159 protein-coding genes, 15 tRNA genes, 1 other RNA gene, 4 pseudogenes and 1 riboswitch are annotated in these 184,908 nt (G+C 71.8%); of the genes and pseudogenes, 90 read left to right on the top strand and 89 right to left on the bottom strand.

Annotation, left to right across the window (positions count from 1 at the left end; all coding sequences use genetic code 11):
* Positions 1 to 132: 132 nt before the first annotated feature.
* The 9 genes from AB0I06_RS26625 to AB0I06_RS26585 form a co-directional block, all read right to left on the bottom strand.
* Positions 133 to 951, bottom strand: coding sequence for an HAD family hydrolase (locus tag AB0I06_RS26625; protein ID WP_363121350.1), 819 nt, complete (start codon positions 949 to 951; stop codon positions 133 to 135).
* Positions 948 to 2,225 (bottom strand): serine--tRNA ligase, encoded by a 1,278-nt coding sequence (gene serS, locus AB0I06_RS26620; RefSeq protein WP_363121349.1) that lies wholly within the window; start codon positions 2,223 to 2,225, stop codon positions 948 to 950. The genes AB0I06_RS26625 and serS overlap by 4 nt, the downstream gene beginning before the upstream one ends.
* A 517-nt stretch (positions 2,226 to 2,742) precedes the next feature.
* Positions 2,743 to 3,675 carry a prephenate dehydratase gene (gene pheA, locus AB0I06_RS26615; protein WP_363121348.1) on the bottom strand — a complete coding sequence of 311 codons (933 nt, stop codon included), beginning with the start codon at positions 3,673 to 3,675 and terminating at the stop codon, positions 2,743 to 2,745.
* Positions 3,676 to 3,738: 63 nt separating this feature from the next.
* The gene (gene efeB / locus AB0I06_RS26610; protein WP_363121347.1) at positions 3,739 to 5,028 is read right to left on the bottom strand and encodes an iron uptake transporter deferrochelatase/peroxidase subunit; all 1,290 of its coding nucleotides are present in this window, start codon (positions 5,026 to 5,028) and stop codon (positions 3,739 to 3,741) included.
* A gap of 6 nt (positions 5,029 to 5,034) precedes the next feature.
* Positions 5,035 to 7,062, bottom strand: a complete 2,028-nt coding sequence (locus tag AB0I06_RS26605; RefSeq protein WP_363121346.1) for a copper resistance protein CopC — start codon at positions 7,060 to 7,062, stop codon at positions 5,035 to 5,037.
* Between the two features lie 13 nt (positions 7,063 to 7,075).
* Positions 7,076 to 7,555 carry a copper chaperone PCu(A)C gene (locus AB0I06_RS26600; protein ID WP_363121345.1) on the bottom strand — a complete coding sequence of 160 codons (480 nt, stop codon included), beginning with the start codon at positions 7,553 to 7,555 and terminating at the stop codon, positions 7,076 to 7,078.
* Positions 7,552 to 8,205, bottom strand: a complete 654-nt coding sequence (locus tag AB0I06_RS26595) for an SCO family protein (RefSeq protein WP_363121344.1) — start codon at positions 8,203 to 8,205, stop codon at positions 7,552 to 7,554. Before AB0I06_RS26595 ends, AB0I06_RS26600 begins: the two co-directional genes overlap by 4 nt.
* A gap of 89 nt (positions 8,206 to 8,294) precedes the next feature.
* Positions 8,295 to 9,038 (bottom strand): YcnI family protein, encoded by a 744-nt coding sequence (locus tag AB0I06_RS26590; RefSeq protein ID WP_363121343.1) that lies wholly within the window; start codon positions 9,036 to 9,038, stop codon positions 8,295 to 8,297.
* 119 nt (positions 9,039 to 9,157) lie between these two features.
* Positions 9,158 to 9,979, bottom strand: a complete 822-nt coding sequence (locus tag AB0I06_RS26585; RefSeq protein WP_363121342.1) for a hypothetical protein — start codon at positions 9,977 to 9,979, stop codon at positions 9,158 to 9,160.
* 244 nt (positions 9,980 to 10,223) lie between these two features.
* Here AB0I06_RS26585 and AB0I06_RS26580 point away from each other — a divergent pair, with 244 nt between their 5' ends.
* On the top strand, positions 10,224 to 10,688 hold the full coding sequence (locus AB0I06_RS26580; RefSeq protein ID WP_363121341.1) for an ATP-binding protein: 465 nt from the start codon (positions 10,224 to 10,226) through the stop codon (positions 10,686 to 10,688).
* A gap of 56 nt (positions 10,689 to 10,744) precedes the next feature.
* Here the strand turns inward: AB0I06_RS26580 and AB0I06_RS26575 are convergent, their stop codons facing one another.
* Entirely contained in the window at positions 10,745 to 13,783 is a 3,039-nt protein-coding gene (locus tag AB0I06_RS26575; protein WP_363121340.1) for a glycine--tRNA ligase, read from the bottom strand.
* Positions 13,784 to 13,862: 79 nt separating this feature from the next.
* Here AB0I06_RS26575 and AB0I06_RS26570 point away from each other — a divergent pair.
* Positions 13,863 to 14,609: pseudogene (locus AB0I06_RS26570) on the top strand (triphosphoribosyl-dephospho-CoA synthase); the annotation flags it as partial.
* A 60-nt stretch (positions 14,610 to 14,669) separates the two neighbouring features.
* Here the strand turns inward: AB0I06_RS26570 and AB0I06_RS26565 are convergent.
* Together AB0I06_RS26565 and AB0I06_RS26560 are read right to left on the bottom strand one after the other, a co-directional pair.
* A complete protein-coding gene (locus AB0I06_RS26565) occupies positions 14,670 to 16,133 on the bottom strand; it encodes an aminopeptidase P family protein (RefSeq protein WP_363121339.1) in 1,464 nt (487 codons plus the stop codon).
* Between the two features lie 76 nt (positions 16,134 to 16,209).
* Positions 16,210 to 17,724: a PP2C family protein-serine/threonine phosphatase gene (locus tag AB0I06_RS26560; protein WP_363121338.1), complete on the bottom strand. Its 1,515-nt coding sequence runs from the start codon at positions 17,722 to 17,724 to the stop codon at positions 16,210 to 16,212.
* A gap of 502 nt (positions 17,725 to 18,226) precedes the next feature.
* Between AB0I06_RS26560 and AB0I06_RS26555 the strand changes: the two genes are divergently transcribed.
* The gene (locus tag AB0I06_RS26555) at positions 18,227 to 18,892 is read left to right on the top strand and encodes a bifunctional DNA primase/polymerase (protein ID WP_363121337.1); all 666 of its coding nucleotides are present in this window, start codon (positions 18,227 to 18,229) and stop codon (positions 18,890 to 18,892) included.
* A 55-nt stretch (positions 18,893 to 18,947) separates the two neighbouring features.
* The gene (locus AB0I06_RS26550; protein WP_363121336.1) at positions 18,948 to 19,607 is read left to right on the top strand and encodes a hypothetical protein; all 660 of its coding nucleotides are present in this window, start codon (positions 18,948 to 18,950) and stop codon (positions 19,605 to 19,607) included.
* 231 nt (positions 19,608 to 19,838) lie between these two features.
* Here AB0I06_RS26550 and AB0I06_RS26545 read toward each other — a convergent pair whose 3' ends face one another.
* The 3 genes from AB0I06_RS26545 to AB0I06_RS26535 form a co-directional block, all read right to left on the bottom strand.
* A complete protein-coding gene (locus AB0I06_RS26545; RefSeq protein WP_363121335.1) occupies positions 19,839 to 20,828 on the bottom strand; it encodes a DUF5926 family protein in 990 nt (329 codons plus the stop codon).
* A 110-nt stretch (positions 20,829 to 20,938) separates the two neighbouring features.
* Entirely contained in the window at positions 20,939 to 21,577 is a 639-nt protein-coding gene (locus AB0I06_RS26540; protein ID WP_363121334.1) for an ATP-binding protein, read from the bottom strand.
* 168 nt (positions 21,578 to 21,745) lie between these two features.
* Positions 21,746 to 22,573: a glycerophosphodiester phosphodiesterase gene (locus AB0I06_RS26535; protein WP_363121333.1), complete on the bottom strand. Its 828-nt coding sequence runs from the start codon at positions 22,571 to 22,573 to the stop codon at positions 21,746 to 21,748.
* A 288-nt stretch (positions 22,574 to 22,861) separates the two neighbouring features.
* On the opposite strand from AB0I06_RS26535, the gene AB0I06_RS26530 reads away from it, so the two are divergent.
* The 4 genes from AB0I06_RS26530 to AB0I06_RS26515 all read left to right on the top strand — a co-directional run bounded on the left by AB0I06_RS26530 (position 22,862) and on the right by AB0I06_RS26515 (position 25,828).
* A complete protein-coding gene (locus AB0I06_RS26530; protein WP_363121332.1) occupies positions 22,862 to 24,298 on the top strand; it encodes a trypsin-like peptidase domain-containing protein in 1,437 nt (478 codons plus the stop codon).
* 63 nt (positions 24,299 to 24,361) lie between these two features.
* Positions 24,362 to 24,448: transfer RNA gene (locus tag AB0I06_RS26525), tRNA-Ser, on the top strand.
* A 419-nt stretch (positions 24,449 to 24,867) separates the two neighbouring features.
* Positions 24,868 to 25,350 carry a hypothetical protein gene (locus tag AB0I06_RS26520; protein WP_363121331.1) on the top strand — a complete coding sequence of 161 codons (483 nt, stop codon included), beginning with the start codon at positions 24,868 to 24,870 and terminating at the stop codon, positions 25,348 to 25,350.
* 10 nt (positions 25,351 to 25,360) lie between these two features.
* Complete coding sequence (locus AB0I06_RS26515) at positions 25,361 to 25,828, top strand: hypothetical protein (protein ID WP_363121330.1); 468 nt, start codon at positions 25,361 to 25,363, stop codon at positions 25,826 to 25,828.
* Between the two features lie 712 nt (positions 25,829 to 26,540).
* On the opposite strand, the gene AB0I06_RS26510 is transcribed toward AB0I06_RS26515, so the two are convergent.
* From AB0I06_RS26510 to AB0I06_RS26480, 7 genes are all read right to left on the bottom strand, one after another.
* Entirely contained in the window at positions 26,541 to 27,932 is a 1,392-nt protein-coding gene (locus AB0I06_RS26510) for a site-specific integrase (RefSeq protein ID WP_363121329.1), read from the bottom strand.
* A complete protein-coding gene (locus AB0I06_RS26505; RefSeq protein WP_363121328.1) occupies positions 27,926 to 28,132 on the bottom strand; it encodes a helix-turn-helix domain-containing protein in 207 nt (68 codons plus the stop codon). Before AB0I06_RS26505 ends, AB0I06_RS26510 begins: the two co-directional genes overlap by 7 nt.
* A complete protein-coding gene (locus tag AB0I06_RS26500) occupies positions 28,129 to 29,589 on the bottom strand; it encodes a replication initiator (RefSeq protein ID WP_363121327.1) in 1,461 nt (486 codons plus the stop codon). Before AB0I06_RS26500 ends, AB0I06_RS26505 begins: the two co-directional genes overlap by 4 nt.
* A 148-nt stretch (positions 29,590 to 29,737) precedes the next feature.
* Complete coding sequence (locus tag AB0I06_RS26495; protein ID WP_363121326.1) at positions 29,738 to 30,460, bottom strand: DUF2637 domain-containing protein; 723 nt, start codon at positions 30,458 to 30,460, stop codon at positions 29,738 to 29,740.
* Positions 30,461 to 30,507: 47 nt separating this feature from the next.
* Positions 30,508 to 31,929 (bottom strand): cell division protein FtsK, encoded by a 1,422-nt coding sequence (locus AB0I06_RS26490; RefSeq protein WP_363121325.1) that lies wholly within the window; start codon positions 31,927 to 31,929, stop codon positions 30,508 to 30,510.
* Positions 31,926 to 32,051, bottom strand: a complete 126-nt coding sequence (locus tag AB0I06_RS26485; protein WP_267896215.1) for a hypothetical protein — start codon at positions 32,049 to 32,051, stop codon at positions 31,926 to 31,928. Before AB0I06_RS26485 ends, AB0I06_RS26490 begins: the two co-directional genes overlap by 4 nt.
* Positions 32,052 to 32,134: 83 nt before the next feature.
* Complete coding sequence (locus tag AB0I06_RS26480; RefSeq protein WP_031104037.1) at positions 32,135 to 32,485, bottom strand: hypothetical protein; 351 nt, start codon at positions 32,483 to 32,485, stop codon at positions 32,135 to 32,137.
* 170 nt (positions 32,486 to 32,655) lie between these two features.
* Here AB0I06_RS26480 and AB0I06_RS26475 point away from each other — a divergent pair, with 170 nt between their 5' ends.
* On the top strand, positions 32,656 to 33,141 hold the full coding sequence (locus AB0I06_RS26475) for a winged helix-turn-helix domain-containing protein (protein WP_363121324.1): 486 nt from the start codon (positions 32,656 to 32,658) through the stop codon (positions 33,139 to 33,141).
* Positions 33,142 to 34,033: 892 nt separating this feature from the next.
* On the opposite strand, the gene AB0I06_RS26470 is transcribed toward AB0I06_RS26475, so the two are convergent.
* The 3 genes from AB0I06_RS26470 to AB0I06_RS26460 all read right to left on the bottom strand — a co-directional run bounded on the left by AB0I06_RS26470 (position 34,034) and on the right by AB0I06_RS26460 (position 35,837).
* A complete protein-coding gene (locus tag AB0I06_RS26470; RefSeq protein WP_363121323.1) occupies positions 34,034 to 34,876 on the bottom strand; it encodes a protein kinase in 843 nt (280 codons plus the stop codon).
* Between the two features lie 70 nt (positions 34,877 to 34,946).
* The gene (locus tag AB0I06_RS26465; RefSeq protein WP_363121322.1) at positions 34,947 to 35,390 is read right to left on the bottom strand and encodes a hypothetical protein; all 444 of its coding nucleotides are present in this window, start codon (positions 35,388 to 35,390) and stop codon (positions 34,947 to 34,949) included.
* Positions 35,391 to 35,594: 204 nt separating this feature from the next.
* The gene (locus AB0I06_RS26460; protein ID WP_363121321.1) at positions 35,595 to 35,837 is read right to left on the bottom strand and encodes a hypothetical protein; all 243 of its coding nucleotides are present in this window, start codon (positions 35,835 to 35,837) and stop codon (positions 35,595 to 35,597) included.
* Between the two features lie 113 nt (positions 35,838 to 35,950).
* Here AB0I06_RS26460 and AB0I06_RS26455 point away from each other — a divergent pair, with 113 nt between their 5' ends.
* Entirely contained in the window at positions 35,951 to 37,291 is a 1,341-nt protein-coding gene (locus tag AB0I06_RS26455) for a helix-turn-helix transcriptional regulator (RefSeq protein WP_363121320.1), read from the top strand.
* On the opposite strand, the gene AB0I06_RS26450 is transcribed toward AB0I06_RS26455, so the two are convergent.
* Positions 37,269 to 37,802, bottom strand: a complete 534-nt coding sequence (locus AB0I06_RS26450) for an NUDIX hydrolase (protein ID WP_363121319.1) — start codon at positions 37,800 to 37,802, stop codon at positions 37,269 to 37,271. The two genes, AB0I06_RS26455 and AB0I06_RS26450, sit on opposite strands and share 23 nt — an antisense overlap.
* Positions 37,803 to 38,019: 217 nt before the next feature.
* Between AB0I06_RS26450 and AB0I06_RS26445 the strand changes: the two genes are divergently transcribed.
* From AB0I06_RS26445 to AB0I06_RS26425, 5 genes are all read left to right on the top strand, one after another.
* Positions 38,020 to 38,652, top strand: a complete 633-nt coding sequence (locus AB0I06_RS26445; protein WP_363121318.1) for a hypothetical protein — start codon at positions 38,020 to 38,022, stop codon at positions 38,650 to 38,652.
* The gene (locus AB0I06_RS26440) at positions 38,621 to 39,781 is read left to right on the top strand and encodes an XRE family transcriptional regulator (protein WP_363121317.1); all 1,161 of its coding nucleotides are present in this window, start codon (positions 38,621 to 38,623) and stop codon (positions 39,779 to 39,781) included. The genes AB0I06_RS26445 and AB0I06_RS26440 overlap by 32 nt, the downstream gene beginning before the upstream one ends.
* Positions 39,782 to 40,620: 839 nt before the next feature.
* Positions 40,621 to 40,708, top strand: a tRNA-Ser gene (locus AB0I06_RS26435).
* Between the two features lie 125 nt (positions 40,709 to 40,833).
* Positions 40,834 to 41,217, top strand: a complete 384-nt coding sequence (locus tag AB0I06_RS26430) for a hypothetical protein (RefSeq protein WP_363121316.1) — start codon at positions 40,834 to 40,836, stop codon at positions 41,215 to 41,217.
* A gap of 52 nt (positions 41,218 to 41,269) precedes the next feature.
* Entirely contained in the window at positions 41,270 to 42,028 is a 759-nt protein-coding gene (locus AB0I06_RS26425; protein WP_363121358.1) for a glycosyltransferase family 2 protein, read from the top strand.
* Between the two features lie 222 nt (positions 42,029 to 42,250).
* On the opposite strand, the gene AB0I06_RS26420 is transcribed toward AB0I06_RS26425, so the two are convergent.
* On the bottom strand, positions 42,251 to 42,466 hold the full coding sequence (locus tag AB0I06_RS26420; RefSeq protein WP_363121315.1) for a ferredoxin: 216 nt from the start codon (positions 42,464 to 42,466) through the stop codon (positions 42,251 to 42,253).
* 88 nt (positions 42,467 to 42,554) lie between these two features.
* Positions 42,555 to 43,022, bottom strand: a complete 468-nt coding sequence (locus tag AB0I06_RS26415; RefSeq protein ID WP_363121314.1) for a hypothetical protein — start codon at positions 43,020 to 43,022, stop codon at positions 42,555 to 42,557.
* A gap of 366 nt (positions 43,023 to 43,388) precedes the next feature.
* Between AB0I06_RS26415 and AB0I06_RS26410 the strand changes: the two genes are divergently transcribed.
* Positions 43,389 to 47,627 carry a hypothetical protein gene (locus AB0I06_RS26410; RefSeq protein WP_363121313.1) on the top strand — a complete coding sequence of 1,413 codons (4,239 nt, stop codon included), beginning with the start codon at positions 43,389 to 43,391 and terminating at the stop codon, positions 47,625 to 47,627.
* Positions 47,628 to 47,794: 167 nt separating this feature from the next.
* Here AB0I06_RS26410 and AB0I06_RS26405 read toward each other — a convergent pair whose 3' ends face one another.
* The 3 genes from AB0I06_RS26405 to AB0I06_RS26395 all read right to left on the bottom strand — a co-directional run bounded on the left by AB0I06_RS26405 (position 47,795) and on the right by AB0I06_RS26395 (position 49,933).
* The gene (locus tag AB0I06_RS26405; protein ID WP_363121312.1) at positions 47,795 to 48,367 is read right to left on the bottom strand and encodes a GNAT family N-acetyltransferase; all 573 of its coding nucleotides are present in this window, start codon (positions 48,365 to 48,367) and stop codon (positions 47,795 to 47,797) included.
* A gap of 185 nt (positions 48,368 to 48,552) precedes the next feature.
* Positions 48,553 to 49,020, bottom strand: coding sequence for a hypothetical protein (locus AB0I06_RS26400; protein ID WP_363121311.1), 468 nt, complete (start codon positions 49,018 to 49,020; stop codon positions 48,553 to 48,555).
* 43 nt (positions 49,021 to 49,063) lie between these two features.
* Entirely contained in the window at positions 49,064 to 49,933 is an 870-nt protein-coding gene (locus AB0I06_RS26395; RefSeq protein WP_363121310.1) for a bifunctional DNA primase/polymerase, read from the bottom strand.
* 365 nt (positions 49,934 to 50,298) lie between these two features.
* On the opposite strand from AB0I06_RS26395, the gene AB0I06_RS26390 reads away from it, so the two are divergent.
* The 6 genes from AB0I06_RS26390 to AB0I06_RS26365 all read left to right on the top strand — a co-directional run bounded on the left by AB0I06_RS26390 (position 50,299) and on the right by AB0I06_RS26365 (position 55,755).
* Complete coding sequence (locus tag AB0I06_RS26390; RefSeq protein WP_363121309.1) at positions 50,299 to 50,625, top strand: hypothetical protein; 327 nt, start codon at positions 50,299 to 50,301, stop codon at positions 50,623 to 50,625.
* Positions 50,626 to 50,785: 160 nt separating this feature from the next.
* Positions 50,786 to 51,700 carry an OB-fold domain-containing protein gene (locus AB0I06_RS26385; RefSeq protein WP_363121308.1) on the top strand — a complete coding sequence of 305 codons (915 nt, stop codon included), beginning with the start codon at positions 50,786 to 50,788 and terminating at the stop codon, positions 51,698 to 51,700.
* Positions 51,697 to 52,080: a MaoC family dehydratase gene (locus AB0I06_RS26380; protein ID WP_363121307.1), complete on the top strand. Its 384-nt coding sequence runs from the start codon at positions 51,697 to 51,699 to the stop codon at positions 52,078 to 52,080. The genes AB0I06_RS26385 and AB0I06_RS26380 overlap by 4 nt, the downstream gene beginning before the upstream one ends.
* Entirely contained in the window at positions 52,077 to 53,249 is a 1,173-nt protein-coding gene (locus tag AB0I06_RS26375) for a lipid-transfer protein (protein WP_363121306.1), read from the top strand. Before AB0I06_RS26380 ends, AB0I06_RS26375 begins: the two co-directional genes overlap by 4 nt.
* 133 nt (positions 53,250 to 53,382) lie before the next feature.
* Positions 53,383 to 53,943 (top strand): SigE family RNA polymerase sigma factor, encoded by a 561-nt coding sequence (locus AB0I06_RS26370; protein ID WP_363121305.1) that lies wholly within the window; start codon positions 53,383 to 53,385, stop codon positions 53,941 to 53,943.
* A 126-nt stretch (positions 53,944 to 54,069) separates the two neighbouring features.
* Positions 54,070 to 55,755, top strand: a complete 1,686-nt coding sequence (locus AB0I06_RS26365; protein WP_363121304.1) for a long-chain fatty acid--CoA ligase — start codon at positions 54,070 to 54,072, stop codon at positions 55,753 to 55,755.
* Between the two features lie 30 nt (positions 55,756 to 55,785).
* Here AB0I06_RS26365 and AB0I06_RS26360 read toward each other — a convergent pair whose 3' ends face one another.
* Entirely contained in the window at positions 55,786 to 56,991 is a 1,206-nt protein-coding gene (locus AB0I06_RS26360) for an MFS transporter (RefSeq protein WP_363121303.1), read from the bottom strand.
* Positions 56,992 to 57,121: 130 nt separating this feature from the next.
* Here AB0I06_RS26360 and AB0I06_RS26355 point away from each other — a divergent pair, with 130 nt between their 5' ends.
* Positions 57,122 to 57,700: a TetR family transcriptional regulator gene (locus AB0I06_RS26355; protein WP_363121302.1), complete on the top strand. Its 579-nt coding sequence runs from the start codon at positions 57,122 to 57,124 to the stop codon at positions 57,698 to 57,700.
* A 6-nt stretch (positions 57,701 to 57,706) separates the two neighbouring features.
* On the opposite strand, the gene AB0I06_RS26350 is transcribed toward AB0I06_RS26355, so the two are convergent.
* Positions 57,707 to 62,566 carry a PAS domain-containing protein gene (locus tag AB0I06_RS26350; RefSeq protein ID WP_363121301.1) on the bottom strand — a complete coding sequence of 1,620 codons (4,860 nt, stop codon included), beginning with the start codon at positions 62,564 to 62,566 and terminating at the stop codon, positions 57,707 to 57,709.
* A gap of 335 nt (positions 62,567 to 62,901) precedes the next feature.
* Positions 62,902 to 63,420, bottom strand: coding sequence for an SSI family serine proteinase inhibitor (locus AB0I06_RS26345; RefSeq protein ID WP_363121300.1), 519 nt, complete (start codon positions 63,418 to 63,420; stop codon positions 62,902 to 62,904).
* A 185-nt stretch (positions 63,421 to 63,605) separates the two neighbouring features.
* On the opposite strand from AB0I06_RS26345, the gene AB0I06_RS26340 reads away from it, so the two are divergent.
* A tRNA-Ser gene (locus AB0I06_RS26340) sits at positions 63,606 to 63,696 on the top strand.
* 303 nt (positions 63,697 to 63,999) lie between these two features.
* Positions 64,000 to 64,072, top strand: a tRNA-Arg gene (locus AB0I06_RS26335).
* 286 nt (positions 64,073 to 64,358) lie between these two features.
* Here AB0I06_RS26335 and AB0I06_RS26330 read toward each other — a convergent pair.
* Positions 64,359 to 64,835, bottom strand: coding sequence for a MarR family transcriptional regulator (locus AB0I06_RS26330; protein WP_363121299.1), 477 nt, complete (start codon positions 64,833 to 64,835; stop codon positions 64,359 to 64,361).
* Between the two features lie 97 nt (positions 64,836 to 64,932).
* Here AB0I06_RS26330 and AB0I06_RS26325 point away from each other — a divergent pair, with 97 nt between their 5' ends.
* The 8 genes from AB0I06_RS26325 (at position 64,933) to AB0I06_RS26290 (ending at position 74,909) form a co-directional block, all read left to right on the top strand.
* The gene (locus tag AB0I06_RS26325) at positions 64,933 to 65,334 is read left to right on the top strand and encodes an HGxxPAAW family protein (RefSeq protein WP_363121298.1); all 402 of its coding nucleotides are present in this window, start codon (positions 64,933 to 64,935) and stop codon (positions 65,332 to 65,334) included.
* 57 nt (positions 65,335 to 65,391) lie between these two features.
* Positions 65,392 to 66,264: a DUF2797 domain-containing protein gene (locus AB0I06_RS26320; RefSeq protein ID WP_363121297.1), complete on the top strand. Its 873-nt coding sequence runs from the start codon at positions 65,392 to 65,394 to the stop codon at positions 66,262 to 66,264.
* Between the two features lie 106 nt (positions 66,265 to 66,370).
* A complete protein-coding gene (locus AB0I06_RS26315) occupies positions 66,371 to 67,111 on the top strand; it encodes a response regulator transcription factor (RefSeq protein ID WP_363121296.1) in 741 nt (246 codons plus the stop codon).
* A complete protein-coding gene (locus AB0I06_RS26310; RefSeq protein ID WP_363121295.1) occupies positions 67,108 to 68,715 on the top strand; it encodes a HAMP domain-containing sensor histidine kinase in 1,608 nt (535 codons plus the stop codon). Before AB0I06_RS26315 ends, AB0I06_RS26310 begins: the two co-directional genes overlap by 4 nt.
* A gap of 14 nt (positions 68,716 to 68,729) precedes the next feature.
* Positions 68,730 to 70,175: a bifunctional glycosyltransferase family 2/GtrA family protein gene (locus AB0I06_RS26305; RefSeq protein WP_363121294.1), complete on the top strand. Its 1,446-nt coding sequence runs from the start codon at positions 68,730 to 68,732 to the stop codon at positions 70,173 to 70,175.
* On the top strand, positions 70,172 to 72,334 hold the full coding sequence (locus AB0I06_RS26300; protein WP_363121293.1) for a glycosyltransferase family 39 protein: 2,163 nt from the start codon (positions 70,172 to 70,174) through the stop codon (positions 72,332 to 72,334). The genes AB0I06_RS26305 and AB0I06_RS26300 overlap by 4 nt, the downstream gene beginning before the upstream one ends.
* A gap of 106 nt (positions 72,335 to 72,440) precedes the next feature.
* A complete protein-coding gene (locus AB0I06_RS26295; RefSeq protein ID WP_363121292.1) occupies positions 72,441 to 73,937 on the top strand; it encodes an MFS transporter in 1,497 nt (498 codons plus the stop codon).
* Positions 73,938 to 74,057: 120 nt separating this feature from the next.
* Positions 74,058 to 74,909, top strand: coding sequence for a TetR/AcrR family transcriptional regulator (locus AB0I06_RS26290; RefSeq protein ID WP_363121291.1), 852 nt, complete (start codon positions 74,058 to 74,060; stop codon positions 74,907 to 74,909).
* A 1-nt stretch (position 74,910) separates the two neighbouring features.
* Here the strand turns inward: AB0I06_RS26290 and AB0I06_RS26285 are convergent, their stop codons facing one another.
* Positions 74,911 to 75,381, bottom strand: a complete 471-nt coding sequence (locus AB0I06_RS26285; protein WP_363121290.1) for a PPOX class F420-dependent oxidoreductase — start codon at positions 75,379 to 75,381, stop codon at positions 74,911 to 74,913.
* A 10-nt stretch (positions 75,382 to 75,391) separates the two neighbouring features.
* Entirely contained in the window at positions 75,392 to 75,754 is a 363-nt protein-coding gene (locus tag AB0I06_RS26280; protein WP_363121289.1) for an STAS domain-containing protein, read from the bottom strand.
* Positions 75,755 to 75,962: 208 nt separating this feature from the next.
* Here AB0I06_RS26280 and AB0I06_RS26275 point away from each other — a divergent pair, with 208 nt between their 5' ends.
* Together AB0I06_RS26275 and AB0I06_RS26270 are read left to right on the top strand one after the other, a co-directional pair.
* Positions 75,963 to 76,685 (top strand): ANTAR domain-containing protein, encoded by a 723-nt coding sequence (locus tag AB0I06_RS26275; RefSeq protein WP_363121288.1) that lies wholly within the window; start codon positions 75,963 to 75,965, stop codon positions 76,683 to 76,685.
* Between the two features lie 57 nt (positions 76,686 to 76,742).
* Entirely contained in the window at positions 76,743 to 77,444 is a 702-nt protein-coding gene (locus tag AB0I06_RS26270) for a GAF and ANTAR domain-containing protein (RefSeq protein WP_363121287.1), read from the top strand.
* On the opposite strand, the gene AB0I06_RS26265 is transcribed toward AB0I06_RS26270, so the two are convergent.
* From AB0I06_RS26265 to AB0I06_RS26255, 3 genes are all read right to left on the bottom strand, one after another.
* Positions 77,427 to 78,248, bottom strand: coding sequence for a YceI family protein (locus AB0I06_RS26265; RefSeq protein WP_363121286.1), 822 nt, complete (start codon positions 78,246 to 78,248; stop codon positions 77,427 to 77,429). The two genes, AB0I06_RS26270 and AB0I06_RS26265, sit on opposite strands and share 18 nt — an antisense overlap.
* 89 nt (positions 78,249 to 78,337) lie before the next feature.
* Complete coding sequence (locus AB0I06_RS26260; RefSeq protein ID WP_363121285.1) at positions 78,338 to 80,881, bottom strand: MFS transporter; 2,544 nt, start codon at positions 80,879 to 80,881, stop codon at positions 78,338 to 78,340.
* A gap of 13 nt (positions 80,882 to 80,894) precedes the next feature.
* Positions 80,895 to 81,383 carry a MarR family transcriptional regulator gene (locus AB0I06_RS26255; protein ID WP_363121284.1) on the bottom strand — a complete coding sequence of 163 codons (489 nt, stop codon included), beginning with the start codon at positions 81,381 to 81,383 and terminating at the stop codon, positions 80,895 to 80,897.
* A gap of 216 nt (positions 81,384 to 81,599) precedes the next feature.
* Between AB0I06_RS26255 and AB0I06_RS26250 the strand changes: the two genes are divergently transcribed.
* Positions 81,600 to 81,797 (top strand): hypothetical protein, encoded by a 198-nt coding sequence (locus AB0I06_RS26250; protein ID WP_363121283.1) that lies wholly within the window; start codon positions 81,600 to 81,602, stop codon positions 81,795 to 81,797.
* Between the two features lie 321 nt (positions 81,798 to 82,118).
* Here the strand turns inward: AB0I06_RS26250 and AB0I06_RS26245 are convergent, their stop codons facing one another.
* The 8 genes from AB0I06_RS26245 to AB0I06_RS26210 all read right to left on the bottom strand — a co-directional run bounded on the left by AB0I06_RS26245 (position 82,119) and on the right by AB0I06_RS26210 (position 86,685).
* Positions 82,119 to 83,021, bottom strand: coding sequence for an RNA polymerase sigma factor SigF (locus AB0I06_RS26245; RefSeq protein ID WP_352114340.1), 903 nt, complete (start codon positions 83,019 to 83,021; stop codon positions 82,119 to 82,121).
* A gap of 268 nt (positions 83,022 to 83,289) precedes the next feature.
* A complete protein-coding gene (locus tag AB0I06_RS26240; protein ID WP_363121282.1) occupies positions 83,290 to 84,237 on the bottom strand; it encodes an RNA polymerase sigma factor SigF in 948 nt (315 codons plus the stop codon).
* Between the two features lie 189 nt (positions 84,238 to 84,426).
* Entirely contained in the window at positions 84,427 to 84,720 is a 294-nt protein-coding gene (locus tag AB0I06_RS26235) for a Dabb family protein (RefSeq protein ID WP_234848528.1), read from the bottom strand.
* Positions 84,720 to 84,896, bottom strand: a complete 177-nt coding sequence (locus tag AB0I06_RS26230; protein WP_363121281.1) for a hypothetical protein — start codon at positions 84,894 to 84,896, stop codon at positions 84,720 to 84,722. Before AB0I06_RS26230 ends, AB0I06_RS26235 begins: the two co-directional genes overlap by 1 nt.
* Positions 84,897 to 85,011: 115 nt before the next feature.
* A tRNA-Ser gene (locus AB0I06_RS26225) sits at positions 85,012 to 85,096 on the bottom strand.
* A gap of 45 nt (positions 85,097 to 85,141) precedes the next feature.
* Positions 85,142 to 85,573 (bottom strand): tRNA adenosine(34) deaminase TadA, encoded by a 432-nt coding sequence (gene tadA, locus AB0I06_RS26220; protein ID WP_363121280.1) that lies wholly within the window; start codon positions 85,571 to 85,573, stop codon positions 85,142 to 85,144.
* Between the two features lie 56 nt (positions 85,574 to 85,629).
* On the bottom strand, positions 85,630 to 86,175 hold the full coding sequence (locus AB0I06_RS26215; protein ID WP_363121357.1) for a hypothetical protein: 546 nt from the start codon (positions 86,173 to 86,175) through the stop codon (positions 85,630 to 85,632).
* 276 nt (positions 86,176 to 86,451) lie between these two features.
* Entirely contained in the window at positions 86,452 to 86,685 is a 234-nt protein-coding gene (locus AB0I06_RS26210; RefSeq protein ID WP_363121279.1) for a hypothetical protein, read from the bottom strand.
* Positions 86,686 to 86,814: 129 nt separating this feature from the next.
* Between AB0I06_RS26210 and upp the strand changes: the two genes are divergently transcribed.
* Positions 86,815 to 87,450: a uracil phosphoribosyltransferase gene (upp, locus tag AB0I06_RS26205; protein WP_363121278.1), complete on the top strand. Its 636-nt coding sequence runs from the start codon at positions 86,815 to 86,817 to the stop codon at positions 87,448 to 87,450.
* 22 nt (positions 87,451 to 87,472) lie between these two features.
* On the opposite strand, the gene AB0I06_RS26200 is transcribed toward upp, so the two are convergent.
* The 6 genes from AB0I06_RS26200 to AB0I06_RS26175 all read right to left on the bottom strand — a co-directional run bounded on the left by AB0I06_RS26200 (position 87,473) and on the right by AB0I06_RS26175 (position 91,341).
* Entirely contained in the window at positions 87,473 to 88,090 is a 618-nt protein-coding gene (locus tag AB0I06_RS26200; protein ID WP_363121356.1) for a LytR C-terminal domain-containing protein, read from the bottom strand.
* A 123-nt stretch (positions 88,091 to 88,213) separates the two neighbouring features.
* Positions 88,214 to 88,510 carry a type II toxin-antitoxin system VapB family antitoxin gene (locus AB0I06_RS26195; protein WP_003999914.1) on the bottom strand — a complete coding sequence of 99 codons (297 nt, stop codon included), beginning with the start codon at positions 88,508 to 88,510 and terminating at the stop codon, positions 88,214 to 88,216.
* Between the two features lie 291 nt (positions 88,511 to 88,801).
* Entirely contained in the window at positions 88,802 to 88,942 is a 141-nt protein-coding gene (locus tag AB0I06_RS26190) for a hypothetical protein (RefSeq protein ID WP_363121277.1), read from the bottom strand.
* A gap of 73 nt (positions 88,943 to 89,015) precedes the next feature.
* Entirely contained in the window at positions 89,016 to 89,354 is a 339-nt protein-coding gene (locus tag AB0I06_RS26185; protein ID WP_363121276.1) for a hypothetical protein, read from the bottom strand.
* A 611-nt stretch (positions 89,355 to 89,965) separates the two neighbouring features.
* Positions 89,966 to 90,559: an HhH-GPD-type base excision DNA repair protein gene (locus AB0I06_RS26180; protein WP_363121275.1), complete on the bottom strand. Its 594-nt coding sequence runs from the start codon at positions 90,557 to 90,559 to the stop codon at positions 89,966 to 89,968.
* A 59-nt stretch (positions 90,560 to 90,618) separates the two neighbouring features.
* Positions 90,619 to 91,341: a siderophore-interacting protein gene (locus AB0I06_RS26175; protein WP_363121274.1), complete on the bottom strand. Its 723-nt coding sequence runs from the start codon at positions 91,339 to 91,341 to the stop codon at positions 90,619 to 90,621.
* Between the two features lie 82 nt (positions 91,342 to 91,423).
* On the opposite strand from AB0I06_RS26175, the gene AB0I06_RS26170 reads away from it, so the two are divergent.
* The 4 genes from AB0I06_RS26170 to AB0I06_RS26155 all read left to right on the top strand — a co-directional run bounded on the left by AB0I06_RS26170 (position 91,424) and on the right by AB0I06_RS26155 (position 96,605).
* Positions 91,424 to 93,511: a penicillin acylase family protein gene (locus AB0I06_RS26170; protein WP_363121273.1), complete on the top strand. Its 2,088-nt coding sequence runs from the start codon at positions 91,424 to 91,426 to the stop codon at positions 93,509 to 93,511.
* Positions 93,504 to 94,118, top strand: a complete 615-nt coding sequence (locus AB0I06_RS26165; RefSeq protein WP_363121272.1) for a GNAT family N-acetyltransferase — start codon at positions 93,504 to 93,506, stop codon at positions 94,116 to 94,118. The genes AB0I06_RS26170 and AB0I06_RS26165 overlap by 8 nt, the downstream gene beginning before the upstream one ends.
* Complete coding sequence (locus AB0I06_RS26160; RefSeq protein ID WP_363121271.1) at positions 94,108 to 94,581, top strand: cupin domain-containing protein; 474 nt, start codon at positions 94,108 to 94,110, stop codon at positions 94,579 to 94,581. The genes AB0I06_RS26165 and AB0I06_RS26160 overlap by 11 nt, the downstream gene beginning before the upstream one ends.
* A gap of 122 nt (positions 94,582 to 94,703) precedes the next feature.
* Positions 94,704 to 96,605: a copper resistance protein CopC gene (locus AB0I06_RS26155; RefSeq protein WP_363121355.1), complete on the top strand. Its 1,902-nt coding sequence runs from the start codon at positions 94,704 to 94,706 to the stop codon at positions 96,603 to 96,605.
* On the opposite strand, the gene AB0I06_RS26150 is transcribed toward AB0I06_RS26155, so the two are convergent.
* A complete protein-coding gene (locus tag AB0I06_RS26150; RefSeq protein WP_363121270.1) occupies positions 96,505 to 97,467 on the bottom strand; it encodes a DUF72 domain-containing protein in 963 nt (320 codons plus the stop codon). The two genes, AB0I06_RS26155 and AB0I06_RS26150, sit on opposite strands and share 101 nt — an antisense overlap.
* A gap of 147 nt (positions 97,468 to 97,614) precedes the next feature.
* On the opposite strand from AB0I06_RS26150, the gene AB0I06_RS26145 reads away from it, so the two are divergent.
* From AB0I06_RS26145 to AB0I06_RS26135, 3 genes are read left to right on the top strand one after another with little or no spacing between them, the layout of a single operon-like run.
* A complete protein-coding gene (locus tag AB0I06_RS26145; protein WP_363121269.1) occupies positions 97,615 to 100,092 on the top strand; it encodes a SpoIIE family protein phosphatase in 2,478 nt (825 codons plus the stop codon).
* Positions 100,093 to 100,105: 13 nt separating this feature from the next.
* Positions 100,106 to 100,558: a DUF4383 domain-containing protein gene (locus AB0I06_RS26140; protein WP_363121268.1), complete on the top strand. Its 453-nt coding sequence runs from the start codon at positions 100,106 to 100,108 to the stop codon at positions 100,556 to 100,558.
* A gap of 17 nt (positions 100,559 to 100,575) precedes the next feature.
* Positions 100,576 to 101,061 carry an MSMEG_6728 family protein gene (locus tag AB0I06_RS26135; protein WP_363121267.1) on the top strand — a complete coding sequence of 162 codons (486 nt, stop codon included), beginning with the start codon at positions 100,576 to 100,578 and terminating at the stop codon, positions 101,059 to 101,061.
* 267 nt (positions 101,062 to 101,328) lie between these two features.
* On the opposite strand, the gene AB0I06_RS26130 is transcribed toward AB0I06_RS26135, so the two are convergent.
* Complete coding sequence (locus AB0I06_RS26130; protein ID WP_363121266.1) at positions 101,329 to 101,550, bottom strand: hypothetical protein; 222 nt, start codon at positions 101,548 to 101,550, stop codon at positions 101,329 to 101,331.
* Between the two features lie 122 nt (positions 101,551 to 101,672).
* Between AB0I06_RS26130 and AB0I06_RS26125 the strand changes: the two genes are divergently transcribed.
* The 3 genes from AB0I06_RS26125 to AB0I06_RS26115 all read left to right on the top strand — a co-directional run bounded on the left by AB0I06_RS26125 (position 101,673) and on the right by AB0I06_RS26115 (position 102,635).
* Positions 101,673 to 101,906: a hypothetical protein gene (locus tag AB0I06_RS26125; RefSeq protein ID WP_363121265.1), complete on the top strand. Its 234-nt coding sequence runs from the start codon at positions 101,673 to 101,675 to the stop codon at positions 101,904 to 101,906.
* A 44-nt stretch (positions 101,907 to 101,950) separates the two neighbouring features.
* Positions 101,951 to 102,175 (top strand): hypothetical protein, encoded by a 225-nt coding sequence (locus AB0I06_RS26120; protein ID WP_363121264.1) that lies wholly within the window; start codon positions 101,951 to 101,953, stop codon positions 102,173 to 102,175.
* A 64-nt stretch (positions 102,176 to 102,239) separates the two neighbouring features.
* Entirely contained in the window at positions 102,240 to 102,635 is a 396-nt protein-coding gene (locus tag AB0I06_RS26115) for an amphi-Trp domain-containing protein (RefSeq protein ID WP_363121263.1), read from the top strand.
* Positions 102,636 to 102,678: 43 nt separating this feature from the next.
* On the opposite strand, the gene AB0I06_RS26110 is transcribed toward AB0I06_RS26115, so the two are convergent.
* Positions 102,679 to 103,989 carry an MFS transporter gene (locus AB0I06_RS26110; RefSeq protein ID WP_363121262.1) on the bottom strand — a complete coding sequence of 437 codons (1,311 nt, stop codon included), beginning with the start codon at positions 103,987 to 103,989 and terminating at the stop codon, positions 102,679 to 102,681.
* On the bottom strand, positions 103,934 to 104,545 hold the full coding sequence (locus tag AB0I06_RS26105) for a helix-turn-helix domain-containing protein (RefSeq protein WP_363121261.1): 612 nt from the start codon (positions 104,543 to 104,545) through the stop codon (positions 103,934 to 103,936). Before AB0I06_RS26105 ends, AB0I06_RS26110 begins: the two co-directional genes overlap by 56 nt.
* A 589-nt stretch (positions 104,546 to 105,134) precedes the next feature.
* Here AB0I06_RS26105 and AB0I06_RS26100 point away from each other — a divergent pair.
* From AB0I06_RS26100 to AB0I06_RS26075, 6 genes and pseudogenes are all read left to right on the top strand, one after another.
* Complete coding sequence (locus tag AB0I06_RS26100) at positions 105,135 to 105,632, top strand: hypothetical protein (RefSeq protein ID WP_248503403.1); 498 nt, start codon at positions 105,135 to 105,137, stop codon at positions 105,630 to 105,632.
* 207 nt (positions 105,633 to 105,839) lie between these two features.
* The gene (locus AB0I06_RS26095; protein ID WP_363121260.1) at positions 105,840 to 107,456 is read left to right on the top strand and encodes a hypothetical protein; all 1,617 of its coding nucleotides are present in this window, start codon (positions 105,840 to 105,842) and stop codon (positions 107,454 to 107,456) included.
* 11 nt (positions 107,457 to 107,467) lie between these two features.
* On the top strand, positions 107,468 to 108,181 hold the full coding sequence (locus tag AB0I06_RS26090; protein ID WP_363121354.1) for an ABC transporter ATP-binding protein: 714 nt from the start codon (positions 107,468 to 107,470) through the stop codon (positions 108,179 to 108,181).
* Positions 108,178 to 109,395, top strand: a complete 1,218-nt coding sequence (locus AB0I06_RS26085) for an ABC transporter permease (protein ID WP_363121259.1) — start codon at positions 108,178 to 108,180, stop codon at positions 109,393 to 109,395. Before AB0I06_RS26090 ends, AB0I06_RS26085 begins: the two co-directional genes overlap by 4 nt.
* Positions 109,396 to 109,400: 5 nt before the next feature.
* A complete protein-coding gene (locus AB0I06_RS26080) occupies positions 109,401 to 110,501 on the top strand; it encodes a hypothetical protein (RefSeq protein WP_363121258.1) in 1,101 nt (366 codons plus the stop codon).
* 91 nt (positions 110,502 to 110,592) lie between these two features.
* Positions 110,593 to 110,805 (top strand): annotated as a pseudogene (locus tag AB0I06_RS26075) (NUDIX domain-containing protein); the annotation flags it as partial.
* 310 nt (positions 110,806 to 111,115) lie between these two features.
* Here the strand turns inward: AB0I06_RS26075 and AB0I06_RS26070 are convergent.
* A pseudogene (locus AB0I06_RS26070) lies at positions 111,116 to 111,259 on the bottom strand (site-specific integrase); the annotation flags it as partial.
* On the opposite strand from AB0I06_RS26070, the pseudogene AB0I06_RS26065 reads away from it, so the two are divergent.
* A pseudogene (locus tag AB0I06_RS26065) lies at positions 111,259 to 111,777 on the top strand (tyrosine-type recombinase/integrase); the annotation flags it as partial. The pseudogenes AB0I06_RS26070 and AB0I06_RS26065 overlap by 1 nt on opposite strands.
* An 87-nt stretch (positions 111,778 to 111,864) precedes the next feature.
* On the opposite strand, the gene AB0I06_RS26060 reads toward AB0I06_RS26065, so the two are convergent.
* Positions 111,865 to 111,952, bottom strand: a tRNA-Ser gene (locus tag AB0I06_RS26060).
* A 72-nt stretch (positions 111,953 to 112,024) separates the two neighbouring features.
* Between AB0I06_RS26060 and ffs the strand changes: the two genes are divergently transcribed.
* From ffs to AB0I06_RS26030, 6 genes are all read left to right on the top strand, one after another.
* An RNA gene (gene ffs / locus AB0I06_RS26055) (signal recognition particle sRNA small type) lies at positions 112,025 to 112,121 on the top strand.
* Between the two features lie 60 nt (positions 112,122 to 112,181).
* Positions 112,182 to 114,578 (top strand): DNA polymerase III subunit gamma and tau, encoded by a 2,397-nt coding sequence (locus AB0I06_RS26050; protein ID WP_363121257.1) that lies wholly within the window; start codon positions 112,182 to 112,184, stop codon positions 114,576 to 114,578.
* A 186-nt stretch (positions 114,579 to 114,764) separates the two neighbouring features.
* Positions 114,765 to 116,015 carry a phosphoribosylamine--glycine ligase gene (purD, locus tag AB0I06_RS26045; protein WP_363121256.1) on the top strand — a complete coding sequence of 417 codons (1,251 nt, stop codon included), beginning with the start codon at positions 114,765 to 114,767 and terminating at the stop codon, positions 116,013 to 116,015.
* A 379-nt stretch (positions 116,016 to 116,394) separates the two neighbouring features.
* Positions 116,395 to 118,254 (top strand): hypothetical protein, encoded by a 1,860-nt coding sequence (locus tag AB0I06_RS26040; RefSeq protein ID WP_363121353.1) that lies wholly within the window; start codon positions 116,395 to 116,397, stop codon positions 118,252 to 118,254.
* A 215-nt stretch (positions 118,255 to 118,469) separates the two neighbouring features.
* A complete protein-coding gene (locus AB0I06_RS26035; protein WP_363121255.1) occupies positions 118,470 to 119,945 on the top strand; it encodes a N,N-dimethylformamidase beta subunit family domain-containing protein in 1,476 nt (491 codons plus the stop codon).
* 69 nt (positions 119,946 to 120,014) lie between these two features.
* A complete protein-coding gene (locus AB0I06_RS26030) occupies positions 120,015 to 120,914 on the top strand; it encodes a phosphoribosylaminoimidazolesuccinocarboxamide synthase (protein ID WP_363121254.1) in 900 nt (299 codons plus the stop codon).
* A 42-nt stretch (positions 120,915 to 120,956) separates the two neighbouring features.
* Here the strand turns inward: AB0I06_RS26030 and AB0I06_RS26025 are convergent.
* From AB0I06_RS26025 to AB0I06_RS25990, 8 genes are all read right to left on the bottom strand, one after another.
* Positions 120,957 to 121,032, bottom strand: a tRNA-Gly gene (locus AB0I06_RS26025).
* 22 nt (positions 121,033 to 121,054) lie between these two features.
* Complete coding sequence (locus AB0I06_RS26020) at positions 121,055 to 121,675, bottom strand: response regulator transcription factor (RefSeq protein ID WP_363121253.1); 621 nt, start codon at positions 121,673 to 121,675, stop codon at positions 121,055 to 121,057.
* A complete protein-coding gene (locus AB0I06_RS26015) occupies positions 121,672 to 122,949 on the bottom strand; it encodes a sensor histidine kinase (RefSeq protein WP_363121252.1) in 1,278 nt (425 codons plus the stop codon). The genes AB0I06_RS26020 and AB0I06_RS26015 overlap by 4 nt, the downstream gene beginning before the upstream one ends.
* A 24-nt stretch (positions 122,950 to 122,973) precedes the next feature.
* Positions 122,974 to 123,768 (bottom strand): ABC transporter permease, encoded by a 795-nt coding sequence (locus AB0I06_RS26010; protein WP_363121251.1) that lies wholly within the window; start codon positions 123,766 to 123,768, stop codon positions 122,974 to 122,976.
* Positions 123,765 to 124,736, bottom strand: coding sequence for an ABC transporter ATP-binding protein (locus AB0I06_RS26005; RefSeq protein WP_363121250.1), 972 nt, complete (start codon positions 124,734 to 124,736; stop codon positions 123,765 to 123,767). The genes AB0I06_RS26010 and AB0I06_RS26005 overlap by 4 nt, the downstream gene beginning before the upstream one ends.
* Before the next feature lie 130 nt (positions 124,737 to 124,866).
* A tRNA-Gly gene (locus AB0I06_RS26000) sits at positions 124,867 to 124,939 on the bottom strand.
* Between the two features lie 81 nt (positions 124,940 to 125,020).
* Positions 125,021 to 125,092: transfer RNA gene (locus AB0I06_RS25995), tRNA-Gly, on the bottom strand.
* Between the two features lie 134 nt (positions 125,093 to 125,226).
* Positions 125,227 to 125,544, bottom strand: a complete 318-nt coding sequence (locus AB0I06_RS25990; RefSeq protein WP_363121352.1) for an Lsr2 family protein — start codon at positions 125,542 to 125,544, stop codon at positions 125,227 to 125,229.
* Between the two features lie 267 nt (positions 125,545 to 125,811).
* Between AB0I06_RS25990 and purS the strand changes: the two genes are divergently transcribed.
* From purS to purM, 7 genes are all read left to right on the top strand, one after another.
* Positions 125,812 to 126,075 carry a phosphoribosylformylglycinamidine synthase subunit PurS gene (gene purS / locus AB0I06_RS25985; protein ID WP_359633082.1) on the top strand — a complete coding sequence of 88 codons (264 nt, stop codon included), beginning with the start codon at positions 125,812 to 125,814 and terminating at the stop codon, positions 126,073 to 126,075.
* A complete protein-coding gene (purQ, locus tag AB0I06_RS25980; protein ID WP_363121249.1) occupies positions 126,072 to 126,752 on the top strand; it encodes a phosphoribosylformylglycinamidine synthase subunit PurQ in 681 nt (226 codons plus the stop codon). The genes purS and purQ overlap by 4 nt, the downstream gene beginning before the upstream one ends.
* Complete coding sequence (gene purL, locus AB0I06_RS25975; protein WP_363121248.1) at positions 126,749 to 129,007, top strand: phosphoribosylformylglycinamidine synthase subunit PurL; 2,259 nt, start codon at positions 126,749 to 126,751, stop codon at positions 129,005 to 129,007. Before purQ ends, purL begins: the two co-directional genes overlap by 4 nt.
* Before the next feature lie 164 nt (positions 129,008 to 129,171).
* The gene (locus AB0I06_RS25970) at positions 129,172 to 129,969 is read left to right on the top strand and encodes a sterol carrier family protein (protein WP_363121247.1); all 798 of its coding nucleotides are present in this window, start codon (positions 129,172 to 129,174) and stop codon (positions 129,967 to 129,969) included.
* A gap of 71 nt (positions 129,970 to 130,040) precedes the next feature.
* A complete protein-coding gene (locus AB0I06_RS25965; RefSeq protein ID WP_363121246.1) occupies positions 130,041 to 130,814 on the top strand; it encodes an META domain-containing protein in 774 nt (257 codons plus the stop codon).
* A gap of 63 nt (positions 130,815 to 130,877) precedes the next feature.
* Positions 130,878 to 132,407 (top strand): amidophosphoribosyltransferase, encoded by a 1,530-nt coding sequence (purF, locus tag AB0I06_RS25960; RefSeq protein WP_363121245.1) that lies wholly within the window; start codon positions 130,878 to 130,880, stop codon positions 132,405 to 132,407.
* A 44-nt stretch (positions 132,408 to 132,451) separates the two neighbouring features.
* Positions 132,452 to 133,531, top strand: coding sequence for a phosphoribosylformylglycinamidine cyclo-ligase (gene purM / locus AB0I06_RS25955; protein WP_363121244.1), 1,080 nt, complete (start codon positions 132,452 to 132,454; stop codon positions 133,529 to 133,531).
* Between the two features lie 83 nt (positions 133,532 to 133,614).
* Here purM and AB0I06_RS25950 read toward each other — a convergent pair whose 3' ends face one another.
* Positions 133,615 to 133,860, bottom strand: coding sequence for a DUF3073 domain-containing protein (locus AB0I06_RS25950; RefSeq protein WP_030251636.1), 246 nt, complete (start codon positions 133,858 to 133,860; stop codon positions 133,615 to 133,617).
* Positions 133,861 to 134,168: 308 nt separating this feature from the next.
* Entirely contained in the window at positions 134,169 to 135,272 is a 1,104-nt protein-coding gene (locus AB0I06_RS25945; RefSeq protein ID WP_363121243.1) for an amino acid dehydrogenase, read from the bottom strand.
* A gap of 253 nt (positions 135,273 to 135,525) precedes the next feature.
* On the opposite strand from AB0I06_RS25945, the gene AB0I06_RS25940 reads away from it, so the two are divergent.
* Together AB0I06_RS25940 and bldC are read left to right on the top strand one after the other, a co-directional pair.
* Complete coding sequence (locus AB0I06_RS25940) at positions 135,526 to 136,371, top strand: hypothetical protein (RefSeq protein WP_363121242.1); 846 nt, start codon at positions 135,526 to 135,528, stop codon at positions 136,369 to 136,371.
* A 600-nt stretch (positions 136,372 to 136,971) separates the two neighbouring features.
* Positions 136,972 to 137,178 (top strand): developmental transcriptional regulator BldC, encoded by a 207-nt coding sequence (bldC, locus tag AB0I06_RS25935; RefSeq protein WP_003949541.1) that lies wholly within the window; start codon positions 136,972 to 136,974, stop codon positions 137,176 to 137,178.
* Between the two features lie 463 nt (positions 137,179 to 137,641).
* On the opposite strand, the gene AB0I06_RS25930 is transcribed toward bldC, so the two are convergent.
* From AB0I06_RS25930 to AB0I06_RS25900, 7 genes are all read right to left on the bottom strand, one after another.
* Positions 137,642 to 137,830 (bottom strand): DUF6274 family protein, encoded by a 189-nt coding sequence (locus tag AB0I06_RS25930; protein WP_363121241.1) that lies wholly within the window; start codon positions 137,828 to 137,830, stop codon positions 137,642 to 137,644.
* Between the two features lie 212 nt (positions 137,831 to 138,042).
* Positions 138,043 to 138,117 (bottom strand) — tRNA-Asp (locus AB0I06_RS25925).
* A 93-nt stretch (positions 138,118 to 138,210) separates the two neighbouring features.
* On the bottom strand, positions 138,211 to 142,155 hold the full coding sequence (gene hrpA, locus AB0I06_RS25920; protein ID WP_363121240.1) for an ATP-dependent RNA helicase HrpA: 3,945 nt from the start codon (positions 142,153 to 142,155) through the stop codon (positions 138,211 to 138,213).
* 182 nt (positions 142,156 to 142,337) lie between these two features.
* Positions 142,338 to 142,411, bottom strand: a tRNA-Phe gene (locus AB0I06_RS25915).
* Positions 142,412 to 142,435: 24 nt separating this feature from the next.
* A tRNA-Asp gene (locus AB0I06_RS25910) sits at positions 142,436 to 142,510 on the bottom strand.
* 35 nt (positions 142,511 to 142,545) lie between these two features.
* Positions 142,546 to 142,618: transfer RNA gene (locus AB0I06_RS25905), tRNA-Glu, on the bottom strand.
* An 80-nt stretch (positions 142,619 to 142,698) separates the two neighbouring features.
* Entirely contained in the window at positions 142,699 to 144,273 is a 1,575-nt protein-coding gene (locus AB0I06_RS25900; RefSeq protein WP_363121239.1) for a metallophosphoesterase, read from the bottom strand.
* A gap of 83 nt (positions 144,274 to 144,356) precedes the next feature.
* Here AB0I06_RS25900 and AB0I06_RS25895 point away from each other — a divergent pair, with 83 nt between their 5' ends.
* From AB0I06_RS25895 to AB0I06_RS25870, 6 genes are all read left to right on the top strand, one after another.
* Complete coding sequence (locus tag AB0I06_RS25895; protein WP_363121238.1) at positions 144,357 to 144,707, top strand: metallopeptidase family protein; 351 nt, start codon at positions 144,357 to 144,359, stop codon at positions 144,705 to 144,707.
* An 86-nt stretch (positions 144,708 to 144,793) separates the two neighbouring features.
* On the top strand, positions 144,794 to 145,324 hold the full coding sequence (locus AB0I06_RS25890) for a hypothetical protein (protein ID WP_363121237.1): 531 nt from the start codon (positions 144,794 to 144,796) through the stop codon (positions 145,322 to 145,324).
* Positions 145,325 to 145,654: 330 nt separating this feature from the next.
* On the top strand, positions 145,655 to 147,796 hold the full coding sequence (locus AB0I06_RS25885) for a DEAD/DEAH box helicase (protein ID WP_363121236.1): 2,142 nt from the start codon (positions 145,655 to 145,657) through the stop codon (positions 147,794 to 147,796).
* A gap of 216 nt (positions 147,797 to 148,012) precedes the next feature.
* Positions 148,013 to 148,085 (top strand) — tRNA-Lys (locus tag AB0I06_RS25880).
* Positions 148,086 to 148,386: 301 nt separating this feature from the next.
* Positions 148,387 to 149,175, top strand: coding sequence for an acyl carrier protein (locus tag AB0I06_RS25875; RefSeq protein WP_363121235.1), 789 nt, complete (start codon positions 148,387 to 148,389; stop codon positions 149,173 to 149,175).
* Positions 149,176 to 149,192: 17 nt separating this feature from the next.
* Positions 149,193 to 150,242: a hypothetical protein gene (locus tag AB0I06_RS25870; RefSeq protein ID WP_363121234.1), complete on the top strand. Its 1,050-nt coding sequence runs from the start codon at positions 149,193 to 149,195 to the stop codon at positions 150,240 to 150,242.
* A 565-nt stretch (positions 150,243 to 150,807) separates the two neighbouring features.
* Here the strand turns inward: AB0I06_RS25870 and AB0I06_RS25865 are convergent.
* Together AB0I06_RS25865 and AB0I06_RS25860 are read right to left on the bottom strand one after the other, a co-directional pair.
* Positions 150,808 to 151,668, bottom strand: a complete 861-nt coding sequence (locus AB0I06_RS25865) for an RNA polymerase sigma factor SigF (RefSeq protein WP_363121233.1) — start codon at positions 151,666 to 151,668, stop codon at positions 150,808 to 150,810.
* 331 nt (positions 151,669 to 151,999) lie between these two features.
* Entirely contained in the window at positions 152,000 to 152,494 is a 495-nt protein-coding gene (locus AB0I06_RS25860; RefSeq protein ID WP_363121232.1) for a MarR family transcriptional regulator, read from the bottom strand.
* Between the two features lie 147 nt (positions 152,495 to 152,641).
* Here AB0I06_RS25860 and AB0I06_RS25855 point away from each other — a divergent pair, with 147 nt between their 5' ends.
* From AB0I06_RS25855 to AB0I06_RS25835, 5 genes are all read left to right on the top strand, one after another.
* A complete protein-coding gene (locus tag AB0I06_RS25855) occupies positions 152,642 to 153,814 on the top strand; it encodes a PP2C family protein-serine/threonine phosphatase (protein ID WP_363121231.1) in 1,173 nt (390 codons plus the stop codon).
* 146 nt (positions 153,815 to 153,960) lie between these two features.
* Complete coding sequence (locus AB0I06_RS25850; RefSeq protein ID WP_363121230.1) at positions 153,961 to 154,872, top strand: STAS domain-containing protein; 912 nt, start codon at positions 153,961 to 153,963, stop codon at positions 154,870 to 154,872.
* 44 nt (positions 154,873 to 154,916) lie between these two features.
* Positions 154,917 to 155,282, top strand: a complete 366-nt coding sequence (locus AB0I06_RS25845) for an STAS domain-containing protein (RefSeq protein WP_363121229.1) — start codon at positions 154,917 to 154,919, stop codon at positions 155,280 to 155,282.
* Positions 155,282 to 155,725 carry an anti-sigma regulatory factor gene (locus AB0I06_RS25840; protein ID WP_363121228.1) on the top strand — a complete coding sequence of 148 codons (444 nt, stop codon included), beginning with the start codon at positions 155,282 to 155,284 and terminating at the stop codon, positions 155,723 to 155,725. Before AB0I06_RS25845 ends, AB0I06_RS25840 begins: the two co-directional genes overlap by 1 nt.
* Positions 155,725 to 156,795 (top strand): SpoIIE family protein phosphatase, encoded by a 1,071-nt coding sequence (locus AB0I06_RS25835; protein WP_363121227.1) that lies wholly within the window; start codon positions 155,725 to 155,727, stop codon positions 156,793 to 156,795. Before AB0I06_RS25840 ends, AB0I06_RS25835 begins: the two co-directional genes overlap by 1 nt.
* Positions 156,796 to 157,070: 275 nt before the next feature.
* On the opposite strand, the gene AB0I06_RS25830 is transcribed toward AB0I06_RS25835, so the two are convergent.
* The 3 genes from AB0I06_RS25830 to AB0I06_RS25820 form a co-directional block, all read right to left on the bottom strand.
* Positions 157,071 to 157,571, bottom strand: coding sequence for a MarR family transcriptional regulator (locus AB0I06_RS25830; RefSeq protein WP_363121226.1), 501 nt, complete (start codon positions 157,569 to 157,571; stop codon positions 157,071 to 157,073).
* Positions 157,572 to 157,690: 119 nt separating this feature from the next.
* Positions 157,691 to 158,332 (bottom strand): GTP cyclohydrolase II, encoded by a 642-nt coding sequence (ribA, locus tag AB0I06_RS25825; protein ID WP_363121225.1) that lies wholly within the window; start codon positions 158,330 to 158,332, stop codon positions 157,691 to 157,693.
* A gap of 189 nt (positions 158,333 to 158,521) precedes the next feature.
* On the bottom strand, positions 158,522 to 159,037 hold the full coding sequence (locus AB0I06_RS25820; protein WP_363121224.1) for a MarR family transcriptional regulator: 516 nt from the start codon (positions 159,035 to 159,037) through the stop codon (positions 158,522 to 158,524).
* Between the two features lie 79 nt (positions 159,038 to 159,116).
* Here AB0I06_RS25820 and AB0I06_RS25815 point away from each other — a divergent pair, with 79 nt between their 5' ends.
* The 5 genes from AB0I06_RS25815 (at position 159,117) to AB0I06_RS25795 (ending at position 164,280) form a co-directional block, all read left to right on the top strand.
* On the top strand, positions 159,117 to 160,247 hold the full coding sequence (locus tag AB0I06_RS25815) for a dihydrofolate reductase family protein (RefSeq protein ID WP_363121223.1): 1,131 nt from the start codon (positions 159,117 to 159,119) through the stop codon (positions 160,245 to 160,247).
* A 96-nt stretch (positions 160,248 to 160,343) separates the two neighbouring features.
* Positions 160,344 to 161,576 carry an alginate lyase family protein gene (locus tag AB0I06_RS25810; protein ID WP_363121222.1) on the top strand — a complete coding sequence of 411 codons (1,233 nt, stop codon included), beginning with the start codon at positions 160,344 to 160,346 and terminating at the stop codon, positions 161,574 to 161,576.
* Between the two features lie 54 nt (positions 161,577 to 161,630).
* A tRNA-Met gene (locus tag AB0I06_RS25805) sits at positions 161,631 to 161,704 on the top strand.
* Between the two features lie 299 nt (positions 161,705 to 162,003).
* Positions 162,004 to 162,160, top strand: a riboswitch (cyclic di-AMP (ydaO/yuaA leader).
* 11 nt (positions 162,161 to 162,171) lie between these two features.
* Complete coding sequence (locus AB0I06_RS25800; protein ID WP_363121221.1) at positions 162,172 to 163,200, top strand: M23 family metallopeptidase; 1,029 nt, start codon at positions 162,172 to 162,174, stop codon at positions 163,198 to 163,200.
* A 135-nt stretch (positions 163,201 to 163,335) separates the two neighbouring features.
* On the top strand, positions 163,336 to 164,280 hold the full coding sequence (locus tag AB0I06_RS25795) for an aldo/keto reductase (RefSeq protein ID WP_363121220.1): 945 nt from the start codon (positions 163,336 to 163,338) through the stop codon (positions 164,278 to 164,280).
* On the opposite strand, the gene AB0I06_RS25790 is transcribed toward AB0I06_RS25795, so the two are convergent.
* From AB0I06_RS25790 to AB0I06_RS25775, 4 genes are all read right to left on the bottom strand, one after another.
* Positions 164,277 to 165,623 (bottom strand): PrsW family intramembrane metalloprotease, encoded by a 1,347-nt coding sequence (locus AB0I06_RS25790; RefSeq protein WP_363121219.1) that lies wholly within the window; start codon positions 165,621 to 165,623, stop codon positions 164,277 to 164,279. The genes AB0I06_RS25795 and AB0I06_RS25790 overlap by 4 nt on opposite strands.
* 60 nt (positions 165,624 to 165,683) lie before the next feature.
* Entirely contained in the window at positions 165,684 to 166,523 is an 840-nt protein-coding gene (gene trmB / locus AB0I06_RS25785) for a tRNA (guanosine(46)-N7)-methyltransferase TrmB (protein WP_363121218.1), read from the bottom strand.
* A 192-nt stretch (positions 166,524 to 166,715) separates the two neighbouring features.
* Positions 166,716 to 167,921 carry an L-2-hydroxyglutarate oxidase gene (gene lhgO, locus AB0I06_RS25780; RefSeq protein WP_363121217.1) on the bottom strand — a complete coding sequence of 402 codons (1,206 nt, stop codon included), beginning with the start codon at positions 167,919 to 167,921 and terminating at the stop codon, positions 166,716 to 166,718.
* Between the two features lie 72 nt (positions 167,922 to 167,993).
* Entirely contained in the window at positions 167,994 to 169,418 is a 1,425-nt protein-coding gene (locus tag AB0I06_RS25775; RefSeq protein WP_363121216.1) for an MFS transporter, read from the bottom strand.
* A 769-nt stretch (positions 169,419 to 170,187) separates the two neighbouring features.
* Between AB0I06_RS25775 and AB0I06_RS25770 the strand changes: the two genes are divergently transcribed.
* Both AB0I06_RS25770 and AB0I06_RS25765 read left to right on the top strand, forming a co-directional pair.
* A complete protein-coding gene (locus tag AB0I06_RS25770) occupies positions 170,188 to 172,305 on the top strand; it encodes an asparagine synthase-related protein (RefSeq protein WP_363121215.1) in 2,118 nt (705 codons plus the stop codon).
* Positions 172,306 to 172,717: 412 nt separating this feature from the next.
* Positions 172,718 to 176,008 (top strand): BTAD domain-containing putative transcriptional regulator, encoded by a 3,291-nt coding sequence (locus AB0I06_RS25765; protein ID WP_363121214.1) that lies wholly within the window; start codon positions 172,718 to 172,720, stop codon positions 176,006 to 176,008.
* A 13-nt stretch (positions 176,009 to 176,021) separates the two neighbouring features.
* Here the strand turns inward: AB0I06_RS25765 and AB0I06_RS25760 are convergent, their stop codons facing one another.
* Both AB0I06_RS25760 and AB0I06_RS25755 read right to left on the bottom strand, forming a co-directional pair.
* On the bottom strand, positions 176,022 to 178,001 hold the full coding sequence (locus AB0I06_RS25760) for a sigma-70 family RNA polymerase sigma factor (protein WP_363121213.1): 1,980 nt from the start codon (positions 177,999 to 178,001) through the stop codon (positions 176,022 to 176,024).
* 200 nt (positions 178,002 to 178,201) lie between these two features.
* A complete protein-coding gene (locus tag AB0I06_RS25755) occupies positions 178,202 to 178,966 on the bottom strand; it encodes a helix-turn-helix domain-containing protein (RefSeq protein WP_363121212.1) in 765 nt (254 codons plus the stop codon).
* A gap of 373 nt (positions 178,967 to 179,339) precedes the next feature.
* Here AB0I06_RS25755 and AB0I06_RS25750 point away from each other — a divergent pair, with 373 nt between their 5' ends.
* Complete coding sequence (locus tag AB0I06_RS25750; RefSeq protein ID WP_363121211.1) at positions 179,340 to 180,719, top strand: NAD(P)/FAD-dependent oxidoreductase; 1,380 nt, start codon at positions 179,340 to 179,342, stop codon at positions 180,717 to 180,719.
* Positions 180,720 to 180,893: 174 nt separating this feature from the next.
* Positions 180,894 to 182,564 carry a SpoIIE family protein phosphatase gene (locus AB0I06_RS25745; protein ID WP_363121210.1) on the top strand — a complete coding sequence of 557 codons (1,671 nt, stop codon included), beginning with the start codon at positions 180,894 to 180,896 and terminating at the stop codon, positions 182,562 to 182,564.
* 12 nt (positions 182,565 to 182,576) lie between these two features.
* Here AB0I06_RS25745 and AB0I06_RS25740 read toward each other — a convergent pair whose 3' ends face one another.
* Complete coding sequence (locus AB0I06_RS25740; protein WP_363121351.1) at positions 182,577 to 183,839, bottom strand: MFS transporter; 1,263 nt, start codon at positions 183,837 to 183,839, stop codon at positions 182,577 to 182,579.
* Positions 183,840 to 183,961: 122 nt separating this feature from the next.
* On the opposite strand from AB0I06_RS25740, the gene AB0I06_RS25735 reads away from it, so the two are divergent.
* Positions 183,962 to 184,510 carry a MarR family transcriptional regulator gene (locus AB0I06_RS25735; protein WP_363121209.1) on the top strand — a complete coding sequence of 183 codons (549 nt, stop codon included), beginning with the start codon at positions 183,962 to 183,964 and terminating at the stop codon, positions 184,508 to 184,510.
* The last annotated feature ends 398 nt before the right edge of the window (positions 184,511 to 184,908 follow it).

The following is a 184,908-nucleotide window of genomic DNA, read 5'->3' as shown; positions in this document are numbered from 1 at the left end:
GCACCGGGCGCAGCCCCAAGTACGTCCAGTACGAGGGACTCCACCCGGCACGCCGAGAGCACGCACCAGACGCCGCAGGGCCCGCCCTCCGGGCGGACGGAGGGACTTTGCGGACACGGCCTAGCCCGACGCTCAGCCCAGCAACCGCTCCAGCACCACCGCGATGCCGTCCTCGTCGTGGGAGGACGTCACCTCGTCGGCCACCGCCTTCAGTTCCGCGTGGGCGTCGGCCATGGCGACGCCGTAGGACGCCCAGGCGAACATCGGTATGTCGTTGGGCATGTCGCCGAAGGCGATCGTGTCGGCGGCCTTGAGACCGAGCCGGCGGGCCGCAAGGGACAGCCCCGTCGCCTTGGACAGGCCAAGGGGGAGGAGCTCGACGATCCCCGCGCCCGCCATCGTGACGGTGACGAATCCGCCGGCGGTGCGTGTGGCCGCCTCGCAGAGTTCGTCGTCGCTCAGCGTCGGGTGCTGGATGTACAGCTTGTTCAGGGGCGCGGCCCACAGATCCGACGCGTTCGTGAAGGGTGTCGCGGGCAGGCTGCCCGTGACCGCGTAGCCGGGGCCCACCAGCACCTCGCCGTCGAGGCCGTCGCGGCTCGCGGCCAGGTGCAGCGGGCCGACCTCCGCCTCGATCTTGGCGAGCGCCACCCCGGCCAGCTGCCGGTCCAGCGTCACCGACGTCAGCAGCCGGTGCGCGCCCGCGTCGTAGACCTGCGCGCCCTGACCGCAGACGGCCAGGCCCTGGTAGCCGAGGTCGTCGAGGATGTGCCGGGTCCAGGGGACCGCGCGGCCGGTGACGACGATGTGCGCGGCGCCCGCCGCCGTGGCAGCGGCGAGCGCGTCACGGGTGCGCGCAGACACCGTGTCGTCGGAACGCAGCAGCGTGCCGTCGAGATCGGTGGCGACGAGCCGGTAGGGAAAGCCGCCCGGGGAAGCCGTGTCGCTCACTTGGCCACCGGCTCCAGGACCTCCCGGCCGCCCAGGTACGGACGCAGCACCTCGGGCACGCGCACCGAGCCGTCGGCCTGCTGGTGGTTCTCCAGGATCGCCACGATCGTGCGCGGGACGGCGCACAGCGTGCCGTTGAGCGTGGCCAGCGGGCGGACCTGCTTGCCCTCACGGACCCGGATCGACAGGCGGCGGGACTGGAACTCGGTGCAGTCCGAGGTCGAGGTGAGCTCGCGGTACTTGCCCTGGGTCGGGATCCACGCCTCGCAGTCGAACTTGCGGGCGGCCGAGGCGCCCAGGTCGGCGCTCGCCACGTCGATCACGCGGTACGGCAGCTCCAGCGAGGTCAGCCACTGCTTCTCCCACTCCAGCAGGCGCTGGTGCTCCGCCTGCGAGTCCTCGGGAGCGACGTAGGAGAACATCTCGACCTTGTCGAACTGGTGCACGCGGAAGATGCCCCGGGTGTCCTTGCCGTGCGAGCCGGCCTCGCGGCGGAAGCAGGGCGAGAAGCCCGCGTAGCGCAGGGGGAGGCGGTCGGCGTCGAGGATCTCGTCCATGTGGTACGCCGCGAGCGGCACCTCGGACGTGCCGACCAGGTAGAGGTCGTCGTCGGCGAGGTGGTAGACGTCCTGGGCGGCCTGGCCGAGGAAGCCCGTGCCCGCCATGGACTGGGGGCGGACCAGCGCCGGGGTCAGCATCGGGGTGAAGCCGGCCGCGGTGGCCTGGGCCATCGCCGCGTTCACCAGGGCGAGCTCCAGGAGCGCGCCCACACCCGTCAGGAAGTAGAAGCGCGAGCCGGAGACCTTGGCGCCCCGCTCGACGTCGATGGCGCCGAGGATCTGGCCGAGGGCCAGGTGGTCCTTGGGCTCGAAGCCCTCGGCGGCGAAGTCGCGGATCGTGCCGTGCGTCTCGAGCGTGACGAAGTCCTCCTCGCCGCCCACGGGCACGTCGGGGTGGACGAGGTTGCCGAGGCGCTGGAGCAGTTCCTGGGTCTCGGTCGCGGCCGCGTCACGGTCCGCGTCGGCCGCCTTGACGTCGGCGGCGAGCTGGCCCGCCTTCTTCAGCAGCTCGGCCTTCTCGTCGCCGGCCGCCTTGGGGATGAGCTTGCCGAGCGCCTTCTGCTCGGCGCGCAGCTCGTCGAAGCGGACGCCGGACGACCTGCGCCGCTCGTCGGCAGACAGGAGGGAGTCGACGAGGGCGACGTCCTCTCCACGGGCGCGCTGCGAGGCGCGCACACGGTCGGGGTCCTCACGGAGCAGGCGAAGGTCAATCACGCGTCCAAGGCTACCGGTGCGGGATGACCGGCCACGACTCACTATCGAGGGCGTGGCATACGTGCCGTTATGCGTGAATCACGTGTGGTGTCAATGAAACGGGCCGTATCCCCGGAGCGAGGCATCCGCACGGCGCCGCGTTGACGTGAATCCCTTGCGGGAAGCGGGACTTGGGCTTGGGTTGTCCACAGGGATCCACACTCTCCAAAAAGTTATCCACAGGCTGTGTGGAAGATCTGTGGACTTTGGAATTGATCACTCCGGAAGGCCGGGAACTCCCTCGGAATTCCCTGGGCAAACCCGCTCCATCCTCACTTTGGAGTGGAATGTGGTCACCCGGAAGAGTTATACAAAGGGAAACGGTGGACGAAGGGTGACCTGCGCCCGGATGGACCCATCAGGGGCCTGTAGGACGATTTGTCGACTGAGTCATGCTCCGTTGTCGACTTGTCCCCAGGTCGAGAAGCGGACCTGTGGATAACTTCTGTGGATAACGACAACCAGCCGGTACGACCGGTCAGAAGCGGCCGTCCTGGCACCGCGCGACCCAGTCCGCCGCCCCCGCGAACTCCTCGTCGGAGGTCCCCAGCCGCGGCGGCTGCACCTGCTCCGGCCGCATGTCCGCGCGCGGGTAGGAACCGAGGTAGCGCACCTGGAGGCAGATCCGCTTCAGACCCATCAGGGCGTCGGCCATCCGGCGGTCGGAGATGTGGCCCTCGGCGTCGATGCAGAAGCAGTAGTTGCCGATGCCCTCGCCGGTGGGCCGGGACTGGAGCAGCATCAGGTTGATGCCGCGGGTGGCGAACTCGCCCAGCAGGTCGCGCAGACCGCCGGGGTGGTCGTCACGCTGCCACAGCACGATCGAGGTCTTGTCCGCTCCCGTCGGTGCCGCGGGCCGGGCAGGCCGGCCGACCAGCACGAACCGGGTCTGGGCGTTCTCCGCGTCGTGGATCCCGGTCTCCAGGGCCTCCAGACCGTAGCGGGCGGCCGCGAACTCACCGGCGAAGGCGGCGTCGTACTGCCCCTCCTGGACCAGCCGGGCGGCGTCCGCGTTCGAGGCGGCCGACTCCCAGTGCGCGTCCGGGAGGTGCTTCTTCAGCCAGTTGCGCACCTGCGGCTGAGCGGCGGGGTGCGCGGAGACGGTCTTGATGTCCGACAGCGTCGTGCCCGGGCGGACCAGCAGCGCGAAGGTGATCGACAGCAGCACTTCGCGGTAGATCATCAGCGGCGTGCCGGCGACCAGCTCGTCGAGGGTGGTGGTGATGCCGCCCTCGACGGAGTTCTCGATCGGCACGAACGCGGCCTCGGCCTCGCCGGCGCGTACCGCGTCGAGTGCGGACTGGACGGACACGTACGGGATGAGCTCCCGGGTGGCGGCCTCGGGAAGCGTGCGCAGGGCGACTTCGGTGAAGGTGCCCTCAGGGCCGAGATACGCATAGCTCGCTGGCATGACCTCACCCTAATGGGCTCGCGGAAGCGCTATCCCCCGCAAAGACCGCACAGGGCTGAACTGTCACCCCTCCAGCAACCTCTGCCCCACGTACTCGCCCCGCCCGGCCCCGCCCGGCACGGCGAACAGACCGCTCGACTCGTGCCGGATGAACTGCGACAGGGCGTCGCCGCGGTCGAGCTTGCGCTGCACCGGCACGAACCCGCGCAGCGGATCGGCCTGCCAGCAGACGAACAGGAGCCCCGCGTCGGGCATCCCGTCGCCGTCGATGCCGTCGTGGAAGGAGAAGGGGCGGCGGAGCATCGCGGCGCCGCCGTTCTGATCGGGCCGGGTGATGCGCGCGTGGGCGTTGATCGGGACGACCAGGTTGCCCTTGGCGTCCGTCTTCTCCAGGTCCATCGCGGTCGTCTCGGTGCCTCCGGACAGTGCCGCCCCGTCGGACTTGCGGCGCCCGATCACGTCCTCCTGCGCCTTGAGGGAGAGCTGCTCCCAGTCGTCGAGGAGCATGCGGATCCGGCGGACGACGGCGTAGGAGCCGTTCGCCATCCAGGCCGGTTCGCCCGTCTCGGGCACGAAGACGCGCTGGTCGAAGTCGCTCTCGCCGGGCTTGGGGTTGCGGGTGCCGTCGATCTGGCCCATCAGGTTGCGGGCCGTCATGGGGTGGGAGGTGGCGCCGGGCGAGCGGTTGAAGCCGTTCATCTGCCAGCGGACCTTGGCCGCCCGGCCCGCGTCCTTCTGGATCGCGCGCAGGGCGTGGAAGGCGACCAGGGCGTCGTTGGCGCCGATCTGCACCCACAGGTCGCCGTTGCTGCGGCTCTTGTCCAGGCGGTCGGAGGAGAACTCGGGCAGCGGGTCGAGGGCGGTGGGCCGCTGCTTCTCCAGGCCCGTGCGGGCGAAGAAGCTGTGGCCGAAGCCGAAAGTGAGCGTCAGCGACGAGGGTCCGGCGTCGCGGGCCACGCCGGTGTCGTCGTGGCCGCTGGGCTCGCCTGCCATCAGCCGCCGGGCCGTCTCCGACCAGCGACGCAGCAGGGCGGCGGCTTCCTTGCGGCCGGCGCCCGCCGCCAGGTCGAAGGCGACGAGGTGGCCGCGGGCCTGGAGTCCGTCGGTGATGCCGGGCTGATGTTTCCCGTGAAACATCGCCCGGTCGGTGCCGAGCGAGGTGAGCGGAGCGGCGGCCTCGGAGGGGGCGGCGCCGTATCCCGCCGCGGCGCCCGCCGTGCCGAGGACGAGCCCGGTGGCACCGGCGGTGCCGAGCAGCCGCCGCCGCGAGATGCCCTCGTGGGCGGCGGTCGCCGCGGGCTCCCCGGTGGCGGCCTCGGGGGTACGGGCTGGGGGGATGGACTGGTCAGGCATGGTCGTTCAGCCGATCTGAGCGTTCTTGGAGACGGTCACCTCGTCGATGTCGGAGGTCCGCACGGTCACGTCGACCTTCCAGTCGCCGGCCATGGGGATCTGCACTCCGTTCGCCGACCAGTGTCCGGTAGCGATGTGGTCGGGGACGACGGGAAGGGGCCCGATGTCCTTGGCTTTCAGGGTGAACTCGACCTTCACCTCGGGGATGTCGAAGGCCCGGCCGTTGGGCCGCTCCACGTAGACGTGCATCTCGTTGTTGCCCACGCGTGCGGGGTCGATGTCGATGGTGACGATGCCCTTGCCGTCCTCGCCGCCGGTGTCGAACGGCATGTTCAGGGTCAGCGCTCCCGACGCGCCCGTGTCGGGGGCCGAGGACGCGGAGGCGGCGGTGGCCGCCTTGGCCTCCTGCTCGGTGCGTCCGGGCTCGGTCTGGGTCAGGACGGTGGTGACGGCCAGCAGCACGACCGCGATACCGGCCTCGGCCAGCACGGAGCGCCGGAGCCCGGAGCGGTTGGGGTCCGCGTCCCGCAGCCGCTTCTGCCGCGCGGTGTCCCGGGCCGCCTGCTGCCGGGCGAGCTGCGCGGCCCGCTCGGTGTCGGCGGGCTCGGAGCCGGGCTGCTTGCCGGTGGCGGTGCCGGAGGCGTCGGCCCCGTGAGCGGGGGCCGTGTCGGTGTCGAGGGTGCTGTCGCCCTCGCCGGGGGACTCACCGCGGCGGACGGCCGTGGTGTCCACGTCCCCGGCGGCCTCCGCCCCCGCGCTCACCCGCTCCTTCTCCCGTACCGCCGATGCCTCCGCGGGCGCCGTCTCCGTCAGTCGGCCCGTCCACCGGCGCGAGATCCACGCGACCCCGACCAGGACGACCACGAGGGCGATCTTGGCGAGGAGGAGCTGGCCGTAGCGGGTGTCGGTGAAGGCGGACCAGGAGCCCAGCTGGCGCCAGGACTGGTACGTCCCGGTCGCGATCAGGGCGAGGACGCTGCCGAAGGCGAGACGGGAGAAGCGCTGCACGGCCGGGGCGTCGACGGGCGTGTCCGCGGGCGCGCGGTACAGGGCGACCAGCAGCGCGCCCAGTCCGCCGAGCCAGGCGGCGACGGCCAGCAGGTGGAGCACGTCGACCGGCATGGCCAGGCCCGCCTGGAGACCGACCGAGGCGTGCTCGGACATGGCCCAGCTCGCCGCGAGCCCGGCCGCCACGACGATGCCGCCGATCGAGAGCCCGAAGGTCAGGTCCCGCTTCTCCTGGGCGTCCTCACGCTTGTCGTACGCCCCGAACAGCACGGCGATGAACAGGGCCGCCGCGGCGAGCAGCAGCAGCCGGGACACCAGGGCCGCACCGGACTTGGTCTGGAGCACCTGGCCGAGCAGGGCCAGGTCGACGATGTCGGAGACCTTCCCGGACCCGGTGAAGGAGCCGCGCAGGAGGAGCAGGGCGAGGGTCGCCGCGGTGAGGGCGACCCACCCCGAGACGACGAACCGCTGCACCGGCCGCACCCCGGAACCGCGCCGCCAGCAGGCGAGCACGAAGGCGGCGCCGCCGGCCATCACGATGAACCCGGCGTACGACACGTACCGCCCGAAGCCGTACAGCCAGCCCACGACCCCGTCGTCGGCGGACTGCCCCGAGACCGAGACGGACGTCTTGGAGGGGGCGCCGATGGAGAAGGTGTAGGCGCCGGCGACGGGATGACTGTCCGCCGAGACGACCTGGTAGGCCACCGTGTAGGTGCCGTCGGGCAGGCCCGGGCGCAGCGGCACGGCGTATGTCGTGCCGCTGACGTTGGCGGGCTTGCCCGTGTCGGCGCGCTTGCCCTGGGGGTCGAGGACGCGCAGCGAGTCGTCGGACAGCGCGACCTGCTCGGAGAAGGTGAGCGAGATCCGGGCCGGGGCCTTGTCGACCACCGCCCCCTGCGCGGGGTCGCTGCCGGTCACGGCGGCGTGCGCGGAGGCCGGGCCGGCTCCGGCCAGGAGTGCGCAGGCCGCGGCCAGGAGCAGCAGCACCAGTGTCCGGACGCGGGGGGCGATGGTCTGCGTCACAGGAGTCCCTCCCTCAATGTCCGGTCGTGGGCGTGTAGGTCGCCGGCTTCACCGGCATCTCGACCTTCACGGGGCCGGAGTGGGCGAAGTGCAGCTCGACGGAGACGTTCTGGCCTTCCTTCGGCTTGCGCTTCAGCTGCTCGAACATCAGGTGGTCGCCGCCGCTCCTCAGCTCCAGCCGGCCGCCCGCGGGGATCTTGAGGCTCTTGACCTCCCGCATGGCCCCGCCGACCGTCTCGTGCACGGTGATCTGCCCGGCGATGTCGCTGGTGACCGAGGTCAGCTCGTCGGCGGCACCGCCCTTGTTGGTGACGGTGAGGAATCCGGCCGCCATGTCGTCGGACACCGGCTGCGGCATGTAGGCGGAGCCGACGGACAGTTCCGCCTTCCCGGAGCCGCTGTCACCGGAGCCGTCCGAGTCCGAGCCGCCGCAGCCGGCCAGGGCCAGGGCCCCGGCTATGGCGAGGGCCGCCGGGCCCAGTCGCCGCCTCACGGGTTCTCCCCCTTGATGATCTTGGGGAGGTCCTTGGTGTAGTCGTCGACGTCGGCGTCCTCGCCGTAGAGCACGTAGCCGCCGTCGGTCTTCGGGGAGAACGCGATGACCTGGGTGCCGTGCTCGGAGATCAGCTTGCCGTTCTTGTCCTTGCGCGTCGGCTCGATGGAGATGCCGAGGGTGCGGGCGCCGGCCTGGATGGTGGCGAAGTTACCGGTCAGGCCGATGAACCGGCTGTCGATGCCCTTGAGCCACTTGCCGAGCTCGGCCGGGGTGTCGCGCTGGGGATCGGTGGTGACGAACACCACGCGCAGCTGGTCCTGCTCGGCCTTGGGCAGCTGCTTCTTGGCGACGGCGATGTTGTTCATGGTCAGCGGGCAGACGTCGGGGCAGTGGGTGTAGCCGAAGTAGATCAGCGTGGGCTTGCCCGCGGTCTCCTTGCGGAGGTCGTACTTCTTGCCCTGGGTGTCGGTGAGGACCAGGTCCGGCTTCTCGAACGGCTTGTCGAGGACCGTGGCGGCCTTGTCGGAGCCGGCCTCCTCCGACACCACGGAGACGGGCTTGTCGCTGTCGTCGCCGCTGCCGCAGGCGGTCAGGGTGAGGGAGGCGGCGGCGAGCAGGGCGGCCGCGGCGAAGGTCTTGGTGCGCATAGAAAAATGTCCCAGATGTCGGTGACCCGGCGCGCACCGGGTGCCCCACAGGGAGCGGGGCCCGGTGCGCGCCGTCAACGGATGCGGCCTCAGGCCTCGGACCGCCGGCGCCCGGCGAGGACGCCGTAGGCGACGCCCGCCGCGCCGACCACGATGCCGACGACGCCCAGGACGCGGGCGGTGGTGTCGGTGCCGTCGGAGGAGTCGGAGTCGGAGGCGGCGGTGTCGGTGGAGGCCTTCTCGGCGGACGAGGCGTCGGAGTCCTCGTCGGCCGCCGAACCGTGGTGGCCGTCCTCGGAGGCGGCGGACAGCTCCAGCACGGGGGCCGGGTTGTCAGGCTCTTCCTGGCCCTTCTGCGGCACCTCGATCCAGCGGACGACCTCCTTGTTGGAGTACGTCTGGAGGGCCTTGAAGACCAGCTGGTCGGTGTCCTCGGGCAGCTGCCCGACGGAGAGCGGGAACTTCTCGAAGTAGCCGGCCTCGATGCCCTTGCCCTCGGCGGTCCAGGTGACCTTGGTGACGGCCTCGGTGATCTTCTCGCCGTGCATCTCCAGCGGCTTGTCCAGCTTGGACTTGGTGACGACGATCTTCCAGCCCGGCATGGGCTCCGGCATGACGGAGGCCAGCGGGTGGTCGGTCGGGAAGTTGACCTCGAGCTTGGTGGTCGAGGCATCGTCGCGCTCGTTGGGGACCTTGAAGTCGATGACCGCGTAGCCGCCCTTGGCGGCCGTGCCCTCGGGCTGCACGGTGACGTGCGCGAAGGCGGGAGCGGACAGGGCGAGAACGGTGATACCGGCGGCGGCACCGGCCGCGACGATACGGGAAGCCTTCATGGAAGGGGCACTCCGCTGTGAGTCGGTCTGAAGGGTGAAGGAGGGATGCGCGCACACGCGCGTGCCGCACGACGGCGGCCCCTCCTCCGCGGGAGCGGAGTGGTGGTGGTCGCGTCGCGTCAGGCGGCGAGGGCGAGTGCGGCTGCGGAAGCCGGCACGGCCGGAGGTCCGCGCCGGATCACCGTGTGCTGGAGCGCCGTCGTGCGAGGCGTCAGAGGCGTGTGGCGCGCGGCACGCACCGGGCGCGGATGGGCCTCGGGCGCTCCCGGAAGTCCGGCACGCAGGGCGCACACCAGCGCAAGGGCGGCTCGCAGGGAGCGCACGAGCGCCCCCTCCGTGACACCCTGCGCCGACAGTTCGGTGAGCCGCAGCAGTGCCAGGTCGCCGTGGCGCAGCAGCCAGCCGGCGGCGAGCGCCGCGAGGGCGTGACCGAGCAGCATCGGCAGGGACGGCCACAGCGAGGCCGATGAGCCGGACACGGCGTCCGCGGCCAGGTGCGTATGCGTTCCCGCGGGCGGCTGGACGCGCGCGTCGCTGAGGATCCGCTGGGCCTGTGCCGGGCTGATCGCCGCCGCCGTCGTGCCGCACACGAACCGCGCGGCCTGCTGCACCAGCGCGGCGTCGCTCGCGCCCGCCCGGACCGAGGAGGTGGCGGCGGCCGTACCGTGCTGGCCCAGGCCGAACAGCGTGTGCAGCACCGTCTGGCCGACCGCGAGCAGGGCCGTGATCCCCGCCAGCGAGCGCACGCGCCCGGCGAGCGGGACCGTCACCGCGACCACTGCGAGGAACCCGGCCCCCAGCGTCCACAGCGGAATGCCGTCGCAGGAGGCGAGCGCGTGACCTGCCCCGGCCAGCACGACACAGACCGCGGCGAACACCGCGGCCCGCAGGATCCGGAGCGTGTGTCCGGAGCGCGTCGCGCGCGCGTGGGGGGCAGTCATGGCGGGCTCATCATCGCACTGGCCCCGCGGGCCCCGTGCGGCAGGTCCACAAGATGCCGTACGACCGGAACGTCACGCTCTGGCCCGACGCGCCCCCGGATGCGCCGGTGTCCGCCTCCGCATACACCGATCAGGACCAGCGCGCATCCGCCGTATGGGCGGCCTCACGTCAACTTCACGCTTACACACCGGTACTCAGGGCAATACGTAACGGTATGTCGAGCCGCAGCCAGGAGGCTGGAGCATGAGCATTTGGTGGTCACTCCATCTGCGGCGCGAAGCTGCGAGCGTGCCGCTCGCCCGCCGCCTGCTGATCGGCACGATGGAGACCGCGGGCGTCGACCCGGACATCTCCTACGACCTCTCCGTGGCCCTCAGCGAGGCGTGCGCGAACGCCGTGGAACACGGTGGGGACACCGGGCGCGGGCCCGGCTCGGAGGCCTACCGGGTCACCGCCTACCTCGACGGTGAGAAGTGCCGGATCGAGGTCGCCGACGCGGGCCCCGGCTTCCCCGCGGCGTCCGCGGGCCGCTCCCGTCCGGCGATCCGGCCCGCGCACACGGACGCGGAGAGCGGCAGGGGGCTGTGCCTCATCGAGGAGCTCGCCGACCATGTCCACATCGGCAACAAGTCGGGCCGGGGCGGAGCCGTGGTGAGCTTCGACAAGGTCCTCAAGTGGCGCAGCGACGCCCCGCTGATGGCGGTCTGACCGCCCAGGTGAGGCGGGCGGTGTTTCACGTGAAACACCGCCCCTGACGAACCGCCCTACAGCGCGCTCCAGTCGAGCGTCGTACGGGCCAGTCCCGCCACCTCCGTCAGCAGCGCCAGCCGTGCCGCCCGGAGCGCCGGGTCGGGGTCCATCACCAGCACCTCGTCGAAGAAGGCGCCGATCGCCTCGACCAGCGGGGCGGAGACCTCGATCAGCGCGCCGAGGTCGTCCTCCCGCCCCCGCAGGGCCTCCCGCACGGCCTGCGCGCTCTCGACCAGGCGCAGTTCGGCGGGCGCGGTCAGCAGGGACACGTCCGCCCCTTCGACTCCGCCCTCGGGCAGGATGCGCACCACCCGCTGGAACGCGGCGGCGAGCGCCTCGAACGCCTCACTGCCGACGTGCCGCTCCAGCGTGGCCAGCGTGTGATCGCCATGGGCGGGACGGTCGGCCCAGCCCAGTACGGCCTGCACGAGCCGGTGCTCGTGCCCGGCGTCGGTGAGCTGCTGCTCATAGCGCCGGGTGATGAGCTCGGCCGCCTCGGCGACCCGCTCGGCGGGCACCTCGACACCCTGCGCGGCGTACCGCACGGCCGCCGCACGCAGTCCCTCGCTCACCCGCACCCCGGCCACGGCCGGCAGGCTGCGCAACACGTTGAGCAGGCCGATCGCGGCCCGGCGCACCCCGTACGGGTCGGAGCTCCCGGTCGGTGCCGCGCCGATCAGGAACATGCCCGTCACCAGGTCGAACCGGTCGGCGAGCGACAGCACGGCACCGGCGTCCGTGGCCGGCAGAGCGCCACCGGCGGACCGGGGCAGCTCCATCTCGGCCAGCGCCCGGGCGACCTCCGGGGACTCACCGGCACGGCGGGCGTACTCCTCCGCCATCACCCCGGCCAGCCCGGAGAACTCGATCACCATCTGCGACGCCAGGTCGAACTTGGCCAGCGCACCGGCCCGCCGTACGACCTCCACCGACTCCTCCGGCAGCCCGGCCCGCCCGGCCAGGTCCTGGGCGAGGGAGGCGAGCCGGACGGCGCGGTCGGCGACCGTGCCCAGCCGGTCCTCGAAGGTCAGCTTGTCCAGCCGCCGGCGGAACTCCTCCGGCGCCACCTTCAGGTCCGCCCGCCAGAAGAACGAGGCGTCCTCGTAGCGGGCCCGCAGGACCGCCTCGTTGCCGGCCCGCACGACGTCGTCGTCGCACAGGGCGTTGGCGAAGGTCACGAAGTGCGGCATGAGCCGCTCACCGTCCAGCACCGGCAGATAGCGCTGGTGCTTGCGCATCACGGTGGTCAGGACGCTCGCGGGCAGTTCGAGGTAGCGCTCGTCGAACGACCCCCGCACGGCGTAGGGGAACTCCAGGATGTCGGTGATCTCGTCGATCAGCCCCGCCTGAGCCTCCACGTCGATGTGCCCGCCCACCTCGGCCGCCGCCTCCAGGGCGCCGCGCACGACCGCCCCGCGCCGGGCCTCCCGGTCGAGCAGGATGCCGTGCATGTGCAGGAAGTGCGGATAGCCCTCGGCGGAGGTCACCCGCACCTCCGGGTAGGGGGCCTGCCGCTGCACCCGTGTGGTGTCGCTCGCGGAGAGCGAGGAGACCACCACGGGCAGGGGGGTACGGCCCAGCAGCGCGAGCAGCCAGCGCACCGGACGCGAGAAGGACAGCCCGGGATCGCTCCAGCGCATGTTGCGCCCGGCCCGCAGCCCGGAGACCACCTCGGCCAGCAGCTCGCTGAGCACCTCGACGGCCGGACGCCCCTCCTCATGGCGGGTGAGCGCCACGTACTCGACCCCGTTGACCTCGACGACCCGTACGTCCGACGCCTCGGCCCCCTGGCTGCGGGCGAAGCCGAGCAGCGCGGGGGTGGGGACGCCGTCCTTGTAGGCGGCGGCGACCTTGGGGCCGCGCACGGTCCGCATGGTGTCCCGCTCGCGGGGCTGCACACCGTCCACCGTGATCACGATGCGGCGGGGCGTGGCCATGACGTTGATCGCGCCGTGCCCCAGCCGGGTCGCGGCGAGCTTGGCGGTGACCGACTCGCGCACCGCTTCGGTGGTCGCGGGGACGTCGGCGTACGGCAGCTCCTCCACGCCGATCTCGAAGAGCAGCGTCTCGACGCCGGGCACCTTGGGCAGCATGCCCCGCTCGGCCGGAGCCGGTGCCTGAGCCAGCCCGAGCGGATGCTCCAGCGCGGCCCGCCGCCGCTCCCACAGCTTGGCGGTCTCGTGCGTCAGGCCGCGCATCAGCGAGAAGGCCTTGGCCCGCTCGGTGGTGCTGATCGCACCGCGCGCGTCGAGCACGTTGAAGGTGTGGCTGCACTTGAGCACGTAGGTGTACGCCGGGACCGGCAGCTCCAGGTCCAGCAGGCGTCGCGCCTCGGCCGCGTACGACTCGAACAGCCGGTGATTGGTGTCGATGTCGGCGTCGTCGAGGTAGTAGCGGCTCATCTCGTACTCGTTCTGCCCGAACACCTCGCCGTAGGTGATGCCCGGCGCGTAGGCGATGTCCTTGAAGTGGGACACGCCCTGGAGGTTCATCAGGATGCGTTCGAGGCCGTACGTGATCTCCACCGAGACCGGGTCCAGGGCGACACCGCCGACCTGCTGGAAGTAGGTGAACTGGGTGATCTCCATCCCGTCCAGCCAGACCTCCCAGCCCAGCCCCCATGCGCCGAGCGCGGGGGAGGCCCAGTTGTCCTCGACGAACCGCACGTCGTGCGCGTTCAGGTCGACGCCCAGGGCACGCAGGCTGCCCAGGTACAGCTCCTGCGGGTTGCCCGGGTCGGGCTTGAGGATCACCTGGAACTGGGTGTGGGTCTGGAGCCGGTTGGGGTTCTCGCCGTACCGCGAGTCGTCCGGCCGTACGCTCGGCTCCACGTAGGCGACGCTCCACGGCTCGGGACCGAGCACCCGCAGTGCCGTGGCCGGGTTGGCCGTACCGGCTCCGACCTCGGTGTTCAGCGGCTGCGTGATCATGCAGCCGTTGTCGCTCCAGTACTTCTGCAGGGTGAGGATGGCGTCCTGCATGGTCAGCGCCGTCGATACGTTCTTCATGGTGATCGCGCCCGTTCCCAGAGTCGGCCCGGCAAGGTCGGCCATGATCTCATACGTCAACTAGCGCTGACCTGCTGTTTCTTGACCGACCGGCCGGACGCCCGGCACCTTCACAGGAGGTGCACAGCCGGGCCTGCCCGACCCACGCGATGTGACGGCCCGGGCCACCCGCCGGGACCACAGGGCGCTGCGCTGGTCGGCCCGGGCCCTGCTGCCCGGTCTCACCGCGATGGCCGCCACCGCCCGCCGCACGGGCGAACCCAGCGCCGGGCTCCGCAGGGACCTGGGCGCGATCGGACGCTCCACGGAACACACGGTGGCGTTGACGGGCGGTGGCCACCGAGGGGCCCTGTGGACTCTCGGCCTGCTGGTGGCGGCGACGGCACTGCGGACCGGAGCCGGGCCGGCCGGCCTCACGGCCCTGGCCGGACAGCTGGCCGCCCACCCGGACCGCCGTGCCCCGCGCAGCCCCTCCCGCGGCTCCACGATGTCGGCCCGCTACGGCGCGGCCGGTGCGCGAGGAGAGGCCAGGGCCGACTTCCCCCACGTCCGCCGGGCCCTGACCGCCCTCACCGCGGCCCGCGCCCGGGGCGCCGACGAGCCCCAGGCGCGGCTGGACACCCTGCTCACGGTGATGTCCACCCTCCAGGACACGGAACTGCTGTACACGGCCGGACCCCTGGGACTGCGCCACGTCCAGGCGGGCGCCCGCCGGGTCCTGGAGGCGGGCGGCACGGCGACGGGGCCCGGCGCGGCGGCGCTGAGAGCCCTGGACGCCGACCTCACGGAACGCGTCTGGGCCCCGAGGGGCAGCGGGGCTCTGCTGGCAGCCGCCCTGTTCCTGGACGCCCGTTCAGGGGGGCGGGGCTGAGTCACTGTGCGGCTCCGCCGCGAGGACGCGACCAGCCCCCACCCCACCCGTACCCGGAACTCAGCCCTTGAGGGAGGCCATCCACGCCTCGACCTCGTCGGAGCGCCGGGGCAGCGCGGCGCTCAGATTCCGGTTGCCGTCCTCGGTGACGAGGATGTCGTCCTCGATCCGCACCCCGATGCCCCGGTACTCCTCCGGCACCGTCAGGTCGTCCGCCTGGAAGTACAGGCCGGGCTCCACGGTCAGGCACATCCCGGGCTCGAGGACACCGTCGACATACGCCTCGACCCGCGCGGCCGCGCAGTCGTGCACGTCCATGCCGAGCATGTGACCGGTGCCGTGCAGCGTCCAGCGGCGCTGAAGGCCCAGCTCCAGCACCCGCTCCACGGGCCCCTCGACCAGGCCCCACTCGACGAGCCGCTCGGCCAGCACCCGCTGCGCGGCGTCGTGGAAGTCCCGGTACTTCGCGCCGGGCCTGACCGCCGCGATCCCGGCCTCCTGGGCGTCGTACACGGCGTCGTAGATCTTGCGCTGGATCTCGTCGAACCGGCCGTTGACCGGCAGCGTGCGCGTCACGTCGGCCGTGTAGTAGGTGTGGGTCTCCACACCCGCGTCGAGCAGCAGCAGCTCGCCCGAGCGCACGGCCCCGTCGTTGCGCACCCAGTGCAGCGTGCACGCGTGCGGCCCCGCCGCGGCGATCGTGCCGTAGCCGACGTCGTTGCCCTCCACGCGTGCGCGGAGGAAGAAGGTGCCCTCGATGTACCGCTCGGAGGTCGCCTCGGCCTTGTCGAGGACCTTCACCACGTCCTCGAAGCCGCGCACGGTCGAGTCGACCGCCTTCTGCAGCTCGCCGATCTCGAACTCGTCCTTGACCAGGCGGGCCTCGGAGAGGAAGACCCGCAGCTCCTCGTCGCGCTCGGCGGTGACCTTGTCGGTCAGGGCCGCCTCGATGCCGGCGTCGTAGCCGCGCACGACCCGCACCGGGCCGGTGGCCTCGCGCAGGGCGCCGGCGAGCTCGCGCACGTCGGAGGCGGGGATGCCGTACAGCTTCCCGGCCTCGGTGAGGGAGTGCCGGCGGCCGACCCACAGCTCGCCCTGGCCGTCCAGCCAGAACTCGCCGTTCTCGCGGTCGGAGCGCGGCAGGAGGTAGATCGTCGCCTCGTGACCCTCGCCCTTGGGCTCCAGGACCAGGACGCCGTCCTCGGTCTGGTTGCCGGTCAGGTAGGCGTACTCGACGGAGGCGCGGAAGGCGTACTCGGTGTCGTTGGAGCGGGTCTTCAGGTTGCCCGCGGGGATCACCAGACGCTCACCCGGGAAACGCGCGGACAGCGCGGCCCGGCGGGCGGCGGTCTCGGCGGCCTGGGGGATGGGCTCGAGGTCGCGCAGCTCGGTGTCGGCCCAGCCGCTCTTCATGTTCTCGGCCAGCTCGTCGGACACGCCGGGGTACAGTCCGTTCTTCCGCTGCTTGATCGGCTCTTCTTCGGCAGTCTCCGGGGTCTCCGCGAGATCCTCCGCCACGGTCATCCTCCTCGATACGGCACTGGACCAGCGTCCACTGTACGGCGGCGCGGAAGCGGCCTCAGGGCGATGACGAGGAGCCTTACTCGAAGCGCGCCGCCAGCAGCACGACGTCCTCCGCTCCCTGCGCCGCGTCCAGGCCGTCCGGCAGGACGCTCCGCAGGACGTGGTCGGCGATCGCGCCGGGATCGCCGCGCAGGGCCCGGGGCACTCCGGCCGCCGCCGCGTGCAGCCGGGCGAAGGCGCGGTCGGTGGCCTCGCCGGTGCGGTGCAGCAGCCCGTCGGTGTAGAGCAGAACCGTCTCTCCGGGCTCGGCGAGGATCTCCACGCTGGGTGCCTCCCAGCAGGCGAGCATGCCCAGCGGGGCGGAGACGGACGTCTCGACGAACTCCGTGCGGCGCTGCCCGATCAGCAGGGGCGGGCTGTGCCCGGCGCCGGCCAGCGTGATCTTGCGCGCGGCCGGTTCGCAGTAGCCGAACAGGGTGGTGGCCGAGCGGGCCGGTTCGGTCAGCCGCAGCAGCAGCTCCAGGTCGGACAGGACGGCGACCGGATCCTCCCCCTCCATCACGGCGTACGCGCGCAGCGATGCCCGCAGCCGCCCCATCGCGGCGACCGCGCTGGGGCCCGACCCGGTGACGGACCCCACGGCGAGGCCGAGGGCGGCGTCGGGCAGCGGCAGCGCGTCGTACCAGTCGCCGCCGCCGCGCGGGCCGGTGCGGTGCCGGGCGGCGAGCTGGACACCGGCGACCCGGGGCAGTCGCGCGGGCAGCAGTTCGTCGGCCATGGTGGCCATGGACGTGCGGGTGCGTTCCAGTTCGAGGAGCCGGGCCACGTGCTCGGCGGCGTACCGCGCGTAGAGGCCGGTGAGGTGGCGCTGCCGCTCGCCCGGCTCGGCGGGCTCGTCGTAAAGCCACACGGCGACGCCGAGACGGCCGGCGGTGTCGGTGGCCAGGGGGAGGGCGTAGCTGGCCGCGTAGCCGAGGCGGGCCGCGACCTCGCGGTGGCGCGGGTCGAGCCCCTCGGCGGCGAACAGGTCGGGCTCGGCGATGCCGTCCTCGCCGCCCGCCAGCCCCTCGAGGATCCGGCCGTAGGACAGGGCGCTGCGCGGCACGGTCTCGATGTGGCCGAGGTCGGCGCGGCCGAGGCCGAGGCCGCTGGTGGTGTCAGGGCCGAGTCCGTCACCGGGTTCCAGGACGACGAGGCCGCGCCGGGCTCCGATCAGGGCGGCACCGGCGCCCAGCAGTTCCTGGAGTGCCTCGTCGAGTGCGGTCGTGCGGGCCAGGCGTTCGGTGAGTTCGTGCAGGGTGGTGAGGTCGGAGACCCAGCCGGCCAGGCGGTCCTGGAGCACCGCGCCGGCGGGCGCCGGGGGATCTGCGGGGGCGGCCGGGGGCGAGCCCGCGGCCACGGGCGCGACAGTGTGTGCGGGCGCCGGAACCGTTGGATCGATTCCAGCCACTTTCGGAGGGTGCGGAGCGTTCATGGCGTCCGGCCTTCCGACCGGTACGTACTGCTCAAAAGCATCGCAAACCCCCATGTCATTCTGCGTCGCTAGCAGTGTCTCCACATGTACACGCACTCGTGAGGAGATGTCCAGCATTGTCCTGCCGGTTTTCCTGGTGTCCGTGCGGTGCGAGGGAACAACTTCCCTTCCTCTTGCGGAAATGCAAAGTTGGCTTAAAACTGCCTCAGGGGACGGCTTATTGCGGTCGACTGGGCTTGCTCGACGGAGCGTCACAACGGTCGTGATGGGTACCTACTCGGTAAAGGCCAGGGGTGGTTGGGAACCACCCGGAACCTGGTGACGGAACCGGGCGTCCTATCCACCGACGACCGTGCCCCATCCTCCCGTGGCGGAGGCGGAGAGAAATACGCGCGACGGCAAACGCCATACTTCGCCACCCCTGCGCCACGCCCGTGCATTCGACAGACGCAGTAAGGGCGGCGGCCGCGGAGGCAGCCCAAAGTTCTACCCATAGGGGCTCCCCTTGCTTCAGGCAGGGGTGTGATGCGCCAACAGGTACGCACAGTGAAGTGATCGACACATGATGTGATCTGGACCACGGTGTTGCCAGGCGTGCAACGGAAAGGAACGAGCGCTCATGCGCGAGATCCTCGGAAGGCGACGCAGGCTCCTGTCCCAGCGCAGCGACGGGAGTCCTGAGCTGATCGGCGCGGCCCTGACCTATGCGACGGGGTGGCAGTGGCCCGTGCTCCCCGGGGTGCCGGCGGACCCGCAGGGGCACTCCCGCTGCAGCTGCCCGGACCCCGAATGCACGGTGCCAGGAGCACACCCCTTCGACCCCGGCCTCCTCGCGGCCACCACCGACGGCCGCATGGTGCGCTGGTGGTGGGGCAACCGGCCGACGGCCCCGATCATCCTCGCCACCGGCGGCCACGCCCCGTGCGCGGTCTCCCTTCCGGCCCTGCCGGCGGCCCGCGCGCTCAAGGCGCTCGACCGGATGGGCATACGGCTCGGCCCGGTCGTCGCCTCCCCCGCCCGCTGGGCGATCCTGGTCAAGCCGTACTCCATGGAGCAGCTCGGCGAGCTGCTCTACGCCAAGGACTTCGTGCCCGGCTCCCTCCGCTTCCACGGCGAGGGCGGCTATCTGGCCCTGCCTCCGTCCGAGACGGGCCAGGGCGAGATCCGCTGGGAGCGCGCTCCGCTGCCCGGCTCGGCCTCGCCGTGGGTGCCCGATGTCGAGGCCGTGGTGGACGCCGTGGTGGAAGCCCTCACTCGAACGGGTGTGAGCGCGCCCGAGTTGTAGGGCCGTCGGGCGCGCCGAGCCCGGTGCCCGCCCCGGGGCGTTAAGTTCCGGAACCATGCGGCGTCACGCCCGGGACCGCTCCCGGGACTCCCGGAAGACCAGACTGTCCGCCCTCGCCGGTGTGGTGGTGGCGTGCGCGGTCGCACTGCCGCTGGCGGTGGCGGCCGCGGGGTCCGTGGGGCCCGCGAGGTCGGTGGGATCCCCGGGGTCTGTGGGATCCGGGGGGCGCGAGGGTGTCGCGGATCCGGCGGGTGCCGGCGCCCGCACGTCCGGGTCCGCAGCGGTACGTCCCGCTCCGCGTGCCGACGACAAGGCCCCCGGGGTGCCCGCCGCCGAGCGTGGCCTCCCGGCGCTCACCCAGGGTCTGGCGACCGCCGTGCGCTGCGGCCCCGAACTCTCCTCGCCCGACGGCATCGAGGCGCAGACCTGCGTCGTGGCGCAGGGTGCGCAGACCTGGGCGCGGACCTATTACCGCAATGCCACCGGCGAGGCGCTGGACGCCGTGCTGAGTCTGATGGGCCCGCACGAGCGGAGCGTACGGATGACGTGCGCCGTGGGAGCCGGGGACGAGCCGGGGACGTGTGAGACGCCCCGGGAGCCGGCCCGCGGGAATCTGCCGGAGTACACGGCCGTCACGGAGTTCGCCGAGCGGGGCGGCCGGGGGCCGCTGCTGCTGCGCTCCGGGAGCAACTCGCCTGTGCGCACGGGCAGTTGACGAGCGGCTGCGCGCCGTGAGCCGACGCGGAGACGAAAAGACCCGGTTGCTGGCGACGGGGGATGCACCAGCAACCGGGCTACAGGAACGGTAACAAGAGATCGGCGGTTCGCAAATTCGAACTCGTCTTTCCGGTCACCGACTGGCTTGTCCCCGCCGGGAGTTGTGATCGGTGCGGGCACGCGGGCCGGGCCGGCCGGTGGACCGGACGGCCGGGCTTCGCGGAGCGTGTCAGCTGAGCGTGACCTGCCGGTTGGTGAGGCCGCCACGGGCGCGGCGCTCGTCCGCGGTGAGCGGCGCGTCCGTCGCCAGTGCGGCGGCGAGGCGCTCGGCGAACTCCGCCGCCGGCTTCTCGACATCCTCGGCGGTGACCTCGCTGGGCAGGTCCCACACCGGCACCGTGAGCCCGTGAGCGCGGAAGGAGCCCACCAGGCGGGTGCCCTCGCCCAGGCTGGAGCGGCCCGCGGCGTGCAGTCGCGCGAGCGCGTCCAGAAGCCGCTCCTCGGCGTGCGGCATGACCCACCGCAGGTGGTTCTTCTCCGGGGTCTCGCACCAGTACGCGGCGTCCACGCCCTGGAGCTTGACGGTCGGGATGGCCGCGGCGTTGGCGCGCTCCAGCGAGGCGGCCACGTCGGGCGTGGCGTTCTCCGGGTCCGGGACCCAGAACTCGAAGCCGCTGTGCACTTCTGGCTCGAACGTGCCCTCGGGGTCGAGCAGATCCTGCAACCGCGGGCTGTCGGCCGGGGCGCGGCGGCCCTGGACGGGGGTGCCGGGCTGTGCCTCCAGGGCGCGCTGGAGGGTGTCGGCGAGGTCGCGGCTGATGTCGCCGGAGGAGGTGTCGTTCTGCAGGCCGAGCAGGACCGAACCGTCGTCGCGGCGCAGGGCGGGCCAGGCCATGGGCAGGACCGTGGCCAGGGTGACCGCGGGGACGCCCTCGGGCAGGCCGTCCTTGAGGGTCAGCTCGACCGTGGCCGCCGGCACCAGCTCGCGCAGGGCCACCCAGTCGCACTCGCCGGGCAGTCCCTCGAAGGGGCGGTGCACCAGCTCGGTGGCGGCGTGGGAGGCGGCGCGGCCGTGACACGCCTTGTAGCGGCGGCCGCTGCCGCAGGGGCAGGGCTCACGGGCACCGACGACCGGAACGTCTCCCCCGGCACCAGCGGTGCGGGCCCCGCCCGTGGTCTGCGGGCGCTTGGCCTTCGTCTGGGGTCGCTTCTTGGCCATCGATGGGTCTCCCGGTTACGGCTGGTCTCGTACGGTCGCGAGCCTAGCCGTTCGGGCCCCGGGTCACTGGGTCCTGTGGACAACGCCCGGTCGAGCGCGGCGTCCGGTGCTCAGTCCAGCTCGTCGAAGGCGTCCGCGAAGTCGAGCCCGGGTATCCGGGAGACGGCGGGGGCGGTGACGCGCGTGGCGAAGTCGTCACGGCGGTGGCCGGCGTCCGGGTCGTGCACGTCGTCGTGGACGATGACCCACACGGTGACCTCGCCGCGGATGTCGTCCCGCACGCCCCAGTCGTCGGCGAGCGCGCTGATGATGTTCAGCCCGCGTCCGCCGTGCGCCGTGACCGACGGGGTCGCGGGGGCGGGGCGGGTCGGGCCACCGCCGTCCGTGACCTCGACGATGAGCCGGCCGGCCGGGTCCACGCGCCATGCGGCGCGCACATCACCGTCGCCGGAGAGCGCGTCGCCCAGGGGTCTGCCGTGCTTGCACGCGTTGCTCAAGAGTTCGGAAAGGATCAGAACGGCGTCGTCGATGACCGATTCCGCGACTCCGCCTCTGCGCAGCTGCGTACGCATCCGGTGTCGCGCTTTCCCCACGCCCGCAGGGCCATGGGGTACGGCCATGCTCGACGACGTGGGCACTTCCTGTGCCACCACCAACGCCACCCCCGAGACCTCCTTCGCCCCACGCCACGGTGTGGATGCCCCATTGGCCTGTACCGGAAACCGGCCAATCCACCTCCGGTGACGCATTCACCAGAGCGAATACGGACCGAACGCGCCGGAGCACTCCCTGTAATCGCCTGGCTGGAAATCATCGGTGTGGCCGAGAAAGGAGGATCCCGTCCGCCGGGATCCGTAGTCAAGAGGTGTGCGTGGGTCTGGTGGGACTTGAGTGGTTGCGAGCCGGGGGGCCGGGCGTCAGCGTCCGAGCTGGTCCAGCACCGCGCGCGGGCGGTTGGTGATGATGGCGTCGACGCCCAGCGCCACGCAGTGCTCCACGTCCTCCGGCTCGTTCACGGTCCACACGTGCACCTGGTGTCCGGCCTGCTTCAGGCGCTCGATGTACGCGGGGTGGTTGCGCACGATCCGGATGGAGGGGCCCGCGATCCGCACGCCCGGGGGCAGCCGTCCGTCGCGCAGCCGGGGCGAGGGGAACTGGGTGAGATGGACCGTCGGCAGCGTGGGCGAGGCGGCCCGCACGCGGTGCAGGGAGCGGGCCGAGAAGCTCATGACGCGCACCTGGGACTCCTCGGCGCAGGCCGGCGCGTCGAGGCCGAACCGCTTCAACAGGACCAGCAGCCGGTCCTCGACCTGCCCCGCCCAGCGCGTGGGGTGCTTGGTCTCGACGGCCAGTTCCACGCGGCGCCCGGCGTCGGCGACGAGTTCCAGCAGCCGCTCCAGGGTGAGGACGGAGGTCGCCTCGCGGTCCTCGGGGCGGTGCTCCCAGTCGGGTTCCTCGTCACGCGCCCTCCAGGCCTCGCCCGTCTTCCAGGAACCGAAGTCCAGGGCGGCGAGGTCGGCGAGCTCCAGTGCGGAGACCGCGCCGCGGCCGTTGGACGTACGGTTGATCCGGCGGTCGTGCACGCACACCAGGTGGCCGTCCGCGGTGAGGCGCACATCGCACTCGAGGGCGTCCGCGCCGTCCTCGATCGCCTTGGTGTACGCGGCCAGGGTGTGTTCCGGGGCGTCCTCGGAGGCTCCGCGGTGGGCGACGACTTGAATCACGTGCTGTCGTGCGTGGGTCACCGCGTCATGGTGCCACCGAGTGCGGGTATGCGTCCGGTCGGACGGACCCGCCGGAAGCGCAGGTCCGGACGGCGGCATTGGGTTTGCATCCTTTTCGCCATTAATGACCTATATAAAGAATGGCCTCGGACGCACAGCCACCGCTTATGGTGCTCTGACGGCCCGTGGGAAAAGCTGACGGCATACAAAGGGACAAGCACAGCTGTATCGCGCCGGACCCGTCGAGCGGCGGGAAAAGTCGAGACCGCGTGCGACCCGGTAAACGGCCGTGGATCTAGGAGAGAAGCTGTGAGCACCGAGAACGAGGGCACCGCGGTACCCCCCGCCCCGTCCGCACCCCCCGTGCCGGTGGACGCTCCCGCTGCTCCGGCGCCCCAGGGACAGGCCCCGCGCGGGCCGTACGGGCAGGACACGCCGGGGCAGCCCCCTCAGGGGCAGGGCGCCTCCGGCTCCGGTGAGGCCGGCCACCACCCCGGCACCTCCTCGTCCGCCCCCGACCCCTCCTGGCCCCCGCCCCCGCCGCCGGCCGCCCCGTACGGCGACGGCGGTTCCGGGGCCGGCCCGGGCGGCTGGGGTTCGTCGTACCAGCAGCCGGCGCCGAAGTCCGGCCGCGGGCGCGGCGGCCTGATCGCCGCGATCCTCGTGGCCGCGCTGGTCGCGGGCGGTCTGGGCGGTGGGCTCGGCTACGTGCTGGCGAAGAACAACGACGAGAGCACCGGCTCCACGACGGTCTCGGCCTCCGCGAGCGGCGGCGACGTCAAGCGGGACCCGGGCACGACCGCGGGCGTCGCCGCCAAGGCGCTGCCGAGCACGGTGACGATCGAGGCCGAGAGCACCAGCGGCGAGGGCGGCACCGGCACCGGCTTCGTCTTCGACAAGCAGGGCCACATCGTCACCAACAACCACGTGGTGGCGGACGCGGTGGACGGCGGCAAGCTCACGGCGACGTTCCCGAGCGGCAAGAAGTACAACGCCGAGGTGGTCGGTCACGCGCAGGGCTACGACGTGGCGGTCATCAAGCTCAAGGACGCCCCTGACGACCTGAAGCCGCTCACCCTGGGCGACTCGGACAAGGTGGCCGTCGGCGACGCGACCATCGCGATCGGCGCCCCGTTCGGCCTGTCCGACACGGTGACGACGGGCATCATCAGCGCCAAGAACCGCCCGGTCGCCTCCAGCGACGGCAGTGGCAGCCAGGCGTCGTACATGAGCGCCCTGCAGACCGACGCCTCGATCAACCCGGGCAACTCCGGCGGCCCGCTGCTGGATGCCCAGGGCAATGTCATCGGCATCAACTCCGCGATCCAGTCCACCGGCAACGGCGGCTTCGGCACCGGCCAGTCGGGCTCGATCGGACTGGGCTTCGCCATCCCGATCAACCAGGCCAAGTACGTGGCCCAGGAGCTGATCAAGAACGGCAAGCCGGTGTACGCGAAGATCGGTGCCTCCGTCTCGCTGGACGACAACTCCGACGGCGCGCAGATCACCGACCAGGGCGCGGGCGGAGCGGCGCCGGTCGAGCCGGGCGGCCCCGCCGCCAAGGCGGGCCTCAAGCCTGGCGACGTCATCACCAAGCTCGACGACCACGTGATCGACTCCGGCCCCACGCTGATCGGCGAGATCTGGACCCACCAGCCCGGCGACAAGGTCACGATCACCTACGAGCGCGGCGGCAAGGAGCACACGGTCGAGGTCACGCTCGGCTCCCGCGTCGGCGACAACTGACCCCCACCCGCCCGCACCGACCCGTTACCCTTGTCCCCGCGCCGCCGATCACGGCCGGCGCGGGGAGGCGTGCCCGAGCGGCCGAAGGGAACGGTCTTGAAAACCGTCGTGGCAGCGATGTCACCGTGGGTTCAAATCCCACCGCCTCCGCGCAGGTCATAGATGTGCTGGTCAGAAGGGGTGTCCCTTGATGAGGGGCGCCCCTTCTGCATGGTGCTTGTCTCACCCTGATCCGGCCCTGTCGCGTTGTGGATCAGTGCGTGTGGACCAGGCGTGGACCAAGCCTGAGGGAGAACTGCCAGTTCAGAGCCAGAGCAGCGAGCTAATGGTGTCGTACTCACAGCGTGATGAGGCAACGAGTACGGACACGGCTTACGGGAGCGCGACAGCAGCAAGCGCAGCCTCCTGCAAGGCCGACCGCAGAACCAGTGTCTCTGAAGGCACGAGCGACGGTGCTGTGATCGACGTGCACCACAAACCTAAGACGGGCACAATGGAAATCAGGCTTTTGTTGCCGGGCGCAGCAATATAACCATCCTCACTAGCTTTCGCGCTGGAGGGATCGAAGCATGCCTGATCCGCGCATTCAGACGGCCTACGAATCTGCGTACAGGGCGCTGAGATATCAAAACGAAGAGCTTTCGAGGACTCACAGCCGCGCCATCGCGGTGTTCGCTGTTTCGGTTCTGTCTACCACGCTATTCATTGGCCTCGGCCTGTTGCGGATTCAAGGCGGTTCTTCCGGTGGACGAACCTTGCCCACGTGGTCTGCGTGGCCACTTCTCGGCTTGATGGTCGCCATAGGTCTGGTCGCGCTTATCATAACACTGCCTTCGAAGCAGTGGCAAGATGGGGCCAATGTGGACGTGATCCTCGACCGCCAAAGACTAGGTGTCGACGATAATCAAGTACATATAAGCACGGCCGAGGATTTGGGGAGATCCTACCAGGTCAACAAAGGAATCCTTGAGGCGCGCGGGAATCTTCTGCGCGTGTCTATTTTCCTCCTGATTGTCTCCGTGGTGATCGCCCTCATATCCTTCACTCTGTAGTAGAGGCGCGATGGCTGACCCAAAGTTGCAATTGGCGTACCAGACGCTGGTGGACGAGTTGAAGGTACAAACAGCGACGCTGGCAGACTTCCGAAGCCGGGCTACGACGATGTTCTCGGTCGCTGCTCTCATTGCGACACTCTCAACGGGCGTTGGGTTTGTTGAGAAGGGAGAAACGCTCGCTCCCTGGGCGCCATGGGTCCTTCTCGGCGTACTGACTGCGGTTGGCGCCGCTTCCATGGCAGTGCTGTGGCCCACCTACCCGTGGTGGTTTGTCCCTTCCGCTGGCCACATAATGGCTCGATACAGAGCTGGTAAGGACGAAGACGCAACCCTGCAGGATGTGATCAGAGACCTGACTGGGAAAGTGCGGAGCAATGCCACCGTACTTACTCGGCGATCACTCTATCTAAGGATCGGCTTCGTTCTCTTTTTTGTGGAAATCGCCACCTTGATCATCGCTGCCGGAACACCATGAAAAGGAATTCCGGCTCTGGAAGTTGTGTCGAGTCAGTTTCTGAATTTCGGTCGCGCCCTTCCGGTCAGTACGTTCTCGGTGTATGGACCGGTGAAGGCGATCATGTTCCGCCGTCGTCGTGTTACGCTAACCGCCTTAGGTGCATTTTTAGCCAATTTCTCGGGAAGTCTTACCTCGTATTGTCGGTAGATGTCTTTCACTCTGGTCCATGGAACTCGCACACTCTTGTTTGATTTTAGAGACGGGTGTGCGCGAAGCGAGTCCTGCGTGACTTGAACCTGTACGCCATCCTCTACAACGGAAGCATCGAGGATAGGGATAATGCGACTCTCGCTACTGTCGGATAGCTTTACCCGAGCAAGCATGGCCAACTGATGGCCTGTCGTGGCTTCCCCATACAGATCGACGATTTCGCCGATCGTAGTGCCGCGGGGGTCAATAGCATGTTTTCCCAGCAGCTCCCTGCCTCGCACGTACCAGCCGTTACCGTTGCCACCCATCCCATCCTCCAGTTCTCGTGCGACCTCTGCTCATGTAGCCTGCATCATCATTTGTGACACTGCTCGGTGAGCCACCGACCATTGCGCCGAACGGGGTTTGGGTCCGGCCTGCCGCGGTATGGCCTCTGACCTCATGAGGGAGAGAATGGGAAGAGCGCCACCCCAACCTGCATAGGTGGGGTGGCGCCGCGTGAGCTGCGGGTTCGCTCCTTCTACTCCTCAGCGGCTTCAAGAGCACGCTGGATCTGCTCATTCGCGCGCTGCTGGCTGCGGTGGATCGCCTTCGCGTAGAAGCGGAACAGCACAGCAATGCTGTGTCCCGCCCGGCGGGCGACCTCGGCCGGCGCGACGCCGGACTCAAGCCAGAGGGAGACACCCGCGTGGCGCAGGGAGTACGGCACGTCAGCCAGGGGGGAAGCCGCTTCAGATTCGGTCAGCACTGCGAGTCGAGCCGCTTTCCAAGCCTCCCCGTACTCCTTCGACAGCAGGCCGCCGCCCTGAGCCGCACGGAACAGTCGGCCGTCTTCAGCCGTACCGAACTCCTTGATGTGCTCGCGGACCAGGCGCACGAGAACGGGGGGAATCGGCACAGGCCGGGTCGCTTTGCGGGCCCGCTTCTTCAGGCCGCGCGTATCGAACGACTCGCCCGTGTCGGTCCACCCGGAGCCGACGCGGGGCGTGCTCGTGGACAGCAGCACTTCTCCCCAGCCCTCTTCGGGCAAGGTGAGGTCTTCTTCCCGGAGATTGGCTGCCTCCCCAGGGCGGTTGGCCGCGTAGTAGAGACAGCCAAAAAACGCCATCAGGTGGCGTCCGCGTGTCCCCTGCTCGCCTACGGCGTCGATCAGCGCCTTCGCCAGTTTGGGGCCGGGGACGAACCGGAAGTCGATCTCGTCGTCAGTTTCGGGCGGGGTCCAGTCGACCTTGTCGAGGGGCAGGGTCGCCAACAACTCCCGTTCCACGGCGTACCGGAGGCAGTTGCTGAAGACCGTTCGCTTGCGGTTCACCGTGTTCTCGGCAGCGGCCGTGCCGTCTTGCTTCAGCTTGAGAGCTTCGAGGGCCGTGCGGACCACCGAGGGCGTATTGAGCGCGGTGATGTCGACGGACTTCCGGCTGATCCAGTCCAGCGCCGACATGATGTCGGCGGGCGGTTCCGCGACGTCGATACGGGGCCTCAGCGTCCCGTCGTCGCCGAGGACGAAGCGGTAGACCCACGAGTAGAGGGCGATGCGGAGGACCTTCGGAGCTGGAGCCCCACGGTTGTCCTTGACCAGCTTCGGCGTGATGGTGGCCAGCGTGTCAGCGATGCTTGCGCGGTGCTTGGCCGAAGCATTGGGCCACTTCATCTCCGCATAGGCGCGGGTGTGGTCGTACCAGGTTATGGAGTTGAGCGCCTGCACCTCCGAAGCGGGCAGGCCGGTTTCTGTGTCGAACTGCTCGCGGTTGCGCAAGGCGGCCAGCAGCTCCGAGCGCCGACCGTCGGCCTGAGCCTTGATCTTGTAGCTCTTGGAGAAGGGGCGGGAGCCGACACGCCACCGGAGCTGGTAGGCCGCCGCGCGGTTCGGCCGCTTGCGGATGCCCCAGACCTGAACGTCGTAGGTCAGCATGCTTCCGGCACCTCGCAGGCGTCGAACCAGGCGTCGAGGTCGGCCCGGCGTATGCGAATCTGACCGTTGGGCAGCTTGAGGTGCCTGGGAGCCTTGCCCCGAGCGCGCATCCTGTAGAAGGCGGCCCGGGACACCCCGATCTCGTCCAGCGCTTCGGCCAGCTTCAGCGTCTGCCTGTCGGCCTTGGTCGGAGCGGTCACAGCCAGGGTTCTCCTTCGGACTTACTGCGGTCGGCGTGGGCCATGTCGTGGCGGATTTGGGCGGCGAGGAGTTCTTCGCCGGGGCGGTAGCCGCTGCTGAGGTAGGTCCACGAGGAGGCCGTGACGAGGGTGGTCTCGTCGGTGGTGGGGAGGCCGGCGCGGGCGCGGGCGGCGTCGGCCTGGGCGAGACGCCATGCGCGGCGTACGTCGCGGAGGGCGCCGAGGGTGGTGGAGTAGGCGCGGGACTTGCTAGAGAAGTGGCCGCGGAAGCCGAGCATGTGGGCCCACTTCCAGAGCTTGAGTTCGGCGAACTCCGGCAGGTTCCCGAGGTCCCAGGCGGTGCGGATCATCTGCCGTACATGCCGTTGCACTGGCAGGGCCTTGATGGGTTCGGCCTGCCCGGTGCCTTCGCAGTCGTCGCACAGGTCGCGGAAGCCGTCGGGACCTCGTACGTAGCCGCGTCCCTGGCAAGGACGGCACATGAGGGTGCGGTCTACGGTGCCCGCGCCTTCCGCGTTCTTAGTGGCGTACTTGGCGACGTATCCGGCGACCTTGGCGTCGGTGAGTTCGCCGTCGCCCAGGGCGGAGATCTTGTCGACCTTGAACCGGTCGCCCCACTTGATCACGCGCTCACCGATGGCGTCGGACTCGACAGTGAGCCGGGCCCGCTCGACCGCCAGACCCACGGCGACCTGAAGGGCGTCGAAGGTAGCCCAGGGCGGAGGCGAGGTGACGTGGCCGTCGGGTCCGTCGAAGCGGATCACGGCGTGGAAGTGGACCAGGCCGCGCTTCTGGTACTCGGCGACCTTGGCGAAGGAAACGCGGAGAGCGGCGTTCAGTGCCTTCTGCGTCATGCCGAGGTGTTCGGCCAGGGCGCGGCGTAGGTAGGTGGTGAAGCGCCCCCATAGCTGCCCGGCGTGGGCGTTCCAGAGCACGGCCCCGGTGTAGTCGTATGTGGCCGGGTCCAGCGGGGTGCCCAAGGCGGGGTCGTCCTCGGTGTGATGGCTGCCGCAGCCGCAGGGGCGGGTCTTGCCCGTGCTGTCGGTCTTGCGGTTGTGGACGGGACCGAAAGACGGGGCAGTGAGGGTGACGAAGGCGCGAGGGTGGTCGCGGACGGTTTCGGCGACGTTCTTGCCGCCGGACAGTCCGGCCTTGATCAGGTGGTAGGTATCGGCGGCGTAGACGCGGGAGCAGGCGGGGCAGCGGGAAGCACGGCGGTTGCCGCAGGTGGTCAGGAGGCGCCCGGAGGGCTCGTCTTCGGAGCGGTAGGAGCGGACTACTTCCTTGGTCGCCGAGTCGGTGGTGATCGTCCAGCCGTGGAGGTTGACGGGGCTTGTGCAGCCGCGCAGGTTGCGAACCTGTTCGGTGACGCGGTTGAAGTCGTTGGTGTTGGCCAGCTCGATCAGGTCCCGCAGACCGGGGCTGACGACGTGCCGCAGGTCGAGGGGGCGGCGCATGAGTGGCGGAGTCTCCTTTCTGGCGTCAAGGTGGGGCCCGCGGGCAGCAGCGATTAAGTGCGCTCGGGCTGCTGCCCGCAGGCATGACGGGGCGAGCCCAGGGGCGGGCGGGGCGGGGGAGCCGGAGAGGCCGGCGGAGGGTGCGGTCCTACAGGGCGGCGTGCAGGGCAGTGGCCATGGGCAGGCCGATGCCGAGTCGCGTCTTCAGCTGGGACGGAGTGATCGTTTCTCCGTGCTCGGCGTGATGGGACGCGGCGATGGAGCGCGCTTCGGTCAGCAGCGGCTCAGGCACCTTGGGTGCAGGCGGGGCGGGAACCGGGGCGGTGCGTGGAGTCACCGAGGTCGGGACGGGGCCCGGAGCGACGGGCGGAACCAGGTCGGCGGGCGGTGTAGCAGCCGGGGCCTCAGCGGCGGCCGTTACGGGCTCTGCTTCGGACACCGTCGCTTTGGAGGACGAGTCAGCGGAGCGCGAGACGGTGTGGAAGGCGCGCAGGAGCTGCGGGCCGACCGTGCCCCACCCGAGCAAGAGCAGAGGAGCCACGGCGTCCACGGCAGCCCGGCCGTAGTGTCCGGCGGCGATGGGCTCGGCGACGTTCAGGCCCAGCGTCAGCAGCCCAGAGAAGTGCATCAGCCGGGTGGCGGCCGTCATCTGTTCGGCGGGCAGACCGCGCAAGGACAGGGAGCGCAGGGCAACCAGCAGGCCGACCACGGAAAGGTCCACCATCGGGGCGATGAGCGGTGCGATCGGTGCGGGGATGCCCAAGCGAAGGGCGAGAGACCAGACGTTGCCGAAGGAGAAGACGAACGCGAGCATCGCAATGATGATCATCACGGCGGTGATGGTGCGCTGAGTGATCCGGTCCTCTGTCAAGGGATTCACCTCCCTTCAGTGCTGTGTGACGGGCCGTGGGTCGAGGGTCAGGCGGCGTCGGCGGCGGGCTTCTCCAGATCGGCTTGCTTGTCCCACATGCGCGGGCCCAGGAGGGCTTCCAGGAGCGTGGAGGGGTCGGCGGTCAGGTGGGCGGTGCTGTCGGCGATCCGGGCCGCGTCGGCGTCGGAGACGTATGGGGTGCGGATGCGGGTGAAGCCGGGCTGCGACTGGTGGTTCATCGAGGCGACGCCGACATACGTCGGGTCCTGGAGGTTCACCGGGTTGGCATCGGGCCACTCCCGGATCTCCTCGCCCAGAGCGGCGACAGCGGCCTCCGCGGTCTTCTGGGCGAAGCTCAGGCCCACGGGGCACACGTCACGGATGAAGGTCGGGATCGCATCGCCGGTGGACTTCTGAGTGGCGAGGATGACGAGCATCCCCACCGAACGGCCCTTCTTCACCAGGTCCTCGACGAGCCGGGCGTTCTCCGCAGCGAGAGCGGCGAGCTTCTTGGTCTTCGGGTCGCTGCCCTTGTGGTCGCGGAAGTACGTGTGTGCCTCGTCGATAACCAGCACGACCAGCGGCCAGTTCTCCGACGGGCCCTCATCCCATATGGACTTCACGCCGAGCGCCTTGCGTACCCGGGCCGACCTGAGGCGCCGCAGTTCCACCAGGTCCCGGAACAGCTTGTTGGCCTCTTCCAGGTCGTCCCCGACGAAGGCGAACATGCGCTGCACCCAGTCGGCATAGTCACCTTCGTGTGCGGCGGACACCTTGCCGTCCGCGCAGGCGAATTGCACGCAGGGGGAAGGCGCCCAGTCCGAGAGAAGCCGGTTGATCAGGCTCGTCTTGCCGAAACCTGGGAGGCCGGCCACGGTCACGCCGGGTACCTGTGTGAGGTCTACCGAGACCGGCTGTGCGTACTCGTCCAAGCCCAAGTCCCACTGGGCCGTCTCGTCCGGCACGTCCCCCGTGGGCCGGTGCTCAGTGGGGAGCTTTAGCGGATCGAGCCGCACGCCCCGGATGACGACCTGTCCGGGCTTGTCCTGCGTGATCGCGACCCGCGTGCACCTCCAGGCGTCGGCCAGATGCGGGGCCGCCTTCTGGAACTGCGCCAGGCCCACGCCGGGTAGGCAACTCGCCCGTGCGATCACGCCGTATGCGTCGTGAGTGACCTTGAGAGCCGGGATGAGGACGCGAGGCTTGATCGGCTTGCCGTCGGTGTTCGCCAGTGACGCGAGCGCGGTCGGAGTCTTGTCCGTGGCCGCCAGCTTGAGCATCGGAGCGAGCCGCTTCCAGCCCCACCGCACCCGAACGGCTTGCCGGATGGACTGCCGGGTCATGGCGTCGGCGCGCAGGTAGCGGACTATCCACCACACCGCCCAACCGACGAGGAGCACCAGCGCCATGTCGACCACCAGGGAGCCGTAAGGGAAGGCCCCTTCTGCCGGGCCGTTCGGACCGTTCATTTGCTGCGCTCCAGAGGGTTGTAGAGGAAGGCCGCGAGGGCCGATTCGAGGGCCGCCCGGTCGGCCGAGGCGTCGAGGCGGGGATAGCCGTAGCCGACGAGCACGCCCGCCACCGAGGTCACGAGGGATTCGGTGAATCGGGCATCCGGCCCGGCGTGAGGCAACGGGTAGTTGCGCTCAGCGCCGGACCGGGGAGCCGTGCCGTTCACGCCGCTTCAGCAGCCGGGGCCATCAGGTCCAGCCGGTCCGCGCGGTAGGCGATGCCGTCCGAGAGCGAGCCGTTGAAGATTCGCGCCCACGGGGTGGCGAACAGTTCCACCGGCATGACCGGGACACCGGGCTTGAGACCGTCAGGGAGACCGGTCTCCGGAACGGTGATCTTCAGAGCCTCGGCGCGGCCCTCCTCCATGAAGAAGAGGGTGATCGTGTAGAGCTTCGCGCCGGTCTCACGGTCGGTGGCGAACTGCGTCTTCTCCTGGTCCGCGTACTTCGGCACCGGCAGGGTTCCGACCATGAATGACGAGGTGGGGAGCAGGCCAACACGGATGCGTGCCATGGGAGTTGCTTCCTTTCGGTTGCGCTCCGCCAGGCGGCGGGGCGTGATCACCATTGAACATAGCTGACCTAGCACTGTCAAGTGTGTGTGGTGAGCTAGGTATCAATTGACATAGGCCACCTATGTCAGTGGGGTGTGCTAGGGGTGCTAATGATCGCTACTCTTGGGCCATGAGCCCCGCGCCAGAGAGCAAGCAGGACCGTCGGCCGCCGTATCAGCACGCTGCCGACGAACTTCGGCGCGACATCTTGCAGGGACGGATCAAGCCGGGCGAGCAGATGCCGTCCATTCGCGAGCTACAGGAACGCTTCGGCGTGGCCAACATGACCGCAAGGGGCGCGCTCAACGTTCTGCGCGACGAAGGCTTGATCTACACGATCCACGGGCGAGGCAGCTTCGTAGCTGACCATGACGCCGCCGGCGAGTTCTCGGCGGGCTACACCCCGCCGGCCTGGTACCTCGCCAACAGGGACAAGACGCCCCCTCAGGCTGAACAGACGGAGGGAAGCCCCGACGGTTCCGCAGCCACCGGGGCCACCCTCACTGAAATGCTCACTGCTCTACGTGACGAGCTCCGTTCCCTCAGCGCTGATCATCAGGAACTGCGGCGTGAGGTCGAGGAGCTGAAGTCTCAGCAATCGAAGTCGCAGTCCTGAGCTGAGCCACTTCCTCACGCAGTGCTCTGGTCTCCTTGTTGAGGCGACCGACCATGGCCCGCATCTCTTGGATCAGCGCGGCCACTTGATCCGCGTCTTCGACGTGAATGCTGGTCAACCCCATCTCGTAGTCCGCTATGTGCTCGGCCATGTCTCCCGCTTGCCACCCGTGTCGTCGATGCGTTTCGCGCTGCCGCGCTTCCTCCCAGCCGCTGAGCGCCTCCACGACGTTGAGCGGCTCCTTCGCTGATCCGCCATCGCCCTGCCCTGCGGAGCTGTTCAGAGTTTCTTTACTGGATCAAGGCGGCCCGCCTACGGCGGGCCGCGCGCGCTGGCGGCCCGTGGCCGCCGCCGCTCCTTGTCTCCGCCACCGCTCCGGCGGCCCCCCGCCGCTCAGCGCGCACAACCGCCAGGGCGGACAACCAGATCAACGAGCAACACGTCCACCGCCGAGCACCAGGACCAGGCCGGGACGAGCCAGGCGTGACCGCGCCACCAGACCGCCCACAGTTCCGATCCGCACGGCCGGTGGAGTCGCAGGGCACGTCGGTAACGCTCATGCAAGATCGAGGACTCGGCTGTGACGTTCGGAAAAAGCGTGGCTGAGGCCGGTGAGTGGTTGCTGGAAGCACACGTGGCGGGTGCTCGTTCGTCTCGCCCGCCGTCATGGCTGACTTTCGGTGGCTCAGGTCAAGCCCCTTCCTCGTTGGACAACATGAAGCCGAGGGCCCGCACCCGCATCCGAGCACGCCAACTGCCCCGGCTACCATCGGCACCGGGGTCCTGATCAGGGCTTCCGCGACCGGACCACCCGGAATGCTGTCCAGGCTGAGGGTGGTCCGGTCTTTCGTTGCTGGTCTTCGTTGTGCGAGCGCCGCCGGGCGAACCGGCTCTAGAGGCGGCTCAGGGCCTTACCCACCTCGTAGATGGTCGGCCGGTCTTCGGGAGCATGGCTGAGCATCGCTTCGATCAACTCGCCCAGCTCACCGGAAGCCTTGACGGGGCGACGCCTGCCGTCGGCCACGGCCCTTCTCTGGACGGGGCGTGGAGCGTCGTCCGGGTACTCGATAGCCCGCCAACCAGTGGCCGAGATGAGCAGCGAGGCGCCGAGGGCGTAGACGTCGGCTTCTGGCGTGGGCTCGGCTTCCCCCGTGGCGAGCACGCTGCGCGCGATCTCTGGTGCCTCGTAGTGGACGAGGCAGCCGCGGAACGGGAAGTCGTAGCCCTCCGGGACGTGCCCGCCTCGGGCTAGAGCCAGGTCGATGAGGTGTGTCCGCTCCGACCCGACGATGAAATGGGCGGGCTGAACGTCGCCGTGAGCCCAGCCCTTGGCGTGCAGTTCGGCCAGGACCTCGACACAACCCAGCGCCACACGGGGGTCCGGTGCGATGGACGGGGCTTGCCTACGGCAGGGCTCCCACAGCTGGTGCAGGTCCGGCCCTTCATGCCACGGCTGGAAGTTCCACGTCCCGCGCTCCCATTCTCCGTACGCGAAGTCGTCGAATCCGAGACGATGCAGCACGGCACCCTCGCGTGCGGGCGCGAGGGCGGTCCAGGGTTGGGCGGGCCAGTCGGCCGTAGCCTCGATCGGATAGCCGACCTTGACGGCGTAGTGACCTCGATGGCTCTGCACCTCCCAGACCATGGAGCCCCGGCGGTTCAGGACGAGGCGCTGAGACGTGGGCATGAGGGCGTCGAGGACCACGATCGGCAGTTCAGAGGGTGAGCCGGACAACGTCTCTTCTCCTTCCGGGCGAACGCGGCCGACCACGAGTCGAGGCCGGCCGCGCCGCTGGTGTCTTGTGCTACGCCTGGCCGTACGGGCGGCCGCAGTCGGAGTCGCACTGGGTAAGGTTCGTGCCGTCCACGGTCCACAGGTCATCGAAGACCATGAAGCCCGCCGTCTTCATGGCGCGTGCCGAAGCGGCGACCTGCTTCGGGTCGCGGGCCCCGCCACCGGGCTTCGGGTTGTGGTGCAGGAAGCGGCCCGCGTACCGCTCGCACAGGTCGGCGTACTCCTTCGTGTGCAGGATGAGCGCGTGGAGACCCAGGTCCACGTCGTCCGACGGAACCATGGGGACGATCGCGGTGGCTGCGGTGACCACGAAGGCGACTGCCTGGTCCGCGATCCGCTCGGCACGCTCGGGTGACTGCCCGTTGTGGACGACCACGAAGTGGGCGAGGCTCTGGAACAGCTCCTCGCCAGACACCGCGCGGCCGGTCCTCTGGTCGTTCGCCGTTGCCGTCATGCGAGTACTCCTTCTGGATAGTGGAGCGTGGCACTTACGGGTGTGGAAGGCCGCCCCGGACGGGGGTGGGGGAACCGGGAATGAGCACCCGTCCGGCGCGGCCGGTCTACTGGCCGACAGCGAGAGCCATGCCGATCACCAGGCCGCATGACCCGCTGATCATGACGATGAAGAGGACTCCCGCGTATCGGCCGATGGCGCGCATCACAAGCCGTCCCTGCTGTTGCCGTTCTTGATGGCCAGGCGGGCGCTCAGTTCCTCCCGAGCGCTCGGCTGCACCACCTTGTCCGGCATGGCATCCCACTCCCGGCCGCCGCCGATGGGCCGTATCTGCACTCGGCCGCCGAGCTCACCCATGACGATGCCGATACGTCCCTTGGCGGTGTCCTTCGCCAGTTCACCGATGCCTGGTCTGGTCTGCTGGTTGCTCGCCATGCAAGAGAGCATCGCGACCAGAGGGCCGCCGCTAAAAGGTCAGGCTGATTACCCAACTTGGGTAACATCGCCGGAAGTAGAGAACCAGCGACGTTGCGTAGCCCTCGCAGTTTGGGAGCTTGCCGATGCCCGACCCGGACCGGCCGCAGGAACTGCCGGCCAGGCTGCTCACCGATCCCGAGATGATCGATGCGTGTCGGGTCCGGGACTTCGCCAGAGTCTTCCGGCTGTTGAAGGTCAGGGCGGGCATCTACCCGTCGATGATTGCCCGGCGTTGTGACCTGACGCCGAGCCGCGTGGGTGAAGTCATTGCAGGCCGACGGCACTTGCTGCACATGGATGTCATCGAGCGAATCTCAGACGGTTTGCGCATCCCAGGAGACATGCTCGGGCTTGCCCGCCGATCGTGGGAGACGCCTCAGGCCCTGGCGGTCGACGAGCGCGAGGCACCCCAGATGCCGGAGGCGGAGCAGCACGGCCACGATTCTCTGCCCGGTCCCGATGTGGACAGCATCCTGGCCCTGGCCACACGAACCAGTCTGAACAAGGCCACGCTTGAGGCCTTCCGCTCTTCTATCGAGGACTACTGGCGACGAGACGACCAGCACGGCGGCGAGGCACTGCGGCCCGCCATTGTCGGCCAGCTCCGTCATGTCGTTGGGCTCTTGAAGGAGAGCCGACCACCGTCCATCCAGAACGGTCTGTACGGCATTGCCGCCGAGCTGGCACGCCTCACGGGCTGGACCTACTTCGACGCCCGCCAGTACAACCAGGCCCGCGCCTACTTCACCGAGGCCCTGCAACTGGCGAAGGAGATCGATGACCGGCAGTTCATGGCCAACGTCCTCGCCTGTATGAGCTTGCAGGCGACCTACCAGGACAAGCCCGCGGACTCGTTGGCACTCGTGACCGCAGCCCAGGATCAGGCCCGGTCAGCACTCGGCAGCACGCCGCGCGTGATGTCGATGCTGGCCATGCGGGAAGCATTCGCCCACGCCACCCTCGGAAACCGTGATGACACGCACCGGGCGATCGGGGAAGCGCACAGCCAATTCGAGCAGATCGGGGCGAGCGATCCGGACCCCTCATGGGTGGCCTACTTCGACGAGCCGAAGCTCATCGTGGACACGGGCATCGCCCATGGCCGTCTGGGCGAAGCGGCAACCGCCGAACCCTTGATCGCTGATGCCCTGCGGCGGGAGCACCACACCAACCAGCGCGGCCGCGCGTTCCACTCGTTCTGGCTGGCTCGTACGCAGCTGGACCAAGGCAAGCTTGACCAGGCGTGCCACACCGCCACGCAAGCCCTTGAGCCCGCGTCGGCGGTGGCTTCAGAGCGAGTGTCTGGACACCTCAGGGAGTTCTACGACCAGCTGGCCCCACACAGGCAGGAGCCCGTAGCCTTGGCTTTCGAGGCACGGCTACGGGAACTCCTCCCGCCGGTCAGCGGATCGCTTCATCCATGAGCAGGTAGAGCAGACCCACGAGTGAGCCGCTGCTCACGATCTCGCGGCGGTCTATCATCCCGCGCACCTCTGAAAGAGGGATCCACTCGATGCGGTCGGACTCGTTCTTCTCCGTGGGGGGACCGGCGTACGTGGCGCCGTCGATGCGGAAGACGTGGTGCTGCGAGTCGGTGATGCCGTTCGCCGGCTCGGCATAGATCAGTGGCTTGATGGGGCCGGGACGCCAGCCGGTCTCTTCCAGGACTTCACGGGCAGCAGCTTCTTCCGGAGTCTCGCCTTCCTCGACCAGGCCCATGGGCAGTTCCCAGGCCCAAGAGTCCGTGATGAAGCGGTGTCGCCACATCATCAGGACCTCTTGGCGGTCATTGACTACGGCGGCAACGGCCAGGTGCCGGAGGCGGACGACGTGGTACTCCCACCTACGTCCGTCTGGCTGCTGGACGTCGACCAGACACAGATTCACCCAAGGATTGGTGTAGACCTGTCGCTCACCGTGGGTCTTCCACTCCATACCTGCGGCCCCTCTCGATCGGACTCCAGGATCTCAGACCTGTCCGGAAGCGGGTGCGTGTTCTCCTCTTTTCGCGTCACATTGACGAGATGCGCCGCCCAGCGGTGAGGCAGCCCGACCCATGTTGCGCCCAGGGCCCGCCCCCTACTCGCCGCCCGCTCAAGAGCAGTGCGCCGACGCCCCCACCCTTAATTTTCCGTGTGATATTTTTCCGCTCATGGTTAATGGTGAAGTTGCGCGCATCTGCGATGCCACAGCGCATCTCTGTGAGCCCCTCCACGACGCCTTCGCGTACGCCCACCAGCGACACAGTGAACAGCTGCCGGAGCTGCAAGGCCCCTCTCACGGCTGGCTCCGCAGTCACATGGTGCGCGGCCTGGTCCACCACCGACTTCTGAAAGCGTCGTTGGGGCCGTGGGTTCTCAGCGGGAATCACAAGCGCAACGGCGAGCTGTGGCTGACGGACAGCAACTACCGAGTCAGACTGCTCCATGGCTTCAGTGACGACCATGTGCCGCCGCCTGGCAGCAATCACGCCCGGCGCGCCTACTACCGCAACCTACCGCTGCCTGCCGCGTTCCAGGTACCTGCTTTTGGTCCCCAGAACAACAAGCTTTTGATCTTGTGGCGAGTGGGTGTGGACGGCGCGCCGGCGTTTCGCGTCGTCCGTACCACCGGCACGTGGAAGTTCGGGGCCACCGCCGAGGTCGACCTAGACTTCCCTCTGATGCCCACCGCAGACGAACTGCGAGGACTGCGGTTCGAGCCGCAAGATGACAGCATCGAACTGGACCTGCCGGACAACGAGGAGATGGGCGATGAGGACGGCACTGGAGGCGTCTCCTGGTGAGCGACTGCGCACTCTTCGGGACCTGCTCGGGCTGACTGGCGCAGCCCTTGCGGACATGTCCGGAGTAAGCCCCACCTGGATCTCCAATGTGGAGCGGGGTGAGCGTGAGGCCACGGAAGACAAGCTACGAATGATCGCAGAAAGCACCGAAACGCCCCTGCGGTTCTTCTCCGTAGCCCCCTCGTCAGTGCCGCTCGACTCTCTTCGCTTTCGCAAAATGTCCACGGCTAAGCGGACCGTTACCCGTAGAGTCTCCGCGCTCTACCAGGAGGGCTTCCGGGTCACCGAAGACATCACGTCATCGACTCGGTATCCGGCCCCGCCTCTGCCCTACGCCACTGTGAACGAGCTCGATGACGAAGCCATTGAGCACCTGGCCGAGCAGACTCGCGTTGCCCTTCGTCTGGCTCCCGACAAGCCGATCCCGCACCTCACCCGGGCCTTGGAGCGCTCTGGTATCGCTGTTACTCCGCTGATCCTTCCCGACCCCAACGGCGAAACCGCAAACACCACCAACAAGCACTTCGGTGTGAGCTACTGGGCAGGCATCGGCGAGCACGCACTCGTCGCCTACTTCCCAGGTGCCAGCGGTGACAGAGACCGCTTCACCCTTGCTCACGAGCTCGGTCACCTCGTCCTCCATACCTTTCGCCCGCACGCAGCCGATCCCGAAGGGGAAGCCAACCGCTTCGCCGGCGCCTTCCTCGTCCCTTACGAGCGTGCGAAGGAGGAACTCACAGATCGCCTCACCCTAGAGAACTACGCGCGCCGCAAAGCCACGTGGGGAGTTTCGATCCAGGCCCTGATCATGCGGGCCGCGGCTGTTGGCAACCTCTCTGAGAGCCGTAAGCGCTCTTTGTACGTCCAGGTCTCCCAGAGGGGGTGGCGCAAGGAGGAACCCGTCGAGGTCGGCCGTGAACACCCCCTGCTTTTGCATACCCTTCTGGTTCGCGAGTACGGGCCCCGTCCCTATTTGCCAGCGTCTGACCAGCTCGCCATCCAACCCGCCATCCTGCGGTCCCTTGCCCCTGAACCGAACCGCCCGACGGATCGTCCCGCTTCCGAAGCGGACAACGTCGTAAGCCTTGGCGATCGCCGGCAGCAACGCCCGGCACTGAAGGTGCTCTGACTCCGCGCGATACGCACCCCAGACAGCCCGCCAGTGTCTCGATAGCCCGACATCCAGCCCCGTGCAACATGGCACGGGGCTGGACGGGGCTCAGCCCCGGACATCGAAGAGGCGAGGGTTCTGGGTGACCTCGGGAGACTCGGAGAACTTCCGTAACTACCTGCTCTCCAGGAACGGCAGTTCGAGTCGTTCGACAGAGTTGGCCGTTACTCCTCGTTGCCCTCGTCACGTCGTCGGCGGCGCCAGGTGTCGAGTTCTCGCCCGAGTGCGAGCAGGGCGGTGACAACGGGGATGAGTTGCGCAAGAAGATCCACGGAGGCTCCTGAGGTGTCCTCCGGGAGCTTGAGCCACTTCCGGGAAGAAGCATGCACAGGCTCCCGGAACTGTCGGTCCGGGGCTGTGCGCTTCAGCCCGAGCCAGCAATTTCTGCTGGCAACTGGCTCACTTCTCAGCCGGTGCAGACGTTGCACCTTCAGCGGTCCTGGTCACTGGACCAGCCGCTTAGCTGATAGCTCTGTCGGCTTCGGGCGAACTTCCGCCCGGCGCAGGATCAGGGTAACAGCGTGGGCAAAGAGATGGCCGGGGCTTGACGGCAGCGCTGACGGCAACGACGGCACACGCTCGCACTTGATCGCCAACCTGGGCGATCGCGGTCAGAGGCTGTCGGCATAGGGCAGGACGCCCTGCCCGATCCTACGGATCAGAAGGTCACTGGCCCGATTCATGCCGAGGGCTTGCAGCGTGGCGTCAGAGCCAGTGGACCCTGTGTGGACCACAGACCCCGTACTGCGCCAGAGGCCGGTAGGCTGAAACCGCTCCGCTCCAGGTGGGACGGGGCAGGAGGTGGGTTCCCGAGCGGCCCAGGGAACCGTCTTGAAAACCGTCGTGGCAGCGATGTCACCGTGGGTTCAAATCCCACCGCCTCCGCGCAGGTCTTGACTCGCGCAGTCCGTAAGGGACGTCCCTCGACGAGGGACGTCCCTTACGCGTGGGGCAACGGGTGGCCGTCTCGTGTCGTCTTTCGGCGGGAGACCTCACGACGCGGGAGTGGCATGACGAACAGCAAGGCGCGTACGGCCGCGATGATCACGCCCGTCGGGCAGGAGGCCCAGGACGAGGCGAGGGCGCTGGCGCGGGACGGGCGTACGGGCAAGGCGGTGCGGCGGTTGCGCAGGGGCTCCTGGCTCAAGCGGGGTCCGGCCCGGGAGGCCGTGGAATTGCTGGTCGCCGGGCACGCGTTGCCCACGACCAGCGGCCAGGCGCTCGACGCGCTGCGCGAGCTCGACCCCGGACTGGTCGACGAGCTGGTCGCCTTGCTCGACGGCGGGCAGCAGATCGCCGCGGTCAAGCTGGTCCGGGAGCGGACCGGCGTCGATCTGGCCGGTGGCTACCACCTCGTTGTGGAACTGGGGGGCAAGCCGCCGGGTACGCGGTGAGCATTACGATCATCGAGGCGTGCCGGTCGGAGAAGGGTGGGTGAGCGTCGCCGTGAGTCGGCGCATCGTCGTCGTCACCGCTGTGCACGGCCCCCACGCCCGGTTCCTGCCGGAGGCCTATGCGTCATTGCGCGCGCAGCGGCTTCCCGCGGGCTGGGAGTGGCACTGGGTCATCCAGGAGGACGGCGAGAGCGAGCGCGTCAGGCCGTATGTGCCGGCCGACCACAGGGTGACGTTCCGGCAGGGCCGGGCCGGGGGGCCCGGGGTCGCGCGGACCATGGCGCTGGCGCACGGCGACGGGGCGTACGTGAAGGTCCTGGACGCCGACGACCGGCTGACCCCGGGGGCGCTCGCGCGGGATCTGGCCGCGCTGGAAGGGGACCCGGGTCTCGGGTGGGCCACGTCGCGGGTGCTCGACCTCCTGCCCGACGGGTCGACCGTCGGCTTCCCGGGCGATCCGGAGCAGGGGCCGATAGAGCGCGGTGCCGTGCTCGAACACTGGAGGGCGAACGGCTTTCTCGCCCAGGTGCATCCCGCGTCGCTGTTCGTGCGACGGGAGTTGTTGCTCGCCCTCGGCGGCTGGATGGCACTGCCCGCCTCGGAGGACACCGGCCTGCTGCTGGCGCTGAACGCGGTGAGCCGGGGCTGGTTCTCGGGGGAGGTGGGCCTGCTGTACCGCAAGTGGGACGGCCAGGTGACCGGACAGGCGGCCCACACGGACCAGTCCGAGCGGGAGACGCGCTTGGCGGTCGTGGAAGCGAGAGCCCTGGCCCTGTCCCGCCTGCGCTGGGACGCCCCGGCGGCTTCGTGAGAGCGGCTGGGTGGCCAAGTGCCCGCCCGCACGCGGACCGCCGTGTGCGGGTGGGTGGCCAGGTACAGGGCGCTCGGCTTACAGGGCGCTCCGGCCTCCGTGCGGCCGGACCTCCCTCACCTGAGCCACCAGCCGGCCCTCCGCCTCGTCCAGCGGGACGTCACACCGGCGCGGAAGGGGCGAAGACCGCGAGCAGGGGCGGTGGGGGCGGCATGTTCCTCGCTACGGCCCGTCCGGTGGGGGTGTCGCCGCCCGGGTGAGGGTGATCGCCTGGCTCGGGCACTTCTCGGTCGCCTCCAGGATCTCCGGGGCGTCGCCCACGTGCTCACGGCCCGGGCGGACGACCCCGAAGCCGTCGACGAAGTCGAAGACCTCCGGGGCCCGGTGGGCGCACTCGGCGGAGCCGTAGCAGAGATCGCGGTCTATGGAGACCTTCATGCCTTTTGTCCCCCTCCTGGGCGGCCACGGGAGTTCGCGGCCGTCGGGGAGTTGAGTGCCCAGCGCGCCCCCGGCTGAACCGGCCGGACTAGCGGGCGCTCCCGGCGGTCGCCAGCCAGTGGGCGACCCGGCGTACGGCGGCCTCGTCGAGCCGTTCGACCAGCGCTTTGACGGTCGTGTCGTCCTCGGGGGACAGGTCGTAGAGGCCCGCCTTGGTCAGGCCGGCGAGCAGGACCTGGTGGCGGCGGCCGGTCATCCTGTCCGCCAGGGGGGCCGGTTCGCCGGGGGCGGGTTCAGGATTCGGCTGAAATGCGACGGTCTGCTGCCGCGGGGTGTCGAAGCGGTGCCACGTGCCGTCCTTCGGCCCCCACAGGGCGACGGTGACCTCATCGCCCCGTGCGCGCAGGGTCCGGGTCATCTCGCCGAGGGCGTACAGCACCGGTGAGCGGTGGGGCGACTCGGCGGCCGTCCTCCAGGCAGCGACGGCCGGACGGTAGTACAGCGCGACCCAGCGCGGGGCACCCTGCGGACGTGGGCTCTCGGGACGTGACTCCACTGCGCTCACCCCTGTACATCGCTGCGGAAGCGGTACGGCAGGGGGACCATAGCTGACAGGTCGTCAGTTATCCAGGGGTGCCGGGGGCGGTCCGCAGGGGGCGGCGCACGGTCCTCCGGGAGTGGCGACCACGTCGTCCGGCACCGGTCCCTCCCCTCGTGGGGACCGGTACCGAACGGTGGAGCTACCGTCGTCCGGTTCGGACGGAAGCAGTCCGGATGCGTGTGCCACTGCGTCCGGATCCTGCCATTTCCGGCCGTGGAGGAGGAGGTTCCGGCCTTCAGCGGACGGTATTGCCGCAGGTCAGCGATATAGAGTGAGTTTTCCGGTCCGGACGTCCAGGCGTGGAAGTGAGGAGCTGAGACCTTGAGTTCCGACTCGGGGGCACGCACCGCCTTCGCGGAACGCCTCGCGCTGCTGTACAAGGAAGCCGGGAACCCCCCTCTCAAGCGGGTGTCCGAGGCGGTCGTCCGTCTCCAGCGGGTCGACGAACGGGGGCGGCCGGTACGGGTGTCCGCCCAGCGCATCAGCGACTGGCGCCGGGCCCGGAACGTGCCCGCGCAGTTCCCCGCGCTCGCGGCGGTGCTGCACGTGCTGATCCCCGAGGCGCGGCGCGAGCGGCCCACGCCGGTCTCCCCGGGTCTGTACGACCTCGGCCAGTGGCAGCGGCTGTGGGAACGCGCGGTGGCCGACCCGGTCGCCGAGCGCCCCGCGGCGTCGGCGGCCGAGGAACGGCCCGCGGACGAGGCCGTGTCCGCGCCCGGCGGGGTGTGCCCGTACCGGGGTCTCGCCTCCTACCGCCGGGAGGACGCCCGCTGGTTCTTCGGCCGGGAGCGGAGCACGGACGCGCTCGTCACCCAGCTCGGGGCCGTCGCGGGGTCGGGTGGCCTGGTCATGCTGGTGGGCGCCTCGGGGGCGGGCAAGTCCTCGCTGCTGAACGCCGGTCTGGTGCCCGCCCTGCGGGACGGCGCGCTGAGTGACGACGGTGACGGTGGCAGCAGCGGTGGCGGCGGTGGTGGTGCTGACGGTGGTGGCAGCGGTGGCGCCCGTGGTCGTGGCCGTGCACGGGAGGTCGTGCAGCTCGTACCGGGTGCTGATCCGCTGGCGGAGCTGAGCCGGTGCATACCCGAGCTGGCGCCCGTCGTCTCGGCCCGGACCCCGCCACGCTCTTCCGTAGCCGGCTCCGGCCTCTCCGCACCTGGCCCGGGCCCTTCCGTAAAGGGCCCGGGCCTCTCCGCACCCGGCTCCGCCCCCTCCGCACCCGGCTCCGCCCCCTCCGCACCCGACTCCGCCCCCAACCCCTCCGCCCCCGGCTCCGTCCCCGCCCCCCACCCCTTCGCACCAGCTCCCGGCACCCCCTCCTTCACCCGCGTCGTCCGCGCCGCCGTCGCCGCCTGGGCCCGGCGCGAAGCGCCCTCCGGGGCCCGCCCGGTCGTCATCGTGGACCAGTTCGAGGAGACCTTCACCCTCTGCCCCGACGAGGCCGACCGGCGCGCTTTCATCGCGGCCCTGCACGCCGCCTGCTCCCCCGCCGGCCCGGGCGAACCGGCCCCGGCGATCGTGGTGCTGGGCATCCGCGCCGATTTCTACGACCGCTGCCTGAGGTACCCCGAGCTGGCCGACGCGCTCCAGCACCGGCACATGGTGCTCGGGCCGCTGACCAGCGCGGAGCTGCGCGAGGCGGTGACGGGTCCGGCCAAGGCCGTCGGTCTTGAGCTGGAACCGGGGCTCGCGGAACTGATCGTCCGGGAGGTCAGTGCCGACGGCCCGCGCGGGGCGCACGACGCCGGGGTGCTGCCGCTCCTCTCGCACGCTCTGCTCGCCACCTGGCAGCGCAGGAAGGCGGGCCGGCTCACCCTGGCCGGCTACCGCGCGGCCGGCGGCATCCAGGGCGCGGTCGCGGCCACCGCCGAGCGGGCCTGGACCGGCCTCGACCCGGCCGCGCGCACGGCGGCCCGGCTGCTGCTGCTCCGCCTGGTCCGGCTGGGCGAGGACACCCAGGCCACGCGTCGGCGCGGCACCCGGCGGCAGCTGGAGCAGGAGTCGGCCGACCCCTGCAAGACGGAGGAGTCCCTGGAAGCGCTGGTCCGCGCCCGGCTGGTGACGCTCGACGCGGAGACCGTGGAGATCACCCACGAGGCGCTGCTGCACGCCTGGCCGCGGCTGCGCGACTGGATCGACGAGGACCGGCAGGGCAACCTGCTGCGCCAGCGCCTGGAGGAGGACGGCCGGGCCTGGGAGGAGTCCGGACGGGACACCTCGCTGCTGTACCGGGGCTCCCGGCTGGAACAGGCCCACGGCTGGGCACGGTCCGCCGGGGACACGTTCCTGACCCGCAGCGCGGTGGAGTTCCTGGCCGCCTCGGTCCGGCTGCGCCGGCGGATCACCTGGATCAGCCGGGGCGCGGTGGCGACCCTGGTGGTGCTGGCCCTGCTGGCCGTCGGGTCGGCCGTGGTCGCCTGGAAGCAGCGGGACGAGGCCGTCTTCGAGCAGGTGCTCGCCCAGTCCGACCGGGTGCAGGACACGGATCCGTCGCTGTCCGCGCAGCTCGACCTGGTGGCGCACCGGCTGCGGCCGGACGACAAGGGCGCGACCAGCCGGCTGATCTCCATCGTGAACGCCCCGCTGTCCACGCCCCTGACCGGCCACTCGGGCGCCGTCTACCTCACCACCTTCAGCCCGGACGGGCAGGTCCTGGCCACCGCCAGCTACGACCGGACCGTACGGCTGTGGGACGTCTCCGACCCCGAGCGGCCGAAGCCCCTGGGCAAGCCCCTCACCGGTCATACGAGCTGGGTGAGCAGCGCGGTCTTCAGCCCGGACGGCCGCACGCTCGCCAGTGCCTCCGACGACGGCACCGTACGGCTCTGGGACGTGACCGACCCCGGGCACCCGAAGTCGCTGGGCGCGCCGCTGACCGGCCACGACGGGACGATCTACCTGATCGCCTTCAGCCCGGACGGGCGCACCCTGGCCTCCGCGGGCGACGATCACACCGTGCGGCTGTGGGACGTGGCCGACCCGCGCCGGCCGCGGGCGCTGGGCGATCCGCTGACCGGTCACCGCAGCGCCGTGCGGTCGGTGGCGTTCAGCCCGGACGGCCGGACGCTGGCCGCGGGCGGCGACGACGGCACGATCCGGATGTGGGACGTGTCCGAGCCCGGCCGTCCGGAGCCCGCCGGGGCACCGCTGACCGGCCACACCACCACCGTGCACTCCGTGGCCTTCAGCCCCGACGGCCGCACCCTGGCCAGCGGCAGCGCGGACGGCACCGTACGGCTGTGGAACACGGCGGGCCCGGGCCGCCCGGCCACGATCGGCGCGCCGCTGACCGGCCACACCGGGCCGGTCTGGTCCGTGGCCTTCAGCCCCGACGGGAACATGCTCGCGGCGGCCAGCGCGGACAGCACGGCGAGCCTGTGGAAGGTCAGTGATCCTCAGTACCCGTCGCAGGTGGGCGGGCCCCTCGCGGGCAGCAGCGGCGAGATGTACGCGCTCGGCTTCAGCCCGGACGGGCGCACCCTCGCGACCGGGGCGGGCGACAACAAGGTCCGCCTGTGGTCGCTGCCGATGTCGGACATGGTCGGCCGGACCGGAGTGTTCCGTCCGGACGGGCAGGTGCTCGCGACGGCGGCGCGGGACGGGCGGATCCGGCTGTGGGACGTGCGGGCGCCCGGTCGGCCGGTCCGGACGGGAGAACCGTTTCGCCCGCGGAAGGGCGCCGTGCGCTCACTGGAGTTCGCCCCGGACGGGCGCACGCTGGCGGTCGTGACGGAGGGCCGGGCCGTGGAACTGTGGAACGTCGCCGACCCCGCACGCCCCGTCCCGTACGGCTCTCCCTCCCCGCTGCGGATCCGGTACGCCGACCCGCTGGCGTTCAGCCCGGACGGGCGGGTCCTGGCCACGGCCTACGACGACCGCACCATCCAGCTGTGGAACGTCGCCGACCCGTCCCGTCCGCGCCCGTTCGGCACGCCTCTCACCGGTCACAAGGGCTACGTCAACCACCTCGTCTTCAGCCCGGACGGCCGCACCCTGGCCAGCGGCAGCGCGGACGGCACCATCCGGCTGTGGGACGTGTCCGACCCCGGCCGGGTGACCCTGATCGGGGCGCCGCTGCGGGGCCACCTCGGAGCGGTCAACGCCCTCGCCTACAGCCGGGACGGGCGCACGCTGGCCAGCGCGGGCGACGACAACTCGGTCCGCCTCTGGGACCTCACCGACCTCGACGAGGTCTCCGAGGAGGCGCGGCTCACCGGTCACACGGAGGCGGTCGTGTCGCTGACGTTCAGCCGGGACGGCCGCACCCTGGCCAGTGGCGGCAACGACAGCACCGTGCGGCTGTGGGACGTCTCCGACCCCGCGCACGCCACGGCGATCGGCCCGTCGATGAGCCCCGACGCCACGACCGGCAACTTCCTGGCGTTCAGCCCGAACAGCCACATGCTCGGGGTGTCGAGCGGCGCGGACACCGTCCGGCTGTGGAACCTCGACGTCGACGCGGCGGCCCGCCGGGTCTGCTCGATGACCCGGGGTGTGCTGACGCCGGACACCTGGCGGGAGTACCTGCCCCGGCTCTCCTACGATCCGCCGTGCGACGACTGACCGCTGTCCGGCTCAACACCGGGAGTAGTCAAGGGAGTTGAGTGAGACGAGTCACAACCGGGCCATTCCTGACGGTCAGTCGGCTCGTGGTGGGCAAGCGCTTGTTACCCTTGGCCATAGCCCGATCGCTGGTGCATCCCCCGTCGCCAGCGGTCGGGCCTTGTTTTTCAGCGCAGGTCCAGGCGCATCAGGACGCGGGGGTGGCCGGCCAGGACGGAGGTCGTGTCCGCCGCGTGGGTGAAGCCGGCGCGTTCGAAGTTCTTCCGCAGTCCGGCGTAGGCCATCGTCAGGTCGACCCTGGCGTCCCCGTTGTCCAGCGGGTACGCCTCGATCGCCGGTGCGCCCCGGTCCCGGGCGAACGCGACGGCGCCGGCGATGAGGGCGTGCGAGATGCCCTGCTTACGGTGGCCGGGGCGGACCCGGACGCACCACAGGGACCAGACGGGCAGGTCGTCGAGGTGCGGGATCTTGCGGTTGCGGGCGAAGGAGGTCTGCGCGCGCGGGGCGACGGCGGCCCAGCCGACCGGTTCGTCACCGTCGTAGGCGAGCACGCCCGGGGGCGGCTCCGCGCGGCACAGCCGCTCGACGTACTCCCCGCGGGCGGGTCCGCGCAGTTCGTTGTTGAGCCGGGAGGGGATCCGGTAGCTCAGGCACCAGCAGACGTTCGCCCGGGCCGACTTCGGCCCGATCACGGCCCGGACGTCCTCGAAGACCGTGGCCGGACGGACATCGATGCTCATGCCCCCACGATGCCACGCCCCCGCCCCCCGCGCCCCGACGCCGGGGTCGAGGCCCGGGAGCCGGACCGCCGTGCCGTCCGGCGCGCACCGGGACGCTCCCGGGACTCACGCGGACGCCGCTCGCAGCGGGCGCAGGTGGCCGATCTCCGTCACGTTCCGGGCGACGCCGCACTCGTCGGACGAGCCTACGCAAGCACCGGGGCGTCGTCCCGGGCCAGCGCCGCCCAGTCGAGGTCGCGCAGCCCGGGCTCCGCGTCGCAGCCGGCGGGCAGGCGGGGCGTGGGCTGGAACCAGACGACCGTCAGCCGCGAACGGCAGGAGACCGGGTCGCCGGCCGGGTCCAGGGCCGTCGAGCGGAACGTGCCGAGGCAGGCCACCGCGGGCAGCACCTCGACCGGCCCGAGCCCGCCCGCGTACTGGTCGGGGTACTCCCGCCGCGGCGGGACGAGGTGCACCGGCGTGCCCGGGCGGAGGCGCTCGGCGGCGTGCAGGAGGCCCCGGATCCGCAGGTCGTTCAGCGGCTTGCAGGGATAGCCCTCCAGCATGTCGCCGTACGTCGACGAGAACCGCAGGTCGGCGAGGTCCACCGAGCGGCCGGAGGCCAGGACGAGGCGGGTGAGCGCCAGGGCCGGTGAGATGGCGTGCTGTCGCATGGGGGTCTTCCGGTGCTCAGGGACGGGGCCGTGCGGGTCGTGCTCACGGCCGGTGCCCGGTCATCCGTGCCGCCGAGGCGATCGTGGTCCGGGCCTCCCGCTCGGTCAGGCCGGTGTGCAGGGCCGCGTCGACCAGGGGGTCCACCAGCGCCGGGCCGATGCCGTCCTCGTAGGCCCGGCAGGCCGCCCAGAACAGGCGGGTGTTGCGCTGGCCCTCGTGCGCGGCCAGGACGAACTGGACCAGGCCCTGGCCGTGCCCGCCGGCCGCGGACGGGGCCGGGTGGTGGGCGGCGCGGGGTGGCGGGAGCAGCAGCCGCAGGAGAGAGCGGGGGCAGGGGGCCGGGGGCAGGTGCGCGGTGCCCGGGGCGGCGGCGTAGACGCCCTGGGCCGTGCGGGAGCCGGGTCCGACGAGGTAGCCGCCTGCGCCCCGGATGTCGATGCCGGGGGCGAGCCGGCCCGCCGAGTTGGGCACGACCACCTCGGGCGGGCCGCTCAGCCACAGATGACGCCCGCCGGACGGGGTCACGACGACCACCGTCGGCGGGATGGTGAACAGGTGCCGCAGTGCCAGCTCGCGCAGGGCGGCCGAGGAGTCCGTGCCGGTCTTCACGTCCAGGTCGAGGCCGATGAGGTGGTGCGGGGGCAGCCCGCAGGCGATGCCGTAGCCGGTCGCCCAGGGGGCGGCGGCGAACAGCTCGCGGATGCGCTCCGGGTCGCTGGAGGCATCGTGGACCCCGTGCCCGAGGCGACCGCACTCGCCGTGGCAGGGGGAGGGGGCGGGGTCGTCGCGGTGGGGGGAGCGCAGGGCGGGGAGCTTGGTGCGGGACAGGGGCAGGACGGCCAGTCCGCGTTCGGCGGCTGACAGGGCGTGTGCGAGGGCCAGCGTCGTGGCCTGCCGGTCGGTGGTGGCCATGGCTCTAGTTTCGTACGTACGTTCGAAAAAGGAAAGGGGGAACGGGTGCGACGCGCCGAGGGCCCTGGGGTCGGCCGAAAAGTGCGGGAACGCTTCATCCCTTGCGGCACCGGGGTTCGAGCGCCCCCTTACGCCCCTACCCGGTACGGAAGTGACGCATAGGGGTTTATCGACTTGTCATCACGCTTGCGTGCGAATAGCCGCTTCCGGTGTGGTTCGCCGGGGATTCGGTGGGCAACTCTGGACTCGCGACGTCGAGCACCGCACCGGGGCGGCCGGCCAACTTCCCCGGTGACAGCAGTGGAACGCACGCGGCCATGAGCCGGCGCGTGCTCGGTTCGACAGGTCCTGGAGGGACAACAACCATGGCAAGCATCCGTACCGCCCGCGTCATCGCGGCCGTCTCCGCCCTTCCGCTCGCAGCCGCCCTCTTCGCCGGTGTCGCCGCGGCGGACAACGGCGCCTTCGCGGACAACGGATCCATCGCGTCCGTCACCGAGGCCGAGCAGGGCATCCTCGGCAGCGGCGTCGGCGGTGACAACTTCGGCAACGCGGCCACCACCCAGCAGCAGGCCGTCGGGGAGGGCGCCTCGAACCAGAGCAACACCGCCCAGGTCAACGGCTCGGAGTTCACGGCCGTCAACCAGGGCAACGCCAACACCGCCATCAGCTTCGCCCCGCTGTGGTGGTGAGCTGACCGGGCCGGTGCGGCGGCATCGGCCCGGGTGTTCGTGGGGGGTGTGTCGTGGGGTGACAAGCGTCTGAGCGGCGGTGCTCCGGTACCGCCGCGCAGGCGTTTTCGCGTCCTGGAGCCCTTGACGGAGGCCCTAATCTGACGGACAGTCAGAAACCGTGAGCGGTGAGCCGGAGGTCCACGAGGAGTTCGAGGCACGCCTGAAGGCCTACGAGGGCCTCCCGGCGGCCGCCACCGGCGTCGGCCGGGACCCCGTCAACGAGCCGATGATCAGGCACTGGTGCGAGGCCATGGGCGACACGAACCCCGCGTACACGGGCCCGGACGCCATCGCCCCGCCCACCATGCTCCAGGCCTGGACCATGGCCGGACTCACCCGCCGCCCCGAACGCACGGCCGCCTACGACGAACTCCTCGCCCTGCTCGACGAGTCGGGCCACGACGCCGTCGTCGCCACCGACTGCGAGCAGGAGTACCTGCGCCCGCTGCGCCCCGGTGACGAGATCACCTTCGACGCGGTGATCGAGTCGGTGTCCGGCCGCAAGTCCACGAAACTGGGGGCGGGTTACTTCGTCACGACCCGTACGGACGTCCGCGCGGGCGGCGAACTCGCCGGGACCCACCGCTTCCGCATCCTCAAGTACGCCCCCGCACAGCGGCCTTCGCGACCGGCCGAGCGCCGCCCCCGGCCCGTCGTCAACCGCGACAACGCCGGCTTCTGGGAGGGCGTGGCCCGCCACGAGCTGCTCATCCAGCGCTGCGCCGCCTGCGCCACCCTGCGTTTCCCCTGGCTGCCGGGCTGCAACGGCTGCGGCTCGCCCGACTGGGACACCGTCGGGGCGAGCGGCGAGGGCACGGTCTACTCCTACGTGGTGCTGCACCACCCGCCCTTCCCGGCCTTCGAACCGCCCTACGCGGTCGGGCTGATCGAGCTGGCGGAGGGCGTGCGGATCGTCAGCAACGTGGTCGGGGTGCCGTACGACGAGGTGCGGATCGGCCTGCCGGTGCGGCTGGAGTTCCGGCGGTACGACGACGAGCTGGTGCTGCCCGTCTTCCGGGCGGTGACGCCGTGAAGGCCGGTGACCGCCTGCCGCCCCTGGAGATCCCCGTCACCCGGACCCTGATCGTCGCCGGGGCCATCGCCTCGCGCGACTACCAGGACGTCCACCACGACCCGGACCTCGCCCGGCGGAAGGGCTCTCCCGACATCTTCATGAACATCCTGACCACCAACGGCCTGGTCGGCCGCTACATCACCGACCACTTCGGCCCCCGGTGCGTGCTGCGCCGGGTGGCCATCCGGCTCGGCGCGCCCAACCACCCCGGCGACACCCTGGTGCTGACCGGCACGGTCGAGGAGGCCGACGGCGACACGGCGACGGTCCGGGTCGTGGGCGCGAACGGCCTCGGCACGCACGTCACGGGCACGGTGACGGTGAGGGTCCCGGCATGAGCCTTCGAAGGCGGGACGGTCTCGGCGGGCGCGCGGCCGTCGTCGGTGTGGGGGCCACCGAGTTCTCCAAGGACTCGGGGCGCAGCGAACTGCGCCTGGCCGTCGAGGCGGTGCACGCGGCCCTCGCGGACGCGGGGCTGAGCCCGTCCGACGTGGACGGGATGGTCACCTTCACCATGGACACCAGTCCCGAGATCACCGTCGCCCAGGCGGCCGGCATCGGGGAGCTGTCCTTCTTCTCCCGGATCCACTACGGCGGCGGCGCGGCCTGCGCCACCGTCCAGCAGGCCGCCCTGGCCGTCGCGGCGGGCGTGGCCGACGTGGTCGTCTGCTACCGCGCCTTCAACGAGCGCTCGGGCCGCCGTTTCGGCTCCGGGGTGCGGCACCGGGAACCGTCGGCGGAGGGGGCGGCCCTGGGCTGGTCGCTGCCGTTCGGCCTGCTCACCCCGGCCTCCTGGGCGGCGATGGCGGCCCGGCGCTACCTCCATACCTACGGGCTCACCCCGGAGGCGTTCGGGCACGTGGCCGTCGCCGGCCGCAAGCATGCGGCGACCAACCCGGCGGCCTGGTTCCACGGCCGGCCGATCACCCTCGCCGACCACGCCGCCTCACGCTGGATCGTCGAACCGCTGCGGCTGCTCGACTGCTGCCAGGAGACCGACGGCGGGCAGGCCCTCGTCGTCACCTCCGCCGAACGGGCCCGTGACCTGCCCCACCCGCCCGCCGTGATCGCCGCGGCCGCCCAGGGCTCCGGCCGCGCCCAGGAGCAGATGACCAGCTTCTACCGCGACGACCTGACCGGCCTGCCCGAGACGGCGGTCGTGGCCCGGCAGCTGTGGCGGACCTCGGGGCTGGCGCCGGCCGACATCGATGTGGGGATCCTCTACGACCACTTCACGCCGTTCGTGCTGACGCAGCTGGAGGAGTTCGGCTTCTGCGGCCCGGGCGAGGCGGCGGACTTCGTGGCCGAGGAGCGCCTGCCCCTCAACACGCACGGCGGGCAGCTCGGGGAGGCGTACCTGCACGGCATGAACGGCATCGCGGAGGCCGTCCGGCAGATCAGGGGCACGGCCGCGAACCCGGTACCGGGCGCGGAGCGGGTCCTGGTGACGGCCGGGACGGGCGTGCCCACGTCCGGACTGGTCCTGACCGCCGACCCCCAGGGGTGAACCCGCAGTACCCCGGGCTCCGCGCTCCACCTGGAGGAGGTGCGGGGAGCCCTACCCGTACAACCTGAGGGGGACCCTGCTTCGGGACCTGCGGGCGATCCGCCGGCCATGCCGCCGCTCATAGCGTGGAGCCATGACCACACTCGTCTGCACGAGCGCTTCGAAGGCGGCCGGACCAGCGGCGCAGACCCTTCCGTACCCGTCCTTCTCGTCGTACGTCAGGGCCCGCCAGCCGGTGCTGCTGCGTACCGCCCGCTCGCTCACCGGCAACCCGAGCGACGCGGAGGACCTGCTGCAGACCGCCCTCACCAAGACGTACGTCGCCTGGGAGCGCATCGAGGACCACCGCGCCCTCGACGGTTACGTCCGCCGGGCGCTGCTGAACACCCGGACCTCGCAGTGGCGCAAGCGCAAGGTGGACGAGTTCGCCTGCGACGAGCTGCCCGAGCCGGACCCGGTCCCGGCCGGTGACGACCCCGCCGAGCAGCAGGCGCTGCGCGACGCGATGTGGCGCGCGGTCATGCGGCTGCCCGCCCGGCAGCGGGCGATGGTGGTCCTCAGGTACTACGAGGACCTCAGCGAGGTCCAGACGGCCGAGCTGCTCGGCGTCTCGGTGGGCACGGTGAAGTCGGCCGTCTCCCGGGCGCTCGGCAAGCTCCGCGAGGACGCTGAGCTGGGACTTGTCCGCCAGTGAGGCGACGATCCACCCGCCTGTGAGCTGCCCCTCCGGCATGGCGTGATCTGATCGATCGCCCGTCCCTAGTGACATACCGCGCGGTATGTGCGCAGAATCAGCGCAACTCTTACCACCGCGCAGGCAATGTCGCCCCGGGAGGACGCCGTGCTGAGCACCATGCAGGACGTACCGCTGCTGATCTCGAGGATCCTGACCCACGGGTCGACGGTCCACGGGACATCGCAGGTGACCACCTGGACCGGTGAGGACGAGCCACACCGCCGCTCCTTCGCGGAGATCGGCGCCCGCGCCGCCCAGCTGGCCCACGCCCTGCGCGACGACCTCGGCGTCACCGGCGACGAGCGCGTCGCGACCCTCGCCTGGAACAACGCGGAGCATGTCGAGGCCTACTTCGCCATCCCGTCCATGGGCGCGGTCCTGCACACCCTGAACCTCCGCCTCCCGCCCGAGCAGCTGGCCTGGATCGTCAACCACGCCGCCGACCGCGTGATCATCGCCAACGGTTCGCTGCTCCCCCTGCTCGCACCGCTGCTGCCGCACCTGAAGCCGGTCGAGCACGTGGTCGTCACCGGCCCCGGAGACCGTTCCCTCCTCGCCGGCGCGTCCGTCGGTCACATCCACGTTCACGAGTACGAGGACCTGATCGCCGGCAAGCCGACCGCGTACGACTGGCCCGAGCTGGACGAGCGCCAGGCCGCCGCCATGTGCTACACCTCCGGCACCACCGGCGACCCCAAGGGCGTGGTCTACAGCCACCGCTCCATCTATCTGCACTCCATGCAGGTCAACATGGCCCAGTCGATGGGCCTGACCGACCAGGACACCTCCCTGGTCGTCGTCCCCCAGTTCCACGTGAACGCCTGGGGCCTGCCGCACGCGACCTTCATGACCGGTGTGAACCTGCTGATGCCGGACCGCTTCCTCCAGCCGGGCCCGCTCGCCGCGATGATCGAGAGCGAGAAGCCGACCCACGCCGCCGCCGTACCCACCATCTGGCAGGGCCTGCTCGCCGAGCTGACGGCGAACCCCCGCGACGTCGCCTCCCTCGGCCAGGTCACCATCGGCGGCTCGGCCTGCCCGCCCTCGCTGATGGAGGCCTTCGACAAGCTCGGCATGCGGGTCTGTCACGCCTGGGGCATGACCGAGACGTCTCCGCTGGGCACGGTCGCCCGTCCCCCGGCCGCCGCGGTCGGCACGGACGAGGAGTTCGCCTACCGCCTCACCCAGGGCCGTTTCCCGGCCGGTGTCGAGGCCCGGCTGACCGGCCCCGGCGGCGAACGCCTGCCCTGGGACGGCGAGTCCGCCGGTGAGCTGGAGGTGCGCGGCCCCTGGATCGCGGGCGCCTACTACAACGGCCCCGACGCCGAGCCGCTGCGTCCCGCCGACAAGTTCAGCGAGGACGGCTGGCTCAAGACGGGCGACGTCGGCACCATCTCCGCCGACGGCTACCTCACCCTCACCGACCGGGCCAAGGACGTCATCAAGTCCGGCGGCGAGTGGATCTCGTCGGTGGAGCTGGAGAACGCGCTGATGTCCCACCCGGACGTCGCCGAGGCGGCCGTCGTCGCCGTGCCCGACGACAAGTGGGGCGAGCGCCCCCTGGCCACGGTCGTCCTCAAGGAGGGCGCCTCCGTCGGCTTCGAGTCGCTGCGCGGCTTCCTCGCCGACGAGGGCAAGATCGCCAAGTGGCAGCTGCCGGAGCGCTGGACGATCATCGAGTCGGTCCCGAAGACGAGCGTCGGCAAGTTCGACAAGAAGGTGCTGCGCAGGCAGTACGCCCAGGGGGAGCTGGACATCACCCGGCTCTGACGGGCCAGGGGACCGCCGTACGGCAGCGCTTCACCGTCGTACGGCGGTCACGCCCCAGCCCAGCAGCAGCCACAGCCCCGCCACCGCGCACACCCCGCCCCAGCCGAACCGGCCGTAGGCGGCGCCCGCGAGGGCCGAGGCGGCGGCGCCGCCCGCGAAACCGGCGACCACGTAGGCGGTGTTGGCGGTGGCCGGGGTGGCGGTCGCGGTCAGGGCCAGGGTCTGGTTGGCGACGTGGGAGGCCACCAGCGCCGCGTGGATCGCGACCGCGGCGGCGAACAGGGCGCCCAGCACCTGCCCGCCCAGCCAGAACAGCGGCACCGACACGGCCGCGACCAGATACGCCGACCGCACCACCCGGGCCGCGCCGAACCGGTCCACGAGCCCGCCGGCCAGCGGCGCCACCGCACTCGCGGTCAGCCCGAACAGCCCGAACAACCCGGCGGTCGCGGTGGACAGGCCGTACGCGGGCCCGGTCAGCAGCACGGCGAGCGAGGTCCACAGCGCGCTCCACGCCCCGAACATCCCGGCCTGGCGCACACACGCCCGCCACAGCTCCGGCGAGCCCCGCAGCACCGACGGCAGAGCGGCGAGCCCCGAGAACAGCGAGCCCTCCCTGCTGCGCCGCGACGGCAGGACGGCCGCCGTCGCGAGCCCCAGAGCCAGCGTCAGCACGGCGGCACCCGCGAACACCCAGCGCCAGCCGAAGGCCTGCCCGGCCAGTCCGCCCAGCACCCGGGCCCCGACGATGCCGGTGAACAGGCCCGCGATGACAACGGCGACATGCCGGGCGCGCCGCCCGGCCGGGGCCCGTTCGGCCACCAGCGGCACGAGCAGTTGCGGGACGACGGTCGCCGCCGAGGCGACGAACACGGCCGCCGCGAGGATCCCGGCGCCCGGGGCGAGGGCACTGGCCGCCAGCGCCAGGGCGGTCACCAGGGTGAGTCCGGCGACCAGCCGGCGGCGGTTGACGCTGTCGCCGAGCGGGGCGAAGAACAGCAGGCCGACCGCGTAGCCGAGCTGCGCGACGGAGGCGATCCAGGCGAGGGCCGAGGGGGTCGAGCCGAAGTCGCGGGCCATCAGGGACAGCAGCGGCGCGGCCAGGTAGATGTTGGCGGCGGTGACCGCGCTGCACACCGCGAGCAGGGTGAGGAAGAGGCCGGGGGAGGGCGTGCGCGGCCCTCGCGCCGGGGCCCGGCCGGTCCGGGACGTGATCGTGGTGGTCGCTGACGGCATGAGGGAGGGCTCCCTGGAGTCGGCTCTAACAACTAACTGGTTGGTTGGATAACCGGGCAACAGTCTGGGCCGCCCCTCCATTCCCTGTCAACCAAACGGTTGGTTACCCGGGCGCGCTACCCTCTCCCCCATGGCAGCAAGGGACCCCGAGGCCACCAAGGCCCGGATCTTCGAGGCGGCGGTCGCCGAGTTCGCCCGGCACGGCATCGCCGGCGCCCGCATCGACCGCATCGCCGCCGAGGCGAAGGCCAACAAGCAGCTGATCTACGCCTACTTCGGCAACAAGGCCGAGCTCTTCGCGATCGTCCTCGAACGCAAGATGCTCCATCTCGCCGAGGCCGTCCCCGTCGACCCCGACGACATCGAGGGCTGGATCGACCGGCTGATGGACTACCACGCCGCCCACCCCGAGCTGCTGCGCCTGCTCTTCTGGGAGGGCCTGGAGTACGGCAGCGCCGAGCTGCCCCACGAGTCCGACCGCCAGGAGCACTACGCCCGCAAGGTCGCCGCCCTGCGCGACGGCCAGGAGCGGGGCGTCGTCACCGACGCGATCCCGGCCGCCGACCTGCTGTTCCTGCTGACCGCCCTGGCCAACTGGACGGCCGTCGTCCCGCAGATGCGGCGCATCCTGGTCGGCGGCGGCGACCCCGACCGGGACCGGCTGCGCGCCTCGGTCAAGGAGGCGGCCCGCCGCCTGACGGCCCGCTAGCCGGTCCTAGTTGGTGCCGATCCGGCTGAGCAGCTCGACGATCCGGGACTGCACCTCGCCGCTGGTCGACCGCTCCGCGAGGAAGAGCACCGTCTCGCCGGACGCCAGCCGCGGCAGGTCCGCCTGGTCGACGGCGGCGGTGTAGACGACGAGCGGGGTGCGGTTGAGCTGCCCGTTCGCCCGCAGCCAGTCGACGATCCCGGCCTGCCGCCGGTGCACCTGGAGCAGATCCATCACGACCAGGTTCGGCCGGAACTGCCCCGCCAGCATCACCGCGTCCGCGTCGCTCGCGGCCCGCGCGACCTGCATCCCACGCCGCTCCAGCGTCGCCGTCAGCGCCAGCGCGATCTCCGCGTGCTCCTCGATCAGCAGCACGCGCGGCGGGTGCTGCTCGCTGTCGCGCGGCGCCAGCGCCTTCAGCAGCACGGCCGGATCGGCCCCGTACGCCGCGTCCCGCGAGGCCTGCCCGAGCCCGGCCGTGACCAGCACGGGCACCTCGGCCGCCACCGCGGCCTGCCGCAGCGACTGGAGGGCCGTCCGCGTGATCGGCCCGGTCAGCGGGTCGACGAACAGCGCGGCGGGGAACGCCGCGATCTGCGCGTCCACCTCCTCGCGCGAATTCACGATCACCGGCCGGTAGCCGCGGTCGCTCAGCGCCTGCTGCGTACTGACGTCCGGCGCGGGCCACACCAGCAGCCGCCGCGGATTGTCCAGCGGCTCGGGCGGCAGCTCGTCGTCCATCGGCTGCGGCCGGGGCGGATCGGCCACCTCGACGGCCCCGCCGGGACCGTCCAGCGGCTCGGGCCCTTCGGCGGCGTTCTCGTCCGGCGCGCCTATGGCGTACGAACGTCCGCCGCCCTCGGTCATCGGCGCGAGCCGCGACTGACCGGCGAGGGACGGTTGCGCCGGCATCGGAGCGCCGGCCGGGGCGGGCACCTGCGCGGAGAGCGGTGGCGGCGTGTGATCGGCGGCCGGATGCGACCGCGCGGCCAGCTCCGGGCGGGGTCCCCGCTCCGCCGGACGCGGCTGCCCCTGCTCGGGGCGGGCCGCCTGGTCCGCGCGCGTCGCAGGGTCGGGCGGCGTGCCGAGCTTGCGGCGACGCCCCGATCCGCCCGGCTGGTGCGGGGGAGGCGTCGCCGACGGCTGCTGGACCTGGGCCGCCTGCCGGGTGAAGGGCACGCCCTGGCCGAGCGTCCGCACGCTGATCGCACGCCCCTGGGTCGAGTTGGGGTCCACGGGCGCGGCGGCCTCGGCGGGCAACGGCTGGGCTGCCCGCTGCACACCCTCGGGCGGCAGCGGGGTGCCCGGCGCGGGGGTGTGCTGCTGCGGGGCCCTGGACGGCGTGCCGTTCGGGGGCGCGGGGTGCACGGCACCGGCTGCCGTGTCGTCGGCGGCGGGCCAGGGCGGGGAGGCCGGGGCACCGGCCTGCGGCGGGGTGCCGTTCGTGCCGTGGGCCGGAGTGCCGTGGGCGTTCGTGCCCTGGGCAGGTGTGCCCGGCTGGGGAGCGCCTTGGTTCGGGGTGCCCTGGGGAGGTGTGCCCTGAGCCCCTGCGCCCTGCCCGGGAGCGGATTCCGCGGGGAGCGGCAGAGCGGCGGACGCATGGTGACCGGGTGCGGCGACGCCTTGCGGCGGCATCGGCTGGGCCGGGGCCGGAGGGTGCAGGGCATGCCCGGGGAGCGCGGCCTGCACGCTGTGTCCGAGACCGCCCTGCGCCGGGACGGACACCGCCTGCGGTGCTGCGACGAGGCCCCCGGGCGGGACGGCGGCACCTTGCGGGTGGGTGCCCTGCGGGGCGGCCCCTTGAGGGACGTTCCCGTGCGGGACACCGCCCTGCGGAGATACGGCGTCGCCCTGCGGGTGAGCGGGGACCCCCGGCACCGGGGCCGGCACGCCCTGCGGCGGAACGGCGGTGCCCGGGGGGACCGGGGCGGCGGCCCCGGCCTGGACGGGCGCGCCCTGGACCGGCCCGGCCTGCGCCACGGGGACCTGCCCGGTGGTGTCCTGCTGCGCGGGACCTGCCTGCGCGGGAACACCCTGGGCGGAAGCTGCCTGCGCGGGACCTGCCGAGGCACCCGCGGGCACGGGCGCGCCAGGCACGGCACCCGCGGGCACGGGCGCGCCAGGCACGGAACCCGCCGGTCCCGGACCCGTCCGGTCACTGTTCCCCGGCGTCGGTGCCGTGGCCCCCTCGGCCGGCTGCGGCATCGCGACGGCCCGTCGCCGGCGGCCGGTCGGCGCACTGGTGGGATGCGGCTGCGGCGGGGTGTGATCGGCGGACTGGTCGTGCGGCACGGCGTCGTGCCGCCCCTCCTCGACGCCCCCGTCACCGGCGCCGGCCGTACCGGGAGCCGCCCCGGTTGCCACTTGCCCTTGCCCCTGCGCCTGTACCTGCGCCGGAACCTGCCCCTGGGCGGGCACACCACCCGGCGCACCCGCGGGGACGTCCGCGACCGGCTGCCCCTGGCCGGCCTGCGCCGCCTGGGGAGCGGGAGCGGGAGCGGGGGCGGGAGCCGGGGACTGGTCGGCCTCGGCCGGCGGCAGCGCGAACACCGGGCGCGGCCCGGCGGCCTCCTGCGCGGCGGCCCGCTCGTTGGCGGCGGCCAGCGCACGCCGCCGGCGCCCGGTCGGCTGCTGAAGTTGATCCTGTGCCGCGTCGGCAGCCGTCTCCGCAGGCCCGGCGGCCTCACCGCCGGACGACGCGGCGGGCAGGGCCGGCGGCAGCGCCGCCTGCTCCCCGGGCTCACGCCGGGCCCGCCGCCCGGACGGCGCGGGCACGCCCTGCGGCGGCACGGTGCCGCCCAGCCCCAAGTTGGAGGCGGCGGTCCCCGCCGCGTGCTCGGCGGCCGTCACCACGGCCCCCTCGGCGACTCCCTGGACGGCACTGCCGACGGCACCCTCCGCGGCGTCCTCGGCCGCGCGGCGACGCCTCCCGGTGCCGCCGGACGCGGCACCCTCACCGGACGCCTGCGCCGGAAGCGCGGCCGGTTCCCCGGCGGCCCGGCGCCTGCGCCGCCCGGTGGGAACGGCCCCGTCGGCTCCGGGAGCCTCGGCCCCGTCACCCTCACCGGCCGGAACGTCCCCGTCCAGGAAGGCGTCGGTGCTGGACCGCCGTGCCCGGCGCCGCCCCCCGGCGGCGCTCTGCTCGGCGGGGTCCACGAGGGCGACCGCGGCGGACTCGTCCACCGGCTGGACGGCGACGGCCCCGGCCCCGCCCCCGATCGGCACCTCGAGGACGTACGCGCTGCCGCTCATCCCCGGTACGTCGTGCGTCTGCAGGACACCGCCGTGGGCCCGGACGATCCCGCGGACGATGGGCTCGTGCACGGTGTCGCCGCCGGCGTACGGCCCGCGCACCTCGATGCGGACGACCTCGCCGCGCTGCGCCGCCGCCACGACGACCGTGTTGTCCAGGTAACCGCCCGCCGACACGGGCGTGTTGCCGGTCGCGTCCACCCCCGCCACGTCCGCGACGAGATGCGCGAGGGCGGTGGCGAGCAGCCGGGGATCGACCTCGGCCTCGATGGGCGGGGCGTGCACGGCGAACTGCACCCGCCCGGGCCCGATGAGCTCGACGGCCCCGTCCACCCCGGCCGCGACGACGGCGTCCAGCATCACCTTCGTACGGGAGATGCCCTCGCTGCCCGCGTCGAGCCGCTGGTACCCGAGGACGTTGTCGATCAGCGTGGTGATGCGGGCGTAGCCGGCCGAGAGGTGGTGCAGCACCTGGTTGGCCTCGGGCCACAGCTGCCCGGCGTCGTCGGCGGCCAGTGCGGCCAGCTCGCGGCGCAGCTCCTCCAGCGGGCCGCGCAGCGACCGCCCGAGCAGGGTCAGCAACTGCTCGTGCCGTGCGGCGAGCGCCTCGAACCGGTCCTTCTCCCGCTCCCCGAGCGCGGCGTACCGCTCCTCGTTGGCGGCGAGTTCCTCGGCGTGCCGCTCGGTCAGCTCCTCCAGCTCGGTGACGTGCTGCTGGCGCAGCGCGGTCAGCTCGGAGGCGTGCTCCTCGGCGACCCGCTCCAGCTCCTCGGCATGCCGCTTCTCCGCCTCTTCCTTCTCCTTGACGACGGCGTCGTACGGCCGCCGGTCGGTGAAGGTCATCACGGCGCCGACGAGCTGGTCGCCGTCGCGCACGGGCGCGGTCGTCAGGTCGACCGGCACCTTGCCGCCGTCCTTGGCGTACAGCACCTGGCCGCGCACCCGGTGCTTGCGCCCGGAGCGCAGGGTGTCGGCGAGCGGCGAGTCCTCATAGGGGAAGGGCGAGCCGTCGGCGCGCGAGTGCAGCACGAGGTTGTGCAGTTCGCGCCCGCCGAGGTCGCTGGCGCGGAATCCCAGTATCTGGGCGGCGGCCGGATTGACCAGCACGATCCGCCCGTCGGTGTCGGTGCCGACGACGCCCTCGGCCGCGGCCCGCAGGATCATCTCGGTCTGCCGCTGCGACCGGGCGAGCTCGGCCTCGGTGTCCACGGTGCCGGTCAGGTCCCTCACCACGAGCATGAGCAACTCGTCACCGCTGTAGCCGTAACCGTCGTAGGCCTGCTGGCCGTTCTCCAGATTCGCACTGGTGACCTCGACGGGGAACTGGGTCCCGTCGGTCCTGCGCGCGATCATCCGGGTGGGCTTGGTCCGGGCGTGCGGATCGAGGTGTTCCGGGCGCCGCATGGAGCCGGGGATGAGCTTGGAGTCGAACTGGGGCAGCAGATCGAGCAGCCCGCGACCCACCAGAGCGGTCCCCGGGGTCTCGAAGGCCTCCAGGGCGATGGTGTTGGCGTTGACGACCGTGCCGTTGGCGTTGACCAGCACCAACGCGTCGGGAAGGGCGTCCAGTATGGCTGCGAGGCGAGCAGCGCCTCGGGATGGCCTGCTGCTCACGAGACGCTTCCTCCCTGTTACCGCACCTTGCCGACCGCTCGGGCCATCTTGCCAACCGTCCCGCGGCGTGTCACGCGAGGGAGTCTAAGGGCTGCGGTTGCGCTCGCGACGCCGGATGAGAGCGAGGTCGCACGAGGAAGTGACCCCGAACTGACGACCGAGTAACCGTGAAACACCCGCCTCCCTGCGACGACGTCGCGGGACCTTCGCGGGACCTTTACGAGGACGGTGTTTCTGTACCTTTGGGCCGGACTGGCCTGATGAGTGCGGTCCGTGGCGCGGATGGCGCCGATGTGCGGGGCGCGGGCGAACGGTTCCACACCCCGGCGGACGGCTCAGGACCTGGCGCCCGCCTCGCCCCCCACACCCGGCAGCAGCGGCACGAGCCGGTCCCAGCGGGAGATCTGGCAGCCGTCGCGGCGGTCGTACCTGGCGTCGACGGGGCGTCCGGCCCAGGTGCCGGTGACGTGCGCGGTGGCGGGCCCTCCGTACTGCATGGTGCAGAAGCCGCCTTCCGGCGCGGGCGCGAAGACGTCCTGCCCCCACCGCGTGTCCCGCTCCAGGGCGGCGCAGGCGCCGCTCGGGTCCGGGTGGGTGCCGCCGTCGGGGCCGCAGTACAGCTCGAACGTTCCGTCGGCACCGCCGCCGGCGTCGCGCACGGTGACGGTGAGGTGATCGCGGTCCGGCCCGTCGCCCGGCCAGGTCGAGGGCAGCGGGCCGGTGCCGCCGGCCTCGGCATACGCGACGGGGGACACCGCGGTCAGCGACCCGGCGGCGGCGACGGAGGCGGCGGCGCCGATGAGGAGGCGACGCAGGGCGGGGCGGGCGGTGGCCCGGGCAGTGGCACGCAACATGCCCTGCCTAACGCGGTACCACCCCGGATGTTGCGCGCGGCCACGCGTGCGGCCGTCCGCACGGGCCTGACAAGGCCTTTGCCCCGCGCCCTTCCCGCCTAGTACCGTGGGGGTCGATTGGTGACAGCACGCTCGACTGTGTCATCATCGGCACGCACCGCTCGCGCTCGCGCGGGAGTGATGCTGGAGGCGTCGCCTAGTCCGGTCTATGGCGCCGCACTGCTAATGCGGTTTGGGCCTTAAAGCCCATCGAGGGTTCAAATCCCTCCGCCTCCGCCCTCAGCTCAGGGAGTCCGGCACGACGTGCCGGACTCCCTGAGCTTTTTCATCGGCTTTTCGGGGTCGTGGGTCTCGAGCCCGCCCGGCGAGCACAGTGACCGGCCCTGGACGGCGGCTGCCCGCGCTCACCCTTCCGGGCCGGACCGTCAACCATCCGGGCCCGAACGCCCCGTGGGGGCGTTTCAGCAGGTCACAAGGGGTGCGGCTAACGGATTTCACATGGCGGCGGCAGTCATGTAATGTTCTTCCTGTCGCCGCGAGCGAGCCGGAAGGCCCGAGAGCGGCGAAAAAACAGAACAAGCACTCGTAGCTTAACGGATAGAGCATCTGACTACGGATCAGAAGGTTGCAGGTTCGAATCCTGCCGAGTGCACACAGATGAAAGGCCCCCGGAGATGATCCGGGGGCCTTTTGCTTGTTTCCGGGAATGAGGTCCGTCGCCGGTCAGGCATGTGGGTGCGAGGACGTCCCCGCCCAGTGAATGGCTCCGGTGACGGTTACGTCTTTCGCCCGACCGTGATGACGAGGTGGAGTACCCACAGGGACACGGCGTTCATGGGGGTCTCAGTTCCTCGGAGCGGTCACGGCGCTCCGCAAGCTACCGCCCCGCCGGCCCCGGGCCCAACCGGTTTTCCCGGGGCGCGGGACGCCGGGCGCGCTCAGTCGGGGCGGCAGTGTTCCTCCAGGTAGGTCGCGGCCAGTGCGCTCGCGCGGGTGAACCAGTCGTGCAGGACCGCGATCTCGTCCGGGGAGTAGTCCGCGAACAGGCGCGTGAGGCGGGCGTAGTACGGCTCGTAGACCTCGCGGATGCGGGCGACCGCGTCGGGCTGGGCCGCCACGCGGATGCGGCGGCGGTCCGTGGGGTCGGGGCGGCGGGTGACGTAGCCGGCGCGCTCCAGGCGGTTGAGGATGCCCGTGACCGCGCCGGTGGTGACATGGGCGCGGGCCGCCAGGTCGCCTGCCGTGGGGAGGTTCTCCCCGGCCTCGATGACGTAGGCGAAACAGGTGAGGTCGGTCACGTTCAGGCCCACCTGTTGGGCGATCTCGTGCTGTCCGACCAGGTGGGTCGCGATGAGCTGGTCCATCGCCGACAGAGCCTGCTCCGGCGTGGCGGCCGGACGAGGCTTGGCATCCATTCCCATATCCCTTAGTTCGTGAGATGTTTGGGTTGTAAATGTCTTAGCAGGTGAGGGGTTCGACGGGTCGGAGCCCTCGGGTGCGAGGGAGTGACACGTGAGTGCGCATCAATATGACCACGGGCACACGGTCGCCGGGTGGGTCGGATTCGGCATCGCCACGGTCGGGGCGGGTGTGGCGGGCCTGGGAGTCTGCACCGTCTCCGGTGTGCTGATCGCCGGCGGGGTGGCCATCGGGGTCGTGAGTCTGCTGGTGACCTGGGCCCTGCACCTGTCCGGGTGGGGGAAGGGGCCGGGCGTGCGGCCCCGGGCGGAGTGGGACTGGCGGGTGCGGGACTCGGCGGCGCCGAGCGGGCACGAGGAGTGCCTCGGCTGCCGGCTGGCCGGGCGGGGGCGGGGGGCGGAGCGTGCCGGGCGTGCGGTCGCGCCGGCCATGCCGGTTCAGCGGGAAGGGGAGCCGGAGACCGTCGCCGCCGGTGCCGCCGACCCCGTGCGGTGAGCCGTTCCGCGACGGCCCGCGTCCCGTTGTCAGTGGTGCCCCCTACGCTCGGTGGAGATGGCACAGGCATGGAAGTGCTCGGGGCTGCGGTGGTCGGCCGACGGTCCCGTGCTGCTGTGGGACGGCGGGCGGCGCAGCGCGCTGACCTGGGGGAAGCGCGTGGCCTTCGGTGTCGCGGAGGGGAGTGTGCGCACCTGCGTGGGGGCGCGTGGGCACGCGTGCCCACGGGGTGCGGTCGTACCGGGGCGGAGCACGGGGGCGCGGTGCGAGGAGTGCGCGCGGCTGGACCGGGCGCACTCCGTGGCGGCGGACACCCTCGCCGACGATCCCCGGCCCTACCGCGTCTATCTGGCGTGGTTCGGACCCGGCATGGTCAAGGTGGGGATCACGGCGCGGCAGCGGGGCTCCGCCCGGCTGCTCGAACAGGGGGCCGTCTGCTTCAGCTGGCTCGGTGTCGGACCGCTCATGGCCGCGCGGCGTACGGAGGAGCTGCTCCGGGCCGCCCTGCGGGTGCCCGACCGGATCCCGTACGCCGAGAAGCGGGCCGTGCGGGCCGCGTTGCCCGAGGCCACCGAGGACCGGGCGGGTGAGGTCGCCGAGCTGTACGAGCGGGCGGTCGCGCTCCCCGCGTGGCCGGAGTCGCTCGTGCGGGAGCCGCTGCGGGTCGTCGACCATGTCGCGGTGTTCGGGCTCGCGGACGCGCCCGTCGCGGTCGGGAGCGTCGGTGAACTGGCCGCGGGGGGCGCGGTCGGCGGGGAGCTGGTCGCGGCCGCCGGACCCGATCTGCACCTGGCCACCGCGAGCGGTGTCGTGGTGCTGGACACGCGGCTGATGACCGGATGGGAGCTGGTGCCCGCGGAGGGAGCCGAAGTGACGGTTCCGGTCCGGGCGTTCGAGGACGCGGCAAGCGTGCAGGACGGCCTGTTCTGACCCGCCCGGCGTTCCCAGGCGTTGCCTGAGAAGTGCCTGTGTGTTTCTCAGGGAAAACACAGGTTGGCGAAAGCGGGCTCTCAGAGGCCGCCGACATCGTGTTCACATGACCACGACCTCGCCCAAGGGGCGCACCGAACTGCTGAGGCCGGACGGAAGCCCCGTCCGCGTGCTGGTGGTGGACGACGAGCTGTCGATCACCGAGCTGCTCTCCATGGCCCTGCGCTACGAGGGATGGCAGATCCGCAGTGCCGGCGACGGCACCGGCGCGATCCGGACCGCCCGCGACTTCCGCCCCGACGCCGTCGTCCTGGACATGATGCTGCCCGACATGGACGGGCTGTCCGTGCTCGGGCGGCTGCGGCGCGAACTGCCGGACGTGCCGGTGCTGTTCCTGACCGCCAAGGACGCCGTCGAGGACCGGATCGCCGGGCTCACGGCGGGCGGCGACGACTACGTCACCAAGCCGTTCAGCCTGGAGGAGGTCGTCGCCCGGCTGCGCGGCCTGATACGGCGCTCCGGCGCCGCCGACCGCCGTGCGGAGTCCCTGCTGGTCGTCGGGGACCTCACCCTCGACGAGGACAGTCACGAGGTGACCCGTGCCGGGGACGACATCCATCTGACCGCGACCGAGTTCGAGCTGCTGCGGTTCCTGATGCGCAATCCGCGCCGCGTGCTCAGCAAGGCGCAGATCCTCGACCGGGTGTGGTCGTACGACTTCGGCGGTCAGGCCAATGTCGTCGAGCTGTACATCTCCTATCTGCGGCGGAAGATCGACGCCGGGCGCGAGCCGATGATCCACACGCGGCGTGGCGCCGGGTATCTGATCAAACCCGCGGCGTCATGAGCGGACGGCGACGGCAGCGGACGCAGCGGCAGACGGGCGGGCGGCTAACAGGCAAGCCGCGCACGCTGCGGACGCGGCTCGTCGTCGCGTCCGTGGTGCTGATCGCCGTGGTCTGCGCGGTGATCGGAACGGTGACGACGCTGGCGCTCAGCTCCCACCTGTACGAGCAGCTGGACGGGCAACTCGACGGGGCCGCCTCCCGGGCCGCGCTCAGCCCGCCCCGGGAGCCCGGCGACGACGGGGCCGGCGGGCCCGCGAAGAACAAGGTGGAGAGTCTCACCGACTTCGTCACCAGGGGGCCGCAGCCGGGCGGCACGGTCGCCGCCAAGATCGAGGGCGGCCGGATCACCGAGTCCGCGTACGGCGTCTCCCAGGACAACTACCAGATGACCTCCCGGTCGCTGAACTCCGCGCAGCGAGCCGCCCTCGCCTCCGTGCCCCGGGTCGAGGAGACGCCGCGGACCGTCGACCTCCCCGGCCTCGGTGAGTACCGGGTCGAGTACAAGAGCGGTGACAAGGGCAGCTACTACGTGGCCATCCCGACCACGGGCGTCACCAACACCATCAACACCCTCGTCCTGGTCGAGATCAGCGTCACCGGCGCCGGTCTCGCCGCCGCCGGTCTGGCCGGTTCCGTCCTGGTCGGCGTCGCCACCCGCCCCCTGCGCCGGGTCGCCGCCACCGCCACCCGGGTCTCCGAACTGCCCCTGCACACCGGCGAGGTGCGGCTCAGCGAGCGGGTTCCCGACTCCGAGACCGACCCCCACACCGAGGTCGGCCAGGTCGGGGCCGCGCTCAACCGGATGCTGGACCATGTCCACGGGGCGCTGCACGCACGGCAGCAGAGCGAGACGCGCGTGCGGCAGTTCGTCGCCGACGCCAGTCACGAGCTGCGCACCCCCCTCGCCTCCATCCGCGGGTACGCCGAACTCACCCGGCGGGGACGCGAACAGGTCGGCCCCGACACCCGGCACGCCCTGGGCCGGATCGAGTCAGAGGCCGGGCGCATGACCCTCCTCGTCGAGGACCTGCTGCTGCTCGCCCGGCTGGATGCCGGACGGCCGCTCCGGTTCGAGCGGACCGATCTCGTCCCGCTCGTCGTGGACACCATCAGCGACGCCCGGGCGGCCGGCCAGGACCACAACTGGCGGCTCGATCTGCCCGACGAGCCCGCGCTCGTCTCGGCGGACGCGGCCCGGCTGCAACAGGTGCTCGTCAACCTGCTCGGCAACGCGCGCACCCACACACCGCCCGGCACGACCGTCACCGCACGCGTGCAGCGCCGCCAACGATGGCTGTGCGTGGAGGTCGAGGACAACGGGCAGGGCATTCCCGCCGAGTTGCTCCCGCACGTCTTCGAGCGGTTCGCGCGGGGCGACTCCGCGCGCTCGCGCTCCACCGGCTCGACCGGGCTCGGCCTCGCCATCGTGCAGGCCGTGGCGACCGCCCACGGCGGTGCCGTGACCGTCGACAGCGTGCCCGGGCGGACCGTGTTCACGGTGCACCTGCCCGCGCTGCCGCCCGAGCCGGAGCCCGACATGAGCCGGCAGGGGCAGTCACAGGCACGCCACAGCGTCACCACATGGGCACGACAGGGCGCCTGACGACAGTCGGTGCCATGCGAACCGACTCTTCTCCCGGCACCCTGCCGGCGCGGGAGCACCTCCCGGCCGCACCAGCCGGTACGCCTGTCCTGGACGTAGTGATCCCCGTCTACAACGAGGAGAAGGACCTCCAGCCGTGCGTGCGCCGGCTGCACGAGCACCTGACCCGCACGTTCCCCTACGCGTTCCGCATCACGGTCGCGGACAACGCCTCCACGGACACCACCCGGCAGGTGGCCGGGCGGCTGGCGGCGGAGATTGCCGAGGTCACCACCTTCCGCCTGGAGCAGAAGGGCCGCGGCCGGGCTCTGCGGGCCGCCTGGTCGGCCTCGGACGCCCCGGTCCTCGCCTACATGGACGTGGACCTGTCCACCGACCTCAACGCCCTGCTCCCGCTGGTGGCCCCGCTGATCTCCGGCCATTCGGACCTCGCGATCGGCTCCCGGCTGGCCCGCAGTTCACGGGTGGTGCGCGGCCCCAAGCGGGAGTTCATCAGCCGGGCCTACAACCTCATCCTGCGCGGCTCGCTCCAGGCGCGGTTCTCCGACGCCCAGTGCGGCTTCAAGGCGATCCGCCGGGACGTGGCGCAGGTGCTGCTGCCCCTGGTAGAGGACACCGGCTGGTTCTTCGACACCGAGATGCTGGTGCTCGCCGAGCGCGCCGGGCTCAGAATCCACGAGGTGCCGGTCGACTGGGTCGACGACCCCGACTCGACCGTCCACATCGTCAGGACCGCCACCGACGACCTCAAGGGCGTGTGGCGGATCGGCAGGGCGCTGGCCACCGGCTCGCTGCCGCTGGACCGGCTCGCCCGGCCGTTCGGCGACGACCCCCGCGACCGTGACATCACGGACGTGCCGAGGGGACTGGCCCGCCAGCTCGTCGGGTTCTGTGTGGTCGGCGTCCTGTCCACCCTCTTCTACCTGCTGCTCTACAGCGGCTTCCGGGTCTTCACCGGTTCCCAGGTCGCCAACGCCCTCGCCCTGCTGGTCTCGGCGGTCGCCAACACCGCGGCCAACCGGAGACTCACCTTCGGGGTACGCGGGCGCGGCGGAGCCGTACGGCACCAGGCGCAGGGCCTGGTGGTCTTCGGTATCGGACTCGCCCTGACCAGTGGCTCGCTCGCGGCACTGAACGCGGCGACCTCCGAGCCCGCGCACTCCACCGAACTGGCCGTCCTCATCGCGGCCAACCTCGCGGCGACCGTGCTGCGCTTCCTGCTCTTCCGGGCCTGGGTGTTCCCGGACCGGCGCGAGGACGGCACACCGGCGGCAGTCCCGTACGGCACCACTCCGTACGGCACCACTCCGTACGGCACCGCTCCGGGCGACGCCACGGTGGCCGACCCCTGCGACACCCCTTCGCTCCGCGCCGGTGACGCCGCGGACTCCTGGCGGGACCGGACCGTGCAGCTGTTGCCGGTGCGTCCGCACGACACCGATGCGAGGAACGCGCGATGACCGTCCACTTCGACCAGCGGAGCGGCGGCACCGCCGCGCGCCCCGGGACCCGGACGCGCCCGCCCGGACCGCCGCCCTCCCCGCAGGACGGTGAGCCCGTACGGCCCCTGGCGCGGCGCCTGTGGCACGGCCGGCCCGAGGACCCCCGCTGGGCCCGCCCGGCCCTCCTCGCCCTGCTGCTGGCGACGGCCGTCCTCTACCTCTACGACCTGAGCGCCTCCGGCTACGCCAACTCCTTCTACTCGGCGGCCGTACAGGCGGGCAGCCAGTCCTGGAAGGCGTTCTTCTTCGGCTCGCTCGACGCGGCGAACGCCATCACCGTCGACAAACCCCCGGCCGCCCTGTGGCCCATGGCCCTGTCCGTACGGCTCTTCGGCCTCGGCTCCTGGGCGATATTGGCGCCCGAGGCCCTCATGGGCGTCGCCACGGTGGCCGTCGTGTACGCGGCCGTGCGCCGCCGGTTCAGCCCCGCGGCCGGTCTGATCGCGGGGGCCGTGCTCGCGCTCACCCCCGTCGCGGCGCTGATGTTCCGCTTCAACAACCCCGACGCGATGCTGGCCCTGCTGATGGCGGTGGCCTGCTGGGCCGTCATCCGGGCGCTGGAGGACGGCCGCACGAAGTGGCTGCTGTGGGCCGGTGCCGCGATCGGCTTCGCCTTCCTCGCCAAGACGCTCCAGGCCTTCCTGATCCTGCCGCCGCTCGCCCTCGTGTATGGCTTCTGCGCCCCGGTGCCGGTGAGGAAGCGGATCGGGCAACTCGCCGCCGGGCTCGCCGCGATCGTCGTCTCCGGCGGCTGGTGGGTCGCGATCGTCGAGCTCTGGCCCGCGTCCTCCCGCCCGTACATCGGCGGCTCGCAGAACAACAGCTTCCTGAACCTGACCTTCGGCTACAACGGCCTGGGCCGCCTGAACGGCGACGAGACCGGCAGCGTCGGCGGCGGTGGCGGCGGCAACGGCGGCGGAGCCTGGGGCGAGACCGGCTGGGGCCGGCTGTTCGGCTCCTCCCTCGGCGGGCAGATCTCCTGGCTGATCCCGGCCGCGCTGATCCTGCTCGTCGCGGGCCTGGTGGCCACGGGCAGGGCCCGCCGGGCCTCGGCGACCCGGGGCGCGTTCCTGGTGTGGGGCGGCGCGCTGCTCACCACCATGCTGGTCTTCAGCTATATGCGGGGCATCTTCCACGAGTACTACACGGTCGCTCTCGCCCCCTACCTCGCCCCGCTGATCGGCATGGGCGCGACGCTGCTCTGGGAGAGGCGCCACAAGGTGTGGGCCTCGCTGACCCTGGCGACCGCCATGACGGCGACCGCCGCCTGGGGATACGTCCTGCTCAACCGCTCCTCCGACTACCTGCCCTGGCTCAAGTGGCTCGTCCTGGCCGGCGGTCTGACGGCGGCTCTCGGTCTGGTCTTCGCCGGGAGGCTGGGGCGCTGGCCGGCCCTCGCAGCGGCCGGTCTCGGCCTCGTCGCCGCGCTGGCCGGTCCGGCGGCGTACACCCTCACCACCGTGAACGAGGGGCACACCGGCTCGATCGTCACGGCGGGCCCGTCGGTCGCGGGTGGCCGCGGCGGACCGGGCGGTGGCGGCGGACCGGGTGGCGGCGGCTTCCCCGGCCGCGGCCAGAACCAGCGGAACGGCAACGGCAACACCCAGGGTCAGCAGGGCAACGGCTTCCCCGGCCGAGGCGGCTTCCCGGGCCAGAACCCACAGGGCCAGGGCCAGAACCAGCCGAACGGCGACGGTGGCCGCACGGGCGGGATGGGCGGCATGCGCGGCGGTGGTGTCGGTGGCCTCCTCAACGGCGCGAGCGTCAGCTCCGAGGCCAAGAAGCTCCTGGAGACCGACGCCGACCGGTACACCTGGGCCGCTGCGGCCATCGGCGCCCAGAACGCGGCGAGTTACCAGCTGTCCACCGGCGACCCGGTGATGGCCGTCGGCGGCTTCAACGGGACGGACCCGTCGCCGACCCTCGCCCAGTTCAAGCAGTACGTGGCGGACGGAAAGATCCACTACTTCATCGCCTCGGGCGGCATGGGCGGCGGCATGGGCGGTGGCAGCGACGGCACCTCCTCCCGGATCACCTCCTGGGTCGAGGCCACCTTCAAGAAGGTCACGGTCGGTTCGAGCACCTTCTACGACCTCACGCAGAAGGCGAGCGGCTGACACGTCCCCGAGCGGACGAAGGGCGGTGGCCGAAAGCCACCGCCCTTCGCCGGGTCCGCCGAAACTCCGTTGTACGCCGTATAGGAACTGTTCTACGGTGTACAGCATGACGACGTCCCCCCAGGAACAGGCCCCGCCGCACACCGTTCAGGGCGGCCACCCCCAGCGCTGGCTGATCCTCGGTGTCATCTGCCTCGCGCAGCTCACCGTGCTGCTCGACAACACGATCCTCAACGTGGCCATCCCCTCGCTCACCCGCGAGATGGACGCCTCGACCGCCGACGTCCAGTGGATGATGAACGCCTACTCCCTGGTGCAGTCCGGCCTGCTCCTCACCGCGGGCAACTCCGCCGACCGCTACGGCCGCAAGCTGATGCTGATGTCGGGCCTGGCGATCTTCGGGGTGGGCTCGCTGGCGGCCGGCCTGTCCCAGAGCCCGGCCCAGCTGATCGCGGCCCGCGCGGGCATGGGCGTCGGCGGTGCGCTGCTGATGACCACGACCCTCGCCGTCGTCGTGCAGATCTTCGACGACCAGGAGCGCGTGAAGGCCATCGCGCTGTGGTCGACGGTCAGTTCGCTCGGCTTCGCGGCCGGGCCGCTGATCGGCGGCGTGATGCTCAACCACTTCTGGTGGGGCGCCATCTTCCTGATCAACATCCCGGTCGCCGTGCTCGGCCTGGTCGCGGTCGCCGCGCTGGTACCGGAGTCGAAGCACAAGGCGGGCGATCGGCCCGACCTGGTCGGCGCGGTCCTGTCGACCATCGGCATGACCTCCGTGGTGTACGCGATCATCACCGGCCCCGAGCACGGCTGGACCTCCGCGCAGGTGCTGGTCTCCGCGCTGATCGGCGCGGCCGTCCTCGCCCTCTTCGTGACGTGGGAACTGCGCGCCGAGCACCCGATGCTCGACATGCACTTCTTCCGCAACCAGAAGTTCGTGGGCGCGGTCGCGGGCGCGATCCTCGTGGCGTTCGGCATGACGGGCTCGCTGTTCCTGCTCACCCAGCACCTCCAGTTCGTCCTCGGGTACGAGCCGCTGGACGCCGGGCTGCGGACGGCGCCGCTGGCGTTGACCGTCGTCGCGCTCAACTTCACGGGCGTCGGGGCGAAGCTGGTGCTGAAGGCCGGTACACCGGCGGCCATCGCGCTCGGCATGACCCTGGTGTCCGCGGGGCTCGCGGCGATCGCCCTGCTCGGTGGACACGGGTACGGCGGGACGCTGCTGGGACTGGTCGTGATGGGTGCGGGTGTGGCGCTGTCGATGCCGGCGATGGCCAACGCGATCATGGGGGCGATCCCGCCGGAGAAGGCCGGGGTGGGAGCGGGGATCAACGGAACCCTCGCCGAGTTCGGCAACGGGCTGGGCGTCGCCGTGCTCGGTGCGGTGCTCAACGCCCGGTTCGCCTCGCTGGTCGCCGTGTCCGCGGCGTCGCTGCCTGCGGCGCTGGCGGCGGCCGGCAGTGCCGAGGAGAAGGCACGCATCTCCGATGCGTTCGCCTCCGGTCTTGAGACCAGTCAGCTGGTGGGGGCGGTTGCCGTGCTGGCCGGTGGACTGGTCGCGGCCGGGTTGTTGCGGCGGGCCGAGCGGGCAGAGTCCGTCTAGGAGCTCGGGGTGCGGGGTCGTCGTGCGGCTGCGGGCGCGCCTTGGTTGACCGCGCGGTTCCCCGCGCCCCTTCCGGGGCGCCTGGCATGATCGGCGTTCGAAAGCAGAGGAAGGTGCGCCATGGCGAAAGCCGCCCGGCAGGATCAGCCGCGGTCCAGTGTCTGGCTGGAGGGCAAGGCGCACCGGCGGCGCGGTGGCGGCCAGCCCTCGGGGCTGGACCGGGCGCGCATCATCGACGTCACCGTACGGCTGCTGGACGCCGAGGGGCTGCCGAAGTTCTCCATGCGGCGGCTCGCCGGGGAGCTGGACGTCACCGCGATGTCCGTCTACTGGTACGTCGACACCAAGGACGACCTGCTCGAACTGGCCTTGGACCAGGTCATGGGAGAGGTGCGGCTGCCCGATCCGGACGCCGGTGAGGACTGGCGGGACCAGGTGCGGGCGCTCGCCCGGGAGTACCGGACGCTGCTGGTGCGCCACCCCTGGGTGTCCGCGCTGGTGGGGGTCTTCCTCAACATCGGCCCCAACAACCTGGCGTTCTCACGGGTGGTGCAGCGCGTCGTCCGCAGGACGGGACTGCCCGCGAAGCGCATGACGAGCACGATCTCGGCCGTCTTCCAGTTCGTCTACGGCTACGGCACCCTGGAGGGCCATCTCGCCTCCAGGGCGGCCGCCGGCGGCCTGAGCGTGGACGAGTACTTCCAGCAGGCCCTGAACACCGTGACCGCTGCCCCGCAGGCCGCCGAGGTGCTCCAGGAGTCCCGGGAGATCATGGCGGCGCGCGGCGGTGACACGGTCGCCGAGATGCTGGAGCGTGACTTCGAGTTCGCGCTGGAACTGCTGATCGCGGGCATCGAGGCGATGGTCGTCCGCGAGCGGCAGGTCTCCGGGGAGGAAGCGGCCCCCGAAGCCGTCGAAGCCCCCCAAGCCCCCGAAGCTCCGGCAGCCCCCGAAGCCCCCGGGGAGAGCTGACCTACTCCCCCTCCACCAGCCGCGCCGGGAACCCCCCGGTCGCCACCGGCCCCCACCGCTCCGGCGTGATCCGGATGATCGACTTGCCCTGCTTGACCATGGCGGCCCGGTACTCGTCCCAGTCGGGGTGCTCCCCGGCGATGTTCCGGTAGTACTCCACGAGCGGTTCGACCGAGTCGGGGGAGTCGATGACCTCGGCCGTGCCGTCGATCTGGACCCAGGGGCCGTTCCAGTCGTCGCTGAGCACGAGCAGGCTCACCCGCGGGTCCCGCTTGGCGTTGCGGGTCTTGGCGCGCTCCGGGTACGTGGAGACCACGATCCGGCCGGAGTCGTCGACCCCGCAGGTCAGCGGGGAACTCTGGGGGCTGCCGTCGGCCCGCCGGGTCAGCAGGACGGCGTGGTGCCGGGGCCGGACGAAGTCGAGCAACTCGTCGCGGGAGACGCGGGTGTTCGTCGCGATGTTCGGTGCCATGCCCGGCAGCCTACGACGCGATGGCTTCGTCGAGGTTGTCGTACACGGGCACGTCCCGGCGCAGGCCGGTCAGCTCCAGGACACGGCTCGTGATCCCCTCCGGGCGGGCGACCAGGCGCACTCGGGCCCCCGGGCGCAGCCGGTGCCGCACCTCGTTGATGAGGCGGACGCCCTGGGAGTCCATGAAGGAGGTCTCGCTCAGGTCGAGGACGAGGATCTCCAGCCCGTCACCCCGGGCCCGGGCCGCGGACATGACGAGCGGCAGCAGCTCCGCCGCGTTGCAGTAGTCGATCTCGGGGGGCAGGGCGAGATGGACGCGGCCCGGGAGGCCGCGGTGTTCTGTGGGATTCGTGAAGAAGGTCACGGCACTCACCTGGCAGACGTTCGTCCGGATTCCGGTAAGGCCGCTTCCTGACCCGTCGGGCCATTCCATCATGCGTGGGGCGGGTGGAGGAAGCGCGCCCGCGGCGGCGTCGGCCGGACGACACCTGGAAGCAACCGAGCAGTTAGAGTGCTGTCCGTCCTGTGCTCGCAGTCGGGAATGTGCTGCGGAGCTCTCCTGCGCACGGCCATGGCCGTGCATGCCGAAGAGGTTCGTGGTGGCTGCGTCCGAGTTTCCTGATTTGCCCCGTTATCCGGCTGGCGCCGAGCTGGCCGAAGCCCTGACGGTGGCGTCTCAGCAACTGCACGAAACCCCCACGCCGCACAGCACGCTCCGCACGGCGGTCCGGCTGGCGGTGCACCTCATGCCGGGCGCCGAGCACGCCGGCATCTCCGTGATCGAGCGCGGCACCACCCTTCGCACCCTGGCCTGGACCGACGAGGTCGTGCGCGCCGCCGAGGCCCGGCACACCGGCCGCGAACAGCACGGCCTGTGGGACCGGTTGTGGAACAGTCCCGTGGCGCGGATGACGGACAGCGAGGCGGACGACGGCGGGGACGTGCTGGCGGACCTGGGACTGCGCTCGGCGCTGTCCCTGCGGCTGCGCTCCGACCGCCGCCGGCTGACCGTGCTCACGGCCTACGCGAGCAAGCCGGGCGCCTTCGACGAGGACGCGACCCGCGTCGGCCGGCTGTTCACCGCGCACGTCAGCATCGCCCTGGACTCCGCGACCGTGCGCGAGCAGCTGACCGAGGCCATGCGCACCCGCGACCTGATCGGCCAGGCCACCGGCATCCTCATGGAACGCCAGGGCATCGACGCCACGGCGGCCTTCGAGAGCCTGGTGCGCGCCTCGCAGCGGGAGAACGTGAAGCTGCGCGATCTCGCCCGCCGGATCGTCGGCGCTCACAACACCCCCTGAGGTGGAGTGAATTACGGAGAAGGCGTGTTCGGATGATGACGGGATATCCGTACGGTCATGAGTTCCGAGACGTCCGACACTCTGGACCAGGCAATGGTGCGCAGCAATGGGCTCGACACCCTGCTGCGTGATCTGACCGACCGCGCGGTACAGGAGGTGCCCGGCGCCGTCGCGTGCAGCATCACCGTGCGCCGCGCCGGCCGGCTGCTCACCCTGGCCGGCAGCGACGGCATGCCCAGCGGCCTGGACCTGCGACAGTACGAGAACGGCTCGGGGCCCTGCGTCGACGCGGCCGAGACCGGTGAGGAGCAGTACGCCCCCGATCTGGCGGCGGAGTCCCGCTGGCCGTCGTACACGGAGTACGCCCTGTCCACCGGGGTGCGCTGTGTGCTGGCGGTGCCGGTGGCCGTCGAGGGCGAGAACGGCGCCGCGATCAACTTCTACGGGGAGCGCGCGGAGGAACTGGGCACGGGCCGGGAGGCGGCCCGTGCCTTCGCGGCCAGGGCGGGGGACGCGATCGCCATGGCGGTGCGCATCGAGAGCCGGCGGCAGTCCGCCGCCGATGTGCGCACCGCGCTGCTCTCCCGCAGCGTCATCGACCAGGCGATCGGCATCCTGATGGCCCGGGAGCGGATCGACGCCCGCAACGCGCTGGAGCGGCTGCGCCGGGTCTCGCAGGACCGCAACGTCAAACTGCGTGACCTGTGCGGCCAGTTGGTGGCCAGAGTGGCCACGGTGGAGTCACGCCGCCGGCAGTGACCCGCCCTGCACGGCCTGGATGTCCAGCTCCACCTTCAGCGTGGTGCCGATCGCGGCGATACCCGCCTGGAGGACCTGGTTGTAGTTCATCGCGAAGTCCTCGCGCCGCAGTTGGGTGGTGGCGCGGAACGCCGCGCGGGTGCCGCCCCACGGGTCCGGACCCGTGCCGAGGTAGGCCAGGTCGAGGTCCACGGGCCGTACGACCCCGTGCATGCCCAGCTCGCCGCGGACGGTCCAGCGGTCCGACCCGGTGGCCGTCAGCCCCGTCGACCGGAAGGTGATCTCCGGGAACCGCTCGACGTCCAGGAAGTCCGGCGACCTCAGGTGCTCGTCGCGCATGCCGTTGCCGGTGTCGACGGACGCGGCCCGGATCACCGCCTCCACCCGCGAGGTGGTGACGTCGTCCGGGGCGATCTCGATCGAGCCGGAGAACTCGGTGAACCGGCCGTGCACGCTGGAGATGCCCAGGTGCTGTGCCACGGCGGCCACGCTGGAGTGCACCGGGTCGATCGTCCACGGTCCCGGCGGCGGCAGTTCGGTGCCGCCCTGGCGGGCCAGCGTCACCGGACCGACCTCGGCCCGCCCACTCGCCGTGACGATCACACTGGAGGCCGCGGGCGCGTACCCGACGGCCGTGACGATGACGGTGTACGCCCCCGGCTCCAACGGCGTGGCGTCCCGTACGGCGCCCTCCGCGTCCGCCTCGGCCCGCAGCACCTGCGCGCCGGTCATGTCCGCCACCGTGACGACCGCGTGCGACACGGCCCATCCGTCCCGGGTACGGATCCTCGCGGTCAGTCCCATCTCAGCTGCTCCTCAGAAAGAAACCGGCCCGCGACAGGGGGCGCACCTCCGCTCGGAGCGCGCCCGCCCGTCGCGGGCCGGGGTCCGTACTACTCGCCGGGGTGGGCGAGTTCGATGTCGTGGGCGTCGGCGCCGCTGCCGGTCACCGTCAGGGCGGTGGCCACCGGCGGGTAGCCGGTCGCGATGACGGTGTACTCGCCGCCGTCCAGGTCGGTGAAGGCGTACGCCCCGTCCGTCCCGGTCGTGGCCGAGCCGACGACGTTGCCCGCCTGGTCGACCAGCGTCACCCGGGCATCGGCCAGCGGGCCGTGCGGGGCGCGGACGACACCCTGGACACGGGCACCGGCGTCCAGGTCGATCTCGACCCGGGTGACCCCGGTGCCGCCCACCTCGACGGGCAGGGCACGCGGCCGGTATCCGGCGGCGTTCACCGCGACGGTCACCGCCCCGGGCACCAGCTCGGCGAAGGAGAACTCGCCCTGCTCACCCGTGGTCGCGTTGGCCAGCAGGTCTCCGCGCACGTCGGTCACGATGACCATGGCGTCCCGCACGGGCTGCCCGTCCCCGGCGGCCCGCACCAGGCCGGTCAGTCCGCTGGTGCCGCTGAGCAGGATGTCGTAGGCGACCGGCTCGCCGTTCACCACGATCGTGGACGCCTGCGGCTGGAAGCCGTCGGCCGAGGCGATCAGGACGTACGAGCCGGAGCCCGGTGCGTCCACCGCGTACGAGCCGTCGGCCTGCGCCACGGACCGGCCCAGCTGGCGCCCGGCCAGCGAGATCAGCGTGACGGCGGCCTGCGGCACGGGCGCGGACTCGGCGCCGCGGACGAAACCGCGGACCGGGACACCGCCCCCACCGGACGCGGACTCCGCGGCCGGAGCCACCGTGGCGACGGCGGCGAGCCGCTGCGTCCCCTCGGGTCCGGTCCCGTCCTGCGCGGTCTCGGCCGCGGCCCAGCTCGGTGCGGCCTTCTCGGCGGTGGGAGCCTCGGCGGCCGGTGCGGCCGGAGTCACGGCGGGCGCCTGCGCTTCGGCGGCCTGCGCCAGCCCGCCCCGGGTCTTCAACGGGACCTCCTTGATGAACAGCGCCACCAGCAGCGCGACCAGCGCCATCGGCGCCGAGTAGAGGAACACGTCCGCGACACCGTGGCCGTAGGCGCTCTCCACGACGGTGCGGATCGGCGCGGGCATCGTGCTCAGGTCGGGGATGCCGCCGCCGCCCGTGCCGGCGTGACCGAGGGCCGCGCCCTTCGGGCCGAGGTCGGTCAGGCCGTCCTTGACGTAGTCGGTGATCCGGTTGCCCAGCACCGCGCCCAGGGCGGAGACGCCCACCGCACCGCCGAGGGAGCGGAAGAAGGTCACCGTGGAGCTGGCGGCACCCAGGTCGCCCGGCTCCACCTGGTTCTGCGTGCACAGCACCAGGTTCTGCATCATCATGCCGATGCCGAGACCGAGCAGCGCCATGAAGATCGCTATGTGCCAGTACTCGGTGTCGTACCGGATCGTGCCCAGCAGGCCCAGGCCCGCCGTCACCAGCACACCGCCGGCGATCAGCCACGCCTTCCAGCGACCGGTCCGGGTGATGACCTGCCCGGAGACGGTGGAGGAGACGAACAGGCCCGCGATCATCGGGATCGTCATGACACCGGACATCGTCGGCGACTTGTCCCGGGCCAGCTGGAAGTACTGGCTGAAGAAGACGGTCCCGGCGAACATCGCGACACCGACGAACAGGGAGGCCACGGAGGCCAGCGTGATGGTGCGGTTGCGGAACAGCCGCAGCGGGATGATCGGCTCGCTCGCCTTGGCCTCGACGAGCACGAACAGCGCCAGCAGCGCCAGCGAACCGCCGACCATCGCGTACGTCTGCCACGACACCCAGTCGTACTTGTCACCGGCGAAGGTGACCCAGACCAGCAGCAGGCAGACGGCCGCCGTGATGAAGAAGGCGCCGGCCCAGTCGACCTTGACCTTCCGCCGGACGACGGGCAGGTGCAGGGTCTTCTGCAGCACGATCAGGGCGATCACCGCGAAGGGCACGCCGACGTAGAAGCACCAGCGCCAGCCGAGCCAGTCGGTGTCGGTGATGACACCGCCGACCAGCGGGCCGCCGACCATGGCGGTGGCGAAGGTGGCCCCGAGGTAGCCGTTGTACCGGCCGCGCTCACGCGGCGAGATCATCGCCGCCATGATGATCTGGGCCAGCGCGGACAGACCGCCCATGCCGATGCCCTGGACCGCGCGGAAGGTGATGAGCATGCCCGGGTTCTGGGACATGCCGGCCGCCGCCGACCCCAGCACGAAGATGACCAGCGCGAACTGGATCAGCAGCTTCTTCGAGAACAGGTCGGCGAGCTTGCCCCACAGCGGGGTGGACGCGGTCATCGTCAGCAGGGACGCGGTGACGACCCAGGTGTAGGCGCTCTGGCCGCCACCGAGGTCGCTGATGATCCGGGGCAGGGCGTTGGAGACGATCGTCGACGACAGGATCGCGACGAACATGCCGAGCAGAAGGCCGGTGAGGGCCTCCATGATCTGCCGGTGCGTCATCGGAGCGCCGTCGCCGGAGGGGCCGTGGGAGCCTCCCCCGTGCTTGGCATGAGCCCGCACACCGGCTGGTGTGGTCGTTGCCATGGGCTTCCTTTTCTTACGTGCTTGCGGGTGTACGGGTGGTCTGGTCGAAAGCGGCCGGAGCGGCCCGGGTCCCGGGCCGGCAGTCGAAGCTCTCGCGCAGCCGCGCCATGAGATCCGTGAGCCGGCCGACCTCTTCGTCGGTCCAGTCGCTCAGGCGCTCGGCGAGGACCTCGGTGGTCCGCCGGGACAGCTCGTCGAGCTGTGTGCGGCCCGCGGGGGTGAGGCGCAGGATGCGTGAGCGTTTGTCGGTGGGGTCGGGGGAGCGTTCGATCCAGCCCCGGTCCACGACGTGCGCGACATGGCGGCTGGTGACCGACATGTCCACCGCGAGCAGCTCGGCGAGCTTGCTCATGCGCATGTCGCCGTGACGGCCCAGCAGGGTCAGAACGGCCGCCGACCCGCCGGGGCACTCGGCGGGCATGATCCGCCCGAGCTCCCGCTTCACGGCGCCGAAGGCGCTGAACTGGCGTACCAGCTCTTCGTACTGCGCCCTGTCGGCCATGACCCCTCCCGCTTTCGTTGCTTAAGGCAACCATAGGAGCTGTTGGTTGCTACAGGCAAATAAAAAGGGCCCGGTCCGGCATAAAAAGTTGGCAAAGGCAAGTATTGCGGGAGTAAATGCGCTGGTGGCGAGCCTGGCGATACGGGTCGGCCGGGACCAAACGGAACGCCAACCCCCACTTGGGGAGCACCGCCGTTTTCGCTAGGGTCTCGGGCCATGGCTAACAACCAGGCCCCGCAGGGCAATCACGACCCCGCCGGCAGCACCCAGATGTTCCGCGCGTTCGTCGACGAGGCCCCGCAGGGCCGTCAGGCGGCGGCCCCTTCCAGCAGCGGCCCGCGCATCGGCCTCATCCTCGGCGTGGTCGTCGCCGTGGCGGTCGTCGCGGCGGTGGCTTGGCTGGCGCTGGCGTAACCGGGGGATCCCTCTCGCCCACCCGTGCCGCCCCTGGCGGGGCGGGTGGCAGCCGTGCGTACGCGACGGTCGGCGGGGCACTCCGCTGCCGCCGGACGACGCGAGGGGCCGGGCCGGAGGTATGCGCCCGCAGCGGTCGGCGCGTCGACGGACGGTCAGCCGGCAGGACACCCCGGCGTGCCGTTCCGGGGCGGGCACCCGGCGCGGCCCCGACCCAGCATCCGACCTGATGTCAGACGGAACGGACAGGACTGCGGCGCGGCCGGTCTCGACGACCGCGCCGCGCCCCAGTTTCCGCCGAGGGAATCCGTCAGGACCCCGTCAGTCCGAGATCAGGCCTTCCCGGAGCTGTGCCAGCGTCCGGGTCAGCAGCCGGGAGACGTGCATCTGCGAGATGCCGACCTCCTCGCCGATCTGCGACTGCGTCATGTTCGCGAAGAACCGCAGCATGATGATCCGCCGCTCCCGGGGCGGGAGCTTGGCCAGCAGCGGCTTCAGGGACTCCCGGTACTCCACGCCCTCCAGCGCGGTGTCCTCGTACCCCAGCCGGTCGGCCAGCGACCCCTCGCCACCGTCGTCCTCTGGCGCGGGCGAGTCCAGCGAGGACGCCGTGTAGGCGTTCCCCACCGCCAGCCCGTCGACGACGTCCTCCTCGGACACCCCGAGCACGGAGGCGAGTTCGGTGACCGTCGGCGACCGGTCCAGCTTCTGCGAGAGCTCGTCACTGGCCTTGGTCAGCGCGAGCCGCAGCTCCTGAAGCCGGCGCGGCACCCGCACCGACCACGAGGTGTCCCGGAAGAACCGCTTGATCTCCCCGACCACCGTCGGCATCGCGAACGTCGGGAACTCCACGCCCCGTTCGCAGTCGAACCGGTCGATCGCCTTGATCAGCCCGATCGTGCCGACCTGGACGATGTCCTCCATCGGCTCGTTCCGGGACCGGAACCGCGCGGCGGCGTACCGCACGAGCGGGAGATTGAGCTCGATGAGCGTGTCACGCACATACGCACGCTCGGGGCTGTCCTCGTCGAGCGCGGCCAGCCGCAGGAACAGGGAGCGGGACAGGGTGCGGGTGTCGATGGCGCCCGCGGTCGGAAGGACCGGGACGGGCTCGGCCACGAGGGCCGGAGCCTCATCGATGGGGCCGAGTGAGTCGAGAGCATGGGGAGCTGACTCGCTCTCCGCGAGCGTGAGCACCTTCGAGCTGCCCTGTTCTGCGGACATGCCACCCCCTTTGGGTCGCGGGACGGTCGCGGCGGACGCTCCCGTCGGAGGAACGCAGCCTTCACCTGAATACCGGAGCCGAAGCTCCGGCAAACGCGCTTCACGCAGAATGTCACATGTCGGCAACACGCTGTAGTGACATGTCGACATCTGAGACGCGAATCCGCCCTGCAAACAAGGGGCCTGACGGCCTGTCGGCTTTCAACTGTCGGCAACCGCCCTGATGAGGGATTCCCTCCCCGCGGTGACCTGTCGCTTACGTTTGCGATTACGCGTCGATGCGGTTCGCAGACCGCAACCGCTGGAAGCTACGAGCCAGCAGCCGCGACACGTGCATCTGCGAAACACCGAGCTCCGCGCTGATCTGGGACTGCGTCAGATTGCTGTAGTAGCGCAGCAGCAGGATCCGCTGCTCCCGCTCGGGCAGCTGGACGAGCAGGTGCCGTACGAGGTCCCGGTGCTCCACGCCGTCCAGCGCGGGATCCTCGTAGCCGAGGCGGTCCAGCAGCCCCGGCAGCCCGTCGCCCTCCTGCGCGGCCTCCAGGGAGGTCGCGTGGTACGACCGCCCGGCCTCGATGCAGGACAGCACCTCGTCCTCGGTGATGCGCAGCCGCTCGGCGATCTCCGAGGTGGTCGGGGTCCGCCCGAAGGAGGTCGTCAGGTCCTCGGTCGCGCTGTTCACCTGCACCCACAGCTCGTGCAGCCGGCGCGGCACATGGACCGTGCGGACGTTGTCGCGGAAGTACCGCTTGATCTCGCCCACGACCGTGGGCATCGCGAAGGTCGGGAACTGCACGCCCCGGTCCGGGTCGAAGCGGTCGATGGCGTTGATCAGTCCGATCGTGCCGACCTGGACGACGTCCTCCATCGGCTCGTTGCGGGAGCGGAACCGGGCGGCCGCGTAGCGCACGAGCGGGAGGTTGGCCTCGATGAGCGCCCCGCGCACGCGGTCGTGCTCCGGAGTGCCCGGCTGGAGGTCCTTGAGCTGTGCGAAGAGGACCTGTGTGAGCGCCCGGGTGTCGGCACCCCGGCTGCTCCGCTGGGGAGCGGCCGGCCCGGCTTCCGCTGGCGCGGCCTGCGCGGGCGTGACCTGGGCCGGCGCGGCCTGCGCGGGGGCGGCCTGCGCGGGCGCTGTCTGTGGAGACGGCGGCTGCGGGGACGGGGCCTGGGGGGACGGTGCCTGAGGTGCGGTACTGGCCAGCACGGTCAACTCCACCTCGTCATCGTCAACTCATCCGTCAACTCTTCCATCAAAAGCGGTCATAGCATCACAAGACATGTGCACTGTGTGCAAGCACCCCATAACTACGTGTTGAGGGATGAAAGCCGCACAAATCGGCCTGCACAACGAAAGAGCCCCCTGTCGAAGCGACAGGGGGCCGTGGCGGCAGGCCGATGGCCGGTCTCAGAACTCGTAGTCCGCGATCACCCACGTGGCGAACTCACGCCACAGCGCGACGCCCGCCTGGTGGTCCGGGTGCTCCACGTACCGCCGCAGCGCGTCCGCGTCGTCGCAGGCCGAGTTGATGGCGAAGTCGTACGCGATGGGACGGTCGCTGACGTTCCAGCCGAGCTCCCAGTGGCGCAGCTCCGGGATGGTGTCGCCGAGCGCGCGGAAGGCCTCGACGCCCTTCACGACCCGGGGGTCGTCGCGCTCGACGCCCTCGTTGAGCTTGAAGAGCACCAGGTGGCGGATCATCACTTTCCTCCGTTGGCGACCCACGTGGCGAAGTCGCCGAGGGCCTGGGCGGCGTCCGAAATGCCCTGGAAGCCTATCTGGACGTAGTCGGCCGCCTTGGCCGGGTCCGTGATGATCACGTACAGCGCGAAGACCACGAGGGCGTAGACGGCGACCTTCTTGGCGTTCACCGCCATCGCGGCCTCCCCTGTCACTGGTGTCCCATGCAGCGCACATGATCGCATGAAGGATCGAGCACACGAAGAGGCGGACGCACGAAGGGCCCCGTCTGACGACGGGGCCCTTCTCAAGCGGTAGCGGAGGGATTTGAACCCTCGGTGACTTGCGCCACACTCGCTTTCGAGGCGAGCTCCTTCGGCCGCTCGGACACGCTACCGAGGGAGACCTTACAGCAAGGAGCCGCGTGCTTTGAAATCGGTATTCAGCGGCCGCGGAAGAACTCGGTGAGCAGCCCGGCGCACTCCTCGGCGAGCACTCCCTCGATCACCTCGGGCCGGTGGTTGAGCCGCCGGTCGCGTACCAGGTCCCAGAGGGAACCGGCCGCGCCGGCCTTCTCGTCGCGGGCGCCGTAGACGAGCCGGTCGACGCGGGACTGCTGGATCGCGCCCGCGCACATCGTGCAGGGCTCCAGGGTCACCACGAGGGTGCAGCCGGCGAGCCGCCACGCGCCGAGCGCGGCGGCGGCCCGCCGCAGGGCGAGGACCTCCGCGTGGGCCGTCGGATCGCCACCGGCCTCGCGTTCGTTGTGCCCGGCCGCGAGCACGGTCGTGCCGTCGGGGGCCAGGACGACGGCGCCGACCGGGACGTCCCCGCCCCGGACCGCCCCGGCGGCTTCCTCCAGGGCGAGTCGCATCGCGGGCCGCCAGGGGTCCCGGACCGGGTCCGGCGGTGCCGGGGCGGCCTGAGCGGTCAGCGGACGGTCTCCAGGGTCTCGGAGGCGCCCAGGGACTCGGCGATCTCGGTGACGGCGTCCGTCGACATCAGGCGCAGTTCCTTCTCGCTCACGCCGAGGTCGTCCAGGATCAGGGCGTCGCCGACCGGGCCGTGCGGCACGGACTCGGCGGAGGCGGCGGGCCCGGCGGTGTCGTCGGCATCGTCCTCCTCGTCGTCGGCGTCACCGTCCTCGCTGCCGTCGAGGTCGAGGGCGTCGAGGACGGCGTCGTCGTCGCCCGGGTCCCGGCCGAGCAGTTCGTCGGTGAGCAGGATCTCGCCGTAGCTGCTGCGGGCAGCGGCTGCGGCGTCCGAGACGTAGATGCGAGGGTCTTCCTCGCCGTCCACGCGGACCACGCCGAACCAGGCGTCCTCCTGCTCGATGAGCACGAGCACCGTGTCCTCGTCGGGGGAGGCTTCACGGGCCAGGTCGGCCAGATCCGACAGGGTTTCCACATCGTCGAGCTCTGTGTCGCTCGCTTCCCACCCGTCTTCGGTGCGCGCGAGCAGTGCGGCGAAGTACACCGTGACTCTCCCACTGGTCATAGGTGTGCCGGTTGGGGGTCCCCCCGGCGGAGGTTACGGGCGGGGAGTGCTCGTCCGAGCCCCACCCACTCGGAATCGTGGCAGAAACAAGGCGTTCAGGGGACGTCTTCGGTTCCCTGTGTCCGGCACTTCTGCTCGCACGCTCGTTGCCGCCACCTGCGGATCGTACGCGGGTTTACCCCGCCGCACGCACGGTCACCCGCGACAATCTCCGCGCGGTTCGTGATCTTTGCCGGAGGTTTCCACAGCCGTTCCCTACCAGCGGAACGTGCGCATGCGCATCGCGTGGCGCAGCCGGGCCGTCTTGGCCCGGCGCGGCTGGACGCGGTCGCGCAGCTCCCGGGCCTCGGCCAGATCGCGCAGGAACCGGGCGCGACGCCGGCGCCGCTCGGCGTCGGACTCCTCGGTCCCGTCCGCGTGGTCGGGCTCCACGCTGGTCCCCGGGCGTGTGCGCGGCGACAGATCGTCTCGGAATTTCCGGTCGGGCATCAGGTTCACCACCCCCAGTCCGTCCTTCCCACCTTCCCCGGACGGGCGGTTTGACGCCAGGGTCGTGCGACGGCCGTCCGGCAGACTGGCCGTGCGGCCGCGGAGACCCGCCCGGTTAATGTTGTCGACATGCGTCTCCACGTCGTCGACCACCCTCTGGTCGCTCACAAGCTCACCACGCTGCGCGACCAGCGCACCGACTCCGCGACCTTCCGCCGTCTCGCCGACGAGCTGGTCACCCTGCTCGCCTACGAGGCCACGCGTGACGTGCGCACCGAACAGGTCGACATCCAGACGCCGGTCGCGCGGACCACGGGCGTCAAGCTCTCGCACCCGCGGCCGCTGGTGGTGCCGATCCTGCGGGCCGGGCTCGGCATGCTGGACGGCATGGTCCGGCTGCTGCCGACCGCCGAGGTGGGCTTCCTCGGCATGATCCGCAACGAGGAGACGCTGGAGGCCTCCACGTACGCGACGCGTATGCCGGAGGACCTGTCGGGGCGTCAGGTCTATGTGCTCGACCCGATGCTCGCCACCGGCGGGACGCTGGTCGCGGCGATCCGGGAACTGATCCGGCGCGGCGCCGACGACGTCACCGCCGTGGTGCTGCTGGCGGCCCCCGAGGGTGTGGAGATCATGGAGCGCGAGCTGGCGGGCACGCCGGTGACGGTCGTGACCGCCTCGGTCGACGAGCGGCTGAACGAGCACGGCTACATCGTGCCGGGCCTCGGGGACGCGGGGGACCGGATGTACGGGTCGGCCGAGTAGCACCCGAGGGTCGCGACAGGCCCTAGCAGCCCTTCTTCGTCGTCGGCGCCGGCTCGGGCGTGGCCAGCTTGGTCAGCGCCCGGTCGGCGTCGCGCTGTTTCGCCAGCTCCTTGAAGCCGTCCCCGATGACGAGGTCGACGGCAGCGCCCTTGCGGGCCGCCTCGGCACGCCGTTCGGCGCCCGGGAGCTGGGTGCCGAGCACGGGCAGCGCGGTGTCGAGCGCGGCGGCGGGGCCGAGCAGCAGCCCGGTGCCCTTGACCTTCTTGTCGTACTGCCGGGGCGCGTTGCCCACGTCGCCGATCTTGAAGCCGCGCTTCTTGAGCTCGTCGGCGGTCTTCTTCGCCAGGCCACCGCGCGTGGTGGCGTTGAGAACGTTGACGGTGATCGCGCGCGGCTCGGGCAGGGGCTTGGCGCTGGGCGAGGCGCTCGCCTTGGTGGTGACGCCGCAGCCCGTGCCGGAACCGGCCGCCGAGGCCTTCTCGCCGCCGCCGGTGAAGACGTCGATGAGCTGCCACGTGCCCCACCCGCCCACACCGAGGACGGTGACGGACGCGACGGTCAGGACGACGAGCCTGCCGCGCCGCCGGGGCCTTCGCATCTTGGGGTACTTGTTGCCCGTGATGCGGTATTTGCCGCCCATGCCGGGGGGAGTCAGCATGCTCATGAACGCAGCGTAGTGCGCCTGGGCGACGATGCCTACTAGATGATCATTCGACGTCGCCCAGCGGAACCCGAAAGGGCCAACCCGAGGCGGGCGGGGGGATCAGTCGAGCTCGAGCACGCGCGCGTGCAGCACCTGGCGCTGCTGGAGCGCCGCCCGCACCGCGCGGTGCAGGCCGTCCTCCAGGTACAGGTCGCCCTGCCACTTCACGACGTGCGCGAAGAGGTCGCCGTAGAACGTGGAGTCCTCGGCGAGCAGCGTTTCCAGATCGAGCTGACCCTTGGTCGTCACGAGCTGATCGAGGCGGACCGGGCGCGGCGCGACGTCCGCCCACTGCCGGGTGCTTTCCCGGCCGTGGTCGGGGTACGGCCGGCCGTTTCCGATGCGCTTGAAGATCACACGGAAAGCCTACCGGTCAAGACCTTCCGGGCGCAGCCATGGCGCCGAGGTGCGGCGCCGAAAAAAAACCCACAAGGCGGTACGAACCCGGAACGAAGGCGTGAACCGGGTGGTCCGTGAGACCGTGCCGTCGGCCCACCCGCCCGCGAGGCGCTGCCGGAGCCGATCACGCGGGCCGTGCGCCTGATTCGCTCGAAAGGGGTCGGGGTCTCCTCCGTGCCGGGACCCCGAAGGGTCTCCCGGAGTCCCGAGGACGGCGGAGGTGCCGGTGCGCCTCCGCCGCACGGTGAGTCAGCCGCGGTCCTGCCCGCCCTGTTCCCTCGGCGACTGCTGCGGCTTCGGCGTGTCCGCCCGGGAGTGGGACTTGGGGGCGTTGCGGGCGGCCTCGGCGCGCAGGAGGGCGCGCAGGACCGCGTACGGGTCTTGGAGCATGGCTGGGTTCCTCGTCGTTCCTCGTCGTTCTGGTTCCGTGCGGGACGGACGGGCCGGTGGGCGGCCGGTCCTGTCAGCAGCGCAGGACCTCGGAACGCGGGGGGTGAGGGTGGTGCGGCGGGTTCTGCGGTACGGGTGCGGCGTGCTGTGCGGTGTACGCGGGCCCCGGTTCCCGGAGCGGGGCCGGGCTCAGCGGGACGCGGATGCGCCGGGAGCTCCTGGCCGGTGGACGCGGGGCGGTGTCCGGCACGTCGCACTCGACGGTGGTGCTCTCCCCGGAGAGGAGGGCCGGCGGCCCCGCCTGAGCCTCGGCTCGGGTGCCCGGCACGAGCAGGACCAGCAGCAGGACGAGCACCCGCAGCCAGGTGTTCCGGCGCGGGCGGCGGGGGACCGGCTGCGGTGCGGGGATCACGGGAGGTCACTCCCCGCCGTGCCGGGGCCGTTCATCCGGCCGACGGCCAGAACCGCCCGCTCGGCCCACGCCGGACTCCGTGACGCGGGGTCGTGACGCGGGGCCGCGAGGGGGCCGGCGGCGGCGGGCGGTGGCTCTCCGGGGCGGTGTCGCTCTTCGCGGGGGTCAGGGGCGTGGGGACCGTCCGGGGAACGGCTCTGCCGGGCCGGGGGCTCCGGGGCGTGCGGGTGGGACCGGTCTGGTGGTCCCGGCCCCCGCGGGAGCCGCTCGGTGGCTCGGCCATGGTTCATGCTCGGGCCGGGCCGGAGGGGGTCGCCACCTGGGCGGGCCAGGTGGGGGACGGGCCGCATGAGCCTGGTTGGTCGCCCGGGGGGCCAGGCGGAGGATGGGCTCTATGAGACTGGTTCTTCACCCGGTCGGGCCAGGTGGGGGGGCGGGCCTTATGGGCCGGTTCGTCCCCGGACGGGCCTGGTGGGTCGGGTTGTCACCTGGGCGGGCCAGGTGGAGGGCGGGTCCTCCGAGGCCGACTCGGGCCGGAGAGACGGCTTCACGAGCCCGACTCGGGCCGGAGAGACGGCCCTATGAGCCAGACTCGGGCCAGAGCGGCGGCCCTATGAGCCGGAGGCCTTGGCTGCCTTCGCCGCTGCCTTCATCTCCTGCTTGTGGGCCCGTACCTTCACCAGCGACTCCGGGCCCGTGATGTCGGCGACCGAACGGAAGGAGTCCGGCTCGCCGTAGGAGCCCGCCGCCTCCCGCCAGCCCGTCGGGCGCACGCCGAGCTGCTTGCCGAGCAGGGCGAGGAAGATCTGGGCCTTCTGCTTGCCGAAGCCCGGCAGTTCCGCGAGTCGCTTCAGCAGCTCCTTGCCGGTACCGACGTCCTCCCAGACGGCCTCGGCGTCACCGTCGTAGTGCTCGACGAGGTACTGGCACAGCTGCTGGATCCGCTTGGCCATGGAGCCGGGGTAGCGGTGCACGGCCGGTTTCCGCGACAGCAGGGCGGCGAAGGCCTCCGGCTCGTGCGCGGCGATCTCGTGGGCGTCCAGGTCGTCGCCGCCGAGCCGCTGGGCGATCGTCGCCGGGCCCTTGAACGCCCACTCCATCGGCACCTGCTGGTCCAGCAGCATGCCGACCAGCGCGGCGAGCGGGCTGCGGCCGAGCAGCGCGTCGGCCTCGGGGTCCTGGGCGAGGTGCAGGGTGACGTCCATGCCCCGATCATCCCCCGGTGCGGGCCCCGCCGCGTCCGGAGCCGCCCCCGGCCCGGTGCCTAGGTCGCCCGCCAGTAGCCGAGCGCGTGCACCCGCTGCTTGGGCAGGCCCAGTTCCTTGCGGACGTACGCCGCGAGCGTCCGGGTCGTCGCCGTGTCGCAGGCGATCCAGACGTACGGGTCGGGGGTGGCCCGGAGCAGGGCGGGCAGGTCCGCCTTCACCCGGTCGACCAGGTGGGCGCCCGCGTCCTGGCGCGGCACCCTGCGCAGCTCGTGCCGGGCCGGATCCGTGCCGTACGGCAGGTCGTCGTCGCCGCCCTCGAACCAGATGGTGGCCGGGGCGGAATCCAGGGCGCTCAGGAGGGAGTTGATGGCCGGGAGCGAGGCCGGGTCGCCGACGGCGAAGACGTGCGAGGGCGCGGGGCTCGGGTGCTCGAAGCCGGTGCCCTGGACGGTCGCCTCGATGGTGTCGCCCGGCTTCGCCGCCCTGGCCCAGTCGCTGGCACACCCCTCGTGCAGGGCGAACTCCAGGGCGAAGGTGCCGGCCGCCGGGTCCGGGTCGACCAGGGTGTAGGCCCGCTGGTGCGGCTTGCCGGCGTTGTCGAACCACAGCCGGACCCACATGGTGGGGTGCACCCCGGTCGCGGCGAGCAGACCGCCGTCGGTGAAGCGCAGCCGCCGGTAGTCCGCGGTGACGTCCTCGACGCCCGTCACCGTGAACTCGAAGTCCTTGGCGCGCATCAGCTTGAGGACCGCGCCCTCCCAACCCCGCCCCTGCCCCATCGCCTTTTCGCCCCTTCGCGTACGATTCCGGCCACAGCTGTGACTTAGGCAAGGCTAACCTAAAGGAAAGAGGGGGCGCAGCGTGGCCACCGAGATCTACCGTGACGCCTGGGGCATCCCGCATCTGCGCGCGGGCAGCGCGGCCGGACTCGCCCGTGCGCAGGGCCTCGTCACCGCCCGGGACCGTGCCTGGCAGCTGGAGGTCGAGCGGCACCGGGCGCAGGGCACCTCGGCGGCCTTCCTGGGCGACGGCGCCCTGGCCTGGGACCGGTTCGCGAGACGGGCCCGGCTCGACGACACCGCGAGGCGCTGCTTCGCGGACCTGGAGAGTCAGGACCCCGAGACGGCGCGGTGGGTGCGCGCGTACGTCGACGGGGTGAACGAGGGACTCGCCGGCGGCACCGCGCCGGAATTCGCCCGCACCGGTCTCACCCCGGGCCGCTGGGAGCCCTGGACCCCGCTCGGCGTCTGGCTGGCCACGCACATCCTCTTCGCCGGGTTCCCGGCCAAGCTCTGGCGCGAGCAGGTCGCCGCCCACCTGGGCGCTGACGCCATCGGCCTCTTCGCCACCGACGGTCCCGGCACCTCCGGCAGCAACGGCTGGCTGGTCGCCGGCGAGCGGACCGTCACCGGGCACGCGGTCATCGCCGGTGACCCCCACCGCTGGATCGAGGACCCGGGCGTCTACCAGCAGATCCACCTGTCCTGCCCGGAGTTCGACGTCGTGGGGTTGGCCGTCCCCGGCGTCCCCGGCATCGCCCACTTCGGGCACACCGGCACGGTCGCCTGGGCCATCACCAACGCCATGGCCGACTACCAGGACCTCTACCGGGAGCGGCTGCGGCGCACCGGCGCCGGGGTGGAGGCCCTCGACCCGGACGGGGTCTGGCGGCGGGCGGCCCGGCACGTCGAGACCGTCGAGGTGGCCGGCGAGGAGACGGTCGAGGTCGAGGTGATCGAGACCGCCCGGGGCCCGGTGATCATCGGCGGGCCCGAGGGCCTGGACGGCGACCCGGCCGACCCCTCCGGCGCGCCCGTGGCGATGAGCCTGCGCTACCCGCCCCGCGTCACCGGCGACCTGGGCTTCGGCGCCCTGCTGCCGCTGCTGCGGGCCCGCCGGGTCGCCGACGTGGACCGGGCCTTCGACCGCTGGGCCGAGCCGGTCAACGTCGTCCAGGCCGCCGACACCGAGGGCGGTGTCCTGCACCGCGTGGCCGGGCGGGTGCCGCGTCGCGCCGCGGCCAACTCCCTTCGGCCGGTGCCCGCCTGGGAGCCCGGCCACGAGTGGCGGGGCTGGCACGCGGCACCGCGCGCCGGGCTCACCGACGGCGTCGCGGTCATGGCCAACCAGCGCGGGCCGTCCGGGCCCCTCGGCGTCGAGTTCGCCCCGCCGCACCGCGCCGACCGCATCGCCGCCCTGCTCGCGCGCGAGGAGCGCTGGTCCGCCGCCGACATGCCCGCGATCCACACGGACACTCATCTGGCCTCCGCGTCGCCCCTCCTGGACCACCTCGCCGCCCTCGACGGCCTCACCCCCGGGGCCGCCGCCCTCCGGGACCGGCTCCTCGGCTGGGACCGCCGTATGGACGCGGGCAGCGCCGACGCGGCCCTCTACGCGGCCGTGCGCGCGGCGGTCGTACGGCGGCTCGCGGCGCACCAGGCGTTCGCCGCGCTCTGCGCACCCCCGGCGTACCCCGACATCCTCCGGCCCTGGCTGGCCCTCCTCCCGCGGGTCGCCTTCGCCCTCGAGCACCTGCTGCGGGCCGGGGATCTGTACGGGATCGACCGTCCGGCGGCCGTCCGCGCGGCGATCGAGGAGGTCGCGGAGCGCCCCCCGGCCGGGGCCTGGGGCGACACCCACCGTCTCGCCCCCTGGCGGGCCCTCGAACCGGAGCAGCCCCACGACGAGCCGGGGCTGTCCGGCGACCACGACTGCGTGCTGTGCACCTCGGGCGTGCCGGGCCTCACCGACCGCGCCGCCAGGGGCCCGGCCGCCCGGTACGTCTGGGACCTGGCCCGGCGCGAGGACAGCCGGTGGGTGGTCCCCTTCGGCGCCTCGGGCGTCCCCGGCTCACCCCACCACCGCGACCAGCTCCCCCTGTGGCTCGCGGGAGACCTCGTCCCGGTCGTCACCGACTGGACCCGGCTGGAGAAGGAAACCGATGTCTGACCCGTACGCCTCCCGTACCTCCGTCCACGAGCAGCCGGTCGACGGCTTCGGCACCGTCCGCGTGCTGCCGCTGGACCCCGCCGCCGATGCCGCCGTGATCCACCGCTGGGTCGCCGAGGAACGGGCCGCCTTCTGGGGCATGACCGGGCTGACCCGGCAACAGGTCGCCGATGTCTACGCCCACATGGCCACGCTCGACACCCACCACGCCCACCTCGTCGTCCGGGACGGCGAGCCGGTCGCGCTCCTGCAGACCTACGAGCCGGACGCCGACCGCGTCAGCGAGTGCTACCCCGTCCGCCCCGGCGACATCGGCGTCCACCTTCTCCTCGCCCCTGCCGGCCCGGGCGGCGGGCAGCGCGGCTGGACGGCCCGGCTGGCGGGGGTCGTCACCGCGTACGTGCTGCTCGGCCTGGACCGCCGTCGGGTGGTGGTCGACCCGGACGTGCGCAACGAGAAGGCGATCGCCCGCTTCCTGCGGATGGGCTTCACCCCCGGGCCGGTCGTGGTCCTGCCGGAGATCGACCTCCCGGACGTGTACCTGCCGGAGAAGAAGGCCCAGCTCGCCTTCCTGGACCGGGAGATACTGTTCCCGGGTGACGCCTGAGGACCTCATCGCCCACTACGGCCTGGAGCCGATCCCGCGCGAGGGCGGCCTGTTCCGCCAGACCTGGGCCGGACCCGAACGCCCCGACGGCAGGCCGGAGGGCACGGCGATCGTCGCGCTGCTGACGGCGGACGACTTCTCCGCCCTGCACCGCCTGCCGACGGACGAGATCTGGCACTTCTACCTGGGCGATCCCCTGGAGCTCCTCCTGCTCGCCCCCGGCGGCGGCGCCCGGACGGTGGTCCTCGGACCGGACGTCCTGGGCGGCCAGCACGTCCAGTTCACGGTCCCGGCGGGCACGTGGATGGGCGGGAGGGTGCGGGGGGACGGGCGGTGGACGCTGTTCGGCTGCACGATGGCGCCCGGCTTCACGTTCGACGGCTATGAGCACGGGGACGCCGCCGAGCTGACGGCCCGCCACCCGGAAGCGGCCGACGAGATCGCGCGGCTGTGCGCCCGGTGAGCATTGCGGCGGCCCCGCCCGTACTCCCCCGGTAGCCGTACAGCCCGACCCCGGAGACCCACGTGGACCAACGGCCCGACGAGGATCGCGATGCCGGACGCCCCCGGCGGTTCCAGGCGCTGGTGCTGCTCGGCACCGTGCTGGTCCTGCTCCTCGCCGGAGCAGGCCCCGCCTCGGCCCACGCCGCCCTGCGCGGCACCGACCCGGACGACGGCTCCGTCGTCCGGCAGGCTCCCCGCCACGTCACCCTGACCTTCACCGAGTCCGTAGGCCTGCTCGACGACTCCTTCCGGGTGTTCGGCCCGGACCAGCGCCGGGTCCACACCGGCGAGGCCACACACGCCGACGGCCGCTCCGACACGGCCCGGGTGGGCCTGCCCCGCGGGCTCGCCCAGGGCACCTACACGGTGGCCTGGCGGGTCGTCTCCGCCGACAGCCACCCGGTCTCCGGCGCCTTCAGCTTCTCCGTGGGGAAGCCCTCCGCCACCACGGCCCTTGTCGACACGGGCCCGGCCGAGGATCCGCTCACCCGCGGTCTGCACGACGCCGCCCGCTACCTCGCCTACCTCGCCGCCGCCCTGCTCGTCGGCACGGCGGCGTTCCTGCTGCTGTGCCGGCCCGCGCACACCGCCCCGCTGCGCCGGCCGCTGGTGACGGCCTGGTGGACGCTGCTGGGCTCGACGGTCGTCCTGCTCCTGCTGCGCGCCCCCTACGAGACGGGCACCGGCCCGGCCGCCGCGTTCGATGTCTCCGCCCTCGGCCGCACGCTGACCGGCCGCCCGGGCGAGGCCCTGCTCGCCCGCCTGGTCGTCCTGCTGCCGATCGCCGCCTTCCTGCCGCGGCTGTCCCGGCGCCGTGAGCCCGGGGGGCGGCCCGTCGCCCTGGCGGCGGGCACCGCACTGGCCGTCGCCCTGGCCCTGACCTGGGCGGCGGCGGAGCACGCCTCCGCCGGGATCCAGGTGCCGCTGGCGATGACGTCGTCCGTCCTGCACCTGCTGGCCACCGGCGTCTGGCTCGGCGGCCTGGTGGCGCTGCTGCTGACCCTGCGCCACTCCCCGGGCGACGACCTGGTGGAGGTTGTGCCCCGCTTCTCGCGGATCGCCTTCGCCTCGGTGACCGTCCTGGTCGTCACGGGCCTCTACCAGTCCTGGCGCGGCCTCGGCTCCCTGTCCGCGCTCGCCGGCACGTCGTACGGCCGGCTGCTGCTCGCCAAACTGGCCGGGGTCGCCTTGCTGTTGCTGGTCGCCGGGTACTCGCGGCGCTGGACGGAGCGGCTCGCCGCGCCGGCGACGGCCGTCCGGGCAGCGGTACGGGCCCGGCTCCCGCAACCCGTCGGCGCACCGGCCGGGCAGGGGAAGACCGGGGAGCCGGGGCCCGCGAAGAATTCGGGCGAACTGCCGGACAGGCCCCCCGTGTCCGCCGCCGCCCGGGAAGACGACCGGGACCACCGGGACGACGACCCGAAGGACCGGCACGACGGGCACGACGACGATCAGAAGGACCGGCACGACGGGCCCGACGAGCCGGACGACCGGCGCCGCCGTCTGCGCCGCTCCGTCCTCGTCGAGGTCGTCGTCGCCGCCGTGGTGCTGATGATCACGACCGTGCTCACCGGCACCCTGCCCGGCCGTGCCCAGGCCGAGGCCGCGGGGCGGGCCCCGGCCGGCGCGCTGCCCCCCACGACCCTGGTGACCGTGCCCTTCGACACGGGCACCGGATCGGTGAGCGGACGCGGCACGGTGCAGGTCACCCTGGACCCCGCCCGCGTCGGCGAGAACGCCGTCCAGGCCGTCGTCTCCGGCGCCGACACCGGGCTGGTCGTCGTCCCCGAGGTCCGTGTCACCTTCACCCTGCCCTCCCGGAAGGTCGGCCCGATCGACGCCCAACTCGCCGACCGGGGCGGCTACTGGGGCACCAACTCCGTCAACCTGCCGCTCGCCGGGAACTGGACGATGAAGACGACCGTGCGGGTGTCGGACGTGGACCAGGTGTCGGTGGAGCGTCGGGTGCGGATCGAGCCCTAGGCAGCCGCGCCGCCGGGGCGTCGTCGAGGAGCCGTGTCATGGCCTCGGCGGCGCGGACGGCCGCGTCACCGCAGCAGTTGTTGAACAGCACATGGACCTGCTCGGTCCGCTCGGCCAGCCGGCGCACGCGCGGCACCCACTCGGCGAGTTCCTCCTCGTCGTAGGCGTACCGGAAGCGGTCCTCCTTGCTGCCGGTCCCCCAGGCGGTGCTGCGGCCGTGGAACCGGACGACGGACAGCCGGGGCGAGGTCACCGGGGTGACGGGCGGGACGGAGGAGGGCAGGGTCTGCGTCATGTCGACGGCGACCGCGGCCATGCCGTACCGGGTCAGCAGGGCCTGCGTCGCCTCGCCCCGGCCCGGCTCCCACCAGGACGGGTGCCGGAACTCCACGGCGAGCGGCCAGCCCTCGGTCCGCTCGGCGCACTCCCCGAGGAAGGCCTCCGCCCGCGGCCCGGGCCGGAACCAGGGCGGGAACTGGAACAGCACGCTCCCGAGCCGTCCGGCCTCCCGCAGCGGCTCGATCCCGGCCGTGAACCGGTCCCACACCGCGTCCAGCACCGCCGGGTCCCGGTGCTCGGCGGGCAGCCCGTGCGGCATCACCGCCTGGCGGGTGGGATGCCCGGTGAGCAGCGAGAAGGCCTTCACGTCGAACACGAACCCGTCCGGTGTCCGCTCGGCCCAGAGCCGGCTGTTCCGCTCACCGGGCAGCGCGTAGTACGAGGCGTCGACCTCGACGACCGGGAACCGCTCGGCGTAGTGCCGTAACCGCCCCTCGGCGTCCCGCCGCCCCACGGGATACCAGCCGCTGCCGACCAGGGCCCGGTCGGTCCAGGAACACGTGCCCACGCGGATCTCACCCATGGGGGAGCGATTACCCGCGCCGGGCGGCGGCAGGCTCCGCTTCTCGGCCGGACGGCACGGTGAGACACGTGACAATCGGGGTAATCAGGTCATATCTGTGCATGTCCGGTGTCACGGCTGATTCCACCGAGAGTGAGATGACCGATCATGGAGCAGCCCGTCACCGTCGGCCGGGCCACCCGGCCGTCCGGGGCAGGACCCGAAGCCCTCGACGCCCTCGTCGGCGCGGCCCTCACGGCCCGGGTCACTCTCGACGAGCGCGGCCTGGTGACCGGCTGGAACGCGGGCGCCGAGCGGCTCCTCGGGTACCCGGCCGCCGAGGTGACCGGCCGCCGCGCGGCGGATCTGCTGGCCGAGCCGATCCCGGTGCGGGGCGGTCTGCCCACGCTCGCCGGGCTGCCGCGCTGGAACGGCGACGTCGCGCTGAGGCACCGGGACGGCCGGAAGCTCACGGTGGGGATCCTCGCCCACCACAGGCCGCCGGGCGCCGACGCCCCGGCCTGGCTCATCGTCTCCCCGCTGACCGGCCGGCAGACGGCGTCCGGCCTCGACGAGTCCCTCGTGAGCTGGAGCTTCGCCCAGTCCCCGTGCTGCGCCCAGGCGATCTACGACACCCGGCTCCGGCTGCGCCGGGCCAACACCGACATGGAGCGCTCCATGGCGCTCACCGAGGAGGAGATGCGGGGCCTGCGCGTGTCCGAGATCGTCGACGACGACGCCGGTCTGCGGGCGGAGCGCAGCATGGCCCGGGTCCTGCGGACCGGCGAGCCGGAGTACGTGGAGAACTACCTGCGCGCCCCGGGCGAGGCCCACGAGCACGCCTGGTCGGTCTTCATGTCCGCCCTGCGCGACCCCGAGGGCACCATTCAGGGCGTCTGCCTCTCGGCGCACGACATGACGGAGCAGTACCGGGCCCGCAAGCGCCTCCAGCTGATCGCCGACGCCGGCCGGCGCATCGGCAGCACGCTCGACGTGACGCGCACGGCCCAGGAGCTGGCGGACGTGACCGTCCCGGCCGTGGCCGACTTCGCCGGCGTGGATCTGCTGGCCGGGCTGGACGAGGTGCCCGAGCCGCCCGCCCGTGCGGTTCCGGACGAGGGGCCGCTGCCGCTGCGCCGGGCCGCCCTGCGGTCGGTGACCCCGGGCGCCCCGGAGTCGGCGGTGGCGGCCGGCGCGGTGGACTCCTACCCGCCGGGTTCGCCGCACCACGAGAGCCTGCGCACCGGACGGCCCGTCCTGCACGAGGTGAGCGACCCGGCGTTCCGCGCCTGGCTCGCCCTCGACCCGGTCCGCGCCGCCCGGGCCAGGGCGTTCGGTGTCCACGGCGTGCTGACCGTGCCGCTGACCGCCCGCGGCGCCACCCTGGGCGTCGCCTCCTTCGTCCGGCACCGCAACCAGGAGACCTTCCACCACGACGACGTGGTCCTGGCCGGGGAACTGGCCGCCCGGGCCGCCGTCAGCATCGACAACGCCCGCCGCTACACCCGCGAGCGGGCCACCGCCGTCACGCTCCAGCGCAGTCTGCTGCCGCAACGGCTGCCCCGGCAGGCGGCGGTCGAGGTCGCCTCCCGCTACCTCCCGGCCGGCGGGCACGCCGGTGTCGGCGGGGACTGGTTCGACGTCATCCCCCTGTCCGGGGCGCGGGTGGCCCTGGTCGTCGGCGACGTGGTCGGCCACGGGCTGCACGCCTCGGCGGCCATGGGACGACTGCGCACGGCGGTCCGCACGCTGGCCGACATCGACCTGCCGTGCGACGAGCTGCTGACCCGCCTCGACGACCTGGTCGCCCGCCTGAACACCGAGGAGCAGCACGGCGAGCAGGGCGCGGCGGACTCCGGCCGGACGCCGGGCGATCTCGGTGCCACCTGCCTGTACGCCGTCTACGATCCCGTGACACGGCGCTGCTGCCTGGCCGGCGCCGGACATCCCGTCCCGGCCGTCGTGAGCCCCGAGGGAGCCGTCGATCTCGTCGGACTCCCGGCCGCACCCCCGCTCGGCGTGGGCGGACTGCCGTACGAGGCCACCGAGGTCGTCCTCCCCGAGGGCAGCCTGCTCGCGCTCTACACCAACGGCCTGATCGAGACGCCCGACCGGGATCCCGACACCGGCGTCCACCGGCTGCGTGAGGCCCTGGCCCGCCCGGCCGGGTCGCTGGACGCGCTGTGCGACGCGGTCCTCACCGACCTGCTGCCGCAGCGCCCGGCCGACGACGTGGCCCTGCTCCTCGCCCGGACCCGGGCGCTCGACGCCGACCAGGTCGCCACCTGGACGGTGCCGGCCGACCCGTCCGCGGTCGCTCAGACCCGCAAGGACGTGGTGGCCCAACTGGAGCGCTGGGGCCTTTCGGACGCCGTGTTCGTCACGGAACTGGTGGTCAGCGAGCTCGTCACCAACGCCATCCGGCACGCGGAGCCGCCGGTCCAGCTGCGCCTGATCCACGACACGACCCTGATCTGCGAGGTCTCCGACGGCGGCAACACCGCTCCCCACCTGCGGCGCGCCCGCACCTACGACGAGGGCGGCCGCGGCCTGCTCCTCGTCGCCCAGCTGACCGAGCGCTGGGGCACCCGCCAGGGCGCCACCGGCAAGACCATCTGGGCGGAACAGTCACTGTCCCTTCCGTGAGGAGCCACCGGCCATGACCACACCCACGTCCCACCGGGCCACCCGCGCCCCCGTCCAGCGGGCCGCCCTGCTGGTCGGCCTCGTCTTCCTGCTGGTCGGCGTGCTGGGCTTCATCCCCGGCATCACCACCGACTACGACTCGATGGAGTTCGCCTCCCACGACTCGGGCGCGGAACTGCTGGGCCTGTTCCAGGTGTCGATCCTGCACAACCTGGTGCACCTGGCCTACGGCCTCGCGGGTCTGGCCCTCGCCGGCACCGCGGCGCGGGCGTACTCGTACCTGCTGGTCGGCGGCGCCGTCTACCTGGTGCTGTGGGTGTACGGCCTGTCCGTCGGCCACGACAGTGACGCCAACTTCGTCCCGCTGAACACCGCGGACGACTGGCTGCACTTCGTCCTGGGCCTCGCCATGATCGGCCTGGCCCTCGCCCTCGGGCGGCGCCGCACGCACGCCGACGCGCGGTGAGGAAGACCGACGACGGAATGCAGACCTTCCTGCCCTACCCCGACTTCCGCGCCACGGCCCTGGCCCTGGACCGTCGCCGGCTCGGCAAACAACGCGTCGAGGCACTCCAGGTACTGCGCGGCCTGGTCGTACCCGGGTACGGGTGGCGCCGCCACCCGGCCGTGAAGATGTGGCTGGGCTACGAGGAGGCGCTGGTGCGCTACGGCCTGGAGATCTGCCGGGTCTGGCGGGAGCAGGGCCACCAGGACACCTGCGCGGCCACACTGGTCGCCGACCTCGCGGCGACCCGCCCGCACGCCCCGATCCGCGATCAGGAGCGGCTGGCCGCCGAGGGCGAACTCCCGCCCTGGCTCGGCGACGACTCGTTCCACGAGAGCCACCGCTCGGCCCTGGTCCGCAAGGATCCCGACACCTACGCGGACCTGTTCCCGGACGTCCCGGACGACCTGCCCTACGTCTGGCCCGCCTCGGACCGGACGGGCGAGCGGCCTTCCGTGAACTGACGGATCCGCGGGGGCTAGGCCGCCCTGCGGCGGGTGGCCGGACGTCGGTTGGTGGAGGGCTGCTCCGTCACTTCCTCGAACGGGAAGGACTCGTCCTCCCCGAAGTCCGGGGCCTGGAAGGGGTTGGTCGCCGGGGTCGGCGACGACGTGCCGGAATGGCGAGGTTGCCCTTCCACGGCGGAGAACAGCGAAGTCGGTTCGATGAGAGGTCTCTTTTCCGTTACTGGCCCGGGAGGGCCAGGCGTGCCCCGACCGGGCACGGAGGTCCTACAGCTTGGTCATCTTGGCGTAGGGGCTCAGGATCCGCATCTGCGCCGGACCGAAGTCGACGAGCGCCGCGATTCCATCCTCCATGCCGATGACCCGGCCGAGCCCGTACATGTCGTGCGTGACCTGGTCACCCACGGCGAAGTGCTTGGGAGCGGGGGCGACCGGCGCCTTGAAGGGGCTGGTGGGCAAATGACGCTTGGGAGCAGCAGGCTTAGTCATTGCCTTCAGTATGCGCCTACTCGGGCCTGTTGCGCTGCGGCTGTCGGCGTACGGTGCCCGAACCGAGACCGACGGAGGGCCCGCGCTGGCCCAAAAAATCGAACACATGCTTGAATTTGGCCATGTCAACGTTTCCCGACGACCTCGTCCGGGCGCAGCGGGAGTGGACGGTCACCTACCGCCGGCTCGCCGAGCGGCCCGGCCGCACCGAGCTGCGCCGACGCCTGTACCGGCTGTCGGCCCAGACCTTCTTCCACCCCTGCTGGCACCGGCGACGGCCGGCCCCCGAGGCGTGGTGGGAGCTGCGTGAGCTGGGAAGAGCCGATCGGGACGCCGACGAGCGGCGCCACGGATGACGGGCCGACCTGCGGAGCCGTACATCCCGGATGATCCTGAGGGCATGGCCGGATCGATTCGCGTGATCGTGCACCCGCCGTCACCCTCGGGCGGCCGGCGCGTCCGCGTGGACGGCGAGATCCTCGGGCTCGCGCACAACGTGACCGACGTCGCTGAGTTCCTCCGCCGCGCTGGCCTGGAGATCGACCCGGCGGATGTGGCGGCGGTGGCGTGGATCGACTGGCGCGGCGTGGGTCCCGAGCACTGGGGCCCGGAGACGGGCGACTGACCGCGCGTCCGCACATCGGCCCAAATAGGTTTATCCACTCTTCTGTGTCATATCGGAGGGCCCCATGAAGGACCTCAAGTTCGAGCAGAAGCGCTCGCTGTCACGCCAGGAGGCCGCCGACCAGCTCACGGCCCTCGCGGACGCACTGAGAAAGGGCGGGGACGCGGAGCTGGACCTCGGCCCCGGCACGCTGGGCCTGCGGATCCCCGACGACCTCCACAGCGAGATGGAGATCGAGATCGGCGACGGGGAGATGGAGCTGGAGATCGAGCTGACGTGGCCCACCGCCCGGTCCGGCGGGGCCTCCGCGCGCACCGGGTCCGGCGCTGGAACCGGCGAAGGAGACACGGGAGGGGACGGAGAAAAACCCAAGCGGAAGACCGAACCCGAGCGGAAGACCGCACCCGCGCCCACGGGCCGCGGCCGAAGCGCGAAACGCTCCGCCGTGAAAAGGCCGTGAGCGCGAGAAGCACCGGAGGGCCGGACCGCGCTCGCGGCAGGCGTCACAACACCTCGGGCGCGCTCGCGCGGGCGGACTCCGTGGACTCCTTGGATTCCTTGGTTTCCTTGGATTCCTTGGACGCCGGGTGATCCGGACCGCCGGCCGGGGCGACGGCACGCAGCGCCGCTTCGACCCGGCGGTTGCTGGTCATGGACGCCGTGATGGCCGTCATCGCCAGGAGGAGGACGGCGGCGGCGTACAACGGGGTGCGGATGTCGTACGCGGTGGCCAGCCAGCCGCCGAGGAAGGCTCCGACGGGGGCGGCGCACATGGCCAGCATGCGGGAGGTGGAGGCGACGCGGCCCATGAGGTGGGCCGGGACGATCGCCTGCCGGAGAGAGGGCCCGAGCACCATCGTGGCGCCCATGCCGGCCCCGCAGACGGCGAGCGCCAGCCCGGCCGCGTACGGGTTCGGAGCAGCGGCCAGGCCCAGTATGGCAAGCCCTTCGACGGCGGCCGTGCAGGTCAGCGCGGTGCCGGTGCCGAGTCGTCGGCCGAGGTAGGAGGCGATGCCCGCACCCAGCAGACCGCCGGTGGCCTCCGCCGTGAGGAGCAGTCCGAAGCCGTAGATGTCGATGCCGAGGCGGTCGTGCGCGAAGAGGGCCAGGACGGTCTCCACGGCGAGGAAGGCGACGTTCCCGACCGCCGGGCGGAGCGCGAGCCCGAGCAGCAACCGGTCCCGGAAGACGTACGAGGCCCCGGCCCGCGCCTGCCGGAGCAGCGACTCGCGGAGCTCCGGCACGGGCCGGGGCAGGGCGGGCAGCGTACGCACGAGCAGTGCGGAGAGCAGGAACGACACCGCGTCGGCGAGCAGCGGAACCGCCCGCCCCAGCACGAGCAGCGCACTGCCCGCAGGCGGCCCAGCGAAGCCGGACATGGCGGTCTGGGCGCCGCGCAAGCGAGAGTTGGCGCGTTCCAGGAGCAGGGGGTCGCGGCCGAGCAGATCCGGCAGATAGGCCGTGGCGGCCGTGTCGAAGAAGAGCCCGCCGAGGCCGAGCAGGAAGGCGACGGCCGCGAGCAGCGGAATGCTCAAGCCGTCGAGCGCGGCCGCTGCCGCCGGTAACGCGAGCAGCGCCGCACGTGCCGCGTCCATGACCCACATCGTGCGCCGGCGGTCCCAGCGGTCCACCAGCGCACCGCCGAGCACCCCGAACAGCAGCCACGGCAGCGTCCCGGCGGCCGTGACGAGGGCGAGCGCCATCGGATCCCGCGTCAACGTCAACGCGAGCAGCGGCAGCGCGGCATGGGACACCCCGTCACCGAGCGAGGACACCGTCTGCGCGGTCCACAGCCGTCCGAACCCGACCGGCAACTTCCGAGCGCCTGGTGTCACTTGGCGCCGCCCTCGGCCTGCGCGCGGGGGCCGGATGGAACAGCGCGAAGACGAGCGACGCGTCCGGCAGCGACGGATCGGACAGCGCCCGGTACTCGTCCGCCAGTGCCTCCAGCCGCGCGCCCAGCTCCGCGAACTGCTCGTCGGTGAGCCGCAGATGCGCCATCCGTACGTGCCGCTCGCCATCCACCGGAGAAGCCTCCAGGTCCGCCACCGCATGCCGCATCAGCACATCCGGCCCTCCCTCGCCCGGATCGGGCAGCGCGATCGACCGTGCGGCCATCGCGTAGTACCGCTCGGTGACACCCCGCACCTTCCGCGTCCGCACCACCTTCACCAGGCCGGCCCGCTCCAGCAGCCGCACGTGATAGCTGGAACTCCCCTTCGCGAGGCCCACCCGCTCGGCGATCTGCGTGATCGTCGCCGGCTCGAAGCGGAGCACGGCCATGATCCGGTGGCGCGTGAGATTGGAGACGGCGCGCAGCTGCTCGTCGGTGGTGACGTGAAACGTCTCGGGGAGATCCTCGGTAGGCATGCGAGCAATGGTCAACGTTTCTTGACCATTGGGTAAGGGGTGCCCGGTGAGGCACCGGCGGAGGATGCTTCCCGGCGGGTGTGCCATGCTGCCCGGCCACCCCCGGGGGCCACGGCGCTGCTGGGCACGAACATTTCGGAACCACCCCCACCGTCACCGAACATGCCGACGGCCTGGTTCGTGTCCCCCTCTCCGGCCGTTCTCTCATCGGCATGCTGATTGCCCTCCACAAGACGATGATCGACGGTCGGAACGACTTCAACGAGGGAATCACCGAGGCCGGCACCGCTCCATAGGACGGCGCGGCCCCCCAGCCGCAGGAGTAGCCGCAGGATCGGCAGAGAGGGCCACAGCACAGGGCCCCACGCCACGGGGGAGTGGGGATCCCTGAGTTCATTCCCCGGAAGTTGGTTCCATCTCCACGACGTGATGAACGGCACCCTTGTCGATGGCCTGACAGGTTGTAGTCCAAGATCGATTTCAGATACGAATAAGAAACACACGCCGTGCCTGGGGGTCTAAAGGTGCGACGCGTTCACGGTTTCCTGACCCGGAAACCGTTCTTGGTATCTCACGGGGAGACAATCGAATGAACAAGGGCATACGAATGCGCCTGATGTCCGGGGCTGCCGCCGCTTTCGCGGCCGGGGCCCTCGTGCTCACGGCGTCGCCGGCTCACGCCACCTCGGCCTCCACCTCGGTGGGCATCCCGGGCGGCAACAAGATCTCGATCAACGCCTGGCACTGTGGCTTCTACGTGACCGCCTGTGACTGGAAGGCGTCCACGAAGATGTCGGGGACGAACCCGCGCAAGGCGAAGTGGATCCAGAACCGCGCGGAACTGGCAGCCCACGGCGTCAGCGTCTCCATCACGATCTCCAAGAACCCCGAGGCCACGCTCACGATGAAGAGCCGGTCCCTGGGTGAGGTGCGCTGGAAGAACACCAACGCCAACATCTCGGACACCTACGGCCAGATGCGCCCGGGCGGTGCCACCACCTACGTGTCGACCAAGAGCTGCGGCTCGGCCAAGGTGACCAACTCGATCAACGTCAGCGAGAAGTGCGCCTACGCCGGCGCCGCCTGATCCGACTCCGCCCAAGCGGATGCAGTGCGTGAACTGATTAAAGGTGTCACACCGTCAGGGCCCGGCGGTGTGGCACCTTTCGTGAGCTTGAAGAACGACGCGCGGGGGCGTTAGGTGAAATTCAATGCGGCGACGCGCGACGGAAAGCTGGCGTCCCGGTTTGTCGGGGCAGCCATGTGTGCCGCCCTCATGACGTCATGCACATTCATGTCTGAGGAATCCGGGGGGAATGAACCCGCGGGAAATGAATCCGCCGCTGCGCGGCAATTCGACCTTCTGGTCAGTAAACAGAACGGATACTATTACCACCCCTTCCTGCGGCAACAGCCAGCGGGTCCCCAGGCACAGTCCTTCGCACTGCGGACGCTTTCCGACCTGGGCCGCGACCCCAAGACCAGTATGGCCTCGGCCCAGGTCAGGTCGTTTCGCCGGGGAGCGCTGGAGACCTCCTCGCTCTGGGGCCGAGACTGGCTGATCCCTCTGCGGCGGGCCGGTGCCGACGAAGCGCTGGGCACCGGGGACGCGACGGACGTGAACAAGGCACGGAACAAAGGCGGCTGGTACGTCGACTCCGCCCTCAGCGACGACGGCGACGCGGCGCGCCTCGGCGCCACCTGGGCCGCCCTCGAAGTGCTCGACGCACTCGGGCGCCTGGACGACCTCCCGGCGGCTGACCGTGCAGCCACCGTGGCCTGGCTGCGCTCGCTGGCCGACAAGCCCCGCGCGCTCGATCAGAGCAGCGCCCTGGCCCGCTCGCTCCAGATGCTGCAGGAGCCCGTTCCCGCCACGCTCACCCGGATCGCGGCACCGCGCACGGAGGATTTCGCGGACCTCACGCCCGACGACAGGGCGACCCGGCTCGCCGACACCTACAGCTATGTGCTGATCCGGGAGGCGGTGGGGAAGCGGCCTGCCGTCAACCGCCAGGTCTGGGAACCGGTACTCCGGGACGGCGCGGTGACGCTCCCCTATGAGCAGCTTTACGAGCTGGTCCACGTGCTGAAGGCGGCCGGTTCGCCGAAGTCCGTGTTCGCGCCGGTGCTGAAGCGACTGGATGGCGAACGGCTCGATGACGGTACGGTCCGCGACCCCGACGCCTACATCGGCAACCCGGACGCCTCCCTCTTCGTGCAACGGCTGCGGGCGCTGGCGGGCTGGTCGCGCAAGGACCCCGGGCTGCTGACGGCACTGGAGCGCGAGGAGGAGTCCGGCGACGTCAGCCAGGAGGGCGCCGAGCGGCTGAACCGGGCCGCCCTGCGCAAGGTCACCGCGGGCGGCGGCACAAGCGAACAGGCACGGCAACTGTGCGCCGACGCGCAGGTGCTGCCCACCGCAGTGACCGAGCACAACGCCACCCAGTGGCAACGCACCATCCTCAACTGCGCCGATGCCGATGCCCCGACCAGCACCCCGACCGTCGACACCTGGACCCTGGATACCCCGGAGCGGGTGGTCGCCGCAGCCACAGTCATCGTGGGCCTCGCCGACAGCGGCCACCCCGACCGCTTTCCGTCCTGGATCACCGTCGAGGCCCTGAAGCAGTGGGCTCGGAACCCGGACCGCTTCACCTCCCTCTACGACTACACGGTGGTCGTACGGGCCTATGCGCTGCTCGACGGCGCACTGGACGCGGCGCTGCGCGAAGCCCTCGAGCGCGGCGTCACGCCGTACAAGGGGTGCCCCGGGCTGCCCGACCTGTACCAGGTCGGCGGCGGCGATGAGGCCTGCGACCTGAAGACCACCTGGGGCGTGTGGACCCTGGATCGGCAACTGCACGGCGCCATGGGATGGTTGCCAACTCGGACCCCGAGGGACGGAAAGTGAGTAAGAGTTCGGTGAGCGCATTGCTGCGGGCCGAGGGCGTGAGCAAGTCCTACACATTGCGGGGAAGGAGAGTCGACGTCCTGCGCGGCGTCGACCTCGCCGTGAAAGGAGGCGAGGTCACCGCCCTGGTAGGCCACTCGGGCTCAGGGAAGACCACACTCCTGCACATCCTCGGGCTGCTGACCCCACCGGACAGCGGCCGGGTGTTCGTCGAGGGCACTGACGACACGGGGCCCTTCGACACGTCGGGCCTGTCGGACGGGGCGCTGGCGGATCTGCGCCGTAGCAGCCTCGGGTTCGTGTTCCAGTCGTACAACCTGCTGCCGCAGCACTCGGCGCTGCGCAACGTCGTCCTGCCGTTCCTGGGCCGCCGTGGAGAGGGCGAGGCACGCGGCCGCGCGCTGCTGGGACGGGTCGGGCTCGCGGAGCGTGCCGACCATCTGCCCAGTGAACTGTCGGGCGGCGAGCAGCAGCGGGTGGCACTGGCGCGGGCGCTGGTCAACGACCCTCCCGTGGTGCTGGCGGACGAGCCGACCGGAAACCTCGACACGGAGAGCGAGGAGGTACTCCTCGGACTCTTCCGGGAGCTGGCGGACGAGGGCCGAGCGGTGCTCCTCGTGACGCACAACCCGGCGGTGTCGGATGCGGCCGACGTGGTGCACCGCCTGGACAAGGGCGCGTTCACGTCCCCGGCCGAGCGTGTGGAGACGGAGAGCGCGGAATGAACATCTTCAGTCTTGCCCTGGCCAACGTCCGCGCCCTGCGCCGTCGGCTGTTCGGCCTGGTGGCGCTGGTCTCGGTCGCCGCCGCGGTCTGTCTCGGCGCGCTGGGCATCGCCGACCGGGCGCAGGGCGCCACCGACTCCGGCGTCAAGGAGAGCAGCGCCAACCGCAGCATCACCGTCGACAAGCCGGACGGGCGCCCCGACACCCCGCAGCTGACGGACCGAACCGCCGCCCGGCTCGCGAAACTGCCGCACGTCGAGTCGGTGCAGCACCGGGCGCAGGTCTCGTTCGGCGTGCTGACCGAGGCGGGCGACACCGTCCTGCTGTACGCGACGACCTACCGGCCGGCGCTGACCCCGCCGGTCACCAAGTCCGTACGCAAGAACCTCTTCCCGCTGCACCCCGGCGAGATCGTGGCCCCGGCCGCCTCCCAGGGCGTGGACCTGAGCAAGCTGGTGGGCCAGGACATCGACATCGAGACCACCCGCTACGTACGGCAGGGCGAGGGCACCGGAGTCAGCAGCCACGCCCGTCTCGTCGGCGTGTACGACCCGACGTGGCAGCTGGACAACCCGGACGCCGCGTACGCCGCCGACGCCACCGTGATCAAGTGGGCGGCACAGCGGTCCGGGGAACCGCAGGACAGCTACCTCTCCACCATTGGTTACGACCAGCTGACCGTGGTGGCCAAGACCGCCGCGGACGTGCCGGACGTGACGAAGTCGGTGCAGAAGCTGGGTTATCCGGCGGTCACCCTCCAGCAGCAGCTCAACGCACTCCCCGCCGTGCTGGAGATGATCAAGGTCGTCGGCCAGGTGCTGCTCGGGGTGCTCGGCGTGCTCGCGTTCGTCGGTGCGGTCACCGTGACCGGCGCGCTGTCGAGGCAACGTGCCCAGGAGATCGGCATCCTCAAGGCGGTAGGTTTCCGCACCAGGTCGCTTCTGACGATGCTGGTCACAGAGATGGCGCTGGTCGGTGCCGTAGCCGCGTTGATCGGCACCGTGCTCGGCGCGGTACTCGGCAGCGGTGCTGCCGCCCTGCTGCGGGGCAGCGCGGACCTGGCGCCGTACGTCAAGGGCTGGGTGCTGCTGCCGTCGGCGGGCACCCTGTTTCTGCTTCTCGGCCTGACGGTGCTGGTGGTGGCGATGGGTTCGCTGGCCCCGGCGCGCAGAGCGGCGAGGATGTCCCCCACAGATGCGATGAAGGACTGGTAACCCCCATGCCATACCCCAAGACGAGCAAGCACGTCGAGTACCGCACACGGCTGGCCAGTCCGGCACGCACCACCCTCCTCCTGACCGCGCTCAGCTCTGCCCTCGCGCTGACGACGGCCTGTTCCGGTCCGGGCGGAGTGGATCTGGGCAACGACTGGAAGGGCTCCAGCACCTTCGCGCTCGCCAAGGTCGACGGCCTGGTGACGGTCGTCGGGATCAATCCGGACAAGCCTCGGGCGGAAAGTTTGGCTGTCGTGCCCCAGCAGGCTGACGACGATGATGCGATCAGCCCGCACATCGTCGAACTCGCCGACGGACAATGGGTGTTGACCGTCCCCCGCAAGGGTGGCAAGCCGGACCGGCGGTACGAGATCAACCGCAAGGACCACACCCTGGACGGCATGGCGGGCGACGAACGGCTCCGCCGGATCCTGCCCGGCAAGACTCTGGTCGCCGAGGTGGCCGGGCTGCCCGACACCAAGTCGGCGAGTGGGACCGCCGCGTCCAGCGTGCTGGTGAAGGACCAGGCCCAGTGGACCACCAAGCGCGAACTGAAGGTCCCCGGCACCATCGACTTCGCCGCCTCCGACCCGGCCTCGGACACCGTCTGCCTCGGCAGCTCGGCGGATGGCGGATCCGGCGACGGCACCAGCATCTCTGTTGCAGACCTGGCCGACGGCAAGGTCACGCCCGTAGCCGTGCCGAGCGACCTGGACGTCAAGGACCTCGCGTGCCCGTCGGGCCACCCGGTCATCGTCGGCTCCCCGGCCTCGGCGAAGTCCGGCGACATCAAGGTCTCCCTCAAGCGCACCGCCGCCGAGACGGTGGTCACGGTGGACGGCGGCCGGGTCGATGCCGTGGCGGCGACGGACTCCTCCATCGTGGTCGCGGCGGCCACGAGCAACGACACCGAACTGGTCGAGGTCGATGCCACCAACGGCAAGGAACTGCATCGCGCCCGAGTCAAGGATCTCGCCGCATCCCTGGACATCACTCCTACCTCGACCGACTGGCTCGTCTACGCCGAGAACACAGTGACCCGGGTAAACCTCACCACTGGCGAGACCAAGCAGTTCGACCTGCCGGGAACCCTGCTGGACTCCTGACGGAACACTCACACAGACGGCACACCGGGTGTGCCTGGATTGCACCGGTGAGCCGTCGACGGCCGCTCCGACACGATGTGATCCCCGTCCCGCGCACGCGCTCCGCGTGGGCATCGCCGTGGTCGTCCGGGATGGCAAGGTGCTGCCGGTGGGCCGACGCGACGACGACGCGGCCGGCATCACCTGGCAGTTCCCAGCGGGTGTGATCAAGCATGGTGCCAAGGCGGAAAACACCACGGTGCGGGAGACTCTCGACGAGACCGGCGTCCACTGCGCGGTACGGCAGCACCTCGGAAACCGCCTTATGGTGCGGCGCCGTTCTCCCTCTCCAGTGCGGCTACACGCCGTTCAAGCTCCGCACGGGTCGGCTTCTTCGGAGGCGGAGAAGCCGCTGGCTTCGGACGAGAGTGGCGGTTTACCGGCCAACCCAATGGGCTCGAAAGCCACGATCCCTGATGGGTGGCTCTGAACGGCTTCTCTGGCCCCGGTGGAACGAGTTCGATGGCCCCAGGGGCGCCGGCGCCGAGACCGCGAGAGGAGCACTCGACCGCCAACTCGAGTTCGCCGCCGAACTCGCCCAGCTCCGCACCGCCTGGTTCCTCGGCGCACGCAATGCGGATGCGGACGTACCCCGCGTCGAGGTCGACGTCCTCCCAGTCCAGACCGAGTGCCTCCCCTTGTCTGAGGCCGAGCGCCAGGGCGACGACCCAGCGTGCACTGTTGCGGAGCTTGGTCGCCTCGACCAGCAGGCTTTGCACGGCTGAGGCCCAAGTACGCGCACGGCTGCGGGGATGATCCGTGCGGGCGGAAGGCTGGCTACTGCCCTCAGAAGCAGCAGACCCGCCGCGAGCCCAAGTCCACCAAGTCACGGGCCGGACGGCGCACCATCGGCCTGCCCGATCCGCTGATCAAGATTCTGCGGCAGCACCAGGAAGCCCAGGAGCGGGAGCGGATCGCGGCCGGTGCCGACTGGGAGGGCAAGGGCTACGTGTTCGCCTCGCCGACCGGCGGGCCGCTGAGCCCCAACACCGACTTCCACATCTGGAAGCGGCTCCCGCGGGACGCTGGCGTGCGGGACGGCCGTCTCCATGACGCTCGCCACACCGCAGCGACCGTGCTCCTGATCCTCGATGTCCCGGACGTCGTGATCGACTCGATCATGGGTTGGGAGCCCGGGGGAGCGGCCCGGATGCGCGCTCGGTACATGCATGTGACGGGGACCATGCTCCGCAAGGTCGCTCAGCAGGTCGGCGACGCGCTGTGGGAGCTCCCGGAACCAACTGAGACGGAAACTGAGACGGACAACGTCGAAGGGCCCCACCGCAAGCGGTGGGGCCCTTCGACATCGTGCCCGGTGAGGCACTGGCGGAGGATACGAGATTCGAACTCGTGAGGGGTTGCCCCCAACACGCTTTCCAAGCGTGCGCCCTAGGCCTCTAGGCGAATCCTCCGCTCGGAACATTACATGACCGAGAAGGGTGCTCGCGAACTCGTTCCCCGCCCCCGACATCAGGTAGCCTTGGCGCAGCCCCTCACGCGGCGCTATCTGACTGAACTCCCCCAGGGCCGGAAGGCAGCAAGGGTAGGTCGGCTCTGGCGGGTGCGTGGGGGGCGTCTGCGTTCCGGGCCGGATCCCGCCGCCGGGGCCCGTTGTCGGTGGGCGCCTATAACCTCGTATGCGTGTCGTCTCTCGCTCTGTACCGCCGCTACCGCCCGGAGACCTTCGCCGAGGTCATCGGGCAGGAGCATGTCACCGACCCGTTGCAGCAGGCGCTGCGCAACAACCGGGTCAACCACGCGTACCTGTTCAGCGGGCCGCGCGGCTGTGGCAAGACGACCAGTGCCCGCATCCTGGCCCGCTGCCTGAACTGCGAGCAGGGCCCCACCCCGACGCCCTGCGGCGAGTGCCAGTCCTGTCAGGACCTCGCGCGCAACGGCCCCGGATCCATCGACGTCATCGAGATCGACGCCGCTTCCCACGGTGGTGTGGACGACGCCCGTGACCTGCGCGAGAAGGCCTTCTTCGGGCCCGCCCGCAGCCGGTACAAGATCTACATCATCGACGAGGCCCACATGGTCACGTCGGCCGGCTTCAACGCGCTGCTGAAGGTCGTCGAGGAGCCGCCGGAGCACCTCAAGTTCATCTTCGCGACCACCGAGCCCGAGAAGGTCATCGGGACGATCCGGTCGCGGACCCACCACTACCCCTTCCGGCTCGTGCCCCCCGGCACCCTGAGGGACTACCTCGGGCAGGTCTGCGGGCAGGAGGCCATCCCCGTCGAGGACGGCGTGCTCCCGCTCGTGGTGCGGGCCGGCGGCGGGTCCGTGCGTGACTCCATGTCGGTCATGGACCAGCTCCTCGCGGGCGCCGCGGCGGACGGTGTGACGTACACCATGGCCACCGCCCTGCTCGGGTACACCGAGAGCTCGCTCCTGGACTCCGTCGTCGAGGCCTTCGCCACCGGTGACGGGGCCGCGGCCTTCGAGGTCGTCGACCGCGTGATCGAGGGCGGCAACGACCCCCGTCGCTTCGTCGCGGACCTGCTGGAGCGGCTGCGCGACCTGGTGATCCTCGCCGCCGTGCCGGACGCGGCGGACAAGGGGCTGATCGACGCCCCGGCCGATGTGATCGAGCGGATGCAGGCCCAGGCCGCCACCTTCGGCCCGGCCGAGCTGAGCCGCGCCGCCGACCTCGTCAACGAGGGCCTGACCGAGATGCGCGGCGCCCACTCGCCCCGTCTCCAGCTCGAACTGATCTGCGCCCGCGTCCTGCTGCCCGCCGCCTACGGTGACGAGCGCTCGGTCATGGCCCGCCTCGACCGGATCGAGCGCGGTGTGAACCACTCCGCCGCCCCCGCCGGAATGCCCGCCATGGGCTACGTACCCGGGCCGGAGGCCCACGGGGGAGCGGCGCCCGCCCCGGCCCAGGCGGGCGGCGGCGGTCCGGTGCCTCCCGGCAGCGGCCCGGCCGCGGCCCGTGCGGCGGTCCGGGGCACCGGAGCAGCGGGCAACACCGGCGTCCCAGCCGGCAGCGGCAGCGGCACCGGTCCTGCGGGGGCTGAGGCCGGCTCCGCCCCCGTCGCGCCGGGCCCCGTCGCGCCGCAGCCGTCGTCCGGCCAGAGCCCGTCGCCGTCGGCACCGAGCGCGCCCCCGGCTCATGCCCCGGCTCCCGCCGCCCAGGCCGGACCCGGCGGCTCCGATGGTCCCGGCGCCCCCGCCGAGGCCCCCGCCGCCTCCTCGTCCCCCGCCCCCGGCGCATGGCCCACCGCCGCCTCCGCGGGCAGCGGCGGCCGACGCCCCGGCGGCTGGCCAACGACCGCCCCGGGCGCGCCCGCCGCCAACACCCCGCCGGCGAACGCTCCGGCCCCCAGCGCTCCCGCGCCGGTCCGGCAACCTGCTCCGGCTCCGGCCCAGGCCGCCCCGGCTCCCGCCCCCGCTCCCACAGGTGGCGGCAACCTCGACCCGCGGATGCTCTGGCCGAACATCCTGGAGGCGGTCAAGAACCGCCGTCGCTTCACCTGGATCCTGCTCAGCCAGAACGCCCAGGTGACCGGCTTCGACGGCACGACCCTGCAACTCGGGTTCGTCAACGCCGGAGCGCGGGACAACTTCCTGAGCAGCGGCAGCGAGGACGTGCTGCGGCAGGCCCTGGGCGAGCAGTTCAACGTCCAGTGGAAGATCGAGGCGATCGTCGACCCCTCGGGCGGTTCCGCGCCCCCGGCTCCGGGCGGTCCCTCCGGCTTCGGCGGCGGTGGCGGGTTCACCGCGGGCGGTGGCGGCGGGTTCCCGCCGGGTGGTGGTGGCGGCTACGACGCGGGTGGTGGCGGCACGGCGACCGCCCAGCGCCCCGCGCCCTCCCAGCCGTCCGCGCCGCCCGCCCCCGCCTCACGGGCCGGCGCCTCTGCTCCCGCCCCGGCCGCCCCCCGCCCCTCCGCCCCGGCACCGCGGCACGTCTCGGCCGAGGAGGACATCCCCGAGGACGACGACCCCGACCTCGTCGATTCGGCCCTCTCCGGCCAGGAGCTGATCGTCCGGGAGCTGGGGGCGACGGTGGTCGAGGAGTTCACGAACGAGTAGCCGGGGGGCGCACGCAAGTACCCCGAGCGGGTCACCGACGCGCACCCGGCCCGGCGCTTCACGACCGGGCAGCCCCCCGCAGGGAAGCCGCAGCGCCCCCTTTGGAGGAACCTCCAGCCCGCCGTCCCCCCTCCCTTCGGAAGCCCGCACAAGGGAAACCCGGCGTCTCCCGTTAGGCTGACCCCCGTGAAGGTCCTCGTCATCGGCAGCGGCGCCCGCGAACACGCCCTGTGCCACTCCCTGTCCCACGACCCCGATGTCACCGCGCTGCACTGCGCCCCCGGCAACGCCGGCATCGCCGAGGTCGCCGAGCTGCACCAGGTCGACGCCCTGGACGGCGCCGCCGTCACCGCGCTGGCCACACGGCTCGGCGCGGAGCTGGTGGTCGTCGGCCCGGAGGCCCCGCTGGTCGCCGGTGTCGCCGACGCCGTGCGCGACGCGGGCATCCCGGTCTTCGGCCCGTCCGGCCGGGCGGCGCAGCTCGAGGGCTCCAAGGCCTTCGCGAAGGACGTCATGGCGGCGGCCGAGGTGCCCACGGCCCGCTCGTACGTCTGCACGACCCCGGAGGAGGCCGACGCGGCCCTCGACGCCTTCGGCGCTCCGTACGTCGTGAAGGACGACGGGCTCGCCGCCGGCAAGGGCGTGGTCGTCACCGACGACATCGAGGTGGCCCGGGCGCACGCCGCCGCCTGTGAGCGCGTGGTCATCGAGGAGTACCTCGACGGCCCGGAGGTCTCCCTCTTCGCCGTCACCGACGGCGAGACGGTCGTGCCGCTCCAGCCCGCCCAGGACTTCAAGCGCGCCCTGGACGGCGACGAGGGCCCGAACACCGGCGGCATGGGCGCGTACTCCCCGCTGCCGTGGGCCGACCCGAAGCTGGTCGACGAGGTGCTGCAGACCGTGCTCCAGCCGACCGTGGACGAGATGCGGCGCCGGGGCACACCGTTCTCCGGCCTGCTCTACGCCGGTCTCGCCATCACCTCCCGGGGCGTGCGCGTGATCGAGTTCAACGCGCGGTTCGGCGACCCCGAGACCCAGGTCGTCCTGGCCCGGCTGAAGACGCCGCTGGCCGGTCTGCTGATGGCCGCCGCCACCGGCAACCTCGCCCACCTGGAGCCGCTGCGCTGGAGCGACGACGCTGCCGTGACCGTGGTCGTCGCCTCGCACAACTACCCCGGCACCCCGCGCACCGGCGACCCGATCACCGGTCTTGACGAGGTCGCCGCCCAGGACGCCCCGCACGCGTACGTGCTGCACGCGGGCACCCGCCGGGACGGTGACGCGGTCGTGAGCGCGGGCGGCCGCGTGCTGTCCGTCACGGCCACCGGCAAGGACCTCACCGAGGCCCGTGAGCGCGCCTACACGGCCGTCGGCCGCATCCGCCTCGACGGCTCCCAGCACCGCACCGACATCGCCGCGAAGGCGGCACAGGGGTAACCGCCCCCCCAGGGGAGTGGGAAATCCGCCGAAACCGCCCCCGCCGATGAACCCGACAGGCCCCGGATCCGTCTCAGGAACCGGGGCCTGACGCATGCGGGAAGCAGGCCCCGACGCAGAGGTGAGGTGGGCCGGTGCATACGGGAGGTGGGGGGCCTGATGCGCGCTTTCCGTCATCCACCTCTCCCCAAAGCCATTCCATCGAGTGGCCGATGCCCTATCCGGCTGACGGGGGGCGGAGCCCCAACTAGGGTGCGGCGCAAGCGTTCCGGCACTTGGCCCACCGGCATTGCGATGTCAGAGGCGGGTGCCACAGTGGGGGAGTGAGCAAGGACAGCGTCGGGTCAACGGGGAGGGGGTGAGGTCGGTCGTGACCGGAATGGGTGTGGAGGCAGGCGCGCAGGTCGCGCGGGCACGGGCCCTTGCCGTGCTGCGTGTCCGCAGCCGCGCACTGGCCGTCGCCCTGCTGCCCGCGGCCGTCGCCGTGATCCTGCTGGCGGGCGCGGCGGGCGACCGCCTGGAGGGCCCCGCGTGGGACACGGCCCGCTGGGTCATGACGCCGGTCGCGGTCCTGGTGCTGCTGGCCGCCGCCGGGATCGCCCTGGTCGTGGCCCGGGCCCGGCCCGCGATGAGCCCGACCGTCCCGGTCGTCGAGGAGGCGGCCCCCGACCTGTACCGGATGGTGCGCGACCTCGCCGACCGGCTCGACGTCCCCGCGCCCTCCGCGATAGCGCTCACCCCGGACTGCGACAGCTGGCTGGAGGACCGCACCCACCCGGCCCACGCCCCACCCCCGGCCGAGGAGCACCACGACATAGCGGGCGCGGGCAAGCGGGCGCACCGCCAGAACCCCGTCGCACCGGTCCTCGTCATCGGCTCCCCGTTCCTGTGGTGGATGCGGGTCGGCGAGCTGCGCGCGGTCCTCGCCCCGGTCATCGCCGGTACGGGCCCCTCGGCCCACCCGGACATAACCGCCGCCCGGCGCTTCGTCCGGGGCCTGGACGCCGCGGTGGCCGTGGCGTCGGCGCCCCGCCGCGATCCGGTGTCGCGGGCGGTGCTCGCCGGGGTCGGCCGGATCGCCCGGTTGCTGCTGCGCGGCTGCCGAGGCCATGCCGCCGAGATGGAGCGGGGCGTGGCGGCCGCGGCGGCGGAGCGTGCACAGGCTGTGGATTACGGGCTGCGGATCGTCGCCCAGGAGCAGGTGGGCCTGGCCTATGCGGGCTGGGACCGGCTGCTGACCCGGGTCGCGCTGCCCGCCTGGCGGATGGGGCGCTGGCCGTCCCGGCTCGACGCCGGTGTGGTCGCGGCGCTCACGGAGCTGTCCCGGCGCGACCGCCTGGCCGAGGGCTTCGCGTCCCGGCTGGGCGAGCGGCCCGCCTGCGATCTGCTGGAGGAGCCGGGCGCGGTCGACGAAGCCGCTTCCCTCCTCGCCGCCCGCCTCTTCCACGGCGGCCCCGCGGGGCCCGGGCCGGACTGGTCGCCGGTGGACTGGAGCGAGTATCCCGAGGAGGTCGTCGACCGCAAGTGGCGCCTCGACGCGGCCCGCCTCCATCGCGTCCTGGACGCCATGGGCGTCCGCCCCGCCGGAGGCTCGGCGGCACCGGCGACCGGCGCCCCGACCCTGTCCCGCGTCCTCGACCACCTGACGGACCCAGGCCCACCCGGGGCGGGCGGCAGCACCGGAGCGACCGGCCCGGCAGCGGCGTCCACCGGCCCGGCAGCGGTGTCCACCGGCCCCAGACCGGATCTCGAACCCCCCGAAGCCTCCGCCTCCGGCCGGCCCCCCGCCGCACCGGACCTCCTCGACGACGAGGACCTCTCCGGTACGACGGTCCCCAGCGCCACCCTCGCCGCCCGGCTCAGCGCCGAGCTGGCCCGCGAGGAGGCCACGCCCTCCCCGGCGGCCCCGACCCCCGCCGCCCCTTCCCCCACCCCGGACCCCGCCGCCCTCTGGGACGACCGGGCCCTCCCCCTCTTCCCCCTCCAGCCCCCGCGCACGGCCAGGGACCTGCTCGCCGACCACCTCACCGCGATGGTCTGCTGCGCCGCGATGGACACCGCCGGCGCGACCCCGGGCCTGGACTGGCTGGACGGCCCGACCCTCCTCGTCGACGGCGAGCGCACGGCCGACCTGGCACCCAAGGTCCTCACCCTCATCGAGGACGGTGACGCCACACCCCTGCGGGTCTGGCTCTCCCAGCTCGGCATACGCCCCGAGAAGCCGGTCCGTCTCGCCTGAAGCCCCGGAGCGCCCACTTCCGGTTCTGGCCAATTCGAAACGAACAGTGACGAAGCGCGCGCGTCATGTGATGTGCTTGGACCGTTCGGACGCATGGCAAGGGCGGGCGACATACGACAAACACATAGGCACGTGGGCGTCGCAGGCACCGCAGAACACCGCACACACCACACAGGGACGCACCACCACGGGGGTCAAGGGGAGGGGAAGCAACCATGGGTTCGGAGCAGATCCGCCGCTGGGAGTCGGGAGCGCTGGCGCACGCCGTGACGGATCCCTTCGGGCAGGGCCCCGTGCCATGGCTGCGCGGCAACGTGACGTACTTCGACGACTCGGGCCAGGTCGTCCCCTGGTACGTGGACCAGGACGCCTCCCACCCGTCGAGGAAGGGCGCCCGCTCGGGCGGCCCCCGTGCGGCCGATGACGTGCGGCGCCAGATCAAGGGCTTCACCTCCACCGGCGCGGTCGCGCCCGGCGGGGCCGTCGACTTCCACATCACCGTGGACCCGCCGCAGCAGTTCGCCGTCGACGTCTACCGCATCGGCCACTACGGCGGTGACGGCGCCGCGAAGATCACCACCAGCCCGCGCCTGTCCGGCATCGTCCAGCCCGCGCCGCTCACCGCGGACCGTACGGTCTCCTGCCATCACTGGTGGCTGTCCTGGCGGCTCCAGGTCCCCTCGTACTGGAACATCGGCGCGTACGTCGCCGTCCTGACCACCGCCGACGGCTACCGCTCCCACGTGCCCTTCACCGTCCGCCACGACCAGCCCGCCGACCTGCTGCTCGTGCTGCCGGACGTCACATGGCAGGCGTACAACCTCTACCCGGAGGACGGCCGCACCGGCGCCAGCCTCTACCACGCGTGGGACGAGCAGGGCCGTCTGCTCGGCGAGTCCGAGGCCGCCACGACGGTCTCCTTCGACCGCCCCTACGCCGGCGCCGGCCTCCCCCTGCACATCGGCCACGCGTACGACTTCATCCGCTGGGCCGAGCGCTACGGCTACGACGTGGCCTACGCCGACGCGAGCGACCTGCACGCCGGCCGCGTCGACCCCAGCCGCTACCGGGGCCTGGTCTTCCCGGGCCACGACGAGTACTGGTCGGCCCCGATGCGCGCCACCGTGGAACGCGCCCGGGACAGCGGCACCTCGCTGGTGTTCCTCTCCGCGAACTCCATGTACTGGCAGGTGGAGCTGGGCCCCTCCCCGTCCGGCGTCCCCGACCGGCTGCTGACCTGCCGCAAGCGCCGGGGCCCGGGCAAGCCGGTGCTGTGGCGGGAGGTCGACCGGGCGGAGCAGCAGGTCCTGGGCATCCAGTACGCCGGGGCCGTCCCCGAGCCGCACCCGCTGATCGTGCGCAACGCCGGGCACTGGCTGTGGGAGGCGACCGGGGCGCACGAGGGCGACGAGATCGACAACCTGGTGGCGGGCGAGGCCGACCGCTACTTCCCGCGCACCGCGCTGCCGGAGCACGAGGAGCGGACGCTGCTCGCCCACTCCCCGTACACCGACAAGGAGGGCGCCCCGCGCCACCAGGAGACGTCCCTGTACCGCGCTGCCTCGGGCGCCTGGGTCTTCGCATCCGGAACGTTCGCCTGGTCACCGGCCCTGGACCGCCCCGGCCACGTCGACGCCCGTGTCCAGCGCGCCACGGCCAATCTCCTGGACCGCATCTGCAAACGCGACTGACCCGCTGTCGGTGATCAAGCCCGGATACGGGAGAATCGAGCCACTCGTACAGAACCACGGGGAGGAACCGTGTCCGGATTCGTCGAAAAGCCCGAGCCGATCCAGGTTCCGGGCTTGGTACATCTGCACACCGGCAAGGTGCGCGAGCTGTACCGGAACGAGGCGGGCGACCTCGTGATGGTCGCCAGCGACCGCATCTCCGCCTACGACTGGGTGCTGCCCACCGAGATCCCCGACAAGGGCCGGATCCTCACGCAGCTGTCCCTGTGGTGGTTCGAGCGGCTCGCCGACCTGGTCCCCAACCACGTCCTGAGCACGGACCTGCCCGAGGGCGCCCCCGCCGACTGGGAGGGGCGCACCCTGATCTGCAAGTCGCTGCGGATGGTCCCGGTGGAGTGCGTGGCCCGCGGCTACCTCACCGGCTCGGGCCTCGCCGAGTACAACGAGACCCGTACGGTCTGCGGTCTCGCCCTGCCGGAGGGCCTGACCGACGGCAGTGAACTGCCCGCCCCGATCTTCACCCCGGCCACCAAGGCCGAGGTCGGCGAGCACGACGAGAACGTCTCCTACGAGGAGGTCGCCCGCCAGGTCGGCGCCGACACCGCGGCCCGGCTGCGTCAGGCGACCCTGGCCGTCTACTCCCGGGGCCGGGACATCGCCCGGGAGCGGGGCATCATCCTCGCGGACACGAAGTTCGAGTTCGGCTTCGACGGCGACGACCTGGTCCTCGCGGACGAGGTCCTCACCGCCGACTCCTCCCGCTTCTGGCCGGCCGACCAGTGGGAGCCGGGCCGCGCCCAGCCGTCGTACGACAAGCAGTTCGTCCGCGACTGGCTGACCTCGCCGGAGTCCGGCTGGGACCGGGGCAGCGAGCAGCCGCCGCCGGCCCTGCCGCAGCAGGTCGTCGACGCCACCCGCGCCAAGTACGTGGAGGCGTACGAGCGCCTGACCGGAACGAGCTGGTCGTAGGACACGGAAAAGCCCCCCGGCCGGAACCGGGGGGCTTTTCGATGGAGCGAACGACGAGGTTCGAACTCGCGACCTCAACCTTGGCAAGGTTGCGCTCTACCAACTGAGCTACGTTCGCATGCGCCGTGGCGCGAGAACCACTATACCCAACCTCGCTCCCGTGCGAGCCGCACCGCCGCATGACGGTTCTCGGCGCCGAGTTTCGACACGGCGGACGACAGATAGTTCCGCACGGTCCCCTGGGACAGCGCGGCCCGCTCGGCGATCTCCGCGACCGGCGCCCCGTCGGCGGCGAGCTCCAGCACCTCGGCCTCCCGCGCGGTCAGCGGCGAATCCCCGGAGGCGATCGCGTCGGCGGCCAACTCCGGGTCGACATAACGGTTCCCGGCGTGCACCGTCCGGATGATCTCCGCGAGCCGCTGCGCGCTCACGGTCTTCGGCACGAACCCCCGCACCCCGGCCGCCAGCGCCCGTTTCAGATGCCCGGGCCGTCCGTGGCTGGTGACGATGAGGACCTTGCAGCCGGGCAGTTCGCCCCGCAGGGATGTGGCGACCTTCACACCGTCGGCCCCCGGCATCTGGAGATCCAGCACCGCGACATCGGGCCGGTGCGCCCGGGCCATCGCCATCGCCTCGGGCCCGGTGGCCGCCTCGGCGACGACCGTCAGGTCGTCCTCCAGCGACAGCAGCGCGGCGAGCGCCCCCCGGATGAGGTGCTCGTCGTCGGCGAGCAGGAGCCGGACCGGCGCCCGGGCCGTCATGAGGTGACCTCGCTGACCGCGCGCACCGGGGCGGAGGGCACGGCACCGGCAGGGGCGGGCACCGACGGCAACGGGATCCGCGCCGTCAGCCGGAACGTCCCGCTGCCCGCGGGGCCGGCCTCCAGCGTCCCGTCGATCTCGGCCAGCCGCTCCCGCAGCCCGGCGAGGCCGGAGCCGCACGACCCCGTCGAGTCGTCCTGCGCCTCGGTGACCCCGTCGTTCTCCACCGTCAACATCACGTGCCCCTCCGACACCCGCAGTCCCACGGCGCACCGTCGCGCGTCCCCGTGCCGCAGCACGTTCGTCGCCGCCTCCCGGACGACCCAGCCCAGGGCCGACTGCACTGCCGCCGGCAGCCCGGTCACCGTCGCCCCGCTCACCGTGCACTCGATCCCCGCCGCGCTCAGCACCCCGCGCGCCCCGGCCAGTTCCGACCCGAGGTCGGCCTCCCGGTAGCCGCGGACGACCTCCCGCACCTCCCGCTGCGACTCGTGCGCGAGCCGCTGCACCTCCACCATCTGCGACACGGCCTCGGGCCGTCCCCGCTGGGCCAGCTGCACGGCGAGCTCGCTCTTGAGCGCGATCACCGCGAGGTTGCGGCCCATGACGTCGTGCAGATCCCGCCCGAACCGCAGCCGTTCCTCGGCGACGGCGAGCCGGGCCCGGGTCTCGCGCGCCTCGTCGAGTTCGTAGACGGCGTTGAGCAGCCACAGGGAGAAGACGGCCGTGAAGGCGATGAACACACCGCCCAGCAGCACGATGAACGCCGAGAGGAACGCGGCCGCCGCGGACCCGCCGAACGCGAAGGCCACGAGCCAGGACCCCAGGGCGAACACCCCGGCGACCGCGAAGGCCCGCCACCGGTCGCGCACGCCGAGCGCGATGATCCCCGGACCGAAGATCGAGACGACGCCGAAGACCCCGCCCGCGGCGGTGTCGACGTCCTCACCGCCCGGCCCGCGCTGGGCGATGCCGATCGCGGTGACGGAGATCGCGGCGGTGACGGCGGCCAGCGTCCACAGCAGTCCGACGGGCTGGGGCCTGCGACCCCGCGTCCAGTCGACGGCCCGGGACACGGTGGCGAAGCAGAGAGCGGCGTGCACACCCACCAGGGACAGCATCACAAGACCGAGCCGCGACCCCAGCGGAGCGACGGAGGTGAGCCCGGCGGAGCAGAACTCCATCACGGCGAAGAAGTGGAACGAGCACCGTGTGTAGGTCTCGACCTTCGCCGGTGTCGTCTTGTGCCGCCACCACCTGCCCGGCCCGCGCATCGGCCCGTCACTCCCCCTCCGGTCTCAACGCCGCGGTTCCCAGCGGAACCTCCGCCGTACAGCAAACACGCCGACGGCGATCCAGGCCAGCGCGATGGCGGTGGCCCGCAGCGCCTCGGACGCCGGCAGATCACCGCTCCAGCCGCCGCGCACCAGGGTGATGACGGGCGTCAGCGGCAGCCATGCGCAGACGGAGGCCAGCCGGTCCGGCAGCATCTCCAGCGGGACGAACATGCCGGAGCCCATCATCGACACGAGCATCAGGGGCATGGGGGTGACCTGGGCGCTCTCGCCGGTCCGGGTGAAGCCGGCGGTGGCCGCGGCGAGGGCGGCGCTCATCACCAGCCCCAACAGCACTCCGAGGACGACCACATGGGGCGCGGAGGGTGCGGACAGGTCCAGCCACACGGAGCAGCACACGGCCAGCAGCAGGCACTGCGCGAGCCCGGTGAGGACGGCGGGCAACGCGGAGCCGGCGAGGATCTCGGCGTCGCGCAGCTCGCCGGTGCGCAGCCGCTTGAGGACGAGTTCCTCGCGCCGGACGACGAGGGATCCGACGAGCACCGAGTAGACGGCGAACAGCAGGGAGAAGCCGACCGCCGCGGGCAGCACCAGGGTGCCGGTGTTCAGCCCGGCCTCTGCGAGGTCCATGTCCTTGGCGGTGGCGCGCACGCTGAACGGCATGACCAGCGGTACGAACAAGGCGGCGACGACGGCGCCCTTGGTGCGCCCGAGGAGGGTCAGTTCGGCTCGGGCCAGGGCCGTCATCCGGCTCAGCGCGGTGGTGGCCGGCGCCGGTGCGGTGCGGGTGGCGCTCATGCCGCGTACTCCTTCGTCGTCGTGCTCGTGGTCCGTTCCTCGGAGGCGCGCCGGGCGATGCCGAGGAACGCCTCCTCCAGGGAGGCCGAGCGCATGTCGAGCCGGCGCAGCTCCAGCCGGGCCCGCGCGGCCCACATCAGCAGCTCGGTGGCCGTCCGCTGCGGTTCGTGGGTGCGCAGCCGGACGATCCGGCCGTCGATCTCGTGCCCGGCCACGCCCAGCTCGGCCAGCGGCGGAAGGTCGCCGACGAAATAGCCGTCGGGCAGCTCGAAGGAGATCCGCGACGGCTCGGCGGCGGTCACCTCGGCCGGGGTGCCGGTGGTGGCGATGCGGCCCTCGTGCATGATCGCCAGCCGGTCGGCGAGGTTCTCGGCCTCCTCCAGGTAGTGCGTGGTGAGCAGCACGGTCGTGCCGCCGTCGCGCAGCGCGCCGACCAACTCCCAGGTGGCCCGGCGGCCTTCGGCGTCCAGCCCGGTGGACGGCTCGTCGAGGAAGAGCACCTCGGGGTCGCCGAGCAGGGCGAGCGCCAGGTCGAGGCGGCGCCGCTGGCCGCCGGAGAGCTGCTTGACCCGGATGCCGGTCTTCGTGTCCAGGCCGACCAGCGCGAGCACCTCCGCCGGAGGCCGGGCCCCGCTGACGCATCCGGCCCACATCCGCGCGGTCTCCGCGACGGTGAGCTCGGAGGGGAAGCCGCCTTCCTGGAGCATGACGCCGGTGCGGGGCCGTACGGCGGCCCGCTCGGTGTACGGGTCGTGCCCGAGGACCCGCACGCTGCCGCCGGCCGGTTGTGCGAGTCCCTCCAGCAGTTCGACGGTCGACGTCTTGCCCGCGCCGTTGGTGCCGAGCAGCGCGAAGATCTCCCCGCGCCGTACGGAAAAGCTGATTCCGCGGACCGCCTCGAACCCGCCCCCGTACACACGCCGCAGGTCAGTGACCTCAATCACGTGTTCGTGTCCGTTGGATTCCATGCCTCAAGCGTCTCCACCGTTCCCGCGCGGGAGCAGTGCGCGCTGTCATCACTCGGCATGACAAATGTCAGAACCGGCGACGGAACACGAAGAAGACCCCGGTCCTGGAGGACCGGGGTCTTCATTCCCGAGCGGACGACGAGGTTCGAACTCGCGACCTCAACCTTGGCAAGGTTGCGCTCTACCAACTGAGCTACGTCCGCATGTGCTCCCGATCAGCTTTCACTGACCGGTGCGGGCACCAGCCTACCTGATCCACAAGAGTGGTTGGTATGGCTGTGCAGAGCGGGTGACAGGAATCGCACACTGCGCCTTCCCCCTGGAAGGGGGATGTTCTACTACTGAACTACACCCGCACGTCTCCGTGAGCCGGGCCTTTCGGCCTCGCCCCTCGGCGTGCTCCAGACTCTAGCTGATCAGCCGGGGTCCTGCGCAAGTCGGTTGCCGCGAGGGGCGGGTGGGTCGGTGTCGGTCCGGGCCCGACGGGCCGTCACTGCGCGGCGGTGAACGCCTCGTAGACCTTCTTGGGGATGCGCCCGCGCGCGGGAACGTCCATCTTGTTGGCCTGAGCCCAGGCGCGCACGGCCGACGGGTCGGGGGCGACCTCGGTCTGCCGGTACGCCTTGCCCGAGCGGGAGCGCTTGCGGCCGGCTTCCACGTAGGGCGCCAGCGCCTTGCGCAGTTCTCCGGCGTTGACTTCGCTCAGGTCGATCTCGTACGACCTGCCGTCCAGTCCGAAGGCGATCGTTTCCGTCGCTTCCGAGCCGTCGATGTCGTCAAAGAGAGTGACCACGACCTTCTGCGCCACGAATATCGGTCCCTTCATGCGGCACTATGCCAATTTATTTGTACAGTGCCCTGCAATACATTGTGAAACCCGACTAAATCCTTCCGAGTGTCAGAAGGCAATAGGTGCCGGGTGTCGATCAGGAATCTTTCCCGAAAATTTCGCGTGTGGGCGCCTCGATGCCGGATCGTGATGACGGTCACGTAGATTCCTACAAGTCAACGCGCGTAGAAATTTTGTGCGGGTAGTCTGAAGGGACCTGCTCAGCACCACACACCGGGAGTGCCAGTGGCACGCGTCGTAGTCGACGTCATGCTCAAGCCGGAGATCCTCGACCCCCAGGGCCAGGCGGTGCAGCGCGCACTGCCGCGGCTGGGTTTCGAGGGGATCTCGGACGTCCGTCAGGGAAAGCGTTTCGAACTGGAAGTTGACGGGCCGGTCGACGAGGCCGCCCTCGCCCGCATTCATGATCTTGCGGAGTCCTTCCTCGCGAACACCGTGATCGAGGACTTCACGATCCGGGTCGAGGAAGTCGCGGAGGCCGTGAAGTGACCGCTCGTATTGGCGTCGTCACTTTCCCGGGTTCGCTCGACGACCGGGACACGCAGCGTGCGATCCGTCTCGCGGGCGCCGAGCCCGTCGCCCTCTGGCACAAGGACAAGGACCTCAAGCAGGTCGACGCCGTGGTGCTGTGCGGTGGATTCTCCTACGGCGACTATCTGCGGGCCGGTGCCATCGCGCGTTTCTCGCCGGTGATGGAGCCCCTGCTGGAGCAGGCGAAGTCCGGTCTGCCGGTGCTCGGCATCTGCAACGGCTTCCAGATCCTCACCGAGGCCCACCTGCTGCCCGGCACGATGCTGCGCAACGACCACCTGCACTTCATCTGCCGTGACCAGAAGCTGCGGGTGGAGAACGCCGAGACCGCCTGGACGACCGACTACACGGCCGGCCAGGAGATCCACATCCCGCTGAAGAACAACGACGGGCAGTACGTCGCCGACGCGTACACGCTCGACCGGCTGGAGGCCGAGGGCAGGGTCGCCTTCCGCTACCTGGACTTCAACCCCAACGGCTCGCAGCGGGACATCGCCGGCGTCACCAACGAGGCCGGAAACGTGGTCGGCCTCATGCCGCACCCCGAGCACGCCGTCGAGCCGCTGATCGGCACCGGCCGCACCGACGGCCTCCCGTTCTTCACCTCGATCCTCAAGAAGCTGGTCAACGCATGAGCCGGACGCCTCTGGACACGGTCGAGCACGCGGCCGCGACCCCCGACGTCGAGCTGCCCTGGGCCGAACTGGGCCTGAAGAAGGACGAGTACGAGCGCGTGGTCGAGATCCTCGGCCGCCGCCCCACCGGGGCCGAGCTCGCCATGTACTCGGTCATGTGGTCCGAGCACTGCTCGTACAAGTCCTCCAAGGTGCACCTGCGCCAGTTCGGCGAGAAGGCACCCGAGAACGACGCCATGCTCGTCGGCATCGGCGAGAACGCCGGTGTAGTGGACGTCGGGCAGGGCTACGCGGTCACCTTCAAGGTCGAGTCGCACAACCACCCGTCGTACGTCGAGCCCTACCAGGGCGCGGCCACCGGTGTCGGCGGCATCGTCCGCGACATCATCGCCATGGGCGCCCGCCCGGTCGCGGTCGTCGACCCGCTGCGCTTCGGCGCCGCCGACCACCCCGACACCAAGCGCGTCCTGCCGGGCGTCGTCGCGGGCATCGGCGGCTACGGCAACTGCCTGGGCCTGCCCAACATCGGCGGCGAGGTCGTCTTCGACTCCTGCTACCAGGGCAACCCGCTGGTCAACGCCGGTGCCATCGGCGTGATGCGGCACGAGGACATCCACCTCGCCAAGGCCTCCGGCGCCGGCAACAAGGTCATCCTCTACGGGGCCCGCACCGGCGGCGACGGCATCGGCGGCGCCTCGATCCTGGCCTCCGAGACCTTCGACGACGCCAAGCCCTCCAAGCGCCCCGCGGTGCAGGTCGGCGACCCCTTCCAGGAGAAGCTCCTCATCGAGTGCACCCTGGAGGCGTTCAAGGAGAAGCTGGTCGTCGGCATCCAGGACCTCGGCGCGGCGGGCCTGTCCTGCGCGACGAGCGAGCTGGCGTCGAACGGCTCCGGCGGCATGCGCGTCACCCTGGACGACGTCCCGCTGCGCGACTCCACGCTCTCGCCCGAGGAAATCCTCATGAGCGAGTCGCAGGAGCGCATGTGCGCGGTCGTCGAGCCGGAGAAGGTCGACCGTTTCCTGGAGATCTGCGAGAAGTGGGACGTCATCGCCACCGTCATCGGTGAGGTGACCGACGGCGACCGCCTGGAGATCTACTGGCACGGCGGCAAGATCGTCGACGTCGACCCGCGCACGGTCGCGCACGAGGGCCCGGTCTACGAGCGCCCGTACGCCCGCCCGTCCTGGCAGGACGAGCTCCAGGCCGACGACGCCGGCAAGCTGCCGCGGCCGGAGACCTCCGAGGAGTTGAGGGACCAGGTCCTGAAGCTGGTCGGCTCCCCCAACCAGGCGTCGAAGAAGTGGATCACCCAGCAGTACGACCACTTCGTGCAGGGCAACACCGTCCTCGCCCAGCCCGAGGACTCCGGCATGATCCGGATCGACGAGGAGACCGGCCTCGGCGTGGCCATCGCCACGGACGGCAACGGCCGGTACGCCAAGCTCGACCCGTACCACGGCGCCCAGCTCGCGCTGGCGGAGGCGTACCGCAACGTCGCCACCACCGGCGCCAAGCCGCTGGCCGTCTCCGACTGCCTGAACTTCGGCTCGCCCGAGGACCCGGCGGTGATGTGGCAGTTCGCGGAGGCCGTGCGCGGTCTGGCGGACGGCTGCCAGCAGCTCGGCACCCCGGTGACCGGCGGCAACGTCTCGCTCTACAACCAGACGGGCGAGGCGGCCATCCACCCGACCCCGGTCGTCGCGGTCCTGGGCGTCATCGACGACGTGGCCCGCCGCACGCCGGTCGCCTTCCAGGAGGAGGGCCAGCTGCTCTACCTCCTGGGCGACACCCGTGAGGAGTTCGGCGGCTCGGCCTGGTCGCAGGTCATCCACGACCACCTGGGCGGTCTGCCGCCCCAGGTCGACCTGGAGCGCGAGCGGCTGCTCGCCGAGATCCTGATCTCCGCCTCCCGCGACGGCATGATCGACTCCGCGCACGACCTGTCCGACGGCGGTCTGATCCAGGCCGTGGTCGAGTCGGCGCTGCTCGGGGAGAAGGGCGCCCGGCTGATCGTCCCGGACGGTCTGGACGCGTTCACCTTCCTGTTCTCCGAGTCGGCGGGCCGCGCTGTCGTGGCCGTGCCGCGTTCGGAGGAGCTCCGCTTCAACGACATGTGCGGTGCGCGGGGCCTGCCGGCCACCCGCATCGGTGTCGTGGACGGCGACACCGTGGAGGTTCAGGGCGAGTTCGCGCTCACCCTGTCCGAGCTGCGTGAGACGCACGAGGGCACGATCCCGGCCCTGCTGAAGTAGGCGACCCTCGCGTGGCCCCCGCCCGGCGGTCCGGGCGGGGGCCACGCGGTGTCCGGCCCGGCCCGACGGGCGGCCTCGAAGCACCTGTCAGGGCACCGGGCCCCCGCCACGGGAAGATCCTCGAGGCAACCTCGGCGACCGTCCGGCGCGCCTAGGCTGACCCCATGCCACCGGCCAAGAAGCGCACCCGCAGCTACGACCCCGCCAAGATCCGCACGGCGGTGTTCGCCCAGTTCGGGCACGTGCGGCAGGCCGTCCACACCCTCACGCCCGAACAGCTCGCGCTGCCGACGCGGCTCGGCGACTGGACCGTCCGGGAGCTCGCGGCCCACGTGACCATGGCCGTGGAGACCGTCAGCCGCAACCTCGACCGCGAGGCCCCGGCGAAACCGGAGCTCACCCTCCTCGACTGGCCCTTCGCGACCGCCGTCCGCGCCGCCGACATCGACGACGGCACGCGGCGCCTCGCCGAGGCCCACCCCGACCTCGACGCCCTGTACGCCGAGACGGAGGACCGCCTGGCCGCGCGGCTCGCGGACGCCCCCGGCAGCCGTGTCCTCGCCGCGCGGACGGGCGCCATGACCCTGGCCGACTACCTGGTCACCCGCACCGTCGAACTCGTCGTCCACACCGACGACCTCAACGCCGCCGTCCCGGGCCTGGACATCCCGCATGACCGGCAGGCCCTGGCCGCCTGCACCCGGCTGCTGGCCGACGCGCTCGCCGCGAAGGCGCCCGGCGGCTCGACGGAGGTACGGGTGCCGCCGTACGCGGTGGTGCAGTGCGTGGAGGGGCCGAGGCACACCCGGGGCACCCCGCCCAACGTCGTCGAGACGGACCCGCTCACCTGGATCCGGCTGGCGACCGGGCGGCTGGCGTGGGCCGAGGCACTCCACAACGCCGTGGTCGGTGCGAGCGGGGAACGCGCGGATCTGTCGCCCTACCTGCCGCTGATGGCCTGAATGCTCATGGCATCAGGAGGAATCCCCGCCGCAAGGGGAACCGATCCCCCCGCCTCGCCCGTCGAAGCGGCATGGACAGGCAGAAGCAGCGCATGACCCTGACGGCCGCCGCCATGCTCGTCCCGCTCCTGGCGGCCTGTGGCAGTGAGAAGGCGGACGGCGGCAGCGGCTCGGCCGGTGCCGGGAAGCCGGTCACCGGGGTGCGGTGGGCCGTGGACAGCGTCACCGCCGGCGGAAAGACCCAGAAGGCCCCCGGTGGCGCCCACGTGACCATCGACAAGGGCCGCGCCGAGGGCAGCTTCGGCTGCAACCACTTCAGCGCCGAGGCCACCGTCGACGGCGACCGCGTCCGGCTGGGCAGGACCAGGTCCACCCAGATGGCCTGCGAGGACAAGCCGATGGCGTTCGAGACGACCCTCGCACGGGCCTTCTCCGGCCAGGAGCTGAAGGCCGAGGTGGACGGCGACCGTCTCACCCTCACCACCGGCTCGGGCGACACCGTCCGCCTGAGCGAGGCGAAGGACGCCCCGCTGGCCGGCACCGAGTGGACCGTCACCGCCCCGAAGGCCGACGGCCGGGCCCACCTGACCTTCGACGCGAAGAAGGGCACCGTCGCGGGCAGCCTCGGCTGCAACAAGGTGAACGCCGAGGCCACGGTGCGCGACGGCCATATCACCCTCGGCCCTCCCGCCACGACCCGAATGATGTGCGAAGACTCACTCATGGCCGACGAGAAGACCCTGCTGCGTCTTTTCGACGGACGGCTGACGTACGCGGTCGATCATCAAACCCTCACGCTGACCAGCGAAAACGGTACGCGTGTGCGAGCGGTCGCCGAGCGGTGATCCACCGGAAAGTCCGGTATCCCCAATTCGGACCAACGGTCGACCTCGCCTACACTCGGTGGCGTGCCACGTGGTGACGGACGACTCAACCACGACCTGCTCCCCGGTGAGAAGGGCCCCCAGGACGCTTGCGGCGTCTTCGGTGTCTGGGCTCCGGGCGAAGAGGTCGCCAAGCTCACGTACTTCGGGCTCTACGCCCTCCAGCATCGAGGCCAGGAATCCGCGGGAATCGCGGTCAGCAACGGCTCACAGATCCTCGTCTTCAAGGACATGGGCCTGGTCTCCCAAGTCTTCGACGAGACCTCCCTCGGTTCGCTCCAGGGTCACATCGCGGTCGGACACGCCCGCTACTCGACCACCGGTGCCTCCGTCTGGGAGAACGCCCAGCCGACGTTCCGTGCCACCGGGCACGGGTCCATCGCGCTCGGCCACAACGGCAACCTCGTCAACACCGCCCAGCTCGCGGAGATGGTCGCCGACCTGCCCAAGCAGGAAGGCGGCCGCACCCCGCGCGTCGCGGCGACCAACGACACCGACCTGCTCACCGCGCTCCTCGCGGCCCAGGTCGACGAGGAGGGCAAGCCGCTGACCATCGAGGCGGCCGCTCACACGGTCCTCCCGAAGGTCCGGGGCGCGTTCTCGCTCGTCTTCATGGACGAGCACACCCTGTACGCGGCCCGCGACCCGCAGGGCATCCGCCCGCTGGTCCTCGGCCGGCTGGAGCGCGGCTGGGTCGTCGCCTCCGAGTCCGCGGCCCTCGACATCTGCGGCGCCTCCTACGTCCGCGAGATCGAGCCGGGCGAGTTCGTCGCCATCGACGAGAACGGCCTGCGCACCTCCCGATTCGCGGACGCGAAGCCCAAGGGCTGTGTCTTCGAGTACGTGTACCTGGCCCGCCCGGACACCGACATCGCCGGCCGGAACGTGTACCTCTCCCGTGTGGAGATGGGCCGCAAGCTGGCGAAGGAGGCCCCGGTCGAGGCCGACCTGGTGATAGCGACCCCGGAATCGGGCACGCCCGCCGCCATCGGCTACGCGGAGGCCTCGGGCATCCCGTTCGGCGCCGGCCTGGTCAAGAACGCCTACGTCGGCCGGACGTTCATCCAGCCCTCGCAGACGATCCGCCAGCTGGGCATCCGCCTGAAGCTGAACCCGCTGAAGGAAGTCATCAAGGGCAAGCGCCTGGTCGTCGTCGACGACTCGATCGTGCGCGGCAACACCCAGCGGGCCCTGGTCCGCATGCTCCGCGAGGCGGGCGCCGCCGAGGTCCACATCCGGATCTCCTCGCCGCCCGTGAAGTGGCCCTGCTTCTTCGGCATCGACTTCGCCACCCGCGCCGAGCTCATCGCCAACGGCATGACGATCGACGAGATCGGCACCTCCCTGGGCGCCGACTCCCTGGCCTACATCTCCATCGACGGCATGATCGAGGCGACCACCATCGCCAAGCCGAACCTCTGCCGTGCCTGCTTCGACGGCGAGTACCCGATGGAGCTCCCGGACCCCGAGCTGCTCGGCAAGCAGCTGCTGGAGACGGAGCTGGCCGCCGGCCCGGCCGCCACGGCCGCCGCCGACGCGATCCGCCGCCCGTAGACGGCCCGTAACACCTGCCGTACGACACGAAGGTCTCCTTAGCCATGTCCGAGAAACCCCCTGCCGAGGGCGGCGCGAGCTACGCAGCCGCGGGCGTCGACATCGAAGCCGGCGATCGCGCCGTCGAACTGATGAAGGAGTGGGTGAAGAAGGCGCAGCGCCCCGAGGTCCTCGGCGGCCTCGGCGGCTTCGCCGGCCTCTTCGACGCCTCCGCCCTGAAGAACTACGAGCGCCCCCTGCTCGCCTCCGCCACGGACGGCGTCGGCACCAAGGTCGACATCGCCCGTCAGCTGGGCGTCTACGACACCATCGGCCACGACCTGGTCGCGATGGTCATGGACGACATCGTGGTGTGCGGCGCCGAGCCGCTGTTCATGACCGACTACATCTGCGTCGGCAAGGTCCACCCCGAGCGCGTCGCCGCCATCGTCAAGGGCATCGCCGAAGGCTGTGTGCTGGCCGGCTGCGCCCTGGTCGGCGGCGAGACGGCCGAACACCCGGGCCTGCTGGGCGAGGACGACTTCGACGTCGCGGGCGCCGGCACGGGCGTCGTGGAGGCCGACCGGCTGCTCGGCGCCGATCGCATCCGTACGGGTGACGCGGTGATCGCCATGGCGTCCTCCGGTCTTCACTCCAACGGGTACTCCCTCGTCCGGCACGTCCTGCTGAACCAGGCGGGCCTGGCGCTGGACGCGCACATCGAGGAGCTCGGCCGCACCCTCGGCGAGGAGCTGCTGGAGCCGACGAAGATCTACTCGCTGGACTGCCTGGCCCTCATGCGGACCACCGAGGTGCACGCCTTCAGCCACATCACCGGCGGCGGGCTCGCCGCCAACCTCGCCCGGGTCATCCCGGACGGCCTCCACGCGGTCGTGGACCGCTCCACCTGGACGCCGGACCCGATCTTCGGCCTCGTCGGCCGTACGGGCAGCGTGGAGCGCCTGGAGCTCGAGAAGACCCTGAACATGGGCGTGGGCATGATCGCGATCGTGCCCCAGGAGTCCGTGGACGTGGCCCTGGCGACCCTCGGCGACCGTGGCGTGGACGCCTGGGTGGCCGGAGAGATCACGGACCGGGGCGAGCACACCACTGGTGCCGCCCTGATCGGTGACTACGCGAGCTGAGGCACGGGGGTCATGACCCTGCGGGCAGCGCAGAACCCGGTCGGTGACCGAAGTCACCGACCGGGAACATGCTCAGTGCAGGGTCAAGCGCCGCGACGATGCTGCGAGGACTGGTCGTCCTCGTCGTCGTCGTCCTCATAGAGGTCGGCGTACCGTGCGTACAGGTCGTCGTCCTCATCGTCTTCGAACGGCTCGCCGTTAGGCGGCTGCGGATTCGAAGGCGATGCACCCAGCTCCTCAGCCAGGCGTGAGAGGTCAGTCCCACCGCTGTTGTACTTCAGCTGGCGGGCGACCTTCGTCTGCTTGGCCTTGGCCCGGCCGCGCCCCATGGCTCGACCCCCTCAACGACGGGGCTCGACGGCCCCAGAGTCTTGACACGCGTTCATGGTCCGGCACGGCCTCTCCGCGGAGAGACCGGTCCGTAGGGCTTCCACGGTACCTGAGCCCGCGCCCATACGGTACGTCGCCCGCATGACGTGCCCGCGCCCAGGACCTTCGAGGCGCCCCGTCCTCGCTGGTCAACCGCGATTTTAACCACTTATCGGCGGTCGACCCGCCGGGAGAAGTGAGAGTTCTCTCTAACTGCCCACCGGCGGGTACCGGCCAAACGTGCGAGGCGCCCGGGATCAGGCCGGGATCACCGCGCCCGGCGCGCCACGGCCGCGTCGTGCATCCGCTGCTCGGCGATCCGGTCGGCCGCGGCGGCCGGCGGAATGCCGTCCTCCTTCGCACGTGCGAATATGGCCAGCGTGGTGTCGAAGATCTTCGACGCCTTCGCCTTGCACCGGTCGAAGTCGAAGCCGTGCAGCTCGTCGGCGACCTGGATGACACCGCCGGCGTTCACCACGTAGTCCGGCGCGTAGAGGATCCCCCGGTCGGCGAGGTCCTTCTCCACACCCGGGTGGGCGAGCTGGTTGTTGGCGGCGCCGCAGACCACCTCGGCGGTGAGCACCGGAACCGTCTCGTCGTTCAGCGCCCCGCCCAGCGCGCAGGGGGCGTAGATGCCCAGACCGTCGATGCGGATCAGCTCGTCGGTGTCCCGGACGGCGATCACGTCCCGGTGCCGCTCGGTGATCCGCCGTACGGCGTCCTCGCGCACGTCCGTGACGAAGACCTCGGCGCCCTCCTTCACGAGGTGCTCCACCAGGTGGTGGCCGACCTTGCCGACCCCGGCGATGCCGATCCGCTTCGCGCGCAGCGAGGGGTCGCCCCACAGGTGCTGCGCACAGGCGCGCATGCCCTGGTAGACGCCGAAGGCGGTGAGGACGGAGGAGTCCCCGGCGCCGCCGTTCTCCGGGGAGCGGCCGGTCGTCCAGCGGCACTCGCGGGCGACCACGTCCATGTCGGCGACATAGGTGCCGACGTCACAGGCGGTGACGTACCGGCCGCCGAGGGAGGCGACGAACCGGCCGTAGGCGAGGAGCAGCTCCTCGCTCTTGACCGTGTCCGGGTCGCCGATGATCACGGCCTTGCCGCCGCCGTGGTCGAGACCGGCCATGGCGTTCTTGTACGACATCCCGCGGGCGAGGTTCAGCGCGTCGGCGACGGCCTCGGCCTCGGTCGCGTACGGGTAGAAGCGCGTACCGCCGAGCGCGGAGCCCAGGGCGGTGGAGTGCAGGGCGATGACGGCCTTGAGGCCGCTCGCGCGGTCCTGGCAGAGCACGACTTGCTCATGTCCGCCCTGGTCCGAGTGGAACAGGGTGTGCAGTACATCAGCAGGTGCGCCGGTTACGTCGGTCACTGTGGTGACTCCTGAGTAAGTTGCGGCGGGTGGAGACCAGCTCCCGTGGCGATCCCCCCGCGCTTTTGGCTGTGGGGGAGGGTGGCGGGGACTGTTGAGCACGAGATTAGGGCCTGGTGGGCCCGCCGGCCGCTCTGTGCACAGGATCACCTCCGACCGGAGTACACCCGTGCGACGATTTGCATGGATTTCCCGCGCGACCGCGAGTGGGCTCCGCAGGTTTTCCCGGCGGTGCGCGGGGGAGGGAGCAGGCGTGCCCAAGGTGACCTCGGTGATCGTCCCCTACGCGTCCTACCTGCGCGTGTACGAACCGCTGGCCGCCTTCCCCGAGCCGGAGCGCAGCCAGTGGGCCCGCTACGCCCGCCGCACGGACCGCCCCTCGTACCAGGACGAACTCCGCCGGGCCCTGGCCGACTTGGCTCCCACCCCGCCCGTTCCGGTGCCGGTGCACGAGAGCGAGGAAGCCTTCGTGCTGGATGTCGACGGCGTCGTCTGCGTCTGCCCCTGGCGCACCCGGCTGCGCGGCTGGCTCGCCCTGGACGAGCTCGCCGAGGAACTGCCGCCGCCGGTCATGGACGCGGTCCTGCCCCCCGTGCTGCGGCGCCAGGCCGCCCAGGACTACGAGCGCTGGCTGGCGATCAACCCGGACGCCCGGCCGTGGATCCGCACCGCCACCTGGCAGGTGCCGATCAACTGGTTCGTGCTGGTCTCCGACGACGAGCGCGAGTACGACAAGGGCGCCTCGGCCGGCAGCCCGCCCGTGCTGCGCTACCGCACCCCCATGGTGCAGGCCAGGCGACGGGTGGCCCGGGGCCTGCGCGCCCTGCGGGAGGCGATGGACGAGGGGCCGCTCATCGACGGCCTGGTGGACGTCGGGCGCTGGCTGGAGGAGTTCCACCCGCGTTCGCACGTGGAACTGGACTACGGCGGCCTGGTGCACGCGGTGCCGGCCGGGGCGCTGGAGGACGACCACTCCGCGGCGGACGTGGCCGAGGGCATCGCCGCGCTGCGCCGGGGCGACGGGACCGCCGCGGGGGAGGCCTACGCCCGGCTCGTGCAGCGGTGGCGTTCCGTGCGGGATCTGCGGTCGGCCAACTGATCCCTGACCTGGATGTCCGTACGGACCGCTCGCCGTAGGTCACGAACTGACGTTTGACGAACCGCCCGATTTGGGGTTTCGTCCTCGCACCGAGTTCCTGAAGCGGGCTGAGCGTCTTCTGAGGCTCCGTCAACACAGGACGGTGGGGACCGATCCGGGCAGACCTCTCAAGTAGGCCAAGCGTGACGGACTACACGTACGAGGCTCTTGCGCCCCTTGCCCCTCCTCATGCCAAAATAGGACAAGGAGTCCGGGGAGGGCTCCTTCCGTCCCATGGTGTTGCACTATGGGGGGAATCTCAGCATTGCACGCTTTGGGGGGTCTGGTGACTTCCTGACACCGCTGTGACTGATCGTCACAGCGGTGTGACTGTCCGCTATGGCATGGTCCATCGGCTTCCGTCGCTGATGAACACCTGGAGGGGCAATTCCATCGGTTTGGCCGACGCGGCTGGACAGATGGTGTAGTTGTAGTGCCGAGGACAAGCCGTTCGTCCTATAACCGACTCGACTCGCGTCCGCCATTTCGGGCAACGCGGGTCAAGGTGCAGAATTTAGAGGAAAGAACCGAGAAGGTTCGGTTCTCCCGAGGAGGCCGCTCATGACCGCTCGCACCCCTGATGCCGAGCCGCTGCTGACCCCGGCTGAGGTCGCCACCATGTTCCGCGTCGACCCCAAGACGGTCACGCGGTGGGCGAAGGCCGGCAAGCTCACGTCGATCCGCACGCTCGGCGGGCATCGGCGCTACCGCGAGGCCGAGGTCCGCGCTCTGCTCGCGGGCATCCCGCAGCAGCGCAGCGAGGCCTGAACAACTGAATAACGGGACAAACCGGCTGATCCCCCATCGGCCGAGGCGTCCGTGACCACAGCTCCAAGCGACGCGGGATCCTGCCCCAACAGGCCCCACGCCCAAGCCAGTCAGAGCTTTGCAGGCATGCAACAGGGTGCGTCGTCGATCGCGCTGGACTCCGCCGGGTCCAGCGCGATCTTTTTTGTGCGCCCGCGGTGGGTCCGGGGAACCTGCTGTGAGCGGCCTTGTAGGAGCCTGGGGAGGGGTGTCGGATCCCCGGTGCGCGGCCCCTCGGTCAGGGTGCAATTGCACATATTAAATTGACCCTTTGTAGGCGGGGCGTAAGTACCGCACTTCGTAAAACTCATGCGGTGACACCCGTCACATACCAAGCGGCTTGTTAGCTCTGCCGCGCGTGCGGTAAAGGAGGCCACCGGCTCCAGCAGCCCCTGCTCCGGCGGGTGTTGGGGCCGCCCGCCGCTCACGCCCGGCGAGCCGCGTTCTCGCCCTCCCCGGCCGGAGCCCGAGCGGCACGCGGCACGGATTCCATCGCCAGCCGCAAGAGGTGATGGCAGATCGGGCAATGCCGCGTCAGATGCCGGTACGACGACGCGGCCGACAGATGCGCGCGGAGCAGGGCCCGCGTCTCGTGCCTGGCCGCTGTCGCCATACGCCACCTCCGGAAGGCCGCACAGGCACGGCCTGGTTCTGGGGTACCGAGGGAATGAAGAGGCGTCAAGACGGCGTGTGAGGCGCGGAGAGGCTTGCGGAGGCTTAACGAGAGGTCAGGGCGCGCGAAAGGGCCCGGATCTTCGGATCCGAGCCCTGGTGGCGGTGCGGACGACGAAGAGCCCGGATCAGAAGATCCGGGCTCTTTCTCTGCGGTCCTGACGGGATTTGAACCCGCGGCCTCCACCTTGACAGGGTGGCGAGCACTCCAAACTGCTCCACAGGACCAGGTTTCGCAGTGCGATTCGTGCGTTGCGCTGCGAGAAGAGACTGTACAGGAGGGGGAGTCCCTGGTCGAACTCACCCTGCGTGCCGGTGCCGTTACGGCGCCAGCGCGTCGATCGCCTTCACGATCCGCTTGTCGGACACCGGGTACGCCGTGCCCAGCGCGTGGGCGAAGTAGCTGACCCGGAGCTCCTCGATCATCCAGCGGATGTCCAGGACCGCCGACGGCACCGGCCGGCCCTGCGGCATCTGCTCCAGGAGCCACGCGTACTCGTCCCGCATCTCGTGGACCTTCTCCATGCGCGTGGTGTCCCGCTGGACGTTGGTCGGCATCTGCTGCAGACGCCGGTCGGCCGCCACCAGGTAGCGCATCAGGTCCGGCATCCGCCGCAGCCCCGCCTCCGTCACGAAGCCGGGCTTCACGAGGGCGTCCAGCTGCGCCCGCACGTCCTGGAGGTTCGGCAGCAGCGCGGGGCTGCGTACGGCCTTCAGACGGCGCTCACAGGCCTGCCAGGCGGCCAGGACCTGCTGCACCTGGCCCACCGTACGGACCGTCGTGTCGACGATCTCGGCACGCACCTTGTCGTACAGCTTCCGGTACGACTCCTCGTCCCACACCGGCCCGCCGAAGTCCCCGATCAGCTTGTCCGCGGCCGCCATCGCGCAGTCGTCGAACAGACCCTGGATGCTGCCGTGCGGATTCGCGGACAGCGCCAGCTTCTGGGCGTTCGTCAGGCGCTCGCTCGCGAACTTCGCCGGGTTCACCGGGATGTTGCGCAGGATCAGCCGGCGCGTGCCCTTCCACATCGCCTGGGCCTGCTCCGCCTCGGTGTCGAACAGGCGCACGGAGACCGTGTCGCCGTCGTCCACCAGCGCCGGATAGGCCTTCACCGGCTGGCCGGCCCGCCGGGTCTCGAACACGCGGGTCAGGGTGCCGATCGTCCAGTCCGTCAGGCCCGAGCGCTCCAGGGACTCGCCGCCCGAGCGCTGCGCCGTCGCCGCGGCGGCCTGGGACAGGGCCTTGCGGGCCTTCGGGCGCAGCCTGAGCTTCAGCGCCTCCAGGTCCTTGTCCTCGGCCAGTTTGCGGCGCCGTTCGTCGACGATCCGGAACGTGATCTTCAAGTGGTCGGGGACCTTGGACAGGTCGAAGTCGTCCGCCTCGAAGGGCACGCCGACCATGAGCCTCAGCTCGCGGGTCATGGTCGTGGTGAGCGGCTCCTGGAGCGGTACGGCCCGGTCCAGGAACGCCTTCGCGAAGTTCGGCGCGGGGACGTAGTTCCGGCGGATCGGCTTGGGCAGGGAACGGATCAGCTCCGTCACCAGCTCCTCGCGCAGGCCCGGGATCTGCCAGTCGAACCCCTCGTCCGTGACCTGGTTGAGGACCTGGAGGGGGATGTGGACGGTCACGCCGTCGGCGTCGGCGCCCGGCTCGAACTGGTACGTCACCCGGAACTTCAGATCCCCCTGACGCCAGGAATCCGGATAGTCGGCCTTGGTGACCTCGCCCGCCTTCTCGTTGATGAGCATCTCGCGCTCGAAGTCGAGGAAGTCGGGCTGGTCGTGCCGCTTGTGCTTCCACCAGGAGTCGAAGTGCGCCCCGGAGACGACGTGTTCGGGAATCCGCCGGTCGTAGAAGTCGTACAGCGTCTCGTCGTCGACCAGGATGTCCCGGCGCCGCGCCCGGTGCTCCAGCTCCTCGACCTCGGTGAGGAGCCGGCGGTTGTCCGAGAAGAACTTGTGGTGCGTGCGCCAGTCGCCCTCGACCAGCGCGTTCCGGATGAACAGCTCACGGCTGACCTCCGGGTCGATCCGCCCGTAGTTGACCTTCCGCTGCGCCACGATCGGCACGCCGTAGAGCGTGACCTTCTCGTACGCCATCACCGCGGCCTGGTCCTTCTCCCAGTGCGGCTCGCTGTAGGTGCGCTTGATCAGATGGGCGGCGAGCGGCTCGACCCACTCCGGCTCGATCTTCGCGTTGACGCGGGCCCAGAGCCGGGACGTCTCCACCAGCTCGGCGGACATCACGAAACGCGGCGGCTTCTTGAAGAGCGCCGACCCGGGGAAGACGGCGAACTTGGCGTTGCGAGCGCCCAGATACTCGTTCTTCGCGCCCTCCTTCACGTCCTTCATGCCGATGTGCGACAGCAGGCCGGCTAGGAGGGAGACGTGGATGCGGTCGGCCGGGGCGTCGTCCTCGTTGAGGTGGATGCCCATCTGCTTGGCGACCGTACGCAATTGCGTGTAGATGTCCTGCCATTCGCGGATGCGAAGGAAGTTGAGGTACTCCTGCTTGCACATCCGGCGGAAGGACGACGAACCCCGCTCCTTCTGCTGCTCGCGGAGATAGCGCCAGAGGTTCAGATAGGCCAGGAAGTCGCTGGTCTCGTCCTTGAACCGGGCGTGCTGCTGATCGGCCTGGGCCTGCTTGTCGGCGGGGCGCTCCCGCGGATCCTGGATGGACAGCGCGGCGGCTATGACCATGACCTCCCGCGCACAGCCGTTCTTGTCGGCCTCCAGCACCATCCGGGCCAGCCGGGGATCGACGGGCAGCTGGGCGAGCTTCCGGCCGGTGTCCGTGAGCCGCTTGCGGGGGTCCTTCTGCGCCGGGTCCAGGGCGTTCAGCTCCTGGAGCAACTGGACACCGTCGCGGATGTTGCGATGGTCCGGCGGGTCGATGAACGGGAACTTCTCGATGTCGCCGAGGCCGGCCGCGGTCATCTGGAGGATGACGGAGGCGAGGTTCGTCCGGAGGATCTCCGCGTCCGTGAACTCCGGACGGGCGTTGAAGTCGTCCTCGCTGTACAACCGGATGCAGATACCGTCCGAGGTACGGCCGCAGCGGCCCTTGCGCTGGTTGGCGCTGGCCTGCGACACCGGCTCGATCGGCAGTCGCTGCACCTTGGTGCGGTGGCTGTAGCGCGAGATCCGGGCGAAGCCGGGGTCGATGACGTACTTGATGCCCGGCACGGTCAGCGAGGTCTCGGCCACGTTCGTCGCCAGAACGATCCTGCGGCCCGTGTGCGGCTGGAAGACGCGGTGCTGCTCCGCGTGTGAGAGCCGGGCGTACAGCGGCAGGATCTCCGTGAACCGGTAGTTCTTCTTGGCGAGGGCGTCGGCCGTGTCCCTGATCTCCCGCTCACCCGAGAGGAAGACGAGGATGTCGCCCTTGCCCTCCTTCTGGAGCTCCTCCACGGCGTCGGTGATCGCGGTGATCTGGTCGCGGTCGGCGTCGTCGCCGTCCTCCTCCAGCAGCGGCCGGTAGCGGACCTCCACCGGGTACGTGCGGCCGCTGACCTCGATGATCGGGGCGTCGCCGAAATGCCGCGAGAAGCGCTCGGGGTCGATCGTGGCCGAGGTGATGACGACCTTGAGGTCAGGGCGCTTGGGCAGCAGCTGCGCCAGATAACCCAGCAGGAAGTCGATGTTGAGGGACCGCTCGTGGGCCTCGTCGATGATGATCGTGTCGTAGGCGCGCAGCTCGCGGTCCGTCTGGATCTCGGCGAGCAGGATGCCGTCCGTCATCAGCTTGACGAAGGTCGCCTCCGGATCGACCTGGTCGGTGAAACGCACCTTCCAGCCGACGGCCCCGCCCAGCGGCGTGTCCAGCTCTTCGGCGACACGTTCGGCGACCGTTCGCGCGGCGATCCTGCGGGGCTGCGTGTGCCCGATCATGCCGCGCACGCCGCGCCCGAGCTCCAGGCAGATCTTGGGGATCTGCGTCGTCTTGCCGGAGCCGGTCTCGCCGGCGACGATCACCACCTGGTGATCGCGGATGGCCTCGGCGATCACGTCCTTCTTCTGGCTGACCGGCAACTGCTGCGGGTACGTCACCTCGGGCACGAGGGCGCGCCGCCCGGCCATCCGCTCCTCGGCCTTGCCCACCTCCGCCTCGATCTCGGCGAGCACGGCGGCCCGGGCCTCCGGCTTACGGATCTTGCGCGCACCTTCGAGCCTGCGCCCGAGCCGGTGCGCGTCGCGCAGGGAGAGCTCGGTCAGGCGGGGGGCGAGGGCGCCGAGGGCGGGGGCGGATTGCGTAGACATACGGGATCCAGGATCTCATCCCCGGGAAATTCGTGGCTAACGCTTTTGTCCCGGGGGCCCCGGGCGGCGTGGGAGGGGCTCGGCGATGCGACGCCCGCCCTCGCTCGGCTGCTGCGTCCTGACGCACGAAAGAGCCCCTCTCCGGTGAGGGAGAGGGGCTCAGGCCCTGGTGAGGGCGGTTGTGGCTGGGGCCGGGGTCGAACCGGCGACCTATCGCTTTTCAGGCGATCGCTCGTACCAACTGAGCTACCCAGCCACGAGGTTTCACGTGAAACCTCAGCGGTCCTGACGGGATTTGAACCCGCGGCCTCCACCTTGACAGGGTGGCGAGCACTCCAAACTGCTCCACAGGACCAAGCTTCGTACGACAGTGTCGCACAGGGTGGTGCGTGCCCCCAACGGGATTCGAACCCGTGCTACCGCCTTGAAAGGGCGGCGTCCTAGGCCGCTAGACGATGAGGGCTATCGGCCCGCCTGGGCGCTTCTCAGCGCGTCGGGGACGTGAGAAGCATATGGGATGGCGGGAGCTATCGCCAAAACGGTTTAGGGCGAGCTCGTGGGAGTGCCCTCCGAGGGGGTGCCGGGGGACGGGCCCGCACCGGGCTGGTTCTCCTCGGGCAGGTGACGGCTGACCTCGGCCGTCGTGAGACCGAGCCCGCCCAGTTCGATCTCGTCCCAGGCCTGGAGGTGGCGGGTGTCCCGGTCGAAGTAGAGGATCGACGCCTCGATGGGGTCGGGGTGCTTGCCCTCGATGGCGCGCAGCCCGCTGCCGCCCGTGGAGCCCTCGATGCGCAGCCGGGTGCCGTACGGCAGGACCTCCATCTCGTCGTGGTGCAGGTGGCCCGCCAGGGCCAGGGGGACCTCGCCGTCGACGCCGCGGGCCGCGGAGGGCTCGTGGGCGATGGCGATGTCCACCGGCGTGCCGGCGTCGCTCTGGTCGTGCAGGGCCGTGGCCAGGCGCGCACCGGCGAGTTCCTGGGACTGCTCGGCGCCGGTCTGCCCGGAGCGGTCGGGGGTGAACTGGGGGTCGCCGATGCCGGCGAAGCGCAGGCCCCTGATCGTCTCGGCCCTGCCGTCGTCCAGGACGTGCACGTTCTTCAGGCGTTCCATGTAGCGCTGGGTGATCATCGAGTCGTGGTTGCCGCGGACCCAGACGTAGGGCGCGCCGAGGTCTTCGATGGGGTCCAGGAAGCCGTTCTCGGCGGCTGTGCCGTGGTCCATGGTGTCGCCCGAGTCGACGATGACATCGACCTTGTACTGCTGCACGAGCGAGGCGATGATCTTCCAGCTCGCCGGGTTGAGGTGGATGTCGGAGACGTGCAGCACCCGGATGGTGGAGGGGTCGGGCGCGTAGGCGGGGAGTGTCGAGGTGGCGTCGTAGAGCTTGGTCACGTTGGTGACCAGACGGGCCAACTCCTTCTGGTAGACGTCGAACTCGGTGACGATGCTGCGGGCGTTGCCGACCAGGGAGGGGGCCGAGGTGAGCAGGCCGGAGAACTTGGGTTCGAGGACGGAGTCGGGGCGCCAGGTGGCGTAGGCGGTGCCGCCGGAGGCGGCGAGGAGGGTGAGGGCGAGGCCGCCGGCGGCCAGGGCCCGGCGGGGGCGGCGGTAGACGGCGAGACCCAGGGCGGTGGCGCCGGTGACCACGGCGACGCCGGAGCGGAGGGCGAGGTCGAGGGTGCCGCGGGTGACGTCCTGGGCGACCTCGTCCTGGAGGCCGGAGAGGCGTTCGGGGTGGTCGACGAGCGCTTGGGAGCGGTCGGGGTCGAGCTGGTCGACGTTGACGTCCAGGCGCACGGGGGCGATGTGGCTGTCCAGTTGGAGGGCGCCCAGGGGCGAGATGTTGATCTTGGTGCCGCCGGTGAACGAGGGGCGCAGCGTCATGGTGGTGTTCATCGGGCCGACCGGGACCCGGACGTTGCCCACGACCAGCAGTCCCAGCCAGGCGCCGAGGAGGACGACGGCCACGAGTCCCAGTGCGCGCGTCCAGGGGTGCGGCGGCGCCACGAGTGCGGTCGTGGGGGGCGCCTGACGGGAGCGGTAGCGGCGGGCCAGGACGCGGGCGGCCCTGCGGATCGGGTTCAGGACACTCCGGGCTGCGGCGGGGACGCGGGGCATTGGTGCCCTATGCCCAGGTGTGCGGCCGGATATGCGACGCCGGGAGGCTCTCGTACGGCGGGGTCGTGGCCGACAATGGGCCTGTGCTGGAGATGACGCGTGAGGAGTTCGAGGAGCTGGTCGCCGAGGCGCTGGACCGGATCCCGCCGGAGTTGACCCGGTTGATGGACAACGTCGCGGTGTTCGTGGAGGACGAGCCGCCGGCGGACGATCCGGAGTTGCTCGGGCTGTACGAGGGGACGCCGTTGACCGACCGGGGTGAGTGGTACGCGGGTGTGCTCCCGGACCGGATCACCGTCTACCGGAATCCGACCCTGCGGATGTGCGACTCGAGGGAGGACGTCGTCGCGGAGACGGAGATCACCGTGGTGCACGAGATCGCGCACCACTTCGGCATCGACGACGAGCGTCTTCACGCGCTGGGTTACGGCTGACGGGGTTGTGAATACGGGGCGCGTGTCCTCTTGCGCGCGGCGGGAGTTGAGGGTGTTGACTCCTCACCCGTTCCGGAGGTGGCCCCGTGCGCCCCTTGTACGTACCCGTCCGACTGGCCGCCACGGTCGTGGCCGTCGCCGCTGCCGCCGGCTGTATGAGTGTCGGTGACGACGGTGCGGGCGGGAGCGTCAAGCCGTCGCATTCCGCCGGGCAGCGCGGCGGCGAGGCGCCGGACGGCGGGCCGGCGGTGTCGGGCGGTGGCGGGTTCGGCGCCGCGGGGGCCGACGGCGAGCGGGAGCGCGGCAAGAGCCGGAAGGCCAAGAAGGGCAAGGGCGCGGGGGCGCGCGAGCCGGCGCCCCGCGAGGCGTCGCCGAGCGTCGACGCGAGCCCGTCGGCGCCGGGACGCGACAAGCCGGGAAAGCCGCCCCGGCCGACGCCGAAGCCGCCGGTGCCGCCGACGCCCACCCGGACGGCCGATCCGGAGCCCACCCCCACGCCGCCGGAGCCGACGACGTCGCCGGAGCCGACCCCGGAGCCGTCGTCCTCGGCCCACGAGCCGCCCGGGACGCAGCTGGCGCAGCGGGAGCCGGCGCCGGAGGCGGGGTCACCGGCGTGAGACCGGGGCCGCGCTGAGGGGCGTGAATCCCGTGGGCCGGGGCGGGAACATTTCCGGGCGGGGGGCGGTTGCAGCCCTGGGGGAGCCGTCCGGCCACCGGACTGCTGCCCTCTGTCTCCTGCACAGTCCGGTTTGCCTTGAGGGGCCCGGAGTGCGTATGGTGGCAGATCGTTTGATCCCATCTTGCCCGGCGCCACTACAGAGCGCGCCGTGTGGCGCGTACTCTCCCTTGCCGTGGTGGACCGCATTGAGGCGGTCGTATTGCGAATCGCGAATCACGGAGTTGACGGGCGCGTGCCGACTTGAGACTCCGGAAGGTTTCGCATTCGCATGTCCATCGCCAGTACTGATCACGTCGTCGTGCCCGAGAACCCCGAGAACGAGGCCGTCGAGGACACCACCCCCGAGATCACCTTCACCGACCTCGGCCTGCCCGAGGGCATCGTGCGCAAGCTCGCGCAGAACGGTGTGACCAGCCCCTTCCCGATCCAGGCCGCGACCATCCCGGACGCCCTGGCCGGCAAGGACATCCTCGGCCGCGGCCGCACCGGCTCCGGCAAGACCCTGTCGTTCGGTCTGCCGACCCTGGCCACGCTGGCCGGCGGCCGGACCGAGAAGCACAAGCCGCGCGCCGTCATCCTGACGCCGACGCGTGAGCTCGCCATGCAGGTCGCCGACGCCCTCCAGCCCTACGGCGACGTCCTCGGCCTGAAGATGAAGGTCGTCTGCGGCGGTACGTCGATGGGCAACCAGATCTACGCCCTGGAGCGCGGCGTCGACATCCTCGTCGCCACCCCGGGCCGGCTGCGCGACATCATCAACCGCGGCGCCTGCTCGCTGGAGAACGTGCAGATCGCCGTTCTCGACGAGGCCGACCAGATGTCCGACCTGGGCTTCCTGCCCGAGGTCACCGAGCTGCTGGACCAGGTCCCTGCGGGCGGTCAGCGCATGCTGTTCTCGGCCACGATGGAGAACGAGATCTCCACGCTGGTCAAGCGTTACCTGACCGACCCGGTCACGCACGAGGTCGACAGCGCCCAGGGCAACGTCACGACCATGTCGCACCACATCCTCATCGTGAAGCCCAAGGACAAGGCGCCGGTCACCGCCGCTATCGCCTCCCGCAAGGGCCGCACGATCATCTTCGTCCGCACCCAGCTGGGCGCCGACCGTATCGCCGAGCAGCTCTGCGACTCCGGTGTGAAGGCGGACGCGCTGCACGGCGGTATGACGCAGGGCGCGCGTACCCGTGTGCTGGAGGACTTCAAGAAGGGCTACGTCAACGCGCTCGTCGCGACCGACGTCGCCGCCCGCGGTATCCACGTCGACGGCATCGACCTGGTGCTGAACGTGGACCCTGCCGGCGATCACAAGGACTACCTGCACCGGGCGGGCCGCACCGCGCGGGCGGGCCGCACGGGCACGGTCGTGTCCCTGTCCCTGCCGCACCAGCGGCGTCAGATCTTCCGGCTGATGGAGGACGCGGGCGTCGACGCCACGCGCCACATCATCCAGAGCGCCGGCGCCTTCGACCCGGAGGTCGCCGAGATCACCGGCGCCCGGTCGATGACCGAGGTCCAGGCCGAGTCCGTGGGCAACGCCGCGCAGCAGGCCGAGCGTGAGGTCGCGGCGCTCACCAAGGAGCTGGAGCGGGCGCAGCGCCGCGCGAACGAGCTGCGCGAGGAGGCCGACCGGCTCCTCGCCCGGGTCGCGCGCGAGCGGGGCGAGGAGCCCGCGGCCGTGGTGGCCGCCGGCGAGGCCGGTGAGGCGCCGGTCGGCGTCGAGGTGTCGGTGCCCGAGCAGCCGACCGCCAAGGACGTCGAGCGCGAGGAGCGCCCCGAGTCCTCCGCCCCGTACGAGCGCCGGGAGCGGCGTGAGGACCGCGGTGGTTTCCGCCGTGACGACCGGAGCGGTGACCGTGGCGAGCGCGGCGGTGACCGTGGTGGCCGTTCCTTCGAGCGTCGTGACGACCGGGGGGCCGGGGGCCGTTCGTTCGAGCGTCGTGACGACCGGGGCGGCTTCAACCGCGACCGTGACCGGGACCGTGGCGGCCGTTCCTTCGACCGTGACCGTGGCGAGCGCGGCGGCTTCCGCCGTGACGACCGGAGCGGTGACCGTGGCGAGCGCGGTGGCTTCCGCCGTGACGACCGTGGTGAGCGCGGCGGTGACCGTGGCGGCCGTTCCTTCGAGCGTCGTGACGACCGCGGGGCCGGGGGCCGTTCGTTCGAGCGTCGTGACGACCGGGGCGGCTTCAACCGCGACCGTGACCGTGGTGAGCGCGGCGGTTTCCGCCGGGACGAGCGCACCGGTCACCGGGGCAGCGACCGTCCCTTCAACCGTGACCGCCGTGACGACCGTCCGGGGTTCCGCTCCGGCGGGCACGACCGCCCCAACGGCCGTCGTGACGACCACCGCGGTGGCGGCTCCTTCCAGCGCCGCGAGGACAAGCCGCGCTGGAAGCGCAACGGCTGACATGAGCGCATGAGGAGCGCCGTGGCCCCGTCCCAACGGGCGGGCCACGGCGCTTCGTCGTTCCCCCGGGCCGAGCGTGGCGTGCGCGGAGCCGCCCCAACCGGGCGGTCCGCGGCCCCGATCGGCCCTGTTCGTCCCTCCGGCGGGGCCGATGGGACCGATACCCGATCGGAGACGCGGCGTCGTCCGGCTATGCTCGTGGGGGCGACAACGCCTGGGCCCTTAGCTCAATTGGCAGAGCAGTGGACTTTTAATCCATTGGTTGTGGGTTCGAGTCCCACAGGGCCTACCGGTGGTGGTCGGGGGATATGGCCTCTGACCTGCGGTGCAGCGTCCGGGTCGGCTTCGGTCGGCTCGGGCGCTGACTGGTTTTCAGCCCGTGCGTGAGCGGACGCGCCCCTGGCTCGCGGCTCGGCCACGGCCTATGGGGTTCGGCAGTCGCCGGGCACGACGTGAGTGCCGTCGGCGCGTCCTCAAACCGGACATGGACCGCACGCGGACCTCCTCGTCCACGGCGGTGGTGCGGGCGGCCAGGGTGAGCACGTTTTCGAGGCGCCCGGCACGGCGACGCGCTGCTCGGCTCCGATGCCGTGGGGCCGCAGACGCTCGTCCTCGCCCCCGGGGTACGGGACGGTGAGGACGGCAGGTCCGGTGCCACCGTCGTGGGGTACGAGGGATCGCTGAGCGGGTCGGAGGGCGACGCGTCGGTCGGTGACGTTCTGTTCCTCCAGATCCAGGACTACGGCGTCAGCCCTTACATGTCGCTGCTCGGCACGACGCTCGTGCGGATGGCCGGCGACACCGACTTCGAGATGTTCCTCGCGGACGCCGACGCCGCCAAGGCGGAGGGCAGGTTCGCGCCCTTCGCGGTCAGTCCGGCCGTACAGATCCCGGACCACCCCGACGTGACCCGGGTGGGTCTTCATGGACGATTCGCCCTTCGAACGCGGACACGTGACGGCCGAAGCTGCCCGAGGTCGCGGTCGTCTCCGCCGAGGGCGATCCGGCGGAGCTGGTCGGCCGGTTGCTGTCCCGGGGCTGGTTCGACGTTCTGCAGCCGGTGGAGACCGACCGGCGCCGCCCGGCCCTGTACCGGAGCGCGGTTACGGAACCGGTTCCAGGCCGGGTTCGCCTCCTCAGAGGACATCGAGTCGAGGATCGTGGAGACCCTTTGCTCGATCCTGGACGCGGAGCCGGAGGACTTCATCACCGAGACCCGCGTGGTGGCCCACGACAAGTGGGACAGCCTCAACTCCCTGGAGACCATGGTCGCGATCGAGAGCGCCTTCCGCGTCCGTCTCGACCTGCGCGACTACCATGCCACCCGCACCGTCGGCGACCTGGTGGAACTGGTCGCCGGCGGCAGCGGACACGCGTGACCCGGGGAGGGGTATTCATGGTCCGGCACTCTTCCGACAGGCCCGGTCCGGCGGCCACGGCGCCGCGGGAGGAGCTCGATCCGACCGGGGGGCTTCCCGGGACGCTGACCCTGCCCGCCGAACGCACCGGCCCAGTGCCCGCGGTCGTCCTGCTCCACCCGTTCGGGGCGTGGGACCGCGACGGCTCTCTGCCGCCGGAGGTGACCGGCAACGGGCCGGTGCGCCTCTTCGCGGACCTGGAGGAGGCGTTCACCGCCGCGGGGGTGGCCGTCGCGCGCTTCGACTGCCGGTTCGTCACCGGGCGGCGGGAGGACGGCTGGGATCCGCGGCGGGTCACGTTCCAGGGGCTGGTGGACGACGCCAAGGCCGCCTTCGCCGCCGTCCGGGCCCATGGCGCCGTCGACGCGCGGCGGGTCGCCCTTCTCGGTGTCTCACTGGGCACCGAGGTCGCGGTCGCGGCCGCCGAGCAGCTCGGCGGCGAGCACGTCCTGCTGCTGGTGGCTCCGGTCGCCGAGCACTACCCGGTGCGCTGGCGCTGGCTGAACGTGGAGCGGCGCACCGAGTGGCTGGCGCTGAGGGGCCTGGTCGACGGCGACGGGAAGACGGACCTCGCCGCGGCGGCCGCCGACCGCGTGGGCCGGTCCGGCTGGTGGGACGACTTCGACCTGCACGAGCGGCTCGGGCCCAGCGCCGGCATCGAGGAGGTGCAGGCCCTGCTGATCGGCCGTCACCAGGCGATCGTCAGGGAGGCGTTCGAGCAGGGGAACGAGGACGCGCCGGCCGCCTTCTGGCGGGACTGGTGCGCCCAGCCGGACGCCTTCGTGCGGATCGGATCGGTCCGCGGTGTGGTCCGGGTGCACGTCGGTGACGACGACTGGACCACTCCGCCGCGGCAGGGCCTGCTGTTCCGGCAGGCCGCGAAGGAGGGCCTCGACGTCCGGCTCCGCCTCCACCCGGGTCTCGGGCACCTGATGTCGCCGCGCGCCGCGGACGGCGCTCGTACCTACGGTCCCTTCACCCGGGAGGTGCTCGACGCCCTCGTCGAGGAGATGACGACCGCGCGCTGAGCCCGGGACGGGAGACGGCTGTGGCGCGGGCCCGGGGAATTCGGGCCCGCACCACAGCCGCGTCCGGCCGGTGTCACGGCCGCGCCGCGGCGGCGGTGGCGCGATCGAGCCAGCGCCAGCACTCCAGCGCCAGCCGCAGATGTCGTTCTCCTCGAACAGCAGGGCCGCCTCCTGCCCTGCGACTGGGCGAGCAGGCCGCCAAGCCCGGGCGTCCCGCCGAGGAGATCGGCGGGTGGCTCCTGAAGACCGTACCGGCCGAACGGCCCTGTCTGATCACCGTCATCGCCCGCTGGTCGGGCTGGTCCCGGGGCTGTACGCCGAGTCCCTCGCCCCCGGCGAGGTGCTGCCCGCGGACAACGCCTCCCGGCCCTTGGGCTTTCCGGCCGCCTTCCGCGCCACCGGTCACCCGGTGATCCGCGTCCAGGGCACCCCCGAGGTGCCCATGGTGTGCCGCGGTGCCGGGCGGCTTTCGGAGAGCCGTGACGAGGAGAAGCACTCCCACCGCGCACACGGACGAGAGCCCCGGTCCGGGACGATCCGGACCGGGGCTCTCGTCGTGGGCGGGTCAGCCGGTCGCCAGCATTCCCGACCGCAGCTTCGCCACCGTGCGGGAGATCAGCCGGGACACGTGCATCTGCGAGATGCCGAGCCGGGCGCCGATCTCCGCCTGGGTCAGTTCCTCCACGAAGCGCAGGTGGAGGATGAGCCGCTGGCGCTCGTCGAGCTCGGCGACCAGGGGGGCCAGGGCGTGGAAGTCCTCGACGAGTGCGAGGGCCGGGTCCTCCTCGCCGATGAACTGCGAGAGCGTCGTGTCGCTCTCGTCCGGGTCGCCGGTGACCGTCGCGTCGAGGGAGGAGGACAGGTAGCCGTTGGCCGCGATCTGGGCCTCGACGACCTCCTCCTCGGACAGGTTCATCAGGGCCGCCAGCTCGGCCACCTTCGGCGCGCGGCCGAGGCGGGAGGCCAGTTCCTCGGTGGCCTTGGCGAGCTCCGTACGGGCCTCCTGCAAGCGGCGCGGCACGTGCACGGCCCAGGAGGTGTCGCGGAAGAACCGCTTGATCTCGCCGATGATGTACGGCACCGCGAAACTGGTGAACTGCACCTCGCGGGAGACCTCGAACCGGTCGATGGCCTTGATCAGCCCGATGACGCCGACCTGGACGATGTCCTCCATCGACTGGCCGCTGGTGCGGAACCGGCGGGCCGCGAAGCGCACCAGGGACATGTTCATCTCGATGAGCGTGTTGCGGGCGTACTGGTATTCGGGCGTGCCCTCCTCGAGCACGGCGAGCCGGTCGAGGAACTGGCCGGTCAGCCCGCGTGCGTCCTGCGGGGCGAGCTTCTGGGGCTCGGCGATCTGCGGCAGTTCCTCACCGGTGCAGGTGGCGGAATCCGTCGTCGTGCCGATGCGCATGGTCGCCGTCACGGGCCCTCCCTCTCGTTCCGGCCCGCTCCGATCCCCCGACAGGCCACCTCCAGCGCCGCTACCCGCCCCCGCCCGGCTCATGCCCCGCAGCTGCCCCGGCGAGACGTTGGCCACAGTCGGCGCAGGTCGAGGAGGTGTCGGGGTACCCGGACCGGTATTGCGACGGTACGGGTGGGAGGGACGGGCGGTGGGGAGCGCAGGAAAGAGACCAGGGGTTCGCGGAGCGGACGGTTGTCGTTTGACAACTATAGGTGGAGGGCAACAGCCTAGGCGTGCCGAGCACGTTCGGGGAAGGGACCGGAAGGTCCGACTCCGTGCGAGGGCGGGTAGGTCAGGCAGTCCGGGTACCGGACGATCGGGAGTCTTCGGAGTCGTCGTGTATCTGGGCCGCCGCCGCGTGGCAGAACGCCTCGAGACCCTGGAGCAGCGCCACCCGCTTCGCCGCCGGCATCTGGTCGAGCACCGCGCGCAGCGCCTGCTCCCGGCGGACGCGCAGGTCGGCGAGGAAGGTGCGGCCCCGGCCGCTGAGGTACAGGCGCACCTCGCGCCGGTCGGCCCGGCTCGCCTCGCGTTCGACGAATCCGGCCGCCTGGAGCCGGTCGCACAGCCGGCTGGTCGAGGGCGGTGTGGAGGCGAGGGAGTCGGCGAGTGTGCGCAGGTTGATGCCCTCGTGGTGTTCGAGGATGAGCAGCACCCGCAGCTGGGAAGCCGAGGCCGGCGCGGTCGAGGCACGGCCCCAGAGCACTTCCAGCAACTCCGCGGCCGTGGAGGTCACACGGGCGACCTCTGCTGGCTCAGGGCGGGGTCGGAGGGAAGTCACAGTCACACTCTCGCAGGCACCGGGATGGCCGTCAGCGTACTAGGCGTGGTGTGAGCCGCCCGGTCAGCCGCTTCCCCGCCCCGCCCGCCGCCCCGTGACAAGGAACGTTCCGAGGACGTGTCGACGTCCCACCGAGGATGGTGAAAGACCACCGTGACCACGATCACGAACAGATTCGTGGCCGCCGAGCGCGCCCTGCGCACGGCGGCACCCCACCGGCTGCTGGACGAGGTCCGTCGTGTACTGGCCGATCAGTACGCGGCGGACTCCGTCGAGCTCTTCCTGGCCGACTACGGACTGACCGTGCTCCAGCCGGTGTCCGTGCTGCCGCACACCCTCGAGCCGGTGCCGGTGCACAACAGCCCGGCGGGCCGGGCGTTCGGCGCGCAGGAGCCGCACGTGGAGGCCTGTTCCGGCGGCCTCGTACGGGCGCATCTGCCGGTCACCGTGCGCGGCGACCGCCTCGGCGTGCTGACCGTGACCCTGCCGGACGGCGAGCACGCCGACGGCGCGCTGAACGAGCTGGCCGACATCGCCGAGGTGCTCGGGCACGAGGTCGTCGTGGCCGAGCGCGACACCGACCTGTATCTCCAGGCGCGGCGCCGGGACCGGCTCACGCTGGCCGCCGAGATGCAGTGGCAGCTGCTGCCGGGCCGCTCCTGCGCCGGCCCCGAGTACGAGCTGGGCGCGCAGCTGGAACCGGCGTACGCGATCTTCGGTGACAACTTCGACTGGTGCGCCTCGGCCGACCGGCTCAGCCTCTACGTCACCAACGGCATGGGGGAGGGCATCGAGGCCTCCCTGCTGACGAACCTGGCCCTCAACGCGCTGCGCAACGCGCGCCGGGCCGGGTTGTCCATCGAGGACCAGGCGGCCCTGGCCGACCAGGCGGTGTACGCCCATTACCGGGGCCGGTGCTACCTCTCCGTGCTGATGCTCGACTTCGAGCTGGCCACCGGGCGGGTCCGGGCGGTGGACGCCGGGTCGCCGCAGATGCTGCGGCTGCGTGGGGGCGCGGTGGAGCGGGTGCCCTTCGAGGCCCAGCTGCCGCTCGGCATGTTCGAGGAGACCGACTACGTGATCCAGGAGTTCCGGGCCGAGCCCGGCGACCGCCTGGTCTTCGTCAGCGACGGGGTGTACGACGTCGCCTCCCCGGGCGGCGAGGCCTACGGGGCGGACGCCCTGGCCCGGGCGATCCAGTCCACCCGGCTGCTGCCGGCCGCCGAGGTGCCCCGGGCCATCCTGCGCGAACTGACCGGCCACCGGGGTCCGTCCACCCCGGACGACGACGCCCTGGTGGTGTGCCTGGACTGGCGTGGCCGGTGAGGGATGGGGGAAGACGCTGGTCGGGGGCGGTGCAAGCCGGTTGTTTGGTGGTGCAGGACGCCGGCACTAATGTTTGTCATACGGCAAGTAACGGCTGAGGCGCCGTGCAGCGACCTCGGTCCGGCCCGTGCAAGGGAGCGATACAAGTGTCGGTGTCGGAAGAGAACGCGGAACAGCAGCCGGCCGCCTTCCAGGTGAGCGCCTTCCTGGAACGGCGCCGGGAGCAGATCGCTCAACGGTGGGCGGACGCCGCGCTGTTCCGCACCGTCTTCACCGTGTCCCGGGACGAGGCGGTCGAGGCGGGCAGGTCCGTGGCCGCGGCGCTGGCGGCGGTGGCCGCCTCCGGGCGGCTCGACGACATCCGGGCGTCCGGCTTCGAGGCCGTGCGCGACCAGCTGGGGCGGATGGCGGCCTCCCGCGCCCGCACCGGGACGGACCCGGACGGGGTCGCCCGTGAGGTGGCGGCCCTGCGCGAGCCGGTGACCGAGCTGCTGCGCGCCGAGTTCGCGGAGCCGTACGCCCCCGAGGCCCAGGAGGCCGTGGTGGCGCTGACCGTGCTCATGGGCACCCTGCGCCTGGTCGTGCTGGAGACGACGGTCAGCGCGGGCGAGGAGCTGATCGCCCGGCAGCGCGAGCAGCTGCACGAGGTGGCCACCCCGGTGATCAAGCTGTGGGAGAGCACGGTCGCCGTGCCGTTGATCGGCACCCTGGACAGCGCGCGCAGCCAGGTGGTGATGGAGAGCCTGCTGGACGCGATCGTCGCCGAGCGTGCCCGGTACGCCATCCTCGACATCACCGGCGTGCCGACGGTCGACTCGCTGGTCGCCCAGCACCTGATGAAGACCGTGGCGGCGGCGCGGCTGATGGGCGCCGAGTGCATCGTCTCCGGCATCCGGCCCGCGATCGCGCAGACCATCGTCCACCTCGGCATCGACCTCGGCACCGTGCTCACCCGCTCCAGTCTGGAGGACGCGCTCGCCTACGCGCTCAGCCAGCAGGGGGTCGAGATCGCGCCGCTGCGGGTGGCCGGCCCGACGGCGGACGCGGGCACGCGGTGACCGGCCCCGCGGCACACGGACCCGGGGGCGGACACGGCTTCACCGTGCCCGTCCTCCAACTGGGCGACGTCCTGCTCGTGACCCTCCAAGGAGAGCTGCACGACGGGATGGCCGAGCAGCTCCAGCACGACATCACGGCCCGCATCTCGGACAGGCGGGTGACCGGGGTCGTGATCGACATCTCCGGAGTGGAGATCGTCGACTCGTTCCTGGGCCGGGTCCTCGCCGAGATCGCCGCCGGAGCCCAACTGCTGGCGGCGCGTACGGTGCTGGCCGGGATGCGCCCGGCGGTGGCGATCACCCTGGTCGAGCTGGGGCTCACCCTCCCCGGTCTGCGGACGGCCCTGGACGTCGAACGCGCGATGGAGCTTCTCGGCGTGACCACGCGCAGGGGCGAGGGGAGCCCGTGATGCAGGCTTCGCGCCATGCCGGCCCCACCAGCCTGCCGATCGGCTCGGACGCCGACCTGGCATGGGTGCGGCAGCAGGTCCGGCAGACCGCCGCCGAGCTCGGTTTCGGGCTCGTGCAGCAGACCAAGCTCGTCACCGCGGCGAGCGAACTGGCCCGGAACACCCTCGTCCACGGCGGCGGCGGCCATGTGGAGCTCACCGAGCTGCGCACCGGGCAGTCCAACGGGCTGCGCCTCGCCTTCGTCGACACCGGGCCCGGCATCCGCGACCTCGACCAGGCGCTGACCGACGGCTACACCAGCGGCGGCGGGCTGGGGCTCGGGCTGAGCGGGGCCAAGCGGCTGGTGCAGGAGTTCGAGGTGGACAGCCGGCCCGGTGAGGGGACGACCGTCACCGTCACCGCCTGGGCCACCGTCGTCCCGCCCTCCCGGACGGTGCCGTGATGAGCAGGGTCTGGGACGTGCCGGTGGACGACTCGACCCGGGTGCGTGACGTCCGGGTGGCGGCCGAGGAGGCCAGCGCCCGCGCGGGCCTGCCCTCGAACCGCACCGCCACGGCCGCGCTGGTGGCGACGGAGCTGGCGACCAACCTGCTGCGGCACGCCGACGGGGGACGGGTGCTGATCGACCTCGTCGAGCGGGCGCACGACGACGGCCACCGGCCGGCCGTGCAGCTCGTCTCGGTCGACCACGGCCCCGGCATCCCCGACGTCGCCGCGGCGATGCGCGACGGCTACACCACGACCGTCGCCGCCTCGCTCGGCGCCGGACTCGGCACCTGCCGGCGCATAGCGAACGACTTCGATCTACACAGCGCCCCCGGCCGGGGCACCGTCGTGATGGCCCGGATCGGCCACGAGCCCGCCGTCCGCAACCAGGGCCCGCCCCCGCCCGGTCCGCGCGCCGGGGGTGTCAACGTTCCCCTCGGCCGGGCCGAGCAGTCCGGGGACGCCTGGGGCCGGGCGCGAGACGGTGACCGTCTGACCCTGCTGCTCGCCGACGGGCTCGGGCACGGGCCGAAGGCCGCCGAGGCCTCCACCGCGGCGGTGGAGGAGCTGCGCTCCCTGGCCGGACTGCCGCCCGCCGAGATCCTGCGGAGGCTGGGCCGGGCCCTGCGCCCCACCCGGGGCGCGGCCGTCGCCGTGGCCCAGCTCGACGAACGGACCGGGCAGTTGGGCTTCGCCGGGATCGGCAACGTCGGTGCCCGGCTGCGCACCGACGGCACCTGGAAGGCGCTGCTGTCCCACCCCGGCATCGTGGGCGCCCAGGCCCCGGCGTCCGTGCCGGTGCAGCGGGTGCCCTGGCAGGCCGGCAGCCTGCTGGTCCTGCACAGCGACGGCCTGCCCAGCCGCTGGACGCCGCCCGACGACGGGGTGCTCCCCGGCTGCGACCCGGCGGTGGCGGCGGCGGTGGTGCTCCGCGACTCGGGCAGCGCGGCCCGGCCGGCGCGGGACGACACGTGTGTGGCGGTACTGACCGCGGGCGGAGTGAGCCGCCACGGCTCGGGCACCTGACGGGCATTCGGGAGCCGGTGAGCGGCGCGGCACGGGTCCTGGCCGGTCGGCGTCGGTGAGGGGTTGCTTTCCGCGTGCCCTGGGATTTCGCCCGGGCGGCGCGGGGGGCGGGTGTGTGGGGGGGTGCGATCGCGGTGCCTGTGGGCCGCCACGGCTCGGGCACCCGACGGGCATCCGTCCGGCACCTGACGGGCGTTCAGGGCGCCGGGCGCGCGGCGGGGCCGCAGCGTTGAGTCCGTGTCGGTGAGGAGGCACCCTCCGGGTGCCCCCGGACGTCAGTCGGTGCTGTCGGCGCCCGGTCCCGTCGTGTCGCGGGCCGCCAGGAAGCCGCGCAAGCCCTCGCGCAGGGCCGCCCGTTCCGCCGGTGCCATCGCCGCGAGCGCGGTGGCCAGGGCCCGGGCGCGGTGGCCGGCGACCTCCCGGAGGACATGCCGGCCGTGCGGGGTGAGCCACAACTGCACCTCGCGGCGGGTGTCGGGGTGCGGGGCCCGCTCCAGCAGCCCGGCCGCCGCCAGCCGGTCGCAGAGACGGCTGGCCGTGGGCAGACCGATGTCCAGGCCCTCCGCCAGCGCCGTCAGGTTCAGGCCGGGCGTCGCCTGCACGGTGCGCAGGGCCCGCAGCTGGTGCGGGGACAGCCGCAGGGACGCCTCCTGGGCGGCGACCGACCACAGTGCCGTCAGGCTCTCCACGGCATCGGCGATCTGCGCTGCGACGGCCTCCGGGCCATCGCCCGGTCCCCTCGCCCGGTGGTCGCCGAGGCCGCCGAGATCGGTCACGAAACGGTCACTTCCATAAAGCTCCGGGTACGGGAGAGGTCGCCCTCTCTCAAAGGCTGTACCCGAGGAACCGAGGGACAAGCAGCCCGGTTCGGTGTCCGGCCGGACCGGCGGGCGGCTCAGCCGGCGCTGAGCCCCGTCAGCGCGGCGAGCGGCAGCGTGTGCTGGGTCTGCAGGACCTTCGCGCGCAGGTAGCGGACGTTGTGGGCGGTCGTGAAGACGCCCGTGGGAACGCGGTCGCGGACGTCGACGCCCAGGGACCGCAACTGCTCCGCCTTGTCGGGGTTGTTGGAGAGCAGGTCCAGCCGGCCGATGCCCAGGGCGCGCAGCATCTGGGCCGCCGCCGTGTAGTCGCGGGCGTCCTCGGGGAGCCCCAGGGCCGCGTTCGCCTCGTAGGTGTCGAGCCCCTGGTCCTGGAGGGCGTACGCGTCCAGCTTGTTGTACAGGCCGATGCCCCGGCCCTCCTGACGGAGGTAGAGGAGCACGCCGCCGCGCTCGGCTATGCGCTCGACCGCCTCGCGCAGCTGCGGACCGCAGTCGCAGCGGGCGGAGCCGAACACGTCCCCGGTCAGGCACTCGGAGTGCAGCCGCACCAGCGGGACCGGCCCGGGCTCGCCCAGGACGACGGCCACGTGCTCCCGGCCGTCGACCAGCCCGTGGAAGGTGACGAGCTCGGCGTCGGCCTCGTAGCCGTCGTGGAAGCGCAGCGGGACCCGGACGCGGGAGCGGGGGGTGGCGACGACGGCGGGGGTGTCGGGCATGCGGGGCCTCCGGGTTCCGTTTCCTGTTCGGCTGCACAGCCGTAGTGCTTCAGTTTTGAAGCAGATGTACGTTCGGAACCCTACTCGTGCTTGAAATTTGAAGCAATGAGTGCGGCCTCGTGTGGCGGGGGTCACTCCAGCGTCACCCGCCCCCCGCCCGGCGCCCCCCGGGCCATGTCTCCCGCCGCGTCATGAACAGGCCGGTGACGACCTCCGCCGCCACGGCACCTCGTCGGCCGCCGCCCGTGTGCCGTCCTCCTGGAGGCCCCGCGCGATCGCCGCGGAGATCTCCTCCAACTGCCCCACCTGCTCCTCGCTGAGCCGGTCGAACAGGGAGGTCCGCACGGTCTCGACGTGCCCGGGCGCCGCGCGCTCCAGCACCGCGAACCCCTCGTCGGTCAGCGCGGCGACGCTGCCCCGCTTGTCGTACCGGCAGGCCTCGCGCCGCAGCATGCCGTCCTTCTCCAGCCGCGTCACCGCGTACGTCAGCCGGCTGCGCGTGATCTTCAGCCGCTCGGCGAGATCGGTCATGCGCAGCCGGCGCTCCGGGGACTCCGACAGGACCGACAGGATGGAGTAGTACAGGTGCGGCATGCCGGCGTCCTGCTGGAGCTGCCGGTCGATCGCGTCCTCCAGGAGCAGCGAAGCGGCGATGTAGGCGCGCCAGGCGCGCTGCTCCTTCGGCGTGAGCCAGCGAGTCGTCATGCCGCCAGTGTAGGTTTGTTTCAAACTTGAACCAAGACCCGGTTCCAGTCCCGCCGACCCGACCAGCCGCGGAGCGTCGATGCCTCACCCGTACGTCCTGCTGTCCGCCGCCGTCTCCCTCGACGGCTACCTGGACGACACCGGCCCCGACCGCCTGCTGCTGTCGAGCCCGGCCGACTTCGACCGGGTCGACGAGGTCCGGGCCTTTGTCGACGCGATCCTGATCGGTGCCGGCACCATCCGCGCCGACAACCCGCGGCTCCTGGTGAACTCCGCGGAACGCCGGGCCGCCCGCACGGCCGCCGGACAGCCGGAGTACCCCCTGAAGGTCACCGTCAGCGGCTCGGGCGACCTCGACCCGGACGCCCGCTTCTGGCACACCGGCGGCGAGAAGGTCCTCTACACCACCGACCGGGGCGCCGAGCGCGCCCGTGCCCTCGGTCTCGCCACCGACGTGGTCCCGCTCGGCGCCGACCTCGACTGGCGGCGGCTCCTGACGCACCTGCACGACGTCCGGGGCGTGCGGCGGCTCATGGTCGAGGGCGGCGGCCTGATCCACACCCAGCTCCTCACCCAGGGCCTGGCCGACGAACTCCAGCTGGTCCTCGCCCCGCTCTTCGTGGGCGACCCCCGGGCGCCCCGCCTCTTCGGCCCGGGCGGCTACCAGGGCGGCCGGCTCCGGCTGCTGGAGACACGGCGGATCGAGGACGTCGTCCTGATGCGCTACGAACCGACCGCCCCGGGCACCGGCGCCCTGCCCACCGCCGCCGACCACCACTGGCTGGCCCTCGCCTGCGACCTGGCCGAGCACTGCCCGCCGTCGGACACCGCGTTCAGCGTGGGCGCGGTCGTGGTCGCCGCCGACGGCACGGAACTGGCCCGCGGCCACTCCCGCGAGGCCGGCGACCCGGTCGTGCACGCCGAGGAGGCGGCCCTGGCCAAGCTCGACGCGGCCGACCCTCGCCTGCCCGGCGCGACGGTGTACAGCAGCCTGGAACCCTGCGCCCGCCGCGCCTCCCGGCCCGCGCCCTGCGCCCGGCTGATCCTCGACGCGGGCGTGCGGCGGGTCGTCACCGCCTGGCGCGAGCCGGACACCTTCGTGACGGACGCCGACGGCAGCGGCCTCCTCGCGGCCGCGGGGGTGGAGGTCGTCGTCCTCCCGGAGCACGAGGAGCGGGCCAAGGCCCCGAACCGCCACCTGCCGGGCTGAGGGCGAGCCGATCGGCCCAACAGATCCTGCGTCCGCACCGCCGTCCGGGCCACGCTGCCTCCAAGGACCCGGACGACGAGCGCGGAGGCGGCGGCCATGGGGTCAGCGCGCAGACGAAGGACGGCGGCACTGCTCATGCTGCCGCTGCTCACCGCGCTCGCCCTGCTCGTCCCCTCCTGCCGGCCCGACGGCCCGGGCACCCGTGCCATGGGCCCGGTCCTGCCCTCCGACGCCGCGTTCACCCACCCCGGCGTCCTCGTCGACCGGGCCCAGCTGGACGCCCTGCGCGAGCACGTCACCGCCGGGCGGCAGCCCTGGCGAACGGCGTACCTCGCCCTGCGCGACAGCCCGTACGGCTCGTACCGGCACCGGGCCCGGCCGCACGAGACGGTCGTCTGCCCGGCCGGCGACCTTCAGGGCCGCGGCTGCGCCGCGGAGCGCGAGGACGCCCTGGCCGCCTACGCGCAGGCCCTGCTCTTCGCCGCCACCGGCGATCGGCGGCATGCGGAGAAGGCCAGGCAGCTCATGGACGCCTGGGCGGCCACGCTGCGCCGGCACACCGGGGAGAAGGCCGCGTTGCAGGCCGGCTGGACCGGGTCGGTGTGGGCCCGGGCCGCCGAGATCGTGCGGCACACACCCGGCGGGGGCTGGCCGGCCGCGCGGGTGCGCGGCTTCGAGGACATGCTGCGCACCGCCCACCTCCCCCAAGTCGTCGCCTCCGACCCGGACTTCACCGGATCCTGGGACCTGGTGGCGATCGACGCCGTCATCTCCGTGGCGGTATTCCTCGGCGACCACCGGGTCTTCGGCCATGCCCTGGAGCGCTTCCGGGAGCGCGTGCCCGCCTACCTCTACCTGGAGAAGGACGGCCCCGTGCCGCTCACCGTGCCCGGCTCCGGCGTGGACGGCCCGCAGCGGATGGCCTCGTACTGGTTCGGCCAGACCACGTACCGGGACGGCGTCTCCCAGGAGACCTGCCACAGCTTCCGGCACGTGGGTGCCTCGCTCGCCGCCACCGCCCACATCGCCGAGACGGCCTGGCACCAGGGTGTCGACCTCTACGGCGAGATCGAGGACCGGCTGGCGGCCGCGCTCGCCCTGCACGCCCGCCACGAACTGGACGGGCACGCACCCGAGTGGCTGTGCGGCGGCCGGGTCGAGCGGGGTCTCGGACCCCATCTGGAGGTCGCCCTGCACCATCTGGAGGAACGGCGCGGCCGGCCCGTCCCCGCCGCTCACGAACTGGCCGTCCGGGCCCGGCCCACCGGCACCGACGACCTGTTCACCGCCTGGGAGACCCTCACCCACGCGAGCGCCCCGGACGGCTGAGCGACGGGTGTGCACGAGCTGTCCCGCGGATGGCGTACACTGGAATCACAACGACGCGGGGTGGAGCAGCTCGGTAGCTCGCTGGGCTCATAACCCAGAGGTCGCAGGTTCAAATCCTGTCCCCGCTACTGAAGGCCGAGGGCCGGAATCCGAAAGGGTTCCGGCCCTCGGTGCTTTTCCAGGACGGTCTCACGGAGGCCCTCACGCTCGGTGAGCGAACCACCCCGTTCCGCATCACAACTGACACACCGTCAAAACCCGTCAGTCACTTGCGAGGTGGTCAACTCGCCCGATTTAAGCCGGTCATGGCAGGTAAGTCCGCGTGAAAAAGGTTAATGATCAAGTGGAATCGCTGGAATACCCCTCGTGCGTCTATTAACGTTCGATAACGCAGCGCGGTCGTCCCAGCCGTCACAGAAGGCGGCTCCGTGCGCACGCGCCGAATCCCGAAAGGGAACCGGGGAACCACCACTTGGGGTGAATCGGGCGGATACCACCGTGGAAGCACGGCGGGTATACGCGCGTAGGAGACCTTCCTGCTCCGAACCCGTCAGCTAACCCGGTAGGCGAGAAGGAAGGAAAGGAGCACGCCCACGTGGCGTCCAACCGGCCTGCCCCCGCGGCCCCGTTCGCGCAGAAGCGCGACACCGACACCTTCGGTTACGGCGGTCAGCGCACCGACGAGGGCCCGTTCCAGGAGTGGAACCCCACCGAGGAGTCCATCCGTCCCGTCCGTGGCCGGCACCGCGTCACCAAGCAGCGCGGCGGAGGTCTCGCCCGCAGCTCCACCGTCCTGGGCGTCGGCGTCATAGCCGCCGTGGGCGCCGGCGGCATGGCCAGCGCCCAGACCGGCAAGCCCCCGGTGTCCATCTCCGTGCCGGACCTGCCCTCGGTGGGTTCCCTCATCTCGGACGACGACACCCCCGAGGGTTCCGCAACCCCGCTCAGCAGCCTCGGCACCGCCACGGCGGACCCCGAGGAGAGCACCTCCGGCGCCGGCGAGGCGCTGCGCGCCCGGATCATGGCGCAGGTCGAGCACCAGCAGGAGCAGATCGAGACCAAGGCCGCGCAGGATGCCGCGGCCGCCGCCGAGAAGGCAGCGGCAGAGGCCGTCGCCAAGGCGGAGAAGGAAGCCAAGGCCAAGGCCGCCGAAGCCAAGAAGAAGGCGGAGGAGGAGGCCAGGAAGAAGGCCGAGGCCGAGCGGCTCGCCGCCCTCGCCAAGCAGTACACGCTGCCGACCTCCTCGTACACCATCACCTCCAGCTTCGGCCAGGCAGGCGCCTACTGGTCCTCCGGCTACCACACGGGCCTGGACTTCGCCGCGCCCACGGGCACGCCGATCAAGGCCGTGCACAGCGGCACCATCACCGAGGCCGGCTGGAACGGCTCCTACGGCTACAAGACCGTCCTCACCCTCGATGACGGCACCGAGATCTGGTACGCGCACCAGTCCTCCATCGGCGTCAGCGTCGGCCAGAAGGTCAGCACCGGCGACGTCATCGGCCGCGTGGGCGCCACCGGCAACGTCACCGGCGCGCACCTCCACCTGGAGGTCCACTCCGCCGGATCCGCGAGCGGCATCGACCCCATGGCGTGGCTGCGGGGCAAGGGACTCACCCCCTGAGCGGTCCACACCCGTGGAAACACCGGCGGCCCTGACGACGACCCCCCGACGTCAGGGCCGCCGGTTCTCCGTGTTTACGGGAACTTTGCGTCCGTTGCGGAATCAGGCATTCCTGTACGGGCGTTGACACGGAGCATGACTTCTCTGCGCAAGCTCGGCTCTTCCGACCTCGAGGTCTTCCCCCTCGCCCTCGGCGGCAACGTCTTCGGCTGGACCGCCGACCAGGACCGGTCGTTCGCCGTCCTCGACGCCTACACCGCCGCCGGCGGCAACTTCGTCGACACCGCCGACGTCTACTCGGCGTGGGCCGAGGGCAACCGGGGCGGGGAATCCGAGACCATCCTCGGCCAGTGGCTCGCGGCACGCGGGAACCGCTCCGACGTGATCGTCGCCACGAAGGTCAGCCAGCACCCCGACTTCCAGGGCCTGTCCGCCGCCAACATCAAGGCCGCGGCCGACGCCTCCCTGCGCCGCCTCGGCACCGACCACATCGACCTCTACTACACGCACTTCGACCGGCCCGACGTGCCCGTCGAGGAGATCATCGGCGCCCTCGACGAACTCGTGAAGGCCGGGAAGGTGCGGCACATCGCCGCCTCCAACATCTCCCCCGAGCGGCTGCGGGAGTCCCTGGAGTTCTCCGACCGCGAGGGACTCGCCCGGTACGTGGCCCTCCAGCCCCAGTACAACCTGGTCTCCCGCGACACCTACGAGGGCGCCCTCCAGGACCTGGCCGAGCGGTCCGGCCTCGCGGCCGTTCCGTACTACGCGCTCGCGTCCGGCTTCCTCACCGGCAAGTACCGGCCCGGCACGACGGTCGAGAGCGCCCGGGCGGGCGGTGCCGCCAAACATCTGGAGACCGAGCGGGGGCGCCGGGTGCTCGACGCCCTCGACGAGGTCGCCGGGGCGCACGACGTGCCCGTGGCGACGGTGGCCCTGGCCTGGCTCGCCGCGCAGCCGACCGTGGTGGCGCCGATCGCCTCCGCGCGGACGGTGGAGCAGCTGCCCGCCCTGGTGGGCGTCGGCGAGCTGACGCTCACGGACGCCGAGGTCGCCCGCCTCACGGAGGCGTCTGCCTAAGAGCGGTAGGGGTTGTACGCCGGGTACGGCGCCGCCCGGTAGCCGTACCCCTGCCCGTACACCCCGTGCACGGGCCAGGGCGGCGGCGCCACCGGGACCGGAGGGGCCGTGACCCGTGCCGCGTGGTCCAGCGCGGGGCGGGCCGCCTCCCGGCGCCGCCACAGCTCGCCGAGCAGCTCCTGCTCCCGTACGGCGAAGCCGGCCCCGGCGCGGCCCCGCCGGGCCCGGTGGCGCAGGAACGCCAGCGACGTGGCGTACGCCTCGTACCGCGCCACCTCCCGGGCCGCCGTCTTGCCCGCGTGGCGGCGGGCGTACCGGCGGGCGATCCGCCGGGCCCGCATCGAGCCGAGCGCGTACGGCTCGGCCGGTGTCAGCCACCCGGCCACCGCGTAGGCGGGCAGCTCCGCCCGGACGGTCTTCAGCTCCCGCTGCCGCGTCCAGATCACCAGCCACGTCAGCAGCCCGAAGATGGGCACCATGAACGCCGCGTACACGGCGAAGAACCCGTACTCGCCGAACGCCGACGAGCCGTTCCACATCGCGTGCATGCCCATCGCGAGCAGCAGGCCGCACAGCGGGAAGACCACGCGCCGCAGGCGTCGGCGGTCCGTCGAGAGCGCGCAGATGCCGAAGCCGATGCCGGTGAGGACCGTGAAGAGCGGGTGCGCGAACGGCGACATGATGATGCGCACGAAGAAGGTCGCCGCCGTGACGGAGGCGATGCCGGTGCCGCCGGTGAGCTGGTCGGTGCCGAAGGCCGTGCCCAGGTAGAGGATGTTCTCCGTGAACGCGAAGCCGGTGGCGGTCACACCGGCGACGACGACCCCGTCGACGATGCCGGTGAAGTCGCGGCGCCGGAAGAGGAAGACCAGCAGGACGGCGGCCGCCTTGGCCGACTCCTCGACCACCGGCGCTATCACCGTCGCGCCGAGGGTGTCCGCGCTGGACGGGTCCGCCGTCGCCGTCGCTATCCATCTCGTCGCGAAGCTGTTGGCGACGATCGCTATCAGTGCCGCCGCGCAGGCGCCCCAGGCGAAGCAGAACAGCAGGTTCCGCCAGGGGCCGGGTTCGACGCGGTCCAGCCAGCGGAACGCGGCGAGCAGCAGGGGCACCGGCAGGACGGCCAGTCCCAGCCCGACCAGGAACCCCTCCGTGCCGGTCTCCTCGCGGACCAGGGCGAGGATGACCAGGCCGGATATCGCCAGGAGCGTGCTCAGCGCGCCGTAGCGCACCCAGGCGCGCTGCCACCAGTGGGCGTGCCGCAGGGGGCCGCCCGGGCCGGCGAAGGGAGCGCCGTCGGTGGGACCGCTGGGGTACGACGGATGGGGAGGGCTGGTGGCCACGGCATTGACCCTAACGACGGATGGGAGCTGTCCGCAGGCGGGAGAGGCGCCAGAGGGGGGTCAGGCGCCGGCGGGGGACTGGTCCACGTGCTGTACGCGACGGAAGAGGAGGTCGTTCACGACATGTCCCTTGTCCAGTCCCTGGCCCTCGAAACGGGTCAGCGGACGGAAGTCGGGACGCGGCGCGAAACCACCGTCGGCCTGCGTGTTCTCGAAGTCGGGGTGCGCCGTCAGCACATCGAGCATCTGTTCGGCGTACGGCTCCCAGTCGGTGGCGCAGTGGAGGATCGCGCCGGGCCGGAGGCGGGTGGCGGCCAGGGTGAGGAAATCGGGCTGGATGATCCTGCGCTTGTGGTGGCGCTTCTTGGGCCAGGGGTCGGGGAAGTAGACGCGCAGACCGCTGAGGGAGTCGGGGGCGAGCATCTCGCGCAGCAGGATGATCGCGTCGCCGTTGGCGACCCGGATGTTGGACAGGCCGTCGCGGTCGGCGAGATTGAGCAGGTTGCCCTGGCCGGGGGTGTGGACGTCGACGGCGAGGATGTTCGTGGCGGGGTCGGCGGCGGCCATCCGGGCGGTGGCCTCGCCCATGCCGAAGCCGATCTCCAGGACGACGGGGTTGTCGTTGCCGAACAGTTCGTCCAGGTCGAGGACGCGGCTGCCGTCGATGTCGAGGCCCCACTTGGGCCACAGGCGCTGGAGCGCGTCCGCCTGACCTGCGGTGACCCGGCTGCGCCGGGGCTGGAAACTCCGGATCCGCCGCTCGAAGTGCGACCCGGCGGGGTCGGCCTTCGGCCCGTCGGGGAAGCGGGGCTCGCCCTTGGCCCGGCCGTCCCGGACGGGGACACCGGGGGTGTGCGGGTGCGGGTGCGGGGCTTCGGGGGTGTTCGCGGAGTCAGACACAGTGCCTTCGATTTTACGGCCGTGGACGCTCGCGCCCGCGCGCCGGTGAGAGTCGGGCCGCCCCGGGGGTGTCCGCCCGCCCTGGCCGCGGGTCATCGCGCCGCTCAGGGCGCCGGGGCGTCCCGGTGCTCGGAGAACCGCTCCGCCGGCCGCGGACCCACCCGGCGCGGGCGGGAACGCCGGGCACCACGCTCACAGCGCGCCCAGCGCTCTGCGTGCCACCTCCCGGCCGATCGGCAAAGAGGCCGTGGCCGCGGGAGACGGTGCGTTGAGGACGTGGACGGTCCTGGCGCCCTCGCGGATCAGGAAGTCGTCGACCAGGGTTCCGTCCCGCAGCACCGCCTGCGCGCGCACACCCGCCGCCGTCGGCACCAGGTCGCCCTCGGACACCCCGGGCAGCAGCCTGCCCACCGCGTCCGTGAACGCCTTCTTGGACAGGGACCGCCGCAGCTCACCCGCCCCGTAGCGCCAGTGCCGGCGGGCGATCTTCCAGGAACCGGGCCAGGCCAGGGTCGAGCCCAGCTCGCGCAGCCGGACCGTGCCCCATCCGTACCCTTCGCGGGCCAGCGCCGGGACCGCGTTGGGCCCGACATGGACACCCCCGTCGATCCCCCGGGTGAGGTGCACCCCGAGGAAGGGGAACGCCGGGTCGGGCACGGGGTAGACCAGGCCCCGGACCAGCTCCGGCCGGGCCAGCTCGTAGTACTCGCCCCGGAACGGCACGATCCGCATGCCCGGGTCGTCCCCGGTGAGCCGGGCGATCTCGTCGCACCGCAGCCCCGCGCAGTTCACCAGGACCCGCCCGCGCACGACGTCTCCCGCGGCCGTGAGCACGGCGACCCCGCGCTCGGGTCTCCGGTCGACCCGCACGACCCGCGTGCCGTAGCGGATCTCCGCGCCGGAGCCGTGGGCCAGCTGGCGGGCGACCGCGACGAAGTCGCAGATGCCCGTCGTGCCGACGTGTATCGCGGCCAGGCCGCGGACCTCCGGTTCGTACTCGGCGATCTGGGACGCGCCCAGCTCGCGGACGGGGATCCCGTTCTCCCGGCCGCGCTGCACCAGGGCGTGCAGGCGGGGCAGCTCCGCACGGTCGGTGGCGACGATCAGCTTGCCGGTGATCGCGTGGGGGATGCCGTACTCGGCGCAGAACTTGACCATCTCCGCCGCGCCCCGCACCGCGTAGCGCGCCTTGAGGGATCCGGGGCGGTAGTAGATGCCGCTGTGGATGACGCCGCTGTTGCGGCCGGTCTGATGGCGGGCCGGGCCCGGTTCCTTCTCCAGGACGGTGACACGTGTGCCCGGCGCGGCGCGGGTGATCGCGTAGGCCGTCGACAGGCCGACGATCCCGCCGCCGATCACCAGCACGTCACAGTCGTATGCGGTCCGCACGCATCTCACCTCCCGCCTCGATACTGCACTGCGCCACTGACAACGCCTTCAAACGCGGGACGGGCGGGAGACCCGCACCGGCTACGCCGGGGTCATCAGCAGCGGCCGCGCACGCTCGCGGAGCTCCACCACCCGCGGCTCGTCGCCGTACGGCTCCAGACGGTGCAGAAGATCCTTCACGTACTCGGTGGTACGGGCCGAGGAGATCCGCCCGGCCACCTCCACCGCCCGCACCCCCTGCTCGCACGCCGCGTCCAGGTTCCCCGACTCCAGCTCGGCGACGGCCGAGACGACCAGGCGCAGGCCGTGCGAGCGGACGAACTCCTCCGTCGGCTTCGACAGGGCCTGCTCCGTGAAGCGGCGGACCTGGCGGGGCGCCTTGAGGTCGCGGTAGCACTCGGCCGCGTCGGCGGCGAAACGGTCGTAGCCGTAGAAGCCGAGCCAGCTCGGGTCGTTGTCGCCGGGGCGGGCGCGCTCCAGCCAGCTCTCGGCCGCCTTCAGGGCGCCGCCGGCCGCATGGGCGTCGCCCGCACGCGCGTGTGCCCGGGCCTCGACCAGGCGGAAGAAGCTCATGGTGCGGGCGGTGGCGAGGCCCCGGTTGCGTTCGAGGGCGGCCTGGGCGAGGTCCACACCCTCGTCGCCGAAGCCGCGGTAGGTGGCCTGGAGGGACATGGAGGCCAGCACATAGCCCCCGAGGGGGACGTCCGCCGCCGCCCGGGCCAGGCGCAGGGCCTGGATGTAGTACCGCTGGGCCGCTTCCTGCTGGCCCGTGTCGAAGGCCATCCAGCCCGCGAGCCGGGTGAGCTCGGCGGAGGCGCCGAACAGGGCCCGGCCGACCTCGTCGGAGTACGAGCCGAGCAGCAGCGGGGCGGCCTCCACCCGTAAGCACTCGGGCACCATGGACGAACGCCAGTCGCCGCCGCCGTACTTGGAGTCCCAGCGCCGCGCGTCCTCGGCGGCCTCCCGCAGCTTCTGCACATCGCTGTGGCCGACTTTGAGCGGTGCGCCGGAGCCCTCGCCGGGGCCCACGTCACGCGCGACCGAACTGTCGGCCGGGGTTATCAGCCACCGTGAGGCGGGCGTTGCGTACGCGCTCACCGCGAACGATCCGGCGAGCGACTGCCAGATGCCCCCGGAGCCGGCCCGGCGGCCCGCGAGGTCGAGGCGGTAGAGGTCGGTTGCCGAGCGCACCGCCTGGCCGACGTCCCGGGGGAAGGCGAGGCCGACTTCGGGCGCGGGGTCCGCGTCCGCCAGGCCGATCTCGTGCAGCGGCACCGGCCGGCCGAGCTTCTGGCCGATGGCGGCGGCGATGAGGTGCGGCGCGGCGCCCTGGGGCACCATGCCCTTCGACACCCAGCGCGCCACCGACGTCTTGTCGTAGCGAAGCGTCAGGCCCCGCTGGGCTCCGAGGTCGTTGACGCGCCGCGCTAGGCCCGCGTTGGATATTCCCGCGAGGGCGAGAACGGCGCCGAGTTTTTCGTTCGGCCCGCGTTGCTCCCTGGACATGCGCCACCCCTCGACACAGACGGCTGCCGCACTGGCATAACCACGCGGCATTCGTAAACCCAGCGTAGTTCGCCGCATCCCAAGCGTTAAGGGGCATTCTTCCGGTTGGCGGGATTGTGGTCCGTACTGAAGTGCGGTTCAGATACGGGCTGTTGCGACGTGCTCCCACTGTGTGGCCGTGCGCCTGTCCGTGCGCTCTTCTCCGGCCATCGCGGGAGCGGTTCCATGGTCGTCGCGTGGGTCGGCCCGCTGTACTGGATCCAGTGGGCTGGGGGACACCGCCGCCTACATCCCCGCGGGCGGCGGACCGGTCCGGGAGGCGTGCTCCGTCTCCCGGACTGCGCGGCCGGGCGACAGGCCGGCAAGCCTGTACGGAGCGTGTTCGAAGCTGGCTGCGCGATGGCGATTTGGCCGAAAAACGACCCTGCCGGTCAGGGCGTATCAGGGCTGCGACCATGGCAGTTGAGGGCGCACCGGGTGTGATGAGGGCGCGTTTCGGGGGCGCATTCGCGTCGCAGTCCTCTCACAGACATGTCGCCGACACGTCTTGATTCTTGGCCCCCTCTTCCTTTTCGCGGCCTTTCGCGGCCGCCCGGATCCCCTTGTGGTGCGCGGGTGTTCGGGGCGCCCGGGCGGTGCGGGCGGCTCCGCCGGGGCGCATTCACCGGAGCGCAAGCGGCGTCGGCACCCTCTGGAACGCTTCCTTCATGGCAGCATGGTGAACCGGTTCGTACGGTGCACTGGTTGTCCACAGCCTGTGGAGGCGGCGATGCGGTGGTTGGTGGGATGGAGCAGCACCGCCGCGGCAGCCGTCGCTGCCGGTACGGCGGGGGCCACCGGCGGCGAGGGTGAGACGCTGCACCCGGTGGGGTCCCAACTCCTGTGGGGTGACCCCGATCCGCTGTGGGCGGTCGGCGACTGGCGTCCCGACGAGGTGCGGGTCGTGAAGGCCGACGAGCGGACCCGGATCGCCGTGCTCGGCATCTGCGGCGCCACCGACGAGCAGTTGCGCGTGGCGCTGTTCGCCGCGCGCGGCGGGGCACTTCGGCATCTGACCGCCTGGCCGGGGAGTTACACGGCGATCGTCCAGGTCGGCAGGCGGATCACCGTCTGCGGCGATCTCGCGGGCGCGCGGCCGGTGTTCCACACGCCCTGGGCCGGCGGCACGGCGTACGCGACCGCCGCGCTGCCGCTGGCCGACCTCGTCGAGGCCAACCTCGACTTCGGGCACCTCGCCGCTCTGCTGGCCGCGCCGGACGTCCCCGCCGCGCTGCACGACTCCACGCCGTACGACGGCGTGAAGCGCGTTCCGCCCGGGCACGCCCTCATCCTGCGCGCCGGGGCGCGCGAGATCGCCGGGTACGAACCGGTCGCCTCGCTGGCCGTGGCGGCGCCCCCGGCCGATCCCGACAGCGCGGTCGACGCGGTGCGCGACGCGCTCGTCGAAGCCGTGCGGACGCGGCTGTCCGCGCCGCGGCACGTCCCCGGGGCGGACATCGACCCCGGTCCCGTACCCGGCATGGGGCCCGCCGAGCGGCGTGCCGCCCGGGGGATGCCCGTGCCGGGGATCGGCGCCGACCTGTCCGGCGGGCCGGCCTCCGGGGCCCTTGCGCTGCTGGCAGCGGGGCTGCCCGGGATGCCGGGCACGGTGCTCGGGCACGGCACCGGCGCGGGGGAGCGGCTGCTGGCCGTCACGTTCAACGACCTCGCCGTCGGGGGCCGCGAGGCCGAACTGGAGCGGGCGGGCGCGCTGGCGGCGAACCCCCGGCTGCACCACGTCGTCGTCGCGGGCGACGAGGGCACCCTTCCGTACGCCGACCTGGACGGGCCGCTGACGGACGAGCCCGGGCCCTGCCTGGTGTCGGCGGCGCGCCACCGGGCCCGGCTGGCGGCGGGCAGCGCGGACCACTTCACCGGCCACGGGGCGCGCCAGGTGCTGGACGCGCATCCCGCGCGCCTGGCCGACCTGCTGATGGACCGCAGGCGGCGTCATCTCGTGCGGCCGGTCGCCGCGCTGGCCAAGGCCGACGGATCGGTGCTGGTGCCCGCGCGCGTGTACGCGGCGGCGCGACGGTTGTCCCGTACGCCGTACCGGTCGGGCCTCCAGTCTCTAGCCGAGCGTCTCCTCGATCCGCGCTCCGACGACGGTCTCGACGCGCCCGGCGGCGCGCTGGACGCCTCGCTCGCCGCGCTGACCTGGGGGAGACCCGGGCCGGCGGCGCGCTGGCTGACCGGTGAGGCGCTCGCTGAAGTATCGGTTCGCCTTCAGGCGTCGACGCACCGGTCGGAGCTGGTGGGGCCAGGGCAGCGGCCCGGTGACTTCCGCGCGCGGGCGGCGCTGGCGCGGCACGCGGCGGACCTGCGGGTGCTGGAGCAGGCCGCGGAGGTCCGCTTCCAGCGGCTGCACGCGCCGTTCCTCGACAACCAGGTCGTCCGCGCGGCCCGGGCGCTGCCGGAAGCGCTGCGGGTGCGGCCGGGGGCGCGGGCGGCGATCCTGCGCACGGTGCTGGAAGGGGCGGGGGTACGGGAGTTGCCGCCCGGCTGGGGCGCCCCGAGCCAGGCGACGGCGGCGGCCGCGGAGCGGACGGGCCTGCGGGTGGCGGCGGACTCCCTGGTCGCCCTGTTCGACACCCCGTTGCTGGCGGAGGCGGGCCTCGTCGAGGCCCGGGTGGTCCGCAAGGCGCTGCGAGGCGCGGCGGCCGGTGAACCCCTCCCCCTGGACGGCCTCGCCGACCTGGTCTCCCTGGAACTGTGGCTGCGCCGCCTGCTGTCCCGGCGCGGCACGTGCTGGACGGGGACACCGGCGAGACAGCGCGCGGTACCGGCGGGAATCGCGCCGCAGCGGGGGGCGTTGGGCGCCGGGGCCGGCGGAGGACGGCGGGTGTAGCGACCGCCCGGCGGTTGTGGGTGCTCGCACTTGCCTCAGCGCGGGGTGGCGGGCCGGGTCCGCAGCGCCCGGCTGCGGACACGCGTGCCGCTGAGGGCGCCGCCACGAGCGGGCGATGGGTCCCCGCTCGGTGCGAGTGGGTCCTCGCTCGCGCGAAGCCGACAGCTCGCGGAGGTACCGCTGCCGGGCCGCGCATGTACGGGGCCCTGGGGGTGGGCGTGGACCACAGCCCCTGCCGGGGTCGCCCGCTGTCGACGGCAGCTCCGGCCCGGCCCGTTCCTTCCTCCGCGCCGACCTCGGCCACGGCGCCCCCGAGGACCGGCCGACGGATCCGGACTCCCGGTGCCGAGGCCGTGGGCCCGCACGCCGAAAACCCCCTGACCCGCACCGTCACCCGCGCGACAATGACCCCGTGCGGTACAGAATACTGGGCGTCACCACGGCAGAGGACGAGCGTGGCACTGTCGTACCCGTCGGCGGCCCCCGGCTCCGCGCACTGCTCACCGCCCTCGCCCTGCGGCCCACCCGCGTCGTCACGCCTCAGACGCTCATCGACGAGGTCTGGGCGGACGACCCGCCGCAGGACCCCCCCGCCGCCCTCCAGGCTCTCGTCGGCCGGCTCCGCAGAGCCCTCGGCAAGGACGCCGTCACCTCGGAGACGGGCGGCTACCGGCTCGCCGCCGGCGCGGACGACATCGATCTCTTCGTCTTCGAACGCCTCGTCCGGCAGGGCATGGACGCCCTCGCCGGCGGTGATCCCGCCGCAGCGGAACGGCACCTCGACGCGGCCCTCGCCCTCTGGCACGGCCCCGCCCTCTCCGACCTGCCCGACCGTTCCGCCGCCGCCCGCCCGGAGGCGAGGCGCCTGGAGGCGACCCGGGCCAGGGCGGAGGCCCGGCTACGGCTCGGCCGCGGCCCGGAGGTCGTACCGGAACTGCGCGAACTGACCGCCGTACACCCGTACGACGAGCCGCTGCACGCCCTGCTCATCGAGGCCCTGCGCGACAGCGGCCGGGCGGCCGACGCGCTCGCCGCGTACGAGACCGCGCGCCGCCGCCTGGCCGAAGGCCTCGGTACCGACCCCGGGCCCCGCCTGCGCGCCCTGCACGCCGAACTCCTCGCCTCCACGCCGGAGGACGGCAAGGGCCCGGCGCCCCCGAGGCCGGAGCCCGTACGCACCCGCGCGGGTGCCATCCGCCCCCGGCTGACCTCATTCGTCGGCCGGGAACCCGAGATCGACGCCATCCGTTCCGAGCTGCGCGGGGCCCGGCTCGTCACGCTCACCGGACCGGGCGGCTCCGGCAAGACCCGGCTCGCCGAGGAGGCCGCCGCCGGGCTCCCACAGGCACGGCTGGCCGAGCTCGCCCCGCTCGACCGGCCCGAGGCGGTGCCGGGAGCGGTGGTCAGCGCGCTCGGTCTGCGCGAGACCGTGCTGGTGACCAGCGAGCTCACCGCCGTTCAGGACGATCCCCTCGCCCTGCTCGTCGAGTACTGCGCGCAGCGCAGCCTCCTGCTGATCCTCGACAACTGCGAGCACGTCATCGGCGCCGCCGCCCACCTCGCAGAGACCCTCCTGACCCGCTGCCCGGGGCTCACCGTCCTGGCCACCAGCCGTGAACCCCTGGGCGTGCCGGGCGAGTCGGTGCGTCCGGTCGGGCCCCTGCGGCCGGACCACGCCCGCCGGCTGTTCGCGGAGCGCGCCGCCGCCGTCCGTCCCGACGCGGACACCGTGCTCCGCGACGAGCGGGCGGTGGCGGAGATCTGCCGGCGGCTGGACGGACTGCCGCTGGCCATCGAGCTGGCCGCGGCCCGGCTGCGGATGCTCACCCCCCGGCAGATCGCCGACCGGCTCGACGACCGCTTCCGCCTCCTCACCTCCGGGAGCCGTACGGTCCTGCCCCGCCAGCAGACCCTGCGGGCCGTCGTCGACTGGTCGTGGGACCTGCTCGACGACGCCGAGCGGACGATGCTGCGCGAGGTGTCGGTGTTCGCGGGCGGCTGGGACCTCGCGGCGGCCGAGGCGGTGTGCTCCGGGCCGGCCGCCGAACTGATCGGGGCGCTCGTCGACAAGTCCCTCGTCGTGGCGGCCCCGTGCCCGGACGACGGCGGCGGCATGCGGTACCGGATGCTGGAGACCATCCACGAGTACGCGGTCGAGCGTGCCGCCGACGTCCCCCGGGTGCGCGCCGCCGCCGAGGTCCGGCATCGCGCGTGGGTGCGTGCGCTCGTCGAGCGGGCCGATCCGATGCTGCGTTCCGCCGGGCAACTGCCCTGGATGTCCCGCCTGGAGACCGAGCTGGACAACATCCGCGCGGCCCTCGACCGGGCCCTCACCGCCGGTGACGAGGAGGAGGCCGCTGCCCTCGCCCTGGCCATGGGCTGGTTCTGGTGGCTGCGCAACTACCGCCTCGAGGGCCTGGAGTGGCTGGAGCGGACGCTGCGGCTGGGCGTGACCCTGGACCTCGCGGGCCGTGTGCCGCCGGGCGGCGAGCCGGAACAGCCCGGCCACATCGAGCATTTCCTCTCCGCGCCGGACGGGGAGGCGGGGCATCCGCGGCACGCCCTGCGGATGGATGTGCGCATGCTGCATCTGTTCTTCATGACCGAAGCCGAGCCCATGGAGACGTTCGTCGAGGAGCAGCGGCCCTACATGGAGCGCGTGTGGGACCACTTCGAGAGCGGCCCGCACGCGGCCCGGATCCCGGGGCTCGTCTGCCCGATCCTCACGGCCTTCCTGGGCGACCAGCGCGATATCCGGGCCGTCCTGGACGCCGCCGTCGCCAACTGCCGTACGTATGGCGGCGACTGGGAGGTCTCCGTCGCCCTGATGTTCCGCGCGCACACCGTCGTGGACGGACCCGGCGGCCTGGAGGGCGTCGACGACGACCTCGCCGAGCTGCGGATCCTCAGCCGCCGCACGGGCGACCGCTGGCTGCGCGCCCAGGTGTGCAGCGCGGCCGGAGAGGCCGCCATGGCCCGCAGCCGCTTCGAGGACGCGAAGGGGGAGTACGAGGAGGCACTGCGGCTGGCCTACGAGGTGGGCGCCTACGCCGAGTCGCCGTTCCTGATCGCCCGGCTCGGCGAGATCGCCTACCGCGCGGGGGACCGGGAGGCCGCGCTGGCCTCGCTGGACGAGGCCACTGCCGCCGCCGACCGGTACGGCGTGCGGGACTCCAAGGCGTACATCCTGCTGATGCGTACCCAGATGGCGTTCGAGGACGGGCAGGTCGACCGGGCGCGCGCGTGGTGCGAGGAGGCCCGCGCGAACACCGTCATCGGCACCCCGCCACCCCAGTTCGCGGTGATGCTGCTCCTGCTCGACGCCGTGATCACGGCGAGTGAGTCCGGCCCGCGGGCCGGACTGCCCAAGCTGGCCGAGTCCCTGCGCGAAGCCGTGGACAAGCGGTGCTCGGACGCCGTCCGGGCCACGGTGGTGGACGGCGCGGCGGGGGTGCTGGCCGACCTCGGCGACTTCCCGCGCGCGGCCAGACTGCTCGGCACCGGCGACCACTGGCGGGCCGGGCGCCCGCGCTCCCTGCCGGAGCGTGTCCAGGCGGAGCGGGCCGGGTCCGCCGCGCGAGCCGCCCTGGGCCGTGCCCGCTGCGAGGCGGAGCGTGCCCGGGGCGCGGCCCTCACGGCGGAGGACGTCCTGCGCGAGCTGGAGGAGGCGTGCGGCGCGTACGCCACCGGCCGGGCGCTGTGAGCCTGCGCTTGCGCTAGCGGCAGGTGAACCGGGACTGCGCCCAGTCCACCGGCATGAGGTGGTCGAGGGCGCTGCGCGGTTCCACCACCAGCCGGACCGTGCTGCGGCCGGTGAGGTCCACATGCACGGGCAGGGCCGTGTCCCCGCCCTCCACCAGCGGCGACCGCCACAGCCGGACCCCGTCGGCCCAGACGGAGAAGTGCACCCTGCCCAGCCGCAGCGTCATGTCGTCCACCCCCACGAGCGCGTCGTACGACGCGCAGGAGCGGTTGAGGTCGATGGTGACGGAGGAGCGGCCGTGCACGGTGACGCCGTGCGCGTACCGCTGGTCGCCGATCGACAGGCCGGACCGCTTCCAGACCCAGCTGCTCGAACCGATCCGCATCTCGGGCTTCGTGCCGTCACCGCTGATGTCGTACGACAGGTCGCTCCACTGGTAGACGGTGGGTGCGGGCGGGGGCGGCGGGGGAGTGGGCTTCGGGGCGGGAGCGGGGGGCGGGGCCGGCTCGGGGGAGGCGGGCGGCGGGGCCGGCCGCCGGGTCGGGGTGGGGTCCGGGTCCGGAGCCGGATCCGGACGGGGGCTGGTCGCGGGGCTCGGCGTCGGCTCGTGAGTGGCGGCGCCGGCGGGCAGGATCCCCGGCGGTCGTGGCCGCGGCTGCGGCTGCGGGCCGGCCTTCGGCGGTGAGGGGGAGGGCGTGGGCGTGGGCTCGCCGGGGCGCACCACCGAGGACGGCGGCGGAGGGGCGGAAGGAGCGCTCCTGGCCTCTTGCCCCGGTTCGTCGCTGCCGGCCAGGGCCATCACCACCGCCGCCACCACACCGACGGCGACCACGCCGGCCGCGATACCGGCCTTGACCGGCGCGCCGAGCCCCTCGGAGCCCGCCGCGCCACCCCCGCCCCCGCCTCCGGCTCCACCGGCCGTACCGCCGCCCGCCGCCGCGGCCGCCCCCGCCGCACCGGCCGCTCCGGCGCCCCCGGCGATGAGCCCGGCCGCCTTCGCATAGCCGGCCGCCCCGAACCAGCCGATGACCGCGACCGGCACGACGGCCGGGATACCGCCGGCCACCTCCTCGATCTGCAGCGCGGCCAGCCGGCACTTCGCGCACTCGTCGAGGTGCTTGCGCAGTCCCCGCTCGGCCCGTGTGCGCAGCCGCCCCCGGGCGTAGGTGCCGAGCTGGTCGGCGAAGCGGGCGCACTCCTCGTCGCCGGTGAGGGTGGCGCTGACATGGGCCTGGAGGTAGGCCTGCCTGAGGCCCTCACGGGCCCGGCTGGCGAGCACTCGCGTGCCGTTGGCGTCCAGCCCGAACAGGGTGGCGACCTCGCTGGGTGACTCGTCCTCGACCTCGGTGTGCCACAGCACGGCCTGCCAGCGTTCGGGCAGCGACCGGAAGGCCCGCATGGCCATGGAGTGCTCGGCCTCGTGCATCGCCCGTACGTCCGCGCCCAGTTCGAGCGTGTCGTCGTCGGACACGTCGGAGCCGCGGGCGGACTGGGCGGCGAACACCGAGAAGTCGTCGACGAGCTGCTCGCGCCGCGCCGACCTCGTCCAGGAGGCGGCGACGCGCCGGACGGAGGTGAGCAGGTACGCGCGCACGGCGTGGGCGGGGCCCGATCCGCCGCGGACCGCCTGGAGCATCCGGGCGAAGACCTCGGCGGTCAGGTCGTCCGCGGTGTGGGCGTCACGGCAGCAGGTGCGGGCGTACCGGCGCACGGCCTGCGCATGACGCCGGTACAGCTCCTCGTACGCCGTGTCGTCGCCGGAGCGCATCCGGTCGATGAGGTCGGCGTCGGACGGCGGCAGCTCGCGCGGAGGCGGCAGAACGCCATCCTCGCTCCGGTCGCGCTGGGCCGGGACCGAGCCGTCGGCGGGATGCCCGCCGAGCGGCACGCTCGCGCGTCCGCCCTGGCTCGGCACCTGCGGCGGAACCGGACCGCCGGTCGTCGCGTCGCCGCCGGCGCTGCCGCCCGACTCGTCCCGCCCATCAACGCTCATCGCGGAAAGCCCCCGGCAGCCGCCCCATCCGTCCGAACCACCGGGTCAGCGTGCCATATTGGCTTTTCGTCAGAACCCCGCAGACCGGACCATCACTCATCCGTGGGGACTTGTCGCACGGCAGTACTAACCGCCACTCGTTCGGGGAATGCTCCCGCTTTGGTGCGGGCCCGGGCCGGATCGGCCCGGACCCCGGTGGCTCACGCCGGTCGCGAGCGCAGACCCTCCAGCAGGATGTCCAGCAGCCGGGCCGACGCGGCCGCCTGCTGCGCCGCGTCCGGCAGCGAGGGCGCGGCTGTGGCGATCACCAGCAGCACGTCCGCCACCGACACGTCCGCCCGCAGCTCACCGGCCGCACGCGCCCGGTCCACGAGCTGGCCCACGACCTCGAGCAGCGCCGACGTCCCGGCGTCGTCGTCGGCCGCGACCGCGGGCACCGGAGCGACCGCGACCGGCTGGTCGGGCACCAGCCGCAGTTCCGTCCCGCCCGGCTGGGTCCGCTGCTGCGGCACCCGCGGGCCGGCCCCGCCGTCCTCGACGGAGACCCGCAGCACCTGCGGCGGCAGCAGCCGCCCGGCGCCGGAGGCCACCGACGTCCGCAGGAAGCGCGACAGCGCCGACCACGGCTCGTCCTCCTGCCCGAGCGCCGCACGCGCCTGGTCGGTCAGCCGGGAGGTCTCCTCCTCGGCTATCCGCCGCACCAGGACGTCCTTGCTCGGGAACCGCCGGTACACCGTGCCCACGCCGACCCGCGCGCGTCGCGCCACGTCCTCCATGGGCGCGCCGTACCCCAGCTCGCCGAAGACCTCGCGCGCCGCACGCAGCACGTGTTCCAGATTGCGCTGAGCGTCCACGCGCAGCGGTGTCGTCCGCGACACGTCGCGTCCGTTGCCCGCCGCGCTCATCGTCATGCCGCCCGGCGCCACAGCGGACGCGGGCGACCAATGAGAGTCCTGAACATGCATAAGTATTCCCCCGGTAATGACGTCTCCCCCCGGAGACTCCCCGCCATTCGATGACGGGACGGAGAAGCGCCCCGGTCCCGCGGCCCGCCCGTCGCGGACCCCGGTGAGCGCATCCCCCTACACCCCGTCGACACACGAACATAGTTGAGAGGGAGTCAATTCAGAAGGGGCAGGTTCCGCACGGAGCGCCCACCGATCGGAGTACGGGCCGCATACGTCCCGAATGTTCCCCCGCGCGTCCCTCGCACCACCCCTTCTGACCTGCGGGAACGAGCCGCACCTCGCTAATCCGGCCAAGTCGGCGCGCGCCCCCGCTCCGGTCACACAATTTGTCGGGGCTGTGGACAAACGCAAGCGACGGGTGCGTCATGGGATGGTGAAGGAACGTGCGCGCATTCTCGTTGTCGGTGGCGGCTACGTCGGGATGTACACGGCCCTGCGCCTGCAGCGCAGACTGAAACGGGAACTGGACCGCGGCGACGTGGAGATCACCGTCGTCACCCCCGACCCGTACATGACCTACCAGCCGTTCCTCCCCGAGGCCGCCGCAGGCGCCATCTCACCGCGCCACGTCGTCGTACCGCTGCGCCGCGTCCTGCACCGCTGCCGGATCCTGATCGGCGAGGCCACCGCCGTCGACCACGCGAAACGCACCGCCACCGTCACCACCCTCGCCACCGAGGAGGAGGGCACCGGCGGCCGGAGGCTGGCCTACGACCAGCTCGTCCTCGCCCCCGGCTCCGTCTCGCGCACCCTGCCGGTCCCGGGCCTGGCCGACCACGGCATCGGCTTCAAGACCGTGGAGGAGGCCATCGGCCTGCGCAACCACGTCATCGAGCAGATGGACATCGCCTCCTCCACCCGCGACCCCGCGATCCGCGACGCGGCCCTCACCTTCGTCTTCGTCGGCGGCGGCTACGCCGGTGTGGAGGCCCTCGGCGAGCTGGAGGACATGGCCCGCTACGCCGCGCGCTACTACCACAACGTCCGCCCCGAGGACATGAAGTGGATCCTCGTCGAGGCCTCGAACCGCATCCTGCCCGAGGTCGGCGAGGAACTGGGCCGCTACACCGTCACCGAACTGCGCCGCCGCAACATCGACGTCCGTCTGGAGACCCGCCTGGAGTCCTGCGCCGACCGGGTCGCCGTCCTCAGCGACGGGGCTCGTTTCCCCACCCGTACGGTCGTCTGGACGGCCGGCGTGAAACCCCACCCCGTGCTCGCCGCCTCCGACCTGCCGCGCAACGACCGCGGACGCCTGAGGTGCACACCGGAACTGTCGGTCGACGGCACCACGCACGCGTGGGCGGCGGGAGACGCCGCCGCCGTCCCCGACGTCACCGCCGGTGAACCGGGCCGCGAGTGCGCGCCCAACGCCCAGCACGCGGTGCGCCAGGCCAAGGTCCTCGCCGACAACATCGTGCACGCGCTGCGCGGCGAGCCCCTGGAGACGTACGCCCACTCCTACGCCGGGTCGGTCGCCTCCCTTGGCCTGCACAAGGGCGTCGCCCATGTCTACGGACGCAAGCTCAAGGGCTACCCCGCCTGGTTCATGCACCGGGCCTACCACCTCAGCCGCGTGCCCACCTTCAACCGCAAGGCGCGCGTGCTGGCCGAATGGACCCTGGCCGGCCTGTTCAAACGGGAGATCGTCTCCCTGGGTTCACTCGAACACCCCCGGGCGGAGTTCGAACTCGCGGCCGGTGGAAAGCCTTCTCACGACCCCCCGCACAACCCGAAGGGGTCGTCCTGACCGGACCCAGGAACTCCTCCGGCCGGCCCGGCGTCTGACGGATGTCGGTCCGGTCCGCGCCCTGCCAGACTGGTCCACCACCACGGGCACGCCACCGCGCGCCCCGGTGCGGGCCCTCCGGGGCCCCGGCCGGTTCCGGTGCCGGCCGCCGACCACTACACGAGGCAAGGATTCGTGAACTTCACGCGCTGGAGCGCCCGGCTCCCCGGAACGCAGCGCCGCGCCGCAGCGCGGACCGAGCAGACGGCCTCCCCGGACCGGCGGGGGGAAAGCTCATCCGTACCCGCCGCCCGTGCCGAACAACTGACCGACGAGACACCGTCCGTACCCGCCGTCGACGAACTGCGGGTGCGTGAGGTCCTCGACCGCGTCCCCTCCCTCGTCGCCCTGGTCCACGGCCCCGACCACCGCATCGCCTACGTCAACGACGCCTACACCAGCGCCTTCGGCGTACGCCCGCTGGGAGAACGCGCCCGCGAGGCGCTCCCCGAGCTGGACGCCCTCGGCCTGTTCTCCCTCCTGGACCAGGTCCAGCGCAGCGGAAAACCGCGCACGGTCAAGTCCCGCAAGGCCCCCGACGGCCGCTCCTACACCTTCACCTGCACCCCGGTCGCCCCGGGCGACGGCAAGGGCGGCAGTGAGGGCCGCGGCGTCCTGGTCTTCGCCACCGACGTCACCGACCACGCCGAGGCCGCCGAACGCCTGCGCGCCAGCGAACGCCGCCAGCGCGAGACGGCGGTCACCCTCCAGCGGTCCCTGCTCCCCCAGGAGCTCGAAGAACCCGACGACCTGCGCATCGCCGCCACCTATCACCCCGGCGGCACGGAAGCCGCGGTCGGCGGCGACTGGTACGACGTCATCACCCTGGGCGGCGGCCGCACGGCCCTGGTCATCGGCGACGTCATGGGCCGGGGCGTCCGCGCCGCGGCGGTCATGGGCCAGCTCCGCACCGCGGTGCGCGCCTACGCCCGTCTCGACCTCCCCCCGCACGAGGTCCTCCAGCTCCTGGACGGCCTGGCGGCCGAGATCGACGCCAACCAGATCGCCACCTGCGCGTACGCCATCCACGACCCGAACGAGGGCAAGCTGATCTACTCCTCCGCGGGCCACCTCCCGATCCTCGTCCGCGACGAGAACGGCACGGTGCTGCGCGCCGAGGAGCCCACAGGACCGCCGCTCGGCACCGGCGGCTGGATGCACACCTCGGGCTCGATCCCCCTCGCCCCGGGCTCCACGGCCGTCCTCTACACGGACGGCCTGGTGGAGCGCCGCGACGCGGACCTGGACGAGGGCATCGCCGCCCTGGAACGCGCCCTGGCCGGCGCCACCGGCACCCCCCAGGTCGTCTGCGACCGCCTGGTCCGCTCCGCGGGCGTGACCCCCGACCACGACGACGACGTGGCCGTGCTGGTCCTCCAGCACCCCGCGCGCACGGGAGCGGACAGCGAGCTCTTCCGCAACGCCGCGCTGGAACTCCTGGGCGGTGTGGAAGCGGCCCCCCGCGCGCGTGCCTTCGCCTCCGGTGTCCTGACCAGCTGGCGCTTCCCCGCCGACCTGCACGACCTGGGCGTCCTGGCGACCAGCGAACTGGTCGCCAACTCCCTCCAGCACGGCACCCCGCCGATGCGACTGCGCCTGCGCCGCACGGACAGACGCCTGATCATCGAGGTCACGGACGGCGACGACCACCTCCCCAGACGCCGCCGCGCGGAACCGGGCGACGAATCGGGCCGTGGCATCGCCATCGTCGCCACGATCGCGTCGAACTGGGGCTGCCGCCGCACCCCCGGCGGCGGCAAGGCGGTCTGGTGCGAGTTCGCCCTGCCGCGCACACCGGTCACCTAGAGGGGAGCGGGATCAGACGTCCGCGGAAACGGGCGCGCCACCCCGCGCCACGACCCGGCTCCTGCCGAGCCACGGCTGGTCCTGCGCCTCGGTCAGCCGCCGCCCCAGCCGCACGGCCAGCACGGTGATCCCCAGCGAGAACACCAGGAACGCCGCGATGTACGGCGCGTGCAGCGAAGCCCCCAGCGGCCCGCCCACCGCCGGCCCGACGGCCAGCGCGAGCTGCTTGACCAGGGCGAAGGCGGAGTTGTACTGCCCCGCCATGCCCTCGGGCGCGAGATCCGCCACCAGCGGGGCCACGGTCGGCGACAGCATCGCCTCACCCAGCCCGAACAGCGCGTACGTCGCCACGAACGCGGCCGTCGCCATCTCCTGGCTCCCGTGCCCGAGCCCCGCGTACCCCGCGACGGCCCAGGCCACGGCCCAGATCAGCCCCACGGCGGCGATCACCCGCGACCGCCGGCGCCGCTCCACGAACCGCAGCACGGCGAACTGCGCCACGACGATCATCAGCGTGTTGGCGGCCAGCGCCGTTCCCAGCGCGGACGTCGAGATCCCCGCCGCCTCGACGCCGTACGCGCTCAGCCCGGACTCGAACTGCCCATAGCAGGCGAAGAACAGCACGAAGCCCAGCACGCACAGCTGCACCATGGCGCGGTTGCCCATCAGCTGCTTCCAGCTGCCCCGCCCGGCCGCGGGGGCGTCCCCGATCCGCGGGGCGTGCGGCATCCGCACGGTCACCATCACCACGACCAGCAGCAGGAACATCGCCGCCTCGATCGCGAAGAGGAGAGTGAAGGAGGCGGCACTGCTGGTGTCGACCAGATGCCCGCCGATCAGACCACCGACGCCGAGCCCGAGGTTCTGCAGGAAGAACTGCATGGCGAAGGCACGCGACCGCGTCTCGGCCGACGAGCAGTCCACGATCATCGTCGCCAGCGCCGGCTGCATCACGGCCTGCCCGGCCCCCAGCAGCGAGGCCGACACCAGCACGGCCGCCGCGCTGCTCGCGACCCCCAGACTGAGCGCCCCCAGAGCGGCGGTGACCAGGGCGGTGAGCAGCACCGGCAGCGGGCCGCGCCGGACGATGGCCCGCCCGGCGAACGGGAGCACGACCAGCGCCGCCACAGCGAAGACGGCGAGCACGAGCCCTGCCGTCATGGCCCCGAGACCTCGCACCTGCGCCACATAGACGTACAGGTACGGGACCGTGAAGCCGAGCCCGAAAGCACTGAGTGCGTTGCCCACGTGAATCCGGCGCATCGCTGCGCCCATCGCCCTGGTCACGTTCACCTCTCTCACGAGTTAGGAGTGAAGACTTCGAAGCTAAAGTTCGAAGCTAAAGAGTACATACCCAAGGACTTCAAGGCAAAGAAGGGCCGTGCCATACTGCGCCCATGGGCGACACCCCCGGCCCCAGCGAGCCGACCCTCGAAGAGCAGATCGCCGCGTACCAGCGCGAGTTCCAGGACCTCGACCCCCAGGTCGAGCAGATCGTCTCGGCCCTCTCACGCCTGAACCGCCGGATGAACGTCGCCTACGGCCGCCAGACCTCGGCCCTCGGCATCAGCAACGCGGAGTGGGAGGTCCTCAAGGCCCTCGTCCTCTCCGGGGCGCCCTACCGCCTGGGCCCGAGTGACCTCGCCAAGCGCCTCGGCCTCACCCCGGCCGCGATGACCCACCGGATCGACCGCATGGTCGCCGAATCTCTGGTGACCCGTGAGCGAGACGAGTCGAACCGCGTCCGCGTCATCGTGGAGCTGACATCGGAGGGGCGAGAGAAGTGGCTGGAGGCGATGCGCCTGGCGACGGTCTTCGAGGAGGACCTGCTCCAGGACCTGACCCCCGAGGAGCGCACGGCGCTGGGCGAAGTGCTCACCCGCCTGCTGCGCCGGGTCGAGCACGCCCAGCCGGACGCCGGCGGGCGCCTCACCGACCTGGACTGACGCCCGGGCCGAAAAGATCTTGACAGGGGCTGCTTGACAGCCCCCGGACGGATCCGTAGAGTTCTTCGGGTTGCCGCAGAGCCGTAACGGTTCTTCGACAGCACTTCCGCCGCAGCAGCGGCACCCAAACCACCAGCTCGACCTCCCAACGGGATTGATTTCGGCACGCCCGAATTCAATTCGAATGGGGACTCGACGATCTGATCGACTCCGAATGGCTTCGATTTGGGATCACCGAGAGGGCGCGCTAAGGTTGGGGACGTCGGAACGGCCCAACAGCCGCAAAGACAACTCCCGCTGACTGGGAATCAGGCCCGAAAGGATCTGATAGAGTCGGAACCGCCGGAAAGGGAAACGCGAGAGCGAGAACCTGGAAAGCACCGAGGAAATCGGATCGG

The organism is Streptomyces sp. NPDC050674 (assembly GCF_040654575.1).
Lineage (GTDB): Bacteria > Actinomycetota > Actinomycetes > Streptomycetales > Streptomycetaceae > Streptomyces.
The sequence above is the reverse complement of the archived record's forward strand: the minus strand, read 5'-3'. Positions and strand labels throughout refer to the sequence as shown.

Coding starts and splice junctions, on each gene's coding strand:
- pheA (WP_363121348.1), bottom strand. CDS start 3,675: ATGCCAGCGAGCTATGCGTATCTCGGCCCTGAGGGCACCTTCACCGAA.
- efeB (WP_363121347.1), bottom strand. CDS start 5,028: ATGCCTGACCAGTCCATCCCCCCAGCCCGTACCCCCGAGGCCGCCACC.
- AB0I06_RS26595 (WP_363121344.1), bottom strand. CDS start 8,205: ATGCGCACCAAGACCTTCGCCGCGGCCGCCCTGCTCGCCGCCGCCTCC.
- AB0I06_RS26590 (WP_363121343.1), bottom strand. CDS start 9,038: ATGAAGGCTTCCCGTATCGTCGCGGCCGGTGCCGCCGCCGGTATCACC.
- AB0I06_RS26585 (WP_363121342.1), bottom strand. CDS start 9,979: ATGACTGCCCCCCACGCGCGCGCGACGCGCTCCGGACACACGCTCCGG.
- AB0I06_RS26580 (WP_363121341.1), top strand. CDS start 10,224: ATGAGCATTTGGTGGTCACTCCATCTGCGGCGCGAAGCTGCGAGCGTG.
- AB0I06_RS26575 (WP_363121340.1), bottom strand. CDS start 13,783: ATGGCCGACCTTGCCGGGCCGACTCTGGGAACGGGCGCGATCACCATG.
- AB0I06_RS26565 (WP_363121339.1), bottom strand. CDS start 16,133: ATGACCGTGGCGGAGGATCTCGCGGAGACCCCGGAGACTGCCGAAGAA.
- AB0I06_RS26560 (WP_363121338.1), bottom strand. CDS start 17,724: ATGCTGGACATCTCCTCACGAGTGCGTGTACATGTGGAGACACTGCTA.
- AB0I06_RS26555 (WP_363121337.1), top strand. CDS start 18,227: ATGCGCGAGATCCTCGGAAGGCGACGCAGGCTCCTGTCCCAGCGCAGC.
- AB0I06_RS26550 (WP_363121336.1), top strand. CDS start 18,948: ATGCGGCGTCACGCCCGGGACCGCTCCCGGGACTCCCGGAAGACCAGA.
- AB0I06_RS26545 (WP_363121335.1), bottom strand. CDS start 20,828: ATGGCCAAGAAGCGACCCCAGACGAAGGCCAAGCGCCCGCAGACCACG.
- AB0I06_RS26540 (WP_363121334.1), bottom strand. CDS start 21,577: ATGCGTCACCGGAGGTGGATTGGCCGGTTTCCGGTACAGGCCAATGGG.
- AB0I06_RS26520 (WP_363121331.1), top strand. CDS start 24,868: ATGCCTGATCCGCGCATTCAGACGGCCTACGAATCTGCGTACAGGGCG.
- AB0I06_RS26515 (WP_363121330.1), top strand. CDS start 25,361: ATGGCTGACCCAAAGTTGCAATTGGCGTACCAGACGCTGGTGGACGAG.
- AB0I06_RS26510 (WP_363121329.1), bottom strand. CDS start 27,932: ATGCTGACCTACGACGTTCAGGTCTGGGGCATCCGCAAGCGGCCGAAC.
- AB0I06_RS26500 (WP_363121327.1), bottom strand. CDS start 29,589: ATGCGCCGCCCCCTCGACCTGCGGCACGTCGTCAGCCCCGGTCTGCGG.
- AB0I06_RS26490 (WP_363121325.1), bottom strand. CDS start 31,929: ATGAACGGTCCGAACGGCCCGGCAGAAGGGGCCTTCCCTTACGGCTCC.
- AB0I06_RS26480 (WP_031104037.1), bottom strand. CDS start 32,485: ATGGCACGCATCCGTGTTGGCCTGCTCCCCACCTCGTCATTCATGGTC.
- AB0I06_RS26475 (WP_363121324.1), top strand. CDS start 32,656: ATGAGCCCCGCGCCAGAGAGCAAGCAGGACCGTCGGCCGCCGTATCAG.
- AB0I06_RS26465 (WP_363121322.1), bottom strand. CDS start 35,390: ATGACGGCAACGGCGAACGACCAGAGGACCGGCCGCGCGGTGTCTGGC.
- AB0I06_RS26460 (WP_363121321.1), bottom strand. CDS start 35,837: ATGCTCTCTTGCATGGCGAGCAACCAGCAGACCAGACCAGGCATCGGT.
- AB0I06_RS26455 (WP_363121320.1), top strand. CDS start 35,951: ATGCCCGACCCGGACCGGCCGCAGGAACTGCCGGCCAGGCTGCTCACC.
- AB0I06_RS26450 (WP_363121319.1), bottom strand. CDS start 37,802: ATGGAGTGGAAGACCCACGGTGAGCGACAGGTCTACACCAATCCTTGG.
- AB0I06_RS26445 (WP_363121318.1), top strand. CDS start 38,020: ATGGTTAATGGTGAAGTTGCGCGCATCTGCGATGCCACAGCGCATCTC.
- AB0I06_RS26440 (WP_363121317.1), top strand. CDS start 38,621: ATGAGGACGGCACTGGAGGCGTCTCCTGGTGAGCGACTGCGCACTCTT.
- AB0I06_RS26430 (WP_363121316.1), top strand. CDS start 40,834: ATGACGAACAGCAAGGCGCGTACGGCCGCGATGATCACGCCCGTCGGG.
- AB0I06_RS26420 (WP_363121315.1), bottom strand. CDS start 42,466: ATGAAGGTCTCCATAGACCGCGATCTCTGCTACGGCTCCGCCGAGTGC.
- AB0I06_RS26405 (WP_363121312.1), bottom strand. CDS start 48,367: ATGAGCATCGATGTCCGTCCGGCCACGGTCTTCGAGGACGTCCGGGCC.
- AB0I06_RS26400 (WP_363121311.1), bottom strand. CDS start 49,020: ATGCGACAGCACGCCATCTCACCGGCCCTGGCGCTCACCCGCCTCGTC.
- AB0I06_RS26395 (WP_363121310.1), bottom strand. CDS start 49,933: ATGGCCACCACCGACCGGCAGGCCACGACGCTGGCCCTCGCACACGCC.
- AB0I06_RS26390 (WP_363121309.1), top strand. CDS start 50,299: ATGGCAAGCATCCGTACCGCCCGCGTCATCGCGGCCGTCTCCGCCCTT.
- AB0I06_RS26375 (WP_363121306.1), top strand. CDS start 52,077: ATGAGCCTTCGAAGGCGGGACGGTCTCGGCGGGCGCGCGGCCGTCGTC.
- AB0I06_RS26370 (WP_363121305.1), top strand. CDS start 53,383: ATGACCACACTCGTCTGCACGAGCGCTTCGAAGGCGGCCGGACCAGCG.
- AB0I06_RS26365 (WP_363121304.1), top strand. CDS start 54,070: ATGTCGCCCCGGGAGGACGCCGTGCTGAGCACCATGCAGGACGTACCG.
- AB0I06_RS26360 (WP_363121303.1), bottom strand. CDS start 56,991: ATGCCGTCAGCGACCACCACGATCACGTCCCGGACCGGCCGGGCCCCG.
- AB0I06_RS26355 (WP_363121302.1), top strand. CDS start 57,122: ATGGCAGCAAGGGACCCCGAGGCCACCAAGGCCCGGATCTTCGAGGCG.
- AB0I06_RS26345 (WP_363121300.1), bottom strand. CDS start 63,420: ATGTTGCGTGCCACTGCCCGGGCCACCGCCCGCCCCGCCCTGCGTCGC.
- AB0I06_RS26330 (WP_363121299.1), bottom strand. CDS start 64,835: ATGGATGCCAAGCCTCGTCCGGCCGCCACGCCGGAGCAGGCTCTGTCG.
- AB0I06_RS26320 (WP_363121297.1), top strand. CDS start 65,392: ATGGCACAGGCATGGAAGTGCTCGGGGCTGCGGTGGTCGGCCGACGGT.
- AB0I06_RS26315 (WP_363121296.1), top strand. CDS start 66,371: ATGACCACGACCTCGCCCAAGGGGCGCACCGAACTGCTGAGGCCGGAC.
- AB0I06_RS26310 (WP_363121295.1), top strand. CDS start 67,108: ATGAGCGGACGGCGACGGCAGCGGACGCAGCGGCAGACGGGCGGGCGG.
- AB0I06_RS26305 (WP_363121294.1), top strand. CDS start 68,730: ATGCGAACCGACTCTTCTCCCGGCACCCTGCCGGCGCGGGAGCACCTC.
- AB0I06_RS26300 (WP_363121293.1), top strand. CDS start 70,172: ATGACCGTCCACTTCGACCAGCGGAGCGGCGGCACCGCCGCGCGCCCC.
- AB0I06_RS26295 (WP_363121292.1), top strand. CDS start 72,441: ATGACGACGTCCCCCCAGGAACAGGCCCCGCCGCACACCGTTCAGGGC.
- AB0I06_RS26290 (WP_363121291.1), top strand. CDS start 74,058: ATGGCGAAAGCCGCCCGGCAGGATCAGCCGCGGTCCAGTGTCTGGCTG.
- AB0I06_RS26285 (WP_363121290.1), bottom strand. CDS start 75,381: ATGGCACCGAACATCGCGACGAACACCCGCGTCTCCCGCGACGAGTTG.
- AB0I06_RS26275 (WP_363121288.1), top strand. CDS start 75,963: ATGCCGAAGAGGTTCGTGGTGGCTGCGTCCGAGTTTCCTGATTTGCCC.
- AB0I06_RS26270 (WP_363121287.1), top strand. CDS start 76,743: ATGAGTTCCGAGACGTCCGACACTCTGGACCAGGCAATGGTGCGCAGC.
- AB0I06_RS26265 (WP_363121286.1), bottom strand. CDS start 78,248: ATGGGACTGACCGCGAGGATCCGTACCCGGGACGGATGGGCCGTGTCG.
- AB0I06_RS26260 (WP_363121285.1), bottom strand. CDS start 80,881: ATGGCAACGACCACACCAGCCGGTGTGCGGGCTCATGCCAAGCACGGG.
- AB0I06_RS26255 (WP_363121284.1), bottom strand. CDS start 81,383: ATGGCCGACAGGGCGCAGTACGAAGAGCTGGTACGCCAGTTCAGCGCC.
- AB0I06_RS26250 (WP_363121283.1), top strand. CDS start 81,600: ATGGCTAACAACCAGGCCCCGCAGGGCAATCACGACCCCGCCGGCAGC.
- AB0I06_RS26245 (WP_352114340.1), bottom strand. CDS start 83,021: ATGTCCGCAGAACAGGGCAGCTCGAAGGTGCTCACGCTCGCGGAGAGC.
- AB0I06_RS26235 (WP_234848528.1), bottom strand. CDS start 84,720: ATGATCCGCCACCTGGTGCTCTTCAAGCTCAACGAGGGCGTCGAGCGC.
- AB0I06_RS26230 (WP_363121281.1), bottom strand. CDS start 84,896: ATGGCGGTGAACGCCAAGAAGGTCGCCGTCTACGCCCTCGTGGTCTTC.
- tadA (WP_363121280.1), bottom strand. CDS start 85,573: ATGCGACTCGCCCTGGAGGAAGCCGCCGGGGCGGTCCGGGGCGGGGAC.
- AB0I06_RS26210 (WP_363121279.1), bottom strand. CDS start 86,685: ATGCCCGACCGGAAATTCCGAGACGATCTGTCGCCGCGCACACGCCCG.
- upp (WP_363121278.1), top strand. CDS start 86,815: ATGCGTCTCCACGTCGTCGACCACCCTCTGGTCGCTCACAAGCTCACC.
- AB0I06_RS26200 (WP_363121356.1), bottom strand. CDS start 88,090: ATGGGCGGCAAATACCGCATCACGGGCAACAAGTACCCCAAGATGCGA.
- AB0I06_RS26190 (WP_363121277.1), bottom strand. CDS start 88,942: ATGCTCCAAGACCCGTACGCGGTCCTGCGCGCCCTCCTGCGCGCCGAG.
- AB0I06_RS26180 (WP_363121275.1), bottom strand. CDS start 90,559: ATGGACGTCACCCTGCACCTCGCCCAGGACCCCGAGGCCGACGCGCTG.
- AB0I06_RS26175 (WP_363121274.1), bottom strand. CDS start 91,341: ATGGGGCAGGGGCGGGGTTGGGAGGGCGCGGTCCTCAAGCTGATGCGC.
- AB0I06_RS26165 (WP_363121272.1), top strand. CDS start 93,504: ATGTCTGACCCGTACGCCTCCCGTACCTCCGTCCACGAGCAGCCGGTC.
- AB0I06_RS26150 (WP_363121270.1), bottom strand. CDS start 97,467: ATGGGTGAGATCCGCGTGGGCACGTGTTCCTGGACCGACCGGGCCCTG.
- AB0I06_RS26145 (WP_363121269.1), top strand. CDS start 97,615: ATGGAGCAGCCCGTCACCGTCGGCCGGGCCACCCGGCCGTCCGGGGCA.
- AB0I06_RS26140 (WP_363121268.1), top strand. CDS start 100,106: ATGACCACACCCACGTCCCACCGGGCCACCCGCGCCCCCGTCCAGCGG.
- AB0I06_RS26135 (WP_363121267.1), top strand. CDS start 100,576: ATGCAGACCTTCCTGCCCTACCCCGACTTCCGCGCCACGGCCCTGGCC.
- AB0I06_RS26130 (WP_363121266.1), bottom strand. CDS start 101,550: ATGACTAAGCCTGCTGCTCCCAAGCGTCATTTGCCCACCAGCCCCTTC.
- AB0I06_RS26125 (WP_363121265.1), top strand. CDS start 101,673: ATGTCAACGTTTCCCGACGACCTCGTCCGGGCGCAGCGGGAGTGGACG.
- AB0I06_RS26120 (WP_363121264.1), top strand. CDS start 101,951: ATGGCCGGATCGATTCGCGTGATCGTGCACCCGCCGTCACCCTCGGGC.
- AB0I06_RS26115 (WP_363121263.1), top strand. CDS start 102,240: ATGAAGGACCTCAAGTTCGAGCAGAAGCGCTCGCTGTCACGCCAGGAG.
- AB0I06_RS26105 (WP_363121261.1), bottom strand. CDS start 104,545: ATGCCTACCGAGGATCTCCCCGAGACGTTTCACGTCACCACCGACGAG.
- AB0I06_RS26100 (WP_248503403.1), top strand. CDS start 105,135: ATGAACAAGGGCATACGAATGCGCCTGATGTCCGGGGCTGCCGCCGCT.
- AB0I06_RS26095 (WP_363121260.1), top strand. CDS start 105,840: ATGTCTGAGGAATCCGGGGGGAATGAACCCGCGGGAAATGAATCCGCC.
- AB0I06_RS26085 (WP_363121259.1), top strand. CDS start 108,178: ATGAACATCTTCAGTCTTGCCCTGGCCAACGTCCGCGCCCTGCGCCGT.
- AB0I06_RS26080 (WP_363121258.1), top strand. CDS start 109,401: ATGCCATACCCCAAGACGAGCAAGCACGTCGAGTACCGCACACGGCTG.
- AB0I06_RS26040 (WP_363121353.1), top strand. CDS start 116,395: ATGGGTGTGGAGGCAGGCGCGCAGGTCGCGCGGGCACGGGCCCTTGCC.
- AB0I06_RS26035 (WP_363121255.1), top strand. CDS start 118,470: ATGGGTTCGGAGCAGATCCGCCGCTGGGAGTCGGGAGCGCTGGCGCAC.
- AB0I06_RS26020 (WP_363121253.1), bottom strand. CDS start 121,675: ATGACGGCCCGGGCGCCGGTCCGGCTCCTGCTCGCCGACGACGAGCAC.
- AB0I06_RS26015 (WP_363121252.1), bottom strand. CDS start 122,949: ATGCGCGGGCCGGGCAGGTGGTGGCGGCACAAGACGACACCGGCGAAG.
- AB0I06_RS26010 (WP_363121251.1), bottom strand. CDS start 123,768: ATGAGCGCCACCCGCACCGCACCGGCGCCGGCCACCACCGCGCTGAGC.
- AB0I06_RS26005 (WP_363121250.1), bottom strand. CDS start 124,736: ATGGAATCCAACGGACACGAACACGTGATTGAGGTCACTGACCTGCGG.
- purL (WP_363121248.1), top strand. CDS start 126,749: ATGAGCCGGACGCCTCTGGACACGGTCGAGCACGCGGCCGCGACCCCC.
- AB0I06_RS25970 (WP_363121247.1), top strand. CDS start 129,172: ATGCCACCGGCCAAGAAGCGCACCCGCAGCTACGACCCCGCCAAGATC.
- AB0I06_RS25965 (WP_363121246.1), top strand. CDS start 130,041: ATGGACAGGCAGAAGCAGCGCATGACCCTGACGGCCGCCGCCATGCTC.
- purM (WP_363121244.1), top strand. CDS start 132,452: ATGTCCGAGAAACCCCCTGCCGAGGGCGGCGCGAGCTACGCAGCCGCG.
- AB0I06_RS25950 (WP_030251636.1), bottom strand. CDS start 133,860: ATGGGGCGCGGCCGGGCCAAGGCCAAGCAGACGAAGGTCGCCCGCCAG.
- bldC (WP_003949541.1), top strand. CDS start 136,972: ATGACCGCTCGCACCCCTGATGCCGAGCCGCTGCTGACCCCGGCTGAG.
- AB0I06_RS25930 (WP_363121241.1), bottom strand. CDS start 137,830: ATGGCGACAGCGGCCAGGCACGAGACGCGGGCCCTGCTCCGCGCGCAT.
- hrpA (WP_363121240.1), bottom strand. CDS start 142,155: ATGTCTACGCAATCCGCCCCCGCCCTCGGCGCCCTCGCCCCCCGCCTG.
- AB0I06_RS25900 (WP_363121239.1), bottom strand. CDS start 144,273: ATGCCCCGCGTCCCCGCCGCAGCCCGGAGTGTCCTGAACCCGATCCGC.
- AB0I06_RS25885 (WP_363121236.1), top strand. CDS start 145,655: ATGTCCATCGCCAGTACTGATCACGTCGTCGTGCCCGAGAACCCCGAG.
- AB0I06_RS25870 (WP_363121234.1), top strand. CDS start 149,193: ATGGTCCGGCACTCTTCCGACAGGCCCGGTCCGGCGGCCACGGCGCCG.
- AB0I06_RS25840 (WP_363121228.1), top strand. CDS start 155,282: ATGCAGGCTTCGCGCCATGCCGGCCCCACCAGCCTGCCGATCGGCTCG.
- AB0I06_RS25835 (WP_363121227.1), top strand. CDS start 155,725: ATGAGCAGGGTCTGGGACGTGCCGGTGGACGACTCGACCCGGGTGCGT.
- ribA (WP_363121225.1), bottom strand. CDS start 158,332: ATGCCCGACACCCCCGCCGTCGTCGCCACCCCCCGCTCCCGCGTCCGG.
- AB0I06_RS25820 (WP_363121224.1), bottom strand. CDS start 159,037: ATGACGACTCGCTGGCTCACGCCGAAGGAGCAGCGCGCCTGGCGCGCC.
- AB0I06_RS25815 (WP_363121223.1), top strand. CDS start 159,117: ATGCCTCACCCGTACGTCCTGCTGTCCGCCGCCGTCTCCCTCGACGGC.
- AB0I06_RS25810 (WP_363121222.1), top strand. CDS start 160,344: ATGGGGTCAGCGCGCAGACGAAGGACGGCGGCACTGCTCATGCTGCCG.
- AB0I06_RS25795 (WP_363121220.1), top strand. CDS start 163,336: ATGACTTCTCTGCGCAAGCTCGGCTCTTCCGACCTCGAGGTCTTCCCC.
- AB0I06_RS25775 (WP_363121216.1), bottom strand. CDS start 169,418: ATGTCCAGGGAGCAACGCGGGCCGAACGAAAAACTCGGCGCCGTTCTC.
- AB0I06_RS25770 (WP_363121215.1), top strand. CDS start 170,188: ATGCGGTGGTTGGTGGGATGGAGCAGCACCGCCGCGGCAGCCGTCGCT.
- AB0I06_RS25760 (WP_363121213.1), bottom strand. CDS start 178,001: ATGAGCGTTGATGGGCGGGACGAGTCGGGCGGCAGCGCCGGCGGCGAC.
- AB0I06_RS25755 (WP_363121212.1), bottom strand. CDS start 178,966: ATGCATGTTCAGGACTCTCATTGGTCGCCCGCGTCCGCTGTGGCGCCG.
- AB0I06_RS25750 (WP_363121211.1), top strand. CDS start 179,340: ATGGTGAAGGAACGTGCGCGCATTCTCGTTGTCGGTGGCGGCTACGTC.
- AB0I06_RS25740 (WP_363121351.1), bottom strand. CDS start 183,839: ATGGGCGCAGCGATGCGCCGGATTCACGTGGGCAACGCACTCAGTGCT.
- AB0I06_RS25735 (WP_363121209.1), top strand. CDS start 183,962: ATGGGCGACACCCCCGGCCCCAGCGAGCCGACCCTCGAAGAGCAGATC.